This is a genomic window from Streptomyces sp. CA-294286 (assembly GCF_050947155.1).
GTDB lineage: Bacteria > Actinomycetota > Actinomycetes > Streptomycetales > Streptomycetaceae > Streptomyces.
Window position 1 is genome coordinate 1 of the sequence record NZ_CP192005.1, and the last position, 230,686, is coordinate 230,686.

The 230,686-nt window shown below is 71.3% G+C and carries 190 protein-coding genes, 2 tRNA genes, 5 pseudogenes and 1 riboswitch (1 of these 198 cut by a window edge); of the genes and pseudogenes, 90 read left to right on the plus strand and 107 right to left on the minus strand.

Annotation, left to right across the window (positions count from 1 at the left end; genetic code table 11):
* Nucleotides 1-397: 397 nt before the first annotated feature.
* Entirely contained in the window at nt 398-691 is a 294-nt protein-coding gene (locus ACQPZG_RS05335; RefSeq protein ID WP_433543653.1) for a hypothetical protein, read from the minus strand.
* Nucleotides 692-801: 110 nt separating this feature from the next.
* A complete protein-coding gene (locus ACQPZG_RS05340) occupies nt 802-996 on the minus strand; it encodes a double zinc ribbon domain-containing protein (protein WP_433543654.1) in 195 nt (64 codons plus the stop codon).
* A 286-nt stretch (nt 997-1,282) separates the two neighbouring features.
* Here ACQPZG_RS05340 and ACQPZG_RS05345 point away from each other — a divergent pair, with 286 nt between their 5' ends.
* Complete coding sequence (locus ACQPZG_RS05345; RefSeq protein WP_433544656.1) at nt 1,283-4,321, plus strand: Helicase associated domain protein; 3,039 nt, start codon at nt 1,283-1,285, stop codon at nt 4,319-4,321.
* Nucleotides 4,322-5,221: 900 nt separating this feature from the next.
* The gene (locus ACQPZG_RS05350) at nt 5,222-5,401 is read left to right on the plus strand and encodes a hypothetical protein (RefSeq protein ID WP_433544657.1); all 180 of its coding nucleotides are present in this window, start codon (nt 5,222-5,224) and stop codon (nt 5,399-5,401) included.
* A 232-nt stretch (nt 5,402-5,633) separates the two neighbouring features.
* On the opposite strand, the pseudogene ACQPZG_RS05355 reads toward ACQPZG_RS05350, so the two are convergent.
* Nucleotides 5,634-6,023 (minus strand): annotated as a pseudogene (locus ACQPZG_RS05355) (AraC family transcriptional regulator); the annotation flags it as partial.
* Between the two features lie 93 nt (nt 6,024-6,116).
* The gene (locus ACQPZG_RS05360; RefSeq protein ID WP_433544658.1) at nt 6,117-6,950 is read right to left on the minus strand and encodes an alpha/beta fold hydrolase; all 834 of its coding nucleotides are present in this window, start codon (nt 6,948-6,950) and stop codon (nt 6,117-6,119) included.
* 141 nt (nt 6,951-7,091) lie between these two features.
* Here ACQPZG_RS05360 and ACQPZG_RS05365 point away from each other — a divergent pair, with 141 nt between their 5' ends.
* Complete coding sequence (locus ACQPZG_RS05365; RefSeq protein ID WP_433544659.1) at nt 7,092-7,859, plus strand: serine hydrolase domain-containing protein; 768 nt, start codon at nt 7,092-7,094, stop codon at nt 7,857-7,859.
* An 837-nt stretch (nt 7,860-8,696) separates the two neighbouring features.
* Here the strand turns inward: ACQPZG_RS05365 and ACQPZG_RS05370 are convergent.
* From ACQPZG_RS05370 to ACQPZG_RS05385, 4 genes and pseudogenes are all read right to left on the minus strand, one after another.
* The gene (locus ACQPZG_RS05370) at nt 8,697-10,292 is read right to left on the minus strand and encodes an MFS transporter (protein WP_433544660.1); all 1,596 of its coding nucleotides are present in this window, start codon (nt 10,290-10,292) and stop codon (nt 8,697-8,699) included.
* Between the two features lie 136 nt (nt 10,293-10,428).
* A pseudogene (locus ACQPZG_RS05375) lies at nt 10,429-11,439 on the minus strand (acetylornithine transaminase); the annotation flags it as partial.
* Nucleotides 11,414-12,249: pseudogene (gene argB / locus ACQPZG_RS05380) on the minus strand (acetylglutamate kinase); the annotation flags it as partial. The pseudogenes argB and ACQPZG_RS05375, both read right to left, overlap by 26 nt.
* A gap of 688 nt (nt 12,250-12,937) precedes the next feature.
* Nucleotides 12,938-13,636 (minus strand): ScbR family autoregulator-binding transcription factor, encoded by a 699-nt coding sequence (locus ACQPZG_RS05385; protein WP_433544661.1) that lies wholly within the window; start codon nt 13,634-13,636, stop codon nt 12,938-12,940.
* A 448-nt stretch (nt 13,637-14,084) separates the two neighbouring features.
* On the opposite strand from ACQPZG_RS05385, the gene ACQPZG_RS05390 reads away from it, so the two are divergent.
* Genes ACQPZG_RS05390 through ACQPZG_RS05400 form a run of 3 tightly spaced genes read left to right on the plus strand, consistent with a single transcriptional unit; the run spans nt 14,085 to nt 15,518 of the window.
* Nucleotides 14,085-14,747 carry a hypothetical protein gene (locus ACQPZG_RS05390; RefSeq protein WP_433544662.1) on the plus strand — a complete coding sequence of 221 codons (663 nt, stop codon included), beginning with the start codon at nt 14,085-14,087 and terminating at the stop codon, nt 14,745-14,747.
* Nucleotides 14,729-15,202: a hypothetical protein gene (locus ACQPZG_RS05395; RefSeq protein WP_433544663.1), complete on the plus strand. Its 474-nt coding sequence runs from the start codon at nt 14,729-14,731 to the stop codon at nt 15,200-15,202. Before ACQPZG_RS05390 ends, ACQPZG_RS05395 begins: the two co-directional genes overlap by 19 nt.
* Nucleotides 15,177-15,518, plus strand: coding sequence for an acyl-CoA dehydrogenase (locus ACQPZG_RS05400; RefSeq protein WP_433544664.1), 342 nt, complete (start codon nt 15,177-15,179; stop codon nt 15,516-15,518). Before ACQPZG_RS05395 ends, ACQPZG_RS05400 begins: the two co-directional genes overlap by 26 nt.
* Nucleotides 15,519-16,057: 539 nt before the next feature.
* Here ACQPZG_RS05400 and ACQPZG_RS05405 read toward each other — a convergent pair.
* Nucleotides 16,058-16,651, minus strand: coding sequence for a TetR/AcrR family transcriptional regulator (locus ACQPZG_RS05405; RefSeq protein ID WP_433544665.1), 594 nt, complete (start codon nt 16,649-16,651; stop codon nt 16,058-16,060).
* A 122-nt stretch (nt 16,652-16,773) separates the two neighbouring features.
* Here ACQPZG_RS05405 and ACQPZG_RS05410 point away from each other — a divergent pair, with 122 nt between their 5' ends.
* Together ACQPZG_RS05410 and ACQPZG_RS05415 are read left to right on the plus strand one after the other, a co-directional pair.
* The gene (locus ACQPZG_RS05410; protein WP_433544666.1) at nt 16,774-17,394 is read left to right on the plus strand and encodes a flavodoxin family protein; all 621 of its coding nucleotides are present in this window, start codon (nt 16,774-16,776) and stop codon (nt 17,392-17,394) included.
* Nucleotides 17,391-18,470 (plus strand): NAD(P)H-dependent flavin oxidoreductase, encoded by a 1,080-nt coding sequence (locus tag ACQPZG_RS05415; protein WP_433544667.1) that lies wholly within the window; start codon nt 17,391-17,393, stop codon nt 18,468-18,470. Before ACQPZG_RS05410 ends, ACQPZG_RS05415 begins: the two co-directional genes overlap by 4 nt.
* A gap of 881 nt (nt 18,471-19,351) precedes the next feature.
* On the opposite strand, the gene metC is transcribed toward ACQPZG_RS05415, so the two are convergent.
* From metC to ACQPZG_RS05455, 8 genes are all read right to left on the minus strand, one after another.
* A complete protein-coding gene (gene metC / locus ACQPZG_RS05420) occupies nt 19,352-20,548 on the minus strand; it encodes a cystathionine beta-lyase (RefSeq protein WP_433544668.1) in 1,197 nt (398 codons plus the stop codon).
* Nucleotides 20,545-21,804 (minus strand): MFS transporter, encoded by a 1,260-nt coding sequence (locus ACQPZG_RS05425; RefSeq protein ID WP_433544669.1) that lies wholly within the window; start codon nt 21,802-21,804, stop codon nt 20,545-20,547. The genes metC and ACQPZG_RS05425 overlap by 4 nt, the downstream gene beginning before the upstream one ends.
* Complete coding sequence (locus tag ACQPZG_RS05430; protein WP_433544670.1) at nt 21,801-22,685, minus strand: sulfurtransferase; 885 nt, start codon at nt 22,683-22,685, stop codon at nt 21,801-21,803. The genes ACQPZG_RS05425 and ACQPZG_RS05430 overlap by 4 nt, the downstream gene beginning before the upstream one ends.
* A complete protein-coding gene (locus ACQPZG_RS05435) occupies nt 22,682-23,902 on the minus strand; it encodes an ATP-grasp domain-containing protein (protein WP_433544671.1) in 1,221 nt (406 codons plus the stop codon). Before ACQPZG_RS05435 ends, ACQPZG_RS05430 begins: the two co-directional genes overlap by 4 nt.
* A gap of 20 nt (nt 23,903-23,922) precedes the next feature.
* Entirely contained in the window at nt 23,923-25,176 is a 1,254-nt protein-coding gene (locus ACQPZG_RS05440) for a radical SAM protein (protein WP_433544672.1), read from the minus strand.
* 68 nt (nt 25,177-25,244) lie between these two features.
* Nucleotides 25,245-26,408, minus strand: a complete 1,164-nt coding sequence (locus tag ACQPZG_RS05445; RefSeq protein WP_433544673.1) for an ATP-grasp domain-containing protein — start codon at nt 26,406-26,408, stop codon at nt 25,245-25,247.
* Between the two features lie 859 nt (nt 26,409-27,267).
* The gene (locus ACQPZG_RS05450; RefSeq protein ID WP_433544674.1) at nt 27,268-28,422 is read right to left on the minus strand and encodes a glycosyltransferase; all 1,155 of its coding nucleotides are present in this window, start codon (nt 28,420-28,422) and stop codon (nt 27,268-27,270) included.
* Nucleotides 28,415-31,210 (minus strand): bifunctional glycosyltransferase/CDP-glycerol:glycerophosphate glycerophosphotransferase, encoded by a 2,796-nt coding sequence (locus tag ACQPZG_RS05455; RefSeq protein WP_433544675.1) that lies wholly within the window; start codon nt 31,208-31,210, stop codon nt 28,415-28,417. Before ACQPZG_RS05455 ends, ACQPZG_RS05450 begins: the two co-directional genes overlap by 8 nt.
* 678 nt (nt 31,211-31,888) lie before the next feature.
* On the opposite strand from ACQPZG_RS05455, the gene ACQPZG_RS05460 reads away from it, so the two are divergent.
* Complete coding sequence (locus ACQPZG_RS05460; RefSeq protein WP_433544676.1) at nt 31,889-33,889, plus strand: phosphodiester glycosidase family protein; 2,001 nt, start codon at nt 31,889-31,891, stop codon at nt 33,887-33,889.
* Nucleotides 33,890-33,895: 6 nt separating this feature from the next.
* Here ACQPZG_RS05460 and ACQPZG_RS05465 read toward each other — a convergent pair whose 3' ends face one another.
* Together ACQPZG_RS05465 and ACQPZG_RS05470 are read right to left on the minus strand one after the other, a co-directional pair.
* On the minus strand, nt 33,896-35,050 hold the full coding sequence (locus ACQPZG_RS05465; protein ID WP_433544677.1) for a pyridoxal-phosphate dependent enzyme: 1,155 nt from the start codon (nt 35,048-35,050) through the stop codon (nt 33,896-33,898).
* A 99-nt stretch (nt 35,051-35,149) separates the two neighbouring features.
* Nucleotides 35,150-35,584, minus strand: coding sequence for a DUF6653 family protein (locus tag ACQPZG_RS05470; RefSeq protein ID WP_433544678.1), 435 nt, complete (start codon nt 35,582-35,584; stop codon nt 35,150-35,152).
* On the opposite strand from ACQPZG_RS05470, the gene ACQPZG_RS05475 reads away from it, so the two are divergent.
* Nucleotides 35,583-35,981: a hypothetical protein gene (locus ACQPZG_RS05475; RefSeq protein WP_433544679.1), complete on the plus strand. Its 399-nt coding sequence runs from the start codon at nt 35,583-35,585 to the stop codon at nt 35,979-35,981. The genes ACQPZG_RS05470 and ACQPZG_RS05475 overlap by 2 nt on opposite strands.
* A 34-nt stretch (nt 35,982-36,015) precedes the next feature.
* On the opposite strand, the gene ACQPZG_RS05480 is transcribed toward ACQPZG_RS05475, so the two are convergent.
* Entirely contained in the window at nt 36,016-36,405 is a 390-nt protein-coding gene (locus tag ACQPZG_RS05480) for an ArsR/SmtB family transcription factor (protein WP_433544680.1), read from the minus strand.
* Between the two features lie 95 nt (nt 36,406-36,500).
* On the opposite strand from ACQPZG_RS05480, the gene ACQPZG_RS05485 reads away from it, so the two are divergent.
* The gene (locus ACQPZG_RS05485; RefSeq protein WP_433544681.1) at nt 36,501-38,477 is read left to right on the plus strand and encodes a heavy metal translocating P-type ATPase; all 1,977 of its coding nucleotides are present in this window, start codon (nt 36,501-36,503) and stop codon (nt 38,475-38,477) included.
* A gap of 412 nt (nt 38,478-38,889) precedes the next feature.
* On the opposite strand, the gene ACQPZG_RS05490 is transcribed toward ACQPZG_RS05485, so the two are convergent.
* Nucleotides 38,890-40,128, minus strand: coding sequence for an FAD-dependent oxidoreductase (locus ACQPZG_RS05490; protein WP_433544682.1), 1,239 nt, complete (start codon nt 40,126-40,128; stop codon nt 38,890-38,892).
* Between the two features lie 95 nt (nt 40,129-40,223).
* Between ACQPZG_RS05490 and ACQPZG_RS05495 the strand changes: the two genes are divergently transcribed.
* The gene (locus ACQPZG_RS05495; protein ID WP_433544683.1) at nt 40,224-41,243 is read left to right on the plus strand and encodes a helix-turn-helix transcriptional regulator; all 1,020 of its coding nucleotides are present in this window, start codon (nt 40,224-40,226) and stop codon (nt 41,241-41,243) included.
* 124 nt (nt 41,244-41,367) lie between these two features.
* Here the strand turns inward: ACQPZG_RS05495 and ACQPZG_RS05500 are convergent, their stop codons facing one another.
* A complete protein-coding gene (locus ACQPZG_RS05500) occupies nt 41,368-42,606 on the minus strand; it encodes an alpha/beta hydrolase family protein (protein ID WP_433544684.1) in 1,239 nt (412 codons plus the stop codon).
* Between the two features lie 346 nt (nt 42,607-42,952).
* Between ACQPZG_RS05500 and bla the strand changes: the two genes are divergently transcribed.
* From bla to ACQPZG_RS05545, 9 genes are all read left to right on the plus strand, one after another.
* Nucleotides 42,953-43,867 carry a class A beta-lactamase gene (gene bla / locus ACQPZG_RS05505; RefSeq protein WP_433544685.1) on the plus strand — a complete coding sequence of 305 codons (915 nt, stop codon included), beginning with the start codon at nt 42,953-42,955 and terminating at the stop codon, nt 43,865-43,867.
* A 242-nt stretch (nt 43,868-44,109) separates the two neighbouring features.
* A complete protein-coding gene (locus ACQPZG_RS05510) occupies nt 44,110-45,312 on the plus strand; it encodes an RNA ligase (protein WP_433544686.1) in 1,203 nt (400 codons plus the stop codon).
* A gap of 3 nt (nt 45,313-45,315) precedes the next feature.
* Complete coding sequence (locus ACQPZG_RS05515; protein WP_433544687.1) at nt 45,316-46,254, plus strand: AAA family ATPase; 939 nt, start codon at nt 45,316-45,318, stop codon at nt 46,252-46,254.
* Nucleotides 46,255-46,386: 132 nt separating this feature from the next.
* A complete protein-coding gene (locus tag ACQPZG_RS05520) occupies nt 46,387-47,631 on the plus strand; it encodes a D-alanyl-D-alanine carboxypeptidase family protein (RefSeq protein WP_433544688.1) in 1,245 nt (414 codons plus the stop codon).
* Between the two features lie 156 nt (nt 47,632-47,787).
* A complete protein-coding gene (locus ACQPZG_RS05525) occupies nt 47,788-48,294 on the plus strand; it encodes a hypothetical protein (RefSeq protein WP_433544689.1) in 507 nt (168 codons plus the stop codon).
* Nucleotides 48,264-49,682 (plus strand): hypothetical protein, encoded by a 1,419-nt coding sequence (locus ACQPZG_RS05530; RefSeq protein WP_433544690.1) that lies wholly within the window; start codon nt 48,264-48,266, stop codon nt 49,680-49,682. The genes ACQPZG_RS05525 and ACQPZG_RS05530 overlap by 31 nt, the downstream gene beginning before the upstream one ends.
* Complete coding sequence (locus tag ACQPZG_RS05535; protein ID WP_433544691.1) at nt 49,679-51,109, plus strand: VWA domain-containing protein; 1,431 nt, start codon at nt 49,679-49,681, stop codon at nt 51,107-51,109. The genes ACQPZG_RS05530 and ACQPZG_RS05535 overlap by 4 nt, the downstream gene beginning before the upstream one ends.
* Before the next feature lie 77 nt (nt 51,110-51,186).
* Nucleotides 51,187-52,299: an ATP-binding protein gene (locus ACQPZG_RS05540; RefSeq protein WP_433544692.1), complete on the plus strand. Its 1,113-nt coding sequence runs from the start codon at nt 51,187-51,189 to the stop codon at nt 52,297-52,299.
* A complete protein-coding gene (locus tag ACQPZG_RS05545; RefSeq protein ID WP_433544693.1) occupies nt 52,296-55,151 on the plus strand; it encodes a hypothetical protein in 2,856 nt (951 codons plus the stop codon). Before ACQPZG_RS05540 ends, ACQPZG_RS05545 begins: the two co-directional genes overlap by 4 nt.
* Nucleotides 55,152-55,350: 199 nt before the next feature.
* On the opposite strand, the gene ACQPZG_RS05550 is transcribed toward ACQPZG_RS05545, so the two are convergent.
* Both ACQPZG_RS05550 and ACQPZG_RS05555 read right to left on the minus strand, forming a co-directional pair.
* Nucleotides 55,351-55,971: a DinB family protein gene (locus tag ACQPZG_RS05550; protein ID WP_433544694.1), complete on the minus strand. Its 621-nt coding sequence runs from the start codon at nt 55,969-55,971 to the stop codon at nt 55,351-55,353.
* Between the two features lie 212 nt (nt 55,972-56,183).
* Nucleotides 56,184-57,062: a hypothetical protein gene (locus tag ACQPZG_RS05555; RefSeq protein ID WP_433544695.1), complete on the minus strand. Its 879-nt coding sequence runs from the start codon at nt 57,060-57,062 to the stop codon at nt 56,184-56,186.
* Between the two features lie 208 nt (nt 57,063-57,270).
* On the opposite strand from ACQPZG_RS05555, the gene ACQPZG_RS05560 reads away from it, so the two are divergent.
* Genes ACQPZG_RS05560 through ACQPZG_RS05575 form a run of 4 tightly spaced genes read left to right on the plus strand, consistent with a single transcriptional unit; the run spans nt 57,271 to nt 60,598 of the window.
* Nucleotides 57,271-57,759: a VOC family protein gene (locus ACQPZG_RS05560; RefSeq protein ID WP_433544696.1), complete on the plus strand. Its 489-nt coding sequence runs from the start codon at nt 57,271-57,273 to the stop codon at nt 57,757-57,759.
* The gene (locus ACQPZG_RS05565) at nt 57,756-58,730 is read left to right on the plus strand and encodes a hypothetical protein (RefSeq protein WP_433544697.1); all 975 of its coding nucleotides are present in this window, start codon (nt 57,756-57,758) and stop codon (nt 58,728-58,730) included. Before ACQPZG_RS05560 ends, ACQPZG_RS05565 begins: the two co-directional genes overlap by 4 nt.
* A 60-nt stretch (nt 58,731-58,790) precedes the next feature.
* Nucleotides 58,791-59,687 (plus strand): LLM class flavin-dependent oxidoreductase, encoded by an 897-nt coding sequence (locus tag ACQPZG_RS05570; RefSeq protein ID WP_433544698.1) that lies wholly within the window; start codon nt 58,791-58,793, stop codon nt 59,685-59,687.
* Entirely contained in the window at nt 59,684-60,598 is a 915-nt protein-coding gene (locus ACQPZG_RS05575; RefSeq protein WP_433544699.1) for a PhzF family phenazine biosynthesis protein, read from the plus strand. The genes ACQPZG_RS05570 and ACQPZG_RS05575 overlap by 4 nt, the downstream gene beginning before the upstream one ends.
* Nucleotides 60,599-60,653: 55 nt before the next feature.
* Here ACQPZG_RS05575 and ACQPZG_RS05580 read toward each other — a convergent pair whose 3' ends face one another.
* Nucleotides 60,654-61,415: a hypothetical protein gene (locus ACQPZG_RS05580; protein WP_433544700.1), complete on the minus strand. Its 762-nt coding sequence runs from the start codon at nt 61,413-61,415 to the stop codon at nt 60,654-60,656.
* 387 nt (nt 61,416-61,802) lie between these two features.
* Between ACQPZG_RS05580 and ACQPZG_RS05585 the strand changes: the two genes are divergently transcribed.
* From ACQPZG_RS05585 to ACQPZG_RS05660, 16 genes are all read left to right on the plus strand, one after another.
* On the plus strand, nt 61,803-63,014 hold the full coding sequence (locus ACQPZG_RS05585; protein ID WP_433544701.1) for a kynureninase: 1,212 nt from the start codon (nt 61,803-61,805) through the stop codon (nt 63,012-63,014).
* Nucleotides 63,011-63,913: a tryptophan 2,3-dioxygenase family protein gene (locus ACQPZG_RS05590; protein ID WP_433544702.1), complete on the plus strand. Its 903-nt coding sequence runs from the start codon at nt 63,011-63,013 to the stop codon at nt 63,911-63,913. Before ACQPZG_RS05585 ends, ACQPZG_RS05590 begins: the two co-directional genes overlap by 4 nt.
* A gap of 51 nt (nt 63,914-63,964) precedes the next feature.
* Complete coding sequence (locus ACQPZG_RS05595; RefSeq protein WP_433544703.1) at nt 63,965-64,720, plus strand: methyltransferase; 756 nt, start codon at nt 63,965-63,967, stop codon at nt 64,718-64,720.
* Nucleotides 64,717-65,991, plus strand: a complete 1,275-nt coding sequence (rffA, locus tag ACQPZG_RS05600; protein ID WP_433544704.1) for a dTDP-4-amino-4,6-dideoxygalactose transaminase — start codon at nt 64,717-64,719, stop codon at nt 65,989-65,991. The genes ACQPZG_RS05595 and rffA overlap by 4 nt, the downstream gene beginning before the upstream one ends.
* Nucleotides 65,988-67,259 carry a class I SAM-dependent methyltransferase gene (locus ACQPZG_RS05605; protein ID WP_433544705.1) on the plus strand — a complete coding sequence of 424 codons (1,272 nt, stop codon included), beginning with the start codon at nt 65,988-65,990 and terminating at the stop codon, nt 67,257-67,259. The genes rffA and ACQPZG_RS05605 overlap by 4 nt, the downstream gene beginning before the upstream one ends.
* Complete coding sequence (locus ACQPZG_RS05610) at nt 67,256-68,329, plus strand: methyltransferase (RefSeq protein ID WP_433544706.1); 1,074 nt, start codon at nt 67,256-67,258, stop codon at nt 68,327-68,329. The genes ACQPZG_RS05605 and ACQPZG_RS05610 overlap by 4 nt, the downstream gene beginning before the upstream one ends.
* Complete coding sequence (locus tag ACQPZG_RS05615; protein WP_433544707.1) at nt 68,326-69,195, plus strand: alpha/beta hydrolase; 870 nt, start codon at nt 68,326-68,328, stop codon at nt 69,193-69,195. The genes ACQPZG_RS05610 and ACQPZG_RS05615 overlap by 4 nt, the downstream gene beginning before the upstream one ends.
* A 72-nt stretch (nt 69,196-69,267) precedes the next feature.
* A complete protein-coding gene (locus ACQPZG_RS05620) occupies nt 69,268-69,903 on the plus strand; it encodes a dTDP-4-dehydrorhamnose 3,5-epimerase family protein (RefSeq protein WP_433544708.1) in 636 nt (211 codons plus the stop codon).
* Nucleotides 69,900-70,874, plus strand: a complete 975-nt coding sequence (rfbA, locus tag ACQPZG_RS05625; protein ID WP_433544709.1) for a glucose-1-phosphate thymidylyltransferase RfbA — start codon at nt 69,900-69,902, stop codon at nt 70,872-70,874. The genes ACQPZG_RS05620 and rfbA overlap by 4 nt, the downstream gene beginning before the upstream one ends.
* A 2-nt stretch (nt 70,875-70,876) precedes the next feature.
* Entirely contained in the window at nt 70,877-72,067 is a 1,191-nt protein-coding gene (locus ACQPZG_RS05630) for a glycosyltransferase (protein WP_433544710.1), read from the plus strand.
* Between the two features lie 39 nt (nt 72,068-72,106).
* On the plus strand, nt 72,107-73,186 hold the full coding sequence (locus tag ACQPZG_RS05635) for an FAD-dependent monooxygenase (protein WP_433544711.1): 1,080 nt from the start codon (nt 72,107-72,109) through the stop codon (nt 73,184-73,186).
* A gap of 59 nt (nt 73,187-73,245) precedes the next feature.
* A complete protein-coding gene (locus ACQPZG_RS05640) occupies nt 73,246-75,606 on the plus strand; it encodes an ATP-binding cassette domain-containing protein (RefSeq protein WP_433544712.1) in 2,361 nt (786 codons plus the stop codon).
* 104 nt (nt 75,607-75,710) lie between these two features.
* The gene (locus ACQPZG_RS05645) at nt 75,711-77,519 is read left to right on the plus strand and encodes a non-ribosomal peptide synthetase (RefSeq protein WP_433544713.1); all 1,809 of its coding nucleotides are present in this window, start codon (nt 75,711-75,713) and stop codon (nt 77,517-77,519) included.
* Nucleotides 77,512-82,167, plus strand: coding sequence for an amino acid adenylation domain-containing protein (locus tag ACQPZG_RS05650; RefSeq protein WP_433544714.1), 4,656 nt, complete (start codon nt 77,512-77,514; stop codon nt 82,165-82,167). Before ACQPZG_RS05645 ends, ACQPZG_RS05650 begins: the two co-directional genes overlap by 8 nt.
* Nucleotides 82,168-82,250: 83 nt before the next feature.
* Entirely contained in the window at nt 82,251-83,726 is a 1,476-nt protein-coding gene (locus ACQPZG_RS05655; protein ID WP_433544715.1) for an FAD-dependent oxidoreductase, read from the plus strand.
* A complete protein-coding gene (locus ACQPZG_RS05660) occupies nt 83,723-84,235 on the plus strand; it encodes a pyridoxamine 5'-phosphate oxidase family protein (RefSeq protein ID WP_433544716.1) in 513 nt (170 codons plus the stop codon). Before ACQPZG_RS05655 ends, ACQPZG_RS05660 begins: the two co-directional genes overlap by 4 nt.
* Here ACQPZG_RS05660 and ACQPZG_RS05665 read toward each other — a convergent pair.
* Nucleotides 84,189-85,112 carry a response regulator transcription factor gene (locus ACQPZG_RS05665; protein ID WP_433544717.1) on the minus strand — a complete coding sequence of 308 codons (924 nt, stop codon included), beginning with the start codon at nt 85,110-85,112 and terminating at the stop codon, nt 84,189-84,191. The genes ACQPZG_RS05660 and ACQPZG_RS05665 overlap by 47 nt on opposite strands.
* 204 nt (nt 85,113-85,316) lie before the next feature.
* On the opposite strand from ACQPZG_RS05665, the gene rfbB reads away from it, so the two are divergent.
* From rfbB to ACQPZG_RS05685, 4 genes are all read left to right on the plus strand, one after another.
* A complete protein-coding gene (rfbB, locus tag ACQPZG_RS05670) occupies nt 85,317-86,324 on the plus strand; it encodes a dTDP-glucose 4,6-dehydratase (RefSeq protein ID WP_433544718.1) in 1,008 nt (335 codons plus the stop codon).
* Nucleotides 86,325-86,507: 183 nt separating this feature from the next.
* On the plus strand, nt 86,508-88,127 hold the full coding sequence (locus tag ACQPZG_RS05675) for an MFS transporter (RefSeq protein WP_433544719.1): 1,620 nt from the start codon (nt 86,508-86,510) through the stop codon (nt 88,125-88,127).
* A 119-nt stretch (nt 88,128-88,246) separates the two neighbouring features.
* Nucleotides 88,247-89,371, plus strand: coding sequence for a methyltransferase domain-containing protein (locus tag ACQPZG_RS05680; protein WP_433544720.1), 1,125 nt, complete (start codon nt 88,247-88,249; stop codon nt 89,369-89,371).
* 82 nt (nt 89,372-89,453) lie between these two features.
* Nucleotides 89,454-91,259, plus strand: a complete 1,806-nt coding sequence (locus ACQPZG_RS05685) for a gamma-glutamyltransferase family protein (RefSeq protein ID WP_433544721.1) — start codon at nt 89,454-89,456, stop codon at nt 91,257-91,259.
* A gap of 100 nt (nt 91,260-91,359) precedes the next feature.
* Here the strand turns inward: ACQPZG_RS05685 and ACQPZG_RS05690 are convergent, their stop codons facing one another.
* Complete coding sequence (locus ACQPZG_RS05690) at nt 91,360-92,847, minus strand: FAD-binding protein (RefSeq protein ID WP_433544722.1); 1,488 nt, start codon at nt 92,845-92,847, stop codon at nt 91,360-91,362.
* A gap of 608 nt (nt 92,848-93,455) precedes the next feature.
* Between ACQPZG_RS05690 and ACQPZG_RS05695 the strand changes: the two genes are divergently transcribed.
* A complete protein-coding gene (locus tag ACQPZG_RS05695; RefSeq protein WP_433544723.1) occupies nt 93,456-94,901 on the plus strand; it encodes a glyceraldehyde-3-phosphate dehydrogenase in 1,446 nt (481 codons plus the stop codon).
* Between the two features lie 91 nt (nt 94,902-94,992).
* Here ACQPZG_RS05695 and ACQPZG_RS05700 read toward each other — a convergent pair whose 3' ends face one another.
* The 11 genes from ACQPZG_RS05700 to cqsA all read right to left on the minus strand — a co-directional run bounded on the left by ACQPZG_RS05700 (nt 94,993) and on the right by cqsA (nt 104,749).
* On the minus strand, nt 94,993-95,712 hold the full coding sequence (locus ACQPZG_RS05700; protein ID WP_433544724.1) for a DUF4232 domain-containing protein: 720 nt from the start codon (nt 95,710-95,712) through the stop codon (nt 94,993-94,995).
* A 221-nt stretch (nt 95,713-95,933) separates the two neighbouring features.
* A complete protein-coding gene (locus ACQPZG_RS05705; protein ID WP_433544725.1) occupies nt 95,934-96,206 on the minus strand; it encodes a WhiB family transcriptional regulator in 273 nt (90 codons plus the stop codon).
* Between the two features lie 131 nt (nt 96,207-96,337).
* Nucleotides 96,338-97,036 carry an HAD family hydrolase gene (locus ACQPZG_RS05710; protein WP_433544726.1) on the minus strand — a complete coding sequence of 233 codons (699 nt, stop codon included), beginning with the start codon at nt 97,034-97,036 and terminating at the stop codon, nt 96,338-96,340.
* Between the two features lie 98 nt (nt 97,037-97,134).
* Complete coding sequence (locus ACQPZG_RS05715) at nt 97,135-97,551, minus strand: CBS domain-containing protein (protein ID WP_433544727.1); 417 nt, start codon at nt 97,549-97,551, stop codon at nt 97,135-97,137.
* Between the two features lie 130 nt (nt 97,552-97,681).
* Complete coding sequence (locus tag ACQPZG_RS05720) at nt 97,682-98,029, minus strand: hypothetical protein (protein ID WP_433544728.1); 348 nt, start codon at nt 98,027-98,029, stop codon at nt 97,682-97,684.
* A gap of 115 nt (nt 98,030-98,144) precedes the next feature.
* On the minus strand, nt 98,145-99,818 hold the full coding sequence (locus ACQPZG_RS05725; RefSeq protein ID WP_433544729.1) for a phytoene desaturase family protein: 1,674 nt from the start codon (nt 99,816-99,818) through the stop codon (nt 98,145-98,147).
* The gene (gene fabG, locus ACQPZG_RS05730) at nt 99,802-100,554 is read right to left on the minus strand and encodes a 3-oxoacyl-ACP reductase FabG (protein ID WP_433544730.1); all 753 of its coding nucleotides are present in this window, start codon (nt 100,552-100,554) and stop codon (nt 99,802-99,804) included. Before fabG ends, ACQPZG_RS05725 begins: the two co-directional genes overlap by 17 nt.
* Nucleotides 100,554-101,657: a beta-ketoacyl synthase N-terminal-like domain-containing protein gene (locus ACQPZG_RS05735; protein WP_433544731.1), complete on the minus strand. Its 1,104-nt coding sequence runs from the start codon at nt 101,655-101,657 to the stop codon at nt 100,554-100,556. The genes fabG and ACQPZG_RS05735 overlap by 1 nt, the downstream gene beginning before the upstream one ends.
* Complete coding sequence (locus tag ACQPZG_RS05740; protein ID WP_433544732.1) at nt 101,654-103,159, minus strand: beta-ketoacyl-[acyl-carrier-protein] synthase family protein; 1,506 nt, start codon at nt 103,157-103,159, stop codon at nt 101,654-101,656. Before ACQPZG_RS05740 ends, ACQPZG_RS05735 begins: the two co-directional genes overlap by 4 nt.
* 8 nt (nt 103,160-103,167) lie before the next feature.
* Entirely contained in the window at nt 103,168-103,512 is a 345-nt protein-coding gene (locus ACQPZG_RS05745) for an acyl carrier protein (RefSeq protein WP_433544733.1), read from the minus strand.
* A 28-nt stretch (nt 103,513-103,540) separates the two neighbouring features.
* Nucleotides 103,541-104,749, minus strand: a complete 1,209-nt coding sequence (cqsA, locus tag ACQPZG_RS05750) for an alpha-hydroxyketone-type quorum-sensing autoinducer synthase (RefSeq protein WP_433544734.1) — start codon at nt 104,747-104,749, stop codon at nt 103,541-103,543.
* Nucleotides 104,750-105,096: 347 nt separating this feature from the next.
* Here cqsA and ACQPZG_RS05755 point away from each other — a divergent pair, with 347 nt between their 5' ends.
* The 3 genes from ACQPZG_RS05755 (at nt 105,097) to ACQPZG_RS05765 (ending at nt 108,446) form a co-directional block, all read left to right on the plus strand.
* Nucleotides 105,097-105,501, plus strand: a complete 405-nt coding sequence (locus tag ACQPZG_RS05755) for a TOBE domain-containing protein (RefSeq protein ID WP_433544735.1) — start codon at nt 105,097-105,099, stop codon at nt 105,499-105,501.
* Between the two features lie 72 nt (nt 105,502-105,573).
* Nucleotides 105,574-106,356, plus strand: a complete 783-nt coding sequence (modA, locus tag ACQPZG_RS05760; protein WP_433544736.1) for a molybdate ABC transporter substrate-binding protein — start codon at nt 105,574-105,576, stop codon at nt 106,354-106,356.
* A gap of 131 nt (nt 106,357-106,487) precedes the next feature.
* Nucleotides 106,488-108,446: an ABC transporter permease gene (locus ACQPZG_RS05765; RefSeq protein ID WP_433544737.1), complete on the plus strand. Its 1,959-nt coding sequence runs from the start codon at nt 106,488-106,490 to the stop codon at nt 108,444-108,446.
* Between the two features lie 30 nt (nt 108,447-108,476).
* On the opposite strand, the gene ACQPZG_RS05770 is transcribed toward ACQPZG_RS05765, so the two are convergent.
* Nucleotides 108,477-109,316, minus strand: a complete 840-nt coding sequence (locus ACQPZG_RS05770) for a hypothetical protein (RefSeq protein ID WP_433544738.1) — start codon at nt 109,314-109,316, stop codon at nt 108,477-108,479.
* Nucleotides 109,317-109,642: 326 nt separating this feature from the next.
* Between ACQPZG_RS05770 and ACQPZG_RS05775 the strand changes: the two genes are divergently transcribed.
* Nucleotides 109,643-110,677 (plus strand): serine hydrolase domain-containing protein, encoded by a 1,035-nt coding sequence (locus ACQPZG_RS05775; protein WP_433544739.1) that lies wholly within the window; start codon nt 109,643-109,645, stop codon nt 110,675-110,677.
* Nucleotides 110,678-110,706: 29 nt separating this feature from the next.
* On the opposite strand, the gene ACQPZG_RS05780 is transcribed toward ACQPZG_RS05775, so the two are convergent.
* From ACQPZG_RS05780 to ACQPZG_RS05790, 3 genes are all read right to left on the minus strand, one after another.
* On the minus strand, nt 110,707-111,900 hold the full coding sequence (locus tag ACQPZG_RS05780; RefSeq protein ID WP_433544740.1) for a methyltransferase: 1,194 nt from the start codon (nt 111,898-111,900) through the stop codon (nt 110,707-110,709).
* A gap of 334 nt (nt 111,901-112,234) precedes the next feature.
* Complete coding sequence (locus tag ACQPZG_RS05785) at nt 112,235-113,017, minus strand: VOC family protein (RefSeq protein ID WP_433544741.1); 783 nt, start codon at nt 113,015-113,017, stop codon at nt 112,235-112,237.
* 111 nt (nt 113,018-113,128) lie between these two features.
* Nucleotides 113,129-114,382, minus strand: coding sequence for a metallophosphoesterase (locus ACQPZG_RS05790; protein ID WP_433544742.1), 1,254 nt, complete (start codon nt 114,380-114,382; stop codon nt 113,129-113,131).
* 403 nt (nt 114,383-114,785) lie between these two features.
* On the opposite strand from ACQPZG_RS05790, the gene ACQPZG_RS05795 reads away from it, so the two are divergent.
* Together ACQPZG_RS05795 and ACQPZG_RS05800 are read left to right on the plus strand one after the other, a co-directional pair.
* A complete protein-coding gene (locus ACQPZG_RS05795; RefSeq protein ID WP_433544743.1) occupies nt 114,786-115,430 on the plus strand; it encodes an ArsR/SmtB family transcription factor in 645 nt (214 codons plus the stop codon).
* A complete protein-coding gene (locus tag ACQPZG_RS05800; RefSeq protein WP_433544744.1) occupies nt 115,427-116,746 on the plus strand; it encodes an MFS transporter in 1,320 nt (439 codons plus the stop codon). The genes ACQPZG_RS05795 and ACQPZG_RS05800 overlap by 4 nt, the downstream gene beginning before the upstream one ends.
* 3 nt (nt 116,747-116,749) lie before the next feature.
* Here ACQPZG_RS05800 and ACQPZG_RS05805 read toward each other — a convergent pair whose 3' ends face one another.
* Nucleotides 116,750-117,316 carry a GNAT family N-acetyltransferase gene (locus ACQPZG_RS05805; RefSeq protein ID WP_433544745.1) on the minus strand — a complete coding sequence of 189 codons (567 nt, stop codon included), beginning with the start codon at nt 117,314-117,316 and terminating at the stop codon, nt 116,750-116,752.
* Between the two features lie 277 nt (nt 117,317-117,593).
* Between ACQPZG_RS05805 and ACQPZG_RS05810 the strand changes: the two genes are divergently transcribed.
* The 3 genes from ACQPZG_RS05810 (at nt 117,594) to ACQPZG_RS05820 (ending at nt 119,498) form a co-directional block, all read left to right on the plus strand.
* A complete protein-coding gene (locus tag ACQPZG_RS05810; protein WP_433544746.1) occupies nt 117,594-118,700 on the plus strand; it encodes a mechanosensitive ion channel family protein in 1,107 nt (368 codons plus the stop codon).
* A gap of 138 nt (nt 118,701-118,838) precedes the next feature.
* A tRNA-Pro gene (locus ACQPZG_RS05815) sits at nt 118,839-118,915 on the plus strand.
* Nucleotides 118,916-118,988: 73 nt separating this feature from the next.
* Nucleotides 118,989-119,498: a DUF309 domain-containing protein gene (locus tag ACQPZG_RS05820; RefSeq protein ID WP_433544747.1), complete on the plus strand. Its 510-nt coding sequence runs from the start codon at nt 118,989-118,991 to the stop codon at nt 119,496-119,498.
* Between the two features lie 30 nt (nt 119,499-119,528).
* Here the strand turns inward: ACQPZG_RS05820 and ACQPZG_RS05825 are convergent, their stop codons facing one another.
* The 3 genes from ACQPZG_RS05825 to ACQPZG_RS05835 all read right to left on the minus strand — a co-directional run bounded on the left by ACQPZG_RS05825 (nt 119,529) and on the right by ACQPZG_RS05835 (nt 122,628).
* The gene (locus tag ACQPZG_RS05825; RefSeq protein WP_433549276.1) at nt 119,529-120,161 is read right to left on the minus strand and encodes a LutC/YkgG family protein; all 633 of its coding nucleotides are present in this window, start codon (nt 120,159-120,161) and stop codon (nt 119,529-119,531) included.
* A gap of 284 nt (nt 120,162-120,445) precedes the next feature.
* Entirely contained in the window at nt 120,446-121,876 is a 1,431-nt protein-coding gene (locus tag ACQPZG_RS05830) for a LutB/LldF family L-lactate oxidation iron-sulfur protein (protein ID WP_433544748.1), read from the minus strand.
* Nucleotides 121,873-122,628, minus strand: a complete 756-nt coding sequence (locus ACQPZG_RS05835; RefSeq protein WP_433544749.1) for a (Fe-S)-binding protein — start codon at nt 122,626-122,628, stop codon at nt 121,873-121,875. Before ACQPZG_RS05835 ends, ACQPZG_RS05830 begins: the two co-directional genes overlap by 4 nt.
* Before the next feature lie 532 nt (nt 122,629-123,160).
* Here ACQPZG_RS05835 and ACQPZG_RS05840 point away from each other — a divergent pair.
* From ACQPZG_RS05840 to ACQPZG_RS05870, 7 genes are all read left to right on the plus strand, one after another.
* Nucleotides 123,161-124,696 (plus strand): RNA polymerase sigma factor, encoded by a 1,536-nt coding sequence (locus tag ACQPZG_RS05840; RefSeq protein WP_433544750.1) that lies wholly within the window; start codon nt 123,161-123,163, stop codon nt 124,694-124,696.
* A 252-nt stretch (nt 124,697-124,948) separates the two neighbouring features.
* Nucleotides 124,949-125,371: a DUF350 domain-containing protein gene (locus ACQPZG_RS05845; RefSeq protein ID WP_433544751.1), complete on the plus strand. Its 423-nt coding sequence runs from the start codon at nt 124,949-124,951 to the stop codon at nt 125,369-125,371.
* 1,176 nt (nt 125,372-126,547) lie between these two features.
* Entirely contained in the window at nt 126,548-128,242 is a 1,695-nt protein-coding gene (locus ACQPZG_RS05850) for an ATP-binding protein (RefSeq protein ID WP_433544752.1), read from the plus strand.
* Complete coding sequence (locus ACQPZG_RS05855) at nt 128,239-128,649, plus strand: roadblock/LC7 domain-containing protein (RefSeq protein ID WP_185031469.1); 411 nt, start codon at nt 128,239-128,241, stop codon at nt 128,647-128,649. Before ACQPZG_RS05850 ends, ACQPZG_RS05855 begins: the two co-directional genes overlap by 4 nt.
* Entirely contained in the window at nt 128,646-129,062 is a 417-nt protein-coding gene (locus ACQPZG_RS05860; protein WP_433544753.1) for a DUF742 domain-containing protein, read from the plus strand. The genes ACQPZG_RS05855 and ACQPZG_RS05860 overlap by 4 nt, the downstream gene beginning before the upstream one ends.
* Nucleotides 129,043-129,657, plus strand: coding sequence for a GTP-binding protein (locus tag ACQPZG_RS05865; protein WP_433544754.1), 615 nt, complete (start codon nt 129,043-129,045; stop codon nt 129,655-129,657). The genes ACQPZG_RS05860 and ACQPZG_RS05865 overlap by 20 nt, the downstream gene beginning before the upstream one ends.
* Before the next feature lie 36 nt (nt 129,658-129,693).
* Complete coding sequence (locus ACQPZG_RS05870; protein WP_433544755.1) at nt 129,694-131,259, plus strand: cytochrome P450; 1,566 nt, start codon at nt 129,694-129,696, stop codon at nt 131,257-131,259.
* A 121-nt stretch (nt 131,260-131,380) separates the two neighbouring features.
* On the opposite strand, the gene ACQPZG_RS05875 is transcribed toward ACQPZG_RS05870, so the two are convergent.
* Together ACQPZG_RS05875 and ACQPZG_RS05880 are read right to left on the minus strand one after the other, a co-directional pair.
* Entirely contained in the window at nt 131,381-132,427 is a 1,047-nt protein-coding gene (locus tag ACQPZG_RS05875) for a terpene synthase family protein (protein WP_433544756.1), read from the minus strand.
* A 775-nt stretch (nt 132,428-133,202) separates the two neighbouring features.
* The gene (locus tag ACQPZG_RS05880; protein ID WP_433544757.1) at nt 133,203-134,126 is read right to left on the minus strand and encodes a phosphotransferase family protein; all 924 of its coding nucleotides are present in this window, start codon (nt 134,124-134,126) and stop codon (nt 133,203-133,205) included.
* Between the two features lie 192 nt (nt 134,127-134,318).
* Here ACQPZG_RS05880 and ACQPZG_RS05885 point away from each other — a divergent pair, with 192 nt between their 5' ends.
* Entirely contained in the window at nt 134,319-135,221 is a 903-nt protein-coding gene (locus ACQPZG_RS05885) for an LLM class flavin-dependent oxidoreductase (RefSeq protein ID WP_433544758.1), read from the plus strand.
* Between the two features lie 139 nt (nt 135,222-135,360).
* On the opposite strand, the gene ACQPZG_RS05890 is transcribed toward ACQPZG_RS05885, so the two are convergent.
* A complete protein-coding gene (locus ACQPZG_RS05890; protein ID WP_433544759.1) occupies nt 135,361-136,782 on the minus strand; it encodes an FAD-dependent oxidoreductase in 1,422 nt (473 codons plus the stop codon).
* Between the two features lie 283 nt (nt 136,783-137,065).
* Entirely contained in the window at nt 137,066-138,520 is a 1,455-nt protein-coding gene (locus tag ACQPZG_RS05895; RefSeq protein WP_433544760.1) for an FGGY family carbohydrate kinase, read from the minus strand.
* Nucleotides 138,521-138,789: 269 nt separating this feature from the next.
* On the opposite strand from ACQPZG_RS05895, the gene ACQPZG_RS05900 reads away from it, so the two are divergent.
* Together ACQPZG_RS05900 and ACQPZG_RS05905 are read left to right on the plus strand one after the other, a co-directional pair.
* Entirely contained in the window at nt 138,790-139,782 is a 993-nt protein-coding gene (locus ACQPZG_RS05900) for a hypothetical protein (RefSeq protein ID WP_433544761.1), read from the plus strand.
* Nucleotides 139,783-139,846: 64 nt separating this feature from the next.
* Complete coding sequence (locus ACQPZG_RS05905) at nt 139,847-141,382, plus strand: amino acid permease (RefSeq protein ID WP_433544762.1); 1,536 nt, start codon at nt 139,847-139,849, stop codon at nt 141,380-141,382.
* Nucleotides 141,383-141,776: 394 nt separating this feature from the next.
* On the opposite strand, the gene ACQPZG_RS05910 is transcribed toward ACQPZG_RS05905, so the two are convergent.
* Both ACQPZG_RS05910 and ACQPZG_RS05915 read right to left on the minus strand, forming a co-directional pair.
* Nucleotides 141,777-142,421 (minus strand): LuxR C-terminal-related transcriptional regulator, encoded by a 645-nt coding sequence (locus ACQPZG_RS05910; RefSeq protein ID WP_433544763.1) that lies wholly within the window; start codon nt 142,419-142,421, stop codon nt 141,777-141,779.
* Nucleotides 142,412-144,235 carry a histidine kinase gene (locus ACQPZG_RS05915; RefSeq protein WP_433544764.1) on the minus strand — a complete coding sequence of 608 codons (1,824 nt, stop codon included), beginning with the start codon at nt 144,233-144,235 and terminating at the stop codon, nt 142,412-142,414. The genes ACQPZG_RS05910 and ACQPZG_RS05915 overlap by 10 nt, the downstream gene beginning before the upstream one ends.
* Before the next feature lie 41 nt (nt 144,236-144,276).
* Between ACQPZG_RS05915 and ACQPZG_RS05920 the strand changes: the two are divergent.
* The 5 genes and pseudogenes from ACQPZG_RS05920 to ACQPZG_RS05940 form a co-directional block, all read left to right on the plus strand.
* A pseudogene (locus ACQPZG_RS05920) lies at nt 144,277-144,543 on the plus strand (amino acid permease); the annotation flags it as partial.
* Nucleotides 144,544-144,625: 82 nt separating this feature from the next.
* A complete protein-coding gene (locus ACQPZG_RS05925) occupies nt 144,626-145,702 on the plus strand; it encodes an MBL fold metallo-hydrolase (protein WP_433544765.1) in 1,077 nt (358 codons plus the stop codon).
* 83 nt (nt 145,703-145,785) lie between these two features.
* Entirely contained in the window at nt 145,786-146,691 is a 906-nt protein-coding gene (locus ACQPZG_RS05930; RefSeq protein WP_433549277.1) for a carbohydrate kinase family protein, read from the plus strand.
* Nucleotides 146,692-146,804: 113 nt separating this feature from the next.
* Nucleotides 146,805-148,868 (plus strand): hypothetical protein, encoded by a 2,064-nt coding sequence (locus tag ACQPZG_RS05935; RefSeq protein ID WP_433544766.1) that lies wholly within the window; start codon nt 146,805-146,807, stop codon nt 148,866-148,868.
* 92 nt (nt 148,869-148,960) lie between these two features.
* The gene (locus tag ACQPZG_RS05940) at nt 148,961-150,538 is read left to right on the plus strand and encodes an ABC transporter substrate-binding protein (RefSeq protein WP_433544767.1); all 1,578 of its coding nucleotides are present in this window, start codon (nt 148,961-148,963) and stop codon (nt 150,536-150,538) included.
* Nucleotides 150,539-150,768: 230 nt separating this feature from the next.
* Here ACQPZG_RS05940 and ACQPZG_RS05945 read toward each other — a convergent pair.
* The 10 genes from ACQPZG_RS05945 to ACQPZG_RS05990 all read right to left on the minus strand — a co-directional run bounded on the left by ACQPZG_RS05945 (nt 150,769) and on the right by ACQPZG_RS05990 (nt 159,698).
* A tRNA-Pro gene (locus tag ACQPZG_RS05945) sits at nt 150,769-150,842 on the minus strand.
* 178 nt (nt 150,843-151,020) lie between these two features.
* A complete protein-coding gene (locus ACQPZG_RS05950) occupies nt 151,021-151,947 on the minus strand; it encodes an alpha/beta fold hydrolase (protein WP_433544768.1) in 927 nt (308 codons plus the stop codon).
* A 104-nt stretch (nt 151,948-152,051) separates the two neighbouring features.
* Nucleotides 152,052-153,269 (minus strand): Gfo/Idh/MocA family protein, encoded by a 1,218-nt coding sequence (locus tag ACQPZG_RS05955; RefSeq protein WP_433544769.1) that lies wholly within the window; start codon nt 153,267-153,269, stop codon nt 152,052-152,054.
* Between the two features lie 91 nt (nt 153,270-153,360).
* The gene (locus tag ACQPZG_RS05960) at nt 153,361-153,936 is read right to left on the minus strand and encodes a GAF domain-containing protein (protein ID WP_433544770.1); all 576 of its coding nucleotides are present in this window, start codon (nt 153,934-153,936) and stop codon (nt 153,361-153,363) included.
* Between the two features lie 13 nt (nt 153,937-153,949).
* The gene (locus ACQPZG_RS05965) at nt 153,950-154,594 is read right to left on the minus strand and encodes a GTP-binding protein (RefSeq protein ID WP_433544771.1); all 645 of its coding nucleotides are present in this window, start codon (nt 154,592-154,594) and stop codon (nt 153,950-153,952) included.
* Nucleotides 154,572-154,943, minus strand: coding sequence for a DUF742 domain-containing protein (locus ACQPZG_RS05970; RefSeq protein WP_433549278.1), 372 nt, complete (start codon nt 154,941-154,943; stop codon nt 154,572-154,574). Before ACQPZG_RS05970 ends, ACQPZG_RS05965 begins: the two co-directional genes overlap by 23 nt.
* A gap of 2 nt (nt 154,944-154,945) precedes the next feature.
* Nucleotides 154,946-155,383 (minus strand): roadblock/LC7 domain-containing protein, encoded by a 438-nt coding sequence (locus tag ACQPZG_RS05975; protein ID WP_433544772.1) that lies wholly within the window; start codon nt 155,381-155,383, stop codon nt 154,946-154,948.
* A 5-nt stretch (nt 155,384-155,388) separates the two neighbouring features.
* Nucleotides 155,389-157,272, minus strand: a complete 1,884-nt coding sequence (locus tag ACQPZG_RS05980) for an ATP-binding protein (RefSeq protein WP_433544773.1) — start codon at nt 157,270-157,272, stop codon at nt 155,389-155,391.
* A gap of 273 nt (nt 157,273-157,545) precedes the next feature.
* Nucleotides 157,546-158,754, minus strand: a complete 1,209-nt coding sequence (locus tag ACQPZG_RS05985; RefSeq protein WP_433544774.1) for an MBL fold metallo-hydrolase — start codon at nt 158,752-158,754, stop codon at nt 157,546-157,548.
* A 173-nt stretch (nt 158,755-158,927) separates the two neighbouring features.
* On the minus strand, nt 158,928-159,698 hold the full coding sequence (locus tag ACQPZG_RS05990) for an SIMPL domain-containing protein (RefSeq protein WP_433544775.1): 771 nt from the start codon (nt 159,696-159,698) through the stop codon (nt 158,928-158,930).
* A gap of 226 nt (nt 159,699-159,924) precedes the next feature.
* On the opposite strand from ACQPZG_RS05990, the gene ACQPZG_RS05995 reads away from it, so the two are divergent.
* Nucleotides 159,925-160,866, plus strand: coding sequence for a carbohydrate kinase family protein (locus tag ACQPZG_RS05995; RefSeq protein WP_433544776.1), 942 nt, complete (start codon nt 159,925-159,927; stop codon nt 160,864-160,866).
* 74 nt (nt 160,867-160,940) lie between these two features.
* Here ACQPZG_RS05995 and ACQPZG_RS06000 read toward each other — a convergent pair whose 3' ends face one another.
* Nucleotides 160,941-161,732 (minus strand): SGNH/GDSL hydrolase family protein, encoded by a 792-nt coding sequence (locus tag ACQPZG_RS06000; RefSeq protein ID WP_433544777.1) that lies wholly within the window; start codon nt 161,730-161,732, stop codon nt 160,941-160,943.
* 189 nt (nt 161,733-161,921) lie between these two features.
* Nucleotides 161,922-162,971 (minus strand): M23 family metallopeptidase, encoded by a 1,050-nt coding sequence (locus ACQPZG_RS06005; protein ID WP_433544778.1) that lies wholly within the window; start codon nt 162,969-162,971, stop codon nt 161,922-161,924.
* A gap of 2 nt (nt 162,972-162,973) precedes the next feature.
* A riboswitch (cyclic di-AMP (ydaO/yuaA leader) is annotated at nt 162,974-163,159 on the minus strand.
* A 375-nt stretch (nt 163,160-163,534) separates the two neighbouring features.
* On the opposite strand from ACQPZG_RS06005, the gene ACQPZG_RS06010 reads away from it, so the two are divergent.
* Nucleotides 163,535-164,344, plus strand: coding sequence for a tyrosine-protein phosphatase (locus ACQPZG_RS06010; RefSeq protein WP_433544779.1), 810 nt, complete (start codon nt 163,535-163,537; stop codon nt 164,342-164,344).
* A 46-nt stretch (nt 164,345-164,390) separates the two neighbouring features.
* Here ACQPZG_RS06010 and ACQPZG_RS06015 read toward each other — a convergent pair whose 3' ends face one another.
* From ACQPZG_RS06015 to ACQPZG_RS06100, 18 genes are all read right to left on the minus strand, one after another.
* A complete protein-coding gene (locus tag ACQPZG_RS06015; RefSeq protein ID WP_433544780.1) occupies nt 164,391-164,648 on the minus strand; it encodes a DUF6126 family protein in 258 nt (85 codons plus the stop codon).
* Nucleotide 164,649: 1 nt separating this feature from the next.
* Entirely contained in the window at nt 164,650-165,258 is a 609-nt protein-coding gene (locus ACQPZG_RS06020) for a helix-turn-helix domain-containing protein (RefSeq protein WP_433544781.1), read from the minus strand.
* A 70-nt stretch (nt 165,259-165,328) separates the two neighbouring features.
* Nucleotides 165,329-166,756 carry an aspartate aminotransferase family protein gene (locus tag ACQPZG_RS06025; RefSeq protein WP_433544782.1) on the minus strand — a complete coding sequence of 476 codons (1,428 nt, stop codon included), beginning with the start codon at nt 166,754-166,756 and terminating at the stop codon, nt 165,329-165,331.
* Between the two features lie 25 nt (nt 166,757-166,781).
* On the minus strand, nt 166,782-168,656 hold the full coding sequence (gene dxs / locus ACQPZG_RS06030; protein WP_433544783.1) for a 1-deoxy-D-xylulose-5-phosphate synthase: 1,875 nt from the start codon (nt 168,654-168,656) through the stop codon (nt 166,782-166,784).
* 175 nt (nt 168,657-168,831) lie between these two features.
* Nucleotides 168,832-169,854, minus strand: coding sequence for an adenosyl-hopene transferase HpnH (gene hpnH, locus ACQPZG_RS06035; RefSeq protein WP_433544784.1), 1,023 nt, complete (start codon nt 169,852-169,854; stop codon nt 168,832-168,834).
* 5 nt (nt 169,855-169,859) lie between these two features.
* The gene (locus tag ACQPZG_RS06040) at nt 169,860-170,525 is read right to left on the minus strand and encodes a 1-hydroxy-2-methyl-2-butenyl 4-diphosphate reductase (protein ID WP_433544785.1); all 666 of its coding nucleotides are present in this window, start codon (nt 170,523-170,525) and stop codon (nt 169,860-169,862) included.
* Between the two features lie 41 nt (nt 170,526-170,566).
* Entirely contained in the window at nt 170,567-172,558 is a 1,992-nt protein-coding gene (gene shc / locus ACQPZG_RS06045; RefSeq protein WP_433544786.1) for a squalene--hopene cyclase, read from the minus strand.
* Between the two features lie 137 nt (nt 172,559-172,695).
* On the minus strand, nt 172,696-173,787 hold the full coding sequence (locus ACQPZG_RS06050; protein WP_433544787.1) for a polyprenyl synthetase family protein: 1,092 nt from the start codon (nt 173,785-173,787) through the stop codon (nt 172,696-172,698).
* Complete coding sequence (hpnE, locus tag ACQPZG_RS06055) at nt 173,784-175,196, minus strand: hydroxysqualene dehydroxylase HpnE (RefSeq protein ID WP_433544788.1); 1,413 nt, start codon at nt 175,194-175,196, stop codon at nt 173,784-173,786. The genes ACQPZG_RS06050 and hpnE overlap by 4 nt, the downstream gene beginning before the upstream one ends.
* A 163-nt stretch (nt 175,197-175,359) precedes the next feature.
* A complete protein-coding gene (gene hpnD, locus ACQPZG_RS06060; RefSeq protein WP_433544789.1) occupies nt 175,360-176,310 on the minus strand; it encodes a presqualene diphosphate synthase HpnD in 951 nt (316 codons plus the stop codon).
* Nucleotides 176,307-177,209, minus strand: coding sequence for a squalene synthase HpnC (gene hpnC, locus ACQPZG_RS06065; RefSeq protein ID WP_433544790.1), 903 nt, complete (start codon nt 177,207-177,209; stop codon nt 176,307-176,309). Before hpnC ends, hpnD begins: the two co-directional genes overlap by 4 nt.
* A gap of 415 nt (nt 177,210-177,624) precedes the next feature.
* Nucleotides 177,625-178,413, minus strand: coding sequence for an ABC transporter ATP-binding protein (locus ACQPZG_RS06070; protein ID WP_433544791.1), 789 nt, complete (start codon nt 178,411-178,413; stop codon nt 177,625-177,627).
* Entirely contained in the window at nt 178,406-179,335 is a 930-nt protein-coding gene (locus tag ACQPZG_RS06075) for an ABC transporter permease (RefSeq protein ID WP_433544792.1), read from the minus strand. Before ACQPZG_RS06075 ends, ACQPZG_RS06070 begins: the two co-directional genes overlap by 8 nt.
* 116 nt (nt 179,336-179,451) lie before the next feature.
* Nucleotides 179,452-180,297 (minus strand): glycosyltransferase family 2 protein, encoded by an 846-nt coding sequence (locus ACQPZG_RS06080; protein WP_433549279.1) that lies wholly within the window; start codon nt 180,295-180,297, stop codon nt 179,452-179,454.
* A 50-nt stretch (nt 180,298-180,347) separates the two neighbouring features.
* On the minus strand, nt 180,348-181,130 hold the full coding sequence (locus ACQPZG_RS06085) for a CDP-alcohol phosphatidyltransferase family protein (protein WP_433544793.1): 783 nt from the start codon (nt 181,128-181,130) through the stop codon (nt 180,348-180,350).
* Complete coding sequence (locus ACQPZG_RS06090; protein ID WP_433544794.1) at nt 181,105-182,172, minus strand: iron-containing alcohol dehydrogenase family protein; 1,068 nt, start codon at nt 182,170-182,172, stop codon at nt 181,105-181,107. The genes ACQPZG_RS06085 and ACQPZG_RS06090 overlap by 26 nt, the downstream gene beginning before the upstream one ends.
* Complete coding sequence (locus ACQPZG_RS06095) at nt 182,160-182,897, minus strand: sugar phosphate nucleotidyltransferase (RefSeq protein ID WP_433544795.1); 738 nt, start codon at nt 182,895-182,897, stop codon at nt 182,160-182,162. The genes ACQPZG_RS06090 and ACQPZG_RS06095 overlap by 13 nt, the downstream gene beginning before the upstream one ends.
* Entirely contained in the window at nt 182,894-184,666 is a 1,773-nt protein-coding gene (locus ACQPZG_RS06100; RefSeq protein ID WP_433549280.1) for a DUF5941 domain-containing protein, read from the minus strand. Before ACQPZG_RS06100 ends, ACQPZG_RS06095 begins: the two co-directional genes overlap by 4 nt.
* Before the next feature lie 412 nt (nt 184,667-185,078).
* On the opposite strand from ACQPZG_RS06100, the gene ACQPZG_RS06105 reads away from it, so the two are divergent.
* Together ACQPZG_RS06105 and idi are read left to right on the plus strand one after the other, a co-directional pair.
* The gene (locus ACQPZG_RS06105) at nt 185,079-186,020 is read left to right on the plus strand and encodes a cation diffusion facilitator family transporter (RefSeq protein WP_433544796.1); all 942 of its coding nucleotides are present in this window, start codon (nt 185,079-185,081) and stop codon (nt 186,018-186,020) included.
* Nucleotides 186,021-186,200: 180 nt separating this feature from the next.
* Nucleotides 186,201-186,803 (plus strand): isopentenyl-diphosphate Delta-isomerase, encoded by a 603-nt coding sequence (gene idi / locus ACQPZG_RS06110; protein ID WP_433544797.1) that lies wholly within the window; start codon nt 186,201-186,203, stop codon nt 186,801-186,803.
* 25 nt (nt 186,804-186,828) lie between these two features.
* On the opposite strand, the gene ACQPZG_RS06115 is transcribed toward idi, so the two are convergent.
* On the minus strand, nt 186,829-187,338 hold the full coding sequence (locus ACQPZG_RS06115) for an ATP-binding protein (protein WP_433549281.1): 510 nt from the start codon (nt 187,336-187,338) through the stop codon (nt 186,829-186,831).
* A gap of 149 nt (nt 187,339-187,487) precedes the next feature.
* Entirely contained in the window at nt 187,488-188,183 is a 696-nt protein-coding gene (locus ACQPZG_RS06120) for a DUF308 domain-containing protein (RefSeq protein WP_433544798.1), read from the minus strand.
* Nucleotides 188,184-188,276: 93 nt separating this feature from the next.
* Between ACQPZG_RS06120 and ACQPZG_RS06125 the strand changes: the two genes are divergently transcribed.
* The gene (locus ACQPZG_RS06125) at nt 188,277-189,041 is read left to right on the plus strand and encodes an enoyl-CoA hydratase/isomerase family protein (RefSeq protein WP_433544799.1); all 765 of its coding nucleotides are present in this window, start codon (nt 188,277-188,279) and stop codon (nt 189,039-189,041) included.
* Between the two features lie 61 nt (nt 189,042-189,102).
* On the opposite strand, the pseudogene ACQPZG_RS06130 reads toward ACQPZG_RS06125, so the two are convergent.
* Nucleotides 189,103-189,417: pseudogene (locus tag ACQPZG_RS06130) on the minus strand (DJ-1/PfpI family protein); the annotation flags it as partial.
* Between the two features lie 81 nt (nt 189,418-189,498).
* Between ACQPZG_RS06130 and ACQPZG_RS06135 the strand changes: the two are divergent.
* Nucleotides 189,499-190,371: an SCO6745 family protein gene (locus ACQPZG_RS06135; protein ID WP_433544800.1), complete on the plus strand. Its 873-nt coding sequence runs from the start codon at nt 189,499-189,501 to the stop codon at nt 190,369-190,371.
* 411 nt (nt 190,372-190,782) lie between these two features.
* Complete coding sequence (locus ACQPZG_RS06140) at nt 190,783-193,245, plus strand: Tex family protein (protein ID WP_433544801.1); 2,463 nt, start codon at nt 190,783-190,785, stop codon at nt 193,243-193,245.
* A gap of 205 nt (nt 193,246-193,450) precedes the next feature.
* Here the strand turns inward: ACQPZG_RS06140 and ACQPZG_RS06145 are convergent, their stop codons facing one another.
* A complete protein-coding gene (locus ACQPZG_RS06145; RefSeq protein WP_433544802.1) occupies nt 193,451-194,659 on the minus strand; it encodes an erythromycin esterase family protein in 1,209 nt (402 codons plus the stop codon).
* An 88-nt stretch (nt 194,660-194,747) separates the two neighbouring features.
* Here ACQPZG_RS06145 and ACQPZG_RS06150 point away from each other — a divergent pair, with 88 nt between their 5' ends.
* Nucleotides 194,748-195,443 carry a TioE family transcriptional regulator gene (locus ACQPZG_RS06150; protein WP_433544803.1) on the plus strand — a complete coding sequence of 232 codons (696 nt, stop codon included), beginning with the start codon at nt 194,748-194,750 and terminating at the stop codon, nt 195,441-195,443.
* A 70-nt stretch (nt 195,444-195,513) separates the two neighbouring features.
* Here ACQPZG_RS06150 and ACQPZG_RS06155 read toward each other — a convergent pair whose 3' ends face one another.
* The 4 genes from ACQPZG_RS06155 to ACQPZG_RS06170 form a co-directional block, all read right to left on the minus strand.
* Entirely contained in the window at nt 195,514-197,151 is a 1,638-nt protein-coding gene (locus ACQPZG_RS06155) for an ABC-F family ATP-binding cassette domain-containing protein (RefSeq protein ID WP_433544804.1), read from the minus strand.
* A 338-nt stretch (nt 197,152-197,489) separates the two neighbouring features.
* The gene (locus ACQPZG_RS06160; RefSeq protein WP_433544805.1) at nt 197,490-199,250 is read right to left on the minus strand and encodes a BCCT family transporter; all 1,761 of its coding nucleotides are present in this window, start codon (nt 199,248-199,250) and stop codon (nt 197,490-197,492) included.
* 74 nt (nt 199,251-199,324) lie between these two features.
* Entirely contained in the window at nt 199,325-200,617 is a 1,293-nt protein-coding gene (locus ACQPZG_RS06165) for a M14 family metallopeptidase (RefSeq protein WP_433544806.1), read from the minus strand.
* Nucleotides 200,614-202,647 (minus strand): Xaa-Pro dipeptidyl-peptidase, encoded by a 2,034-nt coding sequence (locus ACQPZG_RS06170; RefSeq protein ID WP_433544807.1) that lies wholly within the window; start codon nt 202,645-202,647, stop codon nt 200,614-200,616. The genes ACQPZG_RS06165 and ACQPZG_RS06170 overlap by 4 nt, the downstream gene beginning before the upstream one ends.
* 251 nt (nt 202,648-202,898) lie before the next feature.
* Between ACQPZG_RS06170 and ACQPZG_RS06175 the strand changes: the two genes are divergently transcribed.
* From ACQPZG_RS06175 to sph, 3 genes are all read left to right on the plus strand, one after another.
* On the plus strand, nt 202,899-204,395 hold the full coding sequence (locus ACQPZG_RS06175) for a M1 family metallopeptidase (protein ID WP_433544808.1): 1,497 nt from the start codon (nt 202,899-202,901) through the stop codon (nt 204,393-204,395).
* A gap of 309 nt (nt 204,396-204,704) precedes the next feature.
* Complete coding sequence (locus tag ACQPZG_RS06180; protein WP_433544809.1) at nt 204,705-206,189, plus strand: aldehyde dehydrogenase family protein; 1,485 nt, start codon at nt 204,705-204,707, stop codon at nt 206,187-206,189.
* Nucleotides 206,190-206,402: 213 nt separating this feature from the next.
* Nucleotides 206,403-207,458, plus strand: a complete 1,056-nt coding sequence (sph, locus tag ACQPZG_RS06185) for a sphingomyelin phosphodiesterase (RefSeq protein WP_433544810.1) — start codon at nt 206,403-206,405, stop codon at nt 207,456-207,458.
* Between the two features lie 241 nt (nt 207,459-207,699).
* Here sph and ACQPZG_RS06190 read toward each other — a convergent pair whose 3' ends face one another.
* From ACQPZG_RS06190 to ACQPZG_RS06220, 7 genes are all read right to left on the minus strand, one after another.
* Nucleotides 207,700-207,993: a DUF6087 family protein gene (locus tag ACQPZG_RS06190; protein WP_433544811.1), complete on the minus strand. Its 294-nt coding sequence runs from the start codon at nt 207,991-207,993 to the stop codon at nt 207,700-207,702.
* A complete protein-coding gene (locus ACQPZG_RS06195; protein WP_433544812.1) occupies nt 207,990-208,670 on the minus strand; it encodes a class I SAM-dependent methyltransferase in 681 nt (226 codons plus the stop codon). The genes ACQPZG_RS06190 and ACQPZG_RS06195 overlap by 4 nt, the downstream gene beginning before the upstream one ends.
* 82 nt (nt 208,671-208,752) lie before the next feature.
* Entirely contained in the window at nt 208,753-209,235 is a 483-nt protein-coding gene (locus ACQPZG_RS06200; RefSeq protein ID WP_433544813.1) for a hypothetical protein, read from the minus strand.
* Nucleotides 209,236-209,295: 60 nt separating this feature from the next.
* Nucleotides 209,296-210,444 carry a methyltransferase domain-containing protein gene (locus tag ACQPZG_RS06205; RefSeq protein WP_433544814.1) on the minus strand — a complete coding sequence of 383 codons (1,149 nt, stop codon included), beginning with the start codon at nt 210,442-210,444 and terminating at the stop codon, nt 209,296-209,298.
* The gene (locus ACQPZG_RS06210) at nt 210,441-210,563 is read right to left on the minus strand and encodes a hypothetical protein (RefSeq protein ID WP_433544815.1); all 123 of its coding nucleotides are present in this window, start codon (nt 210,561-210,563) and stop codon (nt 210,441-210,443) included. The genes ACQPZG_RS06205 and ACQPZG_RS06210 overlap by 4 nt, the downstream gene beginning before the upstream one ends.
* 453 nt (nt 210,564-211,016) lie before the next feature.
* Nucleotides 211,017-211,292 carry a hypothetical protein gene (locus ACQPZG_RS06215; RefSeq protein WP_433544816.1) on the minus strand — a complete coding sequence of 92 codons (276 nt, stop codon included), beginning with the start codon at nt 211,290-211,292 and terminating at the stop codon, nt 211,017-211,019.
* Nucleotides 211,289-211,801 (minus strand): DUF5753 domain-containing protein, encoded by a 513-nt coding sequence (locus ACQPZG_RS06220; protein WP_433544817.1) that lies wholly within the window; start codon nt 211,799-211,801, stop codon nt 211,289-211,291. The genes ACQPZG_RS06215 and ACQPZG_RS06220 overlap by 4 nt, the downstream gene beginning before the upstream one ends.
* A gap of 163 nt (nt 211,802-211,964) precedes the next feature.
* Here ACQPZG_RS06220 and ACQPZG_RS06225 point away from each other — a divergent pair, with 163 nt between their 5' ends.
* The gene (locus ACQPZG_RS06225) at nt 211,965-213,218 is read left to right on the plus strand and encodes an XRE family transcriptional regulator (protein ID WP_433544818.1); all 1,254 of its coding nucleotides are present in this window, start codon (nt 211,965-211,967) and stop codon (nt 213,216-213,218) included.
* Complete coding sequence (locus ACQPZG_RS06230; protein ID WP_433544819.1) at nt 213,209-213,763, plus strand: GNAT family N-acetyltransferase; 555 nt, start codon at nt 213,209-213,211, stop codon at nt 213,761-213,763. The genes ACQPZG_RS06225 and ACQPZG_RS06230 overlap by 10 nt, the downstream gene beginning before the upstream one ends.
* Before the next feature lie 34 nt (nt 213,764-213,797).
* On the opposite strand, the gene ACQPZG_RS06235 is transcribed toward ACQPZG_RS06230, so the two are convergent.
* Entirely contained in the window at nt 213,798-213,974 is a 177-nt protein-coding gene (locus ACQPZG_RS06235) for a hypothetical protein (RefSeq protein ID WP_433544820.1), read from the minus strand.
* A 794-nt stretch (nt 213,975-214,768) separates the two neighbouring features.
* The gene (locus ACQPZG_RS06240; protein ID WP_433544821.1) at nt 214,769-215,107 is read right to left on the minus strand and encodes a recombinase family protein; all 339 of its coding nucleotides are present in this window, start codon (nt 215,105-215,107) and stop codon (nt 214,769-214,771) included.
* Between the two features lie 152 nt (nt 215,108-215,259).
* On the opposite strand from ACQPZG_RS06240, the gene ACQPZG_RS06245 reads away from it, so the two are divergent.
* Entirely contained in the window at nt 215,260-215,997 is a 738-nt protein-coding gene (locus ACQPZG_RS06245; protein ID WP_433544822.1) for a MerR family transcriptional regulator, read from the plus strand.
* A 40-nt stretch (nt 215,998-216,037) separates the two neighbouring features.
* Here ACQPZG_RS06245 and ACQPZG_RS06250 read toward each other — a convergent pair whose 3' ends face one another.
* From ACQPZG_RS06250 to ACQPZG_RS06265, 4 genes are all read right to left on the minus strand, one after another.
* Nucleotides 216,038-218,206 (minus strand): 3-hydroxyacyl-CoA dehydrogenase NAD-binding domain-containing protein, encoded by a 2,169-nt coding sequence (locus ACQPZG_RS06250; RefSeq protein WP_433544823.1) that lies wholly within the window; start codon nt 218,204-218,206, stop codon nt 216,038-216,040.
* Nucleotides 218,207-218,244: 38 nt separating this feature from the next.
* Nucleotides 218,245-219,459 (minus strand): acetyl-CoA C-acetyltransferase, encoded by a 1,215-nt coding sequence (locus ACQPZG_RS06255; RefSeq protein ID WP_433544824.1) that lies wholly within the window; start codon nt 219,457-219,459, stop codon nt 218,245-218,247.
* Nucleotides 219,460-219,501: 42 nt separating this feature from the next.
* The gene (locus tag ACQPZG_RS06260) at nt 219,502-220,644 is read right to left on the minus strand and encodes an acyl-CoA dehydrogenase family protein (RefSeq protein WP_433544825.1); all 1,143 of its coding nucleotides are present in this window, start codon (nt 220,642-220,644) and stop codon (nt 219,502-219,504) included.
* Nucleotides 220,645-220,733: 89 nt separating this feature from the next.
* Entirely contained in the window at nt 220,734-221,942 is a 1,209-nt protein-coding gene (locus ACQPZG_RS06265) for a CaiB/BaiF CoA transferase family protein (RefSeq protein WP_433544826.1), read from the minus strand.
* Nucleotides 221,943-222,090: 148 nt separating this feature from the next.
* Here ACQPZG_RS06265 and ACQPZG_RS06270 point away from each other — a divergent pair, with 148 nt between their 5' ends.
* Nucleotides 222,091-223,272 (plus strand): saccharopine dehydrogenase family protein, encoded by a 1,182-nt coding sequence (locus ACQPZG_RS06270; RefSeq protein WP_433544827.1) that lies wholly within the window; start codon nt 222,091-222,093, stop codon nt 223,270-223,272.
* Between the two features lie 67 nt (nt 223,273-223,339).
* Here ACQPZG_RS06270 and mmpA read toward each other — a convergent pair whose 3' ends face one another.
* Both mmpA and ACQPZG_RS06280 read right to left on the minus strand, forming a co-directional pair.
* A complete protein-coding gene (gene mmpA / locus ACQPZG_RS06275) occupies nt 223,340-223,546 on the minus strand; it encodes a morphogenic membrane protein MmpA (protein WP_433544828.1) in 207 nt (68 codons plus the stop codon).
* A gap of 48 nt (nt 223,547-223,594) precedes the next feature.
* Nucleotides 223,595-224,287, minus strand: coding sequence for an endonuclease V (locus tag ACQPZG_RS06280; protein WP_433544829.1), 693 nt, complete (start codon nt 224,285-224,287; stop codon nt 223,595-223,597).
* Nucleotides 224,288-224,361: 74 nt separating this feature from the next.
* On the opposite strand from ACQPZG_RS06280, the gene ACQPZG_RS06285 reads away from it, so the two are divergent.
* Nucleotides 224,362-224,661, plus strand: a complete 300-nt coding sequence (locus ACQPZG_RS06285; RefSeq protein ID WP_433544830.1) for a YciI family protein — start codon at nt 224,362-224,364, stop codon at nt 224,659-224,661.
* A gap of 410 nt (nt 224,662-225,071) precedes the next feature.
* On the opposite strand, the gene ACQPZG_RS06290 is transcribed toward ACQPZG_RS06285, so the two are convergent.
* Nucleotides 225,072-226,199: a WD40/YVTN/BNR-like repeat-containing protein gene (locus tag ACQPZG_RS06290; protein ID WP_433544831.1), complete on the minus strand. Its 1,128-nt coding sequence runs from the start codon at nt 226,197-226,199 to the stop codon at nt 225,072-225,074.
* A 351-nt stretch (nt 226,200-226,550) separates the two neighbouring features.
* Here ACQPZG_RS06290 and ACQPZG_RS06295 point away from each other — a divergent pair, with 351 nt between their 5' ends.
* The 4 genes from ACQPZG_RS06295 (at nt 226,551) to ACQPZG_RS06310 (ending at nt 230,428) form a co-directional block, all read left to right on the plus strand.
* Entirely contained in the window at nt 226,551-226,961 is a 411-nt protein-coding gene (locus ACQPZG_RS06295) for an SsgA family sporulation/cell division regulator (RefSeq protein WP_433544832.1), read from the plus strand.
* A gap of 542 nt (nt 226,962-227,503) precedes the next feature.
* Nucleotides 227,504-228,283 carry a dimethylargininase gene (gene ddaH / locus ACQPZG_RS06300; RefSeq protein WP_433544833.1) on the plus strand — a complete coding sequence of 260 codons (780 nt, stop codon included), beginning with the start codon at nt 227,504-227,506 and terminating at the stop codon, nt 228,281-228,283.
* A gap of 124 nt (nt 228,284-228,407) precedes the next feature.
* Nucleotides 228,408-229,388 carry an acyl-ACP desaturase gene (locus tag ACQPZG_RS06305; RefSeq protein WP_433544834.1) on the plus strand — a complete coding sequence of 327 codons (981 nt, stop codon included), beginning with the start codon at nt 228,408-228,410 and terminating at the stop codon, nt 229,386-229,388.
* Between the two features lie 143 nt (nt 229,389-229,531).
* Nucleotides 229,532-230,428, plus strand: a complete 897-nt coding sequence (locus ACQPZG_RS06310; protein ID WP_433544835.1) for a chitosanase — start codon at nt 229,532-229,534, stop codon at nt 230,426-230,428.
* Between the two features lie 14 nt (nt 230,429-230,442).
* On the opposite strand, the gene ACQPZG_RS06315 is transcribed toward ACQPZG_RS06310, so the two are convergent.
* Nucleotides 230,443-230,686, minus strand: partial view of a WhiB family transcriptional regulator gene (locus tag ACQPZG_RS06315; protein WP_433544836.1) — the 3' portion only. The gene runs 17 nt beyond the window's last position; only the last 244 of its 261 coding nucleotides appear in the window; the start codon falls outside the window, past its right edge; its stop codon occupies nt 230,443-230,445.

A 230,686-nucleotide genomic window follows, 5' to 3' on the forward strand; every position in this document is an offset into this window, starting at 1 on the left:
CGGGCTGCGCCCGTAGCAGCGAACCCGGGCGCTGCGCGCCTGGGTTGCTCACGCTTCGCGTGAGCGGGAGGCGGTTCGCTTCGCTCCTCGCCCTGCGGTGCGCGCTGCGCGCGTACCGACAACTGGAGGGGGTGGCCCGCGTTGCGGGCTTGGGGCAGCCATCGGCTGCCCCGGTGGCTTGCGCTGCGCTCCAGCCACTGGGCACGCTGCGCGTGCGTGGGTGTGCCGCGCGGAGCGTGGCACACCCACGCACGCGCAGCAGCGGTAGGGGGGTTGTGCGAGGGTGCAACGAGCGGGTGCGCGGGGGGTGGTTGTGCCGGGTCCGCTGCGCTCCCCCAGCACGCGGTCTTCCGGCTGTGCCTCCATCCCCTTGGGCTAGCGGGCCCAGGGGGTGGAGTTAGGCGTGTACGCGGCCGGAGGTAATGGCCCGCCGGGGTGCGCCATGGTGTGCCGGCCTGCGTGACGGGGCTGTCTGGAGGCGGTGCAGCCACCAGGAGGTAGCGGTGAGCAGACCGGTGAAGACCACCACCAGGAACAGCGAGATCCACATCTGGCGGCTCCCGGGGTGGGACCATCCCGTCCAGAGCGTGATGGCCGCCCACAGCAGGGCTCCTGCCAGGTAGAAACCACGGGTCCGGTGCAGCTGCCGTACGGCCCGCGGGGACAGAGAGTGTTCGGTCTTCGGTGCCATGCCCGCCCGTGTACCCGCGATCTGCTGTGCCTACCGGGCGCGTAGGGGCGGGTCTGCCGGTCCCGGCTGCTGGGACCGGGAAAGCGCCTCACGGCCCGGTTTCGTTCCGGTCAGGGGTGCTGCCGCATCCCACTGTCTCCTTCGAAGACCCTCCGTGCTGCCACACCCTGGTCCTCGACCAGCCCCGCGTTGTCCGGCAGGCCCAGGACACTGCCGCAGTGCTCGCACAGTTTCCCGTCCTGTGCGGGTGTCCCGCACGCCTTGCAGAACCGGTTTCCCCGGGGGTTTTCAGTCTTCTCGTTCATGGCGTCTCCGACACGGTGGGGAGCAGTATCGGTAACCCGCGTACCCGTGGTGTGCGTGTCGAGTCATGAACTCTCTGCTTCATTTTTTAATTCAGATAGACTCTGGAGCGAGGCGGCCCCAAGGGTTCGAGCGACAGGCATCTCGGATCGGACCGGTGGTCTGTCCAGGGGCAGAAATGCGGGATCCGGGCATCCCTGTAGTCGTCGAGGTGACGTCTGCGTACGCATTCGCGCTTCCTGGCCGAGTGCGGGAGCTCTCGCAGTCGTAGGAGAAGGCGGATCGGACATGGCAGTCAGGCAACTACGGGCCCACCAGCGGGAAGCTGTGGATGCCGTGCTGCGTGCTCTCGAACTTCCTGCTGGCTCGCTCGTGCCCGAGCGAGGTCTCCGGACCCAGGTGATCATGGCAACCGGGTCCGGGAAAAGCCTCGTCGCCGTCCGCAGCGCCGAAGAGCTCCACGCCGGCCGTGTGCTGGTGCTCGTGCCCTCGCTGGATCTCCTGGCGCAGACCGAGTCCGCGTGGCGTGAGGGAGGCCGCCGGGGGCCGATGATCGGGGTGTCCTCGCTGCGGGGTGAAGAGGCGTCCTTCCCCCACACCACGGACGTGCACGAGCTGGTGGAGTGGACGCGGGGCCTGGACAAGGTCACCGTGTACGCCACGTACGCCAGCCTCGGACTCGGCACGCTGGAGCGGGCGCACGCTGCGGGTTTGGCGGCTTGGGACCTGATCGTCGTGGACGAAGCCCACCGGGTTTCCGGCCGGATCGGCAAGCCGTGGGCGGTCGTCCACGACAACCAGAAGATCCCCTCCCTGCGCCGCCTCTACATGACCGCCACCCCCCGGCTCTGGCAGCTCGGAGACGAGGACGAGGCCGGCGCACCCGGTGAGCTGGTCGCAAGCATGGACAACGACCCCCAGGGCCCCTTCGGCAGCAGGGCATTCACCCTGACCCTCTCGGAGGCCATCGACCGAGGAATCTGCGCCCCCTACCAAGTCGTCTGCGTCGACGTCACCGACACCGCCCTCCAGGCCGCGCAGCTCCTGGGCGCCGAAGGCCGCTCTGCAGAGGTGCGTGGGGCCCGGCTCGCCGCCCTGCAGGCGGCTTTGGTGAAAGCCTCCGCGGAGGAGGGCTTCCGGCGCACACTCGTCTTCCACCACACGGTCAAGGAAGCCGAAGCCTTCGCGGCCGGCCTCACCGACGTCGCCGCGAAACTGCACGCGGATGATCCCGAGCTGTACCCCACGACGATCTGGGCCAACTGGCTGTGCGGGGATCACAAGCCGCTCCACCGTCGGCGTCTGCTGGGCGAGTTCGCGGCCGGGATCGCCACGGACGGCACCGTGGTGGAGAAGTGCTATCTGTGCTCGGTGAAGGTGTTGGGCGAGGGTGTCGACACGAAGGACTGTGACTCCGTGTACTGGGCGGACGTGCGCGGCTCGATGCCGGACCTGGTCCAGGCCGTGGGCCGGGCGCTGCGGATGCAGCCGGGCGAGGGCAAGATGGCAAGCCTGGTCGTACCGGTACTGCTCGGGCCCGGCGAGACACCCGACAACATGCTCACCTCACGGGCCTACAACGGCCTCGCCAAACTCCTGGAAGCGCTGCGGGCGCACGACGCGCGGGTCGTCGAGCAGCTGGCCGAACAGCAGGCGCAGAGCCGCGTGAGAGGCGTTCAGAGCCGCAGTGGGGGTGAGGAGGGCCCAGGCGAGAGGGATGGGTCGGGGCCCTCGGCGCCCGCCCGGGAACTGCTGAAGTTCTCCACGCCGCGCGACCCGGCCGCCCTCGCCGCGTTCATCAACCTGCGCGTCCTCCACCCCGAACACGAGCACTGGCGGCGCGGCGTGGAAGCAGCCGCCCTCTACGCCCGCGAACACGGCAACCTCCGCGTGCCGTTCACATACCGCGTCCCGGGCGTCGACGACCAGGAAGCGGAAGACACGGGGTGGCCGGCCTCCCTCGCCACCAGCGGCCAGGAAACAGAAAGTACGGGATGGCCGGCCTCGCTCGCCGGGTTCCCGCTCGGGCAGTGGACCGCCGACGCCCGCCGCCTCTACGCCCGCGACGACATGCACGAGGACCGCATCGCACAGCTGGAGAAGCTCGGCATGATCTGGTCCCACTACGACATCGCGTGGGAGAAGAGCCTGTCCGCCGCACGCGGGTGGGCCGCCGAACACGGGCACCTCCTGGCGCCCGCGGACGCCACCTTCCAAGGCGCGAAGGTAGGCATCTGGCTGAAGAACGCGCGGGCCGCAGCAAGGAAAGCGCAGGAGATCGAGCAGCGGCGCGCGGAAGGGCTGCCGGTGGGGTCGTCGGCCGGGGCAATGCCGGACGAACGGCGTGAGCAGCTGGAGGACATCGACCCCTCGTGGTGCCCCGCCTGGCCGGTGAGCTGGCAACGCCGCTTCCACCTCGTACGGATGCACCTGGACGCGGGTGAGGCGCTGCCCACCACGCCGGGCAAAATCCTGCGCCAGGGCGAAGACCTCGGACGGTGGGTACAGACGGTGCGGTATGGGTGGGACCAACTCACCACCGTGCAGCAATGGATGAGCGAACACATCCTCGGCATCACACCCGCAAGCGAAGACGAGAAACCGAAGCCGCGCCTGACACAAGACGACAAATGGGCGATGAACTACGCGACCGCCCGACAGTACTACACACGCGAAGGACACCTCAACGTCCCGACCGGGGGCAAGTCGTACTACTACCTCACCGACGCACTCGGCTCCGTCCTGGCCATGGCCGACGAGACCGGCACCAAGGTGAACGAATACCGCTACAGCCCCCGCGGCGTCGACGGCACCTTCACCGAAAAGATCCCCCAGCCCTACCGCTTCGCCGGCGGCTACCAAGACCCCACCGGCCTCTACCACTTCGCGGCCCGCTACTACGACCCCCGCATCGGCCGCTTCACCAGCCCCGACCCGTCGGGCCAAGAGACGAACCCGTACCTGTACGCCGAAGGCGACCCCGTTAATCGTATCGACCCCAGTGGCCTGGCGTCTGGTTCAGTCGGTGGCGAAGCCTGCTTCTGGGTTTGCCTCGGCGGTGGTTACGCCAAGGATGATAAGGGCGGTAAGGGTTGGTTCTTCAAAGTGGGATTTGGCCTTCCTGGGGCAGGCGGTGGCGCAGAGGTTTCCACCGGGGATGTGACCGAGGGAGGTTCGGCGTACGGCCAGTGCGCCGCTGGTATGGCTACCGTGGGCGGCCAGATTGGCGGAGACGGGCGCGGTAACCCTACTGTTTCCGGAAGTGCCGGTGCCGGGACGTATGTCTCAACGCCAACTTGTAGCGGCGGCCTGCAAATTCAGTTCTGACGCGACGCCAGATTGGGCCTGCCCTTAAGGATAGGCTCAATCGAACCTTTCATGGAGGGGTTCCCTATGGACAAAGCAACTATAGTCGGACTGCTGCTGATCTTGGCCGGGGCGGCCTTGATCGCGTTCAGTTCGAAATTTGCGCAACGTGCCACCAGTGGTGGAGGCTTTTTCGCGCGTGCGAATGCGCGGGCGGGTAGATCCGCGGTGCGGATGGGCCCGATAATGGTCGGTTTATTTATGGTGATCCTAGGGATTCTCCTTCTGACGGGGGTAGCGAAGCCCGCTTAAAACCCGGACCTAGTTTCTGACCCAGTTTCCTCTCGGCCTGCCCCTACTGTTTATCGCGGCAGGCATGTTCTTCCTGATCTATAAGGTTACGCACCGAAATTGACCCAACCACCCTGGTCTCCAAATTGGTACTCGGGGACCAGGGCGGTGGCCGAACACGATGATCTCGCATCATGTGGGACATTGATTGGCGGAAGTGCGTGTAGGTCGAGGGGCTCCGATGAATTTGTTTATTGGCATTACAGTGATCGCACTGGGTGCAGCAATGGCCTATTCCGCGGAATTCCTTTCCCGGAGGAACGTGGCGACGCTGAGGCTTGTGTTCCGGGAAACTAACTCAAAATCTCACGTGTGGATGTACCGCCTTGTTGGAGGCGTCTTCTGTGTGCTTCAGATTTTGGCAGCTGTGGGATGATAGAGCCGTTCGGGGGCCAGTAGGAGCTTGGGTTGTGTCTCTGTAGGCAACGGAGACACGGACGGCGGCTCGTCAACCCAGGTCAACTGCGGTGCAGGGCTCGTAGTGGGCACCGTCAGCAGGGATGCCGGGGGGCCGGTGGTGGAGCAGAGGACGGCGACACCTGGAACCCTGAGACGTTCCCCGCCGCCCTGGTGGCCGCCGCCCACATCGAGCGCGACGATGCGGGCCAGGCGGTTGAAGGCTTCACGGAGGACGACGCCCAAGACCTTCTGGACTCGTGGTCGGTGTCGGAGTCCAATGCCCTGTTCGCAGCCGCGTGGCAGGCCCAGCAGATCACCCGCGCCAGCACCGTGGAGCTGGGAAAAGACTGATCGCGGACGCCCAGCTTCGGCAGGAGTTGGAGCTGTGCGACCGCTTCCGCATCCCCCACAGTCTCTTCCTCGCGGTCGGCGACGGCCGGTGGACGGAGACGGGCCGAGTGAAGGCGCTCGCGTTCGAGGCGTACCGGACCAGCGTGTGCGACCAGTGCGGCACGAGGGCGGCGGAGTGGGACGAGGAGCACGGCGGTGACCGGTACGCCTACGTCACCACGACCGTGCGGTGCTCCCCGATCCGCCGGCGGACGGCGTCCGCCACCATCGCGAACCGCTCGTCCCACGATCCGGCTGTACGCAGCCGCTCCTCGAAGCGCCCTGCGTCGCGGCCCCAGACGTCCGCCAAGGACTCCACGCTCCCGCTGCCCCCGGCCGACGAGCCGAGCGCTGCGGCCGCCACACCCGGCTGCAGCCGGATCTGCAGGCACTCGCCCACCAGGCCGGACGCCCGCAGCTCCTCGGGGGTCAGGCCGATCACGACACTGCCGCGTCCGTGCCGCCCCTGCGAGTCGTAGACCAGGCCGTCATCGTCGCTCAGATCGATGAGCAAGGTGACGGACGGATGCGCGACCATCGCGATGTCGACGGGCTCGGGGACACGGTGGCGGAATCCGGCCATGCTGATGCCCGGCAGCCGGTCCGAAGGCTTCGGTACTGCGATGTCAACGCCCGACCACGCGGGTGGCACGCCCTGCGACAACACGGCGCCAGTCTAGGCCGGGCCTGCCGACGGGGTTCCGGCGCACCGGGTCGCGAAGTCCAGCAGCAGCCGGCCCACCGGCTCGGGCGCTTCCAGCATGGGCATGTGCCCAACACCCGGCAGCATCTCGACCAGCACGCCCGGCACGACGTCGTACTGGCGCGCCGACGCCGGATCCCACCGGGGATCGGCGGCGCCGAAGACCACGAGCACCGGGAGCCCGAGAACGGCGAGCCGCTCGGGCGCGGACTGCTCGGCGAGGTACGCGGTGTTCTCGCGCAGCACCTTGCGGAACGCGCGGTACGTGGTGCTCCGCGCGTCGGCGACCATGCCGGGCGGAATGGGCGCAGGCCCGGCGAGCGTGGCGCCGATGCCTTCGCGGATCATCGCATCCGAACGCCGCCACCACAGCAGCGGTCCGAAGGGCGGTGCCAGCATCACGCGGAGGATGGCCGGTTGCGGCAGGAGCGCGTCGAGGTGCGGGCCGGTGCTGATCATCGCCAGCGAACGCACCAGGTCGGGGCGCTGCTCCGCGAGCGCGGTGGCGACGTATCCGCCGCTGGAGTGGCCGGCCACGGTGACGTCCCGCAGCCCGAGTTTGTCGAGCAGCCCCGCCACGCGGCCCGCCTGCGCCGGAACGTCGTGGGACGTGGCGCGCGGGGACTGGCCGCAGCCCGGGAGGTCTATCCGGACGACATGATGACGGGCGGCGAGGGCCGGGACCACCGGCCCCCAGGAGGCGCTCGAGGCTCCAGATCCGTGGATGAGCAGCAGTGGCGGCGCGTCCCGCGGTCCGTCCCGGTCCACATGCATTGGCTGCGCGTGCTGTGCGTCGTGTGTGTTCATAGAGCGATGGTGCGGGCGGCGGCGGCTGCCGGTCTTGTACGAATGTCGCCAACGACCCCGCGGCGGGCACGCCCCGCATCTGAATGTCAACGATTCTGCTCGTGCTGGCGGACGGAGGAGGTACTGAAGTTCCGGGCGGCCATGGGGCATCTGGGAGAACCCGGGGAAGACCCGAAACCGGCCGAGGAATGGGACCTGATGCCGCGCTCCGCGGGGCCCTACGGCAGGGTGTGCGCCACCGCGACGGACGTCGCCCGGCTGGCCCGCATGCACCTGCGCGGCGGCGCGGCACAGGACGGCACCCAGGTGCTGGCACCCGGGGCCGTGGCGGCCATGCAGCGGCGCGAGGTCGATGTGCCCGACAAGTGGACAGTCAGTGCGGACGGCTGGGGGCTGGGCTGGACCCTGTACGACTGGGCCGGCATGCCGGGCTACGGACACGACGGTGCATCAATCGGCCAGTACGGGTATCTCCGAGTGGTTCCGGATGCAGGTGTGGCTGTGGTGCTGCTGACCAACGGCGGCGGGGCACGCCAGCTGTACGCGGCGCTGTTCCAGGAGCTGCTGGGCGAGCTGGCCAGGGTCACGATGCCGGAGCCCTTCGGCCCCGCCCCCGAGCCGCCCGCTGTCGACATCTCGCCCTTCGTCGGCACGTACCGGCGCGAAGGAGTCATCATCAGAGTGTCGGACCATGGCGGGGTCGCGCACCTGGTCTACGAGTTCGTCGACGGTATGAAGGACCTTTCGCCGCCCTTGGAGATGGATCTGGTGCCGGTGTCGCCCACCGTTTTCGCCGGCCCGGGTGCCGGGGCCTTCAGCGAGGACTGGATGCCCGTGGTCTTCTCCACGCTGCCCACCGGCGTCGCGTGCGTGTACATCGGCATGCGGGCGGCACCGCGGGTCGACTGACCTGTCGCGGCATACGGCTGTGCCCCCTCCTGTGCGGCATCGGGAGGGGGCACAGCCGTATGCCGGTGCGTCCCGCGGGGTCAGCGTGGGTGGGGCGGAGCAGCAGAGTGTCGCCGAGCCCTGATCACTACGGTCGCCGCGCACCGGTCGTGCAGAGTGCGGCGGTGGCCGGAGAGGTCCGCAAGGGCGAGCAGAGGCCCCGCGCCTCCGGCCATCAACAGCACAGGTTTTGTGGCCAGGAACAGCACGGAGGCCGTGGTGAAACCCGCAACGACGGCGGCCGTCAGAGCAGCCGCGATCATGAGGAGTCCCAGCAGGGCCAGCGGTGGTCCGGTAGCCGTGCGTACCGCGGCACGGACGGGCTTGAGCCTGTGCCGGTCCGGTGTATCGGGGCAACCTACAACCGTCCCGGACGGAGTGTGGGGGCGTGGCGATGGAACGGCGGAGCGCTGGGCCACGGTACGGCACATCCCTCCGTCACCGGTCCGGGGCCCTCATAGGCCCGGGAGGGTGGGGTCAGGGGCTGAGGAGGGCGGGGGGCCTGGGGCTGCATGGGACCCTTTCTCATAGGCGGACTGCTGGGGGCGTACCGCGGAGACAAGGGGTACGCGCCGGGGAAGGGCCGGTCTGCGAATCGGCGGCCAGCGGTCGGGCTCCGGAGAAGGACGCGAGCAGCGGCCCGGTTTGCGGGTCGTCGGGATGCATAGAGCGGGGCCGCCCGTGGCATGTGCCACGGGCGGCCCCGGTCGTCGCTCTGCGTCGTTGCGGATCCTGTCTGCCTTCTTCCTCCCTTTTCCTCCAGGTCCTTTGGGGGCAGGCGGTCGGTTCCTGGGGGTGTCAGCGCTTGACGAAGAGGGAGTCGTCGGCCGGGTCCGCGATCGGCACGGAGGCAGTGGCGGATGCCGTGGCGACAGGCAACTCGCCATCAGGGGACGCGGTGCCTTGTACCGATTCCGCGGTACCGGATTCATCGTTCTTGCGCTCGCGCATCAGGAAGAAGGCCAGAATCGCGGCCGTGACAACGGCGGCCGCACCCACCAGGAAGCTGACCGCCATGGCGCTGGTGAAGCCTTCGCGGGCCGCTTCGGCCAGCTTGGCGTTGCCCGTGGCCCCGGCAGTAGTGAGTGCTTCGCCGATCGAGTGCTTGGCCTGCGCGGGGGCGGAGTCGGGCATGGACGAGGTATAGGTGCTCGCCAGTACAGCGCCCAGGATGGCGACGCCGAGTGCTGCGCCCGCCTGCTGGATGGTGTCGTTGAGGGCGGAGCCCACTCCGGCGTGCTCCTCGGGGACGGCGCCCATCATGGCCGACATGGCGGCCGGCATGGCGAGACCGCTGCCTGCGCCCATCAGGAGCATGGCACCGACCAGAGTCATGAAGCCATCGTCGGCGGAGAGCGTCGCCAAGGTGGCGAAGCCTGCGGCGATGACAAGCAGGCCGAGGACGACCATGGCGCGGTTGCCGGTCTTGGCGATCAGCGATGCGCCGATGGTGTTGAAGACGAGGGTGGCAGCGGCCATGGGGGCAAAGGCCAGACCGGTCTCGGTGGGGGTGTACTTGAGGACAAACTGCAGGTGCTGGGTCAGGACCAGCATCAGGCCGCCGTTGGCGAATGTCAGCAGGACGAGCGAGAAGCTGGCACCGGTGAAGATGCGGTCGCGGAAGAGGCTCAGCGGAACCATCGGGGAGGAGGTTCGAGTCTCCCAGAGGCCGAACCCGACGAGTCCGAGCACGGTCGCCGCGATGCCGAGCTGGGTGCTGAGGTGGTCGATGCCGGCCTTCGGGAACTCGATGATCGTCCAGACCAGCGCGGTCATGCCGACCATGGAGAGCACCATGCCGACCGGATCGGCCTTGCGCCAGGGCCCCTTGGACTCGGGCATGAGCACCATGGCGGCGACGATCGCGAGGACCGCGATCGGGATGTTGATGAGGAAGACCGCGCCCCACCAGAACTTCGCGATGAGGATGCCGCCGAGTACCGGGCCGCCCACGAGGCCGGTCATGGCCACCGCGCTCCACGCGGCGATCGCCTTGGGCCGCTCGGCCTCGTCAAAGACGGTGATCAGGATGGAGAGGGTGCTCGGCATCACCAGGGCGCCACCGACGCCCATCAGCACACGTGCGGCGATGAGTTCGGTTGGGCTCTGGGCGATGGTGGCCACCACCGATGCGGCTCCGAAGAGAGCCAGCCCGATGATCATCACCTTCCGTCGGCCAAACCTGTCGGAGAGGCTTCCCGAGGTCAGCAGCAGGCCGGCGAAGACCAGCATGTACGAGTCGATGATCCATTGAATGTCCTGGGCGGTCGCGTTCAGGTCCTCCGTGATCGGCGGAACTGCGACGGTGAGGACCATGTTGTCGATGACCAGTACCAGCGTGCTGAGGCAGAGCACGATGAGGATGAGCCAGCGGCGTGGGTGACGAGCTTCCATCGTCGGACCTTTCGGAGACGGCATGAGCCTGCCGTCAGGGTCGGCAGGAAGGGCTTCCAGCTAATTATTAAACCGCCGAGGCGGTTTTTTCTAGTGTTTTCGCAGGGACCAGTTTCAGAGGAAGACGAATGCCAGGTCAGACGCCCGCGTACAGGCGCGGGCGGATGGCGTCGAGGAGTCCCGGCAGCCTGTTCAGGAGCTCTGTCACTTCGCCGTCGGTCACGTTCAGCGGCGGAGCCAGCCGGATCACATCCGGGCAGGCCGCGTTCACGAGCAGTCCCGCATCCTGCGCCGCCTGCTGGACCTGGGTGGCGACGGGCGAACTGAGGACGAGCCCCAGCAGGAGACCGGCCCCGCGCACTTCGGCGACGAGCGGGTGCGCGATCTTTGTGACTCCGTCCCGCAGTCGGCGCCCGGCCTCCCGGACATGGTCCAGGAGGCCGTCGCGGGCAATGGTGTCGAGCACCGCGAGCGCTCCCGCACACACGACCGGGTTTCCGCTGAACGTAGAACCGTGAGTGCCGGGGGTAAGCAGTGCGGCCGCCTCCCCGAAGGCGAGTGTCGCCCCGATGGGTAACCCCCCGCCCAGGCCCTTGGCGAGCGTGACAACATCGGCTTCGACGCCGTCGGCCTGGGCCGCGAACCAGTGTCCCGTACGTCCCATGCCGGTCTGGATCTCATCCAGGACCAAGAGGGCTCCGGTCGCGGCTGTGATCTCGCGGGCAGCCCGCAGGTAGCCGGGCGGGGGGACGACCACACCGTTCTCGCCCTGGATGGGCTCCAGGATCACGAACGCGGTCTGCGGGGTCACGGCGGCACGCAGTGCTTCTGTGTCGCCGTAGGGCACGAAAGAGACGTCCCCGGGGAGCGGCTGGAAGGGATAACGCTTCGAGAGCTGGCCGGTGAGGGCAAGGGCACCCATGGTGCGACCGTGGAAACTGCCCTGTGCGGACACGATGTGGGTGCGGCGGGTGAGCCGACCGATCTTGAAGGCGGCCTCGTTGGCCTCGGCGCCGGAATTGGAGAAGTAGACCCTGCCCTCGCGGCCGGAGAGTTCCAGCAGCCGTTCGGCAAGCGCCACGGTCGGCTCGGCGATGAAGAGGTTGGAGACGTGCCCCAGGGAGGCGATCTGTGATGACTCGGGCCGCTCTTACTCCGTTGGTCACTGCGTGCAAGCAGCCGGGCATTTTGGGGATCATCCCGCTGGCCAGTTCGGGCAGCAGGTTCTCCAGCTCCGTTGCGGTAAGGCGGGAGATCACGTCCTCGCTGTGCGGCCAGTCTCGGTAGAGGCCTTCGACGTCGATGAGGATCATCGGCATCTCCGCGTCCAGTGCAGCGCCACGGCCGCTGCCGCAGTATCGGTATTGACGTTGTAGACGCCCGCGCCACTCGCGTCGTTCTCTTCCCCGCCGCGGGCTATCGAGGAGATGACGGGGATCCGGCCATCGTCCAGCAGCCCGCGGACGACCCCGGCGTCAACGCCGGTGATTCTGCCCACTCGCCCGATGTCGACGCGCTCGCCAGCGATCTCGGCGTACTCCTTGTCGGCGGTCATCATGCGGGCGTCCTCGCCCGTCATGCCGACCGCGTGCGCCCCGTGCTGGTTGAGAAGGCCCACCAGTTCGCGCTGTACCTGACCGGCCAGCACCATCCGGACAACGTCCATGGTCTCGTGGTTGGTGACGCGCAGGCCGCCGGTGAACTCCGAGCGCAGTCCCATCCTTTCGAGCTGTCTGCTGATTTGGGGGCCGCCGCCGTGCACGACGACGGGCTTGAGGCCGGCGTGGTGCAGGAAAAGGATGTCCTCCGCGAAGGCAGCCTTCAGCTTGTCGTCGACCATGGCGTTGCCGCCGAACTTGATGACTATGGTCTTGCCGTGATTGCGGGCGATCCAGGGCAGCGCCTCAACGAGCGCGTCGGCCTTGGGAAGCGCCGTGTGCTTGCGTGCGGCGGCCAGGCCGGTGGGTGTGAGGCGGCAGTGGTCTGCTCCGCAGACGCCGAAGTACGGAAAGTCGTGTCCAGTGCACTGCACAGTTCTGTCCGGGTGTCCTCGGGGACGCCGAACAGCTCACAGATCACCCGCGTCGGCAGCGGCCCGCTGAAAGCGGCGCGCAGGTCTACCGGGACACCGGCGGGCAGGGCTGCCAGCCCGTCCAGCAGGTCTGCAGCGATCTCCTCCACCCAGGGCCGCAGGGCCTCGCTGCGGCGGGCGGTGAAAGCACCCGCCACCAGTTTGCGCAGCCGGGTGTGTCTGGCACCGTGGACGAACATCATGTTCTCAGCTGCCACCCAGTAGTAGAGGGGCCACTCTTCGGTTATTCGCCCCTCCATGAAGGCGGGCCAGTGCTGGCGCGCATCCCTGGAGATCAGGGGGTGGGTGAGCAGCTGCCTGACGTGCCGGTAGCCGGTGATGGCCCAGGCCCGCACCCCGCCGGGCAGTTCCACCGCCACCGCCGGGCCCTGAGCCCTCAGACTCGCGGCCTCCCCGGCCAAGTCAGTGCCTGGGTATCGAGGGCATACGGGCAGGAAGCAGGGGTCATGGGCACTCCGCCCAGAGGTGGGCAGGCCATTGCCTGCCGTGTACATACCGCAGGGCCTGTGCGGCCCCTCCCCCACCCGGCGGTTCACCCGGGGGGCCGCTCCGCTCAGCCGGTGAGAGTCGCTTTCTCTCTCTCCGGTTCCTCGTGGAGCTCCTTCATCACTGATTCATACACCTTCACGCCTCTCTCGGGAGTGAAGTCAAGCCGAACCAGTACGGAGGGAACGGCGATCGCTGCGAGCAGGCAGGTGTAGAGGTCAGCGACCCGTTCCACCATATCGGCGCGTTCCGTCATGATGTTGGACAGCACTTGGACGCCGGTGAAAGCGCCCACCGAGAGCTTTGCAAAACTCTGCAGGTCGACGTGCGGGAGGATCTCCCCCGCACGCTGTGCTGCGCCGAAGACTTCGGTGCTGTGGTCCATCCACCCCTGCATCGGCGCCCGGCGGTCCAGGCCGTCCTGCGCGGTGCCGTGATCGGTCGTCAGCCGCACGCTGCCGCGCACGATGGGATTACCCGTGTCCTTCTTGAGGAGGTGGGCGAGCAGCAAGGCCTCGTCCACCGCCTGCTGGAGCATCAGCTCCTGCGCAGGCACCGCCGGCATGGCCCTCACCTGTTCTGCCAGGACGCCCTGTGCCAGTTCCTCCTTGGAAGTGAAATGGAAGTAGAGGGCCCCCTTGGTGACTCCGGCCCGCTTGAGGATTCCCGAGATGGTCGCCGCCTCGTAGCCGACCTCGTCGAACACCTCCGCGGCCGCAACGAGAATCGCGCGCCGCGTCCTGATGGCTCGCTCCTGTTGTGCCACACCACACCTCCATGTGTCGCCCCCGTGCATGCGCACGACGGGGTCCTGCGCCCCTGACCGGCTCTCGGTGTCACTGGAGAACAAAACCGGCATGCTTGTATCTTGCCGGGCTTCACATTGCACGGTCAAGCCCGGGCCCGTCGGGCCGCTCACCTTCCTGGCGACCGACAAAGCGCACAAAAAGCTCACTCGGGTCGTTCCGTTGCATAAGAATACCGGACCGCTGGTTTTCACACTTTCATGCTTCGTTTCCGCACTGAAGTGCCTTTACATCACGGAGGTTTTCATGCCCCAAAAAACGCATCAAGGCTCCCACTTCGGTCGTCGGCTCGCTTTCGACTCTCGCCCTCCATGCCGCAGATTGCTGCTTGAACAAAACCGGCGGGTACGTATCTTCTTGCTGCGCGGCTCCTGCTCGTCCCTCGTCCCTCACGCTTAGTGGAGAGATATGACCCTGCTTACGGTCCAGACCGAAGGCATCCCCTCGAAGCGGCTTCACTACCCTGGTACCGAGGCAGAGACGCGTCACCGCAGAGATGCCCGCACCGGCGAGGCGGCGCCCGCCGCACGCGAGAACGAACTCACGCACCTGCTCTTCGACCAGAGCAAACGCAGCACGCTGCACTCGGGCTGGCGTGAGCTGATCTCCTCACCCGAATTCCGCCACCGGCCTCACCTGACGGAGGGCGAACAACTGGCTCTTTCCTACGAGCGGTTGCGGCTGCTGAACTCCACGGTCGCGTCGCCCCTGCAGCTCGCGAACGACCTGCTCCGGCTCGCCAGCATGCACGAATGGACCGGCATGGTCGACGGAGCACTCAGCACCCTCGCCGGGATCCACTACAACTTGTTCCTAGGCAGCCTGGCCGACCATGAGGCGGTGGAACCCCGTAACCTGTCCGCATTCACCGCCATGGACTGCACCGGCACATTCCTGTGCACCGAGCTCGACCACGGCAACGACGCGGTATCCCTGCGCACCACAGCGGAGTTCGACCGCGCAAGCGGCGAATTCATCCTGCACACCCCGGACGCGGGTGCCAGAAAGTTCATGCCGAAACCAGCCTCACCGGCGGTCCCAAGAGCGCCGTCGTGGCTGCACGCCTGCTGATCGATGGTCACGACCAGGGCATCCTCCTGTTCCTGACTCCGCTGAGCGACGCGAACGGCCACCTACCGGGAATCGACGTACACCGGCTCCCCTCCCGCACCGGCAGCCCCGTCGACCACTGCCTCACCGGCTTCGACCAGGTACGGCTGCCGCGGGAGGCCCTCCTGGAAGCTGCCCACGGCAGGCTCGACACCAACGGCACGCTCACCAGCAGCAAAGGAAAGCTGCGCACCCGCTTCCTGCACTCCATCAGCCGCGTCACCACGGGCAAGGTCTGCATGAGCGCCGCCGCCGTCGGCGTGAGCCGGGCAGCGCTGTCCATCGCTGTACGCCACACCCACCAGCGCCACATCAGCGGCCCGCGCGCCCTCTACCCCCGCCCTGGCCATGGTGTCCGCGCACGCCCGACTTCGGGCCGCCGACGCTCTGTTGACCGCAGCGGCGCAGGCACATGAGTCCACCAACCGCTTCCTCCTGCAGAGCCTGTGCCGGCTTTTCCTGCTTCAGCAGCTCGGCGAGCACACCGGCGACCTGCTCGCCGCGGGCCGCCTGACCGCCACGCATGTCCAGGCGCTGCCCGCAACGCTCGACACCGTCGTTGGCGACCTCGTCCCCCACATGATGACCCTCGTGGACGCCTTCGACCTCCCCACCGAGATGCTCGACGCCCTCCCGATCGCCAACGGCGACACCGTAGGCCGCATAGTCGACGAGGTACTGGTACACCCCGGCGTCTCCCCGGCTGCCCTGCGTCCGTCCATCACGGACTGAACACGGCCGACCGAGGTGTCCTCGTGCTCAGGACCCCATACGCCACATCCTTCGATGCCGACGCATACCCCGCCTGACGCCGAAATCAGCTCAGCAAGGACCGCATCGTGGCGGAGCCGGTACGCCTATGGGACGCCCTCAGCATCCCAATGCACAAACCCGGCTCCGGCTGGCCACCGGTGCCACCTGCCCTGACCACCATGCCAGCAGTAGTGGCGGGCTCAGCGCCCGGACCTGGACAAGGTCATCGGCGAGATCAAAGCCTTCCACAAAAAGCTCCGTAGACTCTCGCGCACTTTTGGAAGTACCCCTGCGGGCGCTGGCTTGAGCGGCTCGAGTACCTGCTTTCCGGTTCCGCTGGCCACAGCTGGTTGCTGCTTCAACTTCGGTCCGAATCGGCAAGCAACGTTTGCGACCCGGTGCGGAGCCGTGATCAACATCGCGCACAGCCCGCAGGCCATGACACCGCGCTCGTGCCGGGTCACCTCCGTTCTCGATTTCCTGGCCGGCGTAGTACGGCAGCCACTCACCTCACCGAGTCAGGCACCGATCAGCATCAATGTGTGAGGCCAGAGGTCGTCGAGCACTGCGGGGTCGTTCTTGAGCTTGGCGAAGAGAACCATGCCCTCCAGCTGGGCGACGAGGGCCCGGGCGGTCGACATCGAAGCCCGGTCTGTCGGGATTGCGCCCTCGGCTGCCGCGTCCGTGAGAACGTTGGCAACCAGTTGGATCTGTTCGTCGAAGATCTCGTTCAGACGGGCCTGGATGTCCGGTTCCCGGGTGCTCAGCTCCAGGGCGAGGTTGCCCAGGAGGCAGCCGTCGACCGTGCCGGAGTCCTCTTTCATCCGCCGCTGGACAGCAGCCATGGCGTCGAGCAGCCGCCGCAGCCGATCCAGGGCGGGCGCGGGGACGGACAGCTCCGCGACCCAGCAGCTTCGCTCGCCCTGCCAGTAGGCGTCGACGACCTCGGCGGTGAGGGCCTGCTTGGATTCGAAGAAGTGGTAGAAGCTGCCCTTCTTCACCTCGGCGTGGGCGCAGATCTCGGCGATGCCGAGACTGTTGTAGCCATGGCTGCGCATGAGTTCGCCGGTGGCTGCAAGGAGCCGTGCGCGTGCCGTGCTGGTGCGTCCCATGACGGTCACTATACGGGCGGTCAACTAACCGGTCGGCTCTCGGGTGAATTAATAGTTGACCGTTCGTCTAGTCTTTGGGGATCGGCAGGCAACCGGCTCGCCGCGCTCTAGGAGTCCCTCCCATGGCTGCACCCCCGATCACCGTCGCCATCGCCCATCACAGCGGGTACGGGCACACCGCCCGTCAGGCCGCCGCCGTCGCCGAGGGCGCGGACTCCGTGCCCGGCGTCCGCGCCGATCTCCGGGACGTGTCGGTCCTCGACGAGAGTCTGTGGACCGTCCTCGGCGCAGCCGAGGCGATCATCTTCGGTTCCCCCACCTACATGGGCTCGACCTCTGCGGTCTTCCAGCACTTCGCGGAGGCGAGCGCGCCGGTCTGGGCCGAACGGGGCTGGCAGGACAAGATCGCAGCCGGCTTCACCAACTCCGCCGGAGTCAACGGCAACAAGGACAACGCGCTGCTGTCGTTGACCGTGTTCGCCGCCCAGCACGGCATGACCTGGGTGCCGCTGGGACTGGCGCCCGGCTGGATCTACTCCTCCGGAGGCAGCTCCCAGGACCTCAACCGGCTCGGCGGCTTCGTCGGCGCCATGGCACAGTCGCCCTCCGACCTCGCTCCGGAGCAGGCACCCGGCACGGCCGACCTGCGCACGGCCCGGCACCTCGGAGAGCGCGTCGCACGGGCCGCGCTTCGTCAGGCCCTGGGCCGCGAGGCCGAGCTCGCCTCGGCGGTGACCGGATGAGGCCGGGACGTCTTGGCGAGCTCCTCGGCATCGAACTGCCCATTGTGCAAGGGCCGTTCGGCGGCGGTCTCTCCTCCGTCGACCTGGCCGTGGCGGTGTCGGAGGGCGGCGGGCTCGGCTCGTACGGGGCCCACGTCCTCCTCCCGGAGGAGATAGGGGATCTGGTGGCACGGCTGAAGGCGGGCACGGGCCGGCCGTTCGCGGTGAACCTGTGGGTTCCCCTCGATGGCGAATCCGAACTCCAGCCGTCCGAGGCCGACCTGGCCTCTCATGTGGCGCGGCTGCGACCGTACTACGAGGAACTCGGCGTCCCCTCCCCCACCGCGGCCGACGTGGCCGCGTGGCCGGACTTCGACGCGCAGATGGATGCCCTGCTCGCCGCCGCCCCGCCGGTCATCAGCCTCGTGATGGGGCTGCCGCCCCGAGGTCTGGTCGAGGAGGCCCGGCGGCTCGGCATCGCGCTGATCGGCACGGCGACGACCGTCGACGAGGCCCTCGCTCTCGAAGCTGCGGGTGTGGACGCCATCGTCGCCTCCGGCAGCGACGCGGGCGGCCACCGGGGAGCCTTCCTGCGCCCCGTGCGGGAGTCGCTGGTGGGCACGTTTTCGCTGGTCCCGCAGGTGGCGGATGCGGTCACGGTGCCTGTGGTCGCCGCGGGCGGGATCGCCGACGGCCGCGGTGTCACCGCAGCCCTCGCTCTCGGCGCGGACGCGGTCCAGATCGGCACCGGTTTCCTCGCCTGCCAGGAGTCGGGAGCGAGCACGGTCCATAAGCAGACGCTCGGCACCCCTGAGGCCCGAACCACGGTCCTGACCCGTCTGTTCTCGGGACGCACAGCCCGGGGCATCCCGAACAGCTTCGTGCGTGACATGGCAGCCCACGAGGACCACGTACCGCCGTATCCCGTGCAGAACGCCCTGATGCAGCCGATCCGCCGGGCCGCGGGGACGCAGGGCCGGCCCGAGTACGTGAGCCTATGGGCCGGCCAGTCGGCAGCCCTGGCTCAGAAGTCACCGACGGCGGGATCGTACCTCGCCCACCTCGTCGACGAGGCAGACAGGCTGCTGACGAGCTGACGGCCTCGCCGTTGCGTCGGGCGGTGGATTACGGGTGCCAGTTGCCCTCCCTGAAAGGAGCAGTCCCCTGAGGCTCCGTCACCCTCTTCCATCGCCTGACGGCTCGCCAGTCGACTACCACACCACCAGGGCGGCCGGGCGGTCCCGGCTGGGACGCCGCTGACGCTCCCGGGGCCTGGCCCACGTGTGGACCCGCACGGTCGTCGACACGACCATCGAGACGGTCGGCGACATGTCCTGGCAGCCGCTGCCCACCCGCGCTTGCGTGCTGGTTCCTTGAGTCGACCCGCAGCAGGGCTGTCCTCGTTCCTACCTGCGGGGTTGAGCCAACCAACGCGTGCACGAACAGGCTGCACAGGATCTCCGGGCGGCCGGGACCGAAAGCGTCGAGCGGACCACGCGCTTCGGACAGCACAGCGCCGACGGCGCGCCCACGTCGCGCACGTCGGAGACGGCGGTCGCCTCGGCGATACGGGCAGTTCGGGCCTCCCGAGAGGCGCAGCAGCGGCGGCGGTGCGTTCGCCCGGCCACGCATGTGAGCTGCCGCTCGGACCAGTTCGGCGACTTCGGCCGACGCCGGCGCGTGCATCCGCAGGACCAGCGGGAAGAATTCTGCGCGGACCGCCACTCTTGCCCCACGACTACGACAAGCCGGTCGTCGTGGCCGCACCCCGTGCCTGCCAAGCCGACAGCGCGGCATCCACAACGAAAACCGCCCGACGCGCCCCGCCCCAGGGCGCGACGAGCACGGCGAGCACGACGAGCACGACGCGACCAGCGCGACCAGCGCGACCAGCGCGAACCGACCGGCGAACAGGCCGGGGATCATCGGGATCGCCGGTCTCTGGAGTCTCTGGCGTCTCTTGCGTTCTCCTGTCCGCTCAGGTTCCGCTCAGCAGGGCGGCGAAGCCCGCCGTCAGGTCCTTCTTCAGGTCGCCGATGTCCTCGAAGCCGACGTGCACCCGCACCAGCGGCCCACGGCCCGCCCAGGTGCCCGGCAGGCGGTGGGACACCGGGTCGGTCGGCACGATCAGGCTCTCGTAGCCGCCGTAGCTGTGACCGAGGCCGAACAGCTGCAACCGGCTGAGCATCGCGTCCACTGCCGGTTTGCCGAAGTGCGGCTCCAGCTCCACCCCGAACAGCCCCGGCGCACCCGTGAAGTCGCGGCGCCACAGGTCGTGACCGGGGTCGCCGGGCAGTCCCGGGTTCAGCACGGCCGCCACGCCCTCCTGCTCGGCAGTCCAGCGAGCCAGCTCCAACCCGTGCTCCTGGTGCCGCCCCAGCCGTACGGGCAGGGTGCGCAGCCCCCGAAGGCCCAGGTAGAGGTCGTCGGCGCTCGCGCACTGGCCGAGCCGGATGGCCGCGCTGCGGACGACCGGGTAGCTCTCCTCCGTACACACGATCGCGCCGAGGAGGCTGTCCGCGTGCCCCGTCAGGTACTTGGTCGCGGAGTGCACCACCACGTCCACACCAGGGCCGAGTTCCAGTGGTCGGCAGAAGACGGGCGTGGCCCAGGTGTTGTCCGCGATGGTCGCCACCCCGCGGGCCCGGCAGACGGCGGTGATCGCTGGGATGTCCTGCACCTCGAAGGTGGTGGAGCCCGGGGACTCCAGGTAGAGCAGCCGGGTGCGCGGGCGGATCAACTCCTCGATCGTGGTGCCGTCGGCGTCCGGGCGGTAGTACTCGCTCTCCACTCCCAGTGCGGCGAGCGAGTCGCAGAACTTCCGGGTCGGCAGGTAGACGGAGTCGCTGACGAGGATGTGGTCGCCCGCCCGGACATACGCGAGGATCGCCGTGGTGATGGCCGAGAGTCCCGAGCAGGTCGCCACCGCCGCGTGGCCGCCCTCCAGTTGGGACAGTGCTTCCTCGAAGGCGCGGCCGGTGGGGGTCCCGAAGCGGCCGTAGACCGGTGTCCCAGTCTTGAGCGGGTCCGCCTGGGACGCTTCCATCTCGGCGACGTCCTGGTAGAGGGCGGTGGACGCGCGGTGAACGGGCGGGTTGACGTAGCCGCCCTGACGGCGCGGATCGGAGCCGGCGTGCACGAACCGCGTCTCCTGCGAGGAAGCGGACCCGTTCACCGGCTCACCGCCGATGCCAGCAGAGGCCGTTCGGGGGCGGCGGGCCGTCGGCCGCCCAGCAGCAATGCGAGCAGCGCCGCGGCCGCGCATTGTGCTGCCACCACCAGCCAGAACATGCCCAGGTCGCCGACGGCCTCGTAGTGGGCGAAGACGAATCCGCCGACGACGCCGGCCAGGAGACCGCCGATGCCGGCGGTCATCCGCTGGACGCCGAAGGCGAGGGCGGGGTTGTCCGGAACGCGGTCCACGAGTTCGAGGTCGCAGCGCAGGAAGAGGAATATCTCACCGAGGGAGAAGAGGGCGGTGCCGGCCAGCAGCGCCGGGGTGCTGCCGAGAGCCATGACCCCCATGCCGAGGGCCATCAGGGCGAACGAGCCGACCAGCAGCAGGCGGTAGTTGGCGCGTGCGATGTGGTCGGCGAGAAGTGGCTGGAGCAGCACCATCATGACGCAGTTGAGCAGCATCACCCAGCCGAGGACCTGGATGTTGGACACCGCGGACGCGTACAGGCCGATGAAGCTCTGGAAGAAGAAGTAGAGATAGAAGGCGAGGGCGGTGAAGAGGACCGGGCGGAGCGCGCCGCGCAGCGCTGTCCGGATCCCGGTGCCCCGCTCGTCCCTGTTCCGTGCAGGAGTCGTGCCCGGCCGGGGCCCGACCGGCTTCAAGGCAGCCTGGTGCGCCACGGTGACCAGGGCGAAGAACGCCGCGAGACCGATGAGCAGCAGCACGGGGTCCGCGTCGATCAGCAGCGCGGCGAGCAGTGGTCCCAGCCCCATGCCCGCGTTGAGGGCGGCGCTGCTCACCCCGAGGAAGAGCGGGCGCAGGGCGTCGGAGACGCTGGTGACGATGTACGCCTTGTTCGCGGGGAGGTACAGCGCGGGGCCGGCCGCGACGAGGACGACGGCCGGGTACGCGACCCAGGGAGCGGTGACTGCCAGCCCGAGAAGAACCAGGCCCACGGTGCGCAGGGTGAGCGCGAGCACCATGGTCCGCTTGAGTCCGAGCCGCTTGACGACCGTGCCGCCGAGGATGCTGCCGCCGAACTGGATGAACGTGGCGACGGCCACCAGGACCCCGGCGACCCTGATGTCGAGGCCGACGGCCTTGACCATGAGCACGCCGATGAAGGGAGTGACCATGTAGCTGCCGAAGGCGACGACGAAGGACAATCCGATGAGGGCCTTGAGGCCGCCGGGCAGGCCGGTGAAGGTCCGCCACTTCGTGGCGGGTCCGCCACCGCGGAGTTTTCCGGTCACTGTGCGTGGCTCTCGTCGGCGGCTTGGCCAGTGGCCACCGGGCGGTCGGAGGGCAGACCCCATTCGCTCCACGAGCCGTCGTACACGGCGAGTTCCCGGTAGCCGGCGAGGGTGGCTCCGAGGGCGAGGATGCATGCGGTGACGCCGGAGCCGCAGCTGAAGTACAGCCGCTCCCGCTTGCCGGCCGCCGTTTCGAACGCTGTGCGCAGCTCGTTCGGCGGCCGCATCCTGCCGCCGTCCCGCTGGATCTCCCCGAAGGGCAGGCTGACGGACCCCGGCATGTGGCCGGCGCGCAGACCGGGGCGCGGCTCGGGCGCGGTGCCGAGGTACCGCTCACGGGTGCGTGCGTCGAGAACGGCGGAGGCCGGGTCGGCCAGGGCGGCGGCAACGGCGTCGGCGTCCACGGTCAGAGCGGGCCGGGGCCGGGCGGTGAAGGTGCCGCGCGGGCCGTCGTATCGGGCGGGCGTCGGCTCCACCGGGTGGCCGGCCGCGGCCCAGGCGGGCAGGCCGCCGTCGAGGACGGCGACCCGGTCGAGGCCCATGGTGCGCAGCATCCACCAGGCGCGGGCGCTGGAGTAGATGCCCCGGGCGTCGTAGACGACGACCGTGTCGGTGTCGTTGACGCCGAGCGCGCGCAGTGCCTCGGTGAACTGCTGGACACCGGGCATGGTGTGGGGCAGGGCGGAGCTGTGGTCGGACAGCTCCCCGTCGAGGTCGAAGGGCCGGGCCCCGGGGATGCGCGCGGCCGTGCCCCGGTGGGCGCCGACGGAGGCGTCGAAGACGACCACGCCCTCTTCGCGTTGTGCGGCCAGCCAGTGGACATCGACGAGTGGGCCGGTGAGCCGCGCGGCGGTGGGGCCCTCGGGTGCGGTCGCGCTCATGCCGTACCTCCGCAGGAGTCGGCGGGCCGCCACCGGGTGTGGTCGGAGAACCAGCCCGCCACGCGTTCGAGATTGGCTGTCACGTCTTCCTCTGTGTCTCCGTCGACCACGTAACCGGCCAGGAACAGACCGGATTTGACTCCGCCGTGGAACTCCTGGCCGACTGCCCCGGTCAGTGTCGCCTCGCGTACGCAGCCCGGTCGTCCGGACCCGGCCTCCGGCAGTTCCTCCAGCACCCCGCTCCTCGGGGGGATGCACAGTGCTCCGGCGGGCCGGTACGCGGGAGTGCCGAACGTCGGGGGCAGACCGCACTCCGCATACAGCCACTCCTTGTCCAGGTCGATCCCGAACGCGTGCCGGACCATCGCACTGATCATGCCACCACCGGTCCGGCTGGCGATCTCGCAGAAGACCAGCCGGTCGTCGGGGGTGATCCAGAACTCGGCGTGGAAAGCGGTCTGCGGCGGGGTCGGCAGCTCGGCCAGGACTGCCCGCGCCGCCTTGACCAGCCGGTCGTACAACGGGTCCTGCGGAGCGAGCGGGAGGTTGCCCACCCAGTCGTCGTCCCGGAAGGACAGGCAGTCGTTGAGGTAGCGGAAGGGGTGGACGAAGACCACTTCGCCGCCTGCCACCAGTCCGTCGACGTGGTACATCTGGCCGGGAACGAACGCCTCGATCTCGCTGTTCCCCCGCCAGGGGTCGGCCAGGTACGCATCCAGGTCCGCCTCGTCGCGGATGATCGCCGCGCCCAGCGAGCCCGACTCGGACACCGGTTTGATCACGACCGGGTAGCCGTGCTCGGCCACGAAGCCGAGGGCGGTGTACGCCGAGTCGAGACGCCGGTAGGCGGGCACGTCGACGGGGCCGCGGGCGAGGTGGTCCTTCATGACCACCTTGTCGCGGAAGGCGAGCGCGCTGGCGGTGTGCTGGCCCGGCAGGCCGAGCAGTTCCCGCAGTTGGGCGGCCCGTACGACGTCGGCCTCGGCGCGGGCGAAGACCGCTTCGACGGCGAATTCTCGGGCCAGGCCCATCGCGGTCTTCTCGACGAGCTGGTTGGTGTCGTATGCGTCGAAGGCGTGTACGTGCGGGAGGTGGGCGTATCCCGCCGCGTACTCGGTCGCGGTCACGATGACCGGTGTGACCCCTGTGCCGGCCAGCCACCGGTCATAGGGGGTCTTGGTGTGGGGCGTCTTCACGAAGACGAGGATGTGGCGCATGGCTGCGGTCTTCTTCCGGGTCAGTTCTGTGAGTCGACGAGCAGCGGCAGTCGGTGCCGCTGGGGGACTCGGGAGACGAGACCGAGCTCCTCGGACAGCTCGGTGGCGAAGCAGCCGTCCTTGTACGTCCCGGAGAGTCTCTTGGCGGTGAACGCCTCGATTTCCTCGTGGTCGAACTCCACGTCGTACGTGACGTTGTCGCCGACCGTGCCGGGGGCGGAGGTGCGCACCAGGATTCCCAGGTGCGGCTCGAAGGTGTTGACGCAGCCGACGACGTCGCCGATCTTCTCGCGACGGCCGTCGGGACCGTCGTAGAGGGTCTCTTCCTGTGCGGGGATGGCTGCGAACAGCTGACGGCCCGCCCGACACCAGCCGACGTGGCTGGGGAAGCCCATGGCCTTGATGCCGAAGGTGCCGAAGTCCTCGCTGACGCCGAGCTGGAAGTCCAGCGGGATCGTGTCGTGGACCCATTTGAAGTCGCGGTACACCTGCTCCGTCTCCTCGCGGGAGAGACGCAGCTCGGGGTGGCGGCCACCGTGGTCGGTGAAGTTGTTGAACCGGACGGTGGCCACGCCCAGCTTGTTGAAGTAGTGGGCGTAGCGCTCCAGGGAGGTACGGCCGTGGTTGTGACGGCCGATGGTGACGCCGATGTTGACGCGGAACGCGTCCTGGGGGTCGATCCCCTCGTTGTACTCGGCGATGCGGCGCAGCACCTTCTCGGTCTCCGCACCGGAGAAGACACCCTTGATGGGGTACGTCTTGTGGTCGACGACCTTGAGGTCCTCGTCGATCACTCCGTGGTAGGTGATGGATATGGTGCCGTAGCCGTTCTTGACGGCCAGATCGAGCAGTTCCCTCCAGTTGTCGGCAAGCAGCGGGCGGCCGCTGGTCCAGGCGTCGCCCTTCTCCATCGTCTCGGTGGGCTTGTGGTCGGACTCCTGCCGGAACTCGCGGTTGTTGGCCGGCCCGTAGATCCGCATGAACTCGCCGTCGTAGGCGAAGCTGTCCACGTAGCGGGGGTAGACGTGGTACCCGTGCGACTGGAGTCCTTCCAGGATGCGGGGGCCCTCCTCCATGGCGAAGGACTTGTCGTAGACCTTCTCGTAGTTGACGAACCAGCAGTGGGTGCACTTCTGTCCGCAGGTGTTCTTCCCCACCTTGGTGTCGAGGTCGAGGTAGATGTGTATGTCCTCGGGCTTGATGTCCCTGAAAGGCATCGAGAAGGGGGCATCCCCGTGGAAGTCGTACGAAATGGGGTGATTCTGCACAGACATGTGTCCTCCATGTGATGACGTGTCGGAAGAGTCGAGGCAGCCGGAGAGCGGCGCGGGGACCGAAGCGGTCAGGACGCCGGGACGGGTGCGGTGGTGACCAGCGCAGCGGCGATCAGTTCCGCGACGGCGGCCTTGCAGGCCCCGATGTCGGCAGCGGTCAGCACCGCCATGCCGAGCCGGTCAGCGGAGGAGCGCAGCGGGTGGACCTCGTCCCCGGGGAGGACCGGAAGGTCCCAGGAATGGATGTCCCCGTGGGCGAGGGCGGGCGAGGGCGCGATGGCCGTCACCCGTCCGGGGGGCGCGGTGAGGAAGACGGTGGCGGCTGCGGGTGCTGCGGCGGTCCCGCGGCGGATTCCGGCTCCGACCGCCCAGCCGAGGGCGGCCTGGCGCCATTCGACTCCGGTGGTGAGCCGGACCAGGTCGGCGATGCCGTCTCCACCGAGCCGGGTATGGGTCTCGATGACGACGACTTCCTCGCCGTCGACCATGACTTCGGTGTGGCTGGGGCCATCGGTCAGGCCGATGGCGTCGAGGAGTTCGCCCACCGCGCGACCAACCAGTCGCTGCGTCGGCGCGTCCAGGGAGGGGGGCGGCATCATGTGGCTGACCTCGATGAACCCGTCCGTGGTGCCTTTCTCGGCGATGCCCACAACGGTGTGCCGGCCGCCTTCGGAGAGCGCCTCGACGCTGAACTCGCGCCCCGTAGCGAACTGTTCGAGCAGGGTCGCCGCCGTACGGCGGTCCGCGGGGAGGTCCCTGACGTCCTCGACGAGGACGACGGAGGCACTGCCGACCCCGTCGACCGGCTTGGCCACCACCCGCCCGTGGGCAGCGAACAGGCGGGCCACCGCCTGTTCGTCGTCGCCTGCCGCGAACGCCGGATTCAGGTGCGGGGCCCTGCACTCCAGTGTCCGCCGCATCTCCAGCTTGTCGCGGGTGACCCGTACCACGGCCGAGTCGACGCCGACCACGCCCAGTTGACGGGCCGCGAGAGCCGCCGGCTCCAGACCGAGTTCGGTCAGGGAGACCACAGCGGCAGGTGCCAGGGGCCGCAGGACCTCTTCGGTGAAGACCCGGAAGTCGGACAGGTCCAGGAAGTCGGTGGTGAGGACCTGGTCGTCGTGGTCGAGGGCGGGAGCACCGGGCAACTGCACGTGAACCACCTTGCACGGCAGCGCCTTCGCCTCCCGGGCCACGGTCGGATTGGCACCGACGACCACAAGAGTGCTCACGGCTCTCGCACCCCTCGATGGTACTTTCGCACAGCGGCCTGACACCCCATCATGCGCAACCTTCTTCCCCCCGCGCCGACAGTCGCTCTACCAGCGAAGTCAGCACATCCTGGCGAATCCGATCAACGAGTGTCAATGGTCTGACGCAGAGTGTGCGCGCAACCTCGCGACCGGCTCGCACACGGTCCGTTGGTGGTACGCCGGGTTCGTCCGGGAGTTGCACGGCAGAGGAATCACCCTGCCGGGAGGCCGACGGGAACACCGGGCCGCGCGGTCAGGACGAACCCTCCGGCCCTCGGGACAGGCGCCGTTCCGTTCCCACGGCGGGGTGCGCGGAGAGAGCCACTGCGTGCACGCGTACTTCTCCGGCGGTTGCCGGACTTACACCGCGCGCTCCGCGGGGCCTTCGTCCTGCCGCTTCTGTTTCACCCCAACGCGTCGTGCGGTACGTGGTGTTGCTTCGGGCGCTGGTCTGCGCGACGGGAGCCGCCGGGCCTTCGGAGCGTGTCCGTACGCCGGCGACGATCCCGGCGATCCGTCCGATGCCCGGTGGAGTTGGCCGAGCCGGCCCTCACTGCGGGGCGGGCCGAGCGCCGCGGCCGTAAGCCGGTCATCGGACGGCCGCCGGACCACTGCCCGCGCGTCACGCTGGACGCGGACCTCCACGTGACGCTCATCCGACGGCAGTATCACCACGTCCAGCTTTCTCGCACTGTTTATGCCCGAGTCGTTCATCCTGTGACGCGGCAGGAAGACCTCGCACTGCGCTTGGAGACGCGGGGTGGGCTGTGACGCCGACCAGGTACTGGGGCTGCCGTACGCAACGCGCTCGCCGCGGGAGCAGCCCCAGGTACTCGGTTCAGCGCTCGACCTGCGCGAAGAGCGTTTCCCATCGGTCGAGGACCCTCGGCAGTGCCAGGTCGGCGACGTGGTCGCGGGCGGCGGCTCCGTAGGCTCGGCGCATCTTTTCGTCGTCCATGAGGGCACCCATGGCCGCGGCCAGGCCCTGTATGTCGCCCGACGGTACGAGAGTGCCGGTGACGCCGTCCTTGACCAGCTCGCGCACTCCGCCCGACAGGTCGAAGCTGACGCACGGAACACCGCATGCCGCCGCCTCCGCGAGAGCCATCGGGCGGCCCTCGCGTTCGCTGCTGATGACCACGGCGGACAGTTCGGCGTAGACGGACTGCATGGACGTGGCAGTGCCCCTGAAGACGACCTGCCGGGCCACACCGAGCCGTGCCGCGGTGTCCCGCAGCATGTTCTCCAGCGGGCCGTCCCCGAAGAGGTGCAGCTCCCACCCGGGCCGCCCCGGCGCGGCTTTCGCAAAGGCTTCGAGAAGCCGGTCAATCCGTTTGACCTGCTCGAATCGGCCCACCGCACCTATCCGCAGCGTGTCCAGTGACGCGGGCTCGTCGGGGTAGAACGGCAGGGGATTGGGCATGACGGAAACATTGGGGATCCGCTGGTTGCGGAATTCCCGAGCGTCGCCGTCGCTGAGGACGAGCGTTTTGTCCAAGGCGGGATAGTGCTTCTTTATCAGCCGGAGATTCGCCGAGGTGCGAGCCTGTTCGAACGACTCATGGTACTGGCCGACCCTTTTGAAACGCCCCCAGTCCATGCCGACTCCCCAGTCCACCGCCCACGGCGAGCCGAAGATGACGAAGCCCTTCTCCGCTTCGCCGAGCATCCTCGCGAAGGATGATCTCGCTTGCTGCCGGTCGACCCGGGCCTCCTTCGCGGCACGGCGCTGGCTGCTGTTCAGCCGTTCGGTCAGTGTGCGCGGACGCCACGCCGGCCTCGCGGGGAGCGAGTAGAGGGTGGAGTGCTTGTAGGAGGGTGCGGCGTTGTAGGGGAAGGGTTCCGGGCTCTTTCGCAGACCGACGAGGCGGACCCGGTGCCCGCGGTCGCCCATCCCCTGGGCCAGGGTGTGCAGCACTCGCTGCGATCCGCCCAGCGAGTCGACGTCGAATCCTACGAGGAAGATGTCCCTCGCTGTCATGCTGTCAGCCATTTCCGTTGCCTCCGAAGAATGCATCGACAACCGTCCGGCTCGCCTGACCGGTCTCGTAGGAGCAGAACATTTCTTGGAATTCCGCGTACTGCTTCTGGTGGTCGGCGGCCGTTGCGTCCAGGTTCTGCAAGGTCTGGGCGAGTTCCTCGGAGGTTTTCAGGAGCGGTCCTGGAGAAATTTCCTCCAGGTCGTAGTAGGTGCCGCGTTCGCTGTTCCGGTAGTTCTCGTAGTCGTCCGTGTACAGCAGAATGGGCCGCCCGGTGTTCGCGTAGTCGAACATGATGGACGAGTAGTCGGTGAGCAGCGCGTCGGAGGCGAGCATCAGGTCATTGACGTCCGCGATGTCCGTTCCGTTGCGGACCGCGTGCCTCAGTTGCGTGGGCACGGTGAACTTGTCGTAGGGGTGGGTTCTGACGACGACCGTCCACTCGTGGCATGCCTGGGCCACGGTCTCCAGATCGACACGGACCGAATCGCCCGAGTGCCGGCCGCTGTCGCGGAACGTCGGCGCGTAGAGGAGCACCTTGTGGTGGTCGGGTATCTCCAGCTCGGCCCGGATCCGGGCGGCTGTGTCCCGCTGCGCCGGCTCGTTGTGGCGCACCAGGACGTCGTTGCGCGGGTACCCGGAGCGGATCGGGTCGGCGGTGGTCTCGAAAGCCGGGATGAAGGTCCGCTCGAATTCCGCACTCGGACACACCAACGCGTCCCAACGGCGGACGGCTGCCCGGAATTCGTCCTGCGATGCCGGGGAGGCGGCTCTGAGCGCGGGGGTGTCGAACCCCATGGTCTTGAGGGTCTGGCCGTGCCAGGTCTGCAGGTAGCGGGTGTGCGGGGGCTTGGGGTACATGTAGGGCAGGTTGTGGGAGTCGACCCAGTAACTCGCCCTGGCCAGAACCCTGGTGTACTCCCAGCTGCCGCGCCGCACCAGGGTGACGTCGTCGGGGAACGAGTCGGTGCTTCCGCTGTACGACCACACCACGTCGATGGGGAGGTTCCGCCGGCGCAGCTCCTCGTAGATGTAGCGCGGGCTGTCGGTGTAGCCGCGGCCCTCGGCCGCCTCGAACAGGGCAAGCGCACGTTTGCGTGGCAGCCTGGCGAGGGCGTCGTACACAGTCGCCTTGCTCTGACTGCCGGTGAGGGTCCGCTTGACGCGGGCGAGTCGCTTCTTGGCCGCCCTCACCTGGGGGCCCAGTGGCTCCGCAGCCGCCAGGATGCCGACGCGGTGCCAGGTGATCTCCAGGCGGCCCGCTCCGCTTTGTTCCGGAGCGACCTTGACCTGATGGGAGCCGATGCCGCGGTAGGTGACGGGGGTCTGGTGGACGGGGACGGCCGCCGGGTGGGTGAGGAGGAGGCTGTCGGTGCGCTTCTTCTTCCCGTGGGAGAGCACGACGACCGGGTGGCGGCGGCAGGAGAGTCCGATCAGGTTCACCGGGATCCTGCGGAGGTCGAGAAGCACCTCGGAGAGGTAGATCCCGTTCCCTTCCGGCTGGAGCTCCATGGGGACGACCATCGGCCGACCCGTGCCGGCGAGCCGCACGCTGGCTTCGAGGCCGTCGGAGAGAGACGGCAGCATTCCGGAAGGGTCGTAGCTGCGTATCCTGAGCCTCAGGACGGGCCCCGCGCATGTCACCGACTCCACCTCGTGCCGGAGGCGACCGCCGGTGAAGGACTGCTCCGACATGTGCCATTCGCTGAGGTCGAGCTCAGCACGCCCCGCCTCGTCCTTCGGAACCGTGCTCCCCCAATAGGTGCGGCCGTCGTCGGCCGCTGTGTGGCGCGGTGCGATCGACGGTCTGCCGAGTCCGCGGGCGGCCTCGACCGCCTCGTCGAGGCGTCCTGCCCGGAGCAGGTACAGGCAGACGCGCTCCTCCCTGCGCAGTCGCGCGTAGGTGTCGAGAGCGATTTCTTCCAGGTACGGGTTGACTGCTTCGGCGAACTCGCTGATCCATGCCGCGTCCCGGAACGGAAGGTCCCCGAGGTAGAGCCTCAGGTCATGAGCGAGGAACTTGTAGTCCTTCTCGCCACGCAGGTCGGCATTTCCCGAGGATTCCAGGTACGCATCACACATGCGAGCGATGGCGATGCGATCCCGCACGTTCTGGATCTTGTGACGGCTGGAGGAAATGGACGCACTGGCCGGAGCCAGCCGCCAGGTGTATATCTCCCAGGGGACCACGCCAAAGGACTTGGCGGAGCAGAACGCCTGCGTAGAAAAGAGCTGATCCTCGTAATGGACCCCCTCGGGGAAGCGCAGGGCGTTTCCGCTGATGAAGTCCGCACGGTAGAGCTTGTTCGTCGACAGGTGGTCGAAAAAGTACTCCGGTGCTGTACGGATTCCCTCGACGACCCGCTGCTCGGTGAAGAGATTGGGATACCAGAGTTCGGTTCTGCCGGTCTCCTCGTAGAGCCGGGTGACCGCTCCGGTGACGAAGTCGGCCCCTGACTCCTCGGCCGCCAGCAGCAAGCTCTTGCAGGCGTGAACGGGCAGCTCGTCGTCGCTGTCCAGGAACATCAGGTACGGGGCCCTGGCCACGCTGATTCCACGGTTTCGCGGCGCGCTGCACCCGCCGCTGTTCTTCTCCAGGCGGACGTAGCGAACCCGCTCCTCGCTCGCTGCGAGCTGTCGGGAGACGTGCTCGGTCCCGTCCGTCGAGCAGTCGTCCGAAATGATCACTTCCACGTTCTGCAAGGTCTGCGAAAGGACGGAACGGACAGCTCTTTGTATTCGTTCCGCATCGTTGTAGACGATGATGATCACGCTTACGTCGGGGACGTCGGTCGCCAACATGTGTGGCCCCTCCGGCTCACGTGAGGAAGCTGGGAAATCCGCCCTGCGGGCCGGTCTGGAGAACGGCTCTGAAGTGCCGATCCCATTCCGGCCTCGACTCACTGCATAGTTCGTTTAGAAAATGTAAGCATTGTTTTCGAGTGCTAGTCTTTCCGACCGTCCGGGGTCCTGCAAATCAAGGCTCGGCCGCACTGCACGTCGTTCCGCCGCTGAGCGACAGTTGGAGGGCTCGTGCTCGAATGCATCGTGTGGCCGGGAGCGCCCGAAAAATCGTGACCACGGCCACGCGGGAGGCACGGCGTCTTCTCGCCGAGGAGCGTCCGGTACGCGTATACGCCTGACCAATGTCCCGGGGATCCGCAACCGACCTGAAGCGTCGTCATGTTGACGATACGTCGTCCCACTCCTCGATCCGGTACCTCCACGGTCACCCCTCGATCACCAGCGCGATGATCCGAACAGCCATTCAGTGTACGTGAGATTCGGCTGTCCCCGAGCCGCCGCGGAGTCCTCACGGTGCGCCCGCGCGCTCATGGCGAGGCCGAACCGCTGGTAGGTGCGGGCACCGCGTGTTCTGCCCGGCGTTTGCCACCTCTCCTGGTTCATTGGTGGGTACAACGGCGATGCTTCCGGTGGTTGGCGTCGGCCCGTGTGTTCGCGCCGATCTCAGGAGAAGTCGTGGGCTCTGGTGTCGCTGGGCGCAGCCTCGTGGTGTTCGCGGCCGTCGTCGCTCTCACCATGGGCGCGATGCCCCCGTCCCCTGCCGCCGCTGCCCCTCGTCCCGGGTCCGGCAGCGTCGTCGAGGTGCCGCGGCCGGTGGCGGCGCCGTCCGGGGGCGCGGGCGCACCCGGGCGGGGAACCGTCGGCCCGGGGCGACTCCGCACCGTCGCCGACGGAATGGAGACGGCGCGCGTCTCGCGGCCGGTCGCCCCGGGTGTCCGGCTGACCTCGTACGACCGGCTCGAATCGGACAAGCGGCTACGCGTCGACATGCTCTCCGTAGACCTCCGCGCCGGTGTCGCGCGGGCCGACCACCTCTCCTCGGGCAAGGTTTCGGAGCGCCGCACGGTCTCCGAGCTGGCCGCCCGGCACGACCCCGGGCCCGGCCGCCGTACCGTCGCCGCCGTCAACGCCGACTTCTTCGACATCTACGGGACCGGGGCGCCCCAGGGGCCCGGTCTCGCGCGAGGCCGGTTGGTCCACTCCCCGGCGACGGGCGCCCACCGTGCCGTCGGCATCGGGCCCGGGACGGCGGGGCGCCTCCTGCGGCTGTACTTCGAAGGGAGCGTGACCCTTCCCGGCGGCCCCCGCGCGCTGGACGCGTACAACGCGGCCAATGTGCCCCCCGGTGGCATCGGCGCGTACACGGCGGGCTGGGGGAGCGCCGACCGGGCGCTCACCGTGGACCACGCGACCCCGGTCGCCGAGGTCGCCGTACGCGGCGGACGGGTCGTGTCCGTGACGGACCGTCCCGGGCGCGGAGCGATCGCCGGCGGCACGACCGTACTGCTCGGCAGGGAGGCGGGCGCGGCGGAGCTCGCCGCGCTGCGCCAAGGTGACCCGGTCACCTTGGAGCACCGGCCGCGCACCGACTCCGGACCGCTTCCGCGCACCGCCGTCGGCGGACGTGAACTGCTCGTCGTGGACGGACAGGCGCAGGTCCACGAGGGCAGGGGCAACAACACCGCCGCGCCGCGAACCGCGGTCGGCTTCTCGCGCGACGGCTCCTCGATGCGGCTCATGACCGTCGACGGCAGGCAGGCTGCCAGTGCCGGCGTCACCCTCACCGAACTGGGCCTGATGATGAAGAAGGCCGGAGCGTACAGCGCGCTCAACCTGGACGGCGGAGGCTCCTCCACGCTGGTGGCCCGCATGCCGGGCAGCGACAGGCTCCGGGTGGAGAACAGCCCCTCGGGGGGCCGCGAACGCGCCGTCCCCAACGGCATCGCCCTCACCGCGCCGGACGGCAGCGGGCGGCTCCAGGGCTTCTGGGTGGAGCCCCGTACCCGTGCCGATACCGCCCCGACCGTGGACCCTGTCAGGGGCGGCCGCCCCGAGCGGGTCTTCCCCGGGCTGACCCGCCGACTGACGGCCGCCGGACACGACGAGACCTACGGCCCCGCCGGCGGCGCTCCGAACTGGCGGACCGTACGCCCCTCGGTGGGCCGGGTCGACAGCCACGGCGTCTTCACCGCACGCTCTCCAGGCACCACGGAGGTTCGGGCCGAGCTCGGATCGGTCGCAGGCGGCACGCGGCTCACGGTCCTCGACCCGCTCGTCGGCATCCGACCCACCACCCGGCGCGTGGCACTCGCCAACGCCGGGGCATCCGGCACCTTCGGCATCGTCGGGTTCGACGCCCACTCCGTCGGCGCACCGGTCGAACCGCAGGACGTGCGGCTGGAGTACGACCACTCCCTCTTCTCCGTCACCGACGACGGGCAGGGCTCCTTCACCGTGAAGTCGCTGACGGGCAGCGGCGCCGGACGGATCACGGCGCGCACCCTGGGGCTCACCACCACTCTTGCCGTCGGCGTCGGCGGCAAGGAGCAGCCGGACGCCGGAAGCGACGACGCCCTGTCATGGACCTCCGGGCAGGTGCGGAGAGAACGGCTCGGCTCCGGCTGTCCGCGCAGGGCACACCGGAACCGGACGCGACCTGCGCTGCCCGATTGCTGAGCGGCGTCACCGTGGTCCGGCGAACACCGCGGCCATCTTCTCGGCGGACTTCAGCCCCGCGCCCGTGAGCACCACCACGGTCGTCTGTCCCGGAGCGATCGCCCCGGTCGCGATGAAGTGGTCGAGGGTCGCCGCGGCGACGCTGCTGGTCGGCTCCGCGTACAGGCCCCGCGCGCTCAGGGCGCGGACCGCTGCGTGAATCTCCGTCTCGGGGACGGCGTAGGCCGCGCCGTCGGAGCGGCGGATGGCCTCCACCGCCTCGGGCAGCCGGACCGGGTGGGCGAGGGACGCGCCTTCGGCGATGGTCGGCACCCGCTCGCCGCGGTCGGCCGGGTCGATGCCGTTGTACGTGTCGGCGATGGTCGCCCAGTGCTCGGGCTGTCCGACGAACAACCGCGGGCGCCTGTCGATCTGTTCGGCGTCGAGCAGTTCACCGAACGCGAGATCGCACCCGATGATGTTGCTGCCTGCCCCGGCCACGAGAACGACGTTGTCCGGCGCGGTGAAGCCGAGGGACTCCCACATCTCGTAGGCGATGGTCTTGGTGCCCTGAAGGAACATGGGGTGCCAGTTGTGGCTGGCGTAGGGGATGTGCTCCGACTGTCGGATCGCCTCGTCCGAGACTTCGCCGCGGGTGCCGTGCACGACCTCGATCTCGGCTCCGTAGGCGCGGGCCTGGAGGATCTTGGCCGCCGAGGTGGCGGCCGGGACGATGATCTTCGCGCGGATACCGGCCGCGGCGGCGTAGGCGGCCACCGCGGACCCGCCGTTGCCCGAACTGTCCTCAAGCACGCGCTTGGCGCCGTGCGCCGCGAGGTGGGACATCATCACCGACACGCCCCGGTCCTTGAAGCTGGAGGTCGGGTTGAACCACTCCAGCTTGAAGTGGACGCGTCGGCCGGCCCAGTCGACAGGAATCATCGGCGTACACCCCTCGCCCAGGCTCACCCGGCGGGCGGCCGGGACGGGCAGCGCCGCGTGGTAGCGCCATACGGACCGTTCGGAGGTGTCGATCTGCTCGGGGCGCAGGCCCGGCAGTGCACTGACGGACAGGGGGCTGCCGTCCTCGCCCCGCCAGCGGGGATCGTCCAGGGAGTAGCGCTTTCCGGATCGGTCGTACAGGTCGGGGGCGGCGACGGCTGAAGGCTGTTCGGCGTTCATGGGCGGTTCCGGTTCTCCTCGCTCGATGTGCCGTCGTGCTGTCGTGCTGCCGTGCCGCAGGTTTTGCACAGTCGGCACGGACAGTGGCACTCAGCGGACTCATCGTTGACGGCGTTCGAGGTAACGGGTCATCAACTCCCAGTACACCAGGGTCAGGGCCATCTGCGCACCGGTGGCCGACGCGGCGGCGACCGGCCGACGCCGGTACGCAGCAGCCACCGCGACGACCGAGGCACCCGCGGCCGAAGCGTTGACGACCAGGGCCAGGTCCTTCGGCCGCTCCGCGATCCACTGCTTCTCACCGAGAATCGCCCGGGTCGACCAGGCCCGATCATCCGCCGGTTCGGGGAAGAGCACCGGATTGAGCGCGAACCACGTCGTCGTCGCTGCCGCGTGCGGCCAGCTGCGGGTCCACACGGGCAGCAGGACCAGCGGAGTGGTGGCCCAACGCGACCACGCACTCCAGGGGTTGGCGTGTCGCGCCCAGACGGTTCGCCGTACTCGGGCGAGCCGGATCGTGAGATCGCTTCTCATGGTGTGGCCTTTCCGGGACGTGATCCTCCGTCACGCCGACCAGACTTCCCGGCACACCCCGGCCGACGATAGGTCACCCGTGCCGGGCGGTCCAGGGGCCCCACGCGGCATCCTCGACTCGGGCGGCGACGCCGGTTTCGCCGGGCCCGCGCAACGCCATCGGGCTCTGGGACGGCCACGAAGTACATCCACGTACATCGACGCCGCCGTCTACCAGCGCCGGACCTGGAGGGAGTCGGGAGAGCACTTCTCCCGCCTGCCCCCGGTACAGCACCGCGACCGGAACCTGCTCGGCCACAGCTTCACCGTCATCGTCCCGGGTTTCCGCGCCCTGCACCCGCTGCTGCCCGCCCCTCGACATGCCGAAGTGGTGGAGAGGGGGGCGGTGCAGGGCTGAACCGGCGCCCAGCCGGGCTACGCGGGGGCCGCCGTTACTGCCCGGCCGCAGCCGGGTCGGAGGCGCGCGCAGGGGCGTCGCGGACGCCGAGTCGCAGGTGCTCGACGTGATAGAGCGCCTGGTCGAGGAGTTCGGCGACGTGGCTGTCGTACAGGGCGTAGACGATCGACCGACCGTGACGTTCGCCGGTGACCAGGCCGAGGTTGCGCAGCAGACGCAGTTGGTGGGAGCAGGCGGAGGCTTCCATGCCGACCGCCTCGGCGAGATCGCTCACCGAGCAGGCGCCTTCCTGGAGGCGGGCCAGGATGTGCAGCCGGGACGGGGTGGCGAGGGCCTGGAGGGTCGCTGCGACGTCGGCGGTACCCACGGCGTCGAGGCGCTCGCGTGTGGTGGCGTTGCTGGTGGTGCCGGTTCCGTGACCCATGGAGCCATCATACCGATGACACATGAAGACCTGTTCATGTATTCCTGTATGGTGGTGCCGTCGTCCCCGGTTCGCCCCTGAAGGGTTGTTTTGTCATGTCTTCTGTTCTGGACCAGCGGGCCGCGCCGCCCGCCGCCGCGTCGCGGTCGGGGGCGCCGATGCGCCGGACGCGCTTGCTGGCGCTGCCGGAAGCCCGGTGGGCGCTGGCGGCCCTGGTGCTGTTCCTCCTCGCGCTGCCCGTGCACCTGCTCGGCGGGCCGGCGTGGCTGTCGGGCACGCTGTTCGCCGCCACCTACTGCGCCGGCGGATGGGAGCCGGGGTGGGAGGGTCTGAAAGCACTCAAGGACAAGACCCTGGACGTGGACCTGCTCATGGTGGTGGCCGCCCTCGGCGCGGCGGCGATCGGCCAGGTCCTCGACGGCGCGCTGCTGATCGTCATCTTCGCCACCTCCGGCGCCCTGGAAGCCGTGGCCACCGCCCGCACCGCGGACTCCGTACGCGGCCTGCTCGACCTCGCTCCCACCACCGCGACGCGGCTGCTGCCCGACGGCACCGAGGAGAGCGCCGACACCGCGCACCTCGCGGTCGGCGACACCCTCCTGGTCCGCCCCGGCGAACGGGTCGGCGCCGACGGTCGGGTCCTGGACGGCACGAGCGACGTCGACCAGGCCACCATCACCGGCGAGCCGCTCCCGGTGGCCAAGCGGGCGGGCGACGAGGTGTTCGCCGGCACCGTTAACGGCACCGGCGCCCTGCGGGTGCGCGTCGAACGCGACCCGCGGGACTCGGTGATCGCCCGGATCGTCAAGATGGTCGAGGAAGCCTCCGAAACCAAGGCCCCCACCCAGCTGTTCATCGAGAAGATCGAGCAGCGGTACTCGATCGCCATGGTCCTGGCGACCCTCGCCGTCTTCACCGTCCCGCTCGCGTTCGGTGACGCGCTTCAGTCCGCACTGCTGCGGGCCATGACGTTCATGATCGTGGCCTCGCCGTGCGCGGTCGTGCTGTCCACCATGCCGCCGCTGCTGTCGGCGATCGCCAACGCCGGACGGCACGGCGTCCTGGCCAAGTCCGCCGTCGTCATGGAACGCCTCGGCCAGGCCGACATGGTCGCCCTGGACAAGACCGGCACCCTCACCGAAGGCACCCCGCGCGTCACCGACATCCATCCCTTCCCCGGTACGAACCTGGACGAGACCGCCCTGCTGGCCCTGGCCGCCGGAGCCGAGAACCCCAGCGAACATCCCCTCGCGCGGGCTGTCGTGGACGCCGCCCGCGAGCGCGGGCTGCCCCTGCACGAGGCCGTCGGCTTCTCCTCCGTCCCCGGCGAAGGCGTCTCCGCCACCGTCGAGGGCCACGCCGTCCGGGTCGGCTCCCCCGCACGGCTGCTGAACGCCGCCGCTCAGGCGTCGCACCACAAGGCGGTGGCCGACCTGGAGAGCGCCGGGCGCACCACCGTGGCCGTGCTCCGTGACGGCATCGTCGTAGGGGTGCTGGGCATCGCGGACCGGCTGAGGCCCGACGCACGGGCGACCGTCGCCGCGCTCACCGGACTGACCGGCCGCACCCCCGTCCTGCTCACCGGTGACAACGAACGTGCCGCTCGCCACCTGGCCGCAGAGGTGGGTATCACCGACGTCCGCGCCGGGCTGCTGCCCCAGGACAAGGTGGCGGCGGTGAAGGTGTGGGAGGCCGAAGGACGCAGGGTGCTGGTCGTCGGCGACGGCGTCAACGACGCGCCCGCACTGGCCGCGGCCCACTCCGGGATCGCGATGGGCAAGGCGGGCTCCGACCTCGCGCTGGAGACCGCCGACGCCGTCGTCGTCCGCGACGAGCTGGCCACCATCCCCGCGATCGTGCAGCTCTCCCGCACCGCGCGGCGCCTGGTGATCCAGAACCTGGCCATCGCAGGGACGTTCATCACCGCCCTGGTCCTCTGGGACCTGATCGGCACTCTTCCCCTGCCGCTCGGCGTCGCCGGACACGAAGGGTCCACCGTCATCGTCGGCCTCAACGGCCTGCGCCTGCTGCGCGAAGCCGCCTGGCCCCGCATCGCCGGAGACGCCACGTGAGCGAACGGATCCGCGACACCGTGCCGCGGGCGGGGGCGGGACGGAGCCAAGGTGCGGGGACGGAGGTGGAGGCAGGTGCGGGGGCGGGGCGGGCGCGGGGGCGGGGCGGGCGCGGGGGCGGGGCGGGCGCGGGGGCGGCACGGCCCGCGTTCACCGGCTGTCACTGTTGTCGCCGTGGGACCGCGAGGGTGCCCGGCTCCGACCGCGTAAGGGTGGCTGCCCGGGCGAGGACGGGAAACGTCACCAGAGCACGTGAAGCTTGCGGCAGCCGCGGGAACCGGCCCTCGCGCATGCGCATCCTTCCCGTTCCGCGCAGTCCCGCCTCCGGGCGCAGGTCCGTTCCGCGTACGGGCACAGACTTGTTCCGGGTACGGACTTGTTCCACGTACGGGCACAGGAGTCGCGCGGTTCGTCAGTGACGTAGCCGGGCAGCTGCGGCCAGAATCGGGGTGCTCACGACGGTGGCCGCGGCGCCGAGCGTGGTGTCGGTGGCCAGGATCCACCGGACGGTCCTCATGGCCCGAGTGAGGACTTCGCTGCCGCGTCGGCGCATGTCGGCCTCGAAGTGAGCCACCGCGTCGGTGAGGGTTGCGGTGCCGTTCGCCACGGCGCTGAGATGCGTGAGCAAGCCGGCGGCGTCGCGGATGGCGGCGCCCGCTCCCATGCCGGCGGTCGGCGGCGTCGCGTGGACCGCGTCGCCCAACGCGGTGATACGACCCGTGGGCCAGGGTGCGAGATCCTCTGCGCGGGTGGAGGCGGCGTTGAAGCGGAATCCGGCCATGCTGTGCGGGTCGGCTCGGGCGATGACGTCGAGTGTGTGCGCCGCCCAGCCCCGCTCGCGGAATCCGTCCAGCAGCGCGGCCCGCAGCTCGTCGGCACGCAGGTCGCGCAGCGAATCGGTTGCGGTGGATTCGGGGAACATGGCGCCCCAGATGTAGGTGGGTTCGGTGGTGACCGACATCCGCAGCTCGGGGACGTCGAGCGCGGTGTTGCCGACGGGGTCCAGGAAGCCGATGTAGAGCGCTCCTCCGCGCGGGCCGATCGCCATCCCCGATCGTGGCCCGATGCGCTGGTGCTCACCGGGGCCGAGGTCTCGCCGAAGGGTGCGGCCGGAGAACCCGACGATGCCGGCCGGCCTGTTGGTCGGGCCTCCCGCCAGGTGGCGGGCGACGACGGAGTGGGAGCCGTCCGCGCCCACCACCAGGTCCGCCGAGACCGGCTCCCCGTCGGTGAACGACACTCGGGGCGCGCCGTGGCCGTCGTGATCGACGCCGGACACCTCGCGTCCCAAGTGCAGGTCGTCCCCGACGGCTTCGGCCAGCAGCGTCCGCAGGGTGATCCGATCGACGTCGACACTCGCACTGTCGCCGAGGTCCGGCCCGAGGCCCAGCAGCCTGCCGCGGCGATCCCAGATCGCGTCGCGCTCGCGCAGCCGCAGCGCCGACCCCGAGGCCAGCAAGCGCTGCATGATCCTCGGTTCCACCAGAGCTTCGAGTGCCGTCCGCGCCCGCCCGTCCAGGGTGATGTGGTAGCCGCCCGTCGCCGCCACATCGGTGTCGCGGTCGAACACCGCCACCTCGAACCCCCGGCGACGCAGCCCCGCCCCGAGGGCGAGCCCGCCGATCCCGCCGCCCACCACGACCACCCGCATACCCGACCGTCCTTTCCCCGCCGCTCACCGAACGGAGCCCACCCTGACACCGGTAGTGGCCACCGAACGGCCACTACCGGTGTCAGGGTGGGACGATGGCGCACACCTCACACCGGGCCCTGCGGCTGTTGTCCCTGCTCGGGTCAGGACGGCAGTGGTCGCTGCGCGAGCTGGCCGACCGGCTCGAAGCAAGCGCACGTACCGTCCGGCGCGACATCGAAACCCTGCGAGCGCTCGACTACCCGATCACCACCGTGCGCGGCCCGGACGGGGGCTACCGGCTGGAGGCCGGACCGGACCTGCCGCCGTTGCTGTTCGACCAGGAGCAGGTCCTCGCCATCGCGGTGGCCCTCCAGACCGCGCCCAGCACCATGTTCGGCCTCGGGGACGACGCGGCACGGGCGCTGGCGGCGCTGCACCAGGTGATGCCCCCTGCGCTGCGCGCATCCATGGAGTCCCTGCGCCTGACCCGGCTGCAGAACTACTGGGAGTTCCCCGCACCGCCCATCGACCCGGCCGCCCTCACCACCGTCGGAGCCGCGGTGCGCCGCCGCCACCTCCTCGTCACCGAGACACTGCGCCCCGACGGCACACGCCCCGAACCCGGTGATTCCGACTACGCGCCGGCCCGCCGCGTCGAGCCGCACCACCTGGTCGTCTGGGCCGCCCGGTGGTATCTGGTCGTCTACGACCTCCAGGACGACGCATGGCGAGTGCGTCGCGTCGATCGGCTGCACCCCCGCACCACCACGGCGCACTTCGCCGCCCGCCCGCTTCCGCACCACGACCTCGCCCATTTCGTGATGAGCACGCACGACCGCGAAGACACCCCCGCCGTCTGGCCGTGCACCGGCTCCGCCCGGCTCGACCTGCCCGCGCGCATCGTGGCTCGCTGGGCCCCGGGCGGCTCCGTCGTGGAACACCTCGACACCGCGTCCTGCCGCCTTACTCTCGGCGCCTGGTCCTGGGCCGGCGTCGCCGGCATCCTCGCCACCTTCGACGCCGAACTCACCGACCTCCATCCACCCGAACTCGTTCACGCATGCCGCCGGCTCGCCCGCCGATGGGCCGCTGTCCCCGGCTCCGAGGACCTCGGGCCTCCTCGTGCGCAGTAGTGCAGTAGTACTGGCGGACCACGACGTCCCGGAGAACACACGCGGCGGTGGCTCCATCCGGCTGAGCCCCAGCGTGCCCGTCGACCACGGTGTCGCCGCGCGAAGCCGCGAGGACACGACAGCGTCAGTTCCGCGCCAACTGCCGGAACCAGCGCAGCACTTCCGCCGTGCCCCGCACGTTCGATCCCAGGTGTCGCGACCCCTGGTGGACGACCGCTCCCAGGTCCACCACCTTTGGCTCGACTCCCCGGCTCCGCAAGGACTCCGCGCAGTGCGCCGTGTTGGCGGTGGTGGCCTGCTCGTCGTCGACGGCCATGTACAGCCGGACCGGCGCCCGGGGCGTCCAGTCGCGGCACACACTGTCCGTCTCGCGCAGGGCGTACGCGAGACCGCCCCGAGGGTGGGCCAGCAGGTCCAGGCCGTAGGGCGTGAGCAGGTCGCTCAGCGAGTCCGGTGTGCCTTCGAAGAGCTGACGTCCGGTGTGCTCCCCGTCGAAGAGCGCTTCGACGGCGGGGACCCGGAAGACCTCGGCCGGATCGTCGTACACACGGTGGACGCGGTTGAAGGCGACCAGCGTGTACGCCGCGTAGATCACGCTCGACTTCCGATCCAGCTCCCCCGCGAGCAGCGCCGGGAGTTCCGCTCCCCCGAAGTCGTACGCACCGCTGATGGGCGCGAGGGCGCCGAGCCCGAAGTACCGGTCCTCGCCCGCCTGCAGGCTCCGGCCGAGACCGAGGGCGGCGGAGGCTCCCTGCGAGAAGCCGGTGACCAGGACCTTCCGGTCGAGGGGGTGGAAGTCGCGGGCCGCTCGGAGCAGGTCCAGGGAGGCGGACGCCTCGGACGGGACGTGCATCCAGGGGTGCGGGCCCGGCCCCTTGCCCATCCCGAGGTAGTCGGGCGCCACGGCGGCGAACCCGGCCGAAGCGTAGGCGACGGGCGGTGCGGTCAGGAAAGTACCGCGCTGCATCGACGGTGCGTCGTCGCGGTGGCTGCCGGTGCCGTGCGCGAACGACACGGCGCGCAGCCGTCCTTCGCGGCCCCGCGGGAGGACGAGCAGACCGCTGGCCGTGGTCGGGCGACCCTGCGGGTCGATCGTCCGGTAGGTGAGGCGGTGGGCGACCACCCCATGGCGCACCTGGGAGGCGTCGAAGCCCGCCTTCGTCAGCTCGGCCGCGACGGCTCCGCGGGTTTCCAGGCTGTAGAGCCGCTCGGCGTGCAGCAGGGTGCCGCGGTTTTTCTGGTGCGAGGACGGTGCGACGTCGACGTGGGCCGGTGCTGCGTGCGCACCCGTGGCCCCGACTACGGGGCCGACGAGCATGACGGCGCAGGTCATCACGGTGCTGAGGCGGCGGCGTGCAGGCACAAGAGTCTCCTCAAGTCGGTACGTACGTTGTTGAGTTGACTCTCTCCGTCGCGACCGCCGCACGCACTGGTGCAGTCCCCCGAGGCGCACGGGGGCTGTCCGGCGCTCGCTGTATCCTGCCTGCTCAAGATCCGCAGCATCGGAAACGAACGCTCCCGCACCGGCTCTCCGAGTGAGCACGGGTACTCATGCGTCCGTGAGTGATACGGGGGGCGGTGACGGAAAGTCAGTGGACGGGTGCCGCAGGGCAGACGGCGCGTCCGCAGCGCGTCCGTCACCGCCGGCGCATGTGTTGATCATGTCGCGGACTCCACAGAAACCTTCCCGCCTCCGAAAGGGGAACGCCTTGCGCACCGCAGGATCACGTCCGTCCCGCCGCACCGCACTCGCTCTCGGCTCCGGTACGGTCCTCTCCGTAGCCCTGTCACTCGGCGGAACGGCGCACGCCGTGACTGCCGGGCCCGGACTCACCGCGCGGCTGAGGAAGCTTGAACGGGAGCACGACGCCCGCCTGGGCGTGTTCGCCCGCGACATGCGCACAGGCAGGGTGGTGGCGTACCGCGCGGACGAACGCTTCCCGATGTGCTCACTGTTCAAGACCATCGCCGCCGCGGCCGTGCTGCGTGACCTCGACCAGAACGGGGAATTTCTTTCCCGGCGCATCCGGTACACCGCCGAGGACGTGGCGAACTCGGGCTACTCCCCCCGTACCGGCATCGCCGAGAATCTCCAGAACGGCATGACCGTCGCCCAACTGTGCGAGGCGACCATCTGTTACAGCGACAACACCGCGGGAAACCTGCTGCTCCGTGAGCTGGGAGGGCCGACCGCCCTCACCCGGTTCTGCCGCTCGATCGGGGACGGCAGGACCCGGCTCGACCGGTGGGAGCCCGCACTCAACTCGGCGGAACCGTGGCGTGTGAGCGACACCACCACTCCTCACGCCATCGCCCGGACCTACGCGCACCTCACGCTCGGGGCCGCTCTCGCACCCGAGGACCGGGAACGGCTCACCGGCTGGTTGCTCGCCAACACCACCAGCGGCGACCGTTTCCGCGCCGGTCTCCCCGCCGACTGGATCCTCGCCGACAAGACCGGTGGCGGGAGGTACGGAAGCAACAACGACACGGGCATCGCCTGGCGGCCCGATGGCACCCCCGTCGTGATGTCCGTCCTGACGACCAAGCACCGGGAGGACGCACCCGCCGACGACGCACTGGTGGCCAAGACCGCCGCGTTGCTGGCCGCGGAACTCGCCTGACGCTGCGCCGGGAGGACGGGGCAACCCCGTCACGCAGCGCGCCAACCAGATTCGCAGCGCGCGGAGTTCGGCTCGGCGGGGGAAAGCGGCTGAGTCCCTGCGGCGTCGTCACGAACGGGCCGCAGGGTCATCCCGCCGCAGCGGGTCCAGACCGACCGCGGGACAGCCGTGACGTCGGTTAATCGTTTCCACTGGCACTGGTGTTCGCGGCAGGATGAAAGGAATCAGCCAGGAGAAGACACATGATTCCCGCCCGTATCCCGCTCGACCACCTCATGCGGTCCGACGACCTCGCCAAGGCCGTCGACGTCGGCCACGTCTCGCGCAGGACGCACCCCGAACTGCCGCTGTCGATCTACGCGTACACCCGGTCCTGCCAGTACGAACAGGCCTGGAGCCAGGTGACCACGCGGTGCAGGGGGCTGGTGGTCGACGACCTGAGCGGGGAGGTGGTGGCACTGCCGCTGCCGAAGTTCTTCAACGCGGCCGAGCACGGGCTGGACCGTCCGTACGCGCCGGCGCTGCCCGACGAGCCCTTCGAGGTGTACGACAAGGTCGACGGCAGTCTCGGCATCGTCTTCCACTACGCGGGGCGCTGGCACGTGGCGTCCAAGGGGTCGTTCGTCAGCGAACAGGCCCTCTGGGCGGGCCGGTTGCTCGCGGCCCGGGACACGGGCGGGCTGGTGCAGGGGACGACGTACCTCGCGGAGATCCTCTACCCGGAGAACCGTGTCGTCGTGAACTACGGCGACCGGCGCGACCTCGTGCTGCTCGCCGCGTACGGCGCCGACGGTACGGAGGTGCCGCTCACCGACGCCGCGCGGGAGTGGCAGCCGGTAGGTTCGGTCGTGCGGCGGGGCCCGGCGGTGCCGCTCGCCGAACTGGTGGAGATGAGCACGGCGAACAGGCTGCCCGGTGGCGGTACCGCGACCGGCACCGACGCGGAGGGCTTCGTCGTCCGGTTCGCCTCCGGTCTGCGCGCCAAGGTGAAGATCGCGGAGTACGTGCGGCTGCACAAGGTACTGACCGGCGTCACCGAGCGCGACATCTGGCGCGGGCACGGGATCCGGCGCTTCCGGGGCCGTCCGCCGAAGCTGGTGGCGCAGGCGGTGGGCTGCTCGGTCGCGGAGGCGACGGGGACCAGCCCGCTGGACGATCTGCTGGAGCAGGTGCCGGACGAGTTCGACGCGTGGGTGCGCGGGGTGACCGACCGCCTGGAGCGGGCGCTGGCCGAGCGGGAGAGGGGCATCGACCAGGCGTATGCGACGATCGCTCCTCTCGGCGGCGACCGGGCCGCGTTCGCCCGGTCCGTGCAGGAGCTGGACGACCGCACGATGCGCGCCGCGATGTTCCAGCGGCTGGCGGGAAGGCCGACCGACCTGCTGGTGTGGCGGTCCCTGAAGCCCGGCGCCGCCGACCCGTACCGAACCGATGAGGACAGCTGAATCATGCCCGTGGTACATGTGATGACCGGCCTTCCGGCGTCCGGCAAGACCACCGCCGCCCGCGCGCTCCAGGCCGGTTCCGAGGGCCGGATGCGGCGCGTCAACCTGGACGACCTGCGGGCCATGCTCGACCTGCCCGCTGCGCGTGAGCGCGACGGGACCCCCGAGGGGCGCGCGCGTTCCTTCGCGCGTGAGCAGACCGTGCTCGCCGTGCAGGACGCGGCGGTACGGGCGGCCGTGGACGGCGGTTTCGACGTCGTCGTCGACAACACGCACCTGACGCAGCACATCCCGAAGCGGCTCAAGGCGGCGGTGGCGGGGCAGGCCGCGTTCGTGGTGCACGACTTCACGGAGGTGCCCGTGGCGGAGTGCGTGCGCAGGGACGCCGCGCGCGCGAACCCCGTCGGCGAGGACATCATCCGCCTCCTCGACGACAAGCACCGCAAGGCCACCAAGGGGGGCTGGCGGCTCACCGAGGAGTGGCTCAACGACATGCCCGAGGTGACTCCTTACGTTCCCGATCCGTCCCTGCCGTCGGCTGTCATGTGCGACATCGACGGCACGCTCGCGCTGACCGGGGACCGCGGACCGTACGACTTCACCCGCTGCGGTCTTGACGTGCTGAACCCGTCCGTGCGGGACGCCCTGTGCGCGTTCCGGCAGGCCCACGGGGACGTGCTCGTGCTGCTGTCCGGGCGCGGCGAGGAGTTCCGGGAGCAGACCGAGGAGTGGCTGGCGCGGCACGACGTGCCGTACGACGAGCTGTGGATGCGGCCGGCGCGTGACCAGCGGCGTGACGACGTCGTCAAGGCGGAGCTCTTCGACGCGCACGTGCGGCGGCGGTACGCGGTGCGCGTGTCACTGGACGACCGGGACAGGGTGGTCGAACTGTGGCGCCGGATGGGGCTGCCGACCTGGCAGGTGAACTACGGCAGGTTCTGAGCACGCTGTCCGCTGCGGCGGTGCGGGGAGCGGTGGACGGGCCGGCGGGGCCGTGCGTTCCGCGTCGCGGGGGTGGGAAATTCCACTGCCGAAGCGCGGAGGCCATGATTCCGGCTGCGTTACGTTCAAGTGATGCGCCCCTTCGCCTCCCCTTCTCTGCGGCATGTGCTCGCTGTTCTGGCTGCCACCGCGGTCACCGCCCTCGCCGGGGCCCCTGCCGCCGCGGCGGGCGGGAACGACGCGGCGAGGACGCTGCCGGCGCACATGTCGACGGCCGGCGGCGAGCTGCTGGGCAGGCCGGGGCCGCAGGTCGGCGCGGGGGCGCCCGCGCTGCCGCACGGGATCTCGGCGCTGTCGTGGATCGTCGCGGACGCGGACACCGGCCAGGTGCTCGCGGCGGCCAACGCGCACTGGGCGCTGCCCCCGGCGAGCACGTTGAAGATGCTCTTCGCGGACACGGTCCTGCCCGTCGTTCCGCACGGCGTCCGCCACCGGGTCACCGGGGACGAGCTGAGGGGCATGGGCGCCGGTAGCAGTGCGGTGGGCGTCGTTCCCGGGCAGCAGTACGCGGCCGCCGACCTGTGGCGGGGCGTGTTCCTGCGGTCCGGGAACGATGCCGTGCACGTGTTGGCCGCGATGAACGGAGGCGTGGCGAAGACGGTCGCGGACATGCAGAAGCGGGCCGAGGACCTCGGCGCGAGGGACACCCAGGTGCGCAGTCCCGACGGCTACGACACTCCCGGTCAGGTCTCGTCGGCGTACGACCTGGCGTTGTTCCTGCGTGCCGGACTGAAGAACGCGGACTTCAGGGAGTACTGCTCCACGGCCGACGCGGAGTTCCCCGGCGGGCCCGGCACCAGGGGCAAGCCGTTCGGTATCGCCAACACCAACCGGATGCTGTCGGGCATCGGCGGGGTGGCGAAGTACCCCGGTCTGATCGGCGGCAAGAACGGTTACACCACGCACGCGGGCAACACGCTCGCCGAGGCGGCCCGCCGCGACGGCCGCACCTTGCTGGTGACGGTGATGAACCCGCAGACGCACCGGCCCGACGACGTGTACACGCAGACGCGCTCCCTGCTGGACTGGGGGTTCTCGGCCGTCGGCCGGGCCGCTCCGGTCGGCAGCCTCGACCCGGTCGCGCCGGCCCCGGCCGCTCCTCCGTCCCCCCGGGGAGCCGGTGGCGCCTCCGCCGCCGAATCCTCGTCGGCGCCGCTCGGCGCGCTGGGCTGGACCGGCGCCGGGGCGTCGGCCGTCGTTGCCGGCGGTGCCGTCCTGCTCGCCGCCCGCCGCCGCGGGAGCGGGCGGGTCCGGGCCGGGCACGCCGCTGCTCCGGCTGCTCGACGGGCGGGTACGGGCCGGCGTCGCAGGGGGTGACGCGGGCGGTGGCACGGTCGCTGCGCCGGGTGGCCGACCGGTCCCGGGGGCGGTGATCCACCGGGCCCGGGGGCGTTGTCAGTGGTGGCGGATATGTTCAGTCGTGTCCCGCTGAACAGGCACGGAAGTGCCTTTTGCTGCCTAGGAGATGGTGTCTTGTCGGAGTGGGAGAGGTCGAGCACGACGCGGGTGGTCGCGCCCGCGAGGCCACGCAAACTGGCGAAGGTTCCTTTCGTCGAGCTGGCCGACGGCCGATTGCAGGGGGTGGTCTCCAGCGGTTCGGACATCGCGCGGGTGTACGTCTCTTCGGTCGTGGCCGGCAGCTACGCGTTCGCGTGCAGCACCAACAACAACCGGCCCTGCGGCGGCGCCCGCGGCGCGTACTGCAACCACATACGGGCGCTGATCAACGAGGCGGTCCTGCAGTACGGCCCGGAGCGCGTCGCCCGCTACCTGAGGGTCGAGGCCGGAGCGGACGAGGGGCCGAGCGCGCAGAGCATCGCGGACGGCATGAGCAGCACCCGGCCGCCGCAGGGCGACGCGGCGGCTGCGGCTCCGGTGTTCAGCCGGTTCCTGCGCCATCTGTCGTACCTCGAACTCGCGCCCGTGACCACGCCCTTGCCGGAGATGCAGTGGTTTCCGCCGACCAGGGCGGTGGCGTGATGCGTGCGGACGTACTGGCGGAGGGCGTTCCGGGGCTCGACGAGGCGCTGGCGGCGGTCGACGGTTTTGACTCGGCGCTGGTCGCCGGGCTGTTGCGGCCTCCGGCGGCGACGGCCGCGGGGGTGACGGGGCTCGCACGGGCGGTCGCGGGGTCGCCGCTGGCGGGCCGGGTGGCCGAGGCGGCGGACAGGACGGTGGCGGGTGCGGCGGGCGAGGACCATGTCGTGGCCCTGGCCGCGGCGCGTACGGCGCTGCTCGGTTCCGTGCACGACGCGCTCCTCGATCGGATCGCCGAGGCGACCGGGCGGGCGACCGCAGAGAACGGGGCGCCGCAGGGCAGTGGGCCGCCGGTGGAGAACCTGCACGCGGCCGCGCGGTCCTGGTTGGTGGATCTGGCGCGGACCGGTTGGCGCGGCATCGACCACGAGGCGGTGGCCGGGGTGGCTCCGGTCGTCCAGGCGATGCTCGCGGAGCCGCACCTGCGCAGGGCGGCGACGCTGCTGGACGGGTTCGCGGTCGAACTCGCCGCGTCCTGCCCAGGGGCGACTCTGGAGAGGGTTCCGGCGCGCCGTTGGGCGGATCTGTGGTCGCGGGCGTTGCTGCTGACGCTGCCCGGCGCGGCGGAGGTGCCCGAGGCCGGTGTGGTCACGGGGCGTCTGCTGCCGCTCGGCGTCGATCTGCAGGAGCACGCCGGGGCGGTGCAGGCCCAGGTCCACGCGGTGCTGGAGCCGGACGGCGGAGCTGCGCCCCGGGTGGTACGGGCGAGTGTGTCGGCGCCGAAGCCGGATTCGGTCGTCGGCGCGGGTCTGTGGCAGTTGCTGCGGCCGCACATGTCGCTGCTGGCGGCGGCCGGTGAGGGCCGGGCGATGGAACTGACCGACATGCCGGTGACCGTCGAGGGCGACCTGCTCTGGGACGACGCGCGGGCCCGGCCGGGTGGGAACGCCGAGGCGTTCGTCACCGCCCGCGTCGTGCTGCCCACGGCCGTCGACGCGGCGGCGGCGCCGCTGGGCCGGCATCCGGCGCGGATCGCGGTGCCCGTCTTCCTGGAGGGGTACGGGGCCGCGAAGGGCGACGGCGTGCTGACGTTCACCGTCGGCGGGCATCCGCTCGCCGTGGACGTCGACCGCGTTCCGGTCGCGTCGCCGCTCACTGCGGAGGCGGTCGCCGCGTCGGGCGCGTGCATCGGGCTGCTGCGCTGGGACGCGGGGTCGTACCGTCTCCAGCCGCTGGCCGTCGAGGCGACCGTGCGGAAGAAGCCGGTGACGCTGCATGCCGGTGGGTGGGCCGGGGGCACTGCCGACAAGGTGGGCGCCAAGGGGGAGAAGGCGGCCACGGATGCGGTGACCGTGCTGCGGGAACGGGCGGGAAGGCTGTTGCGGAAATGACGACTCATCAGGAGGGCTGGACGCCGCGGGCCGGTGAGGCGGGCAACGCCGACGAGAATCGGCGTCAGGTTCTGTACTGGCGGCTGCTGGCGCGCCTCTTCGATACCGAGGAGCAGGCCGCGCTGGAGTCGGCGGGGCTGGCCGTCGTGGAGGACATCGGGCTGCCCGCCGCGTTGCTGGACCCGCGGGCGTCGGTGGACTCGGTCGTGCAGCGGCACCCCGAACTCGCACCGGAGTTCGAGGGGTTGCTGATCCCCGAGGTCGCCGAGGACGAGGTGCGGGACCGGGACGCCGAGGTGCGGCGGGCCGCACTGGTGTCGAAGGTGCTGCTCAACGTCTTCGCCGCCGCGCCCGCTTCGGTCGGCGCCGGTCAGCTCGCACAGTGGCAGTCGGACGCGGGCTGGCTGGAACGTGGGCTCGGTTGCGGGCCGGGTGAGCTGCGCGGCGGACGCAGGGGCGGCGGGACGGCTGCGGGAGCCGGGCCGAGCGGCTCCGGTGGCGGCGCCGGCACACCCGACCTCAGCCGTCTCCTTCCGGCGATCGGCCCGGAACTGGGGGCGATCGAAGGCGAGCTGGTCTCACGGATGAAGCTGCGCGAGGTGCTGGCCGATCCCCGGCTCGCCTCGCAGCTGACGCCGAGCATGTCGCTCATCGAGCAGTTGCTGCGGGACAAGAACAACCTCTCGGGCGTGGCGCTGGCCAACGCGAAGGATCTGATCCGCCGGTTCGTCGACGAGGTCGCCGAGGTGCTGCGTACCCAGGTCGAGAAGTCGACGGTGGGCGCCCTGGACCGGTCGGTACCGCCCAAGCGCGTCTTCCGCAACCTGGATCTCGACCGGACGATCTGGAAGAACCTCACCAACTGGAGCCCGGAGGAGGAGCGGTTGTACGTCGACCGCCTCTACTACCGGCACACCGCCCGCAGGACGACGCCCCAGCGGCTGATCGTCGTGGTGGACCAGTCGGGGTCCATGGTCGACTCGATGGTCAACTGCACGATCCTCGCGTCGATCTTCGCGGGGCTGCCGAAAGTCGACGTCCATCTGATCGCGTACGACACCCAGGCACTCGACCTCACTCCGTGGGTGCACGACCCGTTCGAGACCCTGCTGCGCACTCAGCTGGGCGGCGGCACCGACGGCACGGTGGCCATGGCGCTGGCCCGGCCGAAGATCTCCGAGCCGCGCAACACCGTCGTGGTGTGGATCTCCGACTTCTACGAATGGCAGAGCGGACCGCTCTTCGAGAGCATGGCCGCCGTTCACCGCTCGGGGGCCAAGTTCATTCCGGTCGGCTCGGTGACCAGCGCGGGCCGCGGCAGCGTCAACCCGTGGTTCCGCGAGCGGTTCAAGGACCTCGGCACGCCGGTGCTGTCCGGCCACATACGCAAGCTCGTCCACGAGCTCAAGACCTTCCTCACCGCTTAGCGGCACCCCTCCCTCGGGCTCCACGCCCCGGTCCGGCCTGCCCGGACACACCCACCACCCGACCAGAAAGGCACGACATGTCCGAACTGCTGCGCGCTCCTGCCGAGACCAAGTACGCCGAGGAGCTGGACTGGCTGGAGTCCGTCGACGACCAGCCCAAGCCGTTCTCGTGGCGGCTGTCGCCGAAGATGGCCCGGCTGTTCATCCTGGGCTCCGAGCCCTCGGACGGCCTGGACCGGAAAATCTCTCAGAAGTGGTACGGCGACCGCAGCTTCGTCGAGCGTTCCCTCGTGACACTGGCCTCGGACCGCGGTCTGCTCCTCATAGGCGACCCCGGTACGGGCAAGAGCTGGCTGGCGGAGCTGCTCGCCGCCGCGATCAGCCGCAACTCCACGCTGGTGGTGCAGGGCACGGCCGGCACCACCGAGGACCACATCAAGTACTCCTGGAACGTGTCGATGGTGATCGCCAAGGGGCAGTCGCGGGAGTCGATGATCCCCTCGCCGATCATGACGGCGATGGAGACCGGCGCGATCGGCCGCATCGAGGAGCTGACCCGCTCCACCAGCGATGTGCAGGACGCGCTGATCTCCATTCTCTCCGAGAAGTACATTTCGGTGCCCGAGCTGGACAGTGAGGGCATCGTCTTCGCCAAGCCCGGATTCTCCGTCATCGCCACGGCCAACAGCCGGGACCGGGGCGTCAACGACCTGTCGTCGGCCCTCAAAAGGCGTTTCAACTTCGTCCGGATCCCCGTGGTGACGAACCGCAGGAGCGAGGCGGAGATCGTCCGCTTCCGCACCGAGGAACTGCTCAGCCGCCACCAGCTCGACCTGGAGGTGCCCCCGACCCTGCTCGACGTGCTGCTCCGGAGCTTCGCCGACCTGCGGGCCTCGGCGGCGGCGGCCGGCAGCGACGACGAGAAGCTGGAGTCGGCGCTGTCGAGCGCCGAGCAGATCGGCGTGCTGGAGGACGCGATCCTGCACAGCAACTTCTTCGGGGCACGCGCCCTGACCGCCCGGACGCTGGCGTCCTCGCTGGTCGGTTCGCTGGCCCGGCGCGAACCGGAGGACCTGGCCATCCTCAACAAGTACCTGCACGGTGTCGTCGAGCCGCGCAGCCGGGAGGAAGGCGGCGAGTGGCCGGAGTTCCTGGAGGGCGGCCGCGACACGATCGCGACCCTGTCATGAGCAGTGCGCTGAACGCCCCCGGCCGGGAGAGCCCCTACGAGGCGGGCGCCTTCGCAGCGCTGCGTGCGCAGTTGCACGAGGCCGCCGCGACCTTCGCGGACGCGGCCTCCGCCGACGGCCCCGGCACCCTGGAGGCCATCCTCCTGGGCATGGTCGACGACGTGGACAGGGCGGCGCGCGAACCGCTGGAGATCTTTCCCGTCTGTCACCACTCCCCCGCCTCGGCACTCGCGATGGCCCGCCGGCTTCGGGAGAAGCAGCCCAAGGTGGTCTATCTGGAGCTGTGCGAGGACATGGCACCGCTGCTCACCGAACTGCGCAACTGCCGGCTGCCGGTGGCGGTCCAGGCCTTCGCCACCCAGGTGTCCGGTTTCCCGGCCGAGTGGTCGCCGCTGTCCGTGGTCGCGCCCCTCACGGAGGCCTCTGCGGAGTACCAGGCCATCGCGTACGCGCTGGACACTCCCGGGGTCGAGCTGGTCCTGGTGGACCGCTCCTCGGACCACGTCTTCCAGTGGGACGCGCGGGCGAAGGCGCCGGAGGAATCCGCGGGCACGGACGCGCCGCCCGCCGAGGAGGAGGCAGCACTGCACGGGGACGCGGTCGGAGTGAAGATCGGTGATCTGCGTCCCCGCTTCGCCGAACTGGAGGAGCACCTGCTGCGGCACGGCAGGGTGCGGCACTGGTCGGAGTGGTGGCACCAGTACGTCGAGCTGCCGCTCGGAAGCAGTGACCACGACACGTACCGGCAGGTCATGCTGCTGGTCGGCAGCCTGTTCCGGCGGCTCGCACCCGGTGACGCGGACAGGGTCCGGGTGGACGAGGACCGCGAGCGCTACATGTGGACGCGGATGCGCGAGCACCTGGCCGCCTCCGGCACCGACCCGCGGGACTGCGTATACGTCTGCGGCGCCTTCCACGCGGCCAGCCGGGTCGAGGAGTTCGGGGTGCACGGCTCCGGCACCTTCGAGATCGCGCCGCGCACCGCGACCAAGTGGCAGCACGGGCTGATTCCCTCCAGCCATGCGGCGATCGAGGCGCAGTTCTCCCTCGCCGCGGGGTCGGTGTCGATCGCCGCGACCCTCTGGGCGAAGAACCTCAAGCGCACCGGGGTGCGGCCGTTCCGGCTGGCGGGGCAGGCGGGGACGAAGAAGCCGCCGAAGGCGCGGGCCGGTGGTCGGGCGGGCGCGGTTTCCCCGGCCGTCACGCCCTCGGACCGACTGACCGGATTCCTGCACCAGCCGCCCGTACTGGACCGGTTGGACGAGGAGGAGCTGCTGGGCTGGTCGGTGGAGATCGTGCGGGCCGCGCGCCGCAACGGCTATCTGGCGTCGACCGCCGACGCCATCGCGGTGTTCGAGACGTCGATCCTGCTGGCCGGGATGCGCGACCGGGCCAAGCCCACGCCGTACGACTTCCAGGACGCGGCCGTCACCTGCATCGAGAAGGACACCGTGCCGGGGCGCCGCGACGTGCGGCGTCTCGTGGAGATCATGCTGGGAGGCGACCGGGTCGGGCAGGTCGGTTACGACGCGCTGCCGCCGCTGGCCCGCGACGTGCACGACCGGCTCGCTCCGTTGAACCTTGCGCTCCAGCGGCGCGGCGTGCAACGTGCCCTGCTGGACATCGCGTCCCGCCCCGAACTGGCGGCGTGCTCGGATGTGTTGTGGATACTGCGCCGCCTGATGCCGCAGGGCACCGCCAGGCCGATCATGGGTGAGCGCGCCCTGGGCGAGCGGTCGATCCAGGAGTCGTGGGACCTGGCGCTGGGCACGCATCAGCGGGCGTTGATCGAGCTGGGGTACGAGGGCGTCAGCATCGAGCAGGTGCTGGAGCAGCGGCTGCGTCGCACCGCGTACGGCCCGCAGGCCACCGCGGCGACAGTCCTGGGAGCGGTGGAGGACGCCGCGCTGTACCTGGGAGGCGGCCGGCTCGCCGACGAGCTGGGCCGTCACGCGCTGGCGGTGCTGTCCGCGGAGCGGACCGTGGACGGGGCGCCGGAGGTCCTGCGACGGGCCCGCAGGCTGCTGGCGTACTACCGTACGAGCCAACCGGTGCTGCCCTCGTGGATCGAGGCCTTCACCAAGGCCGGATACGCGCACTACTGCACCCTGCTGCCGACGGCCTTCGGTGACGACGACGCCGGAGTGCGGCAGGTGGCCGCGATGCTGGGCTTCCTGTTCGGCATGGAGTCGCTGGCGCTGTCGCTGGGCTGCGACCGCGGTCAACTGGAGCTGGCGGTCGTCCAGTCGCATCCGCGGGGGCCGGAGAAGACGGCGCTGCTGTGGGCGGCGCAGAACCACCTGGGGCGATTGCCGCTCAGCGAACTGCGGTCGAGGTGCGAGGAGTTGCTCGCCAACCCCTTGACGGTCCCCGCGTATCCGCGCTGGCTGAGCGGCTTCGTTCAGGCGCTGGAGCCGGTGCCCGCGCTCGCCGGTTTCGTGGTGGAGGCGGTCTCGCACGCGTTCGCGCGACTGCCGGACCCGGTGCTGCTGCCGTGGCTGCCGTCCCTCATCACGTCCTTGCGGGCCGAAGGAGCGGAGCCGGCTCGCCTGCTGGTCCGGGAGGCCGGGCGGATCTTCCCCGGGCGGTTGGCGGCGCTGGACGCCTGGGTTCCGCCGTGGCGGGAGGAGGCCGCGGCCGGATCCGGCCTGTCGGGGTCGGGCGCGGGCGAGGGTTGCGGGAGTGCGCTGCTTGCCGCTTACCCCGTCACCTGCGACGCGGTGGCGGAGCTGCTGGGCTGCGGCGGGGAGTGGGCGGCAGCGGATCGCGGCGCGCGGGACGGCGCGGTGGTGCTGCTTGGCCGGCACCCGGCGACGGCACAGGCGTGGGAGGCGCTGCTGGCCGGGGCGTGAGCGGCACGCTTCTCCCCGGGGGGGGCGGCCGGGCACGAGCGGAACGTTCTCCCGGCGGGCGCCCCGTGGCGGGGTGCTGCCGGTGGTCCAACGTTTTCCCGGCGGGCGCCCCGTGGCGGGGGTGCTGCCGGTCACTCGGCGAAGGCCGACGCCTTCTCCCGGGGCCCGCTACCCGACGGGGGCGGGCCCCGGGCGCGGCTCAGCGCTGCCGTGCTGCGTAGAGGTCACGGAGCAGGGCGATCTCGGCTCCGTGGTGCAGCAGTTCCTGATTGACCCACCAGACCGTTTCGACGAAGGGGTCCTCGGGGTCGCTGCCGTACGGGTACTGGCTGTGCCCCACCGTGTCGAGCGCCGTGTCGTCGGCGTCGAGCAGGGCCGTCCGCCAGGCGGTGGCGCCCTCCTCGAAGGCCGCGACGGCGGTGGCCGCGTCACCGGCGGCCACCACGTCCGCCCTCGTCAGGGAGCGGCTGCCGACGGTGTGGTCGGCGCGCAGGACGAGGAGTTCGGTGAGGTGGCCCAGTCGCCAGGCGAGGGTGGTGAACGGCGGCGGCTCGGGGTGCGGGGCGGGAGTCGCGTCGCGCCCCCAGGCCCCGGCTCCGAGCAGGACGGAGGCCCGGGGGCCTGGGCCGGACGAGCGGGGACGTACGGACCAGCAGTCGGGCACCGGCTCCCACAGGTATTCGTCGTCCGTCAGGGGCGGGACGGCGATCTCCGTGCCGTTTCCGCTGTCTCTCGACGGGCCTGTGAGACGGGCGGTGAGGCGGTGTCGGGCGAAGTCGAACTGGTCCAGGAGGGGGGCCAGGCGTGCGGGTATGGGCATGGGCGGCGCTCCGTGCGTGGGGGCGAGGGTCGGGAGTCGGGGATCGAGGGATATGTGAACCGTGGTGGTGGGCCCTTGGGGTGTGCGGACCACTCTGGCGGGTCGAGGGGGGCGGGAAGCAGGTGGGGTCGACTCCCGGGCGCGCCGGGCGCGCCTGAGTGGCGGGCCGGGGAGGGCGGAAGCGCCTCCCGCTCCCTCGTCGAGAACGGAGGTCAGCCCTCAGGGCGTTCGGTGCTGCCGGGTCGGCCGGCTTCCTCGGCGGAATGCCACCGGTGCGCCGCCGCCATCGCGTACTCCTCGAAGGTTCCGGCGGGGCGTCCGGTGAGGCGCGGCACCGTGTCCCGGGGTTCCGTGTCGCCCAGGTCGCGCAGGGCGGCGAAGGAGGCGAGGGTCTGGTCGAGCGCGTCCTCGGGCAGGTCGAGTGCCGCGCGGTAGGCGTCCTCGTCCCCGTGGAACCGCAGCGGGCGGCCGGTGAGCCCGCCGATGATGCCGCACACCTCGCCGAAGGACAGTGCGCGCGGCCCGGTCACCTCGTAGGTGCGGCCGGCATGCCCCTCCTCGGTGAGGGTGTGGGCGGCCACGGCCGCCACGTCGTCCAGGTCGACGAACGCCTGACGGCACTCCCCCACCGGGACGGCCAGTTCCCCCGCGAGCACCGCCTCGCGGAAGGGCCCCTCGTCGAAGTTCTGGTCGAACCAGTCGGAGCGCAGGACCGTCCAGTCGACCCCGGACTCCTTGACGGCGCGTTCGGCGTCCAGGAGCCGCTGATCTCCTATCACCTCGATGGCCCGGCTGGACAGCAGGACGATGTGCTCGACCTTGAGGTCGGCTGCCAGGTCCACGAACCCGGGGGCTACGGGGACCCCGTCGGGGGCCATCAGGAACATCCGGCCGACGCCTCGCAGCGCCGGTTCCCAGGTGCTCTCGTCGTCCCAGTCGAAGCGGGTGGCGCTGTGCCGCGAGGCGGCCCTGACCGGTACGCCGAGGCCGCGCAGACGGGCGTCGGTGCGGCGGCCGACGGAGCCGGTGGCGCCGAGGACGAGGACCGGTTTGCTGTTCGTGCCTGTGGGGTTGATGTCTGTTCCTTCCATGCATCCGACAACGATTTCTGTGGGCCGGGGTAACGGGCTTGTAGCGGAACTTACGAAGCCCTGAAAGCCTTCTGTACTTCCTGCATTGACGCTCCAGAAGCACCGAAGATAAGTTTCCTTATCATCCCGCCATCATTCCGAGAAATTCGGTTTTCCGCAGCATTGTGTCTACCCCTGCTAGCTCCCGAGAATCCGGAAGGCAACAGAGATGTCCCTGACCGAACGGAAGGCAGAACGGACGGCGGTGCCGCACATCGATCACGTGGGAGTGCAGACGGCCGACCTGGAGAACTGCCTGGGCTGGTACCTGGAGTTCTTCGGGGCCGAGAAGAAGTGGGAACTCGACCGCTTCTCGGACCTGACGCTGAGCAGGCTGCCCGGCATCGGCCGGCTGGTCGAGGTCGCGGTGGGCGACCTGCGCTTCCACTTGTTCGACCGGTCCGGCCACGACCGCCAGGCGCCGCCGGAGGAGTCCTACCAGTTCCAGCACGTGTGCTTGCGGGTGGATTCCCCCGAGGAGCTGACGGCCGCCAGGAACCGGTGGACGGAGCTGTACGACTCCGGCCGGTTCTCCTTCGTGCGCAAGGACCCGCCCACCGACATCGTCGCCGACGACGACGGGGTGCTCAGCCTCTACCTCTTCGACGTGAACGGGCTGGAGTACGAGTTCAGCCACGTTCCGGAAGGACTCCGATGAACGCCCTCGTCACGTCCCCCGCACCCGGCGCCCTCCGGGTCGGCGACTGGGACTTCGGTGACTTCCCCTACGGTCTGGAGCCCCTGGCCATGCCGCCGGCGGGGGACACCGAGGAAGGCATGGAACGCCGCCCCCTGGTGCTGTCCTGCGAGCCGGAGCAGATCTGCTTCGAGCTGCGGGCGCTCACCGGCAGCGGTCCGACCTGCGCCGACCTGGGCGACCTCCCGGCTCCTTCGTACGACCAGCTGTTCTGGTTCCGCTGGATCACCGGCCACCAGGTGACGTTCGCCCTGTGGCGGCTGATGGGCCGCATCCTGGAGGACCTGCCCGAGCCGCGGGCGGTGCCGGGTCCCGACGCGATGGCGAAGCTGGAGGCGTACACCCAGGGCTACTGCGCGATGCTGCTGTACAGCGGCTCGTGCCCGCGCGGTCTGTACGGAAGCCTGATCCGGTCGGCCATGTTCCTCCAGCACCGGGCCTTCAGCGGCACCTGGGCCCCGGACTTCGCCCAGGTGCGGGGCCTGATGCGCGGACGCCCTCTGCCGTGGATGGAGGACGGGCGGGCCGCCGGGCTGCGGGCCGCGCTCGACGCCCACCGGGCCGTCCACGACAGCGTCGCCGCCCGGCTCGTGCCCAACGGGCGCTCGCTGCTCCAGCAGAGCATCGACGAGAGCCCGGTGCGCCCCTCCGAACGGACGGCCGTGCTGTACGACAACTTCTTCATGACCCTGCGCGGCCCCGTCCCCGACGAGGCCGTCGCCGTGCAGTTGCTGCGCAGGCTGCGGGCGGTGGCACTGGACCTGGCCGGGAACGGCCTGTATCCGCTGGGCCGCGGCGACGGGGGCGAGGAGAACGACGAGTGGGGCGGCCCGGTGGCCGAGTGCGAACGCGAACTCAGCTCCGTGCTGGCCGTCGTGGCACACCACGCCTCGGGGCTGGCACACCAGGCGTCCCCGGCGCTGGGCCTGTGAACCGGATGCCTCGGCGCACGCCCCCGCGCACGCCGCCGAACGGACAAGGAGGGTCGGCACATGCGTCACGGAGTACTGCTCCTGCCTGAACACCGCTGGTCACGGGCGCGCGAACGGTGGGTCCTGGCGGAGGAGCTGGGTTACGACCACGCCTGGACCTACGACCACCTGATGTGGCGCTGGTTCAGCGACAAGCCCTGGTTCTCGGCCCTGCCCACCCTGGCCGCCGCCGCCGGGGCCACCCGCCGGATCGGGCTGGGGACGATGGTGGCCAGCCCCAACTTCCGGCATCCGGTGGACTTCGCCAAGGAACTGGTCGCGCTGGACGACCTCTCCGGCGGCCGGATGGTGTGCGGTCTGGGCGCGGGGGCCGAGGGGCACGACACCCGCATCCGCGACGATCCCGAGCTGTCGCGGCGCGAGCGGGGGGCCAGGTTCGAGGAATTCACCGAACTGCTGGACCGGTTGCTGCGCGAGGAGCGGACCACGTTCCACGGCGAGTGGTACACCGTGCGGGACGTGGTGGTGAAGCCGGAGTGCCTGGCCGTGCCGCGCGTTCCCTTCGCGGTCGCCGCCGCGGGCCCCCGGGGCATGGCGCTGGCCGCACGCCATGCCGACATCTGGGTCACCAGCGGTGCCCCCAATGACTTCGAGAGCGCACGCTACGACCGGGTGGCCCCCCTGCTCAAGGACCAGCTCGCCGCGGTGGACGACGCCTGCACGGCCGTCGGCCGGGACCCGGCCACCCTGCGCAGGCTGCTGCTGACCGGCGGTTCCGTCGGAGGGGTCCTGGAGTCCGTGGACAGTTACCGGGACGCGGCGGGGCTGTTCGAGGACATCGGTTTCACCGACCTCGTCGTGCACTGGCCCCGTCCCGACGCGCCCTTCGCGGGACGTGAGGAGGTTCTGCACGGCTTCGCGGAGGGCCGGCGCGCACAGGGAGGTGACGCACGATGAGGTACCCCTTCGAATGCGTGGGCGTCTTCGGGGACGGATCCGCAGCGGTCGGCGGCAGTGCGCTGGCCGTCGTGCACGACGCCGAGGGGCTGTCCGCCGAGGACATGGGCCGGATCGCCGCACGGCTGCGGGCGGACGAGACCGTGTTCGTCCTCCCGCCCACCGTGGAGACCGCCACCCATCGGGTACGGGTCTTCCACCGGAACGGTGAGTCGCCCTTCGGGGGGCACTCCGCCGTGGGCACGGCGGTGGCCCTGGTGAGGTCCGGACGCCTGCCGCCGGGCAGGGTCGTGCAGCAGTGCGGCGACACGCTGCTGGAGCTGGACGCCGACGCGGAACGCGCCACCGTCACGGCCCGCGGGCCGCAGCCGGTCCGCGTACTGGACCCGGGGCCGTTGCTGGAAGCGGTCGGTCTCGGTGCGCAGCAGCTGGGCCGCGGGCCGGTTCTGGCCGCCGGGTTCGGGCCGCTGTTCCATCTGCTGCCGGTGCGCCGGGAAGCGGTCGGCGCGGTGCGCGCCGACCCGGCCGCGATGCGGCACCACGGTCTCCCCGACGTCTTCGTCTTCCACTGGGACGAGGCGGCCCGCACGGCGACGGCCAGGCTCTTCGCCCCCGGGTACGCCATCGACGAGGACCCGGCCTGCGCCTCGGTGGGGCTCGCGCTCGGCGTGTGGCTCGACGCCCACGGGCTGCCGGACGGGCGTCCGTCGTCGGGGCGGCTGGACTTCCGCATCGAACAGGGCGCGCAGCTGGGGCGGCCCTCGGTGCTGGAGTGCACGCTCGACACCGGCGCCGACGGCCGCCCGCTCACCGCCACCGTCGGCGGGACGGCGGCGCAGGAACTGACCGGGGAACTCGCGGTGCCCGCCGCCCGCCGAGGCGGCGACGGCTACAGCGACGGCGCGCCTTGAGACGGCGACGCACCTGGAGCGGTCGTCGCGTTCCGCTGCCGTACCGTCCGCCGGGTCAGTCCCCGGTACGGGTGAGGGCGCGCCGTACGTCGTCGGCCGCGTAGTAGGTACGGCCGCCCAGGCGGCGGCGCTCCCAGCGCTGTTGACTGGCCAGCCGGTAGACGCTGCCGCTGGGGACCCCCCACAGGGCGGTGACGTCCGGCTGGCTCAGCCAGCGCGGTACGCGCGCGGGGGCCGCCGGGACGGTCGCGTTTTCGGTCCGGCCGCCCAGGGACAGCCACTGCGGTCCGCTCCAGGTGTGCGCGGGGTCGGTGTCGCAGCGCACCCGGGCCGGGTCGCGGCGGTCCCGTGCGGGGCGCGCCGTGAGCCTGCCGCCGCAGCCGGTCATCACACAGGGGCCGACCGCCGTGGCGGGCGCCTCCTGCGGGGGAAGGGCAATGCGTTCGGCCCGGGAGTGCACGTCGGCGACCTCGGCGGCGAACTCGCCCGCCGCGGGGTGTCGCACGAGGTGACCGAGATTGCGGTGCAGGAAGGCGCACAGTTCGCCGACCTCCCGGCGGGGGGCGCGAGCTCCGGTGCTCTGGACGGTCAGCCCGGCCCAGGAGGCGAGGACGCCCAGCACGGCACGGCGGGCGTCCGCGGCGGGCGCGTGCAGGGTGGCGACCGGCACGTGCCGGCGTGGCCCCGGGGGCTTGGCCCAGGCCGGTGCGGGGGCGCGGAAGTGCCGCTCCTCGCACTGCCGGTAGAGGGCGGGCAGGCGTGACAGTGCCTCCGCGAGCCGGGATCGGCAGTGCAGGCACAGGCTCGTGCCGGTCACCGCGCGGGACGCCGTGCCGGGGACGGCCGCGCACCGGGGGCCCCGGCACGGGGCACCGGCTCCGGACGCCGCTGGCGGCGGTGTCCCTGTCCTGGTGGTGGATGTGCCGGGCCTGTCCATGACTGCGTCTCCCTTTTCCCCGAATACCTACCCGCATTGCTCCGTACGCCTTTCCGCGGGCACTGCGAGAAAACCGGAGAAGGCAATTCTCTGAACAACCCTTGAAGGGCTCTGAACCGGACTTCAAGTTCCTCTGAAGAACAATTGAAGCGGAGATTGCAGGCAACCCGTTGACCTTCTGGCCGGAGCGAAGATAGAAATCTCTACAGTGCGTGTCAATTGTGTGAGCGGGCGAGTCGAGCAGGCGAGAAAGGGAGGTCATGACCCGTGGAACCCACTCCGGAATGGGCCGAGAAGGAGGACGCCGAGGATCCGCTCGCGATGTTCCGCGAGGAATTCCTGCTGCCCGACGGCGTGATCCAGCTGAACGGGAACTCACTGGGCCCCCTGCCCCGCTCCGTGCCGGACGCCGTCGAGCGGGTGGTGCGGCGGGAGTGGGGTGAGCATCTGATCGGTGGCTGGTGGGACGACGGCTGGTGGGAGGCACCGGTGCGGGTCGGCGACCGGATCGGCCGGCTGATCGGTGCCGGGCCAGGCCAGACCGTGGTGGGCGAGTCCACGTCGGTCCAGTTGTTCAACGCCGTCACCGCCGCCGCCCGGCTGTGTCCGGGCCGCGGCGTGCTGGTGTCCGACGCGGCGAACTTCCCCACGGACCGCTACCTGGCGGCGTCGGTGGCCCGGCTGCTGGGCCTGGAACTGGTCGAGACGCCGGTGGACGGGCTGGGCCGGGTACTCGCACGTCACCGGGGGGAGGTCGGCCCCGTACTGCTGGGCGCCGTCGACTTCCGCACCGGCGCGCTCACGGACATCGCCCGGACCACCGCCCAGGTGCGTGGGGCGGGCGGGGTCACGGTGTGGGACCTCAGCCACGCGGCGGGCGCGGTGCCCGTGGAGGCCGACGCGGCCGGCGTGGACCTGGCCGTGGGGTGCGGATACAAGTACCTCTGCGGCGGGCCGGGGGCGCCCGCCTTCCTCTACGCCGCCGCCCGCCACCACGCCGCACTGGACCTGCCGGTCACCGGCTGGCACGGGCACGCCCAACCCTTCGACATGGCGGACGAGTTCGTGCCCGCCGCCGGCATCGACCGCGCCAGGACCGGCACTCCGCACGTGCTGTCACTGCTCGCCCTGGAAGCGGCACTGGAGCCGCTGGAGGCGGCGGGGGTCGAGGCGGTCCGGCGCAAGAGCCTGCGGCTGGGCGAGTACCTGATCCAGCTGGTGGCCTCCGTCCTCTCCGCCTCCGGGCTCCGGGTCGTGACGCCGTCCGACCCGGACCGGCGCGGCGGCCACGTCGCCCTGCGCTGCCCCGGGGCGCCCGAGGTGTCGGCGGCGCTGAAGGTCCGGGGTGTACTCACCGACGCACGGCCGCCTGACCTGCTCCGGCTGTGCCTCAACGGACTGTACGTGTCGTACACCGACGTCTTCCGCGCGGTGACGGCACTGCGGGACGTCCTCGCCGACGGGGAGGTGACCCGATGAGCACCGACGACCCTCCGCACACCGACCCGCCGCACACCGACCGGCCCCACGGCAACCCGCCGCACACCGACCGGCCGCACGCCGACCCGCCGCACGCGAACCTGCACTACGACAGCTCGTACGAGAACCCGTACGTCGACTACGCCCGGATGGACACGCTGCACTCCTTGCAGGAGCCGCGCACGGGGTCGCCGTTCGAGATGTCGTTCATCCTCATCAGCCAGGTCAAGGAACTCCTCTTCCGCATGGTGCACCTGGAGGTGAGTCAGGCCAGGGGCGCGCTGCGCGAGGACCGGCCCGAGGCCGCCTGCCGGGCGCTGGCGCGTGCGGTGCGCAACCAGCGGGTGCTGACCGGGTGCTGGGAGAGCATGAACGCCCTGACCGTGGACGAGTTCCTGGTCTTCCGCGACGTGCTGGGCACGGCGTCGGGCACCCAGTCCTTCATGTACCGGCTGCTGGAGTTCACCCTCGGCAACCGCAACGCGGCCATGACGCAGTCCTCCGACTTCGACGCCTTCCCCGAGCTGCGCGCCGAACTCGGCCGTCCCAGCGTGTACGACGAGGCGCTCCGCCACCTGGCCCGGTCGGGCCTGCCCGTACCGGAGCACGTGGTGGACCGTGAGCCGGCCGCCGCGCACGAACCCGACGAGGACGTCGAGAAGGTCTGGATGACCGTCTACCGCGCTCCCCGGGAACATCCGGCCGCCTTCGCGTTGGCGGAGCAACTCCTTGAGGTGGCCTACCAGTTCTCGCACTGGCGGGCCACCCACCTGCTGGTCGTGGAGCGCATGCTCGGCGGCAAGCGCGGCAGCGCCGGAAGCGACGGCGCCGCCTGGCTCCGGAAGATCAACGAGCACCGGTTCTTCCCCGAACTGTGGACCATGCGCTCGGCCCTGTGAGGCCCTTCCCCGATTCCCGTCCGCGACCCCCCACCGGAAGGAAGCACCGTCATGAACGAACTCGGCCTCACCATGGGCCAGGAGGCCTACGCCCACGCGTTGGCGGAGCAGGACCGCGAGCGGGAGTTCACGCTGCTGGAGCGGCAGTGGACCCAGCTCGGCGGGGTGCTGGGCGGTGAGTACAACTACGCCACGGGCTTCTTCGCCTCCTCGCTGCCCCGCGAGGGAGTCGGCAGCATGCTGGAGATGGGCTGCGGCTGCGGGGTCGCCTCGGTGGTCGCGGCGCTCGAAGGCGTCCCCCGGGTGACCGCGCTGGACATCAACCCGGCCGCCGTGCGCACGACCGAGCTGAACGCCGCGCGCCATCGGGTCGCCGACCGGGTCACGGCCCTGGTGAGCGACCTCTTCGACGCGTTGGAGGCGGAGCGGACCTTCGACCTGATCTTCTGGAACTCGCCGTTCATCGAGGCCCCGTCCGAGCAGCGCCACGACTCGGACCTGGCCTACCACTTCTTCGACCCCGGTTACGCGATGCACCGGCGGTTCCTCACCGAGGCGGCCGGCCGCCTCTCCCCCGGCGGGCGGCTGTTCCTGGGTTTCAGCTTCGCGATGGGCAGTGCGGAGCGACTGCGGGAGGTGGCCGCCCAGGCCGGCTTCGAGGTGCGGGTGCACCGGCAGGAGTCCTTCGGGGTGTCCGCGTCGGAGCTGGGGAGTTCCCCGGTGTACGCGGCGCACGCCGACGAGGCGTCGCAGGTGCACATCGACTTCAGCCTCCTGGAGCTGACCCGCGCGGAGCCCGTCCGATGAGCGCCGCGCCGGCCGCCGCCCCGGCGGTCCCCTTCCACGTGCCGCACACGGCCGAACGGCAGGACGCCTACCTGCGCGAGGTCTTCGCCTCCGGTGACCACGACGGCAACGGCCCGTTCACCGCCCGCGCCACGGAGATGCTCTCGCATCTCACCGCCTCGCCGCACGTGCTGCTGACGCCCTCGTGCACCCACGCGCTGGAGATCGCGGCGCTGCTGCTGGACCTGGCGCCGGGCGACGAGGTGGTGATGCCGTCGTTCACGTTCGCGCCGACGGGCAGTGCCTTCGCGCTGCGCGGTGCGGTGCCGGTGTTCGTGGACTGCCACCCCGACACGCTCACCATGGACGAGAGGGCGCTGGAGGCCGCGATCACCGAGCGGACCCGGGCCGTGGTGGCGGTGCACTACGCGGGCGTGGCGTGCGAGATGGACGAGATCCTGCGGATCGCCGACGCCCACGGCATCCCCGTCATCGAGGACAACGCGCACGGGCTGGGGGCCTCGTACCGCGGCAGTCCGCTCGGCAGCTTCGGCGTGATGGCGGCGCAGAGCTTCCACGCGACGAAGAACGTGCACTGCGGCAAGGGCGGTGCGCTGCTGGTGAACGACGAGAGCCTGGTGGAACGGGCGACGATCGTCCGTGACCGGGGGACCGACCGGCACCAGTACTTCCTGGGACAGGTCGACAAGTACCGGTGGGTGGACCTGGGGTCCAGCTACATCCTCCCCGAGATGCTGGCCGCCCTGCTGGCCGCCCAGCTGGAGGAGTTCGACGCCGTCCAGAAGCAGCGCCACGCCCTCTGGGACACCTACCACGGCGCTCTCGCCGACTGGGCGACGGCTGAAGGGGTGGCGCTGCCCGCCGTGTCCGCGGACCGCACTCATTCGGCGCACCTGTACCACCTGGTGCTGCCCTCGGAGGCGGTCCGCACGGCGCTGCTGTCCCACCTCTCCGCGCGGGGCGTCCAGGCCACCGTGCACTTCCAGCCGCTGCACACCTCCCCGGCCGGGCTGCGCTACGGGCGCACCGCACCGGGCGGCTGCCCGGTCTCCGAGCAGGTCGCCGACCGGCTGGTGCGGCTGCCGCTGCACACCGGGATCGACGACGCGCAGGCGCAGCGGGTGGTCGAGGCGCTGGTGTCCTTCCGTGCCGGTGCAGGTACCGGCACCGGCACCGGCAAGAGCGTCAGCGCAACCCTCAGCACCGGCACGACCGAAAGCGGCGCCCTCGGTGAGGGAGCCGACAGCAATGGCCGAAAGGACCTGCCATGAGCGGCAACACCGTACGTTCCGTCACCGCGTGCCGCGTCTGCGGCAGTGAGCGATGGCAGAAGGTGCTCTCCTTCGGCAACGTACCGCTCGCCAACGCGTTCCTGGAGGCGGGCGACACCGAGGCGCTCGCACGGGAGCAGGCGTACCCGCTGGAGGTGATCTCCTGCCGGGAGTGCCGCCTGCTCAGCCTGACCGCCGTGGTGGACCCGCAGGTGCTCTACCGCACGTACTCCTACGTCACCTCGGACTCCGAGACCATGGCCCGGCACATGCGGACGGTGGTGCGCCTGTGCGGGGAGCAGGTCGAACTGGCCGAGGGAGACCTCGTCGTGGAGCTGGGCTCCAACACCGGCGAGCAGCTGATGGCCTTCCGCGAGGCGGGCGCGCGGGTGCTGGGGGTGGACCCGGCGCGCAACCTCGCCGAGATCGCGGAGCAGCGCGGGGTGCCGACCGTGCCCGAGTACTTCGACTCCGCGTGCGCCGAGTCGATCGTCGCCGAGCACGGGCGGGCATCGGTGATCCTGGGTCGGCACGTCTTCGCCCACATCGACGACGTGGCCGACGTCCTGGCGGGGGTGCACGCCCTGCTCGCCCCGGACGGGCTGTTCACCATCGAAGTGCCGTACGCCGTCGACCTGTTGGACGGTCTGGCATTCGACACCGTCTACCACGAGCACCTGTCGTACTTCCTCATCAGCACGCTGGACACGCTGTTCGCCCGGCACGGGCTGCGGACCGTCGACGTGGAACGGCTTCCGGTGCACGGGGGTTCGGTCCTGGTGTCGGCAGGTCCGGCCGACGGACCGCATCCGACCGGCGAGCGGGTGCGGGAGCTGATGGCGCACGAACGGGCCGCCGGCTTCCTCTCCGACGCGAGGTACGAGGACTTCGCGGCCCGGGTGCAAAAGACCTGCGCGGACCTGTCCCACCTCGTGCGGGACCTGGCCGCCGACGGCCACCGGATCGCCGGGTACGGCGCTTCGGCGAAGGGCACCACGCTGCTGAACATCTGCGGTCTCGGCCTGGGCGAGCTGGAGTTCTGCACCGACACCACCCCGCAGAAGCAGGGCCGGCTCACCCCCGGCACGCATCTTCCGGTCCTGGCCCCCGGCGACGTGGGCGAGCAGCCCGACTACTACCTGCTGCTCGCCTGGAACTACGCGGAGGAGATCATGCGCAAGGAATCGGCCTTCCTGGAGGCGGGCGGCGGCTTCATCGTCCCCGTCCCCGAACCGTCGGTGCGCACGCGGGCGGTGAGCCGGCGATGAGCCGGGAGACGGGCTTCCCCCAGGACGCGGGCTCCTCCCAGGACATGGGCAAGCTGGTTCCGGTGCTGTTCGGGTACGCCGCGTTCCAGCAGTTGAACGCCGCGTGCCAACTGGGCCTGTTCGAGCTGCTCGACGCCGAGGGGCCGCTCCCGGCGGGCAAGGCGGCCGATGCGCTGGGCCTGCCCCGGCGGTCCGCCGACATCCTGCTGCTGGGCACCACGGCCCTGGGCCTGACCCAGGTCGAGGACGACGCGTACCGCAACGGGCCGCCGGTGACCGCGGCGTTCCGCGCGGGGCTGTGGCCCGTCCTGCGCGACATCGTGGAGTTCCAGGACCGCGTCTCCTACCTGCCGGCCGCGGACTACGCCGAGTCCTTGCGCACCGGGGAGAACGTCGGCGTCCGGCACTTCCCCGGCACCACCCGGGACCTGTACACGCGGCTGTCGGGCGTGCCCGGCATGGAGGAGCTGTTCTACCGCTGCATGCACTCCTGGTCGCAGCTGTCCAACCCGGTGCTGGTGGAGCACACCGACTTCTCCGCCACCCGCCGCGTCCTGGACGTCGGCGGCGGCAGCGCCGTCAACGCCATCGCCCTGGCCCGTGCGCACCCCGGGCTGCGGGTCACGGTGCTGGACCGGGCCGGGGCGCTGGAGGTCGCGGAGCGCAACGTCCGCGAGGCGGGGCTCGCGGAGCGGATCGACACCTGTGCCGCGGACATCTTCACCGACCCCTATCCGGCCGGGTACGACTGCGTGCTCTTCGCGCACCAGTTGGTGATCTGGTCGCCCGAGCAGAACCTCACCCTGCTGCGGAAGGCGTACGAGGCCGTGGAACCGGGCGGCCGGGCGCTGGTGTTCAACGCCTTCAGCGACGACGACGGGGCCGGACCGCTGTACGCGGCGCTGGACAACGTCTACTTCACCACCCTGCCCTTCCGGCACTCCACGATCTACCGCTGGGAACAGTGCGAGTCCTGGCTGCGGGAGGCCGGGTTCACCGAGGTCGGCCGCACCACGGGACAGGGCTGGACGCCGCACGGCGTCGTCAGCGGCGTCCGGGCGCGGCGGTGACGCAGCCGGACGCAGCCGGAGCGAGCCCACGGGAGACGGACCGGGAGCTGTCCCCCAGCACCCGGGCCCGTGACGCGGAGGGCACCCTCGCCGCCTACCGGGCCCTCAGCCGGGCGGCGCGGGACACACTGGAGCACCGGGCGGACGTCGCCTACGGCCCCGACCCGGCCGAGCGGCTGGACCACTTCCCGCCGCGCCTCCCCGGCTCCCCGCTGCTGGTGTTCGTGCACGGCGGGCACTGGCAGGCGTCCGGCAAGGAGGAGTCCTGCTTCGCCGCGCCCGCTCTGCTGGCGGCGGGCGCCGGGTACGTGGCCCTGGGGTACGGACTGGCGCCCCGGCGGCGGCTGGCGGAGATGAGCGCCTCGGTACGGCGGGGACTGGCGTGGGTACGGCAGAACGCCGCCGCCCTGGGCGGCCGGAGCGACAGCGTGTACGCGGCCGGAAGCTCGGCCGGCGCGCACCTGGTCGCCATGGCGGCCGGAGGGGCGGCCGGGGTGCCGGTGGCCGGGCTGTTCCTGCTGAGCGGTCTGTACGACCTGCGGCCGGTGGTCGGCTCCTACGTCAACGACGCGCTGGGGCTGGACGAGGCGGCGGCCCGTGACCAGAGCCCGTCGCTGCGCCCGCTGCCGGCCGCCGGGCGGGTGCTGCTGGCCAGGGGCGAGCACGAGACCGACGCGTACGCCCGCCAACAGGACGCGTTCGCCCAGGCGTTGCGCCGGGAGGGACGTCCGCCGCAGGACCTGGTGGTCGCCGACCGCGACCACTTCGACCTCCCGCTGGACCTGGGCGACCCCGCGACGGTACTGGGGCGGGCCGTGCTGCACCACATGGGCCTGGCCCGCCCGGGGCCGGCCCCGGGCCGCTGAAGTGCGGGCCGGGCGGGGGCCGCGTGGACGTGTCGGAGAATCCGCCCGAGGAGCCCGTAGGGAGGCTGCCGCATGGACGCACGGGAACTCGCCGTCGAAGGGGCCCTGGAGATCCTTCTGCCGGTCCACCCCGACCGGCGGGGACTGTTCTGCCCGCTGTACGAGGAGGCGGACTTCGCGGACCTGCCGGGCGGGCCGTTCCGGGCCGTACGCAGCGGGCTGAGCGTGAACCGTCGGGGTGTGGTCCGCGGCGTGCACTACTCCCCCGGCACGGCGGAGGGGCCGGGCGCCGCGAAGGTCGTCGTGTGCGCGGCGGGCGAGGCGCTGGACCTGGTGGTCGACCTGCGGGAGGGTTCGCCGACCTTCGGCCGTTCGGACTCCGTACCGCTGGACCCGCGACGGCCGCGCGCCGTGTACTGCCCGCCCGGTGTGGGACACGCCTTTCTCGCACGGGCGGAGGGCACCGTCCTGCTGTATCTGCTCTCCACCCCGTACCGGCCGGGCGAGGAACGCGCCGTGTCGGCGCTCGATCCGGCGCTGCGGCTTCCCGTACCGCTCGGCCCGGAGCCGGTGCTGTCCGATCAGGACCGTGGGGCGCCGACGCTGGCGCAGGCGCGGGAGCGGGGCCTGCTGCCGTCCTACCGACCGCGTACACCACCCGCCGGAGGAGCCCCCGGGCCCTCCGGCCGAAGGAGGACCGAGACGTGAAAGGCATCATCATGGCGGGCGGGTCGGGCACCCGGCTCAAGCCGCTGACCGGAGTGCTCTCCAAGCAACTGCTGCCCGTCTACAACAAGCCGATGATCTACTATCCGCTCTCGGTGCTGATGCTGGCCGGGATCCGGGACATCCTGATCATCTCCTCGCCCGAGCACCTGCCCATGCTCAGGACGATGCTGGGCGACGGCAGCAGGCTCGGCCTGCGTTTCAGCTACGCGGAACAGGCGGAGCCGGGCGGCATCGCCGAGGCGTTCCTGGTGGGGGCCGACCACATCGGCGACGACTCGGTGACGCTGGTGCTGGGCGACAACATCTTCCACGGACCGGGTTTCTCCGCGCTGCTGCGCAACCGGGCGCAGCACCTCGACGGCTGCACCGTCTTCGGCTATCCGGTGCGCGATCCGCAGCGCTACGGGGTCGCCGAGGTCGACGCGGAGGGACGGCTGCTGAGCATCGAGGAGAAGCCGGAGCGCCCGCGCTCCGAACTAGCCCTGACCGGGCTGTACATGTACGACAACGACGTGGTCAAGATCGCGCACGGGCTGACCCCGTCGGCCCGCGGCGAGCTGGAGATCACCGACATCAACATGGCGTACCTGGAACGCGGAAAGGCCGAACTGGTGCGGCTGGGAAGGGGCTTCGTGTGGCTGGACACCGGTACGCACGACGCGCTGCTGGAAGCCGGGCAGTACATCCAGATCCTGGAGCAGCGGCAGAGCGTGCGCATCGCCTGCGTCGAGGAGATCGCCTACCGGATGGGGTTCGTGGGCACCGAGCAACTGCGTGACCTGGGCCACGAGCACGAACACACGGACTACGGGACGTACTTGCTCGACATCGCCGACCGGGCGGCCGGTGGGCCCGTCCCCGGGTCCCCGGCGGTCCTGCTGCCCGAGCCCGTCGGCGACTGCGTCGGGCTGCCCAACGTACCGCCCCGCGCCGGGGCCGTGAGGAGCTGATCGTGCGATACCTGTTCACGTCGATGCCCGTGTCGTCCCACCTGATGCCGCTGGTGCCGCTGGCGCACGCCGCACTGGCCGCGGGGCACGAGGTACTGGTGGCCACCGGCGGACCCGCCGCGCGCACGGCGGTGGCGGCGGGCCTGGTGACCGTCGACGCCGGGGAGAGCCGGCGGGCCAGGCAGCCCTACGACGAACTGCTGGAGACGCTGGCGCGCGCGGAGGCCGGGTCGGCTCCCGACGACGCGACGTCGCTGGCCGTGCACGGACGGGCGTTCGGCGAGGTCGGCGCCCGGATGCTGGACGACCTGGTGGACATCGCCCGGACCTGGCGCGCCGACGTGGTGGTGTATCCGGGCATCCACTCGGCGGCCCTGGTCGCCGCGCGCGCGGCGGGGATCGCGGCGGTACTGCACGGATACGGGACGCCGCTGCCCACCTTCGGGCCGGCGTTGGAGTACCTGGCGCCGCACGCGGCGGAGCTCGGGGTGGACAAGGTGACCGAGGCGGAGATCGAGATCGACGTGCTGCCGCCGTCGCTGTCCAACTTCACCGAGGTGCCCTCCGCCATCGGCAGCCCCGGGCAGGTGCTGCCGATGCGGTACGGCTGTTACAACAACGGCGGCACGGTACCGCGCTGGGCGTTGCGGCCGAGCGAGGTGCCGCGGGTGACGGCGACCTGCGGGACGGCGGCTCCGATGACCCGGGAGGGTGCGCTCTATCAGGACATCGTGCTGGCCACCGAGGAGTTGGGGGCGGAGCTGGTGCTGCTGACGGCGGACGCGGACCTGCCGAAGCTGCCCGCGAAGCTGCCGCCGCACGTCCGACCGGAGCGGTGGGTGCCGCTGCGTCAGCTGCTCGACGGCTGTGCGGCGATCGTGCACCACGGCGGTTCGGGGACGGTGCTCAGTTCGTTCGCCGCCGGGGTGCCGCAGGTGTCGCTGCCGATGCCGGGCACGGTCAACGTCAGCAACGCGCAGACGGTGACGGCCCGGGGCGCGGGGCCCACCCTGGACATCGACGCCCCGGGCACCGGCGACGGACCCGCGGCGATGACCGCCGCACTGGCCCAGGTCCTGCGCGAGCCGGGCCCCCGGCGGGCGGCACGGGAGGTCGCCGAGGAGATGGCGGGCATGCCCTCGGCCGCCTCCGTCGTGGGCCGCATCGGACAACTGCTGGGCGCGCGAAGGTAATCGGCTCACCACGACGGAAACGACCGAGGAGGAACGACCGTGAAGATCGCTGTCAGCGGCGGCGGCCCGGCCGGGCTGGCGTTCGCCGCGTTCGCCCGGCTGGCCGACCCCGCGGCCGAGGTCACGGTGTGGGAGCGCAGGCGGGTGGCGGACACCTACGGGTTCGGCGTGATCCTGCCCCCCGCCGCCTCGGACACCGTGCGCCGGGCCGACCCCGTACTGGCGGGCGCCCTGGACCCGCATCCGGTGCGGTGGGACGAGATCGCCGTGCACCGGCACGGCAGGTCGCTCTCCTTCGGGTCGCCCCGGCTGGGCGCGCTGAGCCGCCGGACCCTGCTGGGCACGCTGCGGCAGCGGTGCGCGGAGCTGGGGGTGCGCCTGCACGAGGGCGCCGCGGCTCCCGGCGCCGACGCGCTGCGGGCCTCGTACGACCTGGTGGTGGCGGCGGACGGGGCGGGTTCGGCGACCCGTGACGCCCTGGCGGGAAGCTTCGGCACCAGCACCGCGCGGATCGGCCCCGACTACGTCTGGCTGGGCGCGGAGCGGGCCTTCGGCTCGCTGGCCTTCCTCGTCGCCGACACCGTCGAGGGCCCGGTGGTCGCGCACGCCTATCCGTACGCACCCGGGCGCAGCACCTTCCTGGTGGAGGCCGCGCACCGCCCGGACGTCGGCGAGCTGGCGGAGTTGTTCGCCGGTCCGCTCGGCGGAGCGCGGCTGCTGGAGAACCGGTCCCGGTGGAGCCGTTTCGTGCAGGTGAGCAACTCCGTCTGGTCCAGCGGGAACACGGTGCTGCTCGGCGACGCGGCGCACACCGCGCACTACTCGATCGGGTCCGGCACCCGGCTGGCCCTGGACGACGCCCTGGCTCTGGTCACCGCGCTGCACGCGCAGCCGTCGCTGCCGGACGCGCTGGCGGCGTACGAAGCGGCCCGCCGCCCCGCGGTGGAGGACGCCCAGCGGACCGGGCGGGCGAGCGCCGAGTGGTTCGCCGCCCTGGCCGACGCCCCGCCCTCCTCCCCGGAGGAGTTCCTGGTGGACCTGGTCACCCGGGGTGGCCGGATCTCGATGGGGGATCTGGCCGTCGATGCCGCCGGGACGGGTGGGGCGGGCACAGTGTGAGCGGTTGACGCAACGCGAGAGCAGCACGAGATCGGCCAGTGAGGGAGACGAGGACGTCCATGCGCAAGGACAGGCAGCACATCGTGGTGACGGGGGCCCGTGCCAACAATCTGAAGGGGGTGGACCTTCGCATTCCGGTGGGGCTTCTGACCGTGGTCACCGGGGTCTCCGGTTCCGGCAAGTCGTCCATCGTCTTCGGCACGATCGCCGTGGAGTCGCAGCGGCAGCTCAACGAGGTCTTCCCCGCGTTCATCCGCAACCGGCTGCCTCGTTACGAGCGCCCCGAGTTCGACCTGATCGAGAACCTGGCCCCGGCGATCGTGGTGGACCAGAAGCCGGTGGGCGGCGGCTCACGCTCGACCGTCGGCACGATGACCGAGGTCAACCCGGTCCTGCGGGTGCTGTTCTCCCGGTACGGGGAGCCGAGCGCCGGGCCGTCCAACTTCTACTCCTTCAACGACCCGCAGGGCATGTGCCCGCACTGCGACGGTCTCGGCGCCACCCTCCAGCTCGACGTCGACAAGCTGCTGGACCTGGACAAGTCCCTGAACGAGGGCGCGATCCGGCACGCCAACTTCGCGGTGGGCACCAACTACTGGAAGCGGTACGCGCAGATCAGCCGGTACGAGAAGGGCCGGGCCCGGGAGCAGAGCAGGGAGCCGGTGTTCGACCCGGACAAGCCGCTGTCGCAGTACACGAAGAAGGAGATGGACCTCCTGCTGTACGGGGAGGGATTCCAGACGATCCGCCCCGACGACTTCGACAACGTGGCCATCAACGACTACGAGGGCGTCGTGCCGCGCGTCACCCGGCGGTTCGTGAAGCCGGGTCTGGAGGCCCTCAAGGACAAGGAGCGCAAGTCCACCGAACAGGTCGTCACCGAGCGGACCTGCCCGGAGTGCCGGGGCGCCCGGCTCTCGCAGGCGGCCCTGGAGTCGCGGATCGACGGCCGCAACATCGCCGACTACTGCGCGATGGAGATCGGTGACCTGGTCACCGCCCTGGAGGAGGTGGAGGACCGGTGGCCCGGCCCGGTGGTGCCCGCCGCGCTCGCCTCGCTGCGCCGCATCGCGTCCGTCGGCCTGGGCTACCTCACGCTGAACCGGCCCACCCGGACCCTGTCCGGCGGCGAGGGCCAGCGACTGAAGGCGGTGCGCCACCTGGGATCGGCGCTGACCGGTATGACGTACATCTTCGACGAGCCGAGTGTGGGGCTGCACGCCCACGACGTGGACCGGCTCAACCGGCTGCTGCTGGACCTGCGGGACAAGGGCAACACCGTTCTCATCGTCGAGCACAACCGTGATGTCATCGCCATCGCGGACCATGTCGTCGACGTGGGCCCCGGCGCGGGCGCCGAGGGCGGCGAGATCGTGTTCACCGGCACCGTGCAGGAGCTGGCCGACAGCAGGACGCTCACCGGCCGGCACTTCCGGACCCAGCCTCCGCTGAAGAAGAAGCCGCGCACCTCCACCGGGAAGCTGCCGGTGCGCGGCGCCGACCTGCACAACCTGAGCGGCTTCGACATCGACTTCCCCACCGGGGTGCTGACCGTGGTCACCGGCGTCGCCGGGTCGGGGAAGTCGACCCTGGTCAGCCATGTCTTCACTGCCCAGCACCCGCAGGCGATCGTGCTGGACCAGTCGGCGGTCGGCATGAACCCCCGCTCCACCCCGGCCACGTACACCGGAATCTGGGACACGGTCCGCAAGCTGTTCGCGAAGGAGCACGGGGCGGACGCGAGCATGTTCAGCTTCAACTCCAAGGGGGCCTGCCCGGAGTGCAAGGGGCGCGGCACGATCACCACCGACCTGGCCTTCATGGACCCGGTCACCACCGTCTGCGAGCTGTGCGGCGGGACCCGGTTCCGGCAGGAGGTGCTGGAGCACCGGCTCAAGGGACGCAACATCGCCGAGGTACTGGACCTGACCGTGACCGAGGCCCGCGCCTTCTTCGACGACCCGGCGATCGTGCGCCGGCTGGACCCGCTGGCCGAGGTGGGGCTGGGCTACCTGACGCTGGGCCGTTCGCTGTCGATGCTGTCCGGCGGTGAGCGCCAGCGCGTCAAGCTCGCCGACCGGCTTCACGAGCAGGGCAGCGTGTACGTGTTCGACGAGCCGACCACCGGACTGCACATGGCGGACGTCGGCAACCTGCTGGCCCTGCTGGACCGGCTGGTGGACTCGGGCAACACCGTCATCGCCATCGAACACGACCTGGACGTCGCCAAGCACGCCGACTGGATCGTCGACATCGGCCCCGGCGCGGGTGAGCACGGCGGGCAGGTCGTGTTCGCCGGCACGCCCGCCGACATGGCGGACGGCTCCCGGACCACGACCGCCCGCTATCTGCGGGCGTCACTGCCCGGCGCGGAGACGGCCGGTGCCGGGCAGCCGGTTCGCGAGGACCGCGGCGACTGACAGGACCCGGCAGGCGTGTACGTACGACGGCCCGGCGCACCGACGGTGCGCCGGGCCGTCGCGTTCTCCCCCCACCCGACTCCTCCCAACCCGTTGGAGCATTCGTGTTTGCCATCGAAGAACTGCCCGAAGAGCTGAAGGACGTACCGGCCCTCCCCACCGCCTTCGAGACGGCCGCACGCGCGGCGGCGGACCGGACCGCGCTGGAGTGCGGCACCGCCTCGCTCACCTACCGCGAGCTCAACCGCGCCGCCAACCGGCTGGCCCGCCGACTGCAGCAGGAGGGCGTGGCGGCGGGCGCCCGGGTGGGCGTCCACATGTCCCGCTCGCTGGAGCTCTACACCGTGCTGCTCGCCCTGCTGAAGGCCGGGGCGGTGGTGGTGCCGCTGAACCCCGCGCACCCGGTGTCCGTGCGCCGTGCCATCGTCAAGGAGGCGTCGCTGCCGATGACGCTGCGGGACGTCCCGGCGGGCCTGGGGGGCGTCACCGTCGAACGCGACGTGCACGAACTCATCGCCCGCAGCGCCTCGTGCGAGGACGGCGACCTGCCGGACGCGGTGGATCCCGCAAGCACCGCGTTCGTGCTGTTCACCTCCGGCTCCACCGGCCGGCCCAAGGGCGTCCTGATCCCGCACCGGGCCGTCGCCCGGGTGGCCGGGTACAACGGGGAGGTGGAGGTCCGCGCGGACGACTGCTTCCTCCAGCTCGCCCCGTACTCCTTCGCCGCCTCCACCACCGAGATCTGGCTGAGTCTGCTGCACGGGGCCCGGGTCGTCGTCGCGCCCCCGCAGCTGCCCTCGCCGGCCGACCTGGCCAAGACCGTCACCGAACGGCGGGTCACCTTCCTCAACCTGCCGTGCGGCCTGTTCAACCTCCTGGTCGACGCGCACCCCGAGGCGCTGGGCGGGGTGCGCACGGTCGTCGTCAGTGGCGACTTCCCCTCCCCCGCACACCTCTCCCGTGCGCTCCGGGCCGTCGGCGGGACCGTCTACAACGCCTACGGCTGCACGGAGAACTCCGCCCTGACCGCCGTGCACCCGCTGACCGAGGACGACGTGCGCCGTCAGGTCTTCCCGGTGGGGCGCCCGTTGCCGGGGGTGGGTCTGCACGTGCTGCGGGAGGACCTCGCTCCCTGCGGGCCGGGCGAGGTGGGCGAGTTGTGCCTCAGCGGTGCCGGGCTGGCCCGGGGCTACCTGGACCAGCCGGGGCTCAGCGCCGAGAAGTTCCCCGAGCACGCCGGTACGCGGCTGCTCCGTACCGGCGACATGGCGCGTACGACGCCCGAGGGCGAAGTGGTGCTCGTCGGCCGCACGGACCAGATGGTCAAGATCCGGGGCTTCAGGGTGGAGCTGCGCGAGGTCGAACTCGCCGCCGAGGAGACGGGTTTGCTGGAGCGGGCGGTGGTCCGGGCGGTGGACGCGGCGGACAGCCTCAAGGAACTCGTCCTGTTCTGCACCACCGGTACGGGCGAGTCCCCCGACACCGAGGCGCTGCTGTTCGAACTGCGCGCCCGGCTGCCCGACTACATGGTGCCCGCGCGCGTCCACCACCTGGCCGAACTGCCGCTGAACCACAACGGGAAGCTGGACCGCATGGCCCTGCAGGAACCGCGCGCCGTGCTCGTCGAGCCGGACCCCGCGCCGAGCGGGCGCGACGCGGACGATCCCGTGGCGTCCGTCGTCGTCGGGCTGCTGGCGGGGATCACCGGGCGCGAACGGATCGCCGTGCGGGACTCCTTCGTCCTGTCCGGCGCCAACTCCCTCCAGCTCATCCGTCTCGCCGCCCAGCTCCATGACGTCATGGGCGTCACCGTCCGGGCGGAGGACATCTTCCAGCACGACAACGCCGAGGCCCTGGCGGACCACATCCGAGCGATACGCGAGGGTGGAACGGAGGCACCTGCCCGTGACTGACACCGCGAACGACCCCCTGCTCTCGGTGCTGCTCGACCGGTGGCGGCACACCGCCGCCCTGCCCGGGGCGGCGGCCGACGAACCGTTCGACACCGAGCACGGCGACGCCTACGCCACGGACCTGCGCGCCCTGCTCGGGCTGGAGGTCGACGCGGCGGACGTCGCCGGGAGCGGCACCCCGCGCGCCCTGGCCGAGCTGCTGCGCGCACGGCGGGCGGGCGGCGGGCGGGCCGCCGCGTCCGGGGGCGAGAGCCGGCCCGACGGCAGGACGGAGGACCGGACCGAGGCCACCGCGGGCCAGGCGGGCATCTGGTACGCCTGCGAGTTCGGCGACCCCACGGCGTACAACTCGCCCGTTCTGCTGCGCTTCACCGCCGCGCTCGACCCGGAGCCGCTGCGCCGGGCCCTGCACGGCGTCGTGGCGCGGCACGAGAGCCTGCGCACCACCTTCGTCGCCGAGGACGACGGGCGGCTGACGCAACGGGTCTGCGACGAGCCGAGGTTCGGCTTCTCGACCGCCGTGGCGGCCGACGAGGAAGAGGTACGGCGCAGGGCCGCCGACTTCGCCGGTACGCGCCTGGATCTGCGGACGGGCCCGCTGCTGAACGTGCTGTGCCTGGAGACCGGGCCGCCGGACTCCCGCCGCACGGCGGTCTCCGGACAACCGGATGCGGGAGAGGCGGGTTCGGTCCTGCTGGTCAACGTGCACCACGCGGTCTTCGACGGGTTCTCCTGGTCGGTACTGCTGACCGAGTGGCTGACGGCCTATCAGCACCTGCTGACCGAGGGCGAGTTGCTGCTGCCTCCGGCCCCTGCACAGTTCCGGTCGGTCGTCGCCGCACAGGAGGACGGCGACCGTCACGACTCCCTGCGCCACTGGAAGGAGCACCTCGCCGACGCCCCGCCCCTGCTGGAGCTGCCGCTCGACCGTCCGCACGGCGAGCGGGCGAGCGCGGCGGCGAGCGTGCGCACGGTGCTCCCGGGCCTTGAGGCGGCGGAACTGCGCGAGCGGGCGGCGGCCGAGGGGGTCACCCCGCTGATGGTGCTGCTGAGCGCCTACGCCGTACTGCTGCACCGGCACACCGGCCAGGGCGACCTGACGGTGGGACTGCCGGTGTCGCTGCGGGACCGGACCGCCGACCAGGGGGTCATCGGGCACCTGGTCAACACGGTCGTCCTGCGGCACCGTGTCGCCCCCGGGGACACCGTGCGGGAGCTGCTGGCGCGCACCCGCACGGAGGTGCTCACGGCGATGCGCCACAAGGACGCGGCCTTCGAGGACGTCGTCAAGGCCCTGGGTCCGGGGCGGGGCGGCGAGCGCAGCCCGCTGTTCCGGACGATGGTGACGCTGATGCCCAAGGAGCGCCGCGTCCTGCCCGGTCTGGGGCTGGAGGGCGACGAGTGGCACCACGTGAGCGGCGCCCCCAAGTACGACCTCGCCCTGATCGTCGAGGAGGGCGAGGAGGACCTCGGCCTGAACTTCGAGTACGACCCCGGTCTCTTCGACGCGGCGACGGCCCGGCGGATGTCGGCCCGGTTCCGCACCCTGCTGGCCGACCTGCTCGCCCGGCCCGGCAGCACGGTCGGCGAGCTGCGCTGGGTGCCGGAGTCGGAGCTGGCGGAACTGGCGGAGGCGTGGCACGGGCCGCAGGACGAGCGGCCGGCGCACGGCTCGGTGCTCGACCTCTTCGAGGAGCGGGCCGCGCTCCATCCGGAGTCCGTGGCCGTCGAAACGGTGGACGGTGACGCCCTGACGTATCGTCAGCTCAACGCGCGGGCCAATCGGTTGGCCCGCGCGCTGGGCGAGCGGGGGGCGGGCCCCGGCGTTCGGGTCGCCATCCGGCTGGAGCGGGGTCCGGAGGCGATCGTCGCGCTGCTGGCGGTGCTGAAGGCGGGCGCCTCGTTCGTGCCGCTGGACCCGGTGTACCCGGCGGACCGCATCGCGCTGATGCTGGAGGACGCCCGCCCCGCCCTGCTGCTCGTCCAGGGGGACGCGCCGCCGACGCCGGGCACCGAGGTGTTCGATCTGAACGCCGAGGCACGGCAGGTGCAGGCGCGGGACAGCGGCGATCTGCCGGGACGGCGCGGCCCCGACGACGAGATGTACGTGGTGTACACCTCGGGTTCCACGGGGCGGCCCAAGGGCGTCGTCATCCGGGACTACACCCTCACCAACGTGGCGTACCGGCAGGCCGATCTGTCCGGTCCGCGCGCCGCCTCCCGGATGCTCCAGTACATGTCGCTGTCGTTCGACGTGTCGTTCGAGGAGATCTTCGGGGCGCTCTGCGCGGGGGCGACGCTGGTGCTGACCGACGAGGAGATGCGCGCCGACCTGCACCGGCTGGCCGGTCATCTGCGCGAGCGGCGGGTGGCCCGGATGTTCCTTCCGTACGCCGCCCTCCAGGAGCTGGCGTCGGTCGTCGTCGAGGGCGGGCTGACCCTGCCGGACCTGGCCGAGGTGTACACGACGGGCGAGCAGCTGGTCGTCACGCCCGCGCTGCGGGAGATGTTCGGGCGGCTCACCGGCGCCGCGCTGATCAACGCGTACGGCCCGTCCGAGGCGCACCTGTGCACCGCCCTGCGGCTGCCCGAGGACCCCGCGCGCTGGCCGGAGCGGCCGTCCATCGGGCGGACCGTGGGCGGGGTGCGGCTGTACGTCCTGGACGCCGGCCGCCGCCCGGTGCCGTTCGGGGTGCCGGGCGAGCTGTACGTGGGCGGGCGCGTCCTGTCACCCGGCTACCTGAACCTCCCCGCGCAGACCCGCGGGAGTTTCCTTCCCGACCCGTACGCCGACGATCCGCAGGCCCGGTTCTACCGCACCGGCGACCTGGTGAGGTACACGCAGGCCGAGGGCTTCGTCCATCTGGGCCGGGCCGACGAACAGATCAAGATCCGGGGATACCGCATCGAGCCAGCCGAGGTGGAGGCCGCGCTGAACGACCTGCCGTCGGTGACCGCGTCGGCCGTGGTGGCCGCCGAGCACGGCCCCGGCGACCGGCGTCTCGTCGCGTTCCTGCGGACCGGCGACCCGGTGGACGAACCGGAGTTGCGCCGGCTGCTGGGCCGTACGCTGCCCGCGTACATGGTGCCCTCCCGCTTCGCCCGCGTCGACCGCCTCCCCCTCTCGCCCACCGGCAAGACCGACCGGGCCGCACTGTCCGCACGGGCCGCGGAGCTTCCGCCTCCGGCCCGCGGGGAGAGCGCCGGGCGCCCGCTGACCGAGACCGAGCAAGGGGTGGCGGCGGTGTGGTCGGGGCTGCTGGACGGTACGCCCGTCGGGCCGGAGGACGACTTCTTCGCGCAGGGCGGACACTCCCTGCTCGCGGTACGGCTGCGCGGACGCATCCAGGAGAAGTACGGCGTCGAGATCGCGCTCAGCGCCCTGCTGGCGGCCCCGACCGTAGCGGGCATGGCGGCGCGGGTGGACCGGGCGGTCGCCGGGGAGAGCGGCACCGACGAGGAGCCCGACCTGTGGGCCGACGTCCGGCTGCCCGCCACCGTCGACGCGGCGGCCACCGCGCGGCCCGCCGGGCCCGCCGAGGCCCGCACGGTCCTGCTGACCGGGGTCACCGGCTTCCTGGGCGTCTTCCTGCTGCGGTCGCTGCTCGCCGCGGGCTGCGTCGTGCACTGCCTCGTGCGGGCGGGTTCGACGGAAGAGGGGATGCGCAGGATCACCGAGAACGCGCGCCGGTACCGGGTCGAGGGCGACCTGGATTTGGCACGGGTGCGCGTGGTGGCCGGAGACCTGGCCCGAGAACGGTTCGGCCTCGACGACCGGGAGTACCGGGAGCTGGCCGCGTCCGTCGGGGCGGTGTACCACGCGGCGGCGCACATCAACTTCGCCGCGCCCTACCCCTCGGTGCGGCCGACCAACGTGGACGGCTTCGTCCGCGTCGCCGAATTCTGCGCCGACACGGTGCTCAAGCCGCTCCAGCACATGTCCACGCTCGCCGTCTTCTCCCCCAGGGGGCCCGCGGCGGACATCGACGAGGACACCGTCCCGGAGATCCCCGAAGGGCTCGGCATCGGCTACGCGCAGAGCAAGTGGGTCGCCGAGCGGCTGGCGATCGAGGCCCGGGAGCGGGGCGTACCGGTCACCGTGCACCGCATCGGGCGCATCGGACCCGCCACCACCACCGGCGCCTGCCGTCCGGACGACTTCTTCTGGCTCCAGGTCAAGAGCTTCCTGCAACTGGGCCTCGCACCGGCGGACCCCGGGCCGGCGGTGGACCTGCTGCCGGCGGACGTGGTGGCCGACGCGGTGGTGCTGCTGTCCCGGGCGCCCGCCTCGCACCACCGGAACGTGCACGTCTTCCACCCGGTCGGCCTGCGCTGGGACGCGGTGTTCGCCGCCCTGGCCGCACTGGGCCGGGCACCCAGGAAGGTGTCCACCGACGAGTGGCTGCACGCGTTGGAACAGGTGCCCGCGAACAGCTCTGCCGGCGCCGACAGCTCCCTCGCCAGTCTCGTCCCGCTCTTCCGCGAAGGCGTCATGGAGCTGGCCGACCACCGCTACGGCAACGACGCCACGGTCCGGCTGCTGAAGGAAATGGGGCTCGAACTCCCCGCCCCCGATCCGTCCTGGATCACGTCGATGGTCCGGTACTTCACCGAGACCGGGCAGGTCACCGCACCCGGCACTCCTTGAGCGCCGGGTGACCGGCCCCTCACGGAGCGGGCCGGACCGCCCCGACCCACCGGGGCACCACCCCCCACAGGAAGGAACTCCCCGTGCCCATAGCCAAGCACCGCGTCAGGGCCGTCATCGTGGGGGCCGGCCCGGTGGGCTGCCTCCTCGCCATCGAGCTGCGCCGACGGAACTACGAAGTGGAGATGTACGAGAAGCAGTCGGCCGAGAGCTCGACCGCCGAAGCCACCGGCCACTCCTTCAACCTGACCCTCACCCTGCGGGGGGCGAGCGCCCTGCCCGCCGCGCTGCGCGAACGCGTCTACCGGATGGGCACGATCCTCCAGCAGCGCACCGTGCACCACCGGGACCGGACGCTCACCCACCAGCCCTACGGAATGAACGGCGACCACCACCTGCTGTCCGTGCCGCGCACCGAACTCCGGCGCCTCCTGCTGAAGGAGGCGCTGGCCGCGGGAGCGCGGGTGCACTACGGCCACACCTGCGTGGCGGCGCACGCACGCCGCGCCGAGGCCGTGTTCGTCACAGCGGACGGCAGCCTGCGCCGGGCGTCCGGGGACATCCTGATCGGCTGCGACGGCGCCAACAGCGCACTGCGGCACGAACTGTCGAAGTCCGGCGCCCGGATGCGCATCCAGCAGGAGTACATCCCGCACGGACACGTCCAGTTGACCGTGGCGCCGGAGGCGGCGGAGGCGCTCAGCCGGGACCGGATGCACCTGTGGCCGCGCGGGGACCACTTCCTACAGGCCCAGCCGAACCGGGACGGCACCGCCGCCGTGACCCTGTTCATGCCGGTGGACAGCCGGGACGGGGAGCTGAGGTTCAGGGCCTTCGAGGACCGGGAGTCCGTACGCGGCCACTTCGACCGCGAGTACCCGGACATCGCCGCGTCCCTGCCGCGGGTCACCGAGGAGGTGTGGGACACCCGTCCCGCACTGCTCAAGGTGGTCCGCTGCGCCCCGTACCACTATGCCCGTGCGGTCCTCGTCGGGGATGCCGCGCACACCATCGTCCCCTTCTACGGGCAGGGCATCAACTGCAGCTTCGAGGACTCGGAGGTGCTGTGCCACCTGCTCGACCGCCACCTGGCCAGGAACCGCGACCGGCACAGTGCGATCCGCGCGGCGGTGTCGGACTTCAGTGCCCTGCGGGTGGCCCCCGGTCAGGCGATCGCCGACCTCTCGATGGCGAACCTGGAGGAACTGAGCGCCCACATCGACGACGAACTCTTCCACCTGCGCAAGGCGTTGGAGCGACGGCTGCACCAGCGATATCCGCGGGACTACACGCAGCTGTACCAGTTGGTGGCCTTCACCCGCACCCCGTACGACGAGGTCGTCCGGCGCAGCGAGTGGGACAAGCACGTGCTGGACCGGCTGTGCGAGAAGTTCGACCCGCGCACCCAGTCCGACGAGATCATCGCCTCGTACCCGGAGTTCCACCGCGGCCTCGGGTCCGACGGCCGGCCGGTCCGCGGTCCGGGAGCGAACGGGTCGGCCGTACCGGTGATGTCACCCGGCCATGCCTCGCTGTCACCCTTGGGAGATTCCTCATGACCGAGCACCCGTTCGACGTGGAACTGGACCCCCGCTACACCGAGCCGGGAGCCCCTCCCGCCCAGTGGGCCGAGACGAGGAGCATGCTGGCCGAGGCCGAGCTGTACTGGATCGCGACGGTGCGCCCCGACCCCCGCCCGCACCTCACGCCCGTCGCGGGGGCGTGGCACGACGGGGCCCTGTGGTTCTGTTCGCAACCGCACGAGCGCAAGGTGCGCAACCTAGTGGTCAATCCTCGGTGTTCCCTGATGACGGGGACCAACCGGCTCGGTGTCGGTACGGACGTCGTCCTGGAGGGAAGTGCGCTGCGGGTCACCGAGGAGAAGCGGCTCCAGGAGGCCGCCGAGGTGTTCCGCGACAAGTACGGTGCGCAGTGGGACTACGTGGTGGACGGCGACATGCTCAGCGGTTCCGTCGGCAGGTCGTACGCGTTCGCGGTGGCCCCCCGGACGGTGTTCGCCTTCACCAAGGGCCCTGTGGCGCAGACCCGTTGGCGCTTCGCGACCTGATGAGCCGCAGCGGCACGGGCTCCTCGGTGTCGACCTGGCGGGGACAGGCCGCGCCCGAGCCGACCGCGTGCGTCTCCGGCGGCGGGACGGGCATGCCGAACCGGAAGCCGACGCCGCGGATGGTCGTGACCCACTCGCTGTTTCCCAGCTTGCCCCGGAGGCTGCTGACATGGGTGTCTATGGTCCGGCTCTCCTGGACGCTCAGCCGGTTGTCGGCCGGGTAGTCCCACACGTCGGACATCAACTCCTGTCTCTGGAAGATGCGTTCCGGTTCCGTCGCGAGTTTGTGCAGCAGGTCGAACTCCTTGCGGGTCAGCGCGACCGGCCTGCCGTTCAGTCGTGCTTCCCGTCGCACGGTGTCGATGACGAGCGGCCCGAACCGCATGCGCTCGTCGTCCTCCGGGGCGGCGGCCCGCCCGGTGGTGTCCCGTGCCGCGGTGCGACGCAGGACGGCCTTGATCCGGGCGACCAGTTCGCGGGCCCGGTACGGCATGTCGACGCAGTCGTCGCATCCCGCCTCCAGCAGAAGGACGCGGTCCACCTCGGCCCTGGTCGAGGTGAAGCCGATGATCGGGACGTCGTTCCGCCGGCGTACGAACTGGCACACCGAGACGCCGTCGAGGTCCGGGAGGTCGGTGTCCAGCAGGACCAGGTCGTAGCGGTCGTGGGTCTCCAGGACGGCCTTGCCGCTGGAGGCGACCGTGGCCCGGTAGCCGTGTCGTTGCAGGTCCTGTTTGAGGGTGCCGACCGACGGGCAGTCGGACGCGACCAGGATGCGCGGCCCGCGCAGTCCCTCCGCGCCCTTTTCGTGCACGACGACGAGCCCCAGATCCTTTCCGGTGGTGTCTCTGCGTACGTTTCCGTCTTCTCCAGACACAGTCAGTCCCCCTGTCCGTGAAGTCCCGTTCCATGCGGGCAACTTCGGAGTCGTGCTCGTGGACTCCTGTCCCGGTTGGCCGACTCCATGCGCACGCCGGTTTGTGTCCCCCCACACGTCAGCACTGCGGCAACGAACGGGGAACGGCCGGACGACGAGCGGCCGTCCGTGGCCTGAACCATCCCTCACAGGAAGGAACGTGCCGTGCCCACTCACCTACTCGTGACCGGAGGCGCCGGCTTCATCGGGTCGCACTACGTCAGGTCTCTCTTCGCGCCGTCCACCGCACCCGGAACCGGCCCGCACGTCACCGTCCTGGACAGCCTCACCTACGCGGGCAACCCCCTCAACCTCTCCGGTCTGCACGGCCGTTCGGGCTTCCGGTTCGTCACCGGGGACATCTGCGACCCGCAGGTGGTCGACCGGGTCGTGGCGGAGGCGGACGAGATCGTGCACTTCGCCGCCGAGACCCATGTGGACCGCTCGATCACCGGCGGCCAGGAGTTCGTGCGCACCAACGTCCTGGGCACTCAGGTCCTGCTGGACGCGGCGGTCCGGCACGGCGTCCGGCGCTTCGTGCACGTCTCCACCGACGAGGTGTACGGGTCGATAGCGGAGGGATCCTGGCCCGAGGAGCACCCGCTGAACCCCAGTTCGCCCTATTCCGCTTCGAAGGCCGCCGGCGACCTGCTCGCCCTCAGTTACCACGCGACCTACGGACTGGACGTGTGCGTCACGCGCTGCTGCAACAACTTCGGTTCCCGGCAGTACCCGGAGAAGGTCATTCCGCTCTTCGTGACCCGGCTGCTGGACGGGCGCACGGTTCCTCTCTACGGCACCGGGGACAACACCCGCGAGTGGATCCACGTGGACGACCACGTGGACGCCGTGGAGCGGGTGCGCACCGCCGGGCGGGCAGGCCGGGTGTACAACGTCGGCAGCGGTGTCGAACTGACCAACCGGCAGCTCACGGAGTTCCTGCTTCAGCAGTGCGGCGCGGACTGGGACAGCGTGGAGCAGGTCGCCGACCGTCCGGGGCACGACCTGCGCTACTCGGTCGACACGGCCAGGATCCGCCGGGAGCTGGGCTGGGCCCCGCGCCGGGACTTCGCGGCCTCGCTGGCCGAGACGGTCGACTGGTACCGCGAGAACGGCGGCCGGTGGCAGAAGGAGGCGGCCGGTGGCCGGATTCCGCACTCCCCGGTCGCCTGATTCCGAGGCCCCCACCCGCACGGCACGCGGCCCCGGTCACCCGACCGCCGAGGATCCCCACCCCCACGGCACGCGGCCCCGGTCACCCGACCGCCGTGGATCCCCACCCCCACGGCACGCGCACGTCCGCCGCAGCGCACCGAAGCACTTCCGCCGCAGTCCGCCGACACGCGAGGAGCGTTCATGACATCCGCACGGTCCGACCGTCCCACCGATTCCGGCCAGAGCCCGCCCCGCGCGGGGATGCGGGAGTGGCTGGGGCTCGCCGTCCTCGCCCTGCCCGCGATGCTGATCGTGATGGACATGACGGTGCTGCACCTGGCCGTCCCGCAGCTCAGCTCGGACCTCGCTCCCACCGGGTCGCAGCTGCTGTGGATCACGGACATCTACGGCTTCATGGTTGCGGGCTTCCTGATCACCATGGGCAACCTCGGGGACCGGATCGGAAGGCGCCGACTGCTGCTGGCCGGGGCCGGGGCCTTCGCGGCTGCCTCCGTGCTGGCCGCGTACTCCACGAGCCCCGAGACGCTGATCGCGGCCCGCGCCCTGCTGGGACTGGCCGGGGCGACGCTGATGCCGTCCACCCTGTCGCTGCTGCGCGTCATGTTCCTCGACGAGCGTCAGCGGACCGTGGCCATCTCCGCGTGGATGATGTGCTTCACCGTGGGCGCGTCGATCGGGCCGCTGGTCGGCGGGGTGACGCTGGAGCACTTCTGGTGGGGTGCGGTCTTCCTGGTCGGCGTCCCCGTGATGGTGCTGCTGCTGGTCCTCGGCCCCGTACTGCTGCCCGAGTACCGGGCGCAGAAAGCGGTGCGGCTGGACCTGACCAGCTCCTTGCTGTCCCTGGCCGCAGTCCTGCCGGTGGTGTACGGCATCAAGCAGATCACCCGGGACGGCTTCGGCGCGCTGTCGGTGGCGGCGCTCGTGGCCGGCGTGGCATCGGGGGTGTTCTTCCTGCGCCGGCAGCGTCGACTGGAGGACCCGTTCATCGACCTGCGGCTCTTCGGCGAGCCCCGCTTCCGGGTCTCGCTGGGCGCCCTGGCCACCCTGTCCTTCGTGATGTTCGGCATCAACCTGTTCATCGTGCAGTCGCTCCAGCTGGTGCACGCGCTGTCCCCGCTGGAGGCGGGTCTGTGGATCCTGCCGGGCAGCGCGGGCGGTGTCGTCGGTGCGGTGCTGGCCATCGCGGCACTGCGCCGGGTGCGTCCGGCGTACGTCATGGCTGCCGTCCTCACCGTCGCGGCGGCCGGGGCGCTCCTGGTCGCGCTGGCCGGCCGTGACGACTTCGGGCTGCTGGTGGCCGGCCTGGCCGTCATGTCCACGGGCATCGCCCCGGCACTGAACCTGGGCACGGACATGGTCGTCAGCTCCGCTCCCCCGGATAGGGCCGGGGCGGCCTCCGCCGTCTCGGAGACCAGCAACGAGTTCGGCGGCGCTCTGGGCCTGGCCGTCCTGGGCAGCATCGGCACCGCCGTCTACCGGTCGCGGGTGGAGGAGAACATCCCCGCCGGGACACCGGCCGAGGCCGCCGTACCCGCGGGGGACACCCTCGCCAAGGCGCTGTCCGCGGCTGAGGAACTGCCCGAGAAGCTGGGTGCCGACCTCGTGGAGATCAGCCGCGAGGCGTTCTCCGGCGGGCTGACCGTCATCGCCCTGATCGCCACGGTCCTGGTCGCGGTGTCCGCACTCCTGGTGGGCACCGCCCTGCGCCACGTCCGCCGGAGCTCGGAGGAGGACCCGGCGCCCGAGGGGGCGGAGGGGGCCGAGGAGGAGGACGCCCACGCCGGGCCCCGGCCCTCGTGACCAGGACGCCGACGCCTTCGACGCAGACCGGCGGACCGGCAACGCAGCACACCAGCACACCAGCACACCAGCACACCAGCAGAAGAGTCATTGACTGAGTCGGCAGAAGGAAGGCTTCCATGGACCTCACGCACAGCAGTTCCGGCGCTCGCCGCAGTTCCCGCGAGCGCGGCGATTCCGGCAGATTCGGCAATTCCGGTCCGCCGGACGGTGAGACCCTCGAATTCCGCGACGAGGAACTGACCCGCACCTGGCAGGATTTCCAGCTCTCCTCGATGCCGGACCTGCTCGGTTCTCTGCATCTGTGCCACGCCCTGCACGCCCTCTCGAAATCCGGCCTGCTGGACCGGTTGCGCCGCGGCCGCGACAGCGCGGAAACCGGTCTGCTCGACGGAATGAACCACCGCGTCTCCGCGAACGTCCTGCGCTACCTGGTCCTCAAGGGCGTACTGGAGGAGTGGCGGGGCACCTACCGGCTCACGCGCCGCGGCACGCTGCTGACCTCGGACATCTCCCTCGCCCGGCTCGGTTTCTACCTGGAGGCGTACGGCCCGGTGGTCCAGCGGGCCGACGAGCTGATGACGGGTGCGGCCGTCTACGGCACGGACGTGCAGCGCAGCAACGGCCCGCTGAGCCGCCACTGCGCCACGATCTTCGCCGCCTACTACACCCCCCTGGTGCTGGAGACCATGCGGGACCGCGGCGCCAAACGCTTCCTGGACCTCGGCTGCGGCGGCGGACAGCTCCTGGTGGACGCCTGCCTCAACGACCCCGGGATCACCGGGGTCGGCCTGGACATCGCGCCCGCCGCTGTGGAGGTCGCACGGGAGCTCGCGCGCAGCCACGGTCTGGAGGACAGGCTCGACTTCGTCGTCGCCGACGCGTTCGATCCCATGTCGTGGCCCGAGGTCTGCTCGGGCGCCGAGGTGATCACCTCCATCGGCGTGCTGCACGAGCAGTTCCGGGACGGCGACAAGGCGGTCGTGGCCATCCTCGACGCCTACGCGGGCTTCCTCACCGGCGAGAAGATGCTGCTGATCGGCGAGCCGGAGCCGCACTACGACGACCGGGAGAGCGATTCGGAGTTCTTCCTGATGCACGTCCTCACGGACCAGGGTTTCCCGGTGGACCGTGCGGCCTGGTCCGCTCTCTTCGCACGCACCCGCCTGTCGTGCCGCCGGACCCTCACATGGGCCACGGCCGGGCCGCGCATGTGCTTCTACGACCTGGTGCCGCGGGTCTGACGGTCGCCCGGCGCAGCCGGCGCAGTCGCCCGATCCCCTTTTCTTTCGCAAGGACGACCAAGAACAGAAAGGCGTGTCGCAGATGAACGTGAACGGAGGAAGGCCACAGCTCAGTGGAACCTTCGGTGCCGTCTCCTCGACCCACTGGCTGCCCTCGGCAGCCGCCATGGCGGTCCTGGAGAAGGGTGGCAACGCCTTCGACGCCGCCGCCGCCGCCGGATTCGTCCTGCAAGTGGTGGAACCGCACTTCAACGGCCTCGGCGGGGAGGTGCCGATCGTCTCCTACCGCGCGTCCACGGACCGGGTGCAGGTGGTGTGCGGGCAGGGCCCCACCCCCGCGTCCGCGACCGCCGACAGCATCAGGCGACTGGGGCTGAACCAGATACCGGGGTCGGGTCTGCTGCCCGCCGTGGTCCCCGGAGCCTTCGGCGCATGGATGCGGCTGCTGGCCGAACACGGGACCCTTCCGCTCGCCGACGTCCTCGACCACGCCATCGGCTACGCGGAGAACGGCTTCCCGCTGCTCACCGGGGCCGCCGACGCCATCGAGGTGATGGCCCCGCTGTTCGAGACGGAATGGCTCGAATCCGGGCGGGTCTACCTGCCGGACGGCCGCCCGCCCGCCGCCGGTTCACGGTTCCGCAATCCGGCGCTGGCACAGACGTACAAGCGGCTCCTGCGCGAGGCCACCGCCGCGGGCGGCGGGCATCAGGCGCAGCTCGCCGCCGCCGAGGACGCCTTCTACCGCGGTTTCGTGGCCGAGGCGATCGACTCGTTCGTCTCCACCACCGAGGTCCTGGACTCCACCGGCCGCCGCAACAAGGGCTTCCTCACCGGACAGGACATGGCGGACTGGCGGGCCACCGTGGAGGAGTCCGCGCAGGTGCGGTACGGGAACTGCACGGTGCACAAGCCGGGCCCCTGGTCCCAGAGCCCGGTCTTCCTCCAGCAGCTGGCCCTCCTGGACGGCTTCGACCTGCGGCGCATGGGCCTCGACAGCGCGGAGTACATCCACACCGTCGCCGAGTGCGCCAAGCTGGCCTTCGCCGACCGCGAGGCCTGGTACGGCGACCCCGACCACGGTGACGTACCGCTCGGGACGCTGCTCAGTGCGGCGTACACCGAGGAGCGCCGACGGCTCGTCGAGGCCAAGGCCGCTTCCGTGCTGCGGCCCGGCTCCCCCGACGGGCGTGCGCCGCACATCCCGGAGCAGGTGCCGGACGTGCTGCCGCCGTCCCGCGACCACTGGATGAATCAGATCCGCAACGGTCTGCCCACGGTCGTACGGGCCGCCGAGGCGCGCACCGACACGTGCACGATCGTCGTCGCCGACCGGTTCGGGAACATGGTGGCGGCCGTTCCCAGCGGCGGCTGGCTGAAGAGTTCCCCGGTCGTTCCGGGCACGGGGCTTTCGCTGGGCACCCGGGCCCAGACGATGACCCTGGAGCAGGGCCACCTCAACTCCTTCGGGCCGGGCAGGCGCCCCCGCACCACCCTCAGCCCCAGCCTCGTACTGCGGGACGGTAAACCGGTGCTGGCCTTCGGAACGCCCGGCGGGGACCGGCAGGACCAGTGGACGCTGGGATTCTTCCTCGCGGTGACCGAGTTCGGCCTCGACCTGCAGAGCGCGACGGAGACGCTGGCCTTCCACACCGATCACTTCGCGGCCTCGTTCACGCCGCACGAGGCACACCCCAGGAAGCTGGTCGTGGAGCGGGACTGCGATCCCGGGGTGGTGGAGGAGCTGCGCACCCGGGGGCACGAGGTCGAGCTGGTGCCCGAGCAGTCGCTGGGCAAGGTCTGCGCGGTCGGCGTGGACCGCGAGCGCGACCTGCTGCTGGCGGCGGCCAGTCCGCGAGGACGCCAGTCGTACGCGGCGGCGCGCTGACCCGCACCGCGTGCGCCGGGCGCGCGGGGAGCCCCGGACGGACGGTCCTCGTCCGGGGCTCCCGCGCGGCGGACGCGTCAGGCGGTCGGTGGCCGCACGCTCACTCGTCGGCGAAGATGCCGTGGCCGGGCGTGAGGATGCCGGCCGGGTCGTAGCGGCGCTTCGCGGCCCGGAAGGCCGGCCACCTGTCGCCGAAGTGGGTGCGCCACTGCCGCGGGGCGAGCGGCACCGAGCCGATCGGGTAGAGCTCCCCGCCGTAGTCCTTGCGGGTGCGTGCGTACAGCCGCTCGTTGCGGGCGAGCATCTCCTCCACGAATCCGGGCTCGGGCTCGGGGCTGCTCGACACCGTGTTGATGTCGACGATGAACGCCCACGGCGACCCGTCCGGCTCGGGCAGCCGGGGCTGGGCGCGGTGGACGTGCGCGCGCCGCTGCGGGTAGATCAGACCTGCCCCGTACGTGCCGATGTCGCGCGGCGTCAGGGTCGGTACGACGTCGGCGAGGTAGCGCTCGATGGCGCGCCCGGGGACCCACACGTCGAACCACGGCTTGACGAGGCGGTCCCAGTTCTCCGTCTCGCGCAGGGAGTCGATGAGGGTGTCGATGGAGAACACGTACTCCAGGTAGCCGGTGTCCGAGACCTCCGGCACGGCGGACAGGCCGTCGAGCAGCTTCCGGTCGTGGGGCGGTGCGGAGGGGTCGTAGAAGCTCGTGGCGTGGATCTTGTATGTGGGGGCGGTGCCCGGGGCGACGAACTCGGCGTAGACGTGGTCCACGCCGCGCCGCTCGATGAGGGTGTGGAGGTCGCGGGCGAACGCGGCGTTGTCGGTGTAGCCCAGGAGGAACGTGCGGGCGCGTTCCTTGGCGGGGACGAGTTCGATGACCGCCTTGGTGATGACACCGCACTGGCCGAGCCCGCCGAGGACCGCTTCGAACAGGTCGGGCTTGCGGTGACGTGAACAGCGTTCGACGGATCCGGTGCCGGTGACGACTTCCAGTTCGCGTACGTGGTCGACCTGGAGACCGGTGCTGAGCCCGCCGACGATGCCCCCGACGCCTCCCACGGACAACGTGCCTCCGACGGTCAGCCCGGTGTAGCCGGTGAGTACCGGCGGGGTGGCGCGCGGCGACTGCGCGAAGGCGGCTTTGGCGAGGTCCATCCAGTGGATTCCGGCGTCCACTTCGGCGGTGTTCCGGCCGAGCGCGTGTATGCGCCGGAGCGAACGGTTCTCGATGACGAGTCCGTCGGAGAGTGCCTGTCCGTAGGTGGTGTGCGCCGCGCCGCGGGGTGACACCGCGATGCGGTGTTCCCGGCAGAATCGGATCATCGTGGAGATGTCGCGTGCCGAACCCGGCCGCAGCACCGCACGGGGTGTGTGGCGGACGATGTTGCCCAGGTCGGTGGAGACGGCTTTCAAGGACGCCTCGTCGAGCGCGAGTTCACCGTCCAGTTCGGGCGCCCGTGCGAACGAGGGCCCTTGGGCGGCCTCGGCCCGGGTCACCCATCCGCGTTCACGTGGGTCGAAGCCGACGACGGCTGCGGCGAGTCCCGCTCCCGCACTGCCGAGAAATGCGCGACGGCCGATCATGTCGTCTCCCGAGAGGCTGTTACGGGGGGTATGCGTACGGAAGCGTCAAGCGGCAGGCCCTTCGGCACGGCGGCCCGGCCGGACGAATGGGACCGGGCAGGCCGGACGTGTAATTCCTGGGCGTGCGAAGCAGTCATGGCGAAATCCTTTCAGGAACATTTCTGCGACCCGTTTCCCACCTGCCGCACTTTAGGCATCCCCGGATTGCCGTGACCCTCAGAGGTTTTGCAAATTACTTCAGAACCCCTTCAAGCCCTGGAGGTTCTGACGGTTATGGGACGACGGTGGAGGGGTGCCGACGTGTGGGGACCTCGCCGTGCGGTCCCCCGGGGTTCGGTCGCGGCGGTCGCGGGTCGTTCGGGCGGGGCGGGTCAGGTCGGGTCTGGTCCGAGCGTCGAGGAGGGCGGAGGTGCGTGCGCGTCGCCGTCCGGGTCCGGACGGTCCGGCCGTCGGCCGCCCGTACGACGCGACGAGGCCCCCGGAAGGCAGGGTTTCCAAGGGTTCGGGGCCGGCTCGCGGGAGGTCTTTCCGCCGACGCGGGACCACCTGCATGGGCGAGAACCAGGCGGGTTAGCATATGAGCGCTGCCTAGCTCGAAAGAGAAACCTGTGACTGTCAACGACGACTCGTTCACCCACTGGAAGAACCGCGAGGAGATCGCGGAGTCGATGATTCCGATCATCGGCAAGCTGCACCGGGAGCGGGACGTAACGGTCCTGCTGCACAGCCGCTCGCTGGTCAACAAGTCGGTGGTGAGCATCCTCAAGACCCACCGGTTCGCCCGCCAGATAGCCGGTGCGGAGCTCTCGATCACCGAGACGCTTCCCTTCCTCCAGGCGCTCACCGCACTCGACCTGGGCCCGTCCCAGATCGACATCGGCCTGCTCGCCGAGGCCTACCGCGGCGACGACCGCGGCATGTCGGTCGAGGAGTTCACCGCCGAGGCGGTCGCGGGCGCCACGGGCGAGAACAAGATCGAGCGCCGGGAGCCGCGCGACGTCGTGCTGTACGGGTTCGGCCGGATCGGACGTCTGCTGGCCCGGCTGCTCATCGAGAAGGCCGGCTCGGGCAACGGCCTGCGGCTGCGCGCCATCGTCGTCCGCAAGGGTGCGGGCCAGGACATCGTGAAGCGGGCCTCGCTGCTGCGCCGGGACTCCGTGCACGGCCAGTTCCAGGGCACGATCACCGTCGACGAGGCGAACGACACGATCGTCGCCAACGGCAACACGATCAAGGTGATCTACTCCGACGACCCGACGACGGTCGACTACACGCAGTACGGCGTCAAGAACGCCATCCTCATCGACAACACCGGCCGCTGGCGGGACCGCGAGGGCCTGTCCAAGCACCTGCGTCCCGGGATCGACAAGGTCGTGCTGACCGCGCCGGGCAAGGGCGACGTCCCGAACATCGTGCACGGCGTCAATCACGACACGATCAAGCCGGACGAGCAGATCCTGTCCTGCGCGTCCTGCACCACCAACGCGATCGTGCCGCCGCTGAAGGCGATGGCCGACGAGTACGGCGTGCTGCGCGGCCACGTGGAGACCGTCCACTCGTTCACCAACGACCAGAACCTGCTGGACAACTACCACAGCTCCGACCGCCGCGGCCGGTCCGCGCCGCTCAACATGGTGATCACCGAGACCGGTGCCGCCTCCGCCGTCGCGAAGGCGCTGCCCGACCTGGACGCGCGGATCACCGGCAGCTCGATCCGCGTCCCGGTGCCGAACGTGTCGATCGCCATCCTCAACCTGCGACTGGGGCGCGAGACCAGCCGCGAGGAGGTCCTCGACCACCTGCGCAACGTCTCGCTGAACTCGCCGCTCAAGCGGCAGATCGACTTCATCAGCGCTCCCGACGCGGTCTCCAGCGACTTCGTCGGCTCGCGGCACGCGTCGATCATCGACGCGGGCGCGCTGAAGGTCGAGGGTGACGACGCGATCCTCTACCTCTGGTACGACAACGAGTTCGGCTACTCGTGCCAGGTCATCCGGGTCGTCCAGCACGTCTCCGGTGTGGAGTACCCGACGTACCCGGCCCCGGTGGTGTGACGCCGTCGGGGTGCGAGGGTGCGCCCCTCCCCCGCTGATCGGAAGGGCCCGCCCGGCGTACGCCGGGCGGGCCCTTCCCGTACGCGGTGGCTCAGAACTCGTCGGCGCCGTTGCGCAGCTGGGGCGTCCAGTAGCCGGTCTTCGCCACGGCGTCGTCGACCGCGATGCCGCCCGGCACGGTGACGGTCCTGCTGCCCTCGGCAGGGCCGTCCGCGGCGAAGAGGTTCACGTAGAAGTCGGTGACGGCGCGGTTCTGCTCGTCGACGCCGCCGTCGTTGATCCGCACGGCGGCGTAGGCGGGGGCTCCGGGCTCCAGCACGACGGGGGCGGCGGGCTTGCTCTTGGCGACGGCCGGCACGTCCTTGGCGGTCTGGATCTCGCCGAACGCGAGCAGCGGGTACTTGACCATGGTGCAGGCGCGGCCCGAGGTGTTCTTCGCGGTCAGAGTGAGGTGGGTGGTGGGCACGCCCTCCTTGGCCGCGGTGATCCTGACGTCCTTGACGGTGCAGGCCGGGGCCTTGCCGCCGGTCTTCTTCGGCGACTTGGTGCCCGTCTGCGTACCGGTGGCGCCGGCGGTTCCGTTGGCGGGACCCGCCTGACCCGCGTCCTTGGCCGCGTCGGCCGACTCGCCCGCGCTCGCGTCCTCGTCCTTCGCCTGCGGGCTCGTGTCGGATGCCTTGGCAGCCGAGGACGGCGCCTTGGAGTCCTCGCTCTTCGCGCCGGTGCCGTCGCTGCAGGCGGTGAGGGTCAGGCTCAGTGCGGCGAAGGCGGCGGCTGCGAGGACGGCGGGGCGGCGGGTGGAGGTACGCATGTGAGGGCTCCCGTGGAACGAGTCGTTGCGGTCGATGCCCTGTGCAGGCATCGGGTCTGCCTTCAGCTTCGGGCTCCGCCTTGTCGTTCCACTCACGTTCCGCTAACGCTTCAGTGCTGCGGTCTTCCCGCAGGTCAACACGGGCATCCTCGCCCCGGCGGGGTTCTCCCGCGGTCAGGTGCGGCCGAGCGGTCGGCGCCCCGCGGCAGGGCGCCGACCGCTCAGTGGGACGGGGAGGAGAGGAGCCTGGTCCTGGCGCGGGAGATCTCGCGGCGACGGATCGCCGCGCGTTCCTTCTCCCCGGTGCCGCCCCAGATGCCGGACACCTGATCGGTGTCCAGTGCCCAGCGCAGGCAGGCGGCCTGGACGGGGCAGCGGGCGCAGACTTCCTTGGCCCGCTGGGTCTGTGCCGCTCCCGGGCCCTGACTGCTGACCGGGAAGAACAGTTCGGGGTCCTCCTCCGCGCACGCCGCTTGCTCTGTCCACCGCTCCATGATCAGCGCTCCTTGTCGGGTCGTCGTCGTGGGCTTGCGAGCCCCTGGCGAGGTCGGCCGGGCGTGGTGTGCCCTGTGCGAAGCGAGTGACCGGAGGGTCGGAATTCAAACGGACGGCAGGCCGGTTCCGGTCATTCCGTGCGGGCTTCGGTGCTCTTCTCCGTACGTGCGACGACGCTGTCGTCCAGTCGGCGCAGCAGGTCGGCCGGGTGGTCGTACACCGCGGCGGCACCGGCCTCCTCCAGGTCGGCGCGCGGGATGCCGCCCGACAGAAGGGCGACGGTGTGCACGCCGGCCCGGGTGCCGGCCTTCATGTCCCAGACCGTGTCGCCGAAGAACACCGCGTTCCGCGGGTCGACTTCGGCGATGTCCAGGGCCTGGTGCACGGGGTCGGGCGCCGGTTTGCCGGATTCGACGTCGTCGGCGCTGGCGATTCCCGCGATGACGTCGTCGGCGTCGATGGCGCGCCGCAGCGCCTCCAGTTCGGGGCCGCCCGCCGAGGTCGCGAGGACGATGCGCCAGCCCCTGTCGTGCAGGGTGTGCAGCAGTTCGCTCGCCCCCGGCAGGGCGGGCAGCCGCGCGAAGTACGTGCCGTAGAGGGCCGTGTGGGCGGCGCTCAGCTGCTCGTCCTGGTCCTTGTCGCGGTCCTCGCCCAGCAGGTGGGCGATGAGGTCCTCCGAGCCGAGGCCCACCGCGTGGTGGATGTCGTGCATCGTCACGTCGTGCCCGGCCTGGCGGAAGGCCTCCCACCAGGTGACGACGTGCAGGTGGTTGGTGTCGGCGAGGGTGCCGTCGACGTCGAAGAGCGCCGCGCGCCCCTGTCGCTTCATCGTGTGCATCATTCCTTTTACTCGACCCCGCTGCCGGGACGTGGCTGCCCGGGGCCCGTGTCGGGACCCCGGGCAGCCTCCGGTCGTGTCCTGGGGGTTCAGTCGGTGGAGAGGGCCTCCACGAGCTGTCCGGCCTTGGGGTCGGACAGGGCGCGGGCCGCGTCCGCCAGGGCGACCACTCCGACCAGGGTGTGGCCGTCGATCACGGGCAGGCGACGGACCTTGTGCGAGGTCATGGTGGCGAACACCTCGTCCGCGCTGTCGTCGGCTCCGATGGTGACGGCCTCGCCCTGGGCGAGGTCGCCGGCCTTGACGGTGGCGGGGTCCTTGCCCGCGCCGAGCACCTTCACCACGATGTCCCGGTCGGTCAGCATCCCCTTGAGCCGCTCGTCCGTTCCGCAGATCGGCAGGGCGCCGACGCCGAGCTGGGTGAGCTTGCGGGCGGCCTCCAGGACGGTCTCCTGCGCGCCGATGCACTCGGCTCCGCCGGTCATGATGTCGCGTGCGGTGGTCATGCGGTTTCCTCCTGTCGGAAGGTTCGCGGATGGTCGGTGTGCGGGTGCGCGCGCCGTCGGGCGGCGCACGGTTCGAGTGCCCTGGTCCCGTCGGCGATAACACCCGCGGGCCGTCTCTTCTCCGCGGGGATCAGCCCCAGCCGCGTACTTCCGCCGCTCCCAGCGGCTCGGGCAGCGCGGACACCAGGTGGAACGCCGCGTACAGGTCGGTCAGCCGGAGCACCTTCAGCGCGAGGGGGTGGCGCATCAGCAGGCACAGTGAGCGGCCCTCGTCGTTGACGACGCCCTGGAAGGCGAAGAGCATGTGCAGGGCGGTGGACGTGAGCAGCGTGCTGCGCACGTCCACCACGACCGACCGGTGGTCGCCGGTCCGGGCGACCGCGCACATCCACCGTTGGACCTCGTGCACGTTGCCGATGTCGACGACGTCCTCCAGCACGACGACGAGGTGCGGGGTCAGGCGGTAGTGGTGGTTCATGGCGGCGACCTCGTCAGGGCAGGCGTTCCCGTGGCGGCCGCTTCCTGACCGCTGCTGCGTCTACCCAGTGGGTGCGGGTGGTACCCCTGGCCGGTGCGCCCCGCCGGGTCTCGCCTCAGCCGATGCCGGCCAGCCCTCGCGCGTCCCTGCGCGCCCGGCCCCGGGAGATCCGCAGCGGGTCGAAGCCGTCGGTGCGGGGCGGGAGCCGCGCGGGGTCGGCCAGGACCGCTCCGGCGCAGACCTCGGCCAGCAGGGGGCGTCTCAGGATGCGGCCGGCGGCGGAGATGCCGCTGAGGGCGGTGCCCAGGATGCCGGCGCCGAAGCTGGAGTTGGCTCCGACCGCGTACAGGCCGCGTACGCCGGTACGGATGTTGGGGCGGCGGCCGTGTCCGCCCCAGTCGTCGAAGCCGTACGGGGTGCCCGAGCCGTTGCGGATGTAGCGGTGGTTGGTGTGCGCGGTGGCTGTCTCCAGGTGGGTGATGCGGTTGCGGAACGGGCCGAGTGCCTGCTCGGCGATGTCGACCAGTGCGTCGCGCAGGCGGGCCTTGGCGGCCTCGTACGACGGGTCGCGGCGGTAGCGGCCCGGGGGCCCGTCGAGGGGCGGGACCAGGGTCATGACCTGGAAGTTGCTGTGTCCTGGCGGGCAGACGGTGCGGCTGCCGGGGTCCTTGAGGGAGCCGAAGGAGAGGAAGGCGAAGGCGGGATCGGAACCCTTCAGGGCCGTCGCATGGGCCTTCTCGACGTCGGTGTGGGCCCACCACCAGATGTTGGTGTTGGGCATGTCGAGCGGCCGGTCGAGGGCGATGTACGCGGTGGCCACGGCGGCGCGCACGGTGGCGCGGCGGGTGCGTTCGACGACGGCCGGCGAGAAGCCGCGCCCGCCGCAGAGGTCGAGGACGGTGCGACGGTAGTCGGCGTTGGAGACGACGAGGGGGGCGCAGACGGTCCCGCCTCCGGCGAGGCGTACCCCTGCCACCTGCCGGTCGTCGCCGACGAGGATCCGTTCGACGGGACAGCGGGTACGGACTTCGCCGCCGTACGCCTCGATGACCTCGACGAGCGTGGCGATCATGGTCTGGCCGGAGCCGACGGGGGCGTACGCGCCGCGCAGGTAGTGGTCGAGCATGGTGGCGTGGGTGGAGGTGAGGGTGGTGGAGGGCGGGGTTCCGTAGTTGCCGGACTGGGCCGCGACGAGGGTGCGGGCGGCCGGCCCCAGTGCGCAGTGGTCGTACAGGTCGCCGAGAAGGCGTCCGCCCCAGGCCGTCAACTCCTGCGACATCGGCGCCCGTGGGACGCCCGGCGCGGTGGTCATGCCGCCGCGCAGGTCCGCTGCGACGGCACGCAGGACGCCGACGCAGCGGGTGAGGCCGACCCGTTCGGCGGGCAGGGCCGCGCACAGTCTGCTCAGGTAGCGGTCCCAGCCGACGGGCACGTCGACCGTGACGCCGGGGAGGAGGATGCGGTCGAAGCCGTCGGGGTCGAGGGGGCGGAAGGGAACCCGGTCGGAGCCGATGCCGAGGCCGGAGAGGATCGCGGGGAGCAGCCCGTCGGGGCCGCAGTCGCCGACGTAGTGCATGCCGACGTCGAACTCGTAGGCGCGGCGGCGGCGGAAGACCTGGGCGTTGCCGCCGGTCACGTCGTGCTGTTCGGCGAGCAGGACGCGGCGGCCAGAGACGGCGAGGTAGGCGGCGCAGACGAGGCCCCCGACGCCGCCGCCGACGACGACCGTGTCGTACCCGCCGCCGGCTGCGGGGCCGCTGGGCAGGCCGGCGTCAGAGCGTGATGCCACCGTGCACCTCCAGGACGCTGCCGGTGAGGTACGAGGCGCGCCGCGACACCAGGAAGGCGACGAGATCGGCGACCTCGGCGGCGGTGCCGAAGCGGCGCAGCGCGACCGCGCCGAGCAGACGGTCGCGGTCGCGGTCGGACAGCGCGCCGGTCATGTCGGTGTCGATGAGGCCGGGGGCGACGACGTTGGCGCGGATGCCGTGGGCGCCGACCTCCTTGGCGAGTGCCTTGGTGAAGCCGATGACTCCGGCTTTGGCGGCGCTGTAGTTGGTCTGCCCGGCGTTGCCGTGGATTCCGGCGACCGAGGACAGGGTGACGACGCAGCCGGTACGGCGCTTGAGCATGGGGAAGACGGCGGCGCGGCAGGTGTGGAAGACGCCGTCGAGGCCGGTGTCGACCACCTGGTGCCAGTCGTCGTCGGACATCAGGGCCAGGGGACGGTCGCGGGTGACGCCCGCGTTGGCCACGACCGCTCCCAGTGGCCCGAGTTCGTCCTCTGTGCGGGTCACCCACGCCTTGGCCTGGGCCGCGTCCGCCACGTCGGCGCGGATCGCCAGGGCCCGTACGCCGAGTTCCGTGGCCTCCTTCTCGATCCGCAGGGCGGCCTCCTCGTCTGAGCGGTAGCAGAATCCGACGTCCCAGCCGTCCTGGGCCAGGCGCAGCACGACGGCGGCGCCGATGCCCCGGGAGCCGCCGCTGACCAGCGCGACCCCGGTCGCCTCATGGTCGTCGGGCATCAGACGCCTCCGCCCATGCGCAGGACAGCGGCCGCCGCAAGTCCCTGTCCGTCCACCGAGGTGATCACCGCGTGTCCGCCGGGGGCCTGGTCGGCGGAGGCGACGACGGCGGCCAGCTGGAGGGCCGCCGAGGCCGCGCCCGTGTCCCCCAGCAGCAGCCCCAAAGTGGGGAGTCGTTCACGGGTCTGCCGGCAGAAGAGCGCGTGCAGGGCTCGGGTCTCCGCCGGGTCCAGGCCCGTCCCGGTGGCCGCCCACACGTCGTCGGCGGCGACGCCGGAGCGGGCCAGTGCTTCGGTGACGGTCGCCCGCACCGTCGCGGCCGGGTCCGTTCCCTCCGGGGCGCGGCGGGTGTGCACGGCGAGGACGGTGGCCAGCGGCGGGGTCGGGGTCGGCGTGTCCGCCGGGGTCAGCCGCAGGACGGCGGCGCCTTCGCCGAGCAGTGCGGAGGCCGCGGCGGAGGCGGGAGGGCCTCCACCGGGCAGCCGGGGGGCTCCGGCCGGCCCAGGGGGTGTCGTGGCGCGGCTTCGTGCCTCAAGCCAGGCGCGGGCCGTCGTGTACTCCTCCGCGCCGCCGCACAGGACGCTGCGGGCGCGTCCGGCGCGCAACAGACGTCGGGCGTAGAGCAGTCCGAGGAGGGCCGCGGTCCTGCCCGCGGCGAGGGTGGTGTTGGGGCCCTGGATGCGGTGGCGGATGGCGCACTGGGCGGCGGCGCAGTTCATGACGCTGTTGGGGATGACGCCGGGTTCGACGTCGTAGGGGCGCTCGCCGGTGAGGGAGGAGCGGGTGAAGTCCGTCATCGACTGGACGCTGCCGGTGGTCGTGCCGAGGACGAGGGCGGTGTCGGGTCCGCGCTGTCCGCCGCCGTCGGTGTGGCTCAGGACGGCTCCGACGGCGGTGACGGCGAGGGCGGTGACGCGGTTCATGTCCCGGGTGCCCTTCCTGCCGAGGGCGGTGCGTGGCTCGAACCGCGGTACCAGACAGCCGAGTTGGCCGGGCGCGCCGGGTACGGGTGCCGCGGTGGCACGCCGCTGGCGTACCCCCGTCGTGAAGTCGGCGGCGGTGTGCCCGTACGGGGAGAGCGCCGACCAGGCGGTGATGTTCACAGTTCCCTTCCTTCGTAACGGCCCAGTACCACTGCGGCGTTGTTGCCGCCGAAGGCGAGGCCGTTGTTCTGGACGATGCGCAGGTCCGCGTCGACCGCCTGATTGGGCACGCAGTCCACCGCGCACTCGGGGTCGGTGGTGCGGTGGTTGATGGTGGGGGGAATGAAGCCGTGGGTGATCGCCAGGGAGCAGGCGATGGCACCGAGGGCGCTCGCCGCGCCCATGGTGTGGCCGAGCATCGACTTGAGGGAGATGGTGCGGGGCGGGCTGTCGCCGTAGACCCGGCGCACGGCGCGGCTCTCGGTGACGTCATTGGCCTTGGTGCCGGTGCCGTGCGCGGAGATGAGGTCGACCTCCTCGTGTTTCACCCCCGCGTCGTCCAGAGCGAGTTGGAGGCAGCGGGCCACGCTCTCCTCCTGTGGGGCGACCGGATGGTGGGCGTCGCAGTTGAGGCCGTAGCCGAGGACTTCGGAGTAGATGCGGGCGCCGCGCGCGAGGGCCGAGTCGAGGCTTTCGAGCAGGAGCATGCCGGCGCCCTCGCCGGTGAGGATGCCCTGCCGCCCGGTGTCGAAGGGGCGGCAGCAGTCGGGGGCGATGGTGCCCAGACGGTAGAACGCGGCGAAGGTCTTGCGGCAGAAGGCGTCCGCGCCGCCGCACAGGGCGAAGTCGGCGTCGCCCTGGCGGATGGCGTCGAGGCCGTTGCCGATCGAGTAGTTTCCGGCCGAGCAGGCGGTGCCGATGGTGAGGACCTCGACGTCGGTCAGGCCGAGTTCGCGGGCCGCGGCGATGCCGAGGCGGGCGGCGGGAACCCGGCGGGCGGCCTGCGCGGTGACGGCGGTCGCACCGCCGTGCAGATGGGTTTCGGTGATGCGGTCCAGGTCGTACGACTCGCCGTCCGTGGTTCCGACGGAGATCTGGCAGCGTACGCGCCGCAGGTCGTCGGCGGTCAGTCCGGCGTCGTCGACCGCCATCCGGGCCGCGGCTGCCGAGAACTGTGCGGCCCGCCCGTACTCGGCGGGGTCGAGGCGGCGCAGCAGCCGGTGCGGGTCGAAATCGGGGACCTGGCAGCCGTTGGCGTGGGCGAAGCCGGTGGTGTCGAAGGCGGTGATGGGGCTGACACCGCTGCGTCCGGCGCGCAGCCCCGCGGTGAACTCCCCGGTGCCGGTGCCGATGCTGGACAGGGCGCCGAGCCCGGTGACGACGACGCGGCGGGGTTCGGGGCGGCACGCGGAGAACCTCGGAGCGAGGCCCGCGGAGGGCCTGGCGGGGAGGTGGCGGAGAGTCCGGGGAGAGCCGCCCGGAACGGGGGTGGGGAAGCCGGCCGGAACGGCGGCGGGGAAGCCGGCCGGCAGGGGGCCGGTCGGGTACGGCGGGCGAGAACCGAAAGGATTGCCCTCGGAGGGGCCGGGCGGGTGGGACGGCACCGGACTGGGCGGGTGGGACGTGTCGGGCCTGCGCGGGCGGGACCCCGCGGGCGGGGCGCCCTCACTGCTGGAGGTCATGGATGCGGCTACCAGCCCGCCGTCTCGGCCAGCACCTGCCGCACACCCGCCAGGTGCGCCATCCGCGGCATCTCGTTCTGGTCGATCGTGACCCGGAACTCCTTCTCCAGGGCGGCGAGTACGCCGATGAGCGCCAGGGAGTCCGCACCGTGCTCCTCGACGAACCGGTCCGTTTCGGCGATCTCCTCGGGCTCGATCTCCAGGCGGTCGCACACGATCTCGGTGATGCGGTCGTCGCGCGTACCCCTGACGCGGTCGTCGCGAAGGCCGGTGGTGCGGTCGTCGCGAAGGCCGGTGGTGCGCTCGTGCCGTGTGCGGGTGGCGTGGTGGTCGCGGAGGTCGGTGATCTGCATGGCAGGTGGCCTTTCGTGGGTCTGGGAGTCAGTGGTGGACGGCGGCCGTGCGGCGGGTGGACGGGCGTCGGGTGGACCGCCACTCCCGCAGGCCGACTTCGTCCCGTACGGCCGCACACGCGTCGAGCACCCGGTCCAGGTCGGCGGGGGCGAGTTCGCTGTGCACGGACAGCCGGTGCACGCAGCGCCGGACGGGCACGGAGGGCGGCACGAAGGCCGCGCCGTACACGCCCCGGGCGTCCAGGGCCTGTTGCAGGCGGCGGACGCCGGGTTCGGTGCCGGGTTGCAGCGGGATGATCTGGCTCTCGCTCGGGGCGATGTGGTAGCCGAGCGCGGTGAGCCCGTCCCGCAGGTGGCGGCTGTGCTGTTCCAGGCGCTTCCTGCGGTCGTCGGCGGTACGGAGCACGCCGAGGGCGGCGCTCAGTCCCGCCACGTCGTGCGGCAGCAGGGTGGAGCTGAAGACCGCGCCGAGGGAGTGGTACGGGAGGTAGCCCGCGACCTCCCGTGAGCAGGCGATCAGTCCGGCGCGGCCGGCGAATGCCTTGGCCAGGCTTGCCGTCCGGTAGGCGACCGCGTCGGTGAGGCCGAGGGAGGGGACGAGGCCGCCTCCCTCCGGGCCGAGCACCCCGAGGGTGTGGGACTCGTCGGCGACGAGGTCGCAGCCGGTGCGGCGGGCCACCGCGGTCAGGTCGGGAAGGGGGCAGAGGTCGCCGGTGACGCTGTAGAGCGTGTCGAAGGCGATGAGCCCGGGTCCGTGTTGACCGATGGTGCGTTCGAGGTGCTCGGTGTCGTTGTGGGCGAAGGGGCGGGCGACGGCATGGGCGGCGGAAATGCCCTCCCAGAGGGAGGCGTGGGCGAGTTCGTCGACGTAGACGTTGCCGCCGGCGGGGCAAACGGCCTGGATGAGGCCGACGTTGGCGGAGCAGCCGGACTGACTGAGCATGACCGAGGGTGCGCCCAGCCACTGGGCGAGGTCTGCTTCGAGTCGACGCAGCGGGTCGGTGTCACCGGTGAAGACCCCGGACATCAGGGCGCCGTTGCCCTGTGCGCGCAGACTGCGTACCTGGGCGTCGAGGACGGCGGGGTGGCCGCCGATCGCCAGGTAGTCGTTGGACATGAGGGTGAGGTCGGTGCTCCGGGGAGTCGGCCTGCCCCGGTAGAGGGGGCCGCCCCAGCTCGCCTGCCGGACGTTCCACGCCTGCAACCGCTCCTGGAGGAAGGAGAGTTCGTCTGACACGACACCTCGCACGAGTAGACGGGTCCACTGCCGCCGGGAGCACCACCCGCAGGGGGCAGTGGTGGCGGAGTGATTGACGGGGACGGCAAGACTTTAGGGGCGAAAAGGATTAGGGCTGCACCAAGGAATCCTTCGGACATACGTCCAAATCGACGTTTAAAGCAAGATCATCGCAGCTCAGGGCGGTCGGTGCAGAATCGTTCCTGTTCCGCTGAGGCGTCTGCACTTCACCCCCTTGGGGGCGCAAGCCAATCCCTTCGGGTGTTCCTCCGAGGAATCCTGCAACTGCCTGGATAAATCGCACAGACCTTTGCATCTGCGTCCGATAGTGGCTTATCTTGCCGCACATGCAGTCCTACTCCATCGGTCAGGCAGCCCGGCTGCTCGGCGTCAGCGCGGACACCGCACGACGGTGGGCGGACGCCGGGCGGCTCGCGACCCATCGCGACGACGGCGGCCGTCGCCTCGTCGACGGCCGCGACCTGGCCGCCTTCTGCGTCGAGGTCGCGCAGGGCGCGGCACAGCACGGCCCCGAGGACGACACCCCGTACACCTCGGCCCGCAACGCCTTCCCCGGCATCGTCACCGCCGTCAAGCTCGGCGACGTCGCGGCACAGGTGGAGATACAGGCGGGGCCGCACCGGCTGGTCTCACTGCTGACCCGGGAGGCCGTGGAGGAGCTGGGGCTGGAGGTCGGCATGCAGGCCACCGCCCGCGTGAAGTCCACCAGCGTGCACATCGACCGCACCTGACCCGTGCCCCGGGCCACCGCGCGTGCGCGGGTACGGCCCCGTTCTCCCACCCGTCGCCAGGAGCCCGCCCGCATGAAGTCCTCGTCCAGCAGACGCCGCCACGCCGCAGCCGTCCTGTCCGCCGCTCTGCTCGTCCCCTCGGCCACCGCATGCGGTGGCGGCGGAAAGGAGAGCGAAGGGGGCGATGGGGCCGTCGCCCTGACCGTGCTCGCCGCCGCCTCCCTCACCGACGTCTTCAGGACCGCGGGCGCCGCCTACGAGAAGGCGCGTCCCGGCACGAAGGTGACGTTTTCCTTCGCCGGTTCCCAGGAACTGGCCGCGCAGGTCCGGCAGGGCGCCCCCGCCGACGCGCTGGTCACCGCGGACACCAGGACCATGGACGACCTGCGCGAGGACACGGCCGCCCCCACCGTCATCGCCCGCAACCGCCTGGTCATCGCCACCGGCGAGGGAAACCCGAGGAAGATCGGCGCGCTGCGGGACCTCGCGGACAGCAAGCTGAAGGTGGTCCTGGCGGCCCCCGAGGTGCCGGTGGGCCGGTACAGCAAGAAGGTGCTCGACGCGCAGCGGGTCGAGGTGAAGCCGGTCTCCCACGAGCCCAACGTCCGGGCCGTCCTCAGCAAGGTCGAGCTGGGCGAGGCGGACGCCGGACTGGTCTACCGTACGGACGCGGCGTCGGCGTCCGGCAAGGTGGACGCCGTCGACATCCCGGACGGCCAGAACGCGATCGCCTCCTACCCCGCCGCCGCACTCAGGACGTCGAAGAACGGGGAGGCCGCGGCGGAGTTCGTGAAGTGGCTCTCCGGCCCCGAGGCGCAGAAGATCCTCGCGGACGCGGGCTTCCAGAAGCCGTAGCGGCGGCCCCGCCCGCCCGGCACGCGTGTCCGCCGTCCGGCACCTGACATCCGGTGTACGACGTACGACACATGATGTACGGACCGGGTGCCGCGCGTCACCGTGCACGACGGACGAAACCGGGAAACGCCATGAAACAGCTCCGCCCCCGCACCGCATCCCGGCCCCGCACGTCCGGAACCCGCGCGCCCCTGGCACTGGCGGCCCCCGCCCTGCTGGCCGTCGCCTTCCTGCTGCTGCCGCTGATCGGGATCCTCACCCGTACCTCCTGGGGCGAGCTGGGCACGCACCTGTCCAGCCCAGGAGTCGTCGAGGCGCTCCAACTGTCGCTGGTCGTGTCGCTCTGGTCGCTCGGGCTCTCCCTCCTGCTGGGTGTTCCGCTGGCCTGGCTGCTGGCCAGGACGGAGTTCCCCGGCAAGGCGCTGGTGCGCTCGCTGGTGCTGCTGCCGATGGTGCTGCCGCCGACCGTGGGCGGGGTGGCGCTGCTCCTGGCGTTCGGGCGGCGCGGGGTGCTCGGGCCGTGGCTGGAGAGCACCTTCGGTCTCACGCTGCCGTTCCACACCGCGGGCGCGGTCGTCGCGGCGACGTTCGTCGCGATGCCCTTCCTGGTGATCAGCCTAGAGGGGGCGCTGGGCGGCCTGCGTCCCCGGTACGAGGAGACGGCCGCCTCGCTGGGAGCGTCGCCCGTACGGGTGTTCCTCACCGTCACCCTGCCGATGGTGGCTCCGGGGCTGATCGCCGGGGCGGCGCTGACCTGGGCGCGGGCGCTCGGCGAGTTCGGTGCCACCATCACCTTCGCGGGCAATCTCCCGGGCACCACGCAGACCCTGCCCCTCCAGGTGTATCTCCTCCTCCAGGACCGGCCCGAGGCGGCGACGTCCGTCTCCCTCCTCCTGCTGGCCATCGCGATGGCGGTGCTGATCGGACTGCGCGGACGGTGGACCGGAACCCCGCGCACCCCCGCCGCTCGTGCCGCCGCTCCCCCGGAGCCCGAGCCCCCGGCCGCGGAGGCCGCCTCGAAGGACCCGGCCCCCGCTCCGGCTCCCGCCGAGGAGCAGTGGGCACTGCACGCCGAGGTCACCGGTTTCAACGACCTCACCCTGACCGTCTCCCCCGGCACCACCGTCGCCGTCGTCGGCCCCAACGGCGCCGGCAAGACCACCCTCCTGCGTGCCCTGCTCGGCCTCACGCCGCGCGCACACGCCGCTCTCACGCTGGGCGGCTCCGATGTCGGCGGGCTGCCGCCGCACCGCCGGGGCGTGGCCTGGGTACCGCAGGACGGTGCGCTCTTCCCGCACCTGAGCGCCCTGTCCAACACGGCGTACGGGCTGCGCGCCCGGGGCGTTCCGCGCGCACAGGCCCGGCGCAGCGCGCAGCAGTGGCTGGACCGGCTGGGCGTCGGCACGCTCGCCCACCGCAAGCCCTCCGAGGTGTCCGGCGGGCAGGCCCAGCGGATCGCCCTGGCGAGAGCGTTGGCGTCCCGCCCACGCCTCCTGCTCCTGGACGAACCGCTCTCCGCCCTGGACCAGACGACCCGGGCCCGTGTCCGGCACACGCTGCGCACGCACCTGGAGGGCTTCGGCGGCGTGTGCCTGATCGTCACGCACGATCCGGTCGAGGCGGTGTCGCTCGCCGACCGGGTGCTGGTCCTGGACGGGGGCAAGGCGTTGCAGGACGCCCCGCCCGCCGAGGTCGCCCGGCATCCGCGCTCCCCGTGGGTGGCACGGATGCTGGGCCGCAACGCCTGGCCCGGAAGGGCGGCCGAGGGCGGGCTGCGACTCTCCGGCGGCGGCCTGCTGGTCGTCGCGGATCCGCTGCCCGACGCCGCGGAGGCGCTGGCGATCATCGCCCCGGAGGCCGTCTCCGTGCACCGGGAGAGGCCCGGCGGCAGCCCGCGCAACGTGTGGCCGGGCACGGTCCGCGAGATCACCTCGACCGGCAGCCGGCTGCGGCTGCTGATCACCTCCGACCAGGCCCCCGACCTGGTCGCCGAGGTCACCCCCCAGGCCGCCGCCGAGTTGGGCCTGGCCGACGGCACACCGGTCTGGACGAGTGTGAAGGCGACCGAGGTGACGGTCGTGGCGCTGTGAACACCTGTGCCGACCGGGAAGGCTGATCGGTCATCCGGCGAGGAAGCGGTGCAGGGACCGGGTCAGAGCGACTGCGAAGCTCTCGCGCGCCGCGTCGTCGGGAAGCCTGTCCAGGGAGAGGTAGGGGTTGAGGTCCTCCAGTTCGACCAGGAGGAGTTCCCCGTCCCGGGTGCGGCAGGCGTCGACGCGCTGGATGCCGTGGTCGAGGGTGTTCCAGTCGATGAAGCGCCGCGCGAAGTCGAGGTCGGCCGCGGAGGGTTCGTAGGGCTCCAGCACCCAGCGGGCGTCCGGGTCCGGTGCGTACAGGGCGTACTGGAAGGCGTCGTCGACGTAGACGAAGGACACCTCGTAACGGAAGTCGACACACGGCTGGACGAGGAGATCGCCGTCGGCGAGGCCGGCGAGGCTCCGGTACGGCAGGAAACGCAGGCCGACCGAGTCCGCCCCGGCCTTCGGCTTGACCGCGTACAGGTCCGCGGCGGGCAGGGTGTGCAGGTCCTCGGCACGGTCGACGGTGGGGATGGCCGGGAACCCGGACCGGGGAAGATCGAGCAGGTACTGCTTGCCCGCCATGTCGGCGCGCCCGTTCAGCGGGTTGTAGACACGCGTCCCCTCGCGCAGGGCGCGGGCGCGGAAGGCTTCGTACGCCTGCTCGTAGTACAGGACCGGGCCGCTGTTGCGGACCACGACCGCGTCGAAGCCGCCCATCAGCCGGGCGGCGTCCAGCGGGTGGCACAGGGCGAGATCGAAATCCTCGCGCAACCGGTCGGAGAGGTGGATGTCCTCGTCGCAGTAGCGCCGCCCGCGGGCCCGGTAGCCGAGGTCGGTGACGTAGAGCAGGCGGGGGCGGGGGCCGGGGCGGCTGGGCACTGCGCAACTCCTCGGTGGGGGAAGGGCACCGTATCGGCCGGGGCGTCCCTGCCGTCCGGGGGGGTCGGCCCGTTCCCTGGAGACACGTCTGAGGAGCCGGGATCGCCGACGCCCGTGCGGCGGTCGGAGCGGAGGGCGGTTCGCACCCCGGGGCGTGCACCGTCCCGCGCGCACCGGTCGACTCCCCCCACCGGGTGGGGGTATCGGCCCGCACGGAAGCCTCCGTTCGTCGTGAGCGAGGATGATCCAAAACCGATCTTCGACGCGAGGAGTGCGTGCACATGAAGGACCCCGGGGCCCAGGCAGTCCGATGGAATCCTGAACGGGTGAGCGGGGACCCGGAGTTGGCGGAACGCGTCCGGCGGGTGGCGGGGGCGGCCGACAGCTACCACACCCTGTCCGTGGCCCTGCTGGACGCCGACGGCATGCGTTTCGCGGGGCTGGGCACGGACCGCGCGGACGCGTGGGGTCCCGCGACCGCCGACACGGCGTTCGAGATCGGTTCGGTCACCAAGGTCCTCACCGGCATGCTGCTCGCCGCACGCGTCGACGCCGGTGCGGTGTCCCTGGAGCAGCCGGTGTCCACGCTGTCGGCGGGGCGCGGGTTCGTGCACGCCGAGACGGCGTCGGTCACCCTGGAGGAACTCGCCTCGCACCGCTCGGGGTTACCGCGGCTGCACCGGCGCGCCCCCGTACTGGGCGACCTGCGGGACGCGCTCACCATACTGAGGGGCCGGGATCCGTACCGGGGTCTGGGGGTGGAGAATTTCCTCGCGGGCGCGAGAGCCGTCGCGCCCGCAGGCCCGCGCGGCAGCTTCGCGTACTCCAACCTGGGGATGGCCCTGCTGGGCCATGTGCTCGCCGAAGCCGCGGGCGGACCCGCCGCGAGCCGCTACCCGGCTCTGCTGGAAAGGGAGTTGCTCGCCCCGCTCGGCATGGCATCGACGTGGGTGCGGGAGGATCCGGCCGATCCGCTCACCGCCTCGTGTGCCGTGCCGCATGCGCGGGACGGGCGTGCGGTCGCGCCGTGGGTCTCGGCGGGATACGCACCCGCCGGGGTCGGCGTGTGGTCCACGGCCCGGGATCTCGCACGGCTCCTCGCCGCCCTGCTGGACGGCAGCGCCCCCGGCGCGGCTGCCGCGCTGCCGCGCCACGCAGCGGACGGGCCGAACCGGATCGGCCTCGGCTGGACGACCCTGGACCGCAACGGCGAGGAGATGACCTGGCACAACGGGGCGACCGGGGGTTCGCGTTCCTTCGTCGGCTTCCACCGTGCGCGGGGGTGTGCCGTGGCTGTGCTGTCGAACACGGACCACGACGTCGACGTCCTCGGCGCGCGCCTCGTGTTCGGCGACGCCTGAGCCCGGCCCCGGTCCGCGGCCGTTTCCGGTCAGGCCGGTTCCAGACGCCACAGCGAGGTGGTCTCCGCGGCGCGCGCCGTGTGCAGCGGGTCGGCGGTGTCCTGGGCACGGGGGTGGCGGGGGCTGGTGTCGAGGCGGTCGCGGACGCGCAGCCCGGCGGATCCGATGGCGGCGAGGAGTTCGCCCCGGGTACGCAGGCCGAGGTGCTCGGCCAGGTCGGAGAGGACGAGCCAGCCTTCGCCGCCGGGGTGGAGATGGGCGCTCAGACCGTTCAGGAAGTCGTGGAGCATCGTGCTGCCCGGGTCGTACACGCCCTGTTCGACGGCGGAGGTGGGGCGCGCCGGGATCCAGGGCGGGTTGCAGACCACCAGGTCGGCACGGGCGTCCGGGAAGAGCGAGGGGGCGGGGGTGACGTCGACGCGGTCGGACAGGTGCAGCCGGTGGATGTTGTCGCGGGCGCAGGCCAGGGCGCGCGGGCTGATGTCGGTGGCGACGGTGCGCTCGACGCCCCGGCGGGCGAGAAGGGCCGCGAGGACTCCGGTGCCGGTGCCGAGGTCGAAGGCGGTGAGGGGGCGACCGCGCGGAGCGGGCAGGGGGGCGCGGGCGACCAGGTCGACGTATTCGCCCCTGACCGGGGAGAACACCCCGTAGTGCGGGTGGATGCGATCCCCGAGGGCCGGTACGTCCACGCCCTTCTCGCGCCACTGCTGCGCGCCGATCACGCCGAGGAGTTCCGTCAGGGAGATCGCGGTGGGCGCGTGCGGCGGACCGTAGGCCTCCGTGCACGCCTGCCGCACGTCGGGTGCCCGGCGCAGTGCGAGACGGTGTTCGCCGTCGAGGAGGACGAGGAGGTGGCCGAGGACCCGGGCGCGGTGGGCGCGGGCGCGGCGGTGCCGGTGGAAGGCCTCGGCCGGTGTGGGCGCGTCGGAGGTGGCGCTCGGGGCGGGGGGCCGCTTGGCGGGTTTGCGGTCGATGCGGCGGCCCATCGCCTCAAGGAGCCGCCGGGCGTTGTGGTAGTCGCCCTGCCACAGCAGAGCGGTTCCCTCACAGGCCAGGCGGTGAGCGGCGTCGGCCTTGGTGCGGTCGTCGGCCGCCACGGCCCTGCGGGGCGCGGGGGCGGAGTTCTCGGAGTGCCAGAGGGCGGTACGGGAGGTCTCCCCCTCCTGCCACTCGACGACGGCGGGCAGCGCACCGGACAGGGGGGCGGGCGTGGGCGCGGACATCGCGGACTCCTCGAAAGCGTTGCGGCACGGACGCGGAACGCGCATCGACGGGGCGAGGAGCGAAGAAGGACGATTCTACTACTGCTCCGCGTCGAGGCGTGCGGGGCGGATTTGCCGGGAACGCGGCCCGGATCCGTCCGGGGCGTGGCGCGCCTGCTCTCCTTCGCAGTGGCGCGCGGATGCCTCCGTCCGCGGCGCGGCACGCGCGTTTCCTTCGCGGCATCGCACGCCTGCGTGGTGCCTTCGCGGCGGCGTATGCCTGCTCAGTTCTTTCGCGGCGGCGTATGCCTGCGTGGCCCTGCCTCTCGGCTCGGCTGCTGTCCGGCGCGGGGAGTCAGGTCCCGGCGGAGTCCGCCAGCAGGTGCACCGACTCCTGTTCGCGGGGATCGGTGCGGGCGACGACGCAGTGCACGGGCTCGTCCGTGGTGACCGGCATGTGCGGGGTGTCGGCGGGGATGAACACCATGTCGCCGGGGCCGAGTTCGTCGCGTACGGCCAGTCCTTCGCCGTGATGGATCTCGTGCCGCCCGCTGATCACGTAGATGGCCGATTCGTGGCCGGCGTGGACGTGCGGCACGCCTCGGGTGTGCGGCGGGATGCGCACCTCGTGGAGGCAGAGCGCCCGGGTGTCGACGGTCTCGGCCGAGACGCCCTGGGTGAAGACCCCGCCCTGCACGCCCTGGTAGCCCTCGTCGGTCCGGCGCAGGACGACGGCCTGCGGGACGGGAAGCGGCGCGTCCTCCGCCCCGCCGTCGACCTCTGCGGTCACCCGGAACTCGTTGCCCGCGGGGTCGGCGAGCAGGACCGCCCCCTCGGCGTCCGGCACCCGGTCCACCAGGCTCGCGCCGAGCGCCGTCAGCCGCCGGACCTCCTCGTCCCTGGTGCCTCGCGGCAGGAGGTCGAGAAGCACCCGGTTCCGCTCGGGCTTCTTGCCTTCGGCGCGTACGAACAGGAGGGCCGGACTGCCCGGTGTCGCCGTCAGGGCGACCGTGTCGTCGCCGGGTGCGTCCTGTGCGTCGATCGGCTGGCCGAGCGCCTCGCTCCAGAAGCCCGCCACCTCGTACGGCTCGTTCGGGGCCGTGCAGTCGAAGGTGAGGTGCCGTATCACGGACGTCACTTGGGGCACTCCTGCCACTCGCGGATCGACTTTCCGGCGGACTGTACGTGCGCGATCGGCGGCACCGGAGCCGTTTCGCACAGACGTGCCGAAAAGCATCGGTGGGTGCCGCTACCCCAGGCCGGCCTTCTCCCGGCTCGCCGCGCCCAGTGGGGCGGTGGTCCGGGTGCGGTGGGCGAGGCGGGCGGTACGGGTGGGGACGTCGACGGTGTACGCATCCACGACCATCGCCTCCTGGGAGACCTTGAGCACCATGAAGCCGTGGTCGGAGAAGTTCTGCCAGGCCGCCGGATGGCTGGAACGCGCCCGTCCGTCACCGGACTTGGCGAACGCTCCGCAGACGATCTGCCGGGTGCCCGCGGTGCGGGCGGTGGGCTCCAGGAGCTGGAGGGTGTGGTCGTGCCCGGAGAGGATGAGGTCGGCCCTGCCGCACACCACTTCCTCGTACAGCTCCTTGAGGTGAATGCCGCGCGTGTAGTGCCCGACGAGGAAGCCGTCGTAGGAGCCCGCGCTGCCGTGCTTGCCGTTGTTGAGGTACGGGTGGTGCCCGAGGACGACTTTCCAGCGGGCCCGGGAGCCTCTCAACGCGTCGTCCAGCCATGCGCGTTGGGCCTTCATGTACGGCCCGTCCCAGCGGTAGTGCGGATCGGTCTGGGCGACCGTGGAGGCGACCGGGTTGGTGTCGAGGGCGAAGAACTCGACGACCGGGCCCCCGCCGTCCACGGGGAGCGCGGCACGGTAGTAGCGGCTCGGCATGTACCAGCGGCGGGAGGACGCGGCGTACGAGACCTCGCGGTCGCCGCGCGAGGGGTCGCCCCCGCTGCCGGGGATCAGCCCGGAGCAGTCGTGGTTGCCGAGGACCATCAGCCACGGCACGTCGATGCCGGTGTTGGGCTCCTCGAACTTCGTCCGGAACTCCGAGTCGTGGGCGGACTCCGGGCCGTTCTCGTAGATGTTGTCGCCGAGCCCCACGGCGAGTCCGACGCCCTCCGTGCGGCAGACCTGGCGCGCGGCGGCGGCCACGGCGTGCTGGGCCTCCCCGCCGGTGCCCGCGTCACCGGTGACGAGCACCGCGAACTCGCCCCTGCCATTGGGGTGTTGCGGGAAGGGATACGCGTCCGCACGAACGGGCTGACGGGCGCTCGCCGACCCGTCCCGGCGGGTGCGGGCTTCGGCGGCGCCGCCGCCCGGGAGCACGGCAAGGGCGGCCCCGGCCACCGCGCCGCCCAGCAGCGCGCGTCGGCGGACGGCGTTCATGGTGCGCACTCGGTCGCCGGTCGGCCCGGCGGCCAGCTCCGGTTCGGCCCGCAGCCACTGCTCTTCGGTCAGGTCCGCCCGCGGCGGTATCGGATCGTCATCGCACATGGCAGCGTTCTCCCACATGACGGCGGTGGGGCGGGCGTCGAAAGAGCGAACGGGAGGCGGAGGTGTCGGGGCGACTTTGTGTGCGGGCCGGCCACCCGCGCCGATCGCGTACGTTCCGTCGCGGTCGTAGCGGTGCGTGCGGGCGATGACGGCGAAGCCGCAGCGCTCGTACCCGCGGCACCTCCGTCGCAGGTCCCGCAACGGGCCCGGTGGAAGCACGGCGCGCACGTAGGACCGCCCACCCGCACGACCGTCCTCCTCGGCCCGCACAGCCGCCGTCCCCGTGCACCCGCGGCCCGCACGCCCGTCGCTCCGGCCGTGTCCGCACTCCGCCGGAACCTTCCCCAAAGAATTTTTGCAAAAATTCTTTGGGGAATCCGTCAGGCGTTCTACGCTCTCCGCCATGAACCCTCATGACTCTCCGCCCCAGGGCGATCGCGTCCTCGATCCCGAGCGCGACGCGGCCGCCCTCAAGGCCCTCACGCACCCCCTGCGCATCGAACTGCTCGGGTTGCTGCGGCAGCACGGCCCGGCCACCGCGAGCGAGCTCGCCGCCCGGACCGGAGAGTCCTCGGCTTCCGCCAGCTATCACCTGCGGGTGCTGGCGAAGTACGCGTTCGTCGCGGAGGCCGAGCACCGGGACGGCCGGGAGCGCCGATGGAGGGCCGTGCACGCCATGACCTCCTGGAACAACGAGGAGATGCGGACCACCCCGCATAGCCGCGCCTTCCTCGACGTCATCCGCAGGGCACAGGTGGAGCACCTGGAACGCACCCTCGCCCAGTACGAGAAGGACCTGGCCGCGGGCCGGATCGAGCCGCAGTGGGTGGAGCCGTCCGGCGTCGAGGACAGCATGCCGCGGCTGACAGCCGAGTCGCTCCGCGAACTGCGGCAGGCGATTCACGACAAGGCGGCGGAGCTGGCAGCCCGCGACGAGGACGACCCGCGCGCCGAGCGGGTCACCCTCGTCCTGGCAGCACTGCCTCAGGTCTCCGGCAACTCGCCCACGGACACGGGCACTTCGGGCACAGCCGAGGGGGCGCCGTGAAGGAGGCGACCGAACTCGGCAGCGCGCGGCGCCGCTACGTGGTCGTCAGCGCGCTCTTCTGGCTGCCGATCGGGCTGGCCATGGCACCCGGCGTCCTCCTCTTCACCGAACGCGGGCTGAGCCTGACGGCCGTGGCCGCCTGCTTCGCCGCTCACTCGCTCACCGCGGCAGCGCTGGAGCTGCCCACCGGCGGGCTCTCCGACGTGCTGGGCCGACGCCCCGTCCTGGCGGCCGCGGGGACGCTCAACGCCGTCGCCTTCGGCCTGCTGGGACTGGGCTCCACGCAGGCCCTGCTCGTCCTGGGCATGGGCCTGATGGGCGCGGGCCGCGCCCTGTCCAGCGGGCCGGCCGAGGCCTGGTACGTCGACACCGTGCAGGCCCACGCGGGCCCTGACGCGGAACTGCGCACCGGGCTTGCGCGCGGCGGAACCGCGACGTCCGCCGCGCTGGCGGTCGGCACCCTGGGCGGCGGGGCGGTGCCGTGGCTGCTCGGACTCGTCCCCGGTCTCGACGACCGGCTGCGCGCGGCCACCGGCCACCTGGTGCTGCCGCTGTCCGTCCCCGCGCTGCTCGCCGCGGCCGTCAGCATCGTCTTCGTGCTGTACGTCCTGTCCGCGCTCCGGGAGGCGCCCCGCGAACGGGCCACGCTGCGCGGTGTCCTCGGGGGCGTTCCCCCGACGATCGGCGACGGGCTGCGCCTGGGGGCCGTCGACGCGACGGTCCGACGGGTGCTGCTGACCGCCGGGGCGGCCGGAGTGGCGTTCGCCGTCGTCGAGTTGCTCTCACCGGGGCGCACCGCCCGGCTCGTGGGTTCGCCGGAGACGGGTGCGGCGGTCTTCGGCGCGCTGTCCTGCGCGGGGTTCGCGATGGCGGGACTCGGCAGTGCCCTCGCACCGCTCGCCGCCCGTCTGGCGTGCGGCGGTGAGCGTGCGGTGATGGCGGCCCTGGGGGTCAGCGGCGGCGGCCTGATGCTGCTCGCGGTCACCGCGACGTCGGCGGGTCCGCTTGCGCAGGTCCTCGCGGTGGGCGGGTTCGTCCTGTTCCATCTGGGGATCGGAGCGGTCGGACCCAATGAGAACGACCTGCTGCACCGCCGGGTGGGAAGCGGCCGGCGGGCCACCGCTCTGTCCGTCCAGTCGCTCGCCCTCCAACTGGCCGCCGCCACCGGCGGCCTGGCGATCAGCGGTCTCCCCACGGGGCCGCTGCCCTGGCTCGGCGGCGGCACGGCGCTGCTGGTGGGGGCCCTGTTGTGGGCACGGCGCCCGGAGTCGCGGTCCGCTGCCGCACCGCGCGCCGCGTCCCTGACCGAGGGCTGACGGTCAGCCGTACGGCGTCAGGTCGAGCTCCCCCACCACCTCGTCCTCACTCGTCTCCCCGGTCAGCCGGAAACCGAGCTGCTGGTAGAAGCCCTGGGGCCCGTCCTTTCCCGGGTGCCAGGTGGCGGTGAGGCGGGCGCCGCCCCGTCGGCGGATCTCGGCGGCGACGGCTTCGACGGCGAACCGGCCGCATCCCCGGCTCTGTTCGCCCGCGGCGACGTTGAGCCGCCACAGTCCGGAACGCAGGTCCCGGACGGCACCTGCCCCGGGCCCGCCCCCTTCCGTCGCGCCGCTGCCCGACGCGTCGCCCGTCGCGCCGCCACCGGTCGTCCCGTCCCCGGACGCTTCGCCCCCGGCGAAGTCGACGTCGAAGAAGGCCATGAGGAAGGCGACGGGACGGCCACCGTCGAGGACCAGCCGGGGCCAGGCCCGCTCCTGATACACGTACGCCTCGGCGAGGGACTTCACGACGGGCGCCACCAGATGCTCCTGATCGGCGCGTACCTCGATCCCGAGCGCGGCCGTGAGGTTGTCCGGGGTGATCTCTGCGAGTCGCAGTGCGGCGGTCATGACGGGAACGGTACGCCGGGAGCCCGGGGGTACGACCGGCTCCCCTGCGACAGAGGTGACTTCGCCGTGGGCCGGGGCGCGCGACGGGTCGCCGGGGACGGCCGGCCCATGGGGCAGGATGACGCTCGCGCGGGCCGCCCGGCAGGTGCCGCCCGCGTGACCGCGCAACCCGGAATGAGCAGGTACCCAAGGTGACGACACCTCACATATGCGGCCCCCATGGGCATTTCATCTCCCGACCGACGGCCGTCCGCTGGACAGAACGGGGAACGCACTGATGGAGCGAGCCCTCGAACTGAGCGATCTGATCGTCGCGGGCATCGCCGTGGCCGCGGGGCTGCTGGCGGCCCTGCTGCTGCGCACGGTGCTGCGCTGGCTGGGCGAGCGCGCCAGCCGCACCAGGTGGAACGGGGACGACCTGATCGTCGACGCCGTCCGCACCCTGGTGCCCGTGGCGGCGGTCGCCGCCGGCCTCGCCGTCGCGGCCGCCGCGCTGCCGCTCACGCCGCGGACGGGGCAGAACGTGACCCGGGTGCTGACCGCGCTGCTCATCCTGGCAGGGACGGTCACGGCCGCGCGGATCTCCACCGGCCTGGTGAAGTCCGTGGCCCAGTCGCGGTCGGGCGTGGCCGGATCGGCGACCATCTTCGCCAACATCACCCGCGTCGTGGTCCTGGCCATGGGGTTCCTCGTCCTGCTCCAGACCCTGGGCGTGTCGATAGCCCCGCTGCTCACCGCCCTCGGCGTGGGCGGTCTGGCTGTGGCGCTCGCCCTCCAGGACACCCTCGCCAACCTCTTCGCGGGTGTGCACATCCTCGCCTCCAAGACGGTCCGTCCCGGGGACTACATCCGGCTCAGCAGCGGAGAGGAGGGCTACGTCGTCGACATCAACTGGCGCAACACCGTGGTGCGCCAGCTCTCCAACAACCTGGTGATCATCCCGAACCTCCAGCTCGCCGGCACCAACATGACCAACTTCAGCCGTCCCGCTCAGGACCTGGAGATCTCCGTCCAGGTCGGCGTCTCGTACGACAGCGACCTGGAGCAGGTGGAGAAGGTCACGTCCGAGGTCGTCGCCGAGGTGATGCGGGACATCGCCGGCGCCCTCCCCGAGCACCAGCCGGCGGTCCGCTTCCACACCTTCGGCGACTCGCGGATCGGCTTCACGGTGATCCTCGGCATCGGCGAGTTCAGCAACCAGTACCGGGTCAAGCACGAGTTCATCAAGCGCCTGCACCAGCGCTACCGCGCCGAAGGCATCAGGGTGCCGTCCCCGGTCCGCAACGTCACGGTCGTCCAGGGCGGCATACCGGACGGACTCGCGCACGGAATCCCGCAGCAGCGCCAGGCCCCCGACCAGGAGCCGCTGCACCCCGCTCGCTGAGAGACGGTCCCGGGGCTGCGGCCCGCTCCCCCACCCCCGCCCGACCGGCCACGAAGGGGTGCGGTTCTTTCGCCCGTCCCGGGTGAGGTATTGTTCTCATGCGCGCTCAGCCAGGGGAAAGCCCAGGTCAGCGCGCACCGGGACGTGGCGCAGCTTGGTAGCGCACTTGACTGGGGGTCAAGGGGTCGCAGGTTCAAATCCTGTCGTCCCGACCAGCGATTTCTCGCAGGTCGGAGCCCGTATCAGAACATTCTGATACGGGCTTTTCCGCATTCCCGGGAGGAAACAGTGACCGGCACGGACGACAGGAACACGCAGCGCGACCGCGATCCCGAAGGGCGCGCCCGCAACGCGCGCCCCCGGGACGGGCTCGGCCGCCCGCTCCCCTACGGGTCCGCGGGGGTGGAGCGTCAGCCGGAAGGGGTGGTCCGTTCCCCCGCCGAAACGGTGTGCGAGGCGCAGCGGCTGCTGGACGCGGGCATGCCCTTCCATGCCCACGAGGTCTTCGAGGACGCGTGGAAGTCGGGGCCCGAGGAAGAGGCTCCGCTGTGGCGGGCGATGGCACAGGTCGCCGTGGGACTGACCCATGCGGCGCGGGGGAACGCGGCGGGCGGCGCGCGGCTTCTGCTGCGGGGGGCCGCGGGCCTTGCCGCGTACGAGGGCTCCAGGACTCCCCACGGGATGGACCTCGACGCCCTCGTGCGGTGGGCCCGGGAACTGGCCGGACGGGTGGGGGGCGCGGGAGCCGGGCCGGTGGACGCGGGTACGGAGGCGCCCCGGCTCGCGGGGGCACGCTGAGACGGCCCGGCCGCACCTCCTGCTCACCCTTCATGAGCCGGTCGGGGCTCGGCTCTCCGTGAGGAGCACCACCTCCAGGGTGCGCGGGCCGTGCACTCCCTCCACCCGGTCGAGTTCGATGTCGCTGGTCGCCGAGGGACCGGAGATCCAGGTCAGCGGGCGCGTCGGGTCCAGGCGGGGCATGGCCTGCGGGAGCGAGGCGACGACCTGGGAGGGGGCGCGGACCACGCAGATGTGGTGGTCGGGGACGAGGGTGATGCGGCGACGGCCCTGCTCGGGGCCGCCGTCCAGGACGATCGTTCCGGTCTCCGCGACGGCGAGGGCGCAGCCGGTGACCACGCTGCCGATCCGGTCGAGGCCGGCGGCGCCGGAAGTGGCTCGGTCGTGCACGGGGGTGGCTGCGGCGGCGGAGAGCCAGTGCGGGGGGAGCTGCGGCGGTACGAGTACGGAGGCCGAACCGCGTTCGGCGAGGAGGCGCGCGAGCAGTGGGGCGATGCCGTCCTCGGTGGTGCGGTGGACCACCGCCCGGTAGTCGGCGAGGTTCTCGTGCAGGAGGTCGAGGACCGCGTCCGGGTCGTCGGCGGTGTGGGTGACGGCGTACGCGCGAAGGGGCTCGGGAACGGGCGGGGCGTCGGCGACGGCCGCGCGGATCCGGGCGAGGATGCGGTCGCGGGCAGCGGCGGGAGCGGGGCGGTCGGGGCCGCCGGGCGAGGTGTCGCGGCCGGTCCCTCCGCGGCCTGTGGGGGGCGTGGCCGGGGAGGCGGCGGCGCGGGGGCCTGCGGGTGCGCCCGCAGCCGCGGCGCGGTGGCCGGAGGGTGCGTCCGCCGCGGCGCGGTGGCCGGAGGGTGCGTCCGCGGCGGCGGCGCGGTGGGCGGAGGGTGCGTCCGCGGCGGCGGCGCGGTGGGCGGGGCCGGGGACCGGCCTCCCCTTCGGGGTGTTCGGCTTGCTCATGAGTCGTGGGTCCTCTTCCACCAGTCGCGGAACGGCTCGGCGGGCATGACGGGCAGGTCGCGGGTGTTCGTCCAGGCGGCGGCGAGCGGGAGGCCGCCGAGCTTCTCGGGGTGGAACCTGCGGGTCCTGGCGGCGGTCCTCTCGGCGGCGGTCAGGGCCGCCGGGTGGTTGAGCACCCAGCCCGCGGCCTTGATCGCGGCCTTCTCCAGGCGGTGGCCCCTGCCGCCCCGGTCGGCGACCTTCTCGCGCAGGTGGACCAGGACTTCGGGGATGTCGATGGCGACCGGGCACACCTCGTAACAGGCCCCGCAGAGCGTGGAGGCGAAGGGCAGCGACGCGTCCACCTCGCTGGTGGTTCCGCGCAGCTGGGGGGTGAGGATCGCGCCGATGGGCCCCGGGTAGACGGAGCCGTACGCGTGGCCGCCGGCCCTCTCGTACACCGGGCACACGTTGAGGCAGGCCGAGCAGCGGATGCAGCGCAGGGTCTGGCGGCCCACCTCGTCGGCGAGGACGTCGGTGCGGCCGTTGTCCAGGAGGACCAGGTGGAACGTCTGCGGGCCGTCGCCGTCGGCGGTGCCCGTCCAGGTGCTGGTGTACGGGTTCATGCGCTCCGCGGTGGACGAGCGCGGCAGCGTCTGGAGGAAGACCTCCAGGTCCCGCCAGGTGGGGATGGTCTTCTCGATGCCCACGACGGAGATGAGGGTCTCCGGGAGGGTCAGGCACATGCGGCCGTTGCCCTCCGACTCGACGACGACGAGGGTGCCGGTCTCGGCGACCATGAAGTTGGCACCGGAGATGCCGACCTTGGCACGCAGGAACTTGTCCCTGAGGTGGAGGCGGGCCGCCTCGGCGAGGTCGGCGGGGCGGTCGGTGAGACCGTCCGGGGCCGGGCGGCCCCATGCGCCCATCGTGCGGGCGAAGATGTCCCGAATCTCGCCGCGGTTGCGGTGGATGGCCGGGACCAGGATGTGCGAGGGGCGGTCGTCGCCGAGCTGGACGATCAGCTCGGCCAGATCGGTCTCGTACGCGGCGATGCCGGCGGCCTCCAGGGCCTCGTTGAGACCGATCTCCTGGGTGGCCATCGACTTGACCTTGACGACCTCGCGCTCCCCCGTCGCCTTGACCAGGTCGGTGACGATGCGGTTCGCCTCGTCGGCGTCGGCCGCCCAGTGGACGGTGCCGCCCGCGGCCGTGACCGCTTGCTCCAGTTGCAGGAGGTGGGTGTCGAGGTGGCGGAGCGTGCGGTCCTTGATCTGCTTGCCCGCTTCGCGCAGTTCGTCCCAGTCGCTCAGTTCGGCGACTGCTTTGGCTCGTTTGTCGCGAATGGTGTGGGTGGCGTGCCGGAGGTTGGCGCGCAGGGTCCGGTCCTGCACGGCGGCGCGGGCCGCACGGGGGAACGAGGGCATGCCGAGGTACGTACCGCTCACAGCAGGGGCTCCTCTTCGGTGCTCGCCAGGATCTCGGCGAGGTGCAGGGCGCGCACGGGGGCGTCCTGGCGGCGCAGCATGCCGCCGAGGTGCATCAGGCAGGAGTTGTCGGCGCCGCACAGGAAGTCGGCCCCCGTGGACACGGCGCTGCGGATCTTGTCCTCACCCATGGCAGCAGAAACATCGGAGTTCTTCACGGCGAAGGTGCCGCCGAAACCGCAGCACTCCTCGGCCCCGGGCAGCTCTCGCAGCTCCAGCCCCTTGACCGCTTCGAGCAGTTTTCGGGGGCGCTCACCCAGACCCAGCATGCGCACCCCGTGGCACGAGGGGTGGTAGGTGACGGTGTGCGGGAAGTACGCGCCGACGTCGGTCACGCCCAGGACGTCGACGAGGAACTCGGTCAGCTCGTAGGTGCGCGGAACGAGCGAGTCGGCCGCCCGCACCAGGTCGCGGCCCCGCCCTTCCCTGGCCCGAAGCCGCCCGATCCGGGGATAGTTGTCGCGGATCATCGCCGCGCAGGAGCCGGACGGGGTGACCACGTACTCGTGGTCCGCGAAGGCCGCCGCGGTCCTGCGGACGAGGGGTTCGGCGTCGCGACGGTAGCCGGTGTTGTACTGCGGCTGCCCGCAACAGGTCTGTGCGGCGGGGAAGTCCACCGTGACGCCGAGCCGCTCCAGGAGCTTGACGACGGCGATTCCGGTGGCCGGGAAGACTGCGTCGTTGACGCAGGTGACGAAGAGTGCGACACGCATAGGTCGGAGGATATGCGGGCCGAACTCGTCCGGATAGGGCACTGATCAAGATCGTGCGATCACGGTTGCGCAACCTGTGTCCGGGGCCCGCGCACCCGGTCTTTCCGCTCTCGGTCCTTCTGCTTCGCGCCCGCACCCCGTCGGGCCCCTCGATCCCGGTGCGGCCCGGCCGTTCTCGCCCGTACGGCCCACTCGCCCTCCCCCGGCCGGGGGAAATCGGGGCCACGGGCGCGAGCCACGGGGAGGAATGTCGCCCGGGGGTACCCTTGGGGATTCCACTCGGCCGGCGAGGCGGCCCCTCACCGGGCAGTCGCACGGCCGGGAGGACCCCTTGAACCACGGGGGTCGGACCGGGACAGGAAGAGTGGCTCAGGTCACTTCGGAAAAGACGTAACGAAACAGCGCGGGCGCGCGATGAACCGACAGGTGCCGTCGCGCAGCCAGGCTTTCCGCTCCACACAGATCCACCCGGAGGCCGGGCTGCGGCCTCGCCCCGCCATCACCTTGTATTTCTCGCTACGAGAGGCTCTTCGTGTCGCTCAGTCCGTCCCGCCCGTTCCCACAGGAGATCGCCGAATCGCCGTCCTTGGTCTCGCTCATCGAGCGCGGCAGGGACCAGGGCCACATCAATGGCGACGACGTTCGCCATGCCTTCGAAGCGGACAGCATCCCGGTCGACCAGTGGAAGCGGGTCCTGCGCAGCCTGAACCAGGTCCTCGACGAAGAGGGTGTGACGCTGATGGTGACGGCGGCCGCTGCCGCCAAGCCCGCGAAGGCCGCCAAGCGCGCCCCGCGCAAGACCGCCGCAGCCGGTGAGACCAAGCCCGCCGCGAAGCGCACCGTCGCCAAGAAGGCTGCCGTCAAGAAGACGGCGACCGCCGCGAAGGCCACTGCCGCGGTCGAGCCGGTGGCCGCCGCCGAGGACGACCTCGACGAGGCGACGACCGCCGTCGCGGACAAGCCCGCCCCGAAGAAGCGGGCCGCGAAGAAGACCGCGGTGAAGAAGACCGCCGCGAAGAAGCAGACCGACGAATGGGCGGGTGACGGCGAGGAGGAAGAGGAGACCCCCAAGCCCGGCACCGCCGGTTACGTCCTGTCCGACGAGGACGACGAGGACGCGCCGCCGCAGCAGGTAGTCGTCGCCGGCGCCACCGCCGACCCGGTCAAGGACTACCTCAAGCTCATCGGCAAGGTGCCGCTGCTCAACGCCGAGCAGGAGGTGGAACTCGCCAAGCGCATCGAGGCGGGCCTCTTCTCCGAGCACAAGCTGGAGGACGGGGAGGGCGAGGGGGACGAGCTGACCCCGACCTTCCGCCGCGAGCTGGAGATCCTCGTCGAGGACGGCCGCCGCGCCAAGAACCACCTGCTGGAGGCCAACCTCCGCCTCGTCGTCTCCCTGGCGAAGCGTTACACCGGCCGCGGCATGCTCTTCCTGGACCTGATCCAGGAAGGCAACGTCGGTCTGATCCGTGCGGTCGAGAAGTTCGACTACACCAAGGGCTTCAAGTTCTCGACGTACGCGACCTGGTGGATCCGGCAGGCGATCACCCGCGCGATGGCCGACCAGGCCCGCACCATCCGCATCCCGGTGCACATGGTCGAGGTCATCAACAAGCTGGCGCGCGTCCAGCGGCAGATGCTCCAGGACCTGGGCCGCGAGCCCACCCCGGAGGAGCTGGCCAAGGAACTCGACATGACCCCCGAGAAGGTCATCGAGGTCCAGAAGTACGGCCGCGAGCCGATCTCCCTGCACACCCCGCTGGGCGAGGAGGGCGACAGCGAGTTCGGTGACCTCATCGAGGACTCGGAGGCCGTCGTTCCGGCCGACGCGGTGAGCTTCACGTTCCTCCAGGAGCAGCTGCACTCGGTGCTGGACACCCTTTCCGAGCGCGAGGCGGGCGTGGTCTCGATGCGCTTCGGCCTGGCGGACGGCCAGCCCAAGACCCTCGACGAGATCGGCAAGGTCTACGGGGTGACGCGTGAGCGCATCCGCCAGATCGAGTCCAAGACGATGTCCAAGCTGCGCCACCCGTCGCGCTCGCAGGTCCTGCGCGACTACCTCGACTGAGCGGCGTGAGCCCGCTGGACCCGGTGGAGGCAGCGGGTCGGCGCCCGGGGCGAGTGGTGGATCGGGGCGGGGCGCACGACGGCCCGCCGGTCCGCCGCTCGCCCCAGGCGCGTCGCCGGTGAACTCCTCGGCGGGCCCTCGACGTTTCGGGCGGCCCCATGACGGGGTCCGGTACCCGTGCGATAGGTTTTGCGTCTCCTTCCAGCCCGTGCACCTCACCTGTGCACCTCACCCACGGGGACTGCTTCTCACATGGAAGACATCGTCAACGGAATCGGCCGGACCGCCGCCTACGGGGCCCTCGGCGTCGTGCTGCTGACGCTCGGCATATTCCTGGTGGACGCGCTGACCCCGGGCAAGCTCGGCAAACAGATCTGGGAGGAGCGCAACCGCAACTGCGCGGTCCTGGTGAGTTCGGCACTGCTGGGCATCGGCGGCATCGTCTTCACGTCGATCTGGACGACGTACGACGACTTCGGCAAGGGTCTGGCCTCCACGGCCATTTTCGGCGTGCTGGGTCTGGTGATGATGGCGGTGGCGTTCTGGGTGGTCGACGTGGTGACGCCCGGCAAGCTGGGCGCGACGCTCGTGGAGCAGGAACCGCACCCGGCGGTGTGGGTGACCGCGTCCTGCAACATCGCGGTGGCGGCGATCATTTCGGCCTCGATCGCCTGACCTTCCGGTCGGCCTCGATCCCCTGATCTCCCGGTCTGCCTCAATCGCCTGACCTTCCGGTCGGCCTCGGTCCTCTCGCTCCCGTGGCCTGCCGGTCCACGTCTTGGGGTGCCCCCGTCGACCCGGCGCGACGGGGGCACCCGAAACGCCCCCGGTGCGTCGTCTCGCGCCGGCCACCCGGTGATCCGCCCGTGTCCCCCGGCCGAATTTCCCGGCGCGGCCCCGTCGTCGAGAACAACCTGTCGGCAGCGGCGCGCCATCGGCACGAGCGAGGCGTTCACGCCCCTCGGGCGGGCGTCGGGACGACCGGAGAGCGGCGGGGCGTGCCGGGCGTCGTCGTGCCGTTCGCCGGCGTCGTACGCGATCCCCGGCAGACGGTGCGGGCTCGTGCGCCTCTGCACGGCGTCGTGCGGCCCCCGCGGAAGTGAGGGCTCGTGCGCCCCTCCGGCGGCTTCTGCGCGCGAGGAACCTGTCGGACCGAATCGCCGGGCTGCAGGACGAATGATTCGCTCGCGACGACGACGGTCGTGTCGCGGCTGAGGGCGCAGCGTTCCTGCGAGCCGACTCGCGCGGTGCCGACATCGAGTTCACGCAGTACCCCGGCCGAGTGCCCTGCGTACCGACGGCATCGAGGTCGTTTCCGCGCGCCTTCCGCCCCGCACAGTTTCCGTTCCGCACGACCTCCGTCCCGCACAGCCGCCGAGTCGGACACGTCTTTCCCCGGGCCGCCGCGCCCGTCACCCTGCGGCCCCGCCGCCGTCACTCCTTCGACTGGACCGGGTCATGCGCCCTCCCCGTGCCGGACGCAGCCGGAGGCCCAGGAGCGGACGTGCGTCGCCACGGCGTCAGAAACCTTCCTGCGACGTCCTCTTCGGCCTTCGCGGCGAGACGGGACCGGCGCGCGTTATCAAGCCCCACGGGTCAACGTCCGGCGCTTGGGACACTTTCCCCCCATCCGGTGACTCGGTGTGCACAACCGAGCGCCGAACGTGCAAAGTCGGTGAGTCTATGCCTGGGACGGCGATCGGTGCAGGGGGTTGGCAGAACCGGCCGGTGCACCGACTCCGTCGGGCTAAGCTCGCTGCGCAACGAGCCGAGTTGATGTGAATTCATGCGCTTGTTCCCCTATGTGGCACTTGATTGAACACGCCCCCAAAAGACCGCCAGAGGCTATCCATGGTTCGGGTTGATTCCCCCCCACGTCAGGCAGCACACCAGGCACCACAGACACGCCCTCAGGAGCCCTCCTTCGTGCGGCCGATCGCGCTCGCGGTCGCCCTGACGATCGCTGCGACGGCCGCGGCCGTGTTCGCCGTCACGGAGGCCGCGCGGATACCCGTGGTGTGGGCCGGCGCGGTGGCGACCGTCGTCGTCGCCGCCCTCGTCGCCGAAATCGTGCGTCGCGGAAGGGCGTTGCGGCATGCGCACGCGGAGCACGCCCGGCGGCAGGCCGCGCTGGAGCGACGGCTCGCCGAGCACGACGACGAGACCGTGCGGTTCGCCAAGGAGCTGATGCCGGCCGCGATCCACCGGCTGCGCTCGGGCGAATCACCGGCCGAGGTCATCCGCGACGTCGTCGACGGGGACGAGCGGTACCGCGATCTGCCGTACGCCCAGCGCCAGTTGCTCCGTACCGTCCTGGAGATCATCGACCTCGAAGAGGCCCGACGGGAGTCCGCGCAGCGCGCGTTCGTCAACATCGCCCGCCGTGTGCAGGCCATCGTCCACCAGCAGTCCAGTGAGCTGCGGCAGATGGAGGAGGACCACGGGCGCAATCCGGAGGTCTTCGACGACCTGCTGCGCATCGACCACGGCACGGCCCTGATCGGGCGCCTCGCCGACTCGATCTCCGTGCTCGGCGGGGCCCGCCCGTCCCGTCAGTGGCCGCGCGCCGTACCCCTGTTCAGCGTGCTGCGCGGCGCCATGTCGCGCATCCTGGAGTACCGGCGCGTCGACCTGCACTCGATCGCCAAGGTCGCCATCATCGGCACCGCCGTCGAGCCGCTCATCCACGCCTGCGCCGAGCTGCTCGACAACGCCACCCGCTACTCGCCGCCGCAGACCCGGGTGCACGTCACCGCGGTCGAGGTGCAGACCGGCATCGCCATCGAGATCGAGGACGGCGGCGTCAGCCTCAGCGAGGAGGCCCGCAACCGGGCCGAGAACATGCTGCTCCAGGCCCAGGCCGGCATCGACCTCAACGAGCTGGGCGACACCCCCCGGCTCGGCATGGCCGTGGTCGGCCGGCTGTCGCAGATGTACAACCTCCAGGTGTCGCTGCGGCAGTCCGCGTACGGCGGCGTCCGCGCGGTCCTCATCGTGCCGCGCGACATCGTCACCACCGGGCCCGCACCGGGGATCGCCCACGGAATCGGCGCCTCCGCCGTGCCGCGCGGCGGCAAGAGCTCCGGCATGACGCCGGAGGAGGCGCGCGCGCCGCAGCGCAAGCCCCGCCCCGCCGCCGTGCCGCAGGCGGCCCCCACGCCCCCGCCCGCGCCTGTCCCGGCGCCCGCACCCAGGCCGGTGGCGATGCCGAGGTCGGCCATGGAGGAGGACGTCCCCGTGGTCACCGAATGGACCGAGAACGGGCTGCCCCAGCGCCGCAGCCGGGGCCGCGCGCCCCTCGGTTCGCACAACCTTCCGGCGCAGGAGCGTCAGGCCGCCGCGGAGGCCGCGGCAGCCGCGGCCGCGGAAGCCGAAGCGGCCGGCCGCCCGCGCAAGGAAGAACCCGAGCCGGGCATCTGGCTCGAAGCATTCACCAAGGCGGCCAACGGAGTGCCGCTGGATCCGCCGGCCGAGACGGACGGTCCGCCCATGCGAGCGGCCGACGGCAACATGGACAGCACGTGGGACAAGGGAGATCTGAAGTGATCCAGCAGCGGGCCAACTTGGACTGGATTCTCAAGGACCTGGCCACCGGGGTGCCGCAGATCCACCAGATCGTGGTGCTCTCCGCGGACGGCCTCCGCATCGCCCGGCACGGCGGCGACCCCGACGTCGCCGACCGGCTCGCCGCCGCCTGTGCGGGGCTCCAGAGCCTGGCGTCCGCGGTCGCCGCGGAGATCCCGGACAGCGACGGCCGGATGAGGATGGTCGTCATCGAGGTCGACGGCGGCTTCTTCTACCTGATGGCGGCGGGCGCCGGGGCCTACCTCGCGGTCCTCGCCGACGAGACGGTGGACGCGGGAATGGTGGGCGCGCGGATGCGCGACCTGGTCGTACGGATCGGAGCCCACCTGACCAGTCCGCCCCGGCAGGACGGGCAGCGCACCGTATGAAACACCAGACCCGCCGAGAACGCCGGGAGAAACTTCCCGACCCCCCGCCCGGCTCCGAGCCCGTCCCCGAGCCGGGCGCGGAGAAGGGCGACCCGGAGCGGCTCTACGTGATCACGGGCGGACCCGACGGCGGTGACCGGGCCGCGCTCGACCTCGTCACCATGGTCGTCGCCTGCTCCACCCCGTCGCCCACGGTGCAGCCCGAGCAGGCCGCGATCCTGCGACTGTGCCGGGCCCCGCTGTCGGTGGCCGAGATCTCCGCGTACCTGCGGCTCCCCTTCAGCGTGGTCACCTCCCTGCTGACCGACCTGCTCGCTACCGAACTGGTCGAATCGCGCGCACCCATCGTCCGCGCCGTCCTTCCCGACCGGTCCCTTCTCGAAGCGGTGATGCATGGACTTCAACGGCTCTGACACCATCACGGGCCCCCGGACCGAGGACGTACTGCCCAGCACTGCCACCGCCGCGGTGAAGGTGGTGATCGTCGGCGGGTTCGGCGTCGGCAAGACGACGATGGTGGGCTCGGTCTCCGAGATCCGCCCGCTGACCACCGAAGAGACCATGACCCAGGCCAGCATCGGGGTGGACGACAACTCCCGGATCGAGGGCAAGACGGCCACCACCGTCGCCATGGACTTCGGCCGGATCAGCATCAGCGAGCAGCTGGTCCTGTACCTGTTCGGCACCCCCGGCCAGGAGCGCTTCTGGTTCCTGTGGAACGGCCTGTTCGAGGGCGCCCTGGGCGCGGTCGTCCTGGTCGACACCCGCCGGCTGGAGGTCAGCTTCGACGTGATCGGCCGCCTGGAGGAGCGCGGGGTGCCGTTCGTGGTCGCCGTGAACACCTTCCCGGACGCTCCGCACCACCCGATGGAAGTCCTGCGGCACGCACTCGACCTGCCCGACGAGGTGCCGATGGTGAACTGCGACGCCCGGCAGCGGGCGTCCAGCCGCGACGTGCTGATGACCCTGATGCACTACCTGCACACGCTCGCCGCGCAGCGCGTCTGACGCCCCCCAGCCCTCCCTTTCCGCACAGGAGTTGCCGTGACCTCCCCCTTCGACCCCTCCCCCGTCCCGCCGCCCGAGTGCCCGGCGCACGCCGGGTCCGAGGCGCTCAGCGAGTTCGGCCCCGGCGGGCTGCGCCGGCTGTACGGGCCCGCGCACGCGAAGGACCCGATGGCTCTGTACGAGAAGCTGCGCGCCGAACACGGTCCTGTCGCCCCCGTCCTGCTCAACGAGGACGTCCCCGCCTGGCTGGTGCTGGGCCACAGCGAGAACCTGCACATGACGCGCACCCCGTCCCTGTACTCACGGGACTCGCGCCGCTGGCGGCTGCTCCAGGAGGGCGCCGTCACGATGACCAACCCGCTCGCCCCGATCTTCGTGCACCAGCCCATCTGCGTCTTCCAGGACGGCGCGGAGCACGAGCGTCAGCGCGGTGCGATCACCGACTCCATCGCGCGCATCGACCACCGGGGCGTGCGCCGCTTCATCAACCGGTTCAGTAATCGCCTGGTAAACGACTTCTGCGAGGACGGGCACGCCGATCTGGTCAGCCGGTTCGCCGAGCACCTGCCGATGATGGTGATGTGCCAGATCATCGGCATGCCCGAGGAGTACGACGAGAAGCTGGTGCAGGCCGCCCGCGACCTGATCAAGGGCACCGAGACCGCGATCGCCAGCAACGAGTACGTGATGGCCGCGCTGTACCGGCTGGTCGCCCGGCGCCGGGCCGAGCCGCAGGAGGACTTCGCCACCTGGGTGGTGGAGCATCCGGCCGCGCTGACCGACGACGAGGTCGCCCAGCACCTGCGGCTGGTGCTGATCGCCGCGTTCGAGACGACCGCCAACCTGATCGCCAACGTGCTGCGCATGGTGCTCACCGACCCGCGCTTCCGTGCCCAGCTCAGCGGCGGTCACATGACGCTGCCGGAGGCGGTGGAGCAGACGCTCTGGGACGAGCCGCCGTTCACCAACATCCTCGGCCGCTGGGCCGCCGGGGACTCCGAGCTCGGCGGGCAGAAGATCAAGGCGGGCGATGCCCTGCTCATCGGCATCGCCGCCGCCAACACGGACCCGGTGGTGCGCCCCGACCCGCACGCGTCCATGCAGGGCAACCGGGCGCACCTGGCGTTCAGTGGCGGACCGCACGAGTGCCCGGGGCAGGACATCGGGCGTGCCATCGCGGACACCGGGGTCGACGCGCTGCTGATGCGCCTTCCGGATCTGGAACTCTCCTGCGAGGAGGACGAGTTGCGCTGGCAGAGCGCGTTGATGTCCCGTCATCTGATCGAGCTGCCGGTGTCGTTCGCGCCGCGTCCGCCGCAGGAGGTGTCCGGGCCGACCGCTCCGACGCCACGCGGTGAGCCGCGCCAGGACTGGCAGGTCGGCACACCGCCGAGGAGCCTCCCGCAGCAGGCCGCCGCGGCTCGGCCCGTGCCCGTGGCGTCGCCCGGCGCCCCGCAGCCGGGCGGGTCCGTCCCGCAGCCGGGGCCGGTGCCGCAGGCTCCGCCGTCCGAGCCGCCCGCCGCGGTCGTCCCGGCCCAGCGCCGGGGTTCGGCACCCGTGCGAATGTGGCGCAAGCTGGCGAGCTGGTGGCGCGGCTACTAGGAGCGGGCGGCGGGGGCGGGCCCGCCTGCCCGGGTCGCCCCCGCTCCTGCGGGCTCCGGTCCCCCGCTCCTGCGGGCTCCGGTCCCGCGCTCCTGCGGGCCCCGGTCCGCGCGGCCCCCGGTCAGGCGGCGTGGCGGACCGCTCCGCGCTCGGCGCCCAGTTGGTCCCACCACCAGGAGACGGTCGGCAGGTCGAGCGGCTCTCCGCTGTCGTCGGCGGGGCGGTGCTTCCACCAGCCGAAGGGACGGGTCGCCGTGCCGGGCGGCGTCGGCACCGTGTAGCGCGGGCACCGCGACGCCCAGTCGAGGTGCCCGCGCACGAACTGTCCCAGGTCCTGTACGTAGCGCCGCAGTTCGGCGCCTCCCTCACTGAGCACCTGCGCGCGCAGCCGCAGGAAGAGGACCATGACGCGGTCGCGCATTTCGACGGCGCGGGCCAGGGCCTGTTCGGGGCCGCAGTCCAGTTCGTGGCTCAGGACGTCGACGAGGTTGAGGTCGTCGCCCGCGCGCAGCAGTTCCTTGTTGCGCGAGTAGAGGTCGTTGTCCCAGCTGACGAGGGTCCAGGTGATTTCCGTGAGGGCCCGCACCCGGGGGTCCTCCAGGTCCTCGTCGGGGACGGAGTAGCCGGCGACGATCTCCATCATGGCGGTGGAGGGGGCCATGCCGATGGCCTGCATCCACAGGGTGACGTAGTCGTTCAGTGACGGCAGCCCGGGGTCGCGGCGGCAGGACGCCTCCCAGACCAGGCCCGAGGTGTAGACGCGCATGGCGTCGATCCAGCGACGCAGCTGGCGCGGCGTGGCGTAGCTCTCCAGCTCCAGGCGCAGGGAGCGCAGTGCCGCCGCGTGCCGTGACTCGCCGGGGGACGGCACGCCGGGCGCTTCGACGGCCCGCATTATTCGCGCGGTCTCCTGGGCGAGGTGCCCGGCGGTGGGCCGGGCCTCGTCGCAGACGCCGTCGTCGAGGGAGAAGAGGACGGCGTGGAACTTGGCCATCAGGGTGAGCGGGGCGAGGCTGCCGTAGGGCATGGTCGCGGCGGTGAGGCCGCCGAAGTCGCAGAGGGCGAGGCGGCTGCGCTGCTCCTCGTCGGTGTCCAGGTGCTGCCGGAACATCCAGTCGACGGTCAGCTCGTTCAGCACCCGCGCCGCCGGATGCGCGGCGGGTGACACCGGACAGTAGAAAGAGACATGGGGCAACGGGTGAACAAGCCGGTGATCCGAGGCGACAGTCATGGGAAATCCCCCTGGAGTCCAGGTTTCAACGTGCGGTGCGGTGTTCTGATCTGCGCTGGGGCCTATATGCCCATGTTCAATCGTCAATAACGATGCAATTGCCCTTCAGCTGATGCCCGTTGAGCGCCGAGTGTGCGGACACGGCGGAATGCCGGAATCCGGGCCGTCGGCGCGCTGTGGATGATCTGCGAGGGGCGGGCGAGACAGGAGGGGCGGATTTTTACCCGCACCCCTCTTGCCATCGACGGCACAGGACCCGCCGCCACGCCGGTTCCGGCGCGGGGACGCCCCCGGCGAGCCGCCGAGAGGTTCCGCACGGTGTCGGCGTTCTCGCACGGACGGCGGTCTGGCGGAATTTGCCCTTGTCATGGGCTCCGTGTTCGAAACCGTACGTCCCTTACCGGCCCGCCCGCCGGGTTCCGCGCCCTGTGTACGCCGTGCGGTGCGCGGGGGGCGCTCGCCGTGCTCCGCGTCCGCCGGGTGACTCTGTTCGATTGTGTCGGCAGCCGTGGGGGGCCCGCCGGGTGCCTGCTGCGGGTCGGAGCGCCGGTCCCGCCCAGCTCGAACGGCATCCGAACGCCTGTGCACGCCGTCGGGGTGTCAACAAGGCAGACGTCCACGAGGGCACGCCCGGTGCCTGGATTTCACCCGATGCCGGTCTCCATGCCGCGCCCGTGTGCACGCACCGCCCGCCTGCGTGCGCTGCCGGCTTTCACGCGCTGCCGAACCAGGTTTCGGCGACGGCGTCCCAGGTCGCCTCCGGCGGCTCGGGGAGTTCCCGGAAGTACCACGTGAAGTTCGAGTAGACGTGCAGCAGGGCGTACGCCAGGAGCAGGCGCGGGTCGAAGGCGGTGCCGTACGCCTTCTGGAAGCGGCCCATCAGCCCCGGTTCGCCGCGGGTGAGGAAGAGACCGACGGCGACGAGGTCGTACGCCGGGTCGCCGATCATGGCGGGTTCGAAGTCGAAGAGACCGGTCAAGCGCCAGGTCTGCGGGTCGACCAGGAGGTGCTGGCGCATGAGTTCGGTGTGCAGCAGGACGGGCGGCGGATCGGCGGGAAGGGCCACGGAACCGAGGAAGTCCGGGATCCGCGCGACCCATCTGTCGGGCAGCTCGCGGGAACGCTGCCGCTCGACGGCGCCCGACCGCTGCCGGGCGAGGAAGGCGTTCCAGTCCCCGGGGCCGAGCGTGTCTGCGAGCGGTGCGGGGTCCAGGGCGTGCAGTGCCGCGAGCGCCTCGCCCGCCTCGGTGACGATCCGCTGCCGGTCGGCCTCCGTGCTGCGCGGCCAGGCCAGGGAGAGGTCCTCGCCGGGGAGTCGGCCCATCAGGACGTAGTGCCAGCCGTTCTCGTACCTTCCCCAGTCGTGCAGTTCGGGGGTGCGCACCGGGAGCCGGCCCTGGAGGTGGGACAGGACGCGGGACTCGACGACGGCGTCGGCGGTGTCGACTCCGGGGAACAGTTTGAGCACGTGGTCCTCGCCGACCGCGTAGACGGGGAGCGAGCCCGCCGCGTACCGGGTGAGCGGGGACCCGGCGAGACCGAGGCGGGCGGCGAGGTCCGCGGCACCCGGTCGCATGGTCGCCTCGTCGAGGGCGAGGGCGTCCCACTCTTCCTGGGTGTGCGCCTCGGGCAGCATGACGCGGACGCTAGCCGGTGATCGGCACAGCAGCAAACGAATAGGACGTCCGGGCGGGCTCGTTCGCGTGGCTCCTGGCATCCGTGCGGAGGCACCGACGGTGCGGACAGCGGAGGGACCGGCCGCGCTTCCGTACGCCCCGTCCGCAATCCCCTTGGCAGGCGCGGGAGTCGGGGGGTAGGAATGGCTGCCATGACGACTCTCGGTGCGGTCTTCCGTCCTCAGCTGGCTCCCGAAAGGCTCCGTCCTCTCGTACGGGCGGCCGAGGAGTCGGGGCTGGAGGAACTGTGGCTCTGGGAGGACTGCTTCCTGGAGAGCGGTGTCGCCGCCGCGTCCGCCGCCCTCGCGTGGACGGAGCGGCTGCACGTCGGCGTGGGCCTGCTGCCGGTGCCGCTGCGGAACGTGGCGCTGACCTCGATGGAGGCGGCGACCCTGCATCGGCTCTTTCCCGGCCGGGTGTCGCTCGCCGTGGGGCACGGCGTGCAGGACTGGATGGCGCAGGTCGGCGTGCGCCCCGCTTCGCCGCTGACGCTGCTGCGCGAGTACCTGGACGCGATGCGGGCGTTGTTGCGGGGCGAGCAGGTGACGGCCGACGGCCAGTACGTACGGCTCGACAAGGTGGCGTTGGACTGGCCCCCGACCCGGGCGCCGCACGTGCTGGCCGGGGGTGTCGGACCGCGCACGCTGCGGCTGTCCGGCGAGTCCGCGGACGGGACGGTCCTGGACGCGTCGGCCTCCCCCGAGGGGGTGCGCCGGGCGCGTCGGCTGATCGCCGAGGGGCGGGCGGCGGCGGGCCGCCCGGCGGAGGGGCACCACACCGTGGTGGTCTACCTCCTGACGGCGACCGGCCCCGGGGCGGCGGACCGGCTGCGGGCCGAACTGGTCCGGGAGGGCAAGGAGTCCGTGCCGGGCCTCGGGGTGGCCGGTGACGCCGAGGCGGTCGCGCGGGCCGTGCAGCGGCTGACGGACGCGGGGGCGGACACCGTGGTGCTGCAACCGACGGCGGACGAACCGGACCCGGAGGGCTTCGTGCGCTTCGTCGCGGGGGAAGTGCGGGCACTCGTCCCCCGGGCCGCACGGTCGTCCGCGGGATAGGTGCCGGCGCTGGTGTCGGCACGGTCGGTCCCGGACGAGTACGGGCGCCGGTGCCTCGGTCGGCCCCGGACGAGTACGGGCGCCAGTGCCTCGGTCGGCCCCGTCGTTCCTTCCGGCGGACGCGCGGAGCGGGCTCGAACTAGCCGGCTTGGTGGTCCCGTCCCGCCGTCGCGCGGGCCTGCTCGAACAGCGTTCGGACGGCGGCTCCGCACTCGGCGCCCCGGCACAGTCCGGATTCCACCCGGGTACGACGCCGCAGGCCGCCCCGCGAGCGGGCCGGGACCGTGGCGGTGAGGGCGTCGCGGATCTCGCCGCGGGTGACCCGTTCGCAGGGGCAGACGATGTCGCCGTACGCCGGGTCCCGGTCGATGAGATCGGGACGCGAGTGGGGGCGGGGGAACGCCTCGCCGATGTTCGGCATCCGCACCGGCTCCAAGTCCTCGGGTTCGTCGGCCACTTGCAGCCCGATCTCCTTGAGCAGTCCGACGACGTGGGCGGCGATGCCCATCGAGGCGCTGAGGCCGGTCGAACGGATGCCGCCGACGGTGACGCAGCGGCGTTCGGGGTGGGCGCGGATGCGGTAGTCGTCGTGTTCGGTGGCGGCGCGCAGGCCCGCGTACGAGGTGATGACCTCGGTGTCGAGGAGGGCGGGCATCAGGCGGCGTCCGTGCTCCATCAGCCCCGCGATGCCCTCCGGGGTCGTGTGAGGGGCGTTCTTCGCGTCCGGGTGGTCGGTGAGGTCCTCGGCGGTGGGACCCAGGAGCACGTTGCCGAAGACGGTGGGGGTGATCAGGACTCCCTTGCCGAGCGCGGTCGGCACCGGCAGCAGGATGTGCCGGACGAGCGCGCGCGACGGCTTGGCGAAGACGAGGAGCTGGCCGCGGCGCGGGGTGACGGTGAAGTCTCGCAGGCCGAGGAGGCGGTCGACGTCGTCGGCGCGGAGACCGGCGGCGTTGACGAGGTGGCGCGCGCGGAGCGGGCCGCGGGTGGTGTCGAGGAGGTGTCCCTGCTCGTCCGCAGTGATGTTCCGCACCGTGGTGTCGAGGCGCAGGTCGACTCCGGCGCGTACCGCTTGGGTGGCGTACGCGAGGGTGGTCGTCCAGGGGCAGACGATGCTCTCGTCCGGTACTTCGAGCGCACCGAGCGCACCGGGGCCGAGGTGCGGCTCGCGGGCGTACAGCTCGGCGGGGCCGAGGGGGCGGGTGGTGTCGACACCGTTGCGGGCGGCCTTGGCGGCGAGAGCGGGGAGGGCGGCCAGCTGCTCCTCGGTCCACGCGATGAGGAGGGCGCCGACCCGCTCGACCGGGATGCCTGCTTCGCTCGCGTAGGCGTGGAGGCGGCGCTGCCCGTCGCGGACGAGGCGGGCTTCGAGGGTGCCGGGGTCGGCGTCGAAACCGGTGTGCAGGATGGCGGTGTTGGCCTTCGACGTGCCGTTGCCGACATCGTCGGAGGCGTCGAGGAGAGCGATGCGGAGACGGGGGTACCGGGCGGCCTCGCGGGCGATGGCGGTGCCGACCACGCCGGCGCCGATGACGGCGAGGTCGTAGGGGGCGGGGGTCATGGGTTTCCTCACGAAGGGGGTGGGGGTGTACGGGGGCCAGCCGGACGGGGTGCTGCGCGGCGAGTGGTCGGTGGCGGGGGCGCTAGGGCGGTTCAGGTCGGGCAAGCGCCCGGGGAGGACGGAAGGCTCCGCGGCGGGCTACCGGCTGCGACGTCGCGGGGCCGGCCACGTTCCGCGCAGGGCGGGGGCAATTGGCCACCCGTTCCGCACCCCGACGCCTCGCCCCCCTCGCTTCCGCGCGGACACCTCGTCCGTCCGCCCCCGGCTCAGTGCCGCACGACGGTCAGCCGACCGCGTCCCGGAACCTCTGCCGTCGCGCCCGCGCCTCCTCCTGCCCGATGCGTGGTGCGTACACCGCCGACGCCCGGTGCTCGGGCACCACGTCGGCGACGTCGAGCCCCGCGTCCAGGCCCAGCCGGGCCACCGCGGCGGCTCCTCTGGCCGTCGCGTCGGACATCTCGGCGACCTCCACCGGGAGTTGCAGCAGATCCGCCTGTGCCTGCATCAGCAGCGCCGACCGGGTGAGCCCCCCGTCCACCCGCAGCGCGGCCGGCCGTGTTCCCAGGTCCTCGCCCACCGCGTCCACGAGTTCCGCGACCTGCGCCGCGATGCCCTCGCACAGGGCACGCACCAGGTGACCCGCACCGGTGTCCAGGCCGAGGCCGGTCAGCGAGCCGCGCGCGTCGCTCCGCCACCAGGGCGCGGCCAGCCCCGCCAGGGCCGGCACGAAGGTCACTCCCCCGCTGTCGGGCACGCTCCCACCGACCCGGTCCAGGTCGTGCGCCCCCGCGATGACGCCCAGGTCCGTCAGCCACCGCACCGCCGAAGCCGCCGTGTAGACCTGACCGTCGAGGCAGTAGCTCGTGCGTCCGCGCAGCCGCCAGGCCACGCAGCCGACCAGGCCCGACGACGGGCGGACGGGGCGCCCGCCCGCCTGGGCGAGCAGGAAAGCTCCGGTCCCGTACGTGCATTTCACCTCTCCGGCGTGCGTCGCCCCCTGCGCGAGGAGGGCCGCCTGCTGATCCACGAGGAGCCCGGTCAGCGGGATGTCGGGGCCGAAGGCGCGCGTCGTCCCGACGCACACATCGGAGTCGACGACCTCCGGCAGCCGTTCGTCGCTCAGCCCGAACACGTCCAGCGCGGCCGGGGACCACGCGCCGCGGTCGAGGTCGAGGAGCTGGGTGCGGCCGGCGGTCGCCGTGTCGGTGACGAAGGCCCCGGTGAGGCGGTGGACGAGCCAGGCGTCGCTGGTGGTGACCACTCCGGCGCGGGTGAGCTGGCGGCGTATCCACGCCATTTTCGGTGCGGCGAAGTAGGGATCGAGGGGAAGCCCGGTCAGGCGCGCCAACTCCTCGCCGTGTGCGCCGAGCTCCTCGCACAGCGCGCCTGCTCGGCGGTCCTGCCACACGAGCGCCTCGGTGAGCGGCTCGCCGGTCGCCGGGTCCCAGGCCAGTACCGTCTCACCCTGGTTGGCGAGGCCGAGACCCGCCACCGGTTCGCCCGCGGCGGCCAGCGCCTTCCGGCCTGCGTCCACCACCGAGGCGTACAGCTCGGCCGGGGCGACCTCGACCCGCCCGCCGGGCAGGTAGCGGGGGTGCACGGCGGCCTCCCCCGAGCCGATCACCCCGCGCTCCGGGCAGACGACGAGCGCCTTGGTCCCCGAGGTGCCCTGGTCGACGGCGAGTACCGGCCCGCCCACGGACCACCCGCGCGCCGTCGAGCCACCGGCCGCGCCCATCTCCGCACCCCCGCCTTGATCGCCACCAGAACGTCAGCAGCCTGGGCCAGTCGCGCCGCCGCCGTCAAGAGCAACGGGGGACGGGAGCCCGCACGTTGGGCGCGCACGCCGCCCATTTCTCGCCAGGTACCGCGAAAACTGGACCGGAATAGCTGTTCCATGGTCAACTACACGGCGACCAGCGGCGGTTGAGCCATGCCCGCGCGCGCCACCGAGGGGGCCCGCCCCATCGGCCCCGTATCATGACCAAGCCGTAAGGACCAGTGACGATGTCCAGCGACGAGTTCCGGCCGGTGTACCACCCGGCCGGTCACGACGCCGAATTACGTGCGGTCGTGCAGGAGTTGCGCACCGGCAGGTGGATGTCGATGCGGAACCTGCTGGCCGACACGGCGGACTGGGCCTCGTGGACGCGCCGCACCCAGGTCCTGGCCGCCGCCGCGGCCGGCACCGACACGGTGCACATCTGGCGCACCGAGGAGCCGCACAGTGCGGCCGCGACCGTGATGCACGCCAGGGTTGCCGTGGAGCGCGCCGTCCGCGCCCACCGCGAGAAGCACCCGGAGACCGCGAACCTGTGGCACGAGGCGTGGGAGGCCTGCCAGGTCTGCATCGGACAGCTGCCCGACGACCCGGTGCCGTGGGTGTGCCTGCTGGCCCTCTCCCCTCTCGACCGGGGCCGGCGGATGCCGGAGCACCGGGTGCCGCCGCCGGGCCCCATGCTGTTTCCGGGCCCCTGGGGGCTGCTCGGAGAAGTCGCCAAGCGCGACCCCGACTGCCGCGAGGCCCATCATCGGATGCTCCAGTTCGTCTACTCCAGGAACCCGAAGGGCTCGCTCCCCGAGGCGGTGAACTACGCGCGCTGGGCCACCGCTTCGGCGCCCGCGGGGTCTCCCGTGCACGTGCTGCCGCTGTACGTGCGGGTGGAGCGCTACCGCCGCGAACGCGGCCAGGACCGGGCGCTGGACCTGCACTGGGTGACGGACGACGCGATCCGGGACGCCCTGGCCGGGTTGCGGAACTGGTTCGAGTTCGCCGATCCGGCCGGCTCCTCGCTGCTCGACCTCAGTCATCTCGCGCACGCCCTGTGGGGCGCCCACCAGTTCACCGAGGCGGCCCGGGTCTTTAGGGCGCTCGGCCCGTACTACGCGCCGCTGCCCTGGACGTACCGCATGCGCGACGACCACGGCGACATCGCGCAGGGAGCGCAGGAGCTCTTCCTGCGCGCACGTTCGCGTTGTCTCCACGCACCCTCTGCCTAGCCCGGTTGCCCGATACCGCACCCCGCGGAAGCCGAGCAGCGCCCGTCCCCACCGGAGGAAGAGCATGACCATGTCCCCGCCCAGACGAACTCGTTCGGGCTCGCCCGAGCCGCGCGACGAGGAGCAGCGGCTGCGCGAGCTCGGCTATCAGCCGGTGCTCGCCCGGCGGATGGGAGGCTTCGGGAACTTCGCGATCAGCTTCTCGGTGATCTCCGTGCTGTCCGGCTGCATGACGCTGTACGGCTTCGGGCTGGGTACCGGCGGGCCCGCCGTGATGATGTGGGGCTGGATAGGCGTCGGCCTGTTCGTCCTGTGCGTGGGGCTCGCGCTGGCCGAGGTGACCAGCGCGTATCCGACGTCCGGCGCGCTGTACTACATGGCGGACCGGCTGGGCGGCCGCAAGTGGGGCTGGTACACGGGGTGGTTGAACCTGCTGGGCCTGCTGGGCGCCATCGCGGGCATCGACTACGGAGCGGCGCTGTTCACCGGCGCCTTCCTGAACCTGCGGTTCGGGTTCGAGCCGACGCCCGGCTCGACGATGCTCATCTTCATGTGCATCCTGCTGCTGCACGCCGTGCTGAACCTGTTCGGTGTGCGGCTGGTCAGTGTGCTGAACTCGATCAGCGTGTGGTGGCACATCGCGGGTGTCACCGTGATCGTCGGCGCGCTGGTGATCGTGCCGGACCACCACCAGTCGGCGGAGTTCGTCTTCACCGAGTTCGTGAACGACACCGGCATCGACAGCCCGATCTACGTGGCGGCGATCGGTCTGCTGCTCGCGCAGTACACGTTCTCCGGCTACGACGCCTCGGCCCACCTGTCGGAGGAGACGTCGAACGCCTCGGTGAGCGCTCCGCGCGGCATCGTGCGGGCCATCTGGGTGTCGTGGATCGCGGGCTTCGCGCTGCTGGCCGGGCTGACCTTCGCCATCCAGGACTACGCGGGCACGGTGGACAGCGCGACCGGGGTGCCGCCGGCGCAGATCCTGCTGGACGCGCTGGGTTCGGGCGGGGCGACGGCGCTGCTGCTGGTGGTGATCGGAGCGCAGTTGTTCTGCGGCAACGCGGAGGTCGCGGCGGCGAGCCGGATGGTGTTCGCGTTCAGCCGGGACAACGCGCTGCCGGGTTCGAAGCTGTGGCGCAGGGTCAGCAGCCGTACGCAGACGCCGGTGCCGGCGGTGTGGCTGTCGGTGGGCGTGGCCTGTCTGCTGGCCGTGCCGTCCCTGTACTCGGCGACGGCGTACGGCGCGGTGACCGCGATCAACGTCATCGGGATCACCCCGGCGTACGCCATCCCGATCCTGCTGCGGCTGCGGGCGGGCAACCGGTTCGAGCCGGGGCCGTGGAACCTGGGCCGCTGGAGCAAGCCGATCGGCTGGACGGCCGTGTCCTGGGTGGCCGTGGTGACGGTGCTGTTCCTGCTGCCGCAGTCGGCTCCGGTGACGTGGGACTCGATGAACTACGCGGTGGTCGCGCTGGCCGTCGTGCTCATTCTGGCGACGGCCTGGTGGTACGCGGCGCGCAAGTCGTACGGGGTTCCCTCGGAGGCGGCGTACGGCACCCAGCGGGAGCGGGAGGAGATCGCCGAGGGCATCGTCTGACGGGCCGTCGGGCGAGCCGGCGGAGGGACGGCGCCCTACGGGTGCTGCCCTCCGCCGGCGGGAACGCGGGGCCCGGCCGGTGCCGTCGCAGCGTCCGCACGGCGTCCGTCCGCACGCCGTCCAGGGAGTTGCTGTGGCAAGCGCGGACCTCGGCGCGTTCCGACCCGACCCTGCGCCGGTCGACTTCGGCGCCGCGCGCATACGCAGGACGTAAAGGTTCCGGATCTCAGGGCTGACCCTGATGTCAGGTCCTCGCCTCCTGCCTATGGTGTTCTCACCAGCACCGTTCCGGGGACGACGACGGGGGAGCACGGGGGTCTCGGGGGAGACGTCACCCCCGGAACGGTTCGCTGGGAACTCTTGGCAGAGGGCCGTTCAGGCCCGCGGAGAAGGTTCAGGCTCGCAGGTACGTGAGCACGGCCCGGACTCTGCGGTGATCGTGCAGGTCGGTCTCCAACGCCAGCTTGGCGAAGATGTTGCGGACGTGCGTCTCGACCGTCTTCGCGCCGATGACCAGGTGGCGGGCGATGGCGTCGTTGCTGCGGCCCTCCGCCATGAGTGCCAGCACTTCGCGTTCGCGGGCCGTGAGTTCGTCGAGCGGACCGGGGGCGCGCGGGGTGTCGATCAGCCGGGCCACCACCTGCGGGTCCAGGACGCTCTCCCCCGCGGCGACCCTCTTGAGCGCGGCCGTCAGTTCGTCGATGTCGGCGACCCGCTCCTTGAGCAGGTAGCCGAAGCCGCGCGGATTCTCCGCCAGCGCCCGTACGGTGTCGGTCGTCTCGACGTACTGGGACAGCAGCAGGATGCCGGTGGCGGGGTGCCGGGCGCGGATCTCGGCGGCGGCGAGCAGGCCCTCGTCGGTGTGCGTGGGCGGCATCCGGATGTCCAGCAGGACGGCGTCCGGCCGCAGTGCGTCGACCAGGGCGGGCAGCCGTTCGGCGTCACCGAGCTGTGCGGGGACCTCGAAACCCGCGTCGGTGAGGAGTCGAACGATCCCCTGCCTGAGGATCGCCGAGTCCTCGGCAACAATCACCCGCACGGAAGCTCCGCCCTGATTCTGGTCCCGCCGCCTGCGGGAGAGTCCACCTGCAGTATCCCGTCCACGGCGGCGAGCCGGTCGGCCAGCCCCCGCAGTCCGCTCCCGCGCGCGGTGTCGGCGCCGCCGATCCCGTCGTCGACGGTCTCCACGACGAGGCGGCCCCCGTGCTGCCGGGCGGAGACGCTGACCGCGCGGGCGCGGGCGTGCTTGGCGGCGTTCGCGAGGGCTTCGCAGACGGTGAAGTACGCGGTGGACTCGACCACCGGGTCGTAGCGCCGGGGGTCGGCCGACACGACGACGGGCAGGGCGGCCTGCTGGGCGAGCGCGGTGAGCGCCGGGCCCAGGCCCTCGCGGGTGAGGACGGCGGGATGGATGCCGTGCGCGATGCCACGCAGCTCTTCGAGGGCGAGCTTCAGGCTCTGCTCGGCCTCGGCGACGGAACGCCGCAGAGAGGCGTCGGGGTGCTCGGCGAGCCCCTTGTCGACGCGGCGCAATGCCATCAGTGCGAAAACGAGGCGGGCCTGCGCGCCGTCGTGCAGGTCGCGCTCCAGGCGTCCGCGCTCGGCGTCGGCGGCCCGCACGATCCGGGACGTGACCTCCTTCGCCTGGGTGCGCAGCGACACGTTCTCCAGGGCCAGGCGCAGGGCCGCGCCGACGGCTTCGAGGAGTTCGGGGTCCTCGTCCAGCGCCGGGTCGTGGTGCAGGAGGGCGAGCGGGGTGCCCCGTGAGGAGTCGACCCGGGTGCGTCCCCGGCCGCGGGCCCGTGCGGTGCTCGTGACGCGGCTGCGCGCCGGGGTCTCGCCGCGGGCCTCCGCGAGGACCTCGCCCGTCCCGTCGACGTACGCCTCCTTGTCCTCCCGCCACAGTCCCAGCCGCAGCCCGGGGTCGCCGAGCACCCGTCCGAGCACGTCGCGCAGCCGGTCCTCGTCGGGGTCGGTGCCCAGGTCGATGACGAGGTCCCCGACTTCGGCGCGCTGCAGGCGCATCCGCAGCAGCCCGGTGAGGAAGGCGACGGGAACGGCGACCTGGGCCAGGTCGGAGAGCAGGACGACGGCCTCCTGGAGGGCGCCGGCCGGGGGCTGCGGCAGCAGCAGGGTCAGCAGGTCCCACAGGAGGAACGCGGAGGCGATCACGATGGCGATCCACGCCGGCAGCAGCGCCCGGCGGCGGGCCACGGACGCCTGCTGCCAGCGCCGCACGATCGCCACGACCAGGAAGACGGAGAGGATCCAGCCGACCCCGCGGTAGGCGCCGTCGACGGCGGTGAAGAGCCCGCTCAGCGCGGGCACGTGCAGCAGGTTGGGGCCGCAGTCGCCGCAGGAGAGGTAGGTGGCTTCCACGGCGACCCGCGCCGGGTCGTAGGTGAAGGTGCGCAGGAGCCCGCCGACGGCGACCACGGCGTAGGCGAAGACGGTGAGGCGGCGGGCGAGGGCCGAGGCGAGCCGGCCGTCGGGGAAGGAGAGGACCAGGTGGAGGAGGACCGCCATGTTGAGCGCCTCCCACCAGGCGCCCACCGCGAACAGGGCGGGCACCCCCGTGCCCTGGAGGTTGCCGAGGAACCAGGTGATGCCTTCGGCGACCATCAGCGGTCCGGTGCGGTTCGCGGGCCGGTGCCACCAGGCGGTGAGGCCGCCGCCCGTGTACGCGAGTCCGACGGCCAGGTCGCGGACCACGTCGACGCCGCTCGCGCCCGCGCGCAGGTACGCCCAGGAGCCCGCCGACGCCATCGCCGCCGCGAGGAGGGCGGCCGCGGTCATGCGGGTCCGGAGCCTGCCCGGTGGCGTGCGGGGGTTTTCCTCGTGCTGCCTGTCCACGGCCCACACGGTAGGCCATGGACAGCACGGGGCGGTCGGCCGCGGTGGTGCACATCGCGGTGCCGGTGCTGCGCAGGAGCCCGGTCGGGCACCCGCACTTCCGTACCCCGACGCTTCTGCCGGTGCTGGGCGCGCTCATCGCCCCGGTACTGGCGAGCCCGCTGTCCGACCGGCCCGCCGAGGTGTACGTCCGGGCCGGCGTGCTGCTCGCGCTCGGCATCGGGCTGTGGGCCGTCAACAAGGCCGCCATGCGGTCCCGCGGCGGTGCGGAAAAGCGCACCGGGGACACACGCGCCGGGGAGGCGTGAGGCAACCTGGAGCGGGGGCGGCGCCCGCCACGGGGCCGCACCCCCTCGACCACCCTCCCACGCAAGGGAAGCGGAGCCCCTGATGGAACAGCAGCGCACCTCGGCACCGGACCGGGCCGAAGGATCACCGCTCGTGCCCGACCAGCCCGCCGACTGGACCGAACCCGGCGCCCACCGCGTCAGCGACCACGTCCACCGCATCCCCCTCCCGCTCCCCCTCGACGACCTCGCGGCCGTCAACGTCTATCTGGTCGAAGCCCCGGACGGCCTCGTGCTGATCGACTCCGGCTGGGCCGGCCCGCGGACCGAGAAGGCCCTCGGCAAGGCGCTGTCGACCCTCGGGTACGCGCTCGGCGACCTCACCCAGATCCTGGTCACGCACGGCCACTGGGACCACTACACCCAGGCCCTGTCGCTGCGCGCCGCACTCGGCGTCCACGTCCGCATCGGGCGCGGGGAGCGGCACTCCATCGAGGGCCTGGACCTGAGCGGCAGCGCCCACCCCCGGCAGACGGCACGGCTGCGGGCCTGCGGGGCCCGGGAGCTGGCGGACCGTGTCGACGCGCTGCCGGTCACGCCCGAGGAGCGGTCGATGCCGTTCGGGCCGCCGGACACCTGGCTGGACGACGGCGAGCACGTCCAGCTCGCCGACCGACGCCTGAAGGTGGTCGCCACCCCCGGTCACACCCGTGGCCACGTGGTCTTCGCCGATCCCGCGGCGGGCCTGCTGTTCTCCGGTGACCACGTGCTTCCGCACATCACCCCGTCGGTCGGCTTCGAGGCCGTTCCGGAGAAGTCCCCGCTCCGCTCGTACCGCGCGTCCCTGCGGCTGGTACGGGACATGCCGGACGCCCTGCTGCTGCCCGCGCACGGACCGGTGGCCGTCGGTGTGCACGCCCGCGTCGACGAACTCCTCGCCCACCACGAGGAGCGCCTGGACGCCACGCTCCGCGAGGTCCGCGCGGGGGCCGACACCGCCCACGCCGTGGCGCGCGCACTCCCCTGGACCCGGCGCCGCCGCCCGCTGGACGCCCTGCCGGACCTGCACCGGATGCTCGCGGTCCTGGAGACGGACGCCCACCTGGACGTCCTCGCCGAAGCGCGGGCGGTGTCGTACACGTGGGTGGAGGGGGTGCGCCACTTCGCCGTACGGGTGTGATCGCGCGCCCCGCCGGTGTCCGCCCGTACCCTCTACGGGTGTCCGCAGTCGCCTTCCTGGGCGGGCAGGAGAGGAAGAAGCCCGTGATCGTCGTCGCAGGCGAGGCCCTGATCGACCTGGTGCCGCAGCGCCGAGGCGACCCGCTGTCCCCGCTGCTGCCGGCGCGGGGCGGCGGCCCGTACAACACGGCTGTGGCGCTCGGCAGGCTCGGCGCGCGGGTGTCGTTCTGTTCGCGGATCTCCACCGACCCCTTCGGGGAGTCCCTCGTCGAGCGGCTGCGCGAGGAGAAGGTGGACACCGCTCTCCTCCAGCGCGGCCCGGAGCCCACCACGCTCGCCGTCGCCTCGCTCGGTCCGGACGGGTCGGCGGCGTACGGCTTCTACGTGGAGGGCAGCGCGGACCGGCTCTTCGAGACGCCCGCCGCGCTCCCCGCCGGCACCGAGGCGCTCCTCTTCGGCACGTGTTCCCTCGTCCTCGAACCGGGGGCCGGCGCGTACGAGGCGCTGCTGCGGCGCGAGGCGGGACGCGGGGCGTTCGTCGCGCTCGACCCGAACGTGCGGGCCGCCCTCATCGGGGACCCGGACGCCCACCGGGCCCGGTTCCGCGGCTGGCTCCCGTACCTGTCGCTGCTGAAGCTCAGCGAGGAGGACGCGGACTGGCTGGAGTACGACCCGGCGAGCCGGTCCGCGGCCGGCCCGGCGGCGGTCGTCCTGACGCGCGGCGCGGACGGGATGACGGCGTTCGTCCGGGGCGGCGGGGAGTTCTCCGTGCCCGGTGTCCGGGTCGACGTCGTGGACACCATCGGCGCCGGGGACACCGTGAACGCCGCCCTCCTGCACGCCTTCTCCGCGCGCGGTCCGCTGACGGCGGACGCGGTGGCCGCGCTGGACGGCGACGGGTGGCGGGAGGTCCTGGGGTTCGCGGCCCGCGCGGCGGCGCTGACCTGCTCGCGGGCCGGCGCGGAGCCTCCGTACGCGCACGAGCTGTAGGGCCGCGCCGAGCGCCTCCGGGCGGCGGGCGAACTGCGGCAATCCCTATGCTCCGCCGTCGAGTTCGTGACACGATACTGCCTCCGCGATCACTCCTGCCGCAGGGAGACCGGATGCCTCAGGGTTCCAGCACGCCCCCCGCCGGTCAGGCGGAGATCGCCGCCTTCGTACGGGAGTGCTGGCGGCGGAAGTCGTCCCGGCCGTTGCCGCTGGTCGTCCTGCTCGGACGGCCCGGCAGCGGCAAGACGCATGCCCTCGACCACTTCACGTACGAGGCGTCCGGCGGTATCACCGCACGCGTCGACTTCGCTCCGCTGCCCGTCCAGCGCCCGTACGAGACGGCCCTGCGGCTGGCCTTCCAGCTGACGCGCAAGCACTCCGGGGTGCATCCGCCGCGCTTCCCCCGGCTGATGCTGGGCCTGCTGGCGCTCAACCTGAGCGATCTGCCGGTGGACAACCGCGACGCCGCCCGCAAGCAGCTCAAGGCGGCGCTCACCAGTGCCCGCGGCAGTACCGCGGTGGGGGCTGCGGAGACCGCGGGCGGGGTGCTGGACGACCTGGGCCTGTCTCCCGTGCCGAACCTGGAGCTGGCCGCCGGGCTCCTGGTGCGCGGCTTCACCCACCTCCCGGCCACCACCGTCCTGAACCGGGCGCTGGCGTCCTACGGAAACGGCAGCGCGCAGGCCGGTGTGGAAGCGCTGATCGACCTCAACAGGCGTGGCCGCAGCGGGATCGAGGCCGACGCGGAGCAGGTGGACCAGATGCTGTGCGAGGTGTTCCTGGACGATCTCACCGCGTCCTTCGCCAAGCGCGGCCGCCTCTACAACTGCCTCGCCCTGCTCGACAACATCGACCGCCCGCACGTCACCCACTTCCTGGAGACGCTGTGCCGGCTGCGCGCGGCGAAGGCCCGGACGGGCACCTACGACCCGCTGCTGATCGTCGCGACGGCCTCCACCACCCGCGCCGTGCCGGGCCCCGGCGACGGCAGCCCCGGCGACCCGCGCATCCGGCGCAGCGACGCCCTGAGCTACGCGGCGTGGCGGCCGCGCCCGGACGGGCCACCGCCGGACTGGTGGTGCCCGGTGCGGCTGCGAGACCTGGAGGAGGTCGAGGTCGCGCTGGAGGCGACCCGGTACGAGCGGGAGCGCTCCCGGGAGAGCGGCCGGCCGGAGACCTGGGTGCTGCCCAGGGCCGCTCCGCTGATACACCGGCTGACCTACGGGCACCCGTGGAGCGTGCGCACGCTGCACGACGTGGTCGCCGCGTTGCACGACGGAGCCGCGCCGACCGACGGCGACCTGCGCGGGCTGCTGCGGGCACGTTCCCCGCGGGTCGGCCTCCCCGTGACGGACGTCGTGCACGGGCGGCTTCTCGCGGGGCTCACCCCGGATCAGCAGGAGGCGGCGCTGCTGGTGGCGGCCGCCCGGACGCCCCGGGCCGCGGTGAACGCGGGCCTGCTGAACGACCAGCCGGAGCATGCGCGCGACACGCTGATGCGGGAGCTGCGCGACCGGCTGTGGCTGTCGCGCCGGGTGCCGGAGGACGCGTACACCAGGGGCGGGCGCGGGCCGTCCGGCTACCTGCTGCCCACCGCGGGCAGCAGGGGCGAGCCGACCGCCGACTCCACCTACGACACCCAGCCGGTGCTGCATCCCTGGCTGCGGCTGCTGCTGCTCGAACGGCTCTCCGCGCCGCCCAGTGGTTCGCTGGAGAGGTGGCGTGCGCTGCACTCCCGTCTCGCCGGCTGGCACCAGCGTCAGCACCACCCGCTGGACTGCCTCTACCACCGGCTGGCCAAGGGCGAACTCCAGTCACTGGTCGATCACTTGGCGCGCGGTGTGGGCGCCGCCGACCTCAGACCCTGGCTGCGCGAGCTCTACCACGTCACGGCCGCCCCGATGTACCGGGCGTGGCTGTCCGACGGCCCGCCGCGCCGTCAGGCGAGCGAACTCGCCCGGGAGTTGGCGCCCGGCGCCTACGCGGACCAGGCGCTTGGCCGCCCGCTCGCCGAACTGTGCGCGGCACTGTGGCTTGCGGGTGATCCGCGCAACCGGCTGCCGCTCGGCAACCCGGAGCTCAATCACAAGATCAGCGCGATGCTCCGGCAGGTGGCGACGGCGGCCGACGCGGACGCGGACACCCTGCTGGACGAGGCGATCCGCTACACCGACTGACCCGGGCCCGGCGCGCCTCGCACCGCGTCGGCCCGGCCCGTACCGACGTGGAAGGGCCCGGCTCGCCCGGGACCTCGGGAGAGGGGCACGCCATGCAGTGGCCGCGCAGGAACCAGGGGCACCGCTCCGGCTGGGTGGGCGAGCTGCCCCCGTGGTGGAAGCGCTGGCCCGGAAACGCCCTGTGCCTGGTGGGCGCGGTGCTGCTGGTCGCCGGGGTGGTCATCTGGGGGCCCTGGCGGGAGCCCCCGGTGGACACCGCCTGCGCGGCCGGCGTGCAGCGTGTGGAAGGCGTCTGCGTGGGTGTCACGGACGGTTCGTTCGCCTTCGACGAGAAGAACCTCGGCGACGTCTTCGGGAAGATCCGCGCGGAGAACGAGCGGGTGTCCGCCGCTTCGGCGAAGCAGGGCGGCCCGAGCAATGTCGGCATCGTCTACCTGATGAAGATGGTCCCCGACGACAAGGACACCAACACCCCCGATTCCATACGGCACGAGATCGAGGGCGCGTACGCGGCGCAGCACGAGGCGAACCACTCGTCGAAGTACGGGGACACCCCTCTGATCAGGCTGCTGCTCGCGGACATCGGCGACGGACCGGCGCAGGCCGCCGCGACCCTGGAGCAGCTCCGGCAGCGCACGGCCGCCGACCGGCTCGTGGCCGTCACGGGCCTGGGCACCAGCACGCAGGCCACCGAGAGCCTCATCCGGACCATCACCCGGCCCGAGAACGAGGGCGGGCTGCAACTCGCGGCCGTGGGAGCGTTGTTGACGGCCGATACGCTGAGCAAGGTTCCGGGTCTGGTGCGGGTCGCGCCGGTCAACTCCGACGAGGCGGCCGCCGCGGCGGCGTTCCTCGCCCAGCCCGAGTACGCGAAGAAGCGGGTGCTGGTCATCCAGGACGAGAGCGCCAAGGACCAGTACACCAAGACCCTGGCCGCCGGCTTCCTGAAGGCGCTGCCCAAGAACCGGCTCGCGGGCCGGACGGAGCTGTACGACTCGTCGCAGGGCGGGGTGGCCACCGCGTTCAAGACGCGGATGGCCAACATCTGCGCCAAGAAGCCCGACGTCATCTTCTTCGCCGGACGCGGCATCGACCTGCCGCGTTTCCTGGCCCCGTTGAAGGACCGCCCCTGCACGGAACCGCTGCTGGTGGTCTCCGGCGACGACGCCTCGCAGACCGCGCAGGCGAAGGGGTTCGACGACATCAAGGGCACCCTGAGCGACGGCAACGTCCGCCTCGTCTACACAGGTCTCGCGCACCCGGGTGGCTGGGACCGGATGCCGGAGGCCTACCCGGGGTGGGGGCGGCGGACGTTCAGCGAGGGAGGCGTGTACCGCACCCACTTCAGCGAGGAGGCGCTGGACGACGGCCAGGCCATCATGGGCCACGACGCGGTGCTCACCGCGATCTCCGCCGTCCGGCTCGTCGCCGACGCCTCGGAGACCAACAACGGCAAGGTGAGCGGTTCGGAGGTCATTCAGATCTGGCGCTCGCTGCACGGGGTGAAGGCGGTCAGCGGTGCGAGCGGACTGATCTCGCTGGGCAACGACGGCTCCCCCGAGCGCAAGGCGGTGCCGATCATCGAGATCGGCGCGGACGGAGCGGTGCGCACGCTGGCCGTGACGGCGCGGGGCGGGAAACCGCTGACGGAGAAGGATCCGGGGCCGTGAGGCGCGGAGCGCCCACCCCTTGCGGCAGATGAGCGTCGCGCGGCCTGTCCGGTGGAGGTGCACCGCAGCGAGCGAGGTTTCGGCGGGCCGAGGGGAGGGGACGCGCCGCGGGGAAGTGCGGCACCGCAGAGTGCCGCGGGCCGCGCGGCTGCCTCCGCCGAGGACTCGGGAACGCCGCAGGGGCCGTCCGAAGACGGCCCCTGCGACGTGCGGAACATCCGACATCTCTGTCGGGACGACAGGATTTGAACCTGCGACCCCTTGACCCCCAGTCAAGTGCGCTACCAAGCTGCGCCACGTCCCGATGCCCTCTGACCTGGGGTTTCCCCTGGCTGAGCGCGCTTGAGAACAATACCGCACATCAGGACCTGGTGGCGAACGCCTTTGCCTGACGGCCCAGCCGCTCGGGCGGGTTCCCGACCGGCGCGCGGTCGGTGCGTACCTGTCCCCTGTTCGGGTGCCCGCGCCGGGGCTCCGCCCGGTCAGACGTGCTTGTCCAGCCAGGCCGTCAGGTCCCGGTGGACCTCGTCCCGGTTCGTCTCGTTGAGGATCTCGTGCCGGGCGCCCTCGTACGCCTTCAGGGTGAGGTCCTCGACGCCCGCGTGGCGCAGGTCCTCCAGGAGTTCATACACGAGCGTCATGCCCTGGTGGCAGGGGTCCTCGGTGCCGACCGCGAGGTGGAAGGGCAGGTCGGCGGGGATGCGGGCGATGTTCTTCGGGTCGTTGAGCTTGCGGATGCCGTGGATCCAGTCCAGGGCGAGGCCGGTGCTGAAGGCGAAGCCGCAGCGTTCGTCGGCGGCGTAGGCGTCGACCTCGGCCTCGTCGCGGGAGAGCCACTCGCTGCCCGTACGGCGCGGGAAGGCGTCGTTGAAGGACGCGAACCGCTCGGGGACGAAGCCGGAGACCGCGTCCCGGCCCTGCGCCGCGGCCTCCCGTTCGAGGCGGGTCACCGCCTCGTCCAGGTCGGTGCCCGGCAGGCTGCGGAAGACGCCCGACAGGATCACCCCGGCCAGGTCGTCCGGATGCTCCTGCGCGTAGTCGCGGGCCAGCATCGCGCCGAGGCTGTGCCCGAACAGCACGACGGGCACGCCCGGGTGCAGGGCGCGCGCCTGGTCGCCGACCGTGCGTACGTCGGTGACCATCGCGCGCCAGCCGTCCTCGCCCGCCACGCCCAGCCCGCCGGTGCCGGTCGCGGTCGCACCGTGGCCCCGGTGGTCGGCGGCGACGACCCCGTAGCCGTGGGACAGCAGGTGGCGGGCGAACCTGTCGTAGCGCTGGGCGTGTTCGGCGGCTCCGTGAACGATCTGGACCAGGGCGCGCGGTCGCCCGCTGTCCGGGAGCCAGGTGTACGTCGCGAGCTGGACGCCGTCGTGCGCGGTCGCCGTGCCGGGGGTGCCGGGGGTGTTCATCGGGGTCGGCCTGCCTCTCGTCCTGCGGGGGCTACGGGATCGTCAGAAATGGGGGGACACGGTGCCGACCCTCCCCCGTCGGCCCCGGTTCATGCCCGGATCCGTCATTCCGCCGTCTGGCCCCTCGCGAAGTAGGCGACCAGGTCGGCGTCCAGCTCGGGCACCCGGCGCGGGGTCCCGCCGTCCCTCAGCGAGTGCGTCGCGCCGACGCCCGCCGCGACCGCCATCCGGGCCGCCACCGGCGAGGTGTCCGTGGTGCCCCCGTGCCGCACGAAGCGCAGGAACTCGTCGATCAGGAGGGGGTCCGCGCCGCCGTGCCCCCCGGTGTCCTCGGCCTCGGGTATCCGGTGCACCTCGTCGGCGTCGAAGCGGTGCGCGGAGCGGCGGGCGTTCCACACCTTGACGTGACCGCCGGGACCGTCCCCGAAGTTCTCCAGGCGGCCCGCGTCGCCGATGACGGTGTAGTTGCGCCAGTAGTCGGGGGTGAAGTGGCACTGCTGGTAGGCGGCCAGCACCCCGTTGTCCAGGCGCAGGTTGAGCAGTGACACGTCCTCGACGTCGATGACCGGGTTGAGCGCGCGCTGGGTTTGCGGGGGCCAGTGGCCGTCCTCGGTGTACCAGTCGTCGGTCTTCGGCTCGCCCGGCGCCCGGCGGTGCGGGAGGTCGCCGTAGACCATGAGGTCGCCCATGGCCTGGACGTCGCGGGCGTAACCGCCGGCGAGCCAGTGCAGGACGTCGATGTCGTGGGCGGCCTTCTGGAGGAGCAGCCCGGTGGTGTGTGCCCGTTCCGCGTGCCAGTCCTTGAAGTACCAGTCGCCGCCGTAGCCGACGAAGTGGCGTACCCAGACGGTCTTGACCTCGCCGATCGTGCCCGCGGCGATCAGGTCGCGCATGAGGCGGACGAGGGGCATGTGCCGCATGTTGTGGCCGACGTACAGCCGGGTGCCGGTTTCCCGCGCGGTGCGCAGGAGGCTGTCGCAGTCCTCGACGGTGATGGCCAGGGGTTTCTCGACGAAGACCGGTTTGCCCGCCCGCAGGGCCTGGCGGGCCAGCTCGGCGTGGGTGTGGTCGGGGGTGAGGACGAGGACCGCGTCGACGCCGGGATCCTCGACGACCCGCCGGTGGTCGGCCGCCGTGACGGCGTCGGGAAACGTCTCGGCCGCCTGCGCGCGCGCCCGGTCGTCGGGGTCCGCGACGGCGACGACGCGGGCTCCCGCTCCCGGGCGGTGGGCCGTACGGGCGAGACTGCCGCGCAGCCCGTGGCCGAGGACGCCGAGACGGAGGTCGGGCGTGGCGGGTGAAGCGGGCGCGTCGCTGGGCACGTGTGCTCCTGATGCTGCTCGTGGCCGCGCGCGGCACGCCATGCGTGAGCGGCGGGGCGGTCGTCGTGGGCGCGCGTGCGGGGTGTACGGGTCAGGTCCGGATCCCGCCGTCCTCGCGGCGGACGATCTCCGCCATCAGTTCGCCGGCCATCGCCTTGATCGTCTCCAGTCCCTCGCGTCCCCACTGCCGCGGCTGGGTGTCGACGACGCAGATCGCGCCGAGTGCGATGCCGGAGCGGTCGATGAGAGGAGCGCCGAGGTAGGAGCGGATGCCGATCTCGTCGACGACGGGGTTGCCCGCGAAACGCGGGTAGTCGCAGACGTCCTCCAGGACGAGGGCCTTGCGGCGGGCGACGACGTGCGGGCAGTACCCGTGGTCGCGGGCCATGGCGCGGCCGATCCGTCCGGCGGCTGCGGCGGCGCCCAGGTCGCTGCCGGAGAGCGTGCCGTGCGGGGTGTGCAGTCCGGCGAAGAACTGCCGGTTCTCGTCGATGAAGTTGACCATGGAGTACGGGGCCCCGATGGCCTCCGCGAGCCGGACCGCGAACGCGTCGAGCATCGGGTCCGGCCGCCCGCCGAGCCCCAGCTCCCGCAGCCTGCGCGCACGTTCGGGCCCCTCGCGGTCCGCGGGGGTGAGCAGCAGGTGACCGATCCTGTCGTACGTCATGGGTGGGCTCCCGTCACGGGTGGGCTCCGTGGGCTGTGGTGGGGACGGCGGGCGTCTGGCTGAGGAGGTGCTTGACGAGGGTGACCAGGGTGGCGATGCCGGAGCTGGCGAGCCGGGCGTCGCAGATCACGATGGGGATGTCGGGGTTGAGGTCGAGGGCGCCGCGCACTTCCTCGGGTTCGTAGCGGAAGGAGCCGTCGAACTCGTTGACGGCGACGACGAACCCGATGCCGCGCTCCTCGAAGAAGTCGACGGCCGCGAAGCAGTCCTCCAGACGGCGGGTGTCGGCCAGGACGACGGCGCCGAGCGCCCCCTTGGACAGTTCGTCCCACATGAACCAGAAGCGTTCCTGGCCGGGGGTGCCGAAGAGGTAGAGGACGTGGTCGGCGTCGAGGGTCATCCGGCCGAAGTCCATGGCGACGGTCGTCTGGGACTTGTTCTCGATGCCCTCCAGGCTGTCGGTGCCGGCGCTCGCCTGGGTGAGCAGTTCCTCCGTGCTGAGCGGGTCGATCTCGCTGACCGCGCCGACGAAGGTCGTCTTGCCGACGCCGAAGCCGCCCGCGACGAGGATCTTCAGGGCGGTCGGGAAGACCTCGGGGTCCGGTCCCCCGCGTCCGTAGCCGGCGGAGCCGTCGTCAGAGTTGTCGTCGTAGACCATCGAGCACTGCCTCCAGCAAGTCGCGGTCGGTCGGGGTGTGTTGGAGGATCGGTGCGTGGGTGTGGACCGCGCCGCAGTCCACCAGGTCGGACAGCACCACTTTGGTGACGACGGCGGGCAGCCGCAGATGGCCCGCGATCTCCGCCACCGACGTCGGGTCGTCGCACAGTCCGAGCGCGGCGACGTGTTCGGGGCCCAGGTGCACGGGCAGTGCCGCGCCGGTGGCCATCACGAGGGTGAGCAGGTCGAATTCGGTGGTGGGGCGGGTGCGGCCGTTGCTCACGGTGTACGGGCGGATCAGCCGGCCGGCCGCGTCGTCGAGCCAGGGCCCGTCCTGCGGGGCCGCCACGTTCACTGCCCCGGGGCGTTCGGCGCGCTGCCCGCCCGTTGCCGTGCGGGCGTCACCAGGTACGGCCGTACGCTCTTGACCAGCATCGCCATCTCGTAGCCGAGTACGGCGGCGTCGGCCTCCCGCCCGGCGAGCACGGCGAGGAAGGTGCCCGAGCCCGCGGTCGAGACGAAGAGCAGCGTCGAGTCGAGTTCGACGACGACCTGGCGCACCTCGCCGCCGTCGCCGAACCTCAGGCCCGCGCTGCGTCCCAGCGAGTAGAGGCCGGAGGCGAGGGCCGCCATGTGGTCGGCGCTGTCGGTGTCGAGGCCGTGCACGGACTTGACGAGTCCGTCGGAGGAGAGCAGGACCGCGCTGCGGGTGTAGGGAACCCGTTGGACCAGGCCGCTCAACAGCCAGTCGAGATCGGCCGCTTGGCCGCTCGGCGCATCGCTCACCATGGGGGTCACTCCTTGGGGGTGGGGAAGTTCGCGTCTTCGGAGGGTGCTGCGTCGTGGGGTTCGGGGTGGACGGGGCGCGGCGTGCCGTCCACTTCGCGCGGGCGGTCGTCGGTCCGTACGTCGGCCGCCTCGGCCAGGCCGATGCCGCGCTGGAAGGCGGCCATCAGCCCGGGGTCGTGCAGTACGGGCTGGTCGTCCTCCTTGAACGGGGCGGGCCCGTCCTTCAACTGCGGGACGAGGTTCTCCTGGCTGCGCCGCCGGGGCAGCCGGGGCCTGCCGACCCGGCCCCGTACGGGACCCTCGGTGGCGGGCCGGGCGGCGCTGTGCACCGGTTCGGCGGGCACCACGAACTCCGGCGGTGCGGCGAGGCCGTGGGTGACGCCCGGGAGCGCTGCGGCCGGGTTGGGCCGCTCGGCACGCGCGCCCCGGACGGGCAGCGGCGCGGGGCCGGCGGCCCCGGGCGTCGGGTGCGGTTCCGGGCGTCCCTCCTGCGCGGGCGGGTGCCCGGTCTGCCGGGACGGGACGGGCTGCGGGGCGGGGGGTCGGGGCGGGGCGGGCTGCTGCGCGGCGGACGGGGCCGCCCCGGCTGTCGGCGGCGAGCTGCCCTGCTGCGCGGGCACTCCCCCGGCCGCTGCGGTGCCCGGCCGGTACGAGGCGACCGCGCCCGCGGAGTCCTGATCGTCGCCCAGCAGGCCCTCCGGGAGGACGAGCACGGCCTGCACGCCGCCGTAGATGTTGTTCTGCAGGCGGACGGCGATGCCGTGCCGGCGGGCGAGCGCGGAGACCACGAACAGACCGATCCGGCCGTCCTGAAGCAGGTGCTGCACGTTGACCTGGTCGGGATCGGACAGCAGCGCGTTCATCTTGTTCTGCTCGGTGACCGGCATGCCGAGCCCCCGGTCCTCCACCTCGATGGCGAGGCCCGCCGTCACGAACTGGGCGCGCAGCAGCACCGTCGTGTGCGGGGCGCTGAACACGGTGGCGTTCTCGACGAGTTCGGCGAGGAGGTGGATGACGTCGGCGACCGCGTGTCCGCGCAGCGTGCCCTCGATCGGCGGCACCAGCTTGACCCGCGAATACTGTTCGACCTCGGCGATGGAGGACCGCATGATCTCGCTCATGCTGACCGGGTTGCTCCACTGTCGGCGCGAGATGGCGCCCCCGAGCACGGCGAGGTTCTCGGCGTGCCGCCGGATGCGGGTGGCCAGGTGGTCGACGTGGAAGAGGCCCTTGAGCAGGTCCGGGTCCTCCACCTCGTTCTCCAGTTCGTCGAGCAGCTGGATCTCGCGGTGCACGAGCGACTGAAGCCGTCTTGCCAGGTTGACGAAGACCTCGACCTTCTGGTCCGTGCCCGCGCTGCTGGAGAACTGCGACGCCTGTACGACGGCGGTCACGGCCGCGTCGTGCGCCCGTCCCAGTTCGACCTCCAGGAGGTCGAACTCGTCGCCGCCGCGGGGGGGCCCGGTCGGCACGGCACGCCGCATGCCGGGGCTCTCGCCGCGGCGCAGGGCGTCCACCACCGCCCGGAGTTCCTCCTGGCTGCGGGCACTCGCGCGGCGCAGGACGTTGCACCGGACGGAGACGGAGCGCGCGGTGCGATGGGCGGCCAGCGCGGCCACCGCCACCGCGACCGCGGCGAGCACCGCCGCCACCGCGAGGCCCGCCCATAAGCTCTGTGTCGGCCGGGCGCCGGACGAACGGAACGTGTGGAGCACGGCGCCCGCTCCGCTCATGCCGACGACCACCGCCGGCAGCACGGCGGCCCGGAGCATCTGGGGACGCACGTCCGCCTCGGGAGTGGACGCCGCCGGGGGACGCACCCCTGATCGACCGTGCCGCCCGCCTTCGCGGCGGTCTGCTCGCGCGGAGGGTGCGCGAAGATGAGACATCAGCGTCCTCGGTACGTGGGGCCCCAGGGATTCGGTGGTGGACAGAGCACTCGCACAGGGCTGAACTCAACTCGGGTGATGCGGGCCCCCGTTGATCACCGGACACTCACAGTAGTCGGGAACGTTCCATGCGTGAGGGGCTGTTGGCGAACTTCCCCACTGCACGTCCCGCTACGGAATGACACCTCGTACAAGTGACCGAAATCAGCGACGGACGAAAAACCGGCCGCCCCGCAGTGCGGGGCGGCCGGCGCGACGTGGTCCGCGGCCCTTCTACGCCGACGCGGCCGTCTCCTTCTGCGCCAGCACGGCCGCCGTCACCGGACGTACGGCCTCCGGTGTCCCGGCATCCGGTCCGCGGGCGGCGACACCGCGCCACCAGGGGTCGGACGGCACGACGTCCGACGTGGGTTCGAAGGGCTCACCGGGGCAGGGCACGGCGATCCGCGCGGCGGCCCCTGCTGCCGCGGCGAGGGTGCCCTCGGCGGGCTCGTCCCAGGGGTGCGGGGCCAGGTTGAAGGTGCCCCAGTGGATCGGCAGCATCACGCCGTGCGGGCTGCCGCCCTGGAGGTCGAGGTGGGCGCGCATGCCCTCCTCGGGGGTCATGTGGATGTCCGGCCAGTGCGGGCTGTACGCACCGATCTGGATCATCGTCGCGTCGAACGGGCCGTGTGCGGCGCCGATGTCCTGGAAGCCTTCGAAGTAACCGGTGTCCCCGCTGTGGAAGATCCGGTGCTCGGGCCCCGCGACGGCCCAGGACGCCCAGAGGGTGTGCTGCTGGTTGCGCAGCCCGCGGCCGCAGAAATGACGGGCGGGGGTGGCGGTGAGGGTGAGTCCGGCGACCTCGGTGGACTCGTTCCAGTCGAGTTCACGGATGCGGTCCTGCGGCACGCCCCAGTGCTCCAGGTGCGCACCGACGCCCAGCGGGACCGCGAAGAGCGCACGGGTGGCGGCCAGCGCGCGGACGGTCGGCATGTCGAGGTGGTCGTAGTGGTCGTGCGAGATGACGACGACGTCGACGTCGCCCAGGGAGGCGAGGGGGACGGGCACGGGGTGCAGCCGCTTGGGTCCCGCGAAGCCGAACGGAGAGCAGCGCTCGCCCCAGACCGGGTCGAAGAGCACCCGGCTGCCGTCGATCTCGGCGAGGACGGTGGAGTGGCCCATCCAGGTCAGGCGCAGACCGGACGCGGGCGGCTCCGCCGTGTCGGCGAGGGTGGTCGCGTACACGGGAACGGTCCCCGCCGGGGCGCGCAGGACGCGCTCCTCCTTGCGGAAGTAGGTCTTCATGAGGCCGGCCATCGAGCCGGACGAGGGCCGCGCCGCGCGGGTGCCCTCGGGGTTCTGGAAAACGCCGTCGGCGAAGTTCGGGGAACGGCGGATGCGTTCCATGCGCTCCCCTGCGGGGTCGGCTCCGAACGCCGCCGTCCGCAGCCCGCGCAGCTTGTCGCGCAACGGCTTCTGCGGGGAATCCGCACTGGTCACGGCACCTCCAAGGGTCGACGTCACTCCATTATGTGCACCCTTGTGCGACCGCCGGGAAACGGGTCCGTGACCGACGGCCGCACAGCGAGGGGCGTTCTCGGAGGGAGAACGGTCACGGGCGCCGTCGTATGCCCGGACCGCTCTCCCCGCCGGAGCGTGCCGTCGCAGGGGGATCAGTGGAGTTCGTACACCGCGGTCACGGTGACTTCGTCCTTGACCTGGCCGGGGGCGAGGGACGCGGACGGCGGTGCGTCGGCGACCGCGCCCGGCGGCACGTCCACCGGACGTGGCCGGCCCGCGTCGGACTCGGTGAGCGAGACGAGCCTGCCGAGCAAACGTCCGCTGAGCCTCGCGTGCTGGGCGGCCTTCTCACGGGCGTCGAGGTGGGCGGCCCGCCGGGCGGCAGCGCGCAGCGGGGCGGCGTCGGCGACGTCGAAGCTCACGCCGTTGACGCGGCCCGCGTCGCCCGCCGCGTCCATGGCGGCCTGGATGACGGCGCCGGTGCGCGAGAGGTCGCGGACCCGGACGGAGAAGTTCTGTCCGGCCTGGTAGCCGATCAGCCGCTGGCTGCCGTTCTCGTACTCGTGCAGGGGGGTCAGGGAGAGGCTCTCGGTGCGTACGTCGCTGTCGGCGACCCCCTGCGCCCGTACGGCGTCGAGCAGCGCCCGGGCGGCGGTCGACTGCGCGGCGAGCGCCGTCCTGGTGGCCGGTGCGGTGGTTTCTACGCCCATCGCGACGAAGGCCGTGTCGGGAGTCGCGGTGGCTTCACCCGATCCGGTGACGGTCACGGTGGAGGGCGCGGGGCGGGCGGCGCCGACGGCGGCCGGTGCGGTGGTGAACGCCGCGGCGGGTACGGCACCCGAGAGGAGCAGGCCGCCGGCCAGGGCGGTGGCGACGAGCACCTGGGCGGACGTCCGGCGCGGGGAGCGGGAGGGCAGGGGCATGGGGGTGGGGTCCTTCCGAGGACCGGGCGGTGTGATGTCCCGGCGGTACAGGGTGGGGGACATCCCAGCACCCCGGGGCACGCCCGGTCCGCGCCACTCCGGCGAGAGGGCCGGAGTTCACCCTTCAAACCCCCTTGCGACAGGGCCGCGCATCCGGGCACGGCGCTGTCGCCGACCCGCCATACTGGGGCGTCGGTCGGTTCCGGGGCACGGAAAGGGGAGTGCGGTGTCGCAGCAGGGGCAGCAGGACGGCCCGGGCGAGGGCAGCGGGTACGACGTCCTGGTGATCGGCGGGAGCGGCGTCGACACGGTCGTACGCGTGGACGCGCTGCCGGTCCCGCTCGCGGACTCCGTGGGGGTCTCCCCCATCAGGGAATGGCCGGGGCACACGGGCGGCAACGTGGCGCTCGGCTGCCGGGCGCTCGGCCTGGACGTGAAGTTCCTCGACGTCATCGGCGACGACTGGATCGGCGGCGAGGTCCGGGAGCGGATGGCCAAGGGCGGCGTCGACTTCGAACCGATGATCTCGCCCGCGGGCACCCGCCGGGCCGTGAACCTCGTGGACCCGGCGGGCCGCCGGATGTCGTTCTACGACGCCAGGGACCCGGAGGGGCTGCGGATGCCGCGCGACTTCTACGCCCCGCACCTGGTCCGGGCCCGGCACGTCCACGTGACGATCATGGGTTTCGCCCGTCATCTGCTGGTGGACCTGGTCGAGTCCGGCGTGCCGCTCTCCACCGACCTGCACGACTGGGACGGGATCACGGACCACCACCGCGCCTTCGCGCTCAGCGCCGACCTGGTCTTCCTGAGCGCCGCGGGCGCGGGCGAGCGGATCGGTGAGGTGATGCGGGAGATCCTGCGGGAGGGCAGGGCCCGTGCGGTGGTCGCGACGGCGGGCGCGGGCGGTTCGTACCTGCTGACCCGTGAAGGCGGCAGCACTCCGCGGCACGTCCCGGCGACGGTCCCACCCGCCCCGGTGGTGGACTCCAACGGTGCGGGCGACGCGTACGTCTCCGGTTTCCTGTACGGGCGTCTCGCCGGCCGGGACCTGGAGGCGTGTGCCGGGCTGGGCGCGCTGGCCGGGGCGTACGCCTGCACCGTCGCGGGCAATGCGTCCCTCATCGGCCCGGAAGCGCTGGCGGCCGAACCTTCCGGTCCCGCCTGAGCCCTGGGGGCGCTCGGCGCGTCCGGTCGGCGGCGGCCGCTGCCCCCGGAGGCCGCGTCCGCGCCGACCGTGCCTCAGAGCGGCAGCAGATCCGGTCGCTTGGCTTCCACGTGGTCGCCGGAGCTCTCCCCGCGCAGTCGCCGTCCGATCCACGGCACGAGGTGCTCGCGGGCCCACTGGATGTTGTCGCGGCGCGCTTCGAGGGTGCCCCGCAGGGGTTGCGGCGGCCACGGCTGGTCGGGGTCGGCGGGGATCTCCAGGCCGAGGACCTGGCCGGCCCGCAGAGCGACCCGGGTGTGTCCCTCGGGCGAGAGGTGCAGCCGGTCGGGGTCCCAGGCACGCCGGTCCTGCACGGACTTCAGCGACCACAGGTCGAGGACGGGACAGCCGTAGCGGTCCGCGATGGCCCGTACGTGTGCCGAGTAGGTGGCGACCTTGCCGCGCATGTGGCGCAGCACGGGTACACCGCGGGTGTCGAAGCCGGTGGTCACCATGACGGTGCCGACCGCCGAGGTCAGCTCGGCGACGGCCTTCTCGAACCGTTCGGCCACGTCGTCGGGGTCGCTGCCCGGCCGGATGATGTCGTTGCCGCCCGCACAGAAGCTGACCAGGTCGGGCGCGAGCTCCTTGGCGCGCGGGACCTGGTCCGCGACGATCTGGTCGAGGAGCTTGCCCCGGACCGCAAGATTCGCGTAGCGGAAGGTGTGTTCGGGTACCCGGTCGTCCAGGAGGACGGCCAGCCGGTCGGCCCAGCCGATGAACGCGCCGCCGGGGCCGGGATCGCCCACACCTTCGGTGAAGCTGTCCCCGATCGCCGCGTACGACCCGATGGTGCCTGCTGTGAATGATCTCGAATCGTCTGCCACGTTGACACATCCTTCACCGTCGCAAGTGACCTACGCCACCGTAGGGAAGGGTGACGGTGGGTGAGATATGCCATCGGTCAAGTTTCGTTCAACCCGGAATACGGGCGGACTGTGGCGTACGCACCTCGCCCCCGCACCGGAGTCGGTACGGGGGCGAGGGCGAGCGGGGACGGGGCCGTCCGGGTGGCGTCAGATGGAGACGCCGTTGCTGCGCAGGTAGGCCAGCGGGTCGATGTCGGAGCCGTAACCCGGGCCGGTGCGGATCTCGAAGTGCAGGTGCGGGCCGGTGGAGTTGCCGGTGGAGCCGGAGTAGCCGATCTGCTGGCCGCCGGAGACGCTCTGGCCGGAGCGGACGTTCAGCGCGGAGAGGTGCGCGTACTGCGAGAAGCGGCCGTCGTTGTGCCGGATTACGACCTCGTTGCCGTACGAGCCGCCCCAGCCGGCGGAGACGACGGTGCCCGCGCTGACGGCCTTGACCGAGGTGCCGGAGGACGCCCGGAAGTCGACGCCGGTGTGGTAACCGCTGGACCAGCTGCCGCCGGAGGCGCGGTACGGAGTGGAGACGCCGGAGGGCACGGGCGCGCTGAAGCCGGAGCTGGAGCCGGTGTTCTGCGACGGGCGCTCGGTGCGCCGCTCGCTCTTCGCCGCACGCTGCTCGGTGCGCTCACGGCTCTGCTCGGTGCGCTGCTCGGCGCGCTTCTGGGCCTTCTCGGCCTTGCGCTCGGCGGTGCGCTCGGCCTTGCGCTCGGTGGTGCGTTCAGCCTTGCGCTCGGTGGGGGCGGCCTTCTTCTCCGCCGGGGCCGCGGCGGGGGCGGACGAACCGCCCGGCGCCTTCGCGCCGATCGACAGCTTCATGCCGGGGAGGATCAGCGAGGGGTCCTCGCCGACGACCGACCGGTTGTCGGAGTAGAGCTTCTGCCAGCCGCCGCGCACGTTCTTCTCGGCGGCGATCTTCGACAGGTGGTCGCCGCGCACGACGGAGTACGTACGGGTCGCGTCGGTCTTCGGGGTCGCCGCCTGCTCCGCCGTACGCTGCTGCGGCACTATCGCCGCCGGAGCCTTCTGCGACGTGAGCACGGGGGCCTCGGCCACCGGCGCCGCGGCCTTGTCGGCGGCGTGCGCGCCCGTGGCGCCGATCAGCGGGAGCGCCAGTGCCGCGCTCCCCGTGCCGGCGGCGACGAAGCCGCGGGTGAGGGACGAACTGGACTTCGGGCGGCGGTGCTTACCCTTTGCAGGCATGACGATTTCCTCTCCGGCGCCTACGGGGTGAGCTGTCGGGTTCGGGCTGGAGATGCCCGGCCGCGCTCGTCACGAGCACGACTTAACCCCTAGCCGGTCCGGCGGACTCTCGTCCTCCGGCGCCGGCGTACTACCTGGGTCCCCCGCTCCTGCCACACGAAGAAAGATGGGTGCGGTGCCCGGGTGGTGGCAGGACTCGGCGGTCCACCCGGATTGACGGTGACCGTAGGCGAGTGAAGGCCGCCGGAACAAGCCGTTCCCTTCTTCTCCCCGCCGTCAGCACCTCTTCTTCATGATTCTCACGCCGTTCCCGCTCCGCCCCTTCCACCACTTTCCGTCCCTGGCCTGCCTTTTGACGCCCCGCCACCTCCTGGCACATCACCCTTATGATCCTGCTCACTCGACTCCGGCACAGAATCGCCCATAAACCTCAATTGCTTCCAAAAAACCCAAGAGGCTGCACATCGGTTGCCTGAGGCATCGGTGTTGCGCCCATGTCGTATCTTCGGAACGCGCCCCTCGTCGGCCACGTCGCGCCGGCGAACGACCTTGAGGAGTCGCTCGTGACGCAGCAAGTGCCACAGGTCCCGTCGTCGGCCGAGCCCGACCTGACCGGTGTACGGAACTTCCGCGACGTGGGCGGGCTGCCCACCGCCGACGGACGCACGGTGCGGTACGGACGGCTCTTCCGCAGCGGGCATCTCGCGCACGCCACCGCGGCGGACACGGCCTTCCTCAATTCCCTCGGCCTGCACACCGTCTTCGACTTCCGCAACGACGCGGACCAGAAGCTGGAGGGCCCGGACGTCGAGCTCACGGGCGTGCGCAACGTCAACATCCCGTTGAGCGACCCGGCGGACGGCGCGGAGTTCTGGCGGATGGTGCGCGACGGCGGCATGGACCAGCTGCGGGAGATCCTGGACGACGGCAAGGCCGCGGCCCGCATGACGGAGGCGTACCGCCGCATCATCAAGGACCGCACGGCCGAGCACAGCCGGGTGCTGCACGCCCTGGCCGAGGACAGCGTGCCCGCGCTGATGCACTGCGCGGCGGGCAAGGACCGGGCGGGGTTGTCGGTCGCCGTGACGCTGCTCGCGGTGGGCGTCGAGCGCGAGGCCGTGGAGGCGGACTACGTCAAGTCGAACGACCCGCACCGCCGGTACCGGGTGCAGCGCAGCAGCGACTCCCCCGACGCGATGAACGCCGAGGTGCTGAGACTGCTCGCGCCGCTCTTCGACGCCCGCGTGGAGTACCTCGGCGCGGCGTTCTCCACGATCGAGGAGACCTGGGGCGACACGGAGACGTACCTGACGCAGGGCCTGAAGCTCGCCCCCCGGACGCGCGAGGCGCTGCGCGAGCGCCTCACCGTCTAGGGCCGCAGGGTGCGGGGGCGGCGGGGCGCGGACGCCCGCCCGGTCTTCAGCCCTTGCCGCCGAGAGTGAACAGCAGGTAGATGAAGGCCGCGAAGACGTGTCCCACGGCGACGTACAGGAAGACCCGGAGGACGAGGCCGCGCGGAGCCCTGTCCTCCACGAAGCCGAGGACGCCCGAGGATTTCCCCGCGCCGTCGTTCCAGTCGGCCTTCCTGCCGTCCGGTCCGCCCTCCCGGGCCATCTCGTCGGCGGCCCTGGCGATCGCGGCCATCGCGGCGTTCTGTGCTTCGGTGAGCTCCGCCATCTCATGACTCCTGGGGCAGGCAGAGCCCGGCGACGGTGCTCTGCATCAGCGTGTGGACGAAAAGCAGCTCCGCCCCGCCCGGTGTCACGGACGTGATCCGGTGCGGGGTGAGCGAGTCGAAGTGGGCGCTGTCACCCGCGTCCAGCAGGTGCACGGTGTCGCCGAGCGCCAACCGCAGGCGCCCTTCGAGGACGTACAGCCACTCCTCGCCGGGGTGCACCCGGACGAGGTCCTGCTGCGCCGCATGGGGGACGTGCACGCGCAGTGCCTGCATGGCGCGGCCGGAACCGCCCGCCTGCCGGTAGGTCCAGCCGTCGGCCTCGCGTGCGGCCATGTCACCGGCGCGCAGTACGGCGTCCCGGCCGCCGGCGCTCTCGCCGAGCAGCTCGGAGACGGTCGTACCGTAGATCCGTGCCAACGCGAGCAGCATCGGCAGCGAGGGCTGCCGCAAACCCGTCTCCAGGCGGGACAGGTGCGCCGGCGAGAGCCCGGCGCGCCGGGCGGCGGCCTCCAGGGTCAGACCGCTGCGGCGTCGCAGTTCGCGCAGGTGGGGAGCGACCGCGGGCAGCTCGGCGGAGTCGTCGGTGCTCTCCTCGGGCGGTGGCGTCATGCTCCCAGTGAGCCAGAGCGGTTGCCTCTGGGGCAAGTGCTTTGCCCCAGAGGCAAATGTCCCGGCCGGTTCAGCGGTGGGCGACAGCCTGTTTCACCAGGGTCCTGCCGAAGTCCCACATCAGCCCGCCGCCGCTGTGCGCTTCGTCCATCACGGCGGTGAACGCCGCGACGAACCGGTCGACCTCCTTCTCCCCCACGGTCAGCGGCGGGATCAGTTTGATCACTTCGAGGTGGTCGCCGGACACCTGGGTGAGAATCCGGTGCTTCTGGAGCAGCGGTACGACGACCATCTGCGCGAAGAGCCCCTTGCGGGCGGCCTGGAGCACGGTCCACCGGCTGCGCAGCTTGAGCGACTGCGGGCGGCCGAACTCGATGCCGATCATCAGCCCGCGCCCTCGCACGTCGTGCAGCAGCTCGTACCGGTCGACCAGCTCCGTCAGCCTGGCCTTGAGCAGGTCTCCGACGCGGCGGGCGCGGGCGACGATCTCCTCGTCCTCCATCACCGACAGCACCGCGAGTCCCGCCGCCATGGCCTGGGCGTTGGAGCCGAAGCTGGCCGAGTGGACGAGCACCCGGTCCATCGACGAGTACACCTTCTTGAAGATCCAGTCCTTGCCGAGCGTCGCGCCGACCGGCACGTACCCCCCGGAGAGCGCCTTCGCGACGCACAGCAGGTCCGGCTCCACCCCGTCCTCGTGCTGGTACGCGTAGAAGTCTCCGGTACGCCCGAGGCCGGTCTGCACCTCGTCGGCGATCAGGAGCGCCTTGTGCCGGTGGAGCAGTTCCTGGGCGGCGCGCAGGAAGCCGGGCGGCGACTCGTGCACGCCCTTGCCCTGGATCGGCTCGACGACGAACCCGGCGACGTCGCCGTGTCGCAGCTCCCGTTCCAGCGCGGCGAGGTCGCCCATGCGGATCGCGGTGTCGGGCAGCAGCGGTGCGAAGCCGTCCCGGAATCCGCTTTCGCCGTTGACCGAGAGCGAGCCGGTGGTCAGGCCGTGGAAGGCGTGCGTGCAGTAGAGGATCCGGGGCCTGCCGGTCGCGTAGCGGGCGAATTTCAGCGCGGTCTCCACTGCTTCCGTACCGCTGTTGCCGAAGAACACCCGGTCCAGGTGCGGACTGTGGGCGAGCAGTTTCTCGGCGAGGAGGCCGGGCAGCGGCTGGCAGTCGAAGCGGGTCAGGTCGGCGAGCGACGCGTCGAGCACGTCGTGCAGGGCCTTGCGTACGACGGGGTGATGGCGCCCGATGCCCATCACCCCGAACCCGGCGAGCATGTCGAGGTAGTCGTTGCCCTCGGCGTCCCAGAAGTACGCGCCCTCGGCCCGCTCGTAGACGCGGTCGAAGCCGATGGTGTGCAGCATGCGCGGCAGCTGGTGGTTGAGATGCCGCGCGTGCAGCTCGTAGCGCTCGCCGCCGCGCGCGGCGAGCAGTTCCGCCAGGTCGAAGCCCTTCTGGGCGTCCCCGGCCTCTTTCCGGTACTCGGGCGCGTCCTCGGTCATGCTTCGGCTCTCCTCTTCGACTCGCTCACTTCGGTCCGGCCTGCGCCAGCGCCGCACTGATCCGTCCGACGATCTCGACGGGGGTGAGCCCGATGTCGGCCAGTACCTCGCTCCGCTTGGCGTGCGCGAGGAACTGGTCGGGAATCCCGAAGGTCCGCAGGGGCACGTCGACGGAGGCGTCCCGCAGTGCCTGGCCCACCGCCGAACCGACGCCTCCCGCCCGCGAGTTGTCCTCGACGACCGCGACCAGCGAGTGCAGGGCCGCGAGCGGCGGCAGGGCCGGGTCCACGGGCTTGACCCAGCGCGGGTCGACGACCGTGCACCGTACGCCCCGCTCCCGGAGCAGTTCCACGGTCGCCAGGCACACTCCGGCGAGCGCACCCACGGACACGATCAGCACCTCGGAGCCGTCGTCCCGGTGCAGCACGTCCAGACCGCCGACGCGCTCCAGCGCCGGGTACTCGGGTCCCACCGATTCCTTCGGGAAGCGCACCACGGTCGGCGCGTCGTCCACCGCCACGGCCTCCCGCAGCTGCGCCCGCAGTTGTACGGCGTCGCGCGGTGCGGCGATGCGCAGCCCCGGCACGACCTGGAGGACCGACATGTCCCACACGCCGTTGTGCGAAGGTCCGTCGGAGCCCGTCACGCCGGCCCTGTCCAGGACGAACGTCACACCGCACCCGTGCAGGGCGACGTCCATCAGCACCTGGTCGAAGGCCCGGTTGAGGAACGTCGCGTACACGGCGAACACCGGGTGCAGTCCGCCGGTCGCCAGCCCCGCCGCCGACACCGCACCGTGCTGCTCGGCGATCCCGACGTCCCACACGCGGTCGGGGTAGGACTCGGCGAAGGCGGTCAGTCCCACCGGGTGGAGCATCGCCGCGGTCAGTGCCACCACGTCCGGCCGGTCCGCCCCGATCCGCACCATCTCGTCCCCGAACACCGACGTCCACGACGGCCGGCCGGCCGCGGCAAGCGGTGTGCAGGTCAGCGGGTCCATCGCCGCCACCGCGTGGAACCGGTCCGCCTCGTCCTGCTCGGCGAACGGGTACCCGCGGCCCTTCTCGGTGAGGCAGTGCACCAGTACGGGGCCGTGGAAGCGCTTGGCCCGGCGCAGCGCGGACTCCACGGCCGCCACGTCGTGCCCGTCGATCGGGCCGACGTACTTCAGCCCCAGGTCCTCGAACATGCCCTGCGGCGCGACGGCGTCCTTGAACCCCTTCTTGGCCCCGTGCAGCGACTCGTACAGCGGATGTCCGACGACCGGGGTGCGCTGGAGCACCTCCTTGCCCCAGGCGAGGAAGCGCTCGTAGCCGTCCGTGGTGCGCAGCGTCGCGAGGTGGTCGGCGAGTCCGCCGATGGTGGGGGCGTACGAGCGTTCGTTGTCGTTGACGACGATGATCAGGGGGCGGTCCTCGGCCGCGATGTTGTTGAGGGCCTCCCACGCCATGCCGCCGGTCAGCGCCCCGTCCCCGATGACCGCCACCACGTGGTCGGGCCGCCCGAGCACCTGGTTGGCCTTGGCCAGCCCGTCGGCCCAGCCCAGGACGGCCGAGGCGTGGCTGTTCTCGATGACGTCGTGCACGGACTCCTCGCGCGAGGGGTAGCCGGACAGTCCGCCCTTGCTCCGCAGCTTGGAGAAGTCCTGACGCCCCGTCAGGAGCTTGTGCACGTACGACTGGTGTCCGGTGTCCCACAGGATCCGGTCGGCCGGCGACTCGAAGACGCGGTGCAGTGCCACGGTCAGCTCCACCACGCCCAGATTGGGACCGAGATGGCCCCCGGTCCTGGCCACCGCGGAGATCAGGAACTGCCGGATCTCCTCCGCCAGCTCGACGAGCTGTGCTTCGTTGAGCGCCTTCAGGTCCTGCGGACCCCGTATGCCTTCCAGGATCGTCACGTTTCGGCCCCTCTCGGACTGCTGTTCAGCTCGGCGTGACGCCGGATCGGCCCGGGGCGCACCGGCGTCCTCCCTGCTCGCGCGCCGCCGGTCCCGCCCGGCCGCGCCACAGGATGCGGCGCGGGAGGTCGGGCCGGCAGCGCGGGGGCCCGGCCGGGCCCCCGCGGTCCTCACCTCATTCGCGGTTTCCGGAGACGGTCTCGCGCGCGGCCCGGATGGACTCCTTGAGCGAGCCCATGGTGGCGAGGACGGCCGTCGGCTCGTACCCGCAGTGCGCCATGCAGTTCGCGCACCTGGGGTCCTTGCCGCGCCCGTACTTGTCCCAGTCGGTCTCCTCGATGAGTTCGCGGTACGTCGGCACGTACCCGTCGCTCATCAGGTAGCAGGGCCGCTGCCACCCGAACAGGGAGTAGTTCGGGATCGCCCAGGCGGTGCACGCGAAGTCCGCCTTGCCCTCCAGGAAGTCCAGGAAGAGCGGTGAGTGGTTCAGCCGCCACTTCTTCCGATTGCCTCCCGCGAACGCCTTCCTGAACAGCTCCCGGGTCTGCTCGACGCCGAGGAAGTGCTCCTGGTCCGGGGCCTTCTCGTAGGCGTAGGCGGGCGAGATCATCATCTCGTCCACCTTCAGGTCGTCGTTCAGGAAGTCGAGCACCTCGATGATCGTCTGCGGGGTGTCGGTGTTGAAGAAGGTGGAGTTGGTGGTGACCCGGAAGCCGCGCTTCTTGGCCTCCTTGATCGCGGCCACCGCCTCGTCGAAGACGCCCTCCTTCGCGACCGACTCGTCGTGCCGCTCGCGCAGTCCGTCGATGTGCACGGCGAAGGCGAAGTAGGGCGACGGTGTGAACTTCTCGATCTTCTTGCGCAGCAGCATGGCGTTCGTGCAGAGGAAGACGTACTTCCTCTTCGCCACCAGCTGACGCACGATCTCGTCGATGTGAGGGTGCATCAGCGGTTCGCCGCCGGCGATGGAGACCATCGGGGCGCCCGATTCGAGCACCGCCCCCACGGCCTGCGCCACCGGCATGCGCTGCTTGAGCACGCCCGCCGGGTGCTGGATCTTCCCGCAGCCCTCGCACTTGAGGTTGCACGCGAAAAGCGGTTCCAGCTCGACGATCAGCGGGAACTTCTCGCGCTTGCGGACCTTCTGTTCGAAGAGATACGTCCCGACCCTGATGGACTGACGGAGCGGCATGGCCATCTGGCTCACCTCCTGGGGAGCAGCGAAGAACGGTGCCATTCGTGGAACGCGGGCAAAATGTGGCGCAGCACGCGGAAGGCCGATATTCCTCCGCCGAGCGTGCCCGGACGGAGGAGTTCGTGCTCGGGTGCGTCCACGACCACTCGAACAGCGGCAACGGGCCTGGGCCCGGCCCGCAGCGCTCCGGCGAGGGTGGCGGCCGACTCCATGTCGACGCCGATCGCCCCGGAAGCCCGCAGCGCGGCCCGCTCGGCGGTGCCGCGCACGACGTGGTCGCTGCCGACCAGCGGTCCGGTGTGGACCACCCGTTCCGGCAGGGCTCTGGCCACCGCTTCAGCCAGCAGTTGCACGTCCGTGCAGGGCGTGCTGCCGCGCCGGTCGCGGGTCTCGGTGGCGACGACGACGTCACCGGGGTGCATGCCGGTCGCGAGCCCGGCGCAGAACCCGGACGCGATCACCGCCGCGTCCTTGGCCGGGCCTTCGGCGAGCGTGCGGGCGATGGCGTAGTCGGCGGCCTCCGGGCCCATGCCGGTACGGAGTACGAGGACGGGCCCCGCCGCGCCGGTGCGGTCGCCGCCGCGCAGGGCGAGGCGTTCGACGCCGAGTGCGCAGGCGATCAGCAGCGGCGTGGTGGTACTGCCGGGTCCAGCCGAACCCGGGGATCGGGTCAATTCAGCCCCCTTGGACGGGCGTTGCGGGCGGTTGCTGGGCGTCAGGGCCTGGCGGCGGGGAACACCGGTTCCCCGTGGATGTACCGGCCGAGTGCGGTGAGTGGGAACACCTGCCGGTACAGGTGGTAGTTGATGGAGAAGTCCCAGGGGAACCCGGTGCCGGTGAAGTACGGCTCGTCCCAGGATCCGTCCGGCAGCTGGGTCTCGACGAGCCAGGCGATGCCGCGTTCGGTGGCCTTGCTGTCGCTCTCTCCCGCCGCGATGAGCGCGAGGAGCGCCCAGGCCGTCTGCGAGGGGGTGGACGCGCCGCGCCCGGCCCAGCTCTTGTCCTTGTACGAGCGCAGGTCCTCGCCCCACCCGCCGTCGTCGTTCTGGACGGATTCGAGCCAGGCCACCGCGCGGCGGATCGCGGGGTGGGTCCCGGGCAGCCCGGCGGCGGTGAGGGCGGGCACCGCGGACCCGGTGCCGTAGACGTAGTTGACTCCCCAGCGGCCGAACCAGGCCCCGCACTCCTCCTGTTCGGCGAGCAGCCAGGTGATGCCGCGCCGGGTGCGCGGGTGGTGCGCCTTGCCCTCGACGGCCAGCATCTCCACCACGTGGGCGGTGACGTCGGCGGACGGCGGGTCGATGACCTCGCCGAAGTCGCAGAACGGCAGCCGGTTGGGGAAGGAACTGGTGTTGTCGGCGTCGAAGGCGCCCCAGGCGCCGTTCTTGGACTGCATCCCGAGGTTCCAGCGCACTCCGCGGGCGATGGCCCCCTCGGTCCGCTCCCGGTCGGGGTGCGCGACGCGGCGCAGCGCGAGGATGACTTCCGCGGTGTCGTCGATGTCGGGGTAGTTGTCGTTGTGGAACTCGAACGCCCAGCCGCCCGGCGGGAGATCGGGTCTGCGGACCGCCCAGTCGCCCGGCCGCACGACCTCCTCCGCGAGCATCCAGTCGGCGGCCTTCACGAGCGCCGGATGGTCTGCGGGGAGACCGGCGTCGGCGAGCGCGATGGTGGCGAGGCAGGTGTCCCAGACCGGTGACTGGCAGGCTTCGATCATCCGGGCGCCGTCCTCGCGCCGGACCGCGAACCGGTCCAGGGACTCCAGCCCGGCCCGCATCACCGGATGTTGAAGGTCGTAACCGAGGAGGTGGAGGGCGATCAGCGAGTACACGGCGGGCGGCTGGATGCCGCCCCAGCAGCCGTCGTTCTCCTGCCGCTCGACGATCCAGCGGGCGGCGGCCCGCATGGCGGCGCGGCGCAGGGCGGGCGGCGCGAATCGGCGGTAGGCGTGCAGCGCCTTGTCGAGCCGCTGGAAGATGCCGTCCCAGCCGGTGGGCGGGGCGAGGGGCGCGGGCGGTCGGGGACGGCGGGGGTCGGTGTGCAGTTCGTCGAGGGCGAAGGGCGCGGGCCGTACGGGCCGTTTCGCGGAGACCACGGTCAGCGGCACGATGGTCTGGCGCGCCCAGCACCCGAAGTCGTAGATGTTGAGGGGCACCCACTTGGGGAGGAAGAGCAACTCCGGTGGCAGTTCCGGGAGATCGTCCCACTTCCACCATCCGAAGAGGGCCAGCCAGATCCGGGTGAAGACCCGGGTCGCGGCGATCCCGCCGCGTGCCCGCACCCAGGCCGCGGCCCGCCGCATGTGCGGGTCCTCGGGGAGGTCCCCGGCCAGCCGCAGGGCAACGTACGCCTCGACGGTGGCGGAGAGGTCGCCGGGCCCGCCGTGGAAGGTGGCCCAGGTGCCGTCCGCGCGCTGCTCGCCGCGGACGAAGAGCGCCGCCGCCCGGACCGTCTCCTCGTCCTGGATGCCGAGGAACTGTCGGAGCAACAGGTCTTCGGCGTCCATGGTGACGTTGGTTTCCAGGTCGCCCTTCCACCAGCCCTGAACGTCCTGCAGGGACAGGAGGTGCTCCACCGCGCGCCCCATGGCGCCGCGCGCCTCTTCGCGCGCATCGGGCACGGGGTCGGTGACCGCCGTGATCGTCATGCTGGCCGCAGCAGCCCCGGGGTCCACGGCCCCGGTGCTTCCGTCGGTCGTCGCTGTCATGGTTTCCCCTTCGTGCAGTCGGTCTGCTGCTGTGCTGGGGTTTCCGTCGTCCGGGCGGCCACGGGGACCGCCCGGACGGCGACTGCCTGAGATCGGGGGCTATCCCCCGGGGAGGCGCTGTGTCCGCCCGGTGGCCGTCACCTCTTCCGCACGACCACGAAGTCGGCGAGCGCGGTCAACTCTGCCCGCACCTTCTCCGGCATGTCGACACCGTGCAGCGCCTCGATGGCGACCGCGTGCTGGCGGCGGGCCTCCTGGCTGGTCCACTCGCGTCCGCCCGCCTCCTCGATGAGGGCCGCCCGGGTCGCGAACTCCTCCTCGGAGAAGGTCTCGAAGTCGTTGCTCCCGGCGTCCGCGGCGAGGAGTTCGCCGAGCTTCTCGGAGGCCGGTCCGCCCGCGGCGAGCGCCGCGACGACGGGCAGCGACTTCTTGCGCTGGCGCAGATCGCTCCACGTCTGCTTGCCGGTGGCGTCCGGGTCGCCCCAGATGCCGAGGAGGTCGTCGACGGCCTGGAAGGCGAGGCCGAGATGGTAGCCGTACGCCTCCAGGGTGTCGGCGGTCCTGTCGTCGGCCCCGCCGAGTACCGCGCCGATGGAGACGGCGCAGGCGAGGAGGGCGCCTGTCTTGTTGCCCTCCATCTCCAGGCACTCCTCGACGGTGACGCGGTCGCGGTGCTCGAAGGAGATGTCCTGTGCCTGACCGTCGATCAGCTTCCGGGTGGCGGTGGTCAGCCGGCGCGTCGCGCGGCCCGCCTCCACGGTCCCGATCTCCAGGAGGAGCTCGTTGGCGAGCGCGAAGAGGGCGTCGCCGACGAGGATGGCCTGTGCGGGGCCGTGCACCTTCCACACGGTGTCGCGGTGGCGCCGCTGCTCGTCGCCGTCCATCAGGTCGTCGTGCAGCAGCGAGAAGTTGTGGACGAGTTCGACGGCCACGGCGCCGGGGATGCCGACCTCCGGGGCGGCTCCGGCCGCCTCCGCGGACAACAGGGCGAGCGCCGGCCGTACGGCCTTTCCGCCGTCGCCGTCGGCGGGCCGGCCCTGGGCGTCGATCCACCCGAAGTGATAGGCCGCGACCGTGTCCATGGGCGGCGCGAGCCGGTCCACGGCGGCACGCAGCACCGGGGCGGACATGTCCCTGCCGCGCTCCAACAGCGCCGCGATGTCCACGGTGTCGACAGCCGGGTTCGCCGGGGTCACAGGCTCTCCTCTGGTTCCAGTTCTGGTGCTCATGCCGCCTCCAGTGGCGGAAGTTCATAGGGGCGGCCGAGCGCGGAGAGTGCCGCGGCGGCGGCACCGAGGCCACTGCGCACCGCGCTCTCCATGGTCGCGGGCCAACCGGTGTCGGTCCACGCCCCGGCCAGGTACAGTCCCGGCGCACGGGTGCGCGGCCCGGGGCGCAGGCGCCCGGTCCCGGGGGTGGGGGCGAACGTCGCGGTCCGCTCCCGGGTGACGAAGAAGTCCCGCACCACGGCTCCGCGCGCGGCGGGCAGCAGCCGTTCGAGCTCCGGGAGGTACCGCCGGCGCAGTGTGGCGACGGGCTCGTCGATCTCGCCCCGCGCGTCGGACTGCGAAAGGGCGAGGTACTGTCCGCCGCCCGTCAGTCCGGACGCCTCGGTCCGGTCGAAGACCCACTGCACGGGTGTGCCGAGCGCGGCGAAGAACGGCTGCCGCAGCACCTTGCGGTCGTAGACGACGTGCACGTTGAGGATCGGCGCGTACCCGATCTCCAGGAGCAGGTCGGGTTCGTCGAGCGCCTTGTCCGGCAGCAGGCCGTGCGTCTCCTTCTGCGGTACGGCGAGCACCACCGCGTCGGCGGTGATCGTCTCTCCCCCGGCCCCGACCGTCCACTTCCCGTCGTCCGCCCGCGAGAGGGAGTCGGCCTTGGTCCGCAGCTCGGTCCGGACGCCCGCCGAGTCGAGTGCCTTGCGGGTGAGGGTGTCGTGCAGTTCGCCGAGCGGCACGTGCGCCCAGCCGATGTCGGCCGCGCCCGGCTCGGAGAGCAGTCCGGTCTTGAAGACCTTGGCTGCCAGGGCGAGCGAGGCGTGCGGCGCGGTCGCGTTGAGCGTGGCGACGCCGACGAGGTCCCAGAGCGCCTGGATCGTACGGTCCGACTGCCCGTGCCGTGCCAGCCAGCTCGCGAAGTCGATGTCGTCCAGCGCGGGGTCCGCGAGGTCGAGGCCCCGCAGCGCGAGGGCGGCCCGTCCCACGCCCGCCCGTTCGGCGAGGGAGAGGTGGGGGTAGGCGGCGAGTCCGGCGGCCAGGTGCAGCGGGACGGGCAGGGCATTGCGCCGCAGCCTGCCGAGCCGGGGCCCGCGCGGGTTGCCGACGTCGAGGACGGGCACGTCCAACCGGCGTTGCAGCGGTGCGAGTTCCGCGCCCTGCACCCGGTCGAGGAGCCATCGGTAGGCGGTGCAGCAGCGCAGGTAGACGTGCTGCCCGTTGTCGACGGTCAGTTCCCCGCGCGGGAAGGAGAAGGCGAGGCCGCCGAGCCGGGGGCGTCCTTCCAGCAGGGTCACGTGGACGCCCGCGTCGGCGAGTTCGAGGGCGGCGGTCGTGCCGGCCAGGCCGCCTCCGATCACGACGGCGGTCTGTGCGGCACCGCTTCGGGTGTGTACGCGCGAGACGATGTCGCCCCTCATGACCCCTCCCCCGAACCGGCCGTGCAGCGGCCCCGAGGGGCTGCTGCGGCCCGAGCCGTGGCGGCCCGGCCCGTTGCAGTCAGGGACGCGTCACGCCGGTGGAGGGTTGCGCGCCCGTGCTGCGGGTTCCACGGTTTCACGTGAAACGCTCTTCCTGCCCCTTTCAAGGACGCCTCCTGGCGGTTTGCCGGGAAATATGCCGCGCGTCGAGCCCGGAGAGACCGCGCACGGCGACATACGCCTTCTCGTGCCCCGGCAGCGAGACCCGCCCGCGCAGTACCGCGTAGGGATCGCGCTCGATGCGGTCCAGGAGCCTGCGGTAGATGCCGGCCATGGCCGCGACGCAGGCTCCGCTGCGCCGGTCGAGGTGCGGCAGCAGCCGGTAGCCCTCGGCGAACAGGGCGCGGGCGCGCCGCACTTCGTGGTGGACGAGACCGGGGAAGTCGGATCCCGGCGGCGGGGTGGCACTGTGGAAGCCGTCCGCGCAGCCGAACTTGGCGAGGTCCTCGGCGGGCAGGTAGGTGCGTCCGTTGCCGGCGTCCTCGCGCACGTCCCTGAGGATGTTGGTGAGTTGCAGGGCCAGGCCGAGGGTATCGGCGTACTCCGGGGCGCGGGCGGCGTCGCGCGCGCCCGACGGGGTGCCGAACACGCCGAGCGAGAGCCGTCCGATGGCCCCGGCGACACAGCGGCAGTACACCTTCAGGTCGTCCCAGGTCTCGTACGTCGCCTCGTGCACGTCCATCAGGACGCCGTCGATCAGCTCGTCGAGCCCGCCGAGCGGGATCGGGAAACGGCGGGCGGCGTCGGTGAGGGCGACGGCCACCGGGTCGGTGTCGTCCTCGTCGATGTCGCCGGCGCTGATCCGGGCCAGCAGTGCCCGGGTCTCGCCCAGCCGCTTCTCCTTCACCTCGGGCGGCAGTGTGCCGTCGCCGATGTCGTCCACGCGCCGGGAGAAGGCGTAGAGCGCGGACATCGCGTTGCGCTTGTCGGTGGGCAGCAACCGGATGCCGTAGGCGAAGTTGCGCGCCTGCTGTCCGGTCACCGCCTCGCAGTAGCTGTACGCGGCGAGTACCGGTGCGGACGCCTGGTCGAGTTCTTCCACGGTCCGGCTCACCCCTCTCTTCGCAGAGTCGCTCCCACTTCGCGCAGCAGACTGAGCTTGGTGGGCTTGGGCGGTCCAGGGAGTACGTCGAATCCGGCGGAATGTACCGCCTTGAGGGCGGCACGGCCACCGGCGACGAAACCGGCCAGCAGAAGCTTCAGTCTGCCGTGCACGCTACCCACCAGCGGGGGTCCTTCATTCAGGAGGCGGGAGGCCCTCTCCGCTTCGAATGCGATCAGTGAGCGCACCGAGGAGTTCGCACTCGGCGCCGCCAGGTCCTTCTCGCTCACCCGGAAGCGCGCCATGTCCTCGGCCGGGAGATAGATCCGGTCTCTGGCCAGGTCCTCGGCCACGTCCTGGAGGTGCTCGACGATCTGGAGCGCCGTGCAGACGGCGTCCGACCTGCGTACCCGCTCGGGGCTGGTGGTGCCGGTGAGGGCGAGGACGAGGCGGCCGACGGGGTTGGCGGACTTCTCGCAGTACGCGAGGAGGTCCTCGTACGTCTCGTAACGGCTGACGCTCTGGTCCTGCCGGTTGGCCTCGATCAGCCCGAGGAACGGCTCGGGGGTGAGGGCGCGTCGGCGGACGACCGGTTGGAGGGCGCGGAGCAGCGGGTGGCGGGGCGCGCCGTCGAAGACCCGGTGCAGGTCGGCCTCGAAGGCGTCCAGCATGGCGAGCCGGTCGTCGGACCGTTCCGCGCCGAGGCCGAGCAGTGCGGCGTCCCGGCCGCCGGGAGCGAGGTCGCCGTCGCCGATGTCGTCGACCAGGCGGGCGTATCCGTACACCGCCATGAGGTCGTCGCGCCAGGCGCGCGGCAGGAAGAAGGGGGCCACGGGAAAGTTCTCGTCCGTGGCCTTGTCCAGGGTGGTGCGCGCGGGGGCGCCGGGGGGCGCGTCCCGGACTCCGGTCATCGCCGACTGCCCTCCGCGGGGACGGCGAGAGCTTTTCGGAGCGGGAGAGGTTCCCCAGTCATTGCCGTCACACCTCCCGTTCTACACTGCCGACTCAAAACATCCCATTTCGGACACGCCGTCCGTGGTCCCGGACGGGAGCTTCTCTGAGGCGCGACCCGAGGACGTATCGCCCCACTTGCCGCGAATCAGCACCGGTACAGCTTACGTTGTACAACGCGAAGCAACGCCGCGGGGTGTCGCGCGCATGGGAACAACACTGCGATCCCGCTCAACCTTCCCCGATCATGGGCGAATTGACGCTTCACCGACCCCCGCAGCCACCGCGTTCGCCTTCTCGCGGACTGCGCGAACACGCGACAGGGTCCCCGCCGGTTCCTGGCATCGGCGGGGACCCTGTCGTCGCGGTTGCCCGCTACTTGCCGGTCTCCTTCTCGTACGCCTTGACGACTTCCTCGGTGGGGCCGTCCATCAGGAGTTCGCCCTTCTCCAGCCACAGGACGCGGTCGCAGGTGTCCCGGATCGACTTGTTGCTGTGGCTCACCAGGAAGACCGTGCCGGCCTCCTTGCGGAGCTCCCGGATCCTCTCCTCGGAGCGGATCTGGAACTTCCGGTCACCGGTGGCGAGTGCCTCGTCGATCATCAGCACGTCGTGGTCCTTGGCGGCCGCGATGGAGAAGCGCAGGCGGGCCGCCATGCCGGAGGAGTAGGTCCGCATCGGCAGCGTGATGAAGTCGCCCTTCTCGTTGATGCCGGAGAAGTCGACGATGCTCTGGTAGCGCTCGCGGATCTGCTCGCGCGACATGCCCATGGCCAGGCCGCCGAGGATGACGTTGCGCTCGCCGGTCAGGTCGTTCATCAGCGCCGCGTTGACGCCCAGGAGGGAGGGCTGGCCGTCCGTGTAGACCTTGCCGCTCTCGGTGGGCAGCAGGCCCGCGATGGCGCGCAGCAGGGTCGACTTGCCGGAGCCGTTGGAGCCGATGAGGCCGATGGCCTCGCCGCGGTAGGCCGTGAAGGACACGCCGCGCACGGCGTGCACCTTGCGTACGCCGCGGCCCTCCTCGCCCTTCTTGCCCCGCAGGATGCGGTTGAGGGCGGCGGTCGCGCCGCCCTTTCCGCCGCCACCGGCGTGCACCCGGTAGACGATGTGCACGTCGTCGGCGATGACCGTGGGGACGCGCCCGGTGTTGTTGTCCTCAGCCACGGCCGTAACGCTCCTCAGCCTTCCAGAAGTACACGAAGCCGAGCACGCCGAAGAGGACCGCCCAGAGTGCGGCGGCCATCCACACGTGCGGCGGAAGCTTGTCCGCACCGTAGCCGTCGATCAGCGCGAAGCGGATCAGGTCCATGTAGACGGCCGCCGGGTTCCACTGGAGGAGGTCCGCGACCAGCGGCGAGTGCTTGTCGAGCATCTCCGGGATGCTGAACATGACACCCGAGGCGTACATCCAGGTCCGCATGACGAACGGCATCAGCTGGGCCAGGTCGGGGGTCTTCGCACCCATCCGGGCCATGATCAGCGCCAGGCCGGTGTTGAACATGAACTGGAGCACCAGCGCCGGAAACACCAGCAGCCACGACCAGGTCGGGAAGTTGCCGAAGGCCATGATGATCACCAGCAGCACGATCATCGAGTAGAGCAGCTGCTGGAGCTGCTGGAGCGAGAAGGAGATCGGCAGCGAGGCGCGCGGGAAGTGCAGCGCCCGCACCAGCCCGAGGTTCCCGGAGATAGCCCGTACGCCCGCCATCACCGAGCTCTGCGTGAAGGTGAACACGAAGATGCCCGTGACCAGGAAGGGGATGTAGACGTCCGTGTTCATCCCCCGGCCGGCATTCAGGATGAGACCGAAGATCAGGAAGTAGACCAGCGCGTTGAGCAGCGGGGTCGCCACCTGCCACAGCTGGCCCAGCTTGGCCTGGCTGTACTGGGCCGCCAGCTTCGCCGAGGAGAACGCCATGATGAAGTGGCGCCGCCCCCACAACTGCCGTACGTACTCGACGAATCCGGGCCGGGCGCCGCTCACCGACAAGTGGTGCTTGGCGGCGAGCTGCGCCGGGGTCAGTCCCTCGTCTGGAGAGGGAGGGACGCTCATAGCGACCGCTCCGTCTTGGGAAGTGTCACTCACAAGTGGAAACTTTCGTCTTCAAAGATGCGCGAACCGGTCGGGCGCTGGCGCGCGGGTGTCCGGGTCCCGGGAGACAAAGCCCGATGCCTGTCGGCCCGAGGTCTGTTCCGAGCCTGTCAGATGACGGGTGGTCGGCCCAGTCGGGTCAGCCGCCATACCGTACGCCACTTCATGGGGCGGCGTGGACCCGCGGGGGTGCTCCAGCCTTCCCGGAAGCCGCCGAACCACGCCTTCAGCGAGTCCTTGGACGGGCGCCGGGCGAGCGTGAGCAGCAGCCACACCCCCAGGTAGAGGGGCACGAGGGGGGCGGGAAGGTTGCGGCGGGCGAGCCAGACCCGGTTGCGGGCCACCATGCGGTGGTAGACCGCGTGCCGGGAGGGTGCGGTGGTGGGGTGGTTGAGGACCATGTCCGCGCGGTACTCGATGCCCCAGCCCGCGTCGAGGGCCCGCCAGGCCAGATCGGTCTCCTCGTGGGCGTAGAAGAACTCGTCCGGAAGTCCGCCGACCTCCGCGAAGACCTTCGTACGGACGGCGTTGGCTCCGCCGAGGAAGGTCGTCACGCGGGAGGAGCGCAGGGGGTCCGAGGCGCGCAGGCGGGGTACGTGCCTGCGCTGGGTGAGTCCGGTGTCCGGGTCGGCGATGCGGAAGCTGACGATGCCGAGCCTGTGGTCGGCCTCGAATGCCTGACGGCACAGCTGCGCGGTGTCGGCGTTCGGCAGCAGGCCGTCGTCGTCCAGGAAGAGCAGGACGTCGACGTCCGCGCCGGACGGACCGAAGGCCTCGATGCCGGCGTTGCGGCCACCGGGGATGCCGAGGTTCCCGGGCAGGTCGACGGTGCGCACGCCGTCCGGGACGCCGGTGACGGGGGCGCCGTTGCCGACGACCACGATGTCGACGGGGTCGCCTTCCTGCTTGCGCACGGAGTCGATGAGGGCGCGCAGGTCGTCGGGGCGATTGCCCATGGTGATGATGACCGCGCCGAGCTTCAGGGGCCCGGTCCCCCGGCCGCCGCTCACTTGAGCCTGCTGGAGGCGAGGATGGACACCAGGTGCAGCAGCGTCTGCAGGAGCGCGATGCCCGCGAAGACGGCCACGCCGAGCCGGGTGAAGAACAGGTCGTCCCGCACCGCGTCGAAGACGGCCAGGACCAGGATCAGCAGCGACGCCTCGATGCCCAGGATCAGCCGGTGGAACTGGAGCATGGACGCGAGCTTGCGGGCGAGCGCCATCCTGGCGGAGCGCGGCACACTCGCCGACTCCTGCACCGGGGGCTTTCCGCCCTGGTGGCGGGCGACGGCGACGAGGTCGGTCTCCGCCTTGATCAGGATGGCGCCGAGCGCGGCCAGGGTGCCCAGGAAGGCCCACAGCCAGTCGATGCGCCCGGTGCCCCACAGGTCGGCGGCGCGCAGACCCACGCCGACGAGCACCGCGGCGTCCGTCAGATAGGCGCCGACGCGGTCCAGGTAGACGCCGTTCAGCGAGAACTGCTTCTTCCAGCGGGCCACCTCGCCGTCGACGCAGTCGAGCAGGAGGTAGAGCTGTACCGCGACGACGCCGAGGACCGCACCCCAGACGCCCGGCACCAGCAGGGCCGGCGCGGCGAGGACACCGCACACGGTCATGACGTACGTGAGCTGGTTGGGCGTGACGCGGGTGTTGACCAGGTACCGGTCGACCCGCAGGGAGACCTCGCGCATGTACAGGCGGCCGCCCCAGTGTTCGCCGCTGCGCCGGTCCTTGACGCCCGCGGGGTGAACGACGGGACGGAGTTCAGCTACTGATGGTCGTCTTGACATAGTCGGCGTAAGCGTCCCTGATCTGGTCTGCGGACAGGTCGAGGTGTTCCAGGATCGTGAAGCGTCCCGGGCGGGTCTGGGGGGCGTACTCGACGGCCTGGACGAACTCGTCGACGGTGAAGCCGATGTCGCCGGGCAGTACGGGCAGGTCGTGCCTGCGCAGTACGTCGGCGAAGAGCGCGGCCTCCTCGCGGGCGCCGCGCAGGTGCATCGCGAAGGCGGCGCCCACGGCGACCTGTTCGCCGTGCAGCGCGGCGCGCCGCGGGAAGAGCAGGTCGAAGGCGTGGCTGATCTCGTGGCAGGCCCCGGACGCGGGCCGGCTGTCGCCTGCCACGGTCATCGAGATCCCGGTGAGGACCAGGCCCTCGGCGAGCACCTTGAGGAAGGCGTCGTCGCCGATGGTGCCGGGGTGGCGCAGCACCGCCTCGCCGGCCTGGCGGGCCATGGCGGCGGCGAGGCCGTCGATGGAGTCGCCGTGCACCTCGTGGGCGAGTTCCCAGTCGGCGACGCAGGAGATGTTCGAGATGGCGTCGCCGATGCCCGACCGTACGAAACGGTCGGGGGCCTGGCGGATCACGTCGAGGTCGATGACGACGGCGATGGGGGTGGGGACGCCGTAGGAGCCCCGCCCGTTGTCGTTGTCGAGCGTGGCGACCGGGGAGCAGAGGCCGTCGTGGGCGAGGTTGGTGGCGACGGCAACCATCGGCAGGCCGACGCGGGCCGCGGCGTACTTGGCGACGTCGATGATCTTGCCGCCGCCGAGGCCGACCACGGCGTCGTAACGCTGCTTGCCCTTGATGTCGTCGGCGAGCTTGACCGCGGAGTCGATGGTTCCGTCGGCGACCGGGTACCAGTCGGCGTCCGGCAGGACCGGGGCGAGGCGTTCGCGCAGGGCCTGCCCGGAGCCGCCGCTGATGGCGATGGCGAGACAGCCCGAGCCGGAGATCCGCTGGTCGGCGAGAAGGCCCGCGAGGTCGTCGAGGGCACCGCGCGAGACGTCGACGGTGAGCGGGGAGGGAATCAGTCGGGTCAGTACTGGCACGCGATCTCCCGGCCCTTGGTGAGGTCGTCGTGGTTGTCGATCTCGACCCACTTGACGTCGCCGATCGGGGCGACGTCGATGGTGAAGCCCCGGTCGACGAGCTCCTGGTAGCCGTCCTCGTAGTAGAGGTCGGGGTCGCGCTCGAAGGTGGCCTTCAGGGCGTCGGCGAGCTCGTCGGCGGCCTCGCCCTCGATCAGGGTGACGCCGATGTACTCACCGGTGGCGGTCGCCGGGTCCATCAGTTTGGTGATGCGCCGGACGCCCTTGACGGGGTCCACGATCACCTTCATCTCCTCGTCGGCCAGTTGCTTGGCCGTGTCGAGGGCGAGGATGATCTTCTTGCCCTCGCCACGGGCGGCGAGCAGGGTCTTCTCGACGGAGACCGGGTGCACGGTGTCGCCGTTGGCGAGGATCACCGTGTGCCGGATCGCGTCGCGGGCGCACCACAGGGAGTAGGCGTTGTTCCACTCCTCGGCCTTGTCGTTGTCGATCAGCGTGAGCGTCAGGCCGTACGTGGCCTCCAGCTCGGCCTTGCGCGCGTAGACGGCCTCCTTGCGGTAGCCGACGACGATAGCGACCTCGGTGAGCCCGATCTCGGCGAAGTTGCCGAGGGTGAGGTCGAGGACGGTGGTGTCGCCGTCCACGGGCACGAGGGCCTTGGGAAGCGTGTCGGTGTAGGGGCGAAGACGCCGTCCGGCGCCCGCCGCCAGTACCAGGCCGATCATGCGGGTTCTCCTTCGTCGTGTACGGCGGGTGCTCCCGAGGAGACCCAGAAACGAATGCTTTCGACGCCTGCCACCAGGGCGATGGCCACGGCGACGACCGTGAGCGCGAGGGGCAGGCCGTCCGCGGGGATCAGCACGGCGACAAGCGCGACCAGCAGCGTGCGGCCCTCGTGGCCGCCGATGGCCCGCACCAGCCAGTTCGGCGGGGCCCCGGAGCCGCCCTTGATGCGGTACACCGTGTCGTAGTGGTGGTAGGCGACCGCCGCGACCAGCGCGAACGCGGCGGGGAGTGCTCCCGCGACGTCGGCCTCGACCGCGAGGATCAGGATCGTGCAGTACTCGGCGATCCTGAACAGCGGCGGAACCAGCCAGTCGAGCGCGCCCTTGAGGGGCGCCCGCACGGCGAGGCCGCCGAGGAAGGCGTACAGCACGGCGGCGCCCACGAAGGTCCAGGTGCCGCCGTTGAGCAGCGCGTCCACGATCAGGATCGCGGCGCCCGCGAGGGCGAGGACCGGGGCGAGGAAGCCTCCGCCGGGCCTGCCGCTGCGCGCGGTGGCCGCGACCGACTCGGCGAGCGGTCCCGAGTCCGCCAGGTCCGCCAGGGCCTGCGCGGCACGGTCGGTGCGGGTCGCACGCCTGGTCAGGGAGCGGAGCACGCGTCCCGCCGTCGTGTAGCAGGCCGCGAAGGCGCAGCCGATGAGCAGGGCGTAGAAGACGATGCGGGGGGTGGTGACGGCCGTGAGGACGGCGATCATGGCCCAGCGTTCGCCGATCGGCAGGACGATCATGCGCCGGACCCAGACCGTCCAGCCGACGCTGTCGAGCTTTCCGGAGAGTGCGGCGGTGGGGCTCGTGTTGCCCGTGGCGTCGTGGTTGGCCTCGTTGAAGGAGAAGTCCACGACGTGCCGGCAGGTCTGGAGGACCATCGCGCCCAGTGCCAGCGCCCACACGTCGTCGCCGCCGCGGATCGCGCCGAGGGCGAGGCCCGCGTAGTAGGCGTACTCCTTGGCGCGGTCGAAGGTGGCGTCCAGCCAGGCGCCCATGGTCGAGTACTGGAGCGAGTAGCGGGCGAGCTGCCCGTCGGTGCAGTCCAGGACGAAGGAGACGAGCAGGAGCAGTCCGGCCGCGATGTAGCCGCCGCGCGTTCCGGTGGCCGCGCAGCCGGCCGCTATGAGCGCGGTGAGCAGCGACGCGGTGGTGACCTGGTTCGGGGTGAGCCCGCGCCGCGCGCACCAGCGGGCGAGGTAGCGGGAGTACGGGCTGATGCAGTACGTAGTGAAGAAGCCGTCGCGGGACTTCACCGCGGTACGCAGTCGGACCGCCTCGTCGTCGACGGCGGCCACGGCCGCTTCGGTCTCCGTACGGGAGACCTGGTCGTGCGGAACGGCGGCGACGAGCGAGCCGAGTTCCGGGCGTTGTACGGCGGTGCCCTCCGCGTCGAGGGCGGCGGCCACCTCGTCGGGCGCGGTCAGCGGTGCGGTGCGCAGGGCCCGGCCGAGGGCGGCGCGCGCCTGGGGCTGGGCGGTGAGCGCACCGGGCACGGCCGCGGCGGGGAAGCGCGGGTCGGTCAGGCCCAGTCGCAGCGCGTGCACGTGGCCGACGAAGCGGGGGTCGACGAGGGCGACGCGCTCACCGGCCGGGACCGCGTCCAGAAGCTGCACGGTCGCGGCGGCGTCGGCGGCGGACCGCACGTCGAAGCCCAGCGACCGCAGATCGCCTTCGAGCGACGATCCGGGTACCGGCGGGCCGGTGAGGATGGCGGTCGACAGACGAACTCACTCCTTGAGCAGGGCTTCGTGAAGCCGCACGGTGCGCCCGCTCGGGGGTGGCGGGGCGGCATCGGCAGAGGCTATCGGATGAACGGAAGGCGGATTTCACTGCCTGTTCATGCGGCGACAGGGTCGGCCTGACGGTGGGACGACCGCCGCGATCATCATCGTTGATCACGTGCCCGTGCCACAAACCGCGGGTCCCCGAGCGGACGGCACCGTAGTCGATTCCGTCACTCCGGACTCCTCCGTGACGCTTCCCGACCCTCTGACCTGCGGTCATTTCCGCAGGTCAGAGCACATGACAACGGTGTTCAACCCCGGCTTGCCCATACCCCCCGCCCGTAGTTCACTGGGGTCGCGGGCCGATCACCTCGGGCCCTCGTACACGAGTCTCAGGAGGGGTCTCTTCATGGGGGCTGGGCACGATCACGGGCATGCACACGGCGGGCCGCCGCCCACCGGAACGGCTGCCGGCGCCTACAAGGGGCGCCTGCGAATAGCCCTCGGCATCACCCTCGCCGTGATGGTCGTGGAGATCGTCGGCGGTCTGCTCTCGAATTCCCTCGCCCTCATCGCGGACGCGGCCCACATGGCGACGGACGCCCTCGGGCTCGCGATGGCCCTGCTCGCCATCCACTTCGCGAACCGCCCGCCCACCCGGAACGCCACCTTCGGTTATGCCAGAGCCGAGATCCTGGCCGCTCTCGCGAACTGTCTGCTCCTGCTCGGCGTCGGCGGTTACGTGCTGATCGAGGCGGTGCAGCGGTTCATCGCACCGGCCGAGACCAAGGGCGGCCTGGCGATCGTCTTCGCCCTGGTCGGCCTGGTGGCCAACATGATTTCGCTGTCGCTGCTGGTCAAGGGACAGAAGGACAGTCTCAACGTGCGCGGTGCCTACCTGGAGGTGCTCGCGGACGCGCTGGGCTCGGTGACGGTGCTGGTCGCTGCGGGCGTCATCGTGTTCACGGGATGGAGCTACGCCGACCCGATCGCGTCCCTCGTCATCGGGCTCATGATCGTGCCGCGCACCTGGAAGCTGCTGCGCGAGACGCTCTCCGTGCTGCTGGAGGCGGCCCCCAAGGGCGTGGACATGGCGGAGGTGCGCGAGCACATCCTGGGGACCCCCGGCGTGGAGGACGTGCACGACCTGCACGCGTGGACGATCACGTCGGGGATGCCGGTGCTGTCGGCGCACGTGGTGGTCAGTCAGGAGCTGCTGGACTCGGTCGGGCACGAGAAGGTCCTGCACGAGCTGCAGGACTGCCTCGGGGACCACTTCGACGTGGAGCACTGCACCTTCCAGCTGGAGCCCAGCGGGCACGCGGTGCACGAGATGAAGCTCTGTCACTGAGGGGCGTCGGCGTGCCGGGGCCGTGGGCGCCGGTCCCGGCACGCTCGGGCGGCCGGACGGTACGCGGATCGCGCCGTGCCGCGCCGACGGCTTGTTTGAAACCCTCCGCGCGACGGAAGTACGGACAAGCGGCTTTTGTACGGCAGACTTGGCCGCCGGGAACCGAAGCGAAGGATGGTTATGCCGACCACACCAGCCACTGCGGCGAACAGCGCACCGAACGGATCGGCGGACGCACCCCCCGAGATCCTCCTCGAACTGGTCGACGAGAGCGGCAAGACCATCGGCACCGCGGAGAAGCTCTCCGCCCACCAGCCCCCCGGGCAGTTGCACAGGGCGTTCTCCGTCTTCCTCTTCGACGAGACGGGGCGGTTGCTGCTCCAGCAGCGCGCACTCGGCAAGTACCACTCCCCCGGCGTCTGGTCCAACACCTGCTGCGGTCACCCGTACCCGGCCGAGAGCCCCTTCGCGGCGGCCGCCCGGCGTACCCACGAGGAACTGGGCGTCTCCCCCACGCTGCTCGCCGAAGCGGGCACGGTGCGCTACAACCACCCGGACCCGGCGTCCGGTCTGGTGGAGCAGGAGTTCAACCACCTCTTCGTGGGCCTCGTGCAGTCGCCGCTGCGGCCGGACCCGGAAGAGGTCGGGGACACGCAGTTCGTCACGCCGCAGGAACTGGCCGAGCAGCACGCGAAGGACCCGTTCTCGGCGTGGTTCATGACGGTGCTGGACGCGGCACGGCCGGCGATCCGCGAGCTGACGGGCGACACCGCGGGCTGGTAGAGGGGCCTGCGGGCTTCGTCGGTCTTCAGCCCGCGTGCAGCGGCAGGGCGGCCCAGATGACCTTGCCGCCGCTCGCGGTGTGCTCCACGTCGCAGGAGCCCCCGGCTTCGGCGGTGATCTCCCGGACGAGGAGCAGCCCGCGGCCTCCGGTCTGCGCGTAGTCCGTCTCCAGCGGTCTGGGGCGGTACGGGTGGTTGTCCTCGACCGACACCCGCATCCAGTCCGCGCCGATGGCCACTTCCACCGCCAGCTCCGGAGAGAGCAGCGCCGCGTGTTTGACGGCGTTGGTGACCAGCTCGGAGACGATCAGGAGCAGGCTCTGCACGAGGTCGTCGTCGGCGGGCGCCCCCTGCCGGCGGATCAGGTCGCGTACGGCGTGCCGGGCCTGCGGAACGGAGACGTCGACCGCGGGCGCGGTGAACCGCCAGACGCCTTCGTACGTGCGCGGACCCCCCGCAAGCTCCCCCGCGCCACCGTCCGGAGGGGGAGCGACTGCCCTCTCCGGGGGTGGGGCGCTCCCACGGCTCTCCTTCATCGGGCACCCGCCCTCACGCTCGGTCGTGACCACGTTCCGAGTGTTCGGGGCGGGGAGGTCGGGACCGTCCCGCTGAGCACAAATCAGCCGCAAGAGACGCTCTGCGACTGATTCATGCAATGCGTTGCCCGAAAACGATCGAACGGGGATCAGTTCGGCGACCGGTCCTGACCTTCCGGCTTGCTGAGGTCGGGATGGCCCGAGGGGCGCGGCGGTGTGTCGTCGCGCCCTGGCGTCCGAGGCGTTCCGGTGCCGGGGGCGGGCCCCGCGGTGCCCGGCCGCATCGCCTCCGAGACCATGGTGACCACCCTGCGCCCGCCGAATCCGATCGCGAGCAGGCCCAGCCCGTCGAAGAGCAGGGCCAGCGAGAAGAAGGTGCCGAGGACGTACAGGCTGGACTGGGGCCAGTCGAAGAGCACCAGAATGCCGAGCAGCAGGCCGAAGGCGCCCTGGACGAGGGTCCAGCCGAACTGCGGGCCGCGCACCACCACACTGCCCACCACGCGGAAGAGACCGCCCGTCAGGAAGAGCAGGGCGGCGAACATGGTCAACGCCTCGGCGCTCCCGACCGGGTTCCGGATGACGACGACGCCCGCCGCGATGTTGAGTGCGGCGACGACGACGCCCAGCCAGAAGAAGTTGGTGCCGCGCGACTGGACCGACTGGAGCAGCCCGATCAGGCCGCCGACCAGCAGAAGCCAGCCGAAGAGCACCATCGAGGTGAGGGTGGCGAAGCCGGTGTAGACCAGGCCGACCACGCCCCCGATGACCAGCAGGATGCCGAGGAACGCCAGCCAGCCGAAATCCCGGCTCAGTTTCTTGCTCTCGCGGGTCTGTTCCACCATGTGAGCGCTCCTCGGTCGGTGCCCGTGCCTGCCTCGGTCCCCCGCCCCGGTCTCCCGATCATAGGTTCGGTGCGGCCGGATAGCATCCGGCGGATGGAGACGAGATCCCGCGTGGAGTACGGCGTCGACGGTGCGGTGGCCACGGTCGTCATCAGCAACCCCGCCAAGCGCAATGCGATGACGGCCGGAATGTGGCAGGCACTGCCCGGACTGCTGGCCGCGCTCGCGGCCGACCCCGGGGTGCGCGCGCTGGTACTCACGGGCCGGGGGGACACCTTCTGCGCCGGGGCGGACATCTCCACACTGCGTGGACCGGGGTCGGCCGACGGTACGCCGCAGGAGCTGGCGGTACGTGCCGAGGAGGCGCTCGCGGCCTTTCCCAAGCCGACGCTGGCCGCCGTACGCGGGTACTGCGTGGGCGGCGGGAGCCAGCTCGCCGCGGCCTGCGACCTGCGCTTCGCGGAGGAGGGAGCGCGCTTCGGAGTGACGCCGGCGAAGCTCGGCATCGTCTACCCGTCGTCCTCGACACGCCGGCTGACCGCACTGGTGGGCCCCTCGACCGCCAAGTACCTGCTCTTCTCGGGAGAGCTGATCGACGCGGAGCGGGCGCTGCGCACCGGGTTGGTCGACGAGGTCCTTCCGTCGGGTGCACTCGACAAGCGGGTGGCCGAGTTCACCCGTGTCCTGGTGTCACGCGCGCAGCTCACCCAGGCGGCGGCGAAGGAGTTCGCGGACGGGCGCACCGACCGGGACGCGTACTGGGCGGAGCAGGCGCGTGGCAGCGGCGACACCGCGGAGGGTGTCGCCGCTTTCCTGGAACGACGCGCCCCGCACTTCGCGTGGCACCCGAGCGGATGACTCCTCATGGCGGCGTGCGGTGGCCGACGGCCGTCAGCTGCCAGCTGTCAGCTGTCAGCTGTCAGCTGTCCATGCTTCCCTGCTCCTTGGCGTTGGCGCGCCAGTAGGCGACGAGGTCCGCCGGAGCCTTCGCCGGGTAACCCGCGTCGAACAACGGCTGCGGGTCGTACTCGACCATGAGCTGGATGCTCCGGGCGGCGAACTCGCCCGCGACCCGCTCCGCCAGGGTGAGGCCCATGTCGATACCGGAGGAGACTCCGGCGGCGGTGACGTACTTGCCGTCAAAAACGACCCGCTCCCCCGTCGCCTCCACGCCGAGCCCGGCCAGGGTCTCCGGGGCGAGCCAGTGGGAGGTGGCGCGCCGGCCGGTCAGCAGCCGCAATGACCGGTCCCCCAGCTTTCCTGCCCTATCACCCAGGGCTGTACCCACGTACCAACCAGTCGGTAACGTGCGGGTATGACTGAGACCTCCTCGCTCCCCCCGCGCGCCGGGCGACGCTGCCACAACCCCCTCAACGCGCTGCACTCGACGGTCTACTTCTCCCCCGAGTACGCCGCCGAGCTGGCTTCGATCGGCATCGACGACCCGCAGGCCCCGTTCTTCGTGGGCCGGGTCGCCGCCCTGGGGCAGGTCGGCCCCGGCGTGGTCGCCGCCGCGTTCTACAACTACAACTACGACCTGATCGCCAAGGTCCTGCCGGCCCTCTGGGAGACCGTGTCGCCCGAGGCGGTCCTCGGGGCGCGCATGCGTGCCGCGGACGTCGCGCTGCGCAGGCTGCTCGGCGCGGAGATCATCGCGTCCGACGAGATGGCGGAGGCCGCGGCGCTGGCGGTGCGTGCCACCGAGGCGTGCACCCGGCAGGCCAGGCCGCTCTACGCCGCCCACGCCGACCTGCCGATGCCCGAGCTGCCGCACCTCGCGCTCTGGCACGCGGCGACGCTGCTGCGCGAACACCGGGGGGACGGGCACCTCGTCGCCCTGCTCACCGCCGGGCTCGACCCCGTCGAGGCGCTGGTCAGCCACACCGCCACCGGGAAGGGCATGAACCCGCGGTGGGCCATGCGCACCCGGGGCTGGTCGCAGGCCGACTGGGACGCGGCCGCCGAGCGACTGCGGGCGCGTGGACTCCTGGACGCCGAGGGCGAGTTGACGAAGGTCGGTGTCGCGCTGCGCGCGGACATCGAGGACGCCACGGACCGGCTCGACCTGGCCCCGTACGAGCACGTGGGTGCGGCCGGGGTCGAGCGGCTGACAGAGCTGGGCCGGGGCCTTCTGATGACGGCGACGGCGGCGGGGGCGTTCCCGGAGACGCTGGTGGGGAAGGGCTGACGGCGGCCCGCTCCTCGCAGGGGCGGCGTGCGGTGGGGGCCGGTGGATGTGCGGCGCAGGCCGGAGGGGGCGGCGCAGGCCGGAGGGGGCGGCGCAGGCCGGAGGGGGCGGCGCGCGCCGGAGGGGGCGGCGTCCGGTGGGGCCGCCCCCTCCGGCTCTCCCCGAGCACTCGGCTGCGCTCGTGCGGGGGGTCCCCGCGTCCCCGGGGCGGTCCGCCGCCCGAGGCGGCCGACGCGGGGGCGGCCCACCGCCCGAGGCCGCTACGGGGGCGGGGGTGGCACCGCCGCACGGGAGGGCTCGCGTGGGGGTGGGCGGGTGCGGGTTCGGGGGTGCCGGCACGGCAGAATGCAGGGGCATCGCTGTTGAGGTGCGCCATGCACTGCCCGTAGGAGAAGGCGAGTCGGTTACACCGTGACGACGTCCATCGAAAGCATCGAAACAAGGATCGCCGGGGAACTCGGCGTCAAGGACCGTCAGGTCAGGGCCGCCGTCGAGTTGCTCGACGGCGGCTCGACCGTTCCGTTCATCGCTCGCTACCGCAAGGAAGCGACCGAAATGCTCGACGACGCGCAGCTGCGCACGCTGGAGGAGCGGCTGCGGTACCTGCGGGAGCTGGAGGACCGCCGGGCGGCGATCCTGGACTCCGTACGGGAGCAGGGCAAGCTGGACGCGGCGCTGGAGGCGCAGATCCGCGGCGCGGAGACGAAGGCGCGACTGGAGGACATCTACCTCCCCTTTAAGCCGAAACGGCGGACCAAGGCGCAGATCGCTCGCGAGGCGGGCCTGGCTCCGCTTGCCGACGGGCTGCTGGCGGACCCGACCGTGGATCCGCTCGCCGCTGCCGCGGCCTTCGTCGACGCCGACAAGGGCGTCGCGGACGCGGCGGCCGCGCTGGACGGTGCCCGGTCGATCCTCACCGAGCAGTTCTCGGAGGACGCCGACCTGATCGGCGAGGTGCGCGAACGGATGTGGACGCGCGGCCGGCTGGTGGCGAAGGTCCGGGAGGGCAAGGAGGAGGCGGGCGCGAAGTTCGCCGACTACTTCGACTTCGCGGAGCCGTTCACGGCGTTGCCCTCGCACCGGGTGCTGGCGATGCTGCGCGGCGAGAAGGAGGACGTGCTCGACCTCGTCCTGGAGCCCGAGGAGCCGTCGGACGAGCCCGGTCCGAGTACGTACGAGCGCATGGTCGCGCGCCGGTTCCAGATCGTGGACCGGGGCCGCCCCGGCGACAAGTGGCTCGCGGACACGGTGCGGTGGGCGTGGCGGACGCGGATCCTGGTGCACCTGGGGATCGATCTGCGGCTGCGGCTGCGTACCGCGGCGGAGGACGAGGCGGTACGGGTCTTCGCGGCGAACCTGCGTGACCTGCTGCTGGCGGCGCCCGCCGGGACGCGCGCGACGCTGGGCCTGGACCCCGGTTTCCGTACCGGCGTGAAGGTCGCGGTCGTGGACTCCACCGGCAAGGTGGTGGCCACCGACGTCATCCATCCGCACGTGCCCGCGAACCGCTGGGACGAGGCACTGGCGAAGCTGGCCCGGCTGGCGGCGGAGCACTCCGTCGAGCTGATCGCCATCGGGAACGGGACCGCGTCCCGGGAGACCGACAAGCTCGCGGGCGAACTGATCGCCAAGCACCCGGAGTTGAAGCTGACGAAGGTCATGGTCTCCGAGGCGGGGGCCTCCGTCTACTCGGCGTCGGCCTTCGCCTCGCAGGAACTGCCCGACATGGACGTGTCGCTGCGGGGCGCCGTTTCCATCGCGCGCCGGCTTCAGGATCCGCTGGCCGAACTGGTGAAGATCGACCCCAGGTCGATCGGCGTCGGCCAGTACCAGCACGACCTCTCGGAAGTGAAGCTCTCGCGGTCGCTGGACGCGGTGGTCGAGGACTGCGTGAACGGCGTGGGCGTGGACGTCAACACGGCGTCCGCGCCGTTGCTTTCGCGGGTCTCGGGCATCGGGTCGGGCCTGGCGGAGAACATCGTCGCGCACCGGGACGCGAACGGGCCCTTCAGGTCGCGCAAGGCGCTGAAGGACGTGGCCCGCCTCGGCCCCAAGGCGTACGAACAGTGCGCGGGCTTCCTGCGGATCCGGGACGGCGAGGACCCGCTGGACGCGTCGAGCGTGCACCCGGAGGCGTATCCGGTGGTCCGGGCGATGGTGAAGTCGGCGGGGGCGAAGGCCGGCTCGCTGGTCGGCAACGTGGAGGTCCTGAGGTCCCTGCGCGCCGAGGAGTTCGTCAACGAGAAGTTCGGGTTGCCGACGGTCTCCGACATCCTGCGGGAGCTGGAGAAGCCGGGGCGGGACCCGCGTCCGGCCTTCAGGACGGCCACCTTCAAGGAGGGCGTGGAGAAGCTCGGGGACCTGGTGCCGGGGATGATCCTGGAGGGTGTCGTCACGAATGTGGCCGCGTTCGGGGCGTTCGTCGACATCGGGGTGCACCAGGACGGACTGGTGCACGTCTCGGCTCTGTCGAAGACGTTCGTGAAGGACCCCCGGGACGTGGTGAAGCCGGGGGACGTCGTGCGGGTGAAGGTGCGGGACGTCGATGTCCCGCGGAAGCGGATCTCGCTGACGCTGCGGTGGGAGGACGAGGCGGAGGGCTCGCCGGGCGGGTCGGGGGAACGGTCCCGTTCCGGGGCCGGTTCGGGGTCCGGTTCCGCGCGTGCGCCGCAGCAGCGGCGGGGTGGCGGCGGTCAGGACAGGGGCGGCCGGGGACGGGGCTCGGGTTCGGGGCGTCAGCAGCAGGGCGGAGGCGGCGGGCGTTCGGGGGCCGGGGCGGGATCCGCGTCGGGCTCGGGCTCGGCTCCGGCCAACAGCGCGATGGCGGATGCGTTGCGGAAGGCGGGGTTGGCGGACCGGGGGAAGCGGGGCTGAGGGGGCGGGGCCACGGGGGCCGGGGCGGGGCGGCAGCCGCGCACTGGGCGGGGGGCGGCGTCAGTCGGCGGGGCCGCCCCCTGGCCCGCCCTTTTCCGCGCCCTCGGCTTCGCTCGTGCGAACCCCCCGCGCCCCGGCCGGGCGGGCCCGCCGACCAAAGGGGCTGCGGAGGCTGGGGCGGCCCCGCCGACCCGGGAGGCTCGCCTCAGGGGGTGTCGGTGTCCCTGAGGAAGGCGAGTGCGTCGATGCGTGGCAGGTGGGTCGGATCGAGCGGCGCGTAGCCGAACCACGGGGACTCGCGAGGCCGGGGCGGCGTGTCGCCGAGGAAGGCGGACAGCCGCCGGGCGTCGAGCAGGAAGCGGTCCTCGGGAAGAGCGTGGAGGAGACCTTCGAGCGTGTTCTGCGGCGGCGTGTCCACTCCTCGGTGCCGGATGGTGCCGAGTGCCGTGGCGACGAAGGCGTACTGCTCCCCCAGCCGGGCGCGCACCAGCGCACCGGCGCTCCACCATTCCAGCAGCGGGTGGTCCCACATCCGCATCGTGCTCTTCTCCCGCTGGAGGTGGCTGTTGTGGGCATGGGCCAGGACGGGGCTCCGCTCGGCGAGCGCGAGCAGGTTGTCGGCCATCATCTGGTCCCGCACGCCCAGCAGCCGGGTCATGCGGCTCGGTGCGGTGTCGGCCATCCAGTAGTGGTAGCGCAACAGGCCCACGGCGGTACGTCCGTACAGGCGGGCCCTTTCCCAGACGTCCCGGGAGGTCTGGGCGATCAGCTGGGGTGCCTGTGCGTCCAGCAGCGCCACCAGGTCGTCGGCGAGCACCCGTAGCCGGTCGGCCTCGGTCGACCGCCCCACGGAACGGGCCGGGTCCCTCATCACGGCCGGATCGCTCCACCCCTCGTCGTCGCCGAGCAGTCGGTCGAGCGTGTGCCAGGTGCAGGGGAACAGACCGGCATCCACCGCGGCCGAGGTGAGGCAGGCGTGGAGCGCGGTGAGGGCCTTTCGGGGGCTCTGGGCGTGGGAGATCTCCAGCGGCCCGTCGACACCCGCGAGGCGAACCCGGTCGGCCGGGGGCCGACCTTCGTTGAACTCCCGTGCCCAACGCACGAGTTCGCGGTTGGCGGCGGAGTCGCCGAGCCCGTGGCTGAACCCCCACCGCATGGCGTCGTCGAGGGTGCCGACACCGAAGGCGGCGTAGTCGTCCACCCGCAGGGCCGCCAGGCAGTCGCTCTCGATCGCGATCGTCCGGTAGCCCTCCTGCTCGACGAGCTGGCGGAACAGCCCGTTGCGCACGTCGAGCAGTGCGTCCTCCCCGTGGGTGGGCTCCCCCAGGGCGAGCACTCGGGGACGGCCGGACAGCAGTTCCCTCACGGAGGCGGCGGTGACGGTACGGGTCAGGTCCTTGAGGTCCGTGGTCATGCCTTCAACGGTATCTTTGAACCTCCGGTGGAGACTTTTCGCGGAACCCGGCCGCAGACGGGATGTAAAGCTTCAAAGGGGAGGGCTCATGCGGCCGATCGATCTGGCGCGCGTGCACGGACTGTCCACGCAGGCCGTGCGGAACTACGAGGACGCCGGCATCCTTCCGGCCGCCGACCGCACTCCGCACGGGTACCGGGTGTACACCGCGCTGCACGCGGGGGCCCTGCGCGCCTTCCTCGCCCTGCTTCCCGGCCACGGCCACCCGACGGCGTCGGCGGTCATGCGGGCGGTGAACCGGGGGGCGGCCGACGAGGCGTTCCGGCTCATCGACGAAAGCCATGCCCAGCTTCTGGAGGACCGGAGCACGCTGCGGGCGGTGCAGAGCGCCCTCCAGGACCTGGACCCCGTCGAGACGCCGCAGACCGGGGGCGTGTTCATCGGGACGCTGGCGGGACTTCTCGGCATCCGGCCCGCGACGCTGCGCAAGTGGGAGCGCGCGGGACTGGTGCGCCCGCGCCGCGACCCGCGGACCGGCTACCGCGTCTACGACGGGGCCGATGTGCGGGACGCCCGGATGGCCGGTCAACTCCGCCGGGGTGGATATCCGTTGGAGCGGATCGCCCCACTGATCGAGCAGGTGCGCACGGCCGGTGGTCCGGAGCCGCTGGAGGAGGCGCTGGGCGAGTGGAGCGGTCGACTGTCCGCCCGGGGGCGGGCGATGCTGGCCGGGGCCGCCGCGCTGGACGCGCATCTCGGCGAGCGCGAACGCGCGCACGGCTGAGGCGGGCCGCCGACCGGGGCGGGGCCGCGGTCGGCGGAGCTGTGAGCCCCCGCCGCTCGCGACGGCGGGGTCAGAGTTCCGTGACCCTGCCGTCCGCGACTTCCACGCGCCGTGTGGTGCGTACCGCGTCCAGCATGCGGCGGTCGTGCGTGACCAGGAGAAGTGTCCCCTCGTACGAGTCGAGGGCCGACTCCAGCTGTTCGATGGCCGGCAGGTCGAGGTGGTTGGTCGGCTCGTCCAGGACCAGGAGGTTGACGCCCCTGCCCTGGAGGAGGGCGAGGGCCGCACGGGTGCGTTCGCCGGGGGAGAGCGTGGTGGCCGGGCGCAGTACGTGCTCGGCGCGCAGCCCGAACTTGGCGAGTAGGGTGCGCACTTCGGCCGGTTCCGTGTCGGGGACGGCGGCCGAGAAGGCGTCCAGCAGGGTTTCCGCACCGTGGAAGAGGCCACGCGCCTGGTCGACTTCGCCGACGACGACGCCGGGCCCCAGGGTCGAGTCCCCCTCGTCGAGCGGGAGTCGGCCGAGCATCGCCGCCAACAGAGTGGACTTCCCCGACCCGTTGGCGCCGGTGATGGCCACCCGGTCGGCCCAGTCGATCTGGAGCGAGACCGGCCCGAAGGCGAAGTCGCCCCGCTGCACGCGGGCCTGACGCATCGTCGACACCACGGCGCCGGAGCGCGGGGCGGCGGCGATCTCCATGCGGAGTTCCCATTCCTTGCGGGGCTCCTCCACCGCGTCGAGGCGTTCGATCATGCGCTGGGTCTGGCGGGCCTTGGCGGCCTGCTTCTCGCTCGCTTCGCTGCGCATGTTGCGGCCGAGCTTGTCGCCGTCGGTGGACTTGCGACGGGCGTTGCGCACGCCCTTGTCCATCCAGCCGCGCTGCATCTGCGCCCGGCCCTCCAGGGACGCCTTCTTGTCCGCGAACTCCTCGAACTCCTCGCGGGCGTGCCTGCGTGCCGTCTCGCGCTCCTCCAGGTAGGCCGCGTATCCGCCGCCGAACAGCTTGATCTGCTGCTGGGCGAGGTCGAGTTCGAGGACCTTGGTGACGGTGCGGGTGAGGAACTCCCGGTCGTGACTGATGACGACGGTGCCCGCGCGCAGGCCCTTGACGAAGTTCTCCAGCCGGTCGAGGCCGTCCAGGTCGAGATCGTTGGTGGGCTCGTCGAGGAGGAAGACGTCGTACCGGGACAGCAGGAGCGAGGCGAGCCCCGCGCGGGCGGCCTGGCCGCCGGAGAGGCCCGTCATCGGCTGGTCGAGGCCGACGGTCAGGCCGAGGGACGCGGCGACCTCCTCGGCCCGCTCGTCGAGGTCCGCGCCGCCGAGGTCCAGCCAGCGGTCGAGGCCCGCGGAGTACGCGTCGTCGGCCCCCGGGGCTCCGTCGACGAGGGCCTGGGTGGCCGCGTCCAGGGCGAGCTGGGCGTCGGCCACCCCGGTGCGGCGGGCGAGGAAGTCGCGTACCGTCTCGCCCTCGCGGCGCTCCGGCTCCTGCGGGAGGTGGCCGACGGTGGCGGTGGGCGGGGAGAGCCGCAGTTCCCCGCCCTCGGGGGCCTCCAGGCCCGCGAGGAGGCGCAGCAGGGTGGATTTGCCCGCTCCGTTGACGCCCACGAGGCCGATCACGTCGCCGGGTGCGACGACGAGGTCGAGCCCGGAGAAGAGGGTGCGGTCGCCGTGGCCGGCGGCGAGGTCTTTGGCGACGAGGGTTGCAGTCATGAGGGGTCGATCCTAATCGAGTCGTCGCGGGCCTCTCCCGGTCAGGTCGGGGCGGCGGTCCCGTGGCTCACCTCAGCACCGGGGCCGCCGGTACGCCGCCCATCGCCGGGGCCGGCCCGGAGGTCGCGTGCGCGGCAGACACGGGGTGAGTGTTCACGCTGAAGGCCCCTGGTGCGCACGACATCGTGAAGTCGGCCGGGGGCGGCGGACGCCGTCGCCGGGACGCCGGGGGCGGGACGCCGGGGGCGGCGTCCCGGTCGGCGCGCCGGGGGTGCTGTGCGACGGCGGCGGGGCGGGGACGGGGGCGGATGCCCCGGCCGCCCCCGCCGCCGTCCGTGTCAGAGCACCTTGGTCGTTCCGCCGTCGCGCGGAGACGTCGTGGCGGCGCCGGTGTCGTCCGTGTCGGCAGTTCCGTTGCCGGGGCCGATGCGGATCTCGAAGTCGCCCTCGTACTTCTTGTGGCCCTCGATGACTGCGGCCTCGACCGCTTCGACGCCCCTCTCGCCCCGCACGATCAGCGGGTCGCGGCGCAGGTCGCGCATCAGGGCCCAGCACATGCCGACCATGACCACGGCGAAGGGCGCCGCGACGAGGATCGTCAGGTTCTGCAGGCCCTTGAGCGCGTCGCCCTGGCCGTCGCCGATCAGGAGCATGATCGCCGCGACGGCACCGGTGACGCAGCCCCAGAAGACGACGACCAGCTTGGTCGGCTCGAAGGAGCCCTTCTGGGAGAGCGTGCCCATCACGATGGAGGCGGCGTCCGCACCCGAGACGAAGAAGATGCCCACCAGGACCATCACGAGGATGCACGTGACGGTCGCGATCGGGAACTCCTTGAGGAGGCCGAAGAGCTGCCCCTCCGGGGTCGACTCGTCCGCGAGGCGGCCGGTGGCCTTCAGCTTCATCGCCGAGCCGCCGAAGACCGCGAACCAGATCAGGCTGACCGTGCTCGGCACCAGGATGACGCCGCCGACGAACTGACGGATGGTTCGGCCCCGGCTGATGCGGGCGATGAACATGCCCACGAAGGGCGTCCAGGAGATCCACCAGGCCCAGTAGAAGACCGTCCAGCCGCTCAGCCAGGCGGCGACGTCCTCGCCGCCGGTGGCCTCGGTGCGGCCGATGAGCTGCGGCAGCTCACCCAGGTACGCGCCGAGCGAGGTGGGCACGAGGTCCAGGACGAAGATGGTCGGGCCCGCGACGAAGACGAACAGCACCAGCAGCAGCGCCAGCACCATGTTGATGTTGGACAGCCACTGGATGCCCTTCTCGACGCCGGAGACCGCGGAGGCGATGAAGGCGACGGTGAGGACGGCGATGATGGAGATGAGCAGGCCGGTGCCGGCCTTCTCCATCCAGCCGAGCTCGGTCATGCCGCTGCCGATCTGGAGCGCGCCGAGCCCGAGGGAGGCCGCCGACCCGAAGAGGGTGGCGAAGATGGCGAGGATGTCGATGACGCGGCCGACGCCGCCGTTGGCGTGCTTCTCGCCGATGAGCGGGGTGAAGACGGCGCTGATGGTCTGCCTGCGGCGACGGCGGAAGGTGCTGTACGCGATGGCCAGGCCGACCACCGCGTATATCGCCCACGGGTGCAGGGTCCAGTGGAAGAGCGTGGTGGCCATGGCGGTCTGCATGGCGTCCGCCGGGGCGGTCGGGTGGGTGCCGGGCGGGGGCGACGAGAAGTGGCCCAGCGGCTCGCTGACGCCGTAGAACATCAGGCCGATGCCCATGCCCGCGCTGAACATCATCGCGACCCAGGACACCGTGCGGAACTCGGGCTTCTCTCCCTCGTCGCCGAGTGTGATCTTCCCGTAGCGGCTCATCGCGAGCCACAGGGCGAAGACGACGAACCCGGAGGCGGCCAGCATGAACGCCCAGCCTCCGTTGTGCATGAGGGAGTCCAGAAGCGAGCTGGACACGTCCTCCAGGGACTGGGTGGCGAGGGCGCCCCAGAGCACGAATGCCAAGGTGAGGACGGCGGTGACACCGAACACGACCCGGTCGGTCCGGGGTCGTGGGGTGAGGTGCGGACTGCCGGGCAGTTCCGCCGTGACGGGCGGAACGGCCCGGTCGTCCGTCGGCTGATCGTCTTGCGGCACGGTGTGGTCACCTTTCGGGGCGGGAGGATTCCCTGCCGCTACCCCGTTCCACCCATGTCGCACGTCACGATCTGCTAACAGAGCGTCGTCCGTTGGCCAATTGTCAGGCGGTAGGCGGCCCTTTCGTCGAGGAGGAGCGGGACGAGGTTCCGCTGGGACTGCCGCAGAGTGACGAGCGCACCCCCTCGCACCTTTCTGAACCCGACCCCGTGCAGCGTCAGTTCGTCGCCGACGGCAGCCAGTTGAGCGTCCGTCAGCCGGTAGCCGCACGGCGGGTCGGCGAGGATCTCCGAGGGTTCGGCCGGATCGTTGTCGGCGCCGCCCAGGTACACGGGACCCCGGTCGGCGTACCCGACGAGCCGGGCCCTTCCCGTGGCCGCTTCGATCCGGCCGCGACGTTTGGCGACGTAGTCGAGCGCACCGTCGAGGGACGCGGCGTGGGAGGCGACCCGGCGACGCTGGTTGAGCGACCGGTCCTTCTTCTCGGCGTCGCTCAGCGCGTCGACGCGGCTCTCGATGAGCAGCCCGACGGAGTGTTTGATTCCGGAGGCGTTGCGCAGGATGCGCTCCTGGCCGTCACCGGCGACCTGCTTCATCGGCGCACCGGTGACCGGGTCCGTCCAGATGCCGTACGTGCCGGTGCTGAAGCCGGAGGCGTGGGCGGCGGGCCGTACGTGGTCGGCCGAGAGCTTCTTCGCCTCGTTGTGCACGTGCGGGTCGGTGTTGAGGTTGCGCGGCCACAGGTCGAAGAGGTCCTTGTCGTAGTACGGCGGGGTGCCCCCGTACTCGTGCAGGTCGTAGACCAGGTCCGGCTTGTGGTCACGGAGGACGGCGGCCAGCGCGCGGCCCTCGGCGGTGGCCAGGGCGATGTGGTCGCGGTTGATGTCGGTGCCGTCGGAGTTGCCGCGGGTGTCGGCCGCGCGGCCGTCCGGGTTGGCGGTGGGGACGACGAGGACCGTGGTCCTGCTGAGGAATTCCCGGGTCCGGTGGTCGCGGGCGTGGGCGAGGTCGCGGACCTTGCTGAGGCAGGCTTCGCGGCCCGCCGGCTCGTTGCCGTGCTGGCTGCATATCAGGAGCACGGTGGACCCGGTGCGCGGGCGTTCGCCGATGCGGACGAGTTGGAGCGGACGGCCCTGCTTCGTGGTGCCGATCGTGGACACCGAGGTGCGCGCGCTCGCGCGGTCGACGGCGGCGAGGAAGTCCTGCTCCTCGGCCAGGCTGGTCCAGCGGGCGCCCTGGGAGGATTCGAAGCCGGTACGCGGCGGTGGCGTGCGTCCGGTGTCACCGGCCTGGGCGGGGCCTGCTCCCAGGAGCGGTACCGCGAGGGCGGCGGTGGACAGGAGCGCCGCGAGGGCGCGGGCCCTCATCGTCCGGCTCCCGGCAGGAGGAACCGGGTCCGGTCCGTGCCGGTGTCGGCAGGCGCCGTCCCCGGCATCCGGGAGAGGTCCTGCGGCACCTGTACCCCGTCGCGTGCGCCCGGCGACAGCGGGGCCGCGGCGGCGTGGCCGGAGGTGGCGCGGGCGAAGGCGCGTTCACCGCCGACGAAGGGCAGCTTCGCCGAGGTGCCGGCGAGGTCGACACCGAGGATCGGGCGGGTGTCCGGGGCTTCGACCAGTCCGGCGTCCGTGCCGGCGACGATCAGGGCGAGCCGGTGTCCGGCGGGGACGACGTGGTCGGTGGCCGCGAGGTCGACGGTGATCTCGTACCTCTTTCCGGGCGTCACCGGGCGGGCCCTTCCGTCGCCCCGGTGGTGGGCGAGGCTCGCCCAGCCGCGGCTGAAGACGGTGAAGTCGACGGTGGTGGTGTCGGCCCGCGTCTCCTTGAAGCAGGAGCTGTCACCCGGGGTGCTCGGGCCCCAGCAGGTGCGCTCGGGGAGGGTCGTGATGCCCTCGCCCCGCGCGCCGTAGTTGCGGATGGTGTCCGGTCCGAGGTCGACAAGGACGGCGCTGAGGTGGGCGCTGGTGGTGGAGGGGGTGACCTGGAGGGTGACCTTGGAGGAACCGGAGAGACGCAGGTCACGGCTCAGCGGCCGGGTGGCGAAGCCGGCCTTCTCCGGGGTGCCGGTGTCGATCTTCGCCGCCCAGGCGGTCTCGTCCAGCCGCGGGTCGTCGGTGAAGGTCTCGGTGCTGCCGGGCTTGGCGCGCTTCAGACCGAGGACGCCGACGCCTGCCGAACTGCCCTGGTGCGGGCGGACCTTGGTGGAGTCGGTGCCGCGCGGCGGCCAGACCTTGTCGGTGGTCCACTGGTCGGGGGCGCGCTCGATGTCGGCCATCGGCTCGCGGTCGATGCCGTTGGCGTAGCCCATGAGTTCGTGGTCGAACCAGCGGTGCAGGGTCTTCACCCATTCCGCGCGCCGGAAGTCGAAGGGGTCGACGTGGCCGGTCTGCGAGAGCCACACCTTGCGGTCGACCCCCTGCTTCGCGAGGGCGTCCCACCACTTGCCGAAGTGGTTCATGCGGACGTTGAGGTCCTGCATGCCGTGCACGGCGAACACGCTGGCCCGCACCTTGCGCGCGTCGGGGACGAAGTCGCGCTCCTCCCACAGCGGGGTCCGGTTCCCGTTGAGCGGTGCGCCGTCGGCGAGTTGCTTCTTCACCGCCTTGCAGCGGGGGGCCGCGTCCTTGGACTCGACGTATCCGGCGAGGTCGTCGGGACCCCCGTCGTAGAGGTCGGCGCCCTGCTGGAAGTAGTAGTCGTACCACGAGGAGATCGCGCCGATCGGCACGATGGTCTTGAGGCCCTTGACGCCGGTGGCGGCCGTGCCGTTGGCCACGGTGCCGTCCCAGCTCTTGCCGATCATGCCGGTGCTGCCGTTGGACCAGTGGGCGTGGGTACGGCTGTCACCGGTGCGGGTGGTGTAGCCCTGGCCTCGGCCGTTCAGCCAGTCGACGACGGCTTTGGCCGAGGCGATCTCGGAGCGGCCGCCGATGTCGACGCAACCGTCGGAGCGGTTGGTTCCGGTGAAGTCGACGGCGACGTAGCCGTAGCCGCGCGGGACGAAGTAGTTGTCGTAGAACAGCGGGAACTGGACCGGTTTGCCCGCGCTGTCGTACGTCTTCTTCTGGCTCTCGTTGCCGCGCCCGCAGCAGGCGTAGTACGGGCTCGCGTCCATGATCACCGGGATGCGGCGGCCGGTGCCGTCGAGTTCACGGGGGCGGACGACGTCCACGGCGACCCGGTCGGTTTTCCCGTCCTTGTCGCCGTCGACGCGGGTGTCGACCCAGACGGTCTCGCGGACGGCCCTGTCGTACGCGTAGACGGGCCTGCTCTCGGTGGGCCGGGCCGCCTGCTGCGCGAGCGCGGCGTCCTGGACAGCGGCCGGGCCGGCCACCTGCGGTGTGCCCTGCGCCGCGCCTGCCGGGGCCAGGAGGACGGCCGTCATGGCGGCCACGGTCATGGGGACGAGCGTTCTCCGCTTCGGGCGCGGGGCTCGCGCTGGTATCGACATGGCCGGACGGTAACGCGGTCAACTCCCGCGCAAAAGAGGGCAGTAGCGGGCGGGAAGCGCGGGGTGCCGCCAAAAGGGGCGCGGGGTCGCATGTCGGCCGCATGGCAATCGCGTGACAGGAGCAACCATGGACATGACTGGTGGAAGAGGGGCTCAATAGAGTGCCGACAGATCGCATCCTCCGACCTCTTGGAGCACTCGTGCACCGCAGAATCTTCGCCCCGGGCGTACTCGCCGCGGCCACCCTGCTGCTGGCGGTCCCCGCGTCCGCGGCATCTTTCGCCCCCGGCGCCCCGGGCATCGGCGACCCCTACTACCCGGCCAGCGGCAACGGCGGCTACGACGTGTCGCACTACGACCTGCGGCTGAAGTACCAGCCGGCCACGGACCTGTTGGAGGGCACGGCGACGATCCTCGCCACGACGAAGCAGAACCTGTCCAGCTTCCACCTGGATCTCGGCCTCGACGTCAGCGAGGTACGGGTGAACGGCAGGCTCGCGACGTTCGCGAAGGAGGGCGAGCAGGAACTCGTGGTCACGCCGGCCGCACCGCTGGAGAAGGGCAGGTCGATCTCGGTGGTGGTCCGTTACGCGGGCAAGCCGTCCGAGGTGAGGATCGGCGGATTCACCGCCTGGCACCGCACTCCGGACGGCGGCGTCGCGGCCCAGGAACCGGACTCGGCCGCCTGGTGGTTCCCGAGCAACGACCATCCGCTCGACAAGGCCACGTACGACGTGTCGGTCTCGGTGCCGGACGGCAGCCAGGCGATCTCCAACGGCGTTCTGCAGTCGCAGAGTTCCAAACTGGGCTGGACCCGTTTCGCCTGGCGGTCCAACAAGCCGCAGGCGTCCTACCTGGCAACCCTCGCCGTCGGCAAGTTCGATGTCACGACGGACAGGACGGCCTCCGGCCTGCCGGTCCTCAACGCCTACAGCAAGGACCTGGGCGACCACGGCGGGGCGGCCAGGGCGAGCGTCGAGCGCACCGCCGAGGTCACCGAGTGGCTGGAGGGCATCTTCGGCCCGTACCCCTTCAACGCGATCGGCGGCTACGTCCCGAACGTGACCAGCGGTTACGCGTTGGAGACGCAGACCCGGCCGTTCTACAGCCCCCGCCAGTTCGCCAACGGGGCGAACGTCTCGGTGGTCGTGCACGAGATGGCGCACCAGTGGTACGGGGACAGCGTGTCCGTGCACCACTGGAAGGACATCTGGATCAACGAGGGTTTCGCGCGGTACAGCCAGTGGCTGTGGTCGGAGAAGGAGGGTGAGGGCACGGCGCAGGAGCTGGCCGACCACGCGTACTCCTCCCGCCCCGCCGAGGACCCGTTCTGGCAGGTCGAGCCGGGCGATCCGGGCCCGGACAAGCAGTTCCACATCGCCGTGTACGACCGGGGCGCGATGGCGATCCAGGCGCTGCGCAACGAGGTCGGCGACGACGCGTTCTTCCGGATCCTCAAGGGCTGGCCGCAGCAGTACGCGTACGGCAACGCGAAGGTGTCCGACTTCGTCAAGTACGCGGAGAAGCTCTCGAAGAAGCCGCTCGCGGAGCTCTTCGACACCTGGCTGTTCCAGCCGTCGAAGCCGTCGGCCCCGGCCGCCGCGCAGGCGCGGATCGCTCCGCGGTCCGCTGCCGAGCCGGTCGCGCCCAAGTCGTGGAAGAAGATCGCCGAGACGAACACCATCCACGAGCACTGAGTCTGACGCATCGTCAGACTCAGCGAACGCACGTCTCCCACTGGCTGTGCCCGGTGCCAGTGGGAGGCGGCGCGCCCTTGTGCCGGGGTGACCGATGATCCGCCTCTTCCAGGCGTCGCGGGCGGGGCGGCAGGGGGGCGGGCGCGGCCGGACGGCTGCGGTCGGACGGCTGCGGTCGGACGGCTGCGGCCGGCGGTGGCGGTCGGCGGTGGCGGTCTGGTGTTCGAGCCCGGCCGGGGTGCAGGCTGTGGGTGCCCGCACCGCGCGTCGAGCGCCCGCCGGAACCGCTGCCACTGGAGTGATGCGAACATGCCCGCCGTTTCCCCCTCGGACAAGACCTTCCAGTCCCGCTCACCCGCCGACGGCTCCGTCCTCGGCACGTACCCGGTGCACGGCCCCGAGGAGGTGCGGGCGGCAGTCGTGCGGTCCAGGGCCGCGGCCCGCCGGTGGGCGGCGGCCGGATGGGACGGGCGGCGTTCCGCACTGCTGGCGTGGAAGCGGTCACTGGCCCGGCGGATGGACGAGGTGGCCGAGGCGGTGTCCGCCGAGACCGGCAAGCCGCTGCACGACGCCCGCACCGAAGTGCTGCTCGTCCTCATCCACCTGGACTGGGCGGCTCGTCACGCGCGCAGGGTGCTGGGGCGGCGGCGGATCCCGTCGGGGGCCACCGCACTCGGGCAGCGGGCGCTGCTGGCGTACAAACCGGTGGGCGTGGTCGGGGTGATCGGCCCGTGGAACTACCCGGCGCACACGCCGATGGGCTCGATCGGCTACGCCCTCGCCGCGGGCAACGGCGTGGTCTTCAAGCCGTCCGAACTCACGCCCGGGGTCGGCGAACTGCTTGCTTCGTCGTTCGCGGACGCCGTGCCGCCGGAGTTCGCCGAGCTGTTCACGGTCGTGACCGGCTTCGGGGCGACCGGGGCGGCGCTGGCGGAGGCGGGCGTCGACAAGGTGGCGTTCACCGGGTCGCCGGGCACGGCGCGGAAGGTCGCGGAGGTCTGCGCGCGGTCGCTGACGCCGCTGCTCGCCGAGTGCGGCGGCAAGGACGCGCTGCTTGTCGGTCCGGACGCCGACCTGGAGGCGGCGGCGGACGCCGCCGTGTGGGGTGCGATGTCGAACGCGGGACAGACCTGCGCGGGCGTGGAACGCGTGTACGCGGTGGAGTCGGTGCACGCGGAACTCGTGGAACGGATCGTGCGCAAGGCCCGGGAGCTGAAGCCCGGAGAGGCGTACGGTCCGCTGACGCTTCCGTCCCAACTGGCCGTGGTGGAACGGCACATGAAGGAGGCCCTCGCGGCGGGAGCGCACGCGCCGCTGGGCGGTCCGGAGTCGCTGCGCTCACCCTTCGTGCACCCGGTGGTGCTGGTCGGGGTGCCGGAGGACACCGCGGCGATGCGGGAGGAGACCTTCGGACCGGTGGTCGCGGTGAACGCCGTACGCGACCTGGACGAAGCCGTCGAGCGGGCGAACGCGTCGGCGTACTCACTGGGGGCGACGGTTTTCACCGGCTCACGCAAGGAGGGGCTCGCGGTGGCCGGACGGCTGGACGCCGGGTCGGTGTCGGTGGGGTCGGTGCTGGGGTACGCGGCAGTGCCGGGGCTGCCGTTCGGGGGCTCCGGGGAGTCGGGGTACGGGCGGATCCACGGGGCGGAGGGGCTGCGGGCCTTCGCGTCGGCGCGGGCCATCACGGTGAAGCGGTTCTCCCGCGGGACCGACCTGACCTCGTTCAGCACGTCGCGCGAGGCGGCGGGACGGATGGTGGAGCTGGGGCGGCGGCTGCACGCGTGGCGCTGAGCGCGCGGGGCGCCGAGAGGGAGCCGTGTGGAGGAGAAGTGCGCGTGATCGGTGGAGTTGGCGCGGTGGTGGCCGCGACGACAGATGCGTGACGCGCGGTGTCTACCGGGAAGTAACTGGTGCTGCTTTGATGTGCGGCACCGGCTTGTTCCGCACGGGTCGTACCGCTTCTTTCGTCTCGCATCGGCCGTTCGCACCGGTCGTTTCGAGCCGATGTGCCGCACTGCTCGCCCTGCACCTCACGCGCCTCTCGCTTCCCACCACTCACGGGAGAACTCTGTGTCGATCCCCTCGCGTCGACGGGCCGCCGCCGTCGCCACTCTGTCCGCGATCGCGGCGCTGGCCACGTCCGTCCCGTCCGCTGCCGCGGCCCCGGCGTCCCACGACGTGCCGAAGCTCCAGGTCCTCGCGTACAACGCCTTCCTCTTCAGCAAGAACCTCTACCCCAACTGGGGCCAGGACTTCCGCGCGAAGGCGATTCCCGCCGCGCCCTTCTTCCAGGGAAACGACGTCGTGGTCCTGCAAGAGCTCTTCGACAACGCGTCCTCGGACGCGCTGGGTCGCCACGCCGCGGCCCAGTACCCGTACCAGACACCCGTGGTGGGACGCGGCAGGACCGGCTGGGACGCGACCGGCGGCTCGTACGCGGCGACGACGCCGGAGGACGGCGGGGTGACGGTCTACAGCAAGTGGCCGATCGTGCGCAAGGAGCAGTTCGTCTTCAAGGAGGCGTGCGGCAGCGACTGGTACTCCAACAAGGGCTTCGCGTACGTGGTGCTGAACGTGAACGGCACGAGGGTGCACGTGGTGGGCACCCACCTCCAGTCGACCGACCCGGGCTGCAGGGCCGGCGAGGCGGCGGCCAGGCGGAGCGCGCAGTTGCGGCAGATCGACGCGTTCCTCGACGCCAAGAAGATCCCGGCGGGCGAACAGGTCATGGTCGCCGGTGACTTCAACGTGGACTCGCACAGCTCCGAGTACGCCTCGATGCTCCGGGACGGCGGACTCGACGACGCTTCCTCCCGTACCGGCCACCCGTACTCCTTCGACACCGCCGACAACTCGATAGCCGCCGAGCGCTACCCGACCGATCCGCGCGAGGACCTGGACTTCGTCCTGCACCGGACCGGCCACGCCCGGCCCGCGTCCGGCTGGACGAACCACGTCGTCAAGGAGCGGAGCGTGCCGTGGACGGTCTCCAGCTGGGGCACCTCGTACACGTACACGAACCTGAGCGACCACTACCCGGTGGTGGCCTCGGCGAAGTGAGCTGACCCGAGCGCGGGGCAATCGGGTGCCGGTCCGTCCCCACGGTCGCGTGCGCGGGGTGCGTCCGCACCCCTGCGGTGGCGCCTTGCCGTTCCCGGTGCTGCCCACGCGGGGCGCAGCACCCGGAGGGGACGGAGCCCGGACGCGGGAGCGGGGCTTTCACCACAGTGGTGAGACATCCATACGGTCTACGACACCAAAGGTGTACATGTGGTTTGAGCTGGTGTGTTCTGTCCCCTGATCAGCTTCGGGGCGGCTTCCGGTGCCGACCGGTGCTCACCTTCAGTGGCGCGGATGCCGACTCGTTCGAAGTCTTGGCCGACTCCGGATACATGACCTGCTTGGCCGCAGCGAGGTTCGGCACGACGGTAAGCAGCTCCCACGCGTGGCCGTTCCACTGCTCAATCGCTCGTGGCTTGTCCGGATGAACGTGTGTAGCCCGACGTCGCCCTTCGCCGTCGATGAAGACCTCTCGCAGGAGACCGATCTTCTCGTCCCGTCGTTTAAGCCAAGCCGACAGCGGCTCCTCTTTCATGGCGCTTTCCGTTCTCCACGGCGTGGGCTTCTTGCCTTCACGATCAGCGTGCCGATGTGTCCCTCTTCGCGGGCTTCCAGTACCCGTGCGTCAGCTTCAACGAATCCGGAGCGCAGCAAGATGTTCTCCCACTTCCGCGGGGTGTAGCTGTACCGGTACGTGAACATCGCTTTACCTGCGAACCCGCCTTTGTACATGCCCTGCGGACCGTACGCGCCGGGGATGGCCGGCGGATGGGAAAAGACCAGTACTCCGCCTGGACGGAGACTCTCCGCAACCAAAGGGAACAGCTTGACGGGATCTGTGAACCAGGCTGCACCGAAGATGCTGTAGATCGCGTCGAACGTTTCAGGTGTTTCTGCTAGGTAGTCCAGAACCTCAGCACAGACGAACTTTGCCCCGGTGGACTTCCAGCGTTCCGAGACCTTCTCGACCATAACCGGCGAGAGGTCTAGACCAGTTGCTTTGATGCCCTGCCTCGCAAGATATGCCAGCGCGCGACCAGTGCCGCAGCCAATCTCCAGAACACTTTCGGGTTCTCCCAGGAGTTCCGGGCCGGGGCCATGACCGGCGTACTGCGTCCAGTTGAAAACCGGCTCTGCTTCGGCCTTAAAGGCGCTCCCGGCGTAGGTGTCCCAAAGCTCTCGTTCGGCTGTGATGTCGTGCTGTGCAGGCAACGAATCTTCCTCTGTGCTGGCGGGAGAACCGACAGAACCCCCGCCCCATTAGGTGCCAGGGAGGGGGCACTGTACCGGTCCGTCAGTGACTGTCGGGGACCTTGTTGTCGCAGGAGGAGCACTCGGCAGCGTCGACCGACCACAGCTCTTCGTCGACCTCGAATCCGTTCCCACGGATGAAGTCAGCCGTCCGCATCACGGTGCCGTCGCAGCGCCTCTCGACCAACGGCGCGTGGTGCTTGTAGACCCCTCCGTTGTACTCGTCGCACAAGGCGAAGTAGAGGGGGGTGTCGAGGATGAGCTGATGGACGCCGATGTCGACCGTGGCACCCACGCCGATATCTACGCCGGGGTTCTCCATGGCGGTCATCAGGTAGGCGATCCCCTGGCCGAGGATGCGTTCTGCCAGGCTCCGCACAGCGACGCTGTCACGAAGCAGTAGGGCCACCTCACGCTCCCAGAGGTCGGCAGCGCCGACGTCTGAAACCAGGTGGGGAACCCGCGCTTCGAGCGCGTTCAGGATGACCTTCGGGTCGCGGACCCGCGTCTTCACTGCTGTTGTCATCGTGCTCCTCCTTGCGTTGGTCGGAAGAACTGCAATGCGCTTACGGGTGGTGCTGCCCTCTCAGAACTGAGGGACTGGTGTTTCGTCTCCGTCGTCGTACCAAACGGTGAGGGAGGTCTCCGACGCTGACTTGCGCCCCACGGTCACGCCGAAGTCGTGGTACTTCGGACGATCACGCTCCCTCCACCACTTCAGTGCCGACTCCAGCCGAGAGGCGAGGTCCCCTTCTCCGTACTCGACTACGGAGCTGTCGCATGAGACGCGGCACCACTGCGAGCGGTCGAGAGTGACAAGGAACCACCCGTCGTCCTGACGGAAGGACGAGATGCCGGGGAGGGTTGCTGCGAGGACGAAGCCGCCGTGGTGATCCACGTCGTCCATGGAGATGACCCTGTCGAGCTGCACCGCCTTGGTGTGGGTCTCGTTCCAGAGTCCCGTCAGGTCCGGGCGTTCGATCCTCTGGCCACGGACAGGCATAAAGGTGTTGGTGCCGTGCACCCACCCCTTCAGAGTGTTGCGGTCCTTCTTGCGAAGCCACAGCAGCCCCACGCCGCGGTGGTTCGGGAGCCATGGTGTGACCAGCTCCCCATCGGCTTCCATCTGCTCCAGCCACGCCGCAGGGATCTGGCGTACAGAGGCTGTGGACATCACCCGGGGATACGGCCGACGAGGGGCGAACCCGTTCTCCCCGTTCGCGACGACCACATGGGGGCTGTACCCACAGTGCCGCAGGCGTCGCCTGGCTGCGAGGGCTACGCCTTCATCGACTTCAATCGTGACCACGTGGTCCTGGCCCACGCGTTCACACAGGAGTGCCGCGTTGTAGCCGGTCCCTGTGCCGATCTCCAAGACAGGCTCGCCCGGCCGGGGATCGAGGGAGTGCAGCATTTCGAGAACAGCGCCGACTGAGCTGAGCGAACTCGTGGGAACCAGCCCGCAGCCGTCCTCATCGGTTTTGCCCTCATTTACCTGTGTGACTACGCCCGCCCCGTCCGGGTCGTAGATCAGGCGGCCCCACTGTTCGGGGTCGTCATCTCGCCGCAGAGGGCACCAGCGCTCACCAGACCAGGTGTAGACAGTGTCCGGTACGAACAGGTGGCGAGGCACCTTGTCGAAGACGGTTCGAAGCCATGGCTCACGGAATGCACCAACCGCCTCCAACGACCGAGAGAGACCCTGACGGAGCGGGCCGAAGTCGAACTCAGTCACTTGCCGTCCTTGCGATGGGTTCCGGGGTCTCCGCCTCCGACAGTGTCCGACTTGCCGTCCGTGTCGCCGGGCGGGCCCTTCGGCGGTTCCTGCGGCGGCGGCTTCTTGTGGTCACCCATGATCGATCCTCTCGGTAGGGAACAGTCGGATGAAGCCACCCCCAGCGAGGGCTATGCGTACTGGTAGGGGAACCAGTGGAGGCATCTTGCTGGGGTGGGGCTTGCCCCTTCTTCGGTCTGGAGCTGTCCGGACCCGAAACCGAAGGAGGGAGTCTGTGGGTTAGTTCCGATGAAGAATCATGGCCACGAGGAAGACGCCGACGATGAACGCGACCACGAACGTCAGCGCTGCGTCCGAGACTCCGGGCCCCGAAGCTTGGTCCGCGTTCCGAACGCCTTCGCTTCCTCCCGGCTCGGGGGACGGAGGTGGTGGCTCATGGCTCTCCATTCGAGGCCGGCGGGACTCACCACGGTGAGCACGTCCCCGTTCACCGCTCGGACGGTTCCGGTCTGGCACCTGATCTCATCCCTCACAACGTCGCCGCTCTCGTGCAAGACGCGCTCCTGGTTGGTCTACGAGCGAGAGACCGTGGGGAGCAACCGGTACCCCATGAGTCCTTCGAAGTTGATCTGCCGGTAGGCCAACACGGGATCGGACACGTAGTACGGCTCCCGGCCCCGAAGGTGCAGCACTCGGGCCCCGCCGCGTCCCTGCCCCATGTCCTCGATCGGGTAGAACCCGCCGTGAAGGTGCACGACGTCACCGAGCTTGAGTTCGCTCGGTACCCGAAACGCACCAGACATGCCCAACGGCCCTACGGGGATCTTGTTCTCGTCGAGCTTCGTCATCCGGTCTCACCCGACTCCCGCCCCTCGATGGCGTCCAACTCCGCACGCACCAGAGCCTTGGCATCGTCGCCGTACACGGCCGACTGCTTCAAAAGCGCGAACGCCCGTTTGTAACGCACGACTTGCTCGTCCTCCCTGCAAGTCGAGGACGGCCCGTACAGCTCAATCTCGACGCATTCGTCGTCGAAGACGCCGAAGCTGTTGCCGGGGTAGAGACTGAGCGGTGCACGACTCGGAATGATCCCAAGCGTGACGCCCGGGAGCTCGAACGAGTCCAAAACGTGCCGGAGTTGGGCCCGCATCACTGCGCTACCACCGATGTTCGTTCGGAGGGCCCGCTCCCCCAGAAGTACGTGGTACTTCCGGTCTTCCTTACCGATCAGCCCAGCACGCGCCGTTCGGGCCCTGACACCGTCCTCGATGTCGGTGGGCGCTCGCAGGAAGTCCACCACCTGCGTCGGGCCCATGCCCTCCTGGTGCAGGTCGTCCCAGGACTTCGTCTCCGTCATGAACGTCTCCTTCGAGGTGCTGCCCCGGGCTTCTGACAGCACCTAGTGAACGACCGCTTTGACTCCCGCGACAGGGGAAATCAAGTGAGACCTCAGCGCACAACCCCGGTGTTTTTTACCTTCGCGCTGTCGCGTCCCGGTAGCTGAGCGCTACCTTCGTGTCGTGTACGCCAACGTCAAGCTCCAAGCGCGAACGAAGCAACTCGGCCTCTCACAGGCGGAGTTAGCCAGGGAAATCAACCTCGCAGTGGAACGGCTTACCGGCTCGTACGGCTCAGTGACCGACGCCGACGTACGTCGCTGGCTGCGACATGAGACCAAGTGGCCGCAGGCCCGCATCCGGCTCTGCATCGAAGAGGTTCTGGACTCGACCTCTGAGGCTCTAGGGTTCGTCCCCCGGCGCAAGAAGACTCGCGCACCATCGGAGGAAGGCCCCGTGCAACGTCGCCAATTCGGCAAGGCAGTAGGAGGGATCGGCGTGGCCCTCGCCGCTCCCCATGTACCGCGTAGACGCCTCGGTATCAGCGACGTTGAGCGCTTCAACCTGGACTACACGTACATCCTGGGACAGGACCAGGTCGTCGGGGGCACGCGCCGAGTGGAGGACCTGGCCGTCGAGCTGGGCATGCGAGTCCAATCCGCGTTGTCGACCGCTGCGGCGTCCGGTCGCGTGAGGGACATGCTTCACCGACTCGCTTCAAACGCGATGGCTGCGGCGGCCTTCGCCGCCATCGATGCACGAGCCCCCCAGCGGGCACGTACTCACCTGGACCGAGCGATGACCCTCGCCGGCCTGTCCCGCGACAGCCAAACCGTGTACCGCGTATGGGATCACCTAATGCTCGCTTCGAGCATGCGCGAGAACCACTCCGAAGCCGCTGCCAGCGCCGAGGTGATGAAGCGTTCGACGGCAGCACGCCGTGACCCTCTCTTCACGTCTCTCGCCCACATGCGTCATGCGAACGCGCTGGCGCGGTTGCACCATCCTGCGGAGTCGTTGCGTGCTCTTTCCCTGGCAGAGAAGCACTTCATGCGTGCGGGGACCGGCAAGAGATCGGCGTGGATCGACTTCTACACGCCCGCGGAGTTCAATGCCCTGTCTTCGTACCTCTGGTCCGCCATGGGTCAGCACGGTCGGGCGGAGTCGTGCCTGCATCAAACCCTGTCCGCAATCCCCGAGGACCTAACGCGTAACCGGGCTCTCTTCACCGCTCACCTATCTCTGGCGCAGGCCAGGCAGGGTGAACTTGAGCTAGCTTGCTCGACCGCGCGGCAGGCATCAGCCCTGCTACCTCCTGGATACGGATCAAAGAGGGCCGCTAACGTCCTGGTCACCGGACGCGCTCACTTGCTCCGCTCCGGATCGAAGGCATCAGAAGTTGTCGAGTGGATCGAGGAGTCTCGTCAATGGACCTGAAGCGGTACAGGCACGCCGACGCACCAGACGTACGGTCGCTGCTGCTGGACATCCATGACGAGGTGTACGCCTCCAATCCCGACCCGTTTCATGGGCGTGAGCGCTGGACGTACTTCCTGGACCGTTGGTCGTCCCGCGAGAACTGGCGCTGCATCTTCGGCTGGGAAGACGGAGGCCCGGTTGGTTTCGCCTACGGCGCGGTACTCAAGCCCGGAGGGTGGTGGGCCGGGAGCACACGCCCCAGCGATCTCCGAGGGCCTGTGTTTGCCCTCTCCGAACTCATGGTTCTCCCCCGCTGGCAGGGGACCGGCCGGGCCAAACCGATCCACGATGCGCTGCTCGCGCCCGTGGAAGCACGAGTCGCGTCGCTCCAAGTCGAAACTGGGCACCCAAAGGTCGTCCAGCTCTACGAGACCTGGGGATACCGGAGGGTCGACGAGTTCAAGCCTGCCGACGACTCCCCCGTGTACGCAGCGATGGTCAAGGATCTCCCCCAGGCCAAGGATTTCCCGGGTGCGAAGCAGACTCGCGGCACTTTCGGGTGAGAGGCTGCCGTAACGAACCGCTGCGCCTCTAGAGTCATCGACTGTCCATCCGGTCGGAGTTCCTAGCCGAGTGAACGAACTCAGCAGCCCTGTACGCGTTCAGCTTTTGCAACTCGGTGACGATGCGGCCAAGCCGGAAGCACGCGACAACGAGCGTCCCAAGTAGCAACCCACCGAGGACGACGAAGACGTTGATCTCTCCTGATGACATGGCGAGATGCTACGCCGGAGGCCCACCGCGGAGGGACCTAAGTCCCGCGGCCAGCAAGGCTTTGGCCCTGGTCTCCCCAGGGGTGAACCCCGGTTCCCGGCACCTTCGATTGAGTGGCTGTCAGGACGACTTCTACGCCGTTTAGCTTCGTCACGGCCAGGCGCGAATGTCCAGACACCGTTACAGCTCGCAGTTTGACGTAAGCACACAGTCACCATCCGGCCCACTCGGCCCTTGCGGATGCGTGAGCCGTCTCGCGTGCGGGACGGGATCGGTTCCAACTCCTGGGAGACATCTGTGCCCTCTGTCCGGATGAAGGTATCGGTGGCCGCCGGGGCTGCCGCGCTTGCCCTTGCGACCGCAAGCCCTGCTGGTGCCGCAGGGGCGTCCACTATTCAGGATTACGCCGGGTCGTGTCTGACCGGATACAGAGAAACCCACGTAGACCTCGGCAACTGCACTGAGGGTTATGGGAATCAGAAGTGGCAGGTCACTTCGCTGGGTGACGGCACGTCCACCATTCATTGGAGCGGCGGACCGTGCCTGACCCCCGCCGGTGAAACGGCAATCGCTTTCGTGTGTACTGAGGGGAAGCCGGACCAGAAATGGAAGATCACCCCGGTGCGTGACGGCATGTCCACCCTGAAGACATGGGACGGCAAGTGCCTGACGTCCGTGACCGGTCCTGGCACGGTACGCGTGTATCCCTGCTACCCGGAGGGGTTCGCCAACCAGCTGTGGAAGATCTCCTGACCTGTGACAGGTGACACAGGACTACTGACGCCGCCGACCTGTTAGACCAGCGGCTTCAGCGACCCGGTCGATGCTGTGTCGAGTGCCCCAGAGCCCCCGGTGCATACCGGGGGCTCTTCATCCCGTGTGATCCGGTCCTGGTTCGTGAAGATCAGGACATCCCACCGGCTGAGCAGCGGCTCTTTCAGCCACTTTCCCAGTGGCTTCCTCTTGTCTGGGTTGACCTTGCCTGAAACGGTGGCGTCTTCGACGTCATCAACCAGTTCGATGCCGTTCGTATCGGCGTACGCATCGATCCGTTCGTCCTGGGCAATGAGGGAGGCCGACGTCTCTTCGTCCCGACTGATCCGGCGTACCTTCAGGCCGCGCGTCCTGGCCATGTGCTCCTCCTGCTCCTCACCGTGCCACCGGACCAGGGTTTCCGCCGTTCTTGCTGGTCAGAACGGGTGAGCCCTTTTGGTGTGACAGCACGTGGTGAGACAGCAATACTGTTGCACCGGATCACCGCGCGCGCGAAGAACGGGACACCGCCATGACGACGACCACCGGCACGGACGAGCCGACCCTCACGGTCGACGAACTTGCGGCGCGGGCCGGCGTCACGGTGCGGACGGTCCGCTTCTACAGCACCAAGGGCCTCCTGCCGCCCCCGGTGATCGGCCCCCGCCGGGTCGGTCATTACGGGCCGGAGCACCTGTCCCGTCTGGCCCTCATCGAGGAGTTGCAGCACCACGGGATGACGCTGGCCGCCATCGAGCGCTACCTGAGCCAGCTGCCGCCGGGGCTGAGCGCGCACGATCTGGCCATCCACCGTGCGGTGGTGGCGTCCTGGGCGCCGGACTCGGCGGAGGACACCACCCGTGCGGAGCTGGAGCGCCGGGCGGGCCGGGCGCTCTCGGACGGCGACATCGACCGGCTGGCCGCCATGAACGTACTGGAGCGCGCCGATGCTCCGGACGCCTTCCGGGTGGATCCGGGGCTGCTCGCGCTCGGTGTGCAGCTGCTCGGCGTACCGATCGCCCACGAGACGATCCTCGCCGCTCGCACCATTCTCCTGGAGCACACCCGGTCCGCGGCGCAGGCCCTGACGCATCTGTTCCGCGACGAGGTGTGGAGCCCCTACCGGGAGCGGGAGTCCGATCCCGAGCATGTGGAGGCCATGAAGTCGCTGTCGGCGCACATGCAGCCGATGGTGCTCCAAGCGCTGGTCACCGCGTTCCAGCGGTCGTTGAAGGAGGAACTGCGGGCCGCGTTCGTCGACGAGCGGTAACCCTCGCCGCGCCGCCGAACGCGACCCGTGGCCCGAGGTCTCAGTCGCTGAACCTCTCGCCCTTCTCCGCCTTCTCCACGAGCAGGGCCGGCGGCTGGAAGCGGTCGCCGTACGTGGCCGCCAGCTCCCGTGCGCGGGCGACGAATCCGGGCAGCCCGCCCTCGTAACCGTTGATGTACTGGATCGCACCGCCGGTCCAGGCGGGGAAGCCGATGCCCATGATGGAGCCGATGTTGGCATCGGCGACGGACGTCAGGACGCCCTCCTCGAAGCAGCGGACCGTGTCGAGGGCTTCCGCGAAGAGCATCCGCTCCTGCATGTCGCGGAAGGGGATCTCCTTGTTCGCGCCGAAGTGCTCACGCAGTCCCGGCCACAGCCTCGTGCGCTTGCCGTTCTCGTCGTACTCGTAGAAGCCGCCGCCCCCGCTGCGCCCCGGGCGGCCGAACTCGTCGACCATCCGGTCGATGACCGCGTCCGAGGGGTGGCCGGGCCAGGTGCCGCCCGCTTCCTCGACGGCCTTCTTCGTCTCGTTGCGGATCCTGCGCGGCAGCGTCAGGGTCAGCTCGTCCATCAGCGAGAGGACCTTCGCCGGGTAGCCGGCCTGGGCGGCGGCCTGTTCGACGGACGCGGGCTCGACGCCCTCGCCGACCATCGCGACGCCCTCGTTGATGAACTGGCCGATCACGCGCGAGGTGAAGAAGCCGCGACTGTCGTTGACGACGATCGGGGTCTTCTTGATCTGGCGGACCAGGTCGAAGGCACGGGCCAGGGCCTCGTCGCCGGTCCGCTCGCCCTTGATGATCTCGACGAGCGGCATCTTGTCGACGGGCGAGAAGAAGTGCAGGCCGATGAAGTCGACAGGGCGCGAGACGCCCTCCGCGAGACCCGTGATGGGGAGGGTGGAGGTGTTGGAGCACAGGAGCGCGTCCGGCTCGACGATGTCCTGGATCTCCTGGAACACCTTGTGCTTGAGGCCGGTGTCCTCGAAGACCGCCTCGATCACCGCGTCGCAGCCCGCGAGGTCGGCGGGGTCGGCGGTGGGGGTGATGCGGGCGAGGAGCTCGTCGCGCCCGGCCTCGGTGGTGCGGCCCCGGCTCAGCGCCTTCGCGAGAAGCTTCTCGCTGTACGCCTTGCCCTTGGCGGCGGCCTCCGCGGAGACGTCCTTGAGGACGACCTCGATACCGGCCCGCGCGCAGGAGTAGGCGATTCCGGCGCCCATCATGCCCGCGCCGAGCACGGCGACCTTGCGGACCTTGCGGCGCTCGACGCCCGACGGGCGGCTCGCACCGGAGTTGACCGCCTGGAGGTCGAAGAAGAACGCCTGGATCATGTTCTTGGCGACCTGGCCCGTGACCAGCTCGGTGAAGTAGCGGGCCTCGATGGTCAGCGCGGTCTCGAAGTCGACCTGCGCCCCCTCGACGGCGGCGGCCAGGATGTTGCGCGGGGCGGGGTAGTGGGCGCCGCCCGTCTGCTTCTTGAGGTTCGCGGGGAAGGCCGGGAGGTTCGCGGCGAAGCGCGGGTTGGACGGGGTTCCGCCGGGGATCTTGTAGCCCTTGACGTCCCACGGCTGCTGCGACTCGGGGTTGGCGTCGATGAAGGCGCGGGCCTTGGCGAGCATGTCCTCGGGGGTCGCCGCGACCTCGTGGACGAGGCCGTTCTCCAGTGCGCGCCGCGGGCTGTACCGGGTGCCCTGGAGCAGCACCTTGAGCAGCGCGTCGGCGATGCCCATGAGCCGTACGGTGCGGGTGACGCCGCCGCCCGCGGGGAGCAGCCCGAGCGTGACCTCGGGCAGGCCGATCCTGGAGCCCGGCGCGTCGAGGGCGACGCGGTGGTGCGAGGCGAGGGCGATCTCGTAACCGCCGCCCAGGGCGGCGCCGTTGATCGCGGCGACGACGGGCTTGCCGAGGGTCTCGATGCGCCGCAGCGAGTTCTTGATGGCGGTGCCGGTGTCGAAGGCCTGCTGGGCGTTCTCCGGGCCGACCTTGATCATGTCCTTGAGGTCGCCGCCCGCGAAGAACGTCTTCTTCGCGGAGGTGTAGATGATGCCGCGGATGGAGTCCTTCTCGGCCTCGGCGCGGTCGGCGATCGCCGCGATGGAGGCCTTGAAGGCGGCGTTCATGGTGTTCGCGGACTGGTCGGGGTCGTCGAGTACGAGGGTGACGACGCCGGTCTCGTCCTGTTCCCAGCGGATGGTGGTGGACTCGCTCATGTTCTGGCTTCTCCGTAAAGGGGGTGGCGGGACGAGGTTCAGACGCGCTCGACGACGGTGGCGACGCCCATGCCGCCGCCGACGCACAGGGTGGCGAGGCCGTAGCGCTTGTCCTGGCGCTCCAGTTCGTCGACGAGGGTGCCCAGGATCATCGCTCCGGTGGCGCCCAGCGGGTGGCCCATGGCGATCGCCCCGCCGTTGACGTTGATCCTGTCGAGGGAGAGGCCCATGTCCTGGGCGAAGCGCAGGACGACGCCAGCGAACGCCTCGTTGATCTCGACGAGGTCGATGTCGCCGATGGTCAGTCCTGCCTTGGCGAGCGCCTTGCGGGTGGCCGGGGCCGGTCCGGTGAGCATGATGGTGGGCTCGGAGCCGGAGACGGCGGCGGAGACGATCCGGGCCCGGGGGGTCAGCCCGTAGCGCTCGCCCACCTCCTTGGTGCCGATGGCGACGAGGGCCGCGCCGTCGACGATGCCGGAGGAGTTGCCCGCGTGGTGGACGTGGTCGATCGCCTCGACCCAGTGGTACTTCTGGAGCGCGACCGCGTCGAAGCCGCCCATCTCGCCGATGGCGGCGAAGGAGGGCTTGAGGGCGGCCAGCGAGTCGGCGGTGGTGCCGGGGCGCATGTGCTCGTCGTGGTCGAGGATCAGCAGGCCGTTGCGGTCGCGCACGGGGACGACCGAGCGCGCGAAGCGGTTGTCCTTCCACGCGGTGGCGGCCCGCTCCTGGGAGAGGGCGGCGTACTCGTCGACATCGCGGCGGGTGTAGCCCTCGATGGTGGCGATGAGGTCGGCGCCGATGCCCTGGGGGACGAAGCCGTTCTCGTAGTTGGTCATCGGGTCGTTGAACCAGGCTCCGCCGTCGGAACCCATCGGGACGCGGGACATGGACTCCACGCCGCCCGCGAGAACCAGGTCCTCCCAGCCCGAGCGGACCTTCATCGCCGCCAGGTTGACGGCTTCCAGGCCGGAGGCGCAGAAGCGGTTCTCCTGGACGCCGGCGACCGTGTCGGGGAGCCCGGCGGAGATCGCGGCGGTGCGGGCGATGTCGGAGCCCTGGTCGCCGACCGGGCCGACGACGCCGAGGACGATGTCGTCGATGGCGGCCGGATCCAGGTCCGGGAAGCGGGCCGTGATCTCGTGGATGAGGCCGACCACCAGGTCGATCGGCTTGGTTCCGTGCAGGGCGCCATTGGCCTTGCCGCGTCCGCGCGGGGTGCGGATCGCGTCGTACACGTACGCTTCGGTGCTCAAGACATCTGCCTTTCGGGGAGGGTTCGGAGCGAGGGAAGTGGGTCAGCCGAGCAGGGACCGGCCGATGATCTCCTTCATGATCTCGGTCGTGCCGCCGTAGATGGTCTGGATGCGGCCGTCCGTGAAGGCTCTGGCGATCCGGTACTCGGACATATAGCCGTAGCCGCCGTGCAGCTGGAGGCAGCGGTCGGCGACGCGCTTCTGGAGTTCGGTGGCCCACCACTTGGCCATCGAGGCGTGGACGGCGTCGAGCTGTCCGTCCCTGTGATCGACGATGCACCGGTCGAGGAACGTTCGGGTGACCGCGCACTCGGTGGCCATCTCCGCGATCTCGAACCGGATGTGCTGGAGCTTGGCAAGCGGCCGGCCGAACGCCTCGCGCTCCTTCACGTACTGGGTGGTGATCTCCAGGAGGTGCTCGGCGGCGGCGATCCCGGCGACCGCGATGCCCATGCGCTCCTGGGCGAGGTGGGTCATCAGGTGGAGGAACGCGCCGTTCAGCTCGCCGAGGAGGTTCTCCTTGGGGACCTTGACGTCGTGGAAGAAGAGTTCCGCGGTGTCCTGGGCCTTCTGGCCGATCTTGTCGAGGTTGCGGCCGCGCTCGAAGCCCTCCGCGCCGCGCTCGACGACCAGCAGGGAGAGCCCCTTCGCGCCGCCCTCGGGGGAGGTCTTGGCGACGACGATCACCAGGTCGGCGAGGATGCCGTTGGAGATGAACGTCTTGGAGCCGTTCAGCAGCCAGTGGTCGCCCTTGTCCTCGGCGGCGGTGCGGATGCCCTGGAGGTCGGAGCCGGCGCCGGGTTCGGTCATGGCGATGGCGGTGATGGTCTCGCCGGTGCAGAAACCGGGGAGCCAGCGGCGCTTCTGCTCGTCGGTGGCGAGGCCGGTGAGGTACGGCCCGATGATGTCGTTGTGCAGGCCGATCGCGAGACCGGCCGCTCCGGCCCGGGTGAACTCCTCGGCGAGCACGGCGCTGTACACGAAGTCCGGGTTCCCGCCGCCCCCGTACTCCTCGGGGACGGCGAGCCCGAGGAGGCCCTGCTGTCCGGCGGCACGCCAGGCCTCGCGGCTGACGATGCCGTCCTTCTCCCACTGCTCGTAGTGCGGCAGGACCTCCTTGGCGAGGAAGGTGCGGACGGTCGCCCGGAAGGCTTCGTGCTCGGCGGAGAAGATCTGACGTTTCATCGTTTCCTTTGCGATCTGGCCGGTCGCTGCCGGCAGCGACGTTCCGGCTGGACGGTGCGGGCCCGGATGCGGCGCGGGGGCGGCGCGGCTCACCCCGCCGGCTGCGGCCCGTCGCCCTCCGTCCGATCCGGCGCGTCGGTGCTCCTCGCCAGGCTCGGTACGTCCCAGTCGGCGGCCACCTGGGCGGTGTCCGCCCCCGGCAGGGCGGGGCCGCGTGCGATGCCGCCCTGCGTCGCGGAGAAGCGCGGCGCGGGTGCGGGCTGGGTGATGCCGCCGTGCTCGACGTAAGTGCTGCGGGCGGCCAGATGCGGATGGGCGGGAGCCTCGCGCATGGACAGGACGGGGGCCACGCAGGCGTCGGAATCCTCGAAGACCGCCGTCCACTCCTGGCGGGTCCGCTCCCTGAAGCGGGCTTCGATGGTCTCGCGCAACTCACCCCAGCGGGAGAGGTCCCCCCGGTCGGGTGCTCGGTCCGCGATGCCGAGCAGCGCGGTGAACTCGGCGTAGAACTGCGGCTCCAGCGCTCCCACCGCCATGTACTGGCCGTCGGAGGTCTCGTACGTGCCGTAGAAGGGGCAGCCGCCGTCGAGAAGGTTCGTTCCGCGCCGGTCCTGCCAGCCGCCGGTCGCGAGCATGGCGTGCAGCATGGTGGCGAGGTGGCTGGCACCGTCGACGATCGCCGCGTCCACGACCTGGCCGGTGCCGTGCGGCGTACGGGCGTGGTGGAGCGCGGCGAGGACGCCCATGACCAGGTAGAGGGAGCCTCCCGCGTAGTCCCCGACCAGGTTGGCGGGGACGGTCGGCGGTTCGTCGGGCCTGCCGATCATGCCGAGGGTGCCGGTGAGGGCGAGGTACGAGACGTCGTGGCCGGCCCGCCGGGCGAGCGGGCCCCGCTGACCCCAGCCGGTCATCCGCCCGTACACCAGTCCGGGATTGCGGGCGAAGCAGGCGGCGGGGCCGATGCCGAGCCGTTCGGCGACTCCGGGCCGGAAGCCCTCGATGAGGATGTCCGCGCGTTCGACCAGGTCCAGGACCCGGGCGGGCCCGCCCGGGTCCTTCAGGTCGACGAGGACGGAGCGCTTGTTGCGGTTGGTGAGGTCCTTCGCCGGGTCGACCCGCAGCGCCCCGCCTCCGGGGCGGTCCACCCGTACGACGTCGGCGCCCAGGTCGGCCAGGCACATGGCGGCGAACGGGCCCGGTCCCATCCCCGCCAGCTCCACGACGCGCACCCCCGCGAGTGGGCCCTCGCCGGCTCCGGCCTCGGCACCGCCGCTCTTCGTGCCCGCTGTCCCTGCCATCAAGCCCCCAGCGCTGTGACACAACCGATGTAACAGCAGTGATGCTAAGAACGTGTTCCACTCTGCACAAGACCTTTGGCCAAGCAAGCGCTTAGCCTGGGACCGCAGCAGGCTTTCGAGACGTGCACCCGACCCGGGGAGGAACGGCATGAACCGTCCGTACGACATCGTGCTTTTCGGAGCGAGCGGCTTCGTCGGCGAACTGACGGCCCGGTACCTCGCCGCACACGCCCCCGACGGCTGCCGCTGGGCCCTCGCGGGACGCGATGCGGCGAAGCTGGAACGGCTGCGGGACAGCCTGGCGGCGGTCGACCCCGCCTGTGCGAAGCTGCCGTTGCTGCGGGCGGACTCCGACGACCCGGCCTCCCTGCGGGAACTGGCCCGCAGCACGCGGGTGCTGGCCTCGACGGTCGGACCCTACCTCCAGTACGGCGAAGGGCTCGTCGCCGCGTGCGCGCAGGCGGGGACGGACTACGCCGACCTGACGGGCGAGCCGGAGTTCGTGGACCGGATGTACCTGGCGTACGACCGGGCGGCCCGCGAGAGCGGGGCACGGCTGGTGCACGCATGCGGCTTCGACTCCGTGCCGCACGACCTGGGGGCGTACTTCACGGTACGGCAGTTGCCGGAAGGCGTGCCGCTGCGGCTGGACGGTTTCGTACGCAGCAACGCCCACTTCTCCGGCGGGACGTTCGCGTCGGCGCTGGGGGCGATGGGGCGGGGGAGGCAGATGCGGAGCGCGGCACGCGAACGGCGGGCGGTGGAACCGGGCCCGACGGGCGGGCGGAAGGTGCGCGCCCCGCTCGGCTCCCCGTTCCGCAGCGGCGAACTGGGCGCGTGGGCGGTGCCTCTGCCGACGATCGACGCCCAGGTGGTAGAGCGGTCGGCGGCGGCCCTGGAACGGTACGGGCCCGACTTCCGCTACCGGCACTTCGCGGCGGTGAAGCGGCTGCCCGTCGCGGTCGGCGGGGTACTGGCTGTGGGCTCGGTGGCGGCACTGGCCCAGATCCCGGCGGCACGCACGCGGTTGGGGTCGCTGGTCGCACCGGGGTCGGGGCCGGACGAGGCGCGGCGGGCACGGAGCTGGTTCACCGTGCGGTTCGTCGGCGAGGGCGGCGGGCGCAGGGTGTACACCGAGGTGTCGGGCGGCGATCCCGGCTACGGCGAGACGGCGAAGATCCTCGCCGAGTCCGTGCTGTGCCTGGCGTTCGACGGTCTGCCCACGACCGCGGGGCAGGTGACGCCGACGGTGGCGATGGGCGACGCGCTGCTGGAACGGTTGCAGGCGGCGGGGATCAGGTTCCGGGTGGCGGCCACGACTTCCGCGTGAGGAGCCACGGGCCACGCGGGGACGCGGGGACGCCCCGGGCGGGACGGGCGGGACGGGCGGGACGGGTTCAGGATCCGGATATCCAGCCCGAGATCGTGTAGATCATGCCGCCCGTCCAGCCGAACATCGCCAGCACACCGGCCAGGACGGACACGCCCATGCGGCGGCCCGCCCGGTGGACGGTGACCGCCTCGAAGTACTCCGGGACGGCGTGCGTCGTACGGGCGGGGGGCGTGGTGCGGGTCCTCGCGGTGCCCATGGTGCTTACGGTCATGTCATCACCCTGTCCCGATCTGTTCGATTTCCACATCCGTACGCGTACTCAATTCCGTGCTGCCCAGTCGCTCGTGTCCGCCAGCACTCGACGGCAGAGCGAGTCCGCCCGGCGGGTGGTCTCCGGCTGGCGGTGGACGGCGGCCAGCCGGAGCGTGTGCGCGCAGGCGTTGTCGAGCGATATCCGGTGTCCCACGGACACGAAGACGGGTTTCACGCCGTCCTGGGTGCGCAGGGCGCGGCCGACCTCGGCGCGGTCGCCGTTGCCGCTGTCGTCGATGAGCGGTGTGGAGTCCCCGCGTCGGGGGCCGGGTTGTTCGTAGGTGAAGGCGAAGGGGTTCTTCGCGACGCCGAAGGTGGGCAGGCCGGTCAGCACGCCCAGGTGGCTGGCGAGGCCGAAGCGGCGCGGGTGGGCCTGCCCGTAGCCGTCGCAGACGACCAGGCCCGGGTCGGCGCTCAGCCTGCCGAGGGCGTCCAGGACGGTGGGCATCTCACGGAACGCCAACAGCCCTGGCACGTAGGGGAACTGGACGCGGCCGGTGGCCGTGGCCTCCTCCACCACCGCGAGCGTCGCCGCGTCGAGGACGACCGCGGCGGCCACGACGAGGTCGCGCGCGTCGTCGTAGGCGACGTCGACACCGGTGAGGTGACCGGTGCCCGGGGGCGGGCCGGGCTCGTCCAGGACGACTCGGGTGCGGAGTTCGTCCTGGAGCGCACGGGCGTTCTCTGGCGTGATGTTCATCGTGAACGTCACTGTAGGAGGTGGGTCCGACAGCGGGAGGTGCGCGGGTCGGGGCGGTGGGTACGCTGGCGATCATGTTCGTACTCGAATTGACGTATACCGCGCCCCTCGCAGAGGTGGATGCGCTGATGAGTGAGCACATGGCGTGGGTGGACGCGCAGTACGCGGCGGGGGTTTTTCTGGCCTCCGGGCGGAAGCGGCCGCGGGACGGCGGCGTGATCCTCGCGGTCGCGGACTCGCGGGAGGTGATCGAGGGCGTGGCGGCCTCGGACCCCTTCACCGTGGGCGGCGTGTGCGACTACCGGATCACGGAATTCGCAGCGACGAGGGTGGCGGAGGGGCTGGGCGCTTACCGGGAGACGGCGGGCGCGTAGAGGGCGCGGGACGGGGGGCCGGGAGCCCGGTGCGGGGTCCTCCGGCGGGGTCCCCGTCGTCGCGGGCAGGCGGGCACGGGTCACGGGTAGTGGACGCCGGCTCCCCGCCAAGCCGAACGCCCTCGCGGGGCCGTCCTCTTGCCCGCCCTCCCCCGCGCCCTCGGCTTCGCTCGTGCAGGAGCCACCCCGCGCCCCGGCGGGGCCGCGGCCCCGTCGCCCAAGGCGCTCACGCGGGCCCGGACCCGCCGCCCGAGAGCCGCCCCGCGCGAAGCAGCGCACGCCCCGCCGCCCGACAGGGCTACGCAGGACGGCCCCGCCGCCCAAGGCGCTCACGCAGGCCCGGCCCCGCCGCCCGGCTGGGCTGTACGGGGCTCGCGGAGGGCGGCGTGCGGGGTGTTCGTGGGTCGGGGCTAGAACTCCAGCCGGGCGACGCGTCCCTTCTCCCCCGAGGCCCAGCAGCCGAAGTCCGTCGTGCACGACACCGTGTCGTAGGACCCGGTGTCGATCCGCTGCCACGACCGCCCCGCGTTCAACGTCACGTCCGTACCCGTGGGGCCGACCGCCAGCGCGACGGAGCGGCTGTGCGGCAGCCATGCCACACCCGACCGGTACTCCGCCGGCGGGGTCGTCGAGCGGAGCCAGCTCCGCCCCCCGTCCGAGGTGCGCGCCGCAGCGTCCGGCGACGCCTGTCCCGCGCGGTAGTCCCCGCCGACCGCGATCCCGTGCGTACGGTTGCGGAAGGCCACGCCGAAGACTCCGCGCGCCGGATCACCGCCCGGAACGGTCACCTCCGTCGCCTTCCAGGTGAGGCCGCGATCGGCGGAATGCAGCACCCTTCCCCGCGCTCCCCCGCCCGTCGCCAGCCACACGTCCCGCGGCCCGTTGCTCACCAGGCACTGCCCGCTCGCCGCGAACCCCGCCTCACCCGGGAGGGCCTGCGGCATCCCCTCGTCCGGAAGCACCTTCCACGACTTGCCGCCGTCGCCGGTCGACAGGATGCGGAATTTGCCGTCGACCGGATCGCTCATCGCGAGTCCGTTGCGGCTGTCGAAGAAGGTGAGGCAGTCGTAGAACGCCCTCGGGTCGGGGTTGCGGAAGGTCTCCGTCCAGGTCCTGCCGCCGTCCTCCGTGCGGTACGTCCGGGACGCCTCGCCCTCGCCGATGGCGAGCACGACCGCCCGCCGCCCGTCGAAGGCCTCGATGTCCCGGAACTCCAGATCTCCCGCAGCGGGTGGCGAAACGTTCAGCCAGTGGCGGCCCCCGTCCGTCGTCCGCAGCACGGTGCCCTGGGAGCCCGCGACCCAGGCGGTGTTCCGGTTCACCGCCGCGAGCCCCCGGAACCGTACCGTCGCGCCGGTTTCCTTGAGCCGCCATCCGGACGGAGTGCGCACGCCCTCGGGCGTCTGCCGGTCCGCCGCGGGCGACTCGGCCGGCGAGGGCTCGGCCGCCGCCGCCGGCGCCGCGCCGAGTACCGCGGCGATCACCGCCCCGCTCAGGCCCATCGACACCGTTCGCCTCGTCTTCCCCATACCCCTCATGGCGCTGGAAGCTAGCGGACCGGGCTGTCGGCGTCCAGGGTGCCCGTGATGCGCCCGCCGGGCGGCGGTTCGAGGGGGAACGGAGGTCGACAGTTCACAGGGTCCGCACCATGAGACACCAGTGATGTTGTGTGGCTGCGGTGCCAGCGGGAATCAGCCGTAATGCGACCACGCAGGAGTCTGCGACGCGACGTGATCCGCTCCCGGATCCACCCCGGCCCGTCCGCCCCCCGGATCGTCCACCGGAACCGGGTGATGCAGCTCACGCCGTCTGTGTGGGCACGGATTCACGCGTTCGGTCGTCCTACAGGACGGCAGGACGCATCCACCGAGCATTGAGAGGTGCTGGCCTTGTCCACCGTCATCGAGCAGGCCGTACAGGCCCGTCTGATCTCCTCCGCACCACAGCTGGAGAACGTCCCCGCGACGCTCGGCTACGACCGCACGGATCCCTTCGCCGTGCGCATGGTCTTCCCCCCGCCGGCCACGCTGGAGGGCATCGAGGTGGTGTGGACGTTCTCGCGGGAACTGCTGGCCCGGGGGCTCGAAGAGCCGTCGGGGGTCGGTGACGTGCAGCTGCGCCCCTACGGGTACGGACGGACCGTGCTGGAGTTCCACGCCACGGAGGGCGTCGCGATGGTGCACATCCGCACCGCCGAACTGCGTCGCTTCCTGAAGGAGACCCAGGAGCTGGTGCCACCGGGCGAGGAGCACCAGTACCTGGACATGGACCAGGACCTGGCGCAACTGCTGAACAGCTGAAGCTCGGACGAATCCGCCTGCCGTCGCATTCCTCGCTCCCGTCGAAACGGCGGGCGTGAAGTCGCTCCTGCCCCGTGGTCGTCGAATGGAGAAGGACGTGCTCGTCTGAGGTCGGAGACACCGTGCCGCGAGGCCGCCCCCTTCGAGTGGCCTGTGCCTGTGCGCGTGCCGCGTGCGACCTCGGCGTCCGAGCCGTCTTCTCCCCCTCGTGGTGCCTCTCGGTGTCCCGTGCCCTCTCCCGCGCTCCGTCGCCGCCACTTCCCTGACGCCTCGGGTCCGCGCGTTCTCCCCGCCTCTCCCCCAGTTGCTCTGTGGCCGGCTCACCGCAACCGGGGCCCCTTTGCCGTCGCCCGCACACGGGCCCCTCGTGCGTCGCTGACCCGTACACGGGCCCCTCGTGCGTCGCTGACCCGCACCGCCCTCTCGTTCTCCTACCCACGAGCGGGCCGCCCCGGAGCGGGCCCGCCGTTCGATACGTTCGAGCGGCGGGCCCGTTCGCGTGTACGCCGGGCCCGTTTCGTCCACCCAAGCGGAGGTAACCCGTGCCCAGCAGGAAAGCCCTCGTCCGCCGTCCCGGCCCCCGGCTCGCCGACGGCCTGCTCACCCACCTCGCACGAAAGCCCGTGGACGCGCAGTTGGCGCTGACCCAGTGGGAGGCGTACGTGTCCGTCCTGCGGGAGCACGGGTGGGAGACGGTGGAGGTGGAGCCCGCGGACGACTGTCCCGACGGGGTGTTCGTCGAGGACACCGTGGTGATGTTCCGCAACGTGGCGATGGTCGCGCGTCCCGGGGCCGCGTCCAGGCGGGCGGAGACGGCGGCTGTCGAGTCACTGCTGGTGGAGGGGCTGGGCTGCTCGGTGAACCGGGTGCGGGAGCCCGGCACGCTGGACGGCGGGGACGTGCTGAAGATCGGCGACACGGTGTACGTGGGCCGGGGCGGCCGGACCAACGGGGAGGGCGTCCGGCAGCTGCGGGCGGCGTTCGAGCCGCTGGGGGCGCGGGTGGTCGCGGTGCCGGTGAGCCGGGTGCTGCATCTGAAGTCGGCGGTGACCGCGCTGCCGGACGGGACGGTGGTGGGCTACGAGCCGCTGGTGGACAGTCCGGCGGCCTTCCCGCGCTTTCTTTCCGTACCCGAGGAGGCGGGCGCGCATGTGGTCGTGCTGGACGGGAATTCGGTGTTGATGGCGGCGAGTGCGCCGAAGTCGGCGGAGCTGTTCGCGGGGCTGGGTTACACACCCGTTCCGGTGGACATCAGCGAGTTCGAAAAGCTGGAGGGCTGCGTGACGTGCCTCTCGGTGCGCCTGCGCGACCTGCACACATAGCGGTGCGTAGCGGCATGGAACGGACAGGGACTTGGCGAGGTGCTCACGTCGTGCTTAACCTACGGTCTCGTAACCTACGAAGCCGTAGGTAACCACCCTCAGTCCCCCCTCCCCAGGAGTACCCGTGACGATCACCTCTCCCCACATCGGCAGCTCCGAGGCGTGGACCGACGCCAAGCTGCTGTTCGCACTGGAAGAGGTGGTGGAAAAGGAGCTCAACCGCCACCTGAAGGTCACCAAGGACTGGATGCCCCACGAGTACGTGCCGTGGTCGGACGGCCGGAACTTCCCTGGTTTCTTCGAGGACGGCCAGGCGTGGGAGCCCGAGCAGTCGAAGGTCACGGACATCGGCAAGATCGCCCTCGTCGTGAACCTGCTGACCGAGGACAACCTTCCCAGCTACCACCACGAGATCGCGTCCCTCTTCGGCCGGGACGGCGCCTGGGGCACCTGGGTGCACCGCTGGACGGCCGAGGAGGGCCGGCACGGCATCGTGATGCGCGACTACCTGCTCGCGTCGCGTGCCGTCGACCCCGACAAGCTGGAGCAGTTCCGGATGGCGCACATGAGTGAGGGATTCGAGTCCGACAACCGGCACTCGATGCTGCACTCGGTCGCCTACGTCGCCTTCCAGGAGCTGGCCACCCGCATCTCGCACCGGAACACCGGGCACCAGTCCGGGGACCCCGTGTGCGACCGGATGCTGGCGCGCATCGCCACCGACGAGAACCTGCACATGGTCTTCTACCGGAACCTGCTGGGCGCCGCGTTCCAGCTCGCGCCGGACCTGACCATGCAGGCCGTGCGCGACGTGGTGGTGAACTTTCGGATGCCGGGACACGGCATGCCCGGCTTCGAGCGGGCCGCGGCGCAGATGGCGATCGGCGGGGTCTACAACATCCGGATCCACCACGACGACGTGATCCAGCCCGTGCTGCGCTTCCTGAAGGTCCTGGACATCGACGGGCTCGGCGCCGAGGGTCTGAAGGCCCAGGAGGAGCTGGGCCTCTACATGAGCGGGCTGGACTCGGAGGCGAAGAAGTTCGACGAGAAGCTGGCCGCACGGCTGGCCCGCAAGGCGGCTCGGGCGGCCCAGGCCCAGTAACGCCGCCGGGCCCGGGCCCCGATCTGCTACCGACGGCAGATCGGGGCCCGTCCGGCGTGCGGAGAGGTTCGACGCCGGAACGGTCCGAGGCTCAAAGGGGTGCTCTGCTCTGCTCCCCCGGCCGCGCACCGTAACCTGTCCCGGTGAAACCTCTCACTCGCCTCTACCTCATCGGCGCCCCGGTCGCCATCGTCGCCACCGCGCTCTTCGCCGGCACCCCCGGTGGGGACAAGCCGATCTACGACGAAGCCTCCGAGACCGGGCGTGCGCCCCAGGACGACGAGAATCTGAAACCGAAGACGGACCAGGAGCTCATAGCCAAGCTGCCTCCGGGTCTCGCGGATCCCGCCGCCAAGGAGAGGGCCGCGCAGGTCATCTCCACCGCGGAGAACTCCACGCTGAACTGGCGCGGTCAGTACTCCTCGATCCGCAACACCGGCGACGGCAACGGTTACACGGCCGGCGTCATCGGTTTCACCTCGGCCGCCCACAGCATGCTCCAGCTGGTGGAGGACTACACCAAAAGCCACCCGGACAATCCGCTCGCCTCGTTCCTGCCCGCCCTGCGGAAGGTGGACGGCACGGACTCGGTCGAGGGACTCGAACCCGGCTTCCCCCAGGCGTGGAAGCAGGCGGCGAAGGAGCCCGACTTCCGCAAGGCGCAGGACGCGACCCGCGACAAGTACTACTTCAAACCCGCGGTGGACCTCGCCAAGATGGACGGCCTCGGCACACTCGGCCAGTTCATCTACTACGACGCGATGGTGCTGCACGGCCCCGGCATCGACGAGCGCAGCTTCTACGGAATCCGCGACTCCGTCCGCAAGAAGGCGAAGAGTCCGGCCGAGGGCGGCAAGGAGAAGGCGTACCTGAACGCCTTCCTCGACGAGACCCGCGACGTCCTCAGGACGAGGAAGACCCTGAACGACACGTCCCGGATCGACACCGCCCAACGCGTGTTCCTGGAGAAGGACAACGTGCAGTTCAAGCCGCCGCTGGAGTGGAAGATGTACGGCGACGACTTCAGCATCAAGCGCTGACGGCCGACGGCGGGTCAGCGGCTCGCGCGCCTCAGTTCGTACCGCTCCTTCTCCGAGAGGCCACCCCACACGCCGAAGCGTTCGTCGTGGGTCAGCGCGTACTCCAGGCAGACGCTGCGCATGTCGCACGCGCCGCAGAGCCGCTTGGCCTCGCGGGTGGAGCTGCCGGGCTCGGGGAAGAAGAACTCCGGACCGGTCTGGGCGCACAGGGCGCTGTCCTGCCAGGACAGTTCGCCGTCGGCGGGGTCGGTGGGGAAA

Excerpts from the sequence above, each read along its gene's own strand:
- ACQPZG_RS05335 (WP_433543653.1), bottom strand. The coding sequence starts at position 691 with ATGGCACCGAAGACCGAACACTCTCTGTCCCCGCGGGCCGTACGGCAG.
- ACQPZG_RS05340 (WP_433543654.1), bottom strand. The coding sequence starts at position 996 with ATGAACGAGAAGACTGAAAACCCCCGGGGAAACCGGTTCTGCAAGGCG.
- ACQPZG_RS05345 (WP_433544656.1), top strand. The coding sequence starts at position 1,283 with ATGGCAGTCAGGCAACTACGGGCCCACCAGCGGGAAGCTGTGGATGCC.
- ACQPZG_RS05360 (WP_433544658.1), bottom strand. The coding sequence starts at position 6,950 with ATGAACACACACGACGCACAGCACGCGCAGCCAATGCATGTGGACCGG.
- ACQPZG_RS05365 (WP_433544659.1), top strand. The coding sequence starts at position 7,092 with ATGGGGCATCTGGGAGAACCCGGGGAAGACCCGAAACCGGCCGAGGAA.
- ACQPZG_RS05370 (WP_433544660.1), bottom strand. The coding sequence starts at position 10,292 with ATGGAAGCTCGTCACCCACGCCGCTGGCTCATCCTCATCGTGCTCTGC.
- ACQPZG_RS05390 (WP_433544662.1), top strand. The coding sequence starts at position 14,085 with ATGACCCTGCTTACGGTCCAGACCGAAGGCATCCCCTCGAAGCGGCTT.
- ACQPZG_RS05405 (WP_433544665.1), bottom strand. The coding sequence starts at position 16,651 with ATGGGACGCACCAGCACGGCACGCGCACGGCTCCTTGCAGCCACCGGC.
- ACQPZG_RS05410 (WP_433544666.1), top strand. The coding sequence starts at position 16,774 with ATGGCTGCACCCCCGATCACCGTCGCCATCGCCCATCACAGCGGGTAC.
- ACQPZG_RS05415 (WP_433544667.1), top strand. The coding sequence starts at position 17,391 with ATGAGGCCGGGACGTCTTGGCGAGCTCCTCGGCATCGAACTGCCCATT.
- ACQPZG_RS05430 (WP_433544670.1), bottom strand. The coding sequence starts at position 22,685 with ATGAGCGCGACCGCACCCGAGGGCCCCACCGCCGCGCGGCTCACCGGC.
- ACQPZG_RS05435 (WP_433544671.1), bottom strand. The coding sequence starts at position 23,902 with ATGCGCCACATCCTCGTCTTCGTGAAGACGCCCCACACCAAGACCCCC.
- ACQPZG_RS05440 (WP_433544672.1), bottom strand. The coding sequence starts at position 25,176 with ATGTCTGTGCAGAATCACCCCATTTCGTACGACTTCCACGGGGATGCC.
- ACQPZG_RS05450 (WP_433544674.1), bottom strand. The coding sequence starts at position 28,422 with ATGGCTGACAGCATGACAGCGAGGGACATCTTCCTCGTAGGATTCGAC.
- ACQPZG_RS05455 (WP_433544675.1), bottom strand. The coding sequence starts at position 31,210 with ATGTTGGCGACCGACGTCCCCGACGTAAGCGTGATCATCATCGTCTAC.
- ACQPZG_RS05465 (WP_433544677.1), bottom strand. The coding sequence starts at position 35,050 with ATGAACGCCGAACAGCCTTCAGCCGTCGCCGCCCCCGACCTGTACGAC.
- ACQPZG_RS05475 (WP_433544679.1), top strand. The coding sequence starts at position 35,583 with ATGGTGTGGCCTTTCCGGGACGTGATCCTCCGTCACGCCGACCAGACT.
- ACQPZG_RS05470 (WP_433544678.1), bottom strand. The coding sequence starts at position 35,584 with ATGAGAAGCGATCTCACGATCCGGCTCGCCCGAGTACGGCGAACCGTC.
- ACQPZG_RS05480 (WP_433544680.1), bottom strand. The coding sequence starts at position 36,405 with ATGGGTCACGGAACCGGCACCACCAGCAACGCCACCACACGCGAGCGC.
- ACQPZG_RS05485 (WP_433544681.1), top strand. The coding sequence starts at position 36,501 with ATGTCTTCTGTTCTGGACCAGCGGGCCGCGCCGCCCGCCGCCGCGTCG.
- ACQPZG_RS05490 (WP_433544682.1), bottom strand. The coding sequence starts at position 40,128 with ATGCGGGTGGTCGTGGTGGGCGGCGGGATCGGCGGGCTCGCCCTCGGG.
- ACQPZG_RS05495 (WP_433544683.1), top strand. The coding sequence starts at position 40,224 with ATGGCGCACACCTCACACCGGGCCCTGCGGCTGTTGTCCCTGCTCGGG.
- ACQPZG_RS05510 (WP_433544686.1), top strand. The coding sequence starts at position 44,110 with ATGATTCCCGCCCGTATCCCGCTCGACCACCTCATGCGGTCCGACGAC.
- ACQPZG_RS05515 (WP_433544687.1), top strand. The coding sequence starts at position 45,316 with ATGCCCGTGGTACATGTGATGACCGGCCTTCCGGCGTCCGGCAAGACC.
- ACQPZG_RS05520 (WP_433544688.1), top strand. The coding sequence starts at position 46,387 with ATGCGCCCCTTCGCCTCCCCTTCTCTGCGGCATGTGCTCGCTGTTCTG.
- ACQPZG_RS05535 (WP_433544691.1), top strand. The coding sequence starts at position 49,679 with ATGACGACTCATCAGGAGGGCTGGACGCCGCGGGCCGGTGAGGCGGGC.
- ACQPZG_RS05540 (WP_433544692.1), top strand. The coding sequence starts at position 51,187 with ATGTCCGAACTGCTGCGCGCTCCTGCCGAGACCAAGTACGCCGAGGAG.
- ACQPZG_RS05545 (WP_433544693.1), top strand. The coding sequence starts at position 52,296 with ATGAGCAGTGCGCTGAACGCCCCCGGCCGGGAGAGCCCCTACGAGGCG.
- ACQPZG_RS05550 (WP_433544694.1), bottom strand. The coding sequence starts at position 55,971 with ATGCCCATACCCGCACGCCTGGCCCCCCTCCTGGACCAGTTCGACTTC.
- ACQPZG_RS05555 (WP_433544695.1), bottom strand. The coding sequence starts at position 57,062 with ATGGAAGGAACAGACATCAACCCCACAGGCACGAACAGCAAACCGGTC.
- ACQPZG_RS05560 (WP_433544696.1), top strand. The coding sequence starts at position 57,271 with ATGTCCCTGACCGAACGGAAGGCAGAACGGACGGCGGTGCCGCACATC.
- ACQPZG_RS05565 (WP_433544697.1), top strand. The coding sequence starts at position 57,756 with ATGAACGCCCTCGTCACGTCCCCCGCACCCGGCGCCCTCCGGGTCGGC.
- ACQPZG_RS05570 (WP_433544698.1), top strand. The coding sequence starts at position 58,791 with ATGCGTCACGGAGTACTGCTCCTGCCTGAACACCGCTGGTCACGGGCG.
- ACQPZG_RS05575 (WP_433544699.1), top strand. The coding sequence starts at position 59,684 with ATGAGGTACCCCTTCGAATGCGTGGGCGTCTTCGGGGACGGATCCGCA.
- ACQPZG_RS05590 (WP_433544702.1), top strand. The coding sequence starts at position 63,011 with ATGAGCACCGACGACCCTCCGCACACCGACCCGCCGCACACCGACCGG.
- ACQPZG_RS05595 (WP_433544703.1), top strand. The coding sequence starts at position 63,965 with ATGAACGAACTCGGCCTCACCATGGGCCAGGAGGCCTACGCCCACGCG.
- rffA (WP_433544704.1), top strand. The coding sequence starts at position 64,717 with ATGAGCGCCGCGCCGGCCGCCGCCCCGGCGGTCCCCTTCCACGTGCCG.
- ACQPZG_RS05605 (WP_433544705.1), top strand. The coding sequence starts at position 65,988 with ATGAGCGGCAACACCGTACGTTCCGTCACCGCGTGCCGCGTCTGCGGC.
- ACQPZG_RS05610 (WP_433544706.1), top strand. The coding sequence starts at position 67,256 with ATGAGCCGGGAGACGGGCTTCCCCCAGGACGCGGGCTCCTCCCAGGAC.
- ACQPZG_RS05620 (WP_433544708.1), top strand. The coding sequence starts at position 69,268 with ATGGACGCACGGGAACTCGCCGTCGAAGGGGCCCTGGAGATCCTTCTG.
- ACQPZG_RS05640 (WP_433544712.1), top strand. The coding sequence starts at position 73,246 with ATGCGCAAGGACAGGCAGCACATCGTGGTGACGGGGGCCCGTGCCAAC.
- ACQPZG_RS05660 (WP_433544716.1), top strand. The coding sequence starts at position 83,723 with ATGACCGAGCACCCGTTCGACGTGGAACTGGACCCCCGCTACACCGAG.
- ACQPZG_RS05675 (WP_433544719.1), top strand. The coding sequence starts at position 86,508 with ATGACATCCGCACGGTCCGACCGTCCCACCGATTCCGGCCAGAGCCCG.
- ACQPZG_RS05680 (WP_433544720.1), top strand. The coding sequence starts at position 88,247 with ATGGACCTCACGCACAGCAGTTCCGGCGCTCGCCGCAGTTCCCGCGAG.
- ACQPZG_RS05685 (WP_433544721.1), top strand. The coding sequence starts at position 89,454 with ATGAACGTGAACGGAGGAAGGCCACAGCTCAGTGGAACCTTCGGTGCC.
- ACQPZG_RS05690 (WP_433544722.1), bottom strand. The coding sequence starts at position 92,847 with ATGATCGGCCGTCGCGCATTTCTCGGCAGTGCGGGAGCGGGACTCGCC.
- ACQPZG_RS05700 (WP_433544724.1), bottom strand. The coding sequence starts at position 95,712 with ATGCGTACCTCCACCCGCCGCCCCGCCGTCCTCGCAGCCGCCGCCTTC.
- ACQPZG_RS05705 (WP_433544725.1), bottom strand. The coding sequence starts at position 96,206 with ATGGAGCGGTGGACAGAGCAAGCGGCGTGCGCGGAGGAGGACCCCGAA.
- ACQPZG_RS05710 (WP_433544726.1), bottom strand. The coding sequence starts at position 97,036 with ATGAAGCGACAGGGGCGCGCGGCGCTCTTCGACGTCGACGGCACCCTC.
- ACQPZG_RS05715 (WP_433544727.1), bottom strand. The coding sequence starts at position 97,551 with ATGACCACCGCACGCGACATCATGACCGGCGGAGCCGAGTGCATCGGC.
- ACQPZG_RS05720 (WP_433544728.1), bottom strand. The coding sequence starts at position 98,029 with ATGAACCACCACTACCGCCTGACCCCGCACCTCGTCGTCGTGCTGGAG.
- fabG (WP_433544730.1), bottom strand. The coding sequence starts at position 100,554 with ATGCCCGACGACCATGAGGCGACCGGGGTCGCGCTGGTCAGCGGCGGC.
- ACQPZG_RS05740 (WP_433544732.1), bottom strand. The coding sequence starts at position 103,159 with ATGACCTCCAGCAGTGAGGGCGCCCCGCCCGCGGGGTCCCGCCCGCGC.
- ACQPZG_RS05745 (WP_433544733.1), bottom strand. The coding sequence starts at position 103,512 with ATGCAGATCACCGACCTCCGCGACCACCACGCCACCCGCACACGGCAC.
- ACQPZG_RS05755 (WP_433544735.1), top strand. The coding sequence starts at position 105,097 with ATGCAGTCCTACTCCATCGGTCAGGCAGCCCGGCTGCTCGGCGTCAGC.
- modA (WP_433544736.1), top strand. The coding sequence starts at position 105,574 with ATGAAGTCCTCGTCCAGCAGACGCCGCCACGCCGCAGCCGTCCTGTCC.
- ACQPZG_RS05765 (WP_433544737.1), top strand. The coding sequence starts at position 106,488 with ATGAAACAGCTCCGCCCCCGCACCGCATCCCGGCCCCGCACGTCCGGA.
- ACQPZG_RS05780 (WP_433544740.1), bottom strand. The coding sequence starts at position 111,900 with ATGTCCGCGCCCACGCCCGCCCCCCTGTCCGGTGCGCTGCCCGCCGTC.
- ACQPZG_RS05790 (WP_433544742.1), bottom strand. The coding sequence starts at position 114,382 with ATGTGCGATGACGATCCGATACCGCCGCGGGCGGACCTGACCGAAGAG.
- ACQPZG_RS05795 (WP_433544743.1), top strand. The coding sequence starts at position 114,786 with ATGAACCCTCATGACTCTCCGCCCCAGGGCGATCGCGTCCTCGATCCC.
- ACQPZG_RS05805 (WP_433544745.1), bottom strand. The coding sequence starts at position 117,316 with ATGACCGCCGCACTGCGACTCGCAGAGATCACCCCGGACAACCTCACG.
- ACQPZG_RS05810 (WP_433544746.1), top strand. The coding sequence starts at position 117,594 with ATGGAGCGAGCCCTCGAACTGAGCGATCTGATCGTCGCGGGCATCGCC.
- ACQPZG_RS05835 (WP_433544749.1), bottom strand. The coding sequence starts at position 122,628 with ATGCGTGTCGCACTCTTCGTCACCTGCGTCAACGACGCAGTCTTCCCG.
- ACQPZG_RS05845 (WP_433544751.1), top strand. The coding sequence starts at position 124,949 with ATGGAAGACATCGTCAACGGAATCGGCCGGACCGCCGCCTACGGGGCC.
- ACQPZG_RS05850 (WP_433544752.1), top strand. The coding sequence starts at position 126,548 with ATGGTTCGGGTTGATTCCCCCCCACGTCAGGCAGCACACCAGGCACCA.
- ACQPZG_RS05860 (WP_433544753.1), top strand. The coding sequence starts at position 128,646 with ATGAAACACCAGACCCGCCGAGAACGCCGGGAGAAACTTCCCGACCCC.
- ACQPZG_RS05865 (WP_433544754.1), top strand. The coding sequence starts at position 129,043 with ATGGACTTCAACGGCTCTGACACCATCACGGGCCCCCGGACCGAGGAC.
- ACQPZG_RS05880 (WP_433544757.1), bottom strand. The coding sequence starts at position 134,126 with ATGCTGCCCGAGGCGCACACCCAGGAAGAGTGGGACGCCCTCGCCCTC.
- ACQPZG_RS05885 (WP_433544758.1), top strand. The coding sequence starts at position 134,319 with ATGACGACTCTCGGTGCGGTCTTCCGTCCTCAGCTGGCTCCCGAAAGG.
- ACQPZG_RS05890 (WP_433544759.1), bottom strand. The coding sequence starts at position 136,782 with ATGACCCCCGCCCCCTACGACCTCGCCGTCATCGGCGCCGGCGTGGTC.
- ACQPZG_RS05895 (WP_433544760.1), bottom strand. The coding sequence starts at position 138,520 with ATGGGCGCGGCCGGTGGCTCGACGGCGCGCGGGTGGTCCGTGGGCGGG.
- ACQPZG_RS05900 (WP_433544761.1), top strand. The coding sequence starts at position 138,790 with ATGTCCAGCGACGAGTTCCGGCCGGTGTACCACCCGGCCGGTCACGAC.
- ACQPZG_RS05905 (WP_433544762.1), top strand. The coding sequence starts at position 139,847 with ATGACCATGTCCCCGCCCAGACGAACTCGTTCGGGCTCGCCCGAGCCG.
- ACQPZG_RS05925 (WP_433544765.1), top strand. The coding sequence starts at position 144,626 with ATGGAACAGCAGCGCACCTCGGCACCGGACCGGGCCGAAGGATCACCG.
- ACQPZG_RS05935 (WP_433544766.1), top strand. The coding sequence starts at position 146,805 with ATGCCTCAGGGTTCCAGCACGCCCCCCGCCGGTCAGGCGGAGATCGCC.
- ACQPZG_RS05940 (WP_433544767.1), top strand. The coding sequence starts at position 148,961 with ATGCAGTGGCCGCGCAGGAACCAGGGGCACCGCTCCGGCTGGGTGGGC.
- ACQPZG_RS05950 (WP_433544768.1), bottom strand. The coding sequence starts at position 151,947 with ATGAACACCCCCGGCACCCCCGGCACGGCGACCGCGCACGACGGCGTC.
- ACQPZG_RS05960 (WP_433544770.1), bottom strand. The coding sequence starts at position 153,936 with ATGACGTACGACAGGATCGGTCACCTGCTGCTCACCCCCGCGGACCGC.
- ACQPZG_RS05965 (WP_433544771.1), bottom strand. The coding sequence starts at position 154,594 with ATGGTCTACGACGACAACTCTGACGACGGCTCCGCCGGCTACGGACGC.
- ACQPZG_RS05975 (WP_433544772.1), bottom strand. The coding sequence starts at position 155,383 with ATGGTGAGCGATGCGCCGAGCGGCCAAGCGGCCGATCTCGACTGGCTG.
- ACQPZG_RS05980 (WP_433544773.1), bottom strand. The coding sequence starts at position 157,272 with ATGTCTCATCTTCGCGCACCCTCCGCGCGAGCAGACCGCCGCGAAGGC.
- ACQPZG_RS05990 (WP_433544775.1), bottom strand. The coding sequence starts at position 159,698 with ATGCCCCTGCCCTCCCGCTCCCCGCGCCGGACGTCCGCCCAGGTGCTC.
- ACQPZG_RS06005 (WP_433544778.1), bottom strand. The coding sequence starts at position 162,971 with ATGCCTGCAAAGGGTAAGCACCGCCGCCCGAAGTCCAGTTCGTCCCTC.
- ACQPZG_RS06015 (WP_433544780.1), bottom strand. The coding sequence starts at position 164,648 with ATGGCGGAGCTCACCGAAGCACAGAACGCCGCGATGGCCGCGATCGCC.
- ACQPZG_RS06020 (WP_433544781.1), bottom strand. The coding sequence starts at position 165,258 with ATGACGCCACCGCCCGAGGAGAGCACCGACGACTCCGCCGAGCTGCCC.
- ACQPZG_RS06025 (WP_433544782.1), bottom strand. The coding sequence starts at position 166,756 with ATGACCGAGGACGCGCCCGAGTACCGGAAAGAGGCCGGGGACGCCCAG.
- hpnH (WP_433544784.1), bottom strand. The coding sequence starts at position 169,854 with ATGGCCATGCCGCTCCGTCAGTCCATCAGGGTCGGGACGTATCTCTTC.
- shc (WP_433544786.1), bottom strand. The coding sequence starts at position 172,558 with ATGACAGCGACGACCGACGGAAGCACCGGGGCCGTGGACCCCGGGGCT.
- ACQPZG_RS06050 (WP_433544787.1), bottom strand. The coding sequence starts at position 173,787 with ATGAGCACCAGAACTGGAACCAGAGGAGAGCCTGTGACCCCGGCGAAC.
- hpnE (WP_433544788.1), bottom strand. The coding sequence starts at position 175,196 with ATGAGGGGCGACATCGTCTCGCGCGTACACACCCGAAGCGGTGCCGCA.
- hpnC (WP_433544790.1), bottom strand. The coding sequence starts at position 177,209 with ATGACCGGAGTCCGGGACGCGCCCCCCGGCGCCCCCGCGCGCACCACC.
- ACQPZG_RS06080 (WP_433549279.1), bottom strand. The coding sequence starts at position 180,297 with ATGGGCAATCGCCCCGACGACCTGCGCGCCCTCATCGACTCCGTGCGC.
- ACQPZG_RS06085 (WP_433544793.1), bottom strand. The coding sequence starts at position 181,130 with ATGTCAAGACGACCATCAGTAGCTGAACTCCGTCCCGTCGTTCACCCC.
- ACQPZG_RS06095 (WP_433544795.1), bottom strand. The coding sequence starts at position 182,897 with ATGATCGGCCTGGTACTGGCGGCGGGCGCCGGACGGCGTCTTCGCCCC.
- ACQPZG_RS06105 (WP_433544796.1), top strand. The coding sequence starts at position 185,079 with ATGGGGGCTGGGCACGATCACGGGCATGCACACGGCGGGCCGCCGCCC.
- idi (WP_433544797.1), top strand. The coding sequence starts at position 186,201 with ATGCCGACCACACCAGCCACTGCGGCGAACAGCGCACCGAACGGATCG.
- ACQPZG_RS06115 (WP_433549281.1), bottom strand. The coding sequence starts at position 187,338 with ATGAAGGAGAGCCGTGGGAGCGCCCCACCCCCGGAGAGGGCAGTCGCT.
- ACQPZG_RS06120 (WP_433544798.1), bottom strand. The coding sequence starts at position 188,183 with ATGGTGGAACAGACCCGCGAGAGCAAGAAACTGAGCCGGGATTTCGGC.
- ACQPZG_RS06125 (WP_433544799.1), top strand. The coding sequence starts at position 188,277 with ATGGAGACGAGATCCCGCGTGGAGTACGGCGTCGACGGTGCGGTGGCC.
- ACQPZG_RS06135 (WP_433544800.1), top strand. The coding sequence starts at position 189,499 with ATGACTGAGACCTCCTCGCTCCCCCCGCGCGCCGGGCGACGCTGCCAC.
- ACQPZG_RS06145 (WP_433544802.1), bottom strand. The coding sequence starts at position 194,659 with ATGACCACGGACCTCAAGGACCTGACCCGTACCGTCACCGCCGCCTCC.
- ACQPZG_RS06150 (WP_433544803.1), top strand. The coding sequence starts at position 194,748 with ATGCGGCCGATCGATCTGGCGCGCGTGCACGGACTGTCCACGCAGGCC.
- ACQPZG_RS06155 (WP_433544804.1), bottom strand. The coding sequence starts at position 197,151 with ATGACTGCAACCCTCGTCGCCAAAGACCTCGCCGCCGGCCACGGCGAC.
- ACQPZG_RS06165 (WP_433544806.1), bottom strand. The coding sequence starts at position 200,617 with ATGAGGGCCCGCGCCCTCGCGGCGCTCCTGTCCACCGCCGCCCTCGCG.
- ACQPZG_RS06170 (WP_433544807.1), bottom strand. The coding sequence starts at position 202,647 with ATGACCGTGGCCGCCATGACGGCCGTCCTCCTGGCCCCGGCAGGCGCG.
- ACQPZG_RS06180 (WP_433544809.1), top strand. The coding sequence starts at position 204,705 with ATGCCCGCCGTTTCCCCCTCGGACAAGACCTTCCAGTCCCGCTCACCC.
- sph (WP_433544810.1), top strand. The coding sequence starts at position 206,403 with ATGTGCCGCACTGCTCGCCCTGCACCTCACGCGCCTCTCGCTTCCCAC.
- ACQPZG_RS06190 (WP_433544811.1), bottom strand. The coding sequence starts at position 207,993 with ATGAAAGAGGAGCCGCTGTCGGCTTGGCTTAAACGACGGGACGAGAAG.
- ACQPZG_RS06200 (WP_433544813.1), bottom strand. The coding sequence starts at position 209,235 with ATGACAACAGCAGTGAAGACGCGGGTCCGCGACCCGAAGGTCATCCTG.
- ACQPZG_RS06210 (WP_433544815.1), bottom strand. The coding sequence starts at position 210,563 with ATGGGTGACCACAAGAAGCCGCCGCCGCAGGAACCGCCGAAGGGCCCG.
- ACQPZG_RS06215 (WP_433544816.1), bottom strand. The coding sequence starts at position 211,292 with ATGACGAAGCTCGACGAGAACAAGATCCCCGTAGGGCCGTTGGGCATG.
- ACQPZG_RS06220 (WP_433544817.1), bottom strand. The coding sequence starts at position 211,801 with ATGACGGAGACGAAGTCCTGGGACGACCTGCACCAGGAGGGCATGGGC.
- ACQPZG_RS06230 (WP_433544819.1), top strand. The coding sequence starts at position 213,209 with ATGGACCTGAAGCGGTACAGGCACGCCGACGCACCAGACGTACGGTCG.
- ACQPZG_RS06235 (WP_433544820.1), bottom strand. The coding sequence starts at position 213,974 with ATGTCATCAGGAGAGATCAACGTCTTCGTCGTCCTCGGTGGGTTGCTA.
- ACQPZG_RS06240 (WP_433544821.1), bottom strand. The coding sequence starts at position 215,107 with ATGGCCAGGACGCGCGGCCTGAAGGTACGCCGGATCAGTCGGGACGAA.
- ACQPZG_RS06245 (WP_433544822.1), top strand. The coding sequence starts at position 215,260 with ATGACGACGACCACCGGCACGGACGAGCCGACCCTCACGGTCGACGAA.
- ACQPZG_RS06250 (WP_433544823.1), bottom strand. The coding sequence starts at position 218,206 with ATGAGCGAGTCCACCACCATCCGCTGGGAACAGGACGAGACCGGCGTC.
- ACQPZG_RS06260 (WP_433544825.1), bottom strand. The coding sequence starts at position 220,644 with ATGAAACGTCAGATCTTCTCCGCCGAGCACGAAGCCTTCCGGGCGACC.
- ACQPZG_RS06265 (WP_433544826.1), bottom strand. The coding sequence starts at position 221,942 with ATGGCAGGGACAGCGGGCACGAAGAGCGGCGGTGCCGAGGCCGGAGCC.
- ACQPZG_RS06270 (WP_433544827.1), top strand. The coding sequence starts at position 222,091 with ATGAACCGTCCGTACGACATCGTGCTTTTCGGAGCGAGCGGCTTCGTC.
- mmpA (WP_433544828.1), bottom strand. The coding sequence starts at position 223,546 with ATGACCGTAAGCACCATGGGCACCGCGAGGACCCGCACCACGCCCCCC.
- ACQPZG_RS06280 (WP_433544829.1), bottom strand. The coding sequence starts at position 224,287 with ATGAACATCACGCCAGAGAACGCCCGTGCGCTCCAGGACGAACTCCGC.
- ACQPZG_RS06285 (WP_433544830.1), top strand. The coding sequence starts at position 224,362 with ATGTTCGTACTCGAATTGACGTATACCGCGCCCCTCGCAGAGGTGGAT.
- ACQPZG_RS06290 (WP_433544831.1), bottom strand. The coding sequence starts at position 226,199 with ATGAGGGGTATGGGGAAGACGAGGCGAACGGTGTCGATGGGCCTGAGC.